This window comes from Mesorhizobium sp. M0571, assembly GCF_040320985.1.
GTDB lineage: Bacteria > Pseudomonadota > Alphaproteobacteria > Rhizobiales > Rhizobiaceae > Mesorhizobium.
In genome coordinates, this window is the sequence record NZ_JAMYQT010000014.1 from 1 (window position 1) to 178,723 (window position 178,723).

General features: G+C 63.3%; 175 protein-coding genes, 1 tRNA gene and 7 pseudogenes. 84 read left to right on the forward strand and 99 right to left on the reverse strand.

What is annotated here, in order from left to right:
* Positions 1-310: 310 nt before the first annotated feature.
* From NKI85_RS17635 to NKI85_RS17650, 4 genes are all read right to left on the reverse strand, one after another.
* Positions 311-1,150, reverse strand: coding sequence for a carbohydrate ABC transporter permease (locus NKI85_RS17635; RefSeq protein ID WP_352777129.1), 840 nt, complete (start codon positions 1,148-1,150; stop codon positions 311-313).
* Between the two features lie 8 nt (positions 1,151-1,158).
* Positions 1,159-2,082, reverse strand: a complete 924-nt coding sequence (locus tag NKI85_RS17640) for a carbohydrate ABC transporter permease (RefSeq protein ID WP_352527626.1) — start codon at positions 2,080-2,082, stop codon at positions 1,159-1,161.
* Positions 2,083-2,325: 243 nt separating this feature from the next.
* Positions 2,326-3,582, reverse strand: a complete 1,257-nt coding sequence (locus NKI85_RS17645; protein WP_352527624.1) for an ABC transporter substrate-binding protein — start codon at positions 3,580-3,582, stop codon at positions 2,326-2,328.
* Positions 3,583-3,584: 2 nt separating this feature from the next.
* On the reverse strand, positions 3,585-4,544 hold the full coding sequence (locus NKI85_RS17650; protein ID WP_352527623.1) for an N-acetylmuramic acid 6-phosphate etherase: 960 nt from the start codon (positions 4,542-4,544) through the stop codon (positions 3,585-3,587).
* A 198-nt stretch (positions 4,545-4,742) separates the two neighbouring features.
* Between NKI85_RS17650 and NKI85_RS17655 the strand changes: the two genes are divergently transcribed.
* Genes NKI85_RS17655 through nagA form a run of 4 tightly spaced genes read left to right on the forward strand, consistent with a single transcriptional unit; the run spans position 4,743 to position 8,606 of the window.
* Entirely contained in the window at positions 4,743-5,624 is an 882-nt protein-coding gene (locus tag NKI85_RS17655) for a glucosamine kinase nucleotide-binding domain-containing protein (protein WP_352777133.1), read from the forward strand.
* Positions 5,621-6,403, forward strand: a complete 783-nt coding sequence (locus NKI85_RS17660; protein WP_352777135.1) for a GntR family transcriptional regulator — start codon at positions 5,621-5,623, stop codon at positions 6,401-6,403. The genes NKI85_RS17655 and NKI85_RS17660 overlap by 4 nt, the downstream gene beginning before the upstream one ends.
* Positions 6,400-7,431, forward strand: coding sequence for an SIS domain-containing protein (locus NKI85_RS17665; protein WP_352527619.1), 1,032 nt, complete (start codon positions 6,400-6,402; stop codon positions 7,429-7,431). Before NKI85_RS17660 ends, NKI85_RS17665 begins: the two co-directional genes overlap by 4 nt.
* On the forward strand, positions 7,428-8,606 hold the full coding sequence (gene nagA, locus NKI85_RS17670; RefSeq protein WP_352777137.1) for an N-acetylglucosamine-6-phosphate deacetylase: 1,179 nt from the start codon (positions 7,428-7,430) through the stop codon (positions 8,604-8,606). Before NKI85_RS17665 ends, nagA begins: the two co-directional genes overlap by 4 nt.
* On the opposite strand, the gene NKI85_RS17675 is transcribed toward nagA, so the two are convergent.
* The 4 genes from NKI85_RS17675 to NKI85_RS17690 form a co-directional block, all read right to left on the reverse strand.
* Positions 8,603-10,126, reverse strand: a complete 1,524-nt coding sequence (locus NKI85_RS17675) for a malonate--CoA ligase (protein WP_352777140.1) — start codon at positions 10,124-10,126, stop codon at positions 8,603-8,605. The two genes, nagA and NKI85_RS17675, sit on opposite strands and share 4 nt — an antisense overlap.
* 40 nt (positions 10,127-10,166) lie before the next feature.
* On the reverse strand, positions 10,167-10,844 hold the full coding sequence (rpe, locus tag NKI85_RS17680) for a ribulose-phosphate 3-epimerase (RefSeq protein ID WP_352527615.1): 678 nt from the start codon (positions 10,842-10,844) through the stop codon (positions 10,167-10,169).
* 224 nt (positions 10,845-11,068) lie between these two features.
* Entirely contained in the window at positions 11,069-14,824 is a 3,756-nt protein-coding gene (locus NKI85_RS17685; protein ID WP_352777143.1) for a DUF7929 domain-containing protein, read from the reverse strand.
* Positions 14,825-14,834: 10 nt separating this feature from the next.
* On the reverse strand, positions 14,835-16,808 hold the full coding sequence (locus NKI85_RS17690; protein WP_352777146.1) for an NHL repeat-containing protein: 1,974 nt from the start codon (positions 16,806-16,808) through the stop codon (positions 14,835-14,837).
* Positions 16,809-17,386: 578 nt separating this feature from the next.
* On the opposite strand from NKI85_RS17690, the gene dnaK reads away from it, so the two are divergent.
* From dnaK to pmtA, 3 genes are all read left to right on the forward strand, one after another.
* Complete coding sequence (dnaK, locus tag NKI85_RS17695) at positions 17,387-19,303, forward strand: molecular chaperone DnaK (RefSeq protein ID WP_352777148.1); 1,917 nt, start codon at positions 17,387-17,389, stop codon at positions 19,301-19,303.
* 229 nt (positions 19,304-19,532) lie between these two features.
* The gene (dnaJ, locus tag NKI85_RS17700) at positions 19,533-20,663 is read left to right on the forward strand and encodes a molecular chaperone DnaJ (protein ID WP_023679852.1); all 1,131 of its coding nucleotides are present in this window, start codon (positions 19,533-19,535) and stop codon (positions 20,661-20,663) included.
* Between the two features lie 117 nt (positions 20,664-20,780).
* Complete coding sequence (pmtA, locus tag NKI85_RS17705) at positions 20,781-21,380, forward strand: phospholipid N-methyltransferase PmtA (RefSeq protein ID WP_352777150.1); 600 nt, start codon at positions 20,781-20,783, stop codon at positions 21,378-21,380.
* Between the two features lie 34 nt (positions 21,381-21,414).
* On the opposite strand, the gene NKI85_RS17710 is transcribed toward pmtA, so the two are convergent.
* Positions 21,415-22,416 (reverse strand): alpha/beta hydrolase, encoded by a 1,002-nt coding sequence (locus NKI85_RS17710; RefSeq protein ID WP_352777152.1) that lies wholly within the window; start codon positions 22,414-22,416, stop codon positions 21,415-21,417.
* Positions 22,417-22,537: 121 nt separating this feature from the next.
* Here NKI85_RS17710 and NKI85_RS17715 point away from each other — a divergent pair, with 121 nt between their 5' ends.
* From NKI85_RS17715 to NKI85_RS17725, 3 genes are read left to right on the forward strand one after another with little or no spacing between them, the layout of a single operon-like run.
* Positions 22,538-23,134, forward strand: coding sequence for an NADPH-dependent FMN reductase (locus tag NKI85_RS17715; RefSeq protein ID WP_352777154.1), 597 nt, complete (start codon positions 22,538-22,540; stop codon positions 23,132-23,134).
* Positions 23,131-23,844: an orotidine-5'-phosphate decarboxylase gene (gene pyrF / locus NKI85_RS17720; RefSeq protein ID WP_352777156.1), complete on the forward strand. Its 714-nt coding sequence runs from the start codon at positions 23,131-23,133 to the stop codon at positions 23,842-23,844. Before NKI85_RS17715 ends, pyrF begins: the two co-directional genes overlap by 4 nt.
* Positions 23,845-23,873: 29 nt before the next feature.
* On the forward strand, positions 23,874-24,161 hold the full coding sequence (locus NKI85_RS17725) for a DUF1330 domain-containing protein (protein ID WP_352527604.1): 288 nt from the start codon (positions 23,874-23,876) through the stop codon (positions 24,159-24,161).
* Here the strand turns inward: NKI85_RS17725 and NKI85_RS17730 are convergent.
* From NKI85_RS17730 to NKI85_RS17755, 6 genes and pseudogenes are all read right to left on the reverse strand, one after another.
* The gene (locus tag NKI85_RS17730; protein ID WP_352777158.1) at positions 24,158-25,216 is read right to left on the reverse strand and encodes a D-alanine--D-alanine ligase family protein; all 1,059 of its coding nucleotides are present in this window, start codon (positions 25,214-25,216) and stop codon (positions 24,158-24,160) included. The genes NKI85_RS17725 and NKI85_RS17730 overlap by 4 nt on opposite strands.
* Positions 25,217-25,381: 165 nt before the next feature.
* Positions 25,382-26,263 (reverse strand): SMP-30/gluconolactonase/LRE family protein, encoded by an 882-nt coding sequence (locus NKI85_RS17735; RefSeq protein ID WP_352777160.1) that lies wholly within the window; start codon positions 26,261-26,263, stop codon positions 25,382-25,384.
* Entirely contained in the window at positions 26,260-26,901 is a 642-nt protein-coding gene (locus tag NKI85_RS17740; RefSeq protein WP_352777162.1) for a 2-dehydro-3-deoxy-6-phosphogalactonate aldolase, read from the reverse strand. The genes NKI85_RS17735 and NKI85_RS17740 overlap by 4 nt, the downstream gene beginning before the upstream one ends.
* On the reverse strand, positions 26,898-27,848 hold the full coding sequence (locus NKI85_RS17745; protein ID WP_502900678.1) for a 2-dehydro-3-deoxygalactonokinase: 951 nt from the start codon (positions 27,846-27,848) through the stop codon (positions 26,898-26,900). The genes NKI85_RS17740 and NKI85_RS17745 overlap by 4 nt, the downstream gene beginning before the upstream one ends.
* Positions 27,848-28,614 (reverse strand): annotated as a pseudogene (locus tag NKI85_RS17750) (SDR family NAD(P)-dependent oxidoreductase). The gene NKI85_RS17745 and the pseudogene NKI85_RS17750 overlap by 1 nt, the downstream one beginning before the upstream one ends.
* A 132-nt stretch (positions 28,615-28,746) precedes the next feature.
* Complete coding sequence (locus tag NKI85_RS17755; protein WP_352777167.1) at positions 28,747-30,549, reverse strand: GtrA family protein; 1,803 nt, start codon at positions 30,547-30,549, stop codon at positions 28,747-28,749.
* 129 nt (positions 30,550-30,678) lie between these two features.
* On the opposite strand from NKI85_RS17755, the gene NKI85_RS17760 reads away from it, so the two are divergent.
* From NKI85_RS17760 to gshB, 3 genes are all read left to right on the forward strand, one after another.
* Positions 30,679-31,689, forward strand: coding sequence for a glycosyltransferase (locus NKI85_RS17760; RefSeq protein WP_352527592.1), 1,011 nt, complete (start codon positions 30,679-30,681; stop codon positions 31,687-31,689).
* A 7-nt stretch (positions 31,690-31,696) separates the two neighbouring features.
* Positions 31,697-32,071 (forward strand): GtrA family protein, encoded by a 375-nt coding sequence (locus tag NKI85_RS17765; protein WP_352527590.1) that lies wholly within the window; start codon positions 31,697-31,699, stop codon positions 32,069-32,071.
* 116 nt (positions 32,072-32,187) lie between these two features.
* On the forward strand, positions 32,188-33,132 hold the full coding sequence (gshB, locus tag NKI85_RS17770; RefSeq protein ID WP_352777169.1) for a glutathione synthase: 945 nt from the start codon (positions 32,188-32,190) through the stop codon (positions 33,130-33,132).
* Positions 33,133-33,143: 11 nt separating this feature from the next.
* Here gshB and NKI85_RS17775 read toward each other — a convergent pair whose 3' ends face one another.
* On the reverse strand, positions 33,144-33,524 hold the full coding sequence (locus tag NKI85_RS17775) for a cupin domain-containing protein (RefSeq protein WP_352777171.1): 381 nt from the start codon (positions 33,522-33,524) through the stop codon (positions 33,144-33,146).
* 285 nt (positions 33,525-33,809) lie between these two features.
* Between NKI85_RS17775 and NKI85_RS17780 the strand changes: the two genes are divergently transcribed.
* Positions 33,810-35,339 carry a YifB family Mg chelatase-like AAA ATPase gene (locus NKI85_RS17780; protein ID WP_352777173.1) on the forward strand — a complete coding sequence of 510 codons (1,530 nt, stop codon included), beginning with the start codon at positions 33,810-33,812 and terminating at the stop codon, positions 35,337-35,339.
* 269 nt (positions 35,340-35,608) lie between these two features.
* Here the strand turns inward: NKI85_RS17780 and NKI85_RS17785 are convergent, their stop codons facing one another.
* The 8 genes and pseudogenes from NKI85_RS17785 to NKI85_RS17820 form a co-directional block, all read right to left on the reverse strand.
* Positions 35,609-37,780, reverse strand: coding sequence for a malate synthase G (locus NKI85_RS17785; RefSeq protein ID WP_352777175.1), 2,172 nt, complete (start codon positions 37,778-37,780; stop codon positions 35,609-35,611).
* 257 nt (positions 37,781-38,037) lie between these two features.
* Positions 38,038-40,065 carry a hydantoinase/oxoprolinase N-terminal domain-containing protein gene (locus NKI85_RS17790; protein WP_352777178.1) on the reverse strand — a complete coding sequence of 676 codons (2,028 nt, stop codon included), beginning with the start codon at positions 40,063-40,065 and terminating at the stop codon, positions 38,038-38,040.
* Positions 40,066-40,307: 242 nt separating this feature from the next.
* Entirely contained in the window at positions 40,308-40,931 is a 624-nt protein-coding gene (locus tag NKI85_RS17795) for a CDGSH iron-sulfur domain-containing protein (RefSeq protein WP_352527580.1), read from the reverse strand.
* 535 nt (positions 40,932-41,466) lie between these two features.
* Positions 41,467-41,841 carry a hypothetical protein gene (locus NKI85_RS17800; protein WP_352527579.1) on the reverse strand — a complete coding sequence of 125 codons (375 nt, stop codon included), beginning with the start codon at positions 41,839-41,841 and terminating at the stop codon, positions 41,467-41,469.
* A gap of 293 nt (positions 41,842-42,134) precedes the next feature.
* Entirely contained in the window at positions 42,135-42,647 is a 513-nt protein-coding gene (locus NKI85_RS17805) for a hypothetical protein (protein WP_352777181.1), read from the reverse strand.
* Positions 42,648-42,838: 191 nt separating this feature from the next.
* On the reverse strand, positions 42,839-43,213 hold the full coding sequence (locus NKI85_RS17810) for a hypothetical protein (RefSeq protein ID WP_352527575.1): 375 nt from the start codon (positions 43,211-43,213) through the stop codon (positions 42,839-42,841).
* A complete protein-coding gene (locus NKI85_RS17815; RefSeq protein WP_352527573.1) occupies positions 43,191-43,505 on the reverse strand; it encodes a hypothetical protein in 315 nt (104 codons plus the stop codon). Before NKI85_RS17815 ends, NKI85_RS17810 begins: the two co-directional genes overlap by 23 nt.
* A gap of 296 nt (positions 43,506-43,801) precedes the next feature.
* A pseudogene (locus tag NKI85_RS17820) lies at positions 43,802-44,113 on the reverse strand (elongation factor 4); the annotation flags it as partial.
* 265 nt (positions 44,114-44,378) lie between these two features.
* On the opposite strand from NKI85_RS17820, the gene NKI85_RS17825 reads away from it, so the two are divergent.
* Positions 44,379-45,446, forward strand: coding sequence for a cyclic nucleotide-gated potassium channel (locus tag NKI85_RS17825; RefSeq protein WP_352527571.1), 1,068 nt, complete (start codon positions 44,379-44,381; stop codon positions 45,444-45,446).
* Between the two features lie 129 nt (positions 45,447-45,575).
* Here the strand turns inward: NKI85_RS17825 and lepA are convergent, their stop codons facing one another.
* Positions 45,576-47,381 (reverse strand): translation elongation factor 4, encoded by a 1,806-nt coding sequence (gene lepA, locus NKI85_RS17830; RefSeq protein ID WP_352527569.1) that lies wholly within the window; start codon positions 47,379-47,381, stop codon positions 45,576-45,578.
* Between the two features lie 157 nt (positions 47,382-47,538).
* Here lepA and NKI85_RS17835 point away from each other — a divergent pair, with 157 nt between their 5' ends.
* From NKI85_RS17835 to msrA, 4 genes are all read left to right on the forward strand, one after another.
* On the forward strand, positions 47,539-48,624 hold the full coding sequence (locus NKI85_RS17835; RefSeq protein WP_352777185.1) for a TadE/TadG family type IV pilus assembly protein: 1,086 nt from the start codon (positions 47,539-47,541) through the stop codon (positions 48,622-48,624).
* A gap of 222 nt (positions 48,625-48,846) precedes the next feature.
* Positions 48,847-49,563, forward strand: a complete 717-nt coding sequence (locus NKI85_RS17840) for a DUF1223 domain-containing protein (RefSeq protein ID WP_352777188.1) — start codon at positions 48,847-48,849, stop codon at positions 49,561-49,563.
* Between the two features lie 77 nt (positions 49,564-49,640).
* Positions 49,641-49,913, forward strand: a complete 273-nt coding sequence (locus NKI85_RS17845) for a hypothetical protein (protein ID WP_352777189.1) — start codon at positions 49,641-49,643, stop codon at positions 49,911-49,913.
* Positions 49,914-50,002: 89 nt separating this feature from the next.
* Positions 50,003-50,737, forward strand: coding sequence for a peptide-methionine (S)-S-oxide reductase MsrA (msrA, locus tag NKI85_RS17850; protein ID WP_352777191.1), 735 nt, complete (start codon positions 50,003-50,005; stop codon positions 50,735-50,737).
* Between the two features lie 8 nt (positions 50,738-50,745).
* On the opposite strand, the gene NKI85_RS17855 is transcribed toward msrA, so the two are convergent.
* From NKI85_RS17855 to NKI85_RS17865, 3 genes are all read right to left on the reverse strand, one after another.
* On the reverse strand, positions 50,746-53,280 hold the full coding sequence (locus tag NKI85_RS17855; protein ID WP_352777193.1) for a mechanosensitive ion channel family protein: 2,535 nt from the start codon (positions 53,278-53,280) through the stop codon (positions 50,746-50,748).
* A 101-nt stretch (positions 53,281-53,381) separates the two neighbouring features.
* Complete coding sequence (locus NKI85_RS17860) at positions 53,382-54,386, reverse strand: cytochrome d ubiquinol oxidase subunit II (protein ID WP_352777195.1); 1,005 nt, start codon at positions 54,384-54,386, stop codon at positions 53,382-53,384.
* The gene (locus NKI85_RS17865) at positions 54,383-55,756 is read right to left on the reverse strand and encodes a cytochrome ubiquinol oxidase subunit I (protein WP_352527556.1); all 1,374 of its coding nucleotides are present in this window, start codon (positions 55,754-55,756) and stop codon (positions 54,383-54,385) included. The genes NKI85_RS17860 and NKI85_RS17865 overlap by 4 nt, the downstream gene beginning before the upstream one ends.
* Before the next feature lie 263 nt (positions 55,757-56,019).
* Here NKI85_RS17865 and NKI85_RS17870 point away from each other — a divergent pair, with 263 nt between their 5' ends.
* The 4 genes from NKI85_RS17870 (at position 56,020) to NKI85_RS17885 (ending at position 59,074) form a co-directional block, all read left to right on the forward strand.
* Positions 56,020-56,946 carry an ABC transporter ATP-binding protein gene (locus NKI85_RS17870; RefSeq protein ID WP_352527554.1) on the forward strand — a complete coding sequence of 309 codons (927 nt, stop codon included), beginning with the start codon at positions 56,020-56,022 and terminating at the stop codon, positions 56,944-56,946.
* A 14-nt stretch (positions 56,947-56,960) separates the two neighbouring features.
* Entirely contained in the window at positions 56,961-57,722 is a 762-nt protein-coding gene (locus NKI85_RS17875) for an ABC transporter permease (protein ID WP_352527661.1), read from the forward strand.
* 183 nt (positions 57,723-57,905) lie between these two features.
* Entirely contained in the window at positions 57,906-58,397 is a 492-nt protein-coding gene (locus NKI85_RS17880) for a MarR family winged helix-turn-helix transcriptional regulator (RefSeq protein ID WP_352777197.1), read from the forward strand.
* Complete coding sequence (locus tag NKI85_RS17885) at positions 58,394-59,074, forward strand: GNAT family N-acetyltransferase (protein ID WP_352777200.1); 681 nt, start codon at positions 58,394-58,396, stop codon at positions 59,072-59,074. The genes NKI85_RS17880 and NKI85_RS17885 overlap by 4 nt, the downstream gene beginning before the upstream one ends.
* Before the next feature lie 105 nt (positions 59,075-59,179).
* Here the strand turns inward: NKI85_RS17885 and NKI85_RS17890 are convergent, their stop codons facing one another.
* Entirely contained in the window at positions 59,180-61,171 is a 1,992-nt protein-coding gene (locus NKI85_RS17890) for a PhoX family protein (RefSeq protein ID WP_352777202.1), read from the reverse strand.
* A gap of 206 nt (positions 61,172-61,377) precedes the next feature.
* On the opposite strand from NKI85_RS17890, the gene NKI85_RS17895 reads away from it, so the two are divergent.
* From NKI85_RS17895 to NKI85_RS17910, 4 genes are all read left to right on the forward strand, one after another.
* Positions 61,378-61,716 carry a hypothetical protein gene (locus NKI85_RS17895; protein ID WP_352527546.1) on the forward strand — a complete coding sequence of 113 codons (339 nt, stop codon included), beginning with the start codon at positions 61,378-61,380 and terminating at the stop codon, positions 61,714-61,716.
* Between the two features lie 14 nt (positions 61,717-61,730).
* On the forward strand, positions 61,731-62,432 hold the full coding sequence (locus NKI85_RS17900) for a phosphatase PAP2 family protein (protein ID WP_352527544.1): 702 nt from the start codon (positions 61,731-61,733) through the stop codon (positions 62,430-62,432).
* Positions 62,433-62,744: 312 nt separating this feature from the next.
* On the forward strand, positions 62,745-63,014 hold the full coding sequence (locus NKI85_RS17905; protein ID WP_352527542.1) for a helix-turn-helix domain-containing protein: 270 nt from the start codon (positions 62,745-62,747) through the stop codon (positions 63,012-63,014).
* A 181-nt stretch (positions 63,015-63,195) separates the two neighbouring features.
* Positions 63,196-64,905 (forward strand): SulP family inorganic anion transporter, encoded by a 1,710-nt coding sequence (locus NKI85_RS17910; protein ID WP_352777205.1) that lies wholly within the window; start codon positions 63,196-63,198, stop codon positions 64,903-64,905.
* 13 nt (positions 64,906-64,918) lie between these two features.
* Here the strand turns inward: NKI85_RS17910 and NKI85_RS17915 are convergent, their stop codons facing one another.
* A complete protein-coding gene (locus NKI85_RS17915; protein WP_352527538.1) occupies positions 64,919-65,779 on the reverse strand; it encodes an NHL repeat-containing protein in 861 nt (286 codons plus the stop codon).
* 114 nt (positions 65,780-65,893) lie between these two features.
* Between NKI85_RS17915 and NKI85_RS17920 the strand changes: the two genes are divergently transcribed.
* Positions 65,894-66,700 (forward strand): helix-turn-helix domain-containing protein, encoded by an 807-nt coding sequence (locus NKI85_RS17920; RefSeq protein WP_352777208.1) that lies wholly within the window; start codon positions 65,894-65,896, stop codon positions 66,698-66,700.
* Between the two features lie 93 nt (positions 66,701-66,793).
* On the opposite strand, the gene NKI85_RS17925 is transcribed toward NKI85_RS17920, so the two are convergent.
* Positions 66,794-67,090, reverse strand: coding sequence for a YciI family protein (locus NKI85_RS17925; protein WP_352777210.1), 297 nt, complete (start codon positions 67,088-67,090; stop codon positions 66,794-66,796).
* A 48-nt stretch (positions 67,091-67,138) separates the two neighbouring features.
* Positions 67,139-67,987: an oxidoreductase gene (locus NKI85_RS17930; protein WP_352777212.1), complete on the reverse strand. Its 849-nt coding sequence runs from the start codon at positions 67,985-67,987 to the stop codon at positions 67,139-67,141.
* 142 nt (positions 67,988-68,129) lie between these two features.
* Here NKI85_RS17930 and NKI85_RS17935 point away from each other — a divergent pair, with 142 nt between their 5' ends.
* The gene (locus NKI85_RS17935; RefSeq protein ID WP_352777214.1) at positions 68,130-68,723 is read left to right on the forward strand and encodes a TetR/AcrR family transcriptional regulator; all 594 of its coding nucleotides are present in this window, start codon (positions 68,130-68,132) and stop codon (positions 68,721-68,723) included.
* 106 nt (positions 68,724-68,829) lie between these two features.
* Here NKI85_RS17935 and NKI85_RS17940 read toward each other — a convergent pair.
* From NKI85_RS17940 to NKI85_RS17950, 3 genes and pseudogenes are all read right to left on the reverse strand, one after another.
* Positions 68,830-69,643: pseudogene (locus tag NKI85_RS17940) on the reverse strand (C40 family peptidase).
* Between the two features lie 41 nt (positions 69,644-69,684).
* On the reverse strand, positions 69,685-70,629 hold the full coding sequence (locus NKI85_RS17945) for a CHAD domain-containing protein (RefSeq protein WP_352777215.1): 945 nt from the start codon (positions 70,627-70,629) through the stop codon (positions 69,685-69,687).
* A complete protein-coding gene (locus tag NKI85_RS17950) occupies positions 70,626-71,099 on the reverse strand; it encodes a CYTH domain-containing protein (protein WP_352777217.1) in 474 nt (157 codons plus the stop codon). The genes NKI85_RS17945 and NKI85_RS17950 overlap by 4 nt, the downstream gene beginning before the upstream one ends.
* A gap of 92 nt (positions 71,100-71,191) precedes the next feature.
* Here NKI85_RS17950 and NKI85_RS17955 point away from each other — a divergent pair, with 92 nt between their 5' ends.
* From NKI85_RS17955 to NKI85_RS17970, 4 genes are read left to right on the forward strand one after another with little or no spacing between them, the layout of a single operon-like run.
* Positions 71,192-71,908 carry a CerR family C-terminal domain-containing protein gene (locus NKI85_RS17955; RefSeq protein WP_502896078.1) on the forward strand — a complete coding sequence of 239 codons (717 nt, stop codon included), beginning with the start codon at positions 71,192-71,194 and terminating at the stop codon, positions 71,906-71,908.
* Positions 71,905-72,858 (forward strand): HlyD family secretion protein, encoded by a 954-nt coding sequence (locus NKI85_RS17960; protein ID WP_352777222.1) that lies wholly within the window; start codon positions 71,905-71,907, stop codon positions 72,856-72,858. The genes NKI85_RS17955 and NKI85_RS17960 overlap by 4 nt, the downstream gene beginning before the upstream one ends.
* The gene (locus NKI85_RS17965) at positions 72,855-73,775 is read left to right on the forward strand and encodes an ABC transporter ATP-binding protein (protein WP_352777225.1); all 921 of its coding nucleotides are present in this window, start codon (positions 72,855-72,857) and stop codon (positions 73,773-73,775) included. Before NKI85_RS17960 ends, NKI85_RS17965 begins: the two co-directional genes overlap by 4 nt.
* Before the next feature lie 8 nt (positions 73,776-73,783).
* On the forward strand, positions 73,784-74,920 hold the full coding sequence (locus NKI85_RS17970; RefSeq protein WP_352777372.1) for an ABC transporter permease: 1,137 nt from the start codon (positions 73,784-73,786) through the stop codon (positions 74,918-74,920).
* Positions 74,921-74,969: 49 nt separating this feature from the next.
* Here NKI85_RS17970 and NKI85_RS17975 read toward each other — a convergent pair whose 3' ends face one another.
* From NKI85_RS17975 to NKI85_RS17990, 4 genes are all read right to left on the reverse strand, one after another.
* On the reverse strand, positions 74,970-76,640 hold the full coding sequence (locus tag NKI85_RS17975) for an FAD-dependent oxidoreductase (RefSeq protein WP_352777227.1): 1,671 nt from the start codon (positions 76,638-76,640) through the stop codon (positions 74,970-74,972).
* Positions 76,641-76,782: 142 nt separating this feature from the next.
* A complete protein-coding gene (locus tag NKI85_RS17980) occupies positions 76,783-77,436 on the reverse strand; it encodes a glutathione S-transferase family protein (RefSeq protein WP_352777229.1) in 654 nt (217 codons plus the stop codon).
* Between the two features lie 93 nt (positions 77,437-77,529).
* Positions 77,530-78,504 (reverse strand): threonine/serine dehydratase family protein, encoded by a 975-nt coding sequence (locus NKI85_RS17985; RefSeq protein WP_352528679.1) that lies wholly within the window; start codon positions 78,502-78,504, stop codon positions 77,530-77,532.
* A gap of 208 nt (positions 78,505-78,712) precedes the next feature.
* A complete protein-coding gene (locus NKI85_RS17990) occupies positions 78,713-79,030 on the reverse strand; it encodes a hypothetical protein (protein WP_352777231.1) in 318 nt (105 codons plus the stop codon).
* A gap of 180 nt (positions 79,031-79,210) precedes the next feature.
* Between NKI85_RS17990 and mbfA the strand changes: the two genes are divergently transcribed.
* The gene (gene mbfA / locus NKI85_RS17995) at positions 79,211-80,194 is read left to right on the forward strand and encodes an iron exporter MbfA (protein ID WP_352528675.1); all 984 of its coding nucleotides are present in this window, start codon (positions 79,211-79,213) and stop codon (positions 80,192-80,194) included.
* A 6-nt stretch (positions 80,195-80,200) separates the two neighbouring features.
* Here mbfA and NKI85_RS18000 read toward each other — a convergent pair.
* The 3 genes and pseudogenes from NKI85_RS18000 to NKI85_RS18010 all read right to left on the reverse strand — a co-directional run bounded on the left by NKI85_RS18000 (position 80,201) and on the right by NKI85_RS18010 (position 81,184).
* Positions 80,201-80,544 (reverse strand): annotated as a pseudogene (locus NKI85_RS18000) (antibiotic biosynthesis monooxygenase family protein).
* Positions 80,541-80,872, reverse strand: a pseudogene (locus NKI85_RS18005) (NIPSNAP family protein). Before NKI85_RS18005 ends, NKI85_RS18000 begins: the two co-directional pseudogenes overlap by 4 nt.
* Positions 80,873-80,968: 96 nt before the next feature.
* Positions 80,969-81,184, reverse strand: a complete 216-nt coding sequence (locus NKI85_RS18010) for a DUF1127 domain-containing protein (RefSeq protein WP_352777234.1) — start codon at positions 81,182-81,184, stop codon at positions 80,969-80,971.
* Positions 81,185-81,252: 68 nt separating this feature from the next.
* Between NKI85_RS18010 and NKI85_RS18015 the strand changes: the two genes are divergently transcribed.
* Complete coding sequence (locus NKI85_RS18015) at positions 81,253-81,927, forward strand: ArsR/SmtB family transcription factor (RefSeq protein ID WP_352528667.1); 675 nt, start codon at positions 81,253-81,255, stop codon at positions 81,925-81,927.
* Between the two features lie 17 nt (positions 81,928-81,944).
* Here the strand turns inward: NKI85_RS18015 and ligD are convergent, their stop codons facing one another.
* The 3 genes from ligD to NKI85_RS18030 form a co-directional block, all read right to left on the reverse strand.
* Positions 81,945-84,446, reverse strand: a complete 2,502-nt coding sequence (ligD, locus tag NKI85_RS18020) for a DNA ligase D (protein ID WP_352777236.1) — start codon at positions 84,444-84,446, stop codon at positions 81,945-81,947.
* A 9-nt stretch (positions 84,447-84,455) separates the two neighbouring features.
* Positions 84,456-85,307 (reverse strand): non-homologous end joining protein Ku, encoded by an 852-nt coding sequence (gene ku / locus NKI85_RS18025; RefSeq protein WP_352777238.1) that lies wholly within the window; start codon positions 85,305-85,307, stop codon positions 84,456-84,458.
* Between the two features lie 126 nt (positions 85,308-85,433).
* A complete protein-coding gene (locus NKI85_RS18030; protein WP_352777241.1) occupies positions 85,434-85,940 on the reverse strand; it encodes a YciE/YciF ferroxidase family protein in 507 nt (168 codons plus the stop codon).
* A gap of 406 nt (positions 85,941-86,346) precedes the next feature.
* Here NKI85_RS18030 and NKI85_RS18035 point away from each other — a divergent pair, with 406 nt between their 5' ends.
* From NKI85_RS18035 to NKI85_RS18045, 3 genes are all read left to right on the forward strand, one after another.
* Entirely contained in the window at positions 86,347-86,493 is a 147-nt protein-coding gene (locus NKI85_RS18035; protein WP_023718851.1) for a hypothetical protein, read from the forward strand.
* Between the two features lie 194 nt (positions 86,494-86,687).
* Positions 86,688-87,131, forward strand: coding sequence for a thiol-disulfide oxidoreductase DCC family protein (locus NKI85_RS18040; RefSeq protein WP_352777243.1), 444 nt, complete (start codon positions 86,688-86,690; stop codon positions 87,129-87,131).
* A 63-nt stretch (positions 87,132-87,194) separates the two neighbouring features.
* The gene (locus NKI85_RS18045; protein ID WP_352777245.1) at positions 87,195-87,614 is read left to right on the forward strand and encodes a saccharopine dehydrogenase NADP-binding domain-containing protein; all 420 of its coding nucleotides are present in this window, start codon (positions 87,195-87,197) and stop codon (positions 87,612-87,614) included.
* A 26-nt stretch (positions 87,615-87,640) separates the two neighbouring features.
* Here the strand turns inward: NKI85_RS18045 and NKI85_RS18050 are convergent, their stop codons facing one another.
* Positions 87,641-87,787: a hypothetical protein gene (locus NKI85_RS18050; RefSeq protein ID WP_352777247.1), complete on the reverse strand. Its 147-nt coding sequence runs from the start codon at positions 87,785-87,787 to the stop codon at positions 87,641-87,643.
* A gap of 97 nt (positions 87,788-87,884) precedes the next feature.
* Here NKI85_RS18050 and NKI85_RS18055 point away from each other — a divergent pair, with 97 nt between their 5' ends.
* Entirely contained in the window at positions 87,885-88,919 is a 1,035-nt protein-coding gene (locus NKI85_RS18055; RefSeq protein WP_352777250.1) for a DUF4166 domain-containing protein, read from the forward strand.
* On the opposite strand, the gene NKI85_RS18060 is transcribed toward NKI85_RS18055, so the two are convergent.
* The 3 genes from NKI85_RS18060 to NKI85_RS18070 are packed head-to-tail and all read right to left on the reverse strand — an operon-like array spanning position 88,832 to position 92,319.
* Positions 88,832-89,215 carry a DUF1850 domain-containing protein gene (locus tag NKI85_RS18060; RefSeq protein ID WP_352777252.1) on the reverse strand — a complete coding sequence of 128 codons (384 nt, stop codon included), beginning with the start codon at positions 89,213-89,215 and terminating at the stop codon, positions 88,832-88,834. The two genes, NKI85_RS18055 and NKI85_RS18060, sit on opposite strands and share 88 nt — an antisense overlap.
* Complete coding sequence (locus NKI85_RS18065; protein WP_352777254.1) at positions 89,212-91,308, reverse strand: TRAP transporter permease; 2,097 nt, start codon at positions 91,306-91,308, stop codon at positions 89,212-89,214. The genes NKI85_RS18060 and NKI85_RS18065 overlap by 4 nt, the downstream gene beginning before the upstream one ends.
* A 51-nt stretch (positions 91,309-91,359) precedes the next feature.
* The gene (locus tag NKI85_RS18070; protein ID WP_352528649.1) at positions 91,360-92,319 is read right to left on the reverse strand and encodes a TAXI family TRAP transporter solute-binding subunit; all 960 of its coding nucleotides are present in this window, start codon (positions 92,317-92,319) and stop codon (positions 91,360-91,362) included.
* A 258-nt stretch (positions 92,320-92,577) separates the two neighbouring features.
* On the opposite strand from NKI85_RS18070, the gene NKI85_RS18075 reads away from it, so the two are divergent.
* A complete protein-coding gene (locus NKI85_RS18075) occupies positions 92,578-92,946 on the forward strand; it encodes a YciI family protein (protein WP_352528647.1) in 369 nt (122 codons plus the stop codon).
* 7 nt (positions 92,947-92,953) lie between these two features.
* Positions 92,954-94,213, forward strand: coding sequence for an RNA polymerase sigma factor (locus NKI85_RS18080; protein WP_352777257.1), 1,260 nt, complete (start codon positions 92,954-92,956; stop codon positions 94,211-94,213).
* Between the two features lie 242 nt (positions 94,214-94,455).
* On the opposite strand, the gene cysK is transcribed toward NKI85_RS18080, so the two are convergent.
* The 5 genes from cysK to hrcA form a co-directional block, all read right to left on the reverse strand.
* The gene (gene cysK / locus NKI85_RS18085) at positions 94,456-95,436 is read right to left on the reverse strand and encodes a cysteine synthase A (RefSeq protein ID WP_352777259.1); all 981 of its coding nucleotides are present in this window, start codon (positions 95,434-95,436) and stop codon (positions 94,456-94,458) included.
* 165 nt (positions 95,437-95,601) lie between these two features.
* The gene (locus NKI85_RS18090; protein WP_352777261.1) at positions 95,602-96,219 is read right to left on the reverse strand and encodes a LysE family translocator; all 618 of its coding nucleotides are present in this window, start codon (positions 96,217-96,219) and stop codon (positions 95,602-95,604) included.
* A gap of 88 nt (positions 96,220-96,307) precedes the next feature.
* Positions 96,308-97,663 carry a PQQ-dependent sugar dehydrogenase gene (locus tag NKI85_RS18095; protein WP_352777374.1) on the reverse strand — a complete coding sequence of 452 codons (1,356 nt, stop codon included), beginning with the start codon at positions 97,661-97,663 and terminating at the stop codon, positions 96,308-96,310.
* Positions 97,664-97,763: 100 nt separating this feature from the next.
* Positions 97,764-97,961: a hypothetical protein gene (locus NKI85_RS18100; RefSeq protein ID WP_352528640.1), complete on the reverse strand. Its 198-nt coding sequence runs from the start codon at positions 97,959-97,961 to the stop codon at positions 97,764-97,766.
* Between the two features lie 33 nt (positions 97,962-97,994).
* A complete protein-coding gene (hrcA, locus tag NKI85_RS18105) occupies positions 97,995-99,107 on the reverse strand; it encodes a heat-inducible transcriptional repressor HrcA (RefSeq protein ID WP_352777264.1) in 1,113 nt (370 codons plus the stop codon).
* 131 nt (positions 99,108-99,238) lie between these two features.
* Here hrcA and rph point away from each other — a divergent pair, with 131 nt between their 5' ends.
* From rph to NKI85_RS18130, 5 genes are read left to right on the forward strand one after another with little or no spacing between them, the layout of a single operon-like run.
* Entirely contained in the window at positions 99,239-99,955 is a 717-nt protein-coding gene (rph, locus tag NKI85_RS18110; protein ID WP_352528636.1) for a ribonuclease PH, read from the forward strand.
* A 33-nt stretch (positions 99,956-99,988) separates the two neighbouring features.
* Positions 99,989-100,399 carry a VOC family protein gene (locus NKI85_RS18115; RefSeq protein ID WP_352777266.1) on the forward strand — a complete coding sequence of 137 codons (411 nt, stop codon included), beginning with the start codon at positions 99,989-99,991 and terminating at the stop codon, positions 100,397-100,399.
* Positions 100,399-101,091 (forward strand): RdgB/HAM1 family non-canonical purine NTP pyrophosphatase, encoded by a 693-nt coding sequence (gene rdgB / locus NKI85_RS18120; RefSeq protein WP_352777268.1) that lies wholly within the window; start codon positions 100,399-100,401, stop codon positions 101,089-101,091. The genes NKI85_RS18115 and rdgB overlap by 1 nt, the downstream gene beginning before the upstream one ends.
* A complete protein-coding gene (hemW, locus tag NKI85_RS18125) occupies positions 101,088-102,251 on the forward strand; it encodes a radical SAM family heme chaperone HemW (protein ID WP_352777270.1) in 1,164 nt (387 codons plus the stop codon). The genes rdgB and hemW overlap by 4 nt, the downstream gene beginning before the upstream one ends.
* A 5-nt stretch (positions 102,252-102,256) precedes the next feature.
* Entirely contained in the window at positions 102,257-102,580 is a 324-nt protein-coding gene (locus tag NKI85_RS18130; RefSeq protein ID WP_352528628.1) for a low molecular weight protein tyrosine phosphatase family protein, read from the forward strand.
* Between the two features lie 72 nt (positions 102,581-102,652).
* Here the strand turns inward: NKI85_RS18130 and NKI85_RS18135 are convergent, their stop codons facing one another.
* The gene (locus tag NKI85_RS18135; protein ID WP_352528626.1) at positions 102,653-102,841 is read right to left on the reverse strand and encodes a hypothetical protein; all 189 of its coding nucleotides are present in this window, start codon (positions 102,839-102,841) and stop codon (positions 102,653-102,655) included.
* 7 nt (positions 102,842-102,848) lie between these two features.
* Positions 102,849-103,034 (reverse strand): hypothetical protein, encoded by a 186-nt coding sequence (locus NKI85_RS18140; protein WP_352528624.1) that lies wholly within the window; start codon positions 103,032-103,034, stop codon positions 102,849-102,851.
* Between the two features lie 191 nt (positions 103,035-103,225).
* Between NKI85_RS18140 and rsmI the strand changes: the two genes are divergently transcribed.
* Both rsmI and NKI85_RS18150 read left to right on the forward strand, forming a co-directional pair.
* Positions 103,226-104,134: a 16S rRNA (cytidine(1402)-2'-O)-methyltransferase gene (gene rsmI / locus NKI85_RS18145; protein WP_352777273.1), complete on the forward strand. Its 909-nt coding sequence runs from the start codon at positions 103,226-103,228 to the stop codon at positions 104,132-104,134.
* Positions 104,127-104,504 (forward strand): YraN family protein, encoded by a 378-nt coding sequence (locus tag NKI85_RS18150; protein WP_352528620.1) that lies wholly within the window; start codon positions 104,127-104,129, stop codon positions 104,502-104,504. Before rsmI ends, NKI85_RS18150 begins: the two co-directional genes overlap by 8 nt.
* Positions 104,505-104,590: 86 nt before the next feature.
* Here NKI85_RS18150 and NKI85_RS18155 read toward each other — a convergent pair whose 3' ends face one another.
* The gene (locus NKI85_RS18155) at positions 104,591-104,752 is read right to left on the reverse strand and encodes a hypothetical protein (protein ID WP_352528708.1); all 162 of its coding nucleotides are present in this window, start codon (positions 104,750-104,752) and stop codon (positions 104,591-104,593) included.
* 185 nt (positions 104,753-104,937) lie between these two features.
* Between NKI85_RS18155 and NKI85_RS18160 the strand changes: the two genes are divergently transcribed.
* The 3 genes and pseudogenes from NKI85_RS18160 to NKI85_RS37925 form a co-directional block, all read left to right on the forward strand.
* Positions 104,938-105,897, forward strand: a complete 960-nt coding sequence (locus NKI85_RS18160) for a complex I NDUFA9 subunit family protein (protein ID WP_352528618.1) — start codon at positions 104,938-104,940, stop codon at positions 105,895-105,897.
* Positions 105,898-105,980: 83 nt separating this feature from the next.
* Positions 105,981-106,217, forward strand: a complete 237-nt coding sequence (locus NKI85_RS18165) for a metallothionein (RefSeq protein WP_502896079.1) — start codon at positions 105,981-105,983, stop codon at positions 106,215-106,217.
* Positions 106,218-106,332: 115 nt separating this feature from the next.
* Positions 106,333-106,461 (forward strand): annotated as a pseudogene (locus NKI85_RS37925) (YraN family protein); the annotation flags it as partial.
* Between the two features lie 80 nt (positions 106,462-106,541).
* Here NKI85_RS37925 and NKI85_RS18170 read toward each other — a convergent pair.
* Both NKI85_RS18170 and NKI85_RS18175 read right to left on the reverse strand, forming a co-directional pair.
* Positions 106,542-107,792 (reverse strand): flavin-containing monooxygenase, encoded by a 1,251-nt coding sequence (locus NKI85_RS18170; RefSeq protein ID WP_352777275.1) that lies wholly within the window; start codon positions 107,790-107,792, stop codon positions 106,542-106,544.
* A 94-nt stretch (positions 107,793-107,886) separates the two neighbouring features.
* Entirely contained in the window at positions 107,887-108,693 is an 807-nt protein-coding gene (locus tag NKI85_RS18175; RefSeq protein WP_352528616.1) for an undecaprenyl-diphosphate phosphatase, read from the reverse strand.
* Between the two features lie 162 nt (positions 108,694-108,855).
* Here NKI85_RS18175 and NKI85_RS18180 point away from each other — a divergent pair, with 162 nt between their 5' ends.
* The 9 genes from NKI85_RS18180 to NKI85_RS18220 all read left to right on the forward strand — a co-directional run bounded on the left by NKI85_RS18180 (position 108,856) and on the right by NKI85_RS18220 (position 117,567).
* Positions 108,856-109,548: a glutathione S-transferase family protein gene (locus NKI85_RS18180; RefSeq protein ID WP_352528700.1), complete on the forward strand. Its 693-nt coding sequence runs from the start codon at positions 108,856-108,858 to the stop codon at positions 109,546-109,548.
* Positions 109,529-110,698, forward strand: coding sequence for a tRNA epoxyqueuosine(34) reductase QueG (gene queG, locus NKI85_RS18185; RefSeq protein ID WP_352777277.1), 1,170 nt, complete (start codon positions 109,529-109,531; stop codon positions 110,696-110,698). The genes NKI85_RS18180 and queG overlap by 20 nt, the downstream gene beginning before the upstream one ends.
* Positions 110,695-111,600 (forward strand): SDR family NAD(P)-dependent oxidoreductase, encoded by a 906-nt coding sequence (locus NKI85_RS18190; protein ID WP_352528612.1) that lies wholly within the window; start codon positions 110,695-110,697, stop codon positions 111,598-111,600. Before queG ends, NKI85_RS18190 begins: the two co-directional genes overlap by 4 nt.
* 65 nt (positions 111,601-111,665) lie before the next feature.
* Positions 111,666-112,751 (forward strand): penicillin-insensitive murein endopeptidase, encoded by a 1,086-nt coding sequence (gene mepA, locus NKI85_RS18195; protein ID WP_352777377.1) that lies wholly within the window; start codon positions 111,666-111,668, stop codon positions 112,749-112,751.
* 107 nt (positions 112,752-112,858) lie between these two features.
* The gene (locus NKI85_RS18200; RefSeq protein WP_352528610.1) at positions 112,859-113,884 is read left to right on the forward strand and encodes a glucokinase; all 1,026 of its coding nucleotides are present in this window, start codon (positions 112,859-112,861) and stop codon (positions 113,882-113,884) included.
* Between the two features lie 119 nt (positions 113,885-114,003).
* A complete protein-coding gene (locus NKI85_RS18205; protein ID WP_352777280.1) occupies positions 114,004-115,863 on the forward strand; it encodes an ABC transporter ATP-binding protein in 1,860 nt (619 codons plus the stop codon).
* Positions 115,860-116,693, forward strand: coding sequence for a 4-hydroxy-tetrahydrodipicolinate reductase (dapB, locus tag NKI85_RS18210; protein WP_352528606.1), 834 nt, complete (start codon positions 115,860-115,862; stop codon positions 116,691-116,693). The genes NKI85_RS18205 and dapB overlap by 4 nt, the downstream gene beginning before the upstream one ends.
* Positions 116,694-116,717: 24 nt before the next feature.
* Positions 116,718-117,338, forward strand: a complete 621-nt coding sequence (locus NKI85_RS18215; protein WP_352777282.1) for a 2,3-bisphosphoglycerate-dependent phosphoglycerate mutase — start codon at positions 116,718-116,720, stop codon at positions 117,336-117,338.
* Between the two features lie 144 nt (positions 117,339-117,482).
* Positions 117,483-117,567 (forward strand) — tRNA-Leu (locus NKI85_RS18220).
* A gap of 253 nt (positions 117,568-117,820) precedes the next feature.
* Here NKI85_RS18220 and NKI85_RS18225 read toward each other — a convergent pair.
* The 14 genes from NKI85_RS18225 to NKI85_RS18290 all read right to left on the reverse strand — a co-directional run bounded on the left by NKI85_RS18225 (position 117,821) and on the right by NKI85_RS18290 (position 128,303).
* Positions 117,821-118,057 carry a hypothetical protein gene (locus NKI85_RS18225; protein WP_352777284.1) on the reverse strand — a complete coding sequence of 79 codons (237 nt, stop codon included), beginning with the start codon at positions 118,055-118,057 and terminating at the stop codon, positions 117,821-117,823.
* Positions 118,050-118,934, reverse strand: a complete 885-nt coding sequence (locus NKI85_RS18230; protein ID WP_352777285.1) for a COG3904 family protein — start codon at positions 118,932-118,934, stop codon at positions 118,050-118,052. Before NKI85_RS18230 ends, NKI85_RS18225 begins: the two co-directional genes overlap by 8 nt.
* A gap of 428 nt (positions 118,935-119,362) precedes the next feature.
* A complete protein-coding gene (locus NKI85_RS18235; protein WP_352528597.1) occupies positions 119,363-120,175 on the reverse strand; it encodes a maleate cis-trans isomerase family protein in 813 nt (270 codons plus the stop codon).
* Between the two features lie 11 nt (positions 120,176-120,186).
* A complete protein-coding gene (locus NKI85_RS18240; RefSeq protein WP_352777287.1) occupies positions 120,187-121,428 on the reverse strand; it encodes a D-amino acid dehydrogenase in 1,242 nt (413 codons plus the stop codon).
* Between the two features lie 120 nt (positions 121,429-121,548).
* Positions 121,549-121,920, reverse strand: coding sequence for a DUF4087 domain-containing protein (locus tag NKI85_RS18245; RefSeq protein ID WP_352528593.1), 372 nt, complete (start codon positions 121,918-121,920; stop codon positions 121,549-121,551).
* Positions 121,921-122,015: 95 nt separating this feature from the next.
* A complete protein-coding gene (locus NKI85_RS18250) occupies positions 122,016-122,489 on the reverse strand; it encodes a hypothetical protein (protein ID WP_352777289.1) in 474 nt (157 codons plus the stop codon).
* Positions 122,490-122,633: 144 nt separating this feature from the next.
* On the reverse strand, positions 122,634-123,041 hold the full coding sequence (locus tag NKI85_RS18255) for a lysozyme inhibitor LprI family protein (RefSeq protein ID WP_352777291.1): 408 nt from the start codon (positions 123,039-123,041) through the stop codon (positions 122,634-122,636).
* Positions 123,042-123,146: 105 nt separating this feature from the next.
* The gene (locus NKI85_RS18260) at positions 123,147-125,459 is read right to left on the reverse strand and encodes a lysozyme inhibitor LprI family protein (protein WP_352777293.1); all 2,313 of its coding nucleotides are present in this window, start codon (positions 125,457-125,459) and stop codon (positions 123,147-123,149) included.
* 39 nt (positions 125,460-125,498) lie between these two features.
* Entirely contained in the window at positions 125,499-126,440 is a 942-nt protein-coding gene (locus NKI85_RS18265; protein ID WP_352528584.1) for a PDZ domain-containing protein, read from the reverse strand.
* Positions 126,441-126,556: 116 nt separating this feature from the next.
* Positions 126,557-126,817, reverse strand: coding sequence for a hypothetical protein (locus tag NKI85_RS18270; RefSeq protein ID WP_352777295.1), 261 nt, complete (start codon positions 126,815-126,817; stop codon positions 126,557-126,559).
* A 206-nt stretch (positions 126,818-127,023) separates the two neighbouring features.
* A complete protein-coding gene (locus NKI85_RS18275; protein ID WP_352528580.1) occupies positions 127,024-127,431 on the reverse strand; it encodes a hypothetical protein in 408 nt (135 codons plus the stop codon).
* A gap of 3 nt (positions 127,432-127,434) precedes the next feature.
* Complete coding sequence (locus NKI85_RS18280) at positions 127,435-127,677, reverse strand: hypothetical protein (protein WP_352528578.1); 243 nt, start codon at positions 127,675-127,677, stop codon at positions 127,435-127,437.
* A gap of 21 nt (positions 127,678-127,698) precedes the next feature.
* Positions 127,699-127,989, reverse strand: a complete 291-nt coding sequence (locus tag NKI85_RS18285) for an EF-hand domain-containing protein (protein WP_352528576.1) — start codon at positions 127,987-127,989, stop codon at positions 127,699-127,701.
* An 80-nt stretch (positions 127,990-128,069) separates the two neighbouring features.
* The gene (locus NKI85_RS18290) at positions 128,070-128,303 is read right to left on the reverse strand and encodes a hypothetical protein (RefSeq protein ID WP_502896081.1); all 234 of its coding nucleotides are present in this window, start codon (positions 128,301-128,303) and stop codon (positions 128,070-128,072) included.
* An 865-nt stretch (positions 128,304-129,168) separates the two neighbouring features.
* Here NKI85_RS18290 and NKI85_RS18295 point away from each other — a divergent pair.
* From NKI85_RS18295 to NKI85_RS18305, 3 genes are all read left to right on the forward strand, one after another.
* On the forward strand, positions 129,169-130,140 hold the full coding sequence (locus NKI85_RS18295) for an ABC transporter substrate-binding protein (protein ID WP_352777300.1): 972 nt from the start codon (positions 129,169-129,171) through the stop codon (positions 130,138-130,140).
* The gene (locus tag NKI85_RS18300; RefSeq protein ID WP_502896080.1) at positions 130,137-130,829 is read left to right on the forward strand and encodes a L,D-transpeptidase; all 693 of its coding nucleotides are present in this window, start codon (positions 130,137-130,139) and stop codon (positions 130,827-130,829) included. The genes NKI85_RS18295 and NKI85_RS18300 overlap by 4 nt, the downstream gene beginning before the upstream one ends.
* Before the next feature lie 136 nt (positions 130,830-130,965).
* Positions 130,966-131,184, forward strand: coding sequence for a hypothetical protein (locus tag NKI85_RS18305; protein ID WP_352777304.1), 219 nt, complete (start codon positions 130,966-130,968; stop codon positions 131,182-131,184).
* Positions 131,185-131,252: 68 nt separating this feature from the next.
* Here NKI85_RS18305 and NKI85_RS18310 read toward each other — a convergent pair whose 3' ends face one another.
* Positions 131,253-133,304, reverse strand: a complete 2,052-nt coding sequence (locus NKI85_RS18310; protein WP_352777307.1) for a transcriptional regulator — start codon at positions 133,302-133,304, stop codon at positions 131,253-131,255.
* A gap of 223 nt (positions 133,305-133,527) precedes the next feature.
* Between NKI85_RS18310 and NKI85_RS18315 the strand changes: the two genes are divergently transcribed.
* Both NKI85_RS18315 and NKI85_RS18320 read left to right on the forward strand, forming a co-directional pair.
* Complete coding sequence (locus NKI85_RS18315; protein ID WP_352777309.1) at positions 133,528-134,613, forward strand: PLP-dependent cysteine synthase family protein; 1,086 nt, start codon at positions 133,528-133,530, stop codon at positions 134,611-134,613.
* 25 nt (positions 134,614-134,638) lie between these two features.
* On the forward strand, positions 134,639-136,126 hold the full coding sequence (locus NKI85_RS18320; RefSeq protein WP_352777311.1) for a pyridoxal phosphate-dependent decarboxylase family protein: 1,488 nt from the start codon (positions 134,639-134,641) through the stop codon (positions 136,124-136,126).
* A 118-nt stretch (positions 136,127-136,244) separates the two neighbouring features.
* On the opposite strand, the gene NKI85_RS18325 is transcribed toward NKI85_RS18320, so the two are convergent.
* Positions 136,245-137,885 (reverse strand): ABC transporter substrate-binding protein, encoded by a 1,641-nt coding sequence (locus NKI85_RS18325; RefSeq protein ID WP_352777313.1) that lies wholly within the window; start codon positions 137,883-137,885, stop codon positions 136,245-136,247.
* Positions 137,886-138,133: 248 nt separating this feature from the next.
* On the opposite strand from NKI85_RS18325, the pseudogene NKI85_RS18330 reads away from it, so the two are divergent.
* A pseudogene (locus NKI85_RS18330) lies at positions 138,134-138,316 on the forward strand (hypothetical protein); the annotation flags it as partial.
* Between the two features lie 5 nt (positions 138,317-138,321).
* Here the strand turns inward: NKI85_RS18330 and NKI85_RS18335 are convergent.
* The 4 genes from NKI85_RS18335 to NKI85_RS18350 all read right to left on the reverse strand — a co-directional run bounded on the left by NKI85_RS18335 (position 138,322) and on the right by NKI85_RS18350 (position 142,590).
* Positions 138,322-139,299 carry an alpha/beta hydrolase gene (locus tag NKI85_RS18335; RefSeq protein WP_352777316.1) on the reverse strand — a complete coding sequence of 326 codons (978 nt, stop codon included), beginning with the start codon at positions 139,297-139,299 and terminating at the stop codon, positions 138,322-138,324.
* A gap of 16 nt (positions 139,300-139,315) precedes the next feature.
* A complete protein-coding gene (locus tag NKI85_RS18340) occupies positions 139,316-139,993 on the reverse strand; it encodes an isochorismatase family protein (protein ID WP_352530004.1) in 678 nt (225 codons plus the stop codon).
* A 20-nt stretch (positions 139,994-140,013) separates the two neighbouring features.
* Positions 140,014-141,318: a M24 family metallopeptidase gene (locus NKI85_RS18345; protein WP_352777318.1), complete on the reverse strand. Its 1,305-nt coding sequence runs from the start codon at positions 141,316-141,318 to the stop codon at positions 140,014-140,016.
* A gap of 294 nt (positions 141,319-141,612) precedes the next feature.
* Complete coding sequence (locus tag NKI85_RS18350) at positions 141,613-142,590, reverse strand: GlxA family transcriptional regulator (protein WP_352777320.1); 978 nt, start codon at positions 142,588-142,590, stop codon at positions 141,613-141,615.
* 6 nt (positions 142,591-142,596) lie between these two features.
* Here NKI85_RS18350 and NKI85_RS18355 point away from each other — a divergent pair, with 6 nt between their 5' ends.
* Positions 142,597-142,800 carry a hypothetical protein gene (locus NKI85_RS18355; protein WP_352777322.1) on the forward strand — a complete coding sequence of 68 codons (204 nt, stop codon included), beginning with the start codon at positions 142,597-142,599 and terminating at the stop codon, positions 142,798-142,800.
* Between the two features lie 174 nt (positions 142,801-142,974).
* Here the strand turns inward: NKI85_RS18355 and NKI85_RS18360 are convergent, their stop codons facing one another.
* The 8 genes from NKI85_RS18360 to NKI85_RS18395 all read right to left on the reverse strand — a co-directional run bounded on the left by NKI85_RS18360 (position 142,975) and on the right by NKI85_RS18395 (position 150,656).
* Positions 142,975-143,415: a response regulator gene (locus NKI85_RS18360; protein WP_352777324.1), complete on the reverse strand. Its 441-nt coding sequence runs from the start codon at positions 143,413-143,415 to the stop codon at positions 142,975-142,977.
* An 11-nt stretch (positions 143,416-143,426) separates the two neighbouring features.
* A complete protein-coding gene (locus NKI85_RS18365; protein WP_352777327.1) occupies positions 143,427-144,170 on the reverse strand; it encodes a sensor histidine kinase in 744 nt (247 codons plus the stop codon).
* A gap of 11 nt (positions 144,171-144,181) precedes the next feature.
* The gene (locus NKI85_RS18370; RefSeq protein WP_352777329.1) at positions 144,182-145,102 is read right to left on the reverse strand and encodes a restriction endonuclease; all 921 of its coding nucleotides are present in this window, start codon (positions 145,100-145,102) and stop codon (positions 144,182-144,184) included.
* Between the two features lie 467 nt (positions 145,103-145,569).
* Positions 145,570-146,751, reverse strand: a complete 1,182-nt coding sequence (locus tag NKI85_RS18375) for a cystathionine gamma-synthase (protein ID WP_352777331.1) — start codon at positions 146,749-146,751, stop codon at positions 145,570-145,572.
* A complete protein-coding gene (locus NKI85_RS18380) occupies positions 146,748-148,172 on the reverse strand; it encodes a pyridoxal-phosphate dependent enzyme (protein WP_352529992.1) in 1,425 nt (474 codons plus the stop codon). The genes NKI85_RS18375 and NKI85_RS18380 overlap by 4 nt, the downstream gene beginning before the upstream one ends.
* Before the next feature lie 290 nt (positions 148,173-148,462).
* Positions 148,463-149,803 carry an FAD/NAD(P)-binding protein gene (locus tag NKI85_RS18385; RefSeq protein WP_352529990.1) on the reverse strand — a complete coding sequence of 447 codons (1,341 nt, stop codon included), beginning with the start codon at positions 149,801-149,803 and terminating at the stop codon, positions 148,463-148,465.
* A 61-nt stretch (positions 149,804-149,864) separates the two neighbouring features.
* Positions 149,865-150,317 carry an RrF2 family transcriptional regulator gene (locus tag NKI85_RS18390; RefSeq protein WP_352777334.1) on the reverse strand — a complete coding sequence of 151 codons (453 nt, stop codon included), beginning with the start codon at positions 150,315-150,317 and terminating at the stop codon, positions 149,865-149,867.
* 147 nt (positions 150,318-150,464) lie between these two features.
* A complete protein-coding gene (locus NKI85_RS18395; RefSeq protein ID WP_352777337.1) occupies positions 150,465-150,656 on the reverse strand; it encodes a hypothetical protein in 192 nt (63 codons plus the stop codon).
* A 489-nt stretch (positions 150,657-151,145) separates the two neighbouring features.
* Between NKI85_RS18395 and tauA the strand changes: the two genes are divergently transcribed.
* The 4 genes from tauA (at position 151,146) to NKI85_RS18415 (ending at position 154,139) form a co-directional block, all read left to right on the forward strand.
* Positions 151,146-152,159: a taurine ABC transporter substrate-binding protein gene (tauA, locus tag NKI85_RS18400; RefSeq protein ID WP_352777339.1), complete on the forward strand. Its 1,014-nt coding sequence runs from the start codon at positions 151,146-151,148 to the stop codon at positions 152,157-152,159.
* Positions 152,160-152,267: 108 nt separating this feature from the next.
* Positions 152,268-153,041, forward strand: coding sequence for a taurine ABC transporter ATP-binding protein (locus NKI85_RS18405; RefSeq protein WP_352777341.1), 774 nt, complete (start codon positions 152,268-152,270; stop codon positions 153,039-153,041).
* Entirely contained in the window at positions 153,038-153,910 is an 873-nt protein-coding gene (locus NKI85_RS18410) for an ABC transporter permease subunit (protein ID WP_352777343.1), read from the forward strand. The genes NKI85_RS18405 and NKI85_RS18410 overlap by 4 nt, the downstream gene beginning before the upstream one ends.
* Positions 153,911-153,944: 34 nt before the next feature.
* Entirely contained in the window at positions 153,945-154,139 is a 195-nt protein-coding gene (locus NKI85_RS18415; protein WP_352529980.1) for a hypothetical protein, read from the forward strand.
* Positions 154,140-154,188: 49 nt separating this feature from the next.
* Here the strand turns inward: NKI85_RS18415 and NKI85_RS18420 are convergent, their stop codons facing one another.
* A complete protein-coding gene (locus NKI85_RS18420; RefSeq protein ID WP_352529978.1) occupies positions 154,189-154,374 on the reverse strand; it encodes a hypothetical protein in 186 nt (61 codons plus the stop codon).
* 305 nt (positions 154,375-154,679) lie between these two features.
* Between NKI85_RS18420 and NKI85_RS18425 the strand changes: the two genes are divergently transcribed.
* The 3 genes from NKI85_RS18425 to NKI85_RS18435 all read left to right on the forward strand — a co-directional run bounded on the left by NKI85_RS18425 (position 154,680) and on the right by NKI85_RS18435 (position 157,406).
* Positions 154,680-155,039: a septal ring lytic transglycosylase RlpA family protein gene (locus NKI85_RS18425; protein WP_352529976.1), complete on the forward strand. Its 360-nt coding sequence runs from the start codon at positions 154,680-154,682 to the stop codon at positions 155,037-155,039.
* A 256-nt stretch (positions 155,040-155,295) separates the two neighbouring features.
* The gene (locus NKI85_RS18430; protein ID WP_352777346.1) at positions 155,296-156,573 is read left to right on the forward strand and encodes a polyhydroxyalkanoate depolymerase; all 1,278 of its coding nucleotides are present in this window, start codon (positions 155,296-155,298) and stop codon (positions 156,571-156,573) included.
* 215 nt (positions 156,574-156,788) lie between these two features.
* The gene (locus NKI85_RS18435) at positions 156,789-157,406 is read left to right on the forward strand and encodes a transglutaminase-like cysteine peptidase (RefSeq protein WP_352529972.1); all 618 of its coding nucleotides are present in this window, start codon (positions 156,789-156,791) and stop codon (positions 157,404-157,406) included.
* 9 nt (positions 157,407-157,415) lie between these two features.
* Here NKI85_RS18435 and NKI85_RS18440 read toward each other — a convergent pair whose 3' ends face one another.
* The 4 genes from NKI85_RS18440 to NKI85_RS18455 form a co-directional block, all read right to left on the reverse strand.
* Positions 157,416-157,784 carry a helix-turn-helix domain-containing protein gene (locus NKI85_RS18440; protein WP_352529970.1) on the reverse strand — a complete coding sequence of 123 codons (369 nt, stop codon included), beginning with the start codon at positions 157,782-157,784 and terminating at the stop codon, positions 157,416-157,418.
* A gap of 38 nt (positions 157,785-157,822) precedes the next feature.
* On the reverse strand, positions 157,823-158,359 hold the full coding sequence (locus NKI85_RS18445; RefSeq protein WP_352529968.1) for a Smr/MutS family protein: 537 nt from the start codon (positions 158,357-158,359) through the stop codon (positions 157,823-157,825).
* Entirely contained in the window at positions 158,356-159,462 is a 1,107-nt protein-coding gene (gene mltA / locus NKI85_RS18450) for a murein transglycosylase A (RefSeq protein WP_352529966.1), read from the reverse strand. Before mltA ends, NKI85_RS18445 begins: the two co-directional genes overlap by 4 nt.
* Positions 159,463-159,560: 98 nt before the next feature.
* Positions 159,561-160,268 (reverse strand): Tim44/TimA family putative adaptor protein, encoded by a 708-nt coding sequence (locus NKI85_RS18455; protein WP_352777349.1) that lies wholly within the window; start codon positions 160,266-160,268, stop codon positions 159,561-159,563.
* Positions 160,269-160,466: 198 nt separating this feature from the next.
* Between NKI85_RS18455 and NKI85_RS18460 the strand changes: the two genes are divergently transcribed.
* Both NKI85_RS18460 and secB read left to right on the forward strand, forming a co-directional pair.
* Positions 160,467-160,958: an FxsA family protein gene (locus NKI85_RS18460; RefSeq protein ID WP_352529962.1), complete on the forward strand. Its 492-nt coding sequence runs from the start codon at positions 160,467-160,469 to the stop codon at positions 160,956-160,958.
* Between the two features lie 120 nt (positions 160,959-161,078).
* Positions 161,079-161,582, forward strand: a complete 504-nt coding sequence (gene secB / locus NKI85_RS18465; RefSeq protein ID WP_352529960.1) for a protein-export chaperone SecB — start codon at positions 161,079-161,081, stop codon at positions 161,580-161,582.
* 87 nt (positions 161,583-161,669) lie between these two features.
* Here secB and dnaQ read toward each other — a convergent pair whose 3' ends face one another.
* The 5 genes from dnaQ to NKI85_RS18490 form a co-directional block, all read right to left on the reverse strand.
* Positions 161,670-162,374, reverse strand: a complete 705-nt coding sequence (gene dnaQ, locus NKI85_RS18470) for a DNA polymerase III subunit epsilon (protein ID WP_352777352.1) — start codon at positions 162,372-162,374, stop codon at positions 161,670-161,672.
* An 85-nt stretch (positions 162,375-162,459) separates the two neighbouring features.
* A complete protein-coding gene (gene coaE / locus NKI85_RS18475; protein ID WP_352777354.1) occupies positions 162,460-163,062 on the reverse strand; it encodes a dephospho-CoA kinase in 603 nt (200 codons plus the stop codon).
* Complete coding sequence (locus tag NKI85_RS18480; protein ID WP_352777356.1) at positions 163,059-163,901, reverse strand: shikimate dehydrogenase; 843 nt, start codon at positions 163,899-163,901, stop codon at positions 163,059-163,061. The genes coaE and NKI85_RS18480 overlap by 4 nt, the downstream gene beginning before the upstream one ends.
* Positions 163,894-164,493, reverse strand: a complete 600-nt coding sequence (locus NKI85_RS18485; RefSeq protein ID WP_352529952.1) for a Maf-like protein — start codon at positions 164,491-164,493, stop codon at positions 163,894-163,896. The genes NKI85_RS18480 and NKI85_RS18485 overlap by 8 nt, the downstream gene beginning before the upstream one ends.
* Before the next feature lie 169 nt (positions 164,494-164,662).
* Positions 164,663-165,481, reverse strand: a complete 819-nt coding sequence (locus NKI85_RS18490) for a pyruvate, water dikinase regulatory protein (protein WP_352529950.1) — start codon at positions 165,479-165,481, stop codon at positions 164,663-164,665.
* 401 nt (positions 165,482-165,882) lie between these two features.
* Here NKI85_RS18490 and hemE point away from each other — a divergent pair, with 401 nt between their 5' ends.
* The 3 genes from hemE to rho all read left to right on the forward strand — a co-directional run bounded on the left by hemE (position 165,883) and on the right by rho (position 168,893).
* The gene (gene hemE / locus NKI85_RS18495) at positions 165,883-166,911 is read left to right on the forward strand and encodes a uroporphyrinogen decarboxylase (RefSeq protein ID WP_352777359.1); all 1,029 of its coding nucleotides are present in this window, start codon (positions 165,883-165,885) and stop codon (positions 166,909-166,911) included.
* Positions 166,912-166,913: 2 nt separating this feature from the next.
* Complete coding sequence (hemJ, locus tag NKI85_RS18500; RefSeq protein WP_352777379.1) at positions 166,914-167,462, forward strand: protoporphyrinogen oxidase HemJ; 549 nt, start codon at positions 166,914-166,916, stop codon at positions 167,460-167,462.
* 165 nt (positions 167,463-167,627) lie between these two features.
* Positions 167,628-168,893 (forward strand): transcription termination factor Rho, encoded by a 1,266-nt coding sequence (gene rho, locus NKI85_RS18505; RefSeq protein WP_292407921.1) that lies wholly within the window; start codon positions 167,628-167,630, stop codon positions 168,891-168,893.
* Between the two features lie 184 nt (positions 168,894-169,077).
* Here rho and NKI85_RS18510 read toward each other — a convergent pair whose 3' ends face one another.
* Positions 169,078-171,096 carry a thioredoxin domain-containing protein gene (locus tag NKI85_RS18510; protein ID WP_352777361.1) on the reverse strand — a complete coding sequence of 673 codons (2,019 nt, stop codon included), beginning with the start codon at positions 171,094-171,096 and terminating at the stop codon, positions 169,078-169,080.
* Between the two features lie 60 nt (positions 171,097-171,156).
* Here NKI85_RS18510 and mnmE point away from each other — a divergent pair, with 60 nt between their 5' ends.
* The 5 genes from mnmE (at position 171,157) to NKI85_RS18535 (ending at position 177,146) form a co-directional block, all read left to right on the forward strand.
* The gene (mnmE, locus tag NKI85_RS18515; protein WP_352777363.1) at positions 171,157-172,485 is read left to right on the forward strand and encodes a tRNA uridine-5-carboxymethylaminomethyl(34) synthesis GTPase MnmE; all 1,329 of its coding nucleotides are present in this window, start codon (positions 171,157-171,159) and stop codon (positions 172,483-172,485) included.
* A 380-nt stretch (positions 172,486-172,865) separates the two neighbouring features.
* On the forward strand, positions 172,866-174,740 hold the full coding sequence (gene mnmG / locus NKI85_RS18520) for a tRNA uridine-5-carboxymethylaminomethyl(34) synthesis enzyme MnmG (RefSeq protein WP_352777365.1): 1,875 nt from the start codon (positions 172,866-172,868) through the stop codon (positions 174,738-174,740).
* Entirely contained in the window at positions 174,737-175,378 is a 642-nt protein-coding gene (rsmG, locus tag NKI85_RS18525) for a 16S rRNA (guanine(527)-N(7))-methyltransferase RsmG (protein WP_352529940.1), read from the forward strand. Before mnmG ends, rsmG begins: the two co-directional genes overlap by 4 nt.
* A gap of 35 nt (positions 175,379-175,413) precedes the next feature.
* The gene (locus NKI85_RS18530; protein ID WP_352777381.1) at positions 175,414-176,214 is read left to right on the forward strand and encodes a ParA family protein; all 801 of its coding nucleotides are present in this window, start codon (positions 175,414-175,416) and stop codon (positions 176,212-176,214) included.
* A gap of 50 nt (positions 176,215-176,264) precedes the next feature.
* Positions 176,265-177,146: a ParB/RepB/Spo0J family partition protein gene (locus tag NKI85_RS18535; protein ID WP_352529938.1), complete on the forward strand. Its 882-nt coding sequence runs from the start codon at positions 176,265-176,267 to the stop codon at positions 177,144-177,146.
* A 277-nt stretch (positions 177,147-177,423) separates the two neighbouring features.
* Here the strand turns inward: NKI85_RS18535 and holA are convergent, their stop codons facing one another.
* Positions 177,424-178,470 (reverse strand): DNA polymerase III subunit delta, encoded by a 1,047-nt coding sequence (gene holA, locus NKI85_RS18540; RefSeq protein ID WP_352777369.1) that lies wholly within the window; start codon positions 178,468-178,470, stop codon positions 177,424-177,426.
* Between the last annotated feature and the right edge of the window lie 253 nt (positions 178,471-178,723).

Genomic DNA, 178,723 nt, shown 5'->3' on the forward strand with positions numbered 1-178,723 from the left:
CCAGCGCGTGGCTGCGGCCCATATTGCCGAGGCCGGCGACGACAATGCGAAGGGGTTTTTCAGAACTCACCTGACCACTCCGGTATTCGAGTTGCTCTCGTCGCGGTCGCGTCACCCCCCCCGGCGCTGCGCGCCGACCTCCCCATCGAGGGGAGGTAAGTGGCTGGCGCCGTCACCGCCGTCGGGAGATTTCCCGCATGGCCATTTTGCCCCCCGACATGTTGGCGCCCTACCTCCCCTTGATTAGGAGGTCGGCGCGAAGCGCCGGGTGGGGTGATACGCACGCCGGCGACAGACTTGATTCCCTCTTTCACTTGACCGCTCCCGAAGTAATGCCGCGGATCAGTTGCCGCGAGAAGATGACGTAGAGGATCAGCACCGGCATGATCGCCAGCGACAGCGCGGCCAGGATCGCATTCCAATTGGTGATGAACTGGCCGAGGAACAGCTGGGCGCCGAGCGTCACCGTCTTGGTCTCCTCCGACGGCGCCAGGATCAGCGGAAACCACAGATCGTTCCAGATCGGGATCATGGTGAAGACGGCGACCGTTGCCATCGATGGCCTGACCAGCGGAAGTACCAGCCGAAAGAAGATGGTGTATTCGGACAGTCCGTCGATGCGCCCGGCATTCTTCAGATCGTCGGAGACCTGCTTCATGAACTCCGACAGGATGAAGACGGCGAGCGGCAGGCCTTGCGCCGTATAGACCAGAATGAGCGCCGTCAGCGTGTTGACCAGTCCGCTCGCCACCATAAGCTGCAGGATGGCGACGGTGCCGAGGCGGATCGGGATCATGATGCCGAGCGCGAGGTAGAGCCCCATCAGTGAGTTGCCGCGAAAGCGGTATTCCGACAGCGCAAACGCCGCCATTGCGCCGAACAAAAGCACGAAGAACAGCGAGGCGACGGTGACGACGAGGCTGTTCTGGAAATAGTGGATGAAGTCGCCCTGGCCGATCACCGTGCTGTAGCCGATCAGGTCGAAGGTTTTCGGCGTCGGCGGCGTCAGCGGCGCGCCGAAGATGCCCGCGCGGGATTTAAACGAATTCATCACCACGAGGATCACCGGAAACAGCGCGATAGCGGTGTAGGTCAAAAGGATCGCATGGGCGCCGATGGTGCGGGGCAGCGAACGGGTTGCCGTGCTCATGTCGCGCCTCAGAACTGATAGCGACGCAAGCGCGTCTGTACGAGGAACAGATAAACGCAGACGCCGCCAAGAATGATCAGGAACATCATCGTGGCGATCGCCGCGCCCATGTTGGGATCGCCGACCTGCAGCTGGAAGCCGAAGAAGGCGCGGTAGAGGAAAGTGCCGAGGATATCGGTCGAATAGTTCGGTCCGGCCAACGCGCCTTGCGCGGTGTAGATCAGGTCGAAGGCGTTGAAATTGCCGACGAAGGTCAGGATCGAGATGATGCCGATCGACGGCAGGATCAGCGGCAGCTTGATCTTCCAGAATTGCGCCATGCCGGTGATGCCGTCGCATTCGGCCGCTTCGATCACCTCTTCGGGAATGGACAGCAGTGCCGCGTAGATCAGCATCATCGGGATGCCGACGAACTGCCACACCGAAATCAGGCTGAGCGCGGTCAACGCATATTGCGCCTTGCCGAGCCATGGCGTGAACAGGCTTTTGAGGCCGACGAGATCCATCATATGCGGCGCCACGCCCCATAGCGGCGACAGGATCAGCTTCCAGGCGAAGCCGACGATGACGAAGGACAGGATCGTCGGCACGAAGATCGCCGTGCGGTAGAAGGCGGAAAACCGCAATCTGGGGCTGGACAGAAGTGCGGCCAAAAGGACGCCGATCGGGTTCTGCACGAGCATGTGGATGATGAAGAACCAGACATTGTTTCTGAGCGCGTTCCAGAAATTGACCGACCAGTTGGGATCGCCGAACAGCATGCGGAAGTTCTCCAGCCCGACGAACACCTGCGACTGGTTGATGTTGCGGAACAGGGAGAGCTGCAGCGTGCCGGCCAGCGGCAGGATCATGATCGCCGTATAGACCAGCAACGCCGGCGCCAGGAAGACGCCGATGTGCCAGCGGAACGGTCTTTTCGGTGTTGCGGCCATGAGTTCGGTCCCCGCCGATCAGGTTCTTGCAATTGCCGGCAAAAAGAGCGCGGCGTCTCCCTCCCCCCTCGAGGGGAGGGTGCCTCGCGAAGCGAGGCGGGTGGGGTCGGCCGAGGCAGCGCGCCAGCGTCGTTCGACCGTGCCTTTCAGCAACGATCAAGCCGCGGCCTGCCTCGACCGACCCCCTCTGTCGCCTTCGGCGACATCTCCCCCTCAAGGGGGGAGACAACGCTTCGCCGAGCCTTACTTCGCCGGCTTGTACCAGCTGTCGAGGCCGTCCTGCAGCTTCTTGGCGGCAGCTTCCGGCGTGTCGGTGCCGTTGATGACGTTGGCCGATTCAACCCACGTCTCGTTCTCGAGGTTCGGCGTGCCGCGCGACAGGATCTGGTAGGTCGAGCGGATCGTCGACTTGCACTTGCCGCGCCAGGAGACGAATTCCTGTGCCAGCGAGTCTTCCATCGTCACCGGGGTGTTGTTCAGGCTGAAGAAGCCCGGCAGTGCGTTGGCGTAGATGGTGGCGAAATCCGGCGAGGCCACCCAGGACAGAAAGGTCTTGGCCGCATCGGCGTTTTTCGACGCGGCATTGAGGCCCATGCCGATATCGGTGTGGTCGGAGATGTAGCAGGTGTCGCCGGCCTTCTGCACCGGCGGCGGGAACGCGCCCATCTTGAACTGCGCCTGCGTGTTGAACAGGCCGATTTCCCACGAGCCGGCCGGGTAGATGGCGGCGCGGCCGAGCGTGAACAGGTTCTGGCTGTCCGGATAGGTCTGCGCCTCGAAGCCGTCGCCGAGATAGTCCTTCCACTTGGCCAGTTCCTTGAAGGGCTCGACCCACTGCGGGTCGGTCAGCTTCTGCTCGCCCTTGATCAGCGCCAGGCGGCCTTCCTCGCCCTTCCAGTAGTTCGGGCCGATGTTCTGGTACCCCATGGTCGCGGCTTCCCAGAGATCCTTGGTGCCCATCGCCATCGGAATGTAGGTGCCGTCGGCCTTGATCTTGTCGAGCGCGGCGTAGAACTCCTCATTGGTCGTCGGCACCTTGATGCCGAGCTTGTCGAAGGCGTCCTTGTTGTAGATGAAGCCGTGGATGACCGAAGCCATCGGCACGCAGAAGCTCGACTTGCCGTCGTCGGTCTGCCAGGCGGCCTTGGCGACGTCGGAGAAGTTCTCCATGCCGGGCAGCGTCGAGATATCGGCCAGGTTGCCCTTCTTGAAGAGCTCCAGCGATTTGTCGAACGGGCGGCAGGTGATCAGGTCGCCGGCAGAGCCGGCGGCGAGCTTGGCGCCGAGGGCCGCGTCATATTCGGTCGGCGCCGATGGCGCGAACACCACCTTGATGCCCGGGTTCTTGGCCTCGAAGGCCGGGATCAACTTGTCCTTCCAGATGGCAAGGTCGTCGCCGCGCCAGCTTTCGATGTTGAGCGTTACGTCGGCATAAGCCACCCCGGCGGAGCCGAGAATGCTGGTGCCGAGAAGAAGTGCCGTCAGTAGCTTCGTTGTCATGCTCAGTCTCCCTGTTGACCTTTTTCAGGTTCGGTTTTGATGAGAACAGAGGCATTGCGCCCCTTGCTCCCCTCGATCGCGGAAAGCGCCGGCCGCAGCTTGTGGCCGGTCCCTTCCAGTATCTTCTCGGCCGCATCGGCGCTGGCGGCGCCGGCGGCGAGCAGAATGGCGGTCTTGACGACGCCGCCGCTCTTTTCGAGCAGGCGCGCCGCCTCGTCCTTGTCGCGCCCGCTGATGGCGGCGACGATGCGTGCGGCGCGATCGCGCAGCTTGATGTTGTCGGCCATGAGGTTGACCATGTAGCCATCATGCACATGGCCGAGATGGATGGCGGCGAGCGTCGACAGCATGTTGAGCGCAATCTTCTGGGCGGTGCCGGCGCCCATGCGCGTCGAGCCGGCTATCAGTTCCGGCGGCGTTTCGAGCAGGATGGCGATGTTGGCCAGCCGCAGCAGCGGCGCATCCCTGTTGTTGGCGATGGCGATGGTCGCCGCACCTCGGCGCCCGGCTTCCCCGATCGCCCGCACCGCATAGGGCGTCGAGCCGCTGGCCGAGACGGCGATCAGGCAGTCGCCCTTGCCGATGCCGGCGGCGACGACCGCAGCCGAGGCTTCGTCGGTATCGTCCTCCGGCCCGCCGGCCAGTGTGTTGAAGGCGTCATCGCCGCCGGCGATCAGGATGGCGATGCGCTCGCGCTGGATGCCGAAAGTGCCCGGCAGCTCCAGCGCATCGGCCAACGCCATCAGGCCTGAACTGCCTGCCGCCGCATAAGCGAGTTTGCCGCCGCTTTTCAGCCGGTCGGCGATGATTTCGGCTGCGGCGGCAATGGCGGCAATGGCGCCGTGCACGGCCTTGGCGGCCTCGATCTGCGCATTGGCCAAAGAGGAAAGGATAGCCTCCGGGGCCTGGATATCCAGGCCCTCGGCATTCTGGTGAAGCGCTTCGGTGCGCGTTTCGGCCATCCGCTTTCCTCCAATCCAGAAAACAATACCAAAAAAATACCACTTGTCCACACGCATTAATGAAATCCTTGCGCGGGGCAGGCCTTCGGACAAAATCGGCTGATTTTCCAACAAATTACGCCTTAACATTTTTGAAATGGAAATTAATCCTTGGCTATTGGTATTTTATTGGTATTATCCGCCCGGAGGAGAAATCGCGTGAAATTCGTGCTCGGAATCGATGGCGGCGGCACCAGCTGCAGGGCGGCCCTTGCAACGGCCGACGGCACCGTCCTCGGCCGTGCCAAAAGCGGCGCCGCCAACATCCGCACCGATCTCACCGGCGCCAGGACGAACATCGTCGACGCAGCGCAGCAGGCCTTTGTCGCCGCAGGCAAGGATCCCGCACTAATCCCGCAAACTCCGGCCATTCTCGGCCTAGCCGGCGCCAATGTCGGCACCTACAGGCAGCAGCTCGAAGCGATCCTGCCGTTCCGCATCAGCCGCGTCGAGACCGACGCCGAGATTGCGCTGGAAGGCGCGGTCGGCTCCGGTGACGGCGCCATGGCCATCCTCGGCACCGGCACCGCCTATATGGCGCGCAGACAAGGCAAGTCGCGCGCCATCGGCGGCTGGGGTTTCCAGGTCGGCGACCAGGGCAGCGGCGCCCGCATCGGCCGTGACCTGCTCGAACAGACGCTGCTCGCCTATGACGGCATCCGCGAAGGATCGCCGCTGACAGAGGCCATGCTCGCCATCTTCCGCAACAATCCCGAGGATGTGGTCGAATTCACCACCAATGCCAAGCCCGGCGACTTCGGCGGCTTCGCGCCCAAGGTGTTCGAACATGCCGAAAGGGGCGACGTCGTCGCCATCTGGATCCTCGACAAGGCTGTCGCCGATGTCGAGGCAGCGCTTGGCGTGCTCGACCTCGGTGGCGACGATCCGCTCTGCCTGCTCGGCGGGCTGGCGCCGCTCTATGCGCCGCGCCTGTCGGCGCGCTACCGGGCGTTGCTGAAGCCGCCGCTCGACGATGCGCTGGGCGGCGCGGTGCAGATGGCGGTTCGGATTTTCGCGGACACGGCGGAGGCAGCGCGATGAGCGACGCCGCCGACCAGATTTTCGCGGCGCTGAAACAGTCGTCGCAAAGCGGCGCGCCGCTCTATCTGCAGCTGAGGAAGAGCATCGAGGACGCGGTCAAACGCGGGCTGATCGGACCGGGCGATGCGCTGCCTTCCGAGCGCGATATCGCCAGCAAGGCCGACATTTCGCGCGTCACCGTGCGCAAGGCGGTACAGGACCTGGTCAAGGGCGGCATCCTCGTCCAGCGCCATGGTTCCGGTACCTTCGTTGCGCCGCGCATGGAGCGCGTCGAGCAGTCGCTGTCGATGCTGACCTCGTTTACCGAGGACATGGCGCGGCGCGGCATGGCGGTGCGTTCGGCCTGGCTCGACCGCGGCCTCTATCCGCCGTCGCCCGACGAGATGATGGTGCTTGGCCTGGCGTCGAACGAATTGGTGGCTCGTGTGGCGCGCCTGCGCATCGCCAACGACACGCCGCTGGCGATCGAGCGCGCCTCACTATCGACAAGCGTGCTGCCCGATCCGGCGGCGATCGGTTCATCGCTCTACGCGGCGCTGGACAAGACCGGCAACAGGCCGGTGCGGGCGGTGCAGCGGATTTCCGCCACCAATCTTGGCGATAGCGACGCGCATCTGCTGGAAGTGCCGCCGGGCATTGCCGGCCTGCACATCGAGCGTATCTCCTATCTGGCGAGCGGTAAGGTGATCGAGTTCACCCGCTCCATCTACAGGGGCGACGCCTATGATTTCGTCGCCGAACTCCGGCTGAGCGGGCCGGGCGAAGAGGGCCGGCCATGAGCGCAACAACGACCCATATGCGGCGCGAGATCGAGGAGATCCCGGAGGCCACCGCACGCCTGCTCGATGGCTCGGCAGCGATGCTGACCGAGGCCGGGCGCGGCATTCGCGAGCGAGACCCGAATTTCGTCGTCACCGTGGCGCGCGGTTCGTCGGACCATGCCGCGACCTTCATGAAATATGCCGTGGAGCTGACCGCCGGCCTGGCGGTTGCATCGGTCGGCCCGTCGATCGCCTCGATCTACCGCGCGAAATTGAAACTGGGCGGCTCGGCCTGCCTGGCGATCTCGCAATCCGGCAAGAGCCCGGACATCGTTGCGATGGCGCAAGCGGCGAGAGCCGGCGGTTCGCTGACCGTCGCCGTCACCAACACCGCCGATTCGCCGCTGGCACGCGCCTGCGACTACGCGATCGATATCCTGGCCGGACCGGAGCGCAGCGTCGCGGCGACGAAGACGTTCGTCAATTCGGCGGTCGCCGGGCTCGCCTTGATGGCGCATTGCACCGGCGATGACAAACTTCTGGCAGCACTCGCTCGCCTGCCGGAACATTTTCGCAAGGCGATCGCTTGCGACTGGATGGCGCTGGCCGGGGCGCTTGAGACGCCGAAATCGCTGTTCATCCTTGGCCGTGGCCCGTCGGCGGCGATCGCCAACGAGGCGGCACTGAAATTCAAGGAAACCTGCGCCATGCATGCCGAGGCCTATAGTGCGGCCGAGGTCATGCATGGCCCGCTGGCGCTGGTCGGTCCCGGCTTCCCGGTGCTGGCACTCGCCGCCCGCGATGCATCCGAACCGTCGGTGGCCGAAGCCGCGGACAGCCTGGCCGGCAAGGGCGCCGCCGTCTTTGTGACTTCGGACAAGGCAAAGAGGGCGCAGCCTCTGCCGCATGTCGCCACCGGCCATCCGCTGACCGATCCGCTGACGCTGATCGTGTCGTTCTACGGCTTCGTCGAGGCTTTTGCCCGCCATCGCGGCCTCGACCCGGACACGCCGCCCAATCTGCGCAAGGTGACGGAAACCCTATGAGCGACCGTTTTGCCCTGACCGGCGCCCGGATATTCGATGGCGACGACTGGCACGACAATGCGGCCCTTGTCGTACGCGCCGGCCTCGTCGAGGCCATCGTTCCCGCCGGCGCCGTTCCATCCGGTGTTGCGCGTATCGAGACCGGCGGCGGCATGCTGGTGCCGGGCTTCGTCGACCTGCAAGTCAATGGCGGCGGCGGCGTCATGCTCAACGACCATCCGGATGTCGCCTCCATCCAGACCATCTGCCGGGCACACGCGCCCTTCGGCACGACGGCACTGTTGCCGACGCTGATCACCGACACGTCCGAGATCACCGCCGCGGCGGTTGCCGCCGGAGCAGAGGCCGCACGGCAAAAGGTGCCGGGTTTCCTGGGCCTGCATCTCGAAGGCCCGCATCTGTCGATCGCCCGTAAGGGCGCACATGACCCGGCCCTGATCCGGCCAATGACCGATGCCGACCAGGCGATGCTGATCGCCGCGCGGAAAAACCTGCCGGTGCTGCTGACGACAGTGGCGCCCGAATCCGTTGCGCCCGACCAGGTGTCGGCGCTCAGCAAGGCCGGCGTCATCGTCAGCATTGGCCATTCCGATACCGGCTATGCCACGGCTCGCGCCTTTGCCGAGGCCGGCGCAACGGTGGTCACACATCTGTTCAATGCAATGAGCCAGATCGGCAATCGCGAGCCGGGGCTGGCGGGCGCCGCCATCGATACCGGCACATTCTATGCCGGCGTCATCGCCGACGGCATCCATGTCGATCCGGCCACCATGGCCATCGCTTTGCGCGCCAAGCAGGGGCCGGGCAGGATCCTGCTCGTCACCGACGCCATGGCGACGATCGGCACCGACATGACCTCGTTCATGCTGAACGGCCGCACGATCCACCGCAAGGATGGCAGGCTGACACTTGCCGACGGCACGCTGGCTGGCGCGGATCTCGACATGATTTCCGCGGTGCGCTTCGTGCACCGTGTCGTCGGCCTCGACCTCGACGAAGCCTTGCGCATGGCCTCGCTCTATCCGGCGCAGGCGATCGGCCAGTCGCATCGGCTCGGGCGCTTCGCCAAGGGCACCGCCGCCGACATCGTTTCGCTGTCGGACGATCTGGACGTGAAAAACGTCTGGATCGACGGCGCCAAGGTTTTTACAGCCAACGCTATCCCTCAGGCTTAGCCGGCTTTGGACGTATAGAGGGCCTTGTAAGCGTCGCGCAGCAGGTTCTTCTGCACCTTGCCCATGGTGTTGCGCGGCAGTTCGTCGACGAAGATCACCCGTTTCGGATGTTTGTACTTGGCGAGGCGTCCGGCGATGGCCTCGACGATCTCGGCGGCGCTGATGGTCGAGCCCGGCGTCCGCACCACGACCGCCGTGACACCCTCGCCGAAATCCGGATGGGCAACGCCGATGACAGCGCTTTCGGCGACACCGGCAAGAGCGTCGATCTCGCTCTCCACCTCCTTCGGATAGATGTTGTAGCCGCCGGAAATGATCAGGTCCTTGCCACGGCCGACGATGTGGACATAGCCGTCGGCATCGATCAGGCCGAGATCGCCGGTGATGAAGAAACCGTCGTCACGGAATTCCGCTCTGGTCTTTTCCGGCATGCACCAGTAGCCGGAAAAGACATTCGGGCCCTTGACCTCGATCATACCGATCTCGCCCTGGGCAAGTGTTTCACCACCGTCGGGATCGGTGATGCGCAGGCAGACGCCGGGCAAGGGAAAGCCGACCGTGCCGGCACGCCGCTCGCCCTCATAGGGGTTCGACGTGTTCATGTTGGTCTCGGTCATGCCGTAGCGCTCGAGGATGGCGTGGCCGGTGCGCTCGCGCCAAGCCTTGTGCGTCTCGGCCAAAAGCGGCGCAGAGCCGGAAACGAACAGGCGGATGTTTTTCGCCGCTTGCCGGTTCAGGCCGTCCTGCTGCAGCAGGCGGACGTAGAAGGTCGGCACGCCCATCAGCGCGGTGGCGCGCGGCAGTAGCGAGACGATGCGGGCCGGGTCGAATCTGGTTTCGAACAGCATCGATGCACCGGCCATCAGGACGACATTGATGGCGACGAAAAGGCCATGCGTGTGGAAAATCGGCAGCGCATGGATCAGCACGTCTTCCGGGGTGAAGCGCCAGTGGTCGACGAGCACCCGCGCATTCGAGGCGAGATTCTCGTGGCTGAGCATGGCGCCTTTCGAACGGCCGGTGGTGCCGGACGTGTAGAGGATCGCGGCAAGATCGTCCGGTCCGCGCGCCGCATCGTGGAAGTCCACGGCCTCCTCAGAGGCGCGATCGGTCAACGACCCCTCGCCCTTGCTGCCGAGTGTCGCGACCGCGGCGCCCGAGGCCTGCGCCAAGGCGCCGATTTCGGCCGCTCGCGCCGGGTCGCAGACGACCAGGCGCGGCTCGGCATCGCGGAAGAAATAGTCGAGCTCGGTCAGCGTGTAGGCGGTATTGAGCGGAAGGAAGATCGCGCCGGCACGCAGACAGGCGAGATAGAGGAAAATGGCCTCGGGGCTCTTCTCGACCTGAACGGCGACGCGGTCGCCGGCTTCGACGCCCAGCTGTGACAGCGCATGCGCCAGTTGTGCGGAGCGTGCCAGCACATCGCCATAGCTGACCGAGCGGCCGTCCTCCGTCTCCATAAAAAGGCGTTCTGGCGCGGGCATCCGGGCACGGAAAGCATCGAACAGATGGTTGCTCATAAGTCCCCCCGAGCGGCTGTCTCCGGCCGGACGGCGGCGGTCAGCCGGCCGCCTTGTCCGCCGCTCCCCTGATTGCCTCGATGTTTGCCCGGTAGGCTTCGACGCTGCCGCCCTTGAAGATGGCCGCACCGGCGACCAGCACGCTGGCGCCGGCCGCGGTGACCAAGGGCGCAGTTTCGGGCGAGATGCCGCCGTCGATCTCGATCCGGATCGGCCTGTCACCGATCAGCGCCTGCACCCGCCTCACCTTGTCGACGATCGCGGGAATGAAGGCCTGGCCGCCGAAGCCCGGATTGACGGTCATGATCAGGATCAGGTCGAGCCGGTCGAGCACATATTCGATCATCGTTTCCGGCGTCGCCGGGTTGAGCGAAACGCCGGCCTTCTTGCCGAGGCTCCTGATCGTCTGCAGCGAGCGGTCGAGATGCGGCCCGGCTTCGGCGTGCACCGTGATGCCGTCGCAGCCGGCTTCGGCGAAGGCCTCCAGATAGGGATCGGCCGGTGCGATCATCAGATGGCAGTCGAAAAACGCCTTGGTGCGTTTGCGGATCGCCTTGATTACCGGCGGGCCGAAGGTGATGTTGGGGACGAAATGCCCGTCCATGACGTCGAGATGGATCCAGTCGGCGCCGGCGGCCACCACCGCCTCGACCTCGTCGCCGAGCTTCGAGAAATCCGACGCCAGCACCGATGGCGCGATCAGGGTTTTTTTGCTCATGATGCGGCCTTCCCGAACGCCCCGGTTTACGGACCCTCTGTCTGTATCGACTGCCTAGACCATGAGTCCGGAAAGTGGAAGCCGGTTTGTCCTCCCGTCGACGCAACGGCTTCAGGTTTGCGCTGCCTTCTCATCTGCCGCTGAAGAAAAAACCCCGCCGGATCGCTCCGGCGGGGTGTTGGGTGACGAGCACGGTCACTGTTTGAAGTTCCGCGCCCCGTATCCTATTGCTCCGGCTGCGGCTTGCGCCGTGGAACGACTTGCTGAAGAACATTCGGATTCAGCAGCAGGTTCGGCTCAAGCGTCGATTTCCGGCGGATCGGGACGCAGTCCGGATATCGTCCGACCGTCCCGACCGGGCAGCGCCGCTTGATGATCGGCTGGCACTGGCCGTTGATCGGCCGCGCGCCCGGTGCGCATTCCAGCCGTGGTTTGCGGCAGGCGCCGTCGCGCAGCTCGGTCCCACGCGGGCAGACACAGGCGCCGCGCTTGTTGTGGATCTGGCCAGGTATCGGGCACTCCACCACAACTGGCTTCTTGCGCCGGCAGGCATTGCCTTGCACTTCCGCACCTTTCGGGCAGACACAATCGCCATCGGCGTTGTGGATCTGACCGCGGATCGCGCACTGCTCGGGCTTTGGCTGAATTGGCCGGCAGACATTGCCCCTGACTTCCGTGCCCCTCGGGCAGACGCAATCGCCTCCGGCGTCGTGGATCTGACCGCGGATGCTGCACTGCTCGGGCTTTGGCTGGATTGGCCGACAGGCATTGCCCCTGACTTCCGTGTCCCTCGGGCAGACGCAATCGCCAGCAGCGTTGTGGATCTGGCCACGAATGGTGCACTGCTCGGGTTTCGGCTTGTTCCCAACGCAAGCGCCGTTCTCCAGCTCGGTTCCGCGCGGGCAGACGCAGCGTCCGTCCTCGGTACGGATCTGGCCCTTGAGCAGGACACAAGGCTTCGGCTTCGGCACGATGACCGTACCGCCGCCCGACGAGCACTGGCCGTTGCGGAAGGTCGTGCCTGGCGGGCAGACGCAGTTGCCAGCGTCGTTCATGACGAAGCCTTGCGAACACTCCTTCTTCACCTCATGCGTGATGATGAAGGGATGGCAGGCATAGGCCTTGCCGCGATCGCCCTGCACGTTGGCCGCACCGCGGGACAACACGTCGCCACCGCCTTGCACCGGCGTGTTCGGAGACAGCACGCCGACGCAGTTCTGGCCGTTGACAGTGCCTTGCAGACTGGCCAGACGGCCATCGTCGGGAATGATCACGGTCACATTGTGCACGTGGCTTTCCCCGGCGCCGAGCGTCAGTTGGGCGATGCAGGACAGAGGCAAGGTTGCCGGCTCTGGCGAGCAGCCGAAGGGCGGATCGATCGAGGTGATCGCAATGCCCTCCAGCCGGCCGCGGCCTTCGACGCCGATCGCATCGCCGATGCGAACCGGACCGGAGAAGGAGCTCGTCCCATCGTTCGTGATGGTGATCTCGAACGAGCAGGACTGGCCGGGCTTGCACTCGGCGTCGCCGGTCTTCTCGACGCGGATGGTCGAGGCGGCGCCGCCCTTGGCGCAGGCCTGGCCGATCGGATAGACGATATCGTCTCCCGGAGCCGGGCCGTAGGAGCCGCGTGCGCAGTTCTCGAATTCGCCGTTCGCAGCAACTGTCACGTCGAAATGGCGGCTGGTTCCAGACGTCATAGCGGCGCCGGGAATCTGGCACGACAGCGCATTGGCCGGAACCGGTCCGCAAGCCCAGTCCGCACCGTCGGGAGTGACGGTCTGGATCTGGACCGGCGTTCCACCGGCTATCAGCGTCGCGGCGTCATTGACCCGCACCGGACCGGTCGGGGCAGTGGCGCCCAGGCTGATGACGGTAATGCGGCAGGAAACGACCGCAGCACCGGCCAGCGAGCCATTGCACACCTTGGTGATGCGCAGGGCCGGCTGGCCGCCATTCGGATGACGGATGCGTTCCTTGGCGCAGGCCCTGTTGTTGACGATGTCGTTCTCACCGGGAATAGCCTTCACCTCGGCGCAGTTCTCGACGATATCCGGCCGGTAGTTGGCCGGCATCACCGCCCTGACGAAGATCGGCGTCGAGGCGCCCGGCATAAGCGCGATGCCGGCATTGTCGCAGCGGAACTTGCCGGGACCGTTCGGTCCGCATGTCCATGGCGGCGTCGGGCCGAAGGTCGAGGATGCCGGCGCGCCGCCCGGATAGGTATCGACGACCGTCAGCGGCCCGTTATAGGGGACACTGCCATTGTTGATGATGTCGATCACGAAGGTGCAGACGCCATCGGCCGAACAGAGTTCGGTGCGGGCGCGCTTCTTCAGGATCAGGTCGACCTTCTTCTCCACCGGTGGCCGGCAATCGCGGTCACGATCGCCACGCCGGCAGATCGGGATCGAAGCACAGCCGCGGTCGTTTTGCTGGCTGCCGAAAAGCGGCTTGCCGCTGGCCCCGTAATTATAAGTTGCGCAGTTGCGCAAGACGCTGCCTTGCCAGCCTGCGGCCGGCTTGAAGCCGAGTTTGAGGTCGACTGAGGCACCAAGATTGAGCGTGGTCACCGGATGAGTGCATGTCATCGGGGTGATTCCAGGCGCGCAGACCCAGGGCGGGTTCGGCCCTGAATCGAGGGTGGAGCCGGCTGGCAGGGTGACTTCGTCGAGCACGATCTTGCCGTGGTAGGGCGCATCGCCGACATTGGTGACCCTGATGATGAAGTCGCAGCCGCCGCCCATAGTGCAACGTTGCACGTCGGCGCGCTTTTCGACCTTCAGATCTGGTTCCTTGTCCTTCGGCGGGCACCTCTGGTCTCGCGGGATGACGATATCGATCGTTTGTGTGCAGCACAGGCCCCAGCCCTCCTTCGGGCCGGCATAGGTTTCGATGCCGGTGACGATGATGTGGATGACGTCGCCAGGTGATGCACCAACGATCTTCCAATTGAGCACACCGCCGCCCGCCGGCACCAGCTGCGTGTCGGGGATGATGGTGATGCCGGGTGTCGTCGTCGAAAGCTGCACCCATTTGCCACCCATCTCAGGGCCGACCGGCATGTGGTAGATGAAGGCGCCGCCGCCGGGGACGCAATCGACCGTGCCTCGCTCCACCTTGAAGCATTCCCGATCGCCGGGAGGTGGAGGCGGCGGGTTGCATTTGGTGACGTCGATCTTGATCGAGGTCTTTGCACCCGTGAGATAGTTGCCGTCGTCCGGCTTGCCCGGGTCCTGCGACGGGATTTCGACGCCGGCGCCGCGTTCGCGGCTCACCTTGATCACGCCCTGATTGTCGACGATCGCCGGCGACGGAAACGCCGTATGGTCGATCTTGGCGGTGATCTGGAAGGTGATGACGCGCTCGTTCGGAGCGCCGATGCCGTCGAGATCGCCGGCGGAAATCCGGAAATCGGAAACCGTCGCCGTATCGTTGGGATCAGCCGAACTGCTGATCGCAGCGCCGGGCAGCGGTCCGCCGGACGCATCGGTGCCGTCGCCGGTCACATGCACGCCGACGATCCGCAGGCCATGCGGGAGCTGGTCCCTGAAATCGAGCCTGACCTTTTTCAGCATGGCCGCGAGGCCCGGGCTGGCAAAACCTTGCGGATTGCCGCGCAAGCCAAAGCTCAGCGAGTATACGACATAGTCGCAGCCTCTCTGGGTGCCTTTCTTGGTGAAGAAGGGCACGATCCGGCCCGGCTCCGGATTGACGATGCGAGGATTGTCGAAATCGAGCTTGGGATCCGGAATGACCGTGTGGATGCCCGCATCGGCAGGCTTGGTCTTGGCCGGAGCAAGGTCTTCGGCGAAGCCTTGCAGCGGGCCTAGCATGGCGACCGCGATACCGGCCGCCATCAGCCAGCGCGCGCCGCGCCTGGCGAGTGACAGGGGTTTCATGATGGTCTCCATGACGATTGGTTGATTGCCGGTTGACTCACTGCTCGGGGCGAGCGGGAAAAGTGCAAGATTGCTCATCTTCCCCTCCTCACGGCTCGCAGCTGACGGCTGGGGTTCTGAGCGGCAAGGTCATCTTGCAGCAAGGGTAGTAGCCACCCTTGTCGCGGTCGGACTGCTTGTAGAAGCAGAGCCCGACATCGACCCTTTCGCCAGGATAATGGCCGGTGATGCCGATCGTGTATGGCGCGCCGGGAGCATGCGACAGGGGTGATGTCACGCCGACGCCAGGCGTCCTGGACAGAGCCTTGATCGAATCGCCGCCAAAGCCGGCATGGTCATGGAGATAGAGATCGGCTTCGAGGCCCGAGGGCGTGCAGAAATACTCGACGTCCTCGACATCGATACAGGGAGGCAAGTTCCCGGGGGGCGGGAAGTCCGGTGGATAGAAAGGTGGCAGATAGTCGCCCGGCACCTGCTCGTAATAGCCGGCGCGACCTTCGCAGGGGCGCCAGACCTCGACGTCGCCGACATGGCCTTCGACTTCCGGGTCTTCGAAATAATTGTCGAAATCGACGAACCACGAGCCGAAAGGCGGCACGTTGGCCGGCTTGACCAGCGCCGTCGGCGTGACCTGCACGCCGTGCACGGCAAGCGGCCCGCCGGCTGCGAGCTGTTCGGCGAACTCCGGGTTGTCGCGCAATTTGTCGCCGGTATCGACCAGCGTGTCGGTGCAGACACCGGTGTCGAGATTGCCTTGGGCATCGTAGCCATATTGCAGGTCGAGGCCGCCGGCCGACTGCCGGTTGTCTTGCGGGAAGCCGACCGCATATTCCTGCGGCACTTCCACCCAGACCAATTCAGTCGCCGGATCGTCCGGGTTTTCGCGCCAGTAGCGGATGACCTCACCCTTGCCGGAATCGGCGAACTGGCTGTAGTCGTAGCGGTTCTCCACCTGGCCGCGCTGGGCCAGATACATGAAGCCCTTGTTGTCAAAGGCGATGTCGGTGACCGCGTAATCCTTGTCGGCCTTGACTGTCAGTTCCCGGCGCGGGTCGCCGGCGAAGCTGCCGTCGCCGGCAATGCCCACCGACCAGATTTCCGCCTTTTCGCCGACCGAATAATAGAGCCGGCCGCCACGATAGGCGACCGACCAGACGCAGCGCTCGTCCTGCGTATAGCCCCAGCTGTCGGGGTCCTCGCTGTCGAAGGCAGCACCATGGATGTCCATCACAGAGCCGTCGTCGGCAAGGGCGGCAAGCCCGTGTGCCGGGCGTCCGGCAACGCCGTGATCGAATGTATCGACCAACGCGCCATTGGCGTCGATGCGGTGGATGAGGCCGGTGTCGAGATCGCTGGCGAAGAACTGGCGGTGGATATTGTCGAAAGCGACGTCGCCGATGCCGGGACCGCTATCGGCGTCGATATCGGCGAATTTCGAGACGGCGCCGGTGATGCCGTCGATCTTCCAGATCGTTCCGGGGCCGCCGCCGTTTTCGGTGCCGAACTGGCCGTCCATGAAGACCGCGTCAGCCATGCCGCGGCGTTGCCGCTCCGGCCGGCCGTCGGCGTCGCCGTCTGGCGTGACGATGCGGATGCCGTGCAGCGACGTGGCGCCGGCATAGAGGTTTGGAATGGCGGAGGGAACGCCGTCGCGCACGCCGTCGTCATAGGCGATGCCGAACACCTGGCCGATTTGCTCGGCCGTGACCTCGAAGGGTGGCGGGGTGAAGACCAATTGGCCCGAGGCCGGCCCATCCAGCCTTGAAACGTCGAAAACGCGCAAGGTTGCGCGCGCCGTGTCGATGAAGGTTTCGTCGACCGGATCGACGCCCGGCGGCAGCCCGTCCTCGAAATTGGGGATGATGGTGCCGGAAAACCCGGTCACTGCCATCGAGCCCGGATAGATGATCTGGGTTTCCTGCGCCTGGGCCGAGCCGCCAAGCCAGAAGCTGGCCCAAAGCCCGGCGATAAGCGCCAAGGGCAATAATGCGCTGGTTGCCTGGATGACACGGCGCAGACGGCCGGCATAGGAGCGCGCGAACGCGCCGTGGTCGCACGACATGGATCTCCCCCCGCAGGTCACGGGAGAAACATCCGGTCTCGGCGCGCAAATCAGGGCAAGGCGCGGCGTTCCGGCACGTTCATCCCTGATCGAATTGTCTGCTTTCCTCAACGTCATGATACGCCTGCGTCTGCGCAGGGTCAACGGAACCAGCGGAAAGCCCAGCGCATCGACCCGGTCCCGAAGGCGATGGTCGCGCTGAGCTCCTGCTGTTCCCGGAGACCATGGAGCCTCTGGGTTTGTGGTCATTGGGCTTTCCTTTCCGGGCCGCACCACGCGGCACCTGAGCGTCAGTCGCAGGCTGAGGCGGAAAGGTTCATTGGTCGGGCTAAACCGGCTGGATTCGAGATATCGTGGCCGAGGAACACGGGGCCTGCCGGTCCCGAATCCGATCAACCGCGATGAATGGTGAACGCCTTGCGCAGAATGCTTGCGCGTGACGCAGCCTGTTCTTATATACCCGCCAAGCCGTCCAGCGCCGAATGCCGGTTGCCGGAGCGGAATTTCTTGTGAACAGGGGCTTTCGTCGGAACGCCTGTACGGGTCCTGAGAGCCTGCTTAGCGGAGAGATTAGAAAAATGGCAAAAGTAATCGGTATCGATCTGGGAACAACCAACTCCTGTGTCGCCATCATGGACGGCAAGGAATCCAAGGTCATCGAGAATGCGGAAGGCGCGCGCACGACCCCCTCCATCGTCGCCATCAACAGCGACGGCGAGCGCCTCGTCGGCCAGCCGGCCAAGCGCCAGGCGGTCACCAATCCTGAAAACACCATCTTCGCGGTCAAGCGCCTGATCGGCCGCCGCTATGACGATCCGGTGACGGAGAAGGACAAGAAGCTTGTCCCCTACAAGATCGTCAAGGGCGACAATGGCGATGCCTGGGTCGAGGCCGGCGGCAAAAACCAGTCGCCCAGCCAGATCTCGGCGATGATCCTGCAGAAGATGAAGGAAACGGCGGAAGCCTATCTCGGCGAAAAGGTCGAGAAGGCGGTCATCACCGTTCCGGCCTATTTCAACGACGCCCAGCGCCAGGCCACCAAGGATGCAGGCAAGATCGCCGGCCTGGAAGTGCTGCGCATCATCAACGAGCCGACGGCGGCCGCACTTGCCTATGGCTTAGACAAGAAGGAAGGCAAGACGATTGCCGTCTATGACCTTGGCGGCGGCACGTTCGACATCTCGGTGCTCGAAATCGGCGACGGCGTGTTCGAGGTCAAGTCGACCAATGGCGACACCTTCCTCGGCGGCGAGGATTTCGACATGCGTCTGGTCGAATATCTGGCGGCCGAGTTCAAGAAAGAACAGGGCATCGACCTGCGGAACGACAAACTCGCCCTGCAGCGCCTCAAGGAGGCGGCTGAAAAGGCCAAGATCGAGCTGTCGTCCACCACGCAGACCGAGATCAACCTGCCCTTCATCACCGCCGATGCCAGCGGCCCCAAGCACCTGACGCTGAAGCTGACACGGGCGAAGTTCGAAAGCCTGGTCGAAGATCTCGTCCAGCGTACCATCGACCCCTGCAAGGCGGCGCTCAAGGATGCCGGCCTCAAGGCCGCGGAGATCGACGAGGTGGTTCTGGTCGGCGGCATGACCCGTATGCCCAAGATCCAGGAGATCGTGAAGCAGTTCTTCGGCAAGGAACCGCACAAGGGCGTCAACCCGGATGAGGTCGTCGCACTTGGCGCCGCCATCCAGGCCGGCGTGCTGCAGGGCGACGTCAAGGACGTGCTGTTGCTCGACGTGACGCCGCTGTCGCTCGGCATCGAGACGCTGGGCGGCGTGTTCACGCGGCTGATCGAACGCAACACGACGATCCCGACCAAGAAGAGCCAGGTGTTCTCGACGGCCGAGGATTCGCAGTCGGCGGTGACCATCCGCGTCTTCCAGGGCGAGCGTGAAATGGCCGCCGACAACAAGGCGCTCGGCCAGTTCGACCTGGTCGGTATCCCGCCTGCCCCGCGCGGCGTGCCGCAGATCGAGGTCACCTTCGACATCGACGCCAACGGCATCGTCAACGTCTCGGCCAAGGACAAGGGCACCGGCAAGGAGCACCAGATTCGCATCCAGGCGTCTGGCGGCCTTTCGGATGCCGACATCGAGAAGATGGTCAAGGATGCCGAGGCCAATGCCGAAGTCGACAAGAAGCGGCGCGCGCTGGTCGAGGCCCGCAACCAGGCCGAGGCTCTGGTGCATTCCTCGGAGAAGTCGCTGAAGGACTATGGCGATAAGGTCTCGGAGACCGACCGCACGGCGATTGCCGATGCGATCGCGGCGCTGAAGACCGCTGCCGAAGGCGACGATGTGACCGAGATCGAGGCCAAGACGCAGACGCTCGCCGAAGTCTCGATGAAGCTCGGCCAGGCCATGTACGAGGCTTCGCAGAAGGAAGCCGCCGAGGCCGACGCCAAGGCGGAGGCCGCCAAGGACAGCGATGTGGTCGATGCCGATTTCGAGGAAATCGACGAAGACGACGAGAAGAAGAAGTCGGCCTGAACCGCCTGACGGTACAGGTAAGGAAAAAGCCCGGCGCGCAGCCGGGCTTTTTTGCAACCCTTGCCGGAAAAACGCGGAGCCGGCCGAAAAAATGCGGACAAAGCCTCGTAGACACTGGCATCGCGGCTCCATCGCACCTAAATCGGAACAGCGTGCCGGCAAACGACGCGACGATGCTTCAAGACGTTGGAATGCTTCAAGACGTTGAATATCCGGACTGCGGGAAAATATGAAAGCTGATTTCTACGAAACGCTGGGCGTGCAAAAGGGCGCCGACGAGAAGGAGCTCAAGAGCGCTTTCCGCAAGCTCGCCATGCAGTTCCATCCCGACCGCAACCCAGGCGACCATGCCTGCGAGCACAAGTTCAAGGAAATCAACGAAGCCTACGAGACGCTGAAAGATCCGCAGAAGCGCGCCGCCTACGACCGCTTCGGCCACGCCGCCTTCGAGCACGGCGGCATGAATGGCGGGGCGCAAGGCTTTGGCGCCGGCGGCTTTGCCGACATTTTCGAGGACATTTTCGGCGATATGATGGGCGGGCGCCAGCGCCGCTCGTCCGGCGGCCGCGAACGCGGCGCCGACCTGCGCTACAATATGGAAATCACGCTGGAAGAGGCATTTTCCGGCAAGACCGCGCAGATCCGTGTGCCGGCCTCGATCTCCTGCTCGGAATGCTCGGGCAGCGGCGCCAAGCCCGGCACCCAGCCCGTCACCTGCTCGATGTGCAACGGCCACGGCAAGGTGCGCGCCACGCAAGGCTTCTTCTCGATCGAGCGCACCTGCCCGCAATGCCAGGGGCGCGGCCAGACCATCAAGGATCCATGCCCGAAATGTGCCGGCCAGGGCCGCGTCACCGAGGAGCGCTCGCTGTCGGTCAACATCCCCGCCGGGATCGAGGACGGCACCCGCATCCGGCTTGCCAATGAGGGCGAGGCCGGCTTGCGCGGCGGCCCGTCGGGCGATCTCTACATCTTCCTTGCGGTCAAGCCGCACGAGTTCTTCCAGCGCGACGGCGCCGATCTTTATTGCAAGGTGCCGATCTCGATGACGACGGCAGCGCTTGGCGGCTCGTTCGAGGTGACGACGCTGGACGGCACCCAGACGAAGGTGAAGGTGCCGGAAGGCACCCAGAACGGTCGCCAGTTCCGCCTCAAGGGCAAGGGCATGCCTGTGCTGCGCCAGCCCAATATCGGCGACCTCTACATCCAGACCGTGGTTGAGACGCCACAGAACCTTTCGCGCCGCCAGCGCGAATTGCTGGAGGAATTCGAGCAGCTTTCCTCAAAGGACAATTCGCCCCAGTCGAGCGGTTTTTTCGCCCGCATGAAGGACTTTTTCGAAACATTCGGCGAGCACTGACGCTGATCCCCGGAAAACGCTTCCCGAGCGTCATCAACACCTTATCCGGGGATTCGCCTTGTCTTGCACCTCGTAGCTGCTAAGTAGCATGCGAGGGAGCGTTGAGGAGGACTTTCGATGACACGTGGTCCCGGATTGCGAAAGACGCTGGCGGAAAAGTTCGACGACGAGCTGAAGTTCTTCAAGGGCTGGATCGACAAGCCGAAGGCGGTCGGTTCGATCGTCCCGACCAGTTCCATCACCGCGCGCAAGATGGCCTCGATCGTCGATCCGAAATCCGGCCTGCCGGTGCTCGAGGTCGGGCCCGGCACAGGCGTCATCACGCGCGCCATCCTCGCTCAGGGCATAAAGCCTGAAAATCTCTACGCGGTCGAATATTCCACTGATTTCGTGCGCCATCTGCGCCAGCTCTATCCAGGCGTCAACGTCATCGAGGGCGACGCCTTCAATCTCGACGCGACGCTTGGCGACAAGCGCGACCTGATCTTCGATTCGGTGGTATCGGGCGTGCCGCTGCTCAACTTCCCGGTCGCCCAGCGCATCGCCTATGTCGAGAGCCTGCTCGACCGCATCCCGGCGGGCCGGCCGATCGTGCAGCTGACTTATGGACCGCTGTCGCCGATCCCGCCGGGCCGCGGCGACTATACGGTCGAGCATTTCCATTTCGTCATCCGCAACATTCCGCCGACGCAGCTTTGGATCTACCGGCGCGGCTGAACGCACGCCAGACGTCTGGATGCCGGCAAGCCGGTCATTGCGGCTGGTTGGCCAATCGGTCCAGGAATGCCGTCAGCCTTTCGAACGCCTGCTCTCCGGCCTTCCCGTCGAGATCGAACTGATACTCATGCGGCAGGGCCGGACTGTAGTCGTCCGGAAAGAGCAGCGTGTCGACCTCGACGCCCTTCGCCGTGAGCGCTTGCGCGATCAGACGGGACTGCGGCGCCAGCGGATCGGCATTGCCGGCGGAGACGAATGCCGGCGGAAATTGCGGCGTCAGGTGCCGGTTGACGGAAAATTCGGCAACGCGCGGGTCATCGTTCAGCCGCTTCACACCGAGATACGACCACATGACGGTCCTGTTGAAGCCGGCGAACGGCCCTTCGGGCGAGATCATCGCTGGATCGTAGATGCCGCAGAACAGTGCAACGCCTTTCAGCTGCGCGCGCTCTATGGCCGGATCGACGCCCACCATGGCGGCATAGGCGGGATTGCTGATCGTGGCAGCCAGTTGAGCGACGATCTGCGAGCCGGCGGAATCGCCGGCAAGAAAAAGCCTGTTGCGGTCGATGTGGTAGCGACCGGCATTGCCGGAAAGGAAGGCAAGCGCCTTGTTGGCCTGGACGACCGGCGTCGGATAGCGGGCGCCAGGGGCGACGGAATAGCCGACCGAGACAGTGACGTAGCTCCGCCCGGCCAGGATTTTCATATACGCCGTGATGTCGACCTTGTTTCCGGCAACGAAGCCGCCGCCATGCACCCAGACGACTGTCGGCAATGCCTTGGCCGAAGCCTCGGCGGGAAAGAAAACGTCAAGGGTCTCGTCCGGGTCCTCGCCATAGCGCTCGTCGAGCAGTTCGCTCACATTGGCAGGCACGTGCTTTTCGAGCGCGCGGTTCTTTGCCACCGCATCCTTATGGAAGGCGTAGCGGATCAGAAGGACCGAAGGCCACGGGCTAAGTGCCAGGGCGGCGTAGCCGGCGGCGACAGCGACCGCGAGAGCGACAAGACCGTAGCCTACATATTTCAATCCCACGAGGCCCCCCTATCCGCTGGCGCCGGTCGCCAAAGCGGCCAGCGCTAAATGCGTGCCGCAATCTCGGCTATTGATTCGTCCCACGCATCGCCTATAGCTGCCGCCACAGCAAGGGATTGCGATGCCGACCATCCCGAAAATTCTCGTCTTCGCCGGCTCGGTGCGCAACGGCGCCTATAGCGGCAGGACCGCCGACGTGGCGCAGAAGGAACTTGCCGTGCAGGGCGCCGAGGTGACCCGCATCTCGCTCGCCGATTATCCGCTGCCGATCCTCGATCAGGATTTGGAAAAGGAAGAAGGCGTTCCCGAAAACGCCGTGAAGCTCGGCCGGATGATCGCCGCCCATGACGGGCTGCTGATCGCCACGCCCGAATATAACGGCTCCATTCCGCCGCTGCTCAAGAACACCATCGACTGGGTGAGCCAGTTGCGCAAGGATGGCGGCCGGACGTTCCGGCCGCTTGCCGGCAAGGTCGCCGGCCTCTGCTCGTCTTCCAACGGACCCTTCGCCGGGATACGCTGCATCAACCATCTGCGCGCCGTGCTGGTGCGCTGCCGGATGGAGGTGGTGACACCGGAGTGCTCGGTGCCGGAGGGTGGCAACGCCTTCGACGACGAGGGCAACTTCAGGGACGAGAGACTACGCCAATCGATGGAGCACTTATGCCGCACGCTGATCGAAACCTCGCGCATGCTGTCGACGCGGATCGAGGCATGATCCCGGACGCCGCGCATGCCGGTACAATGCAGGAAAGGCTGATCGTCGGCCTCGACCTGCCGACGCTGAAGGAAGCCGAGAATGCCGTGCGCGAACTCGACGGGATCGTCTCCTTCTACAAGATCGGTTACCAGCTCGCCTTTGCCGGCGGGCTCGACTTCGCCCGCGAGCTGGCCAGCGGCGGCACCAAGATATTTCTCGACATGAAGCTGCTCGACATCGACAACACCGTGGCCAAGGGGGTCGAAAACATCGTCAGGATGGGCATGAGCATGCTGACCATCCACGCCTATCCGAAGACGATGAAGGCGGCGGTCGAGGCCGCGAGGGGCAGCGATCTTTGCCTGCTCGGGGTTACCGTGCTGACCTCGATGGACGAGCAGGACGTGATCGACGCCGGTTATGAATATGATCCGCATACGCTGGTGCTGAGGCGCTCCGAGCAGGCGCTGCATGCTGGCATGGGCGGCATCGTCTGCTCGGCCGAAGAAGCGGAGGCGGTGCGCCGCATCGTCGGCCCCGATTTGGCGGTCGTGACGCCGGGAATCCGGCCCGCGGGCAGCGACCACGGCGACCAGAAACGCGTGGTGACGCCGGCGCAAGCAATCCGCAACGGCTCCAGCCACCTCGTGGTCGGCCGGCCGATCGTCGGCGCGGCCGACAGGCGGGCAGCAGCGGAAGCGATCCTTGACGAAATGCGCTCCGCGTAACATCCCCAGAACCATTTCGGAGAAAAAACATGCCCAAGGGATACTGGATCGCTCGCGTCGATGTGCGCGATGCGGAAGGCTACAAAGGCTATGTCGCCGCCGCCAAGCTGGCCTTCGACCGTTTCGACGCCAAGTTCCTGGCGCGCGGCGGCGCGCATGAAAAGGCCGAGGGGCCGGGCCGAGACCGCAACGTGATCATCGAGTTTCCGTCGCTTGCGGCGGCGCATGACTGCTACCACTCGCCCGAATACCAGCGCGCCGTCGCGATCCGCCAGAAGGTGGCTGATGGCGAAATCGTTTTGGTCGAGGGGATTTAGGCGAGAACGCGGTTCATCGCAGTTTCAGCCATCGCATCGGCGAGGCTCAGGCCCCACTGCGAACGGCAATAGTTGCGGAAATCGAAGCATGGCAGGCCGGGGCAGACCTCGAACTCGATGAGGTGGACGCTGTCGTCGGCCTCGACCCGGAAATCGATGGAAAACACATCGCGCAGGCCAAGCCCGACCATCAGGCTTTCGGCGATGCTGCGGATCCTTGCATCAGCCCGAGGCTGGCTACCCGTGACCGGCAGCAGCACCGGCTCGGTATATGTTCCCGCGGCTTTCGCAGCTTCGCCGGTATCGCCGTAAAGCGCCAGGCTGTCCTGCATGGTCTGGAAATCGCCGCCCGAATCGACAAAGGCGATGCCCAGCGCCTCGACGTCGGCATCCGGCTTCAGCCCGAGAAAGCTGGCACGCACGTTGCGGCCGGCGACATAGGGCTGGACGATGACATCATCGCGATAGGCGGCGAATACGCGCCGGCTAAGCTCCAGCGCATGGCCGAGATCGTGGGAGCGCGAATCCGGCCAGATACCGATCTTGGCGCCGAGCCGGTTCGGCTTGACGAACCAGCCGGCGGGCGAGGCTGGTGGCGCGACCAGCCAGGCGCCGTCACGGGCAAGGCCCGCCTGAGGCATCGGCAAGCCGAGCGCGCCGAGCACGGCGCCGGAACGGAACTTGTCCTGGCAGAGCGCGAACAACGCATCGTCGGCGCCGATCGTGTTCAGGCCGTTCAGCCGTGCCAGAGCCGGTGCGGCAGCGCCGCGGAAATAAGCGATGCCGTCGGTCTGCGTCCAGACAAGCGTGGTCTTCGGGTCTTCGCCGGCGAGAACGCTTGCGGCGTCGTCGAGCGCCACCGGTGCGAACGACAGGCCGCGCTTTTGGCAAGCGGCGGCAAGTGCGTCGAATTCAGCAGCGATGTCGGTCGATTGCGCCAGATAGGAGGCGATTTCGGCGGCACGCTCTGGCACGTGGTTATCGGCGACCAGCCGATCGAAGCAGGCCTTTTCCGGCTCGTAGATAAGGATCAGCTTCGGCTTGCGGCTTGACATGATTGAACGATTTCCCGGCAGCACGATTGCCTAGCATCGCACGGCGAATGCATTCGGCTTTCGCGGAACCGACGTCGGCCGGACGCCTGCACGACAGTGCTGGCGCCATCTTCCTGTTTGACCATGATCTTTTCCGAAAGCGGTTCCCACTTTCGGGATCATGGTCTAGCCAATCAGCACGCGTGGCTCAAGGCGGCCATTGACTGGAATGTCGAGCATAAATGTCATGCCGGCTTGCGGGTCGAGCAGGCGCTGCTTCTCGCTCTTGCCCGACCAAGCGGAGGTGACCGCCAGCCGGTCGGCATTCCTGCCGACGAAAGCCGGACAGGACGGCTGCGTCGCCGGCATCGCCACCGAACGGACAAGCTTGCCGTCGGGTCCATAGGCTTCGACGACGCTGCCGCCCCAGCAAGCGTTCCACAATATGCCGTCACGGTCGAGCACCGAACCATCGATATAGCCCTTGGCCGAACGGTGGTCGACGAAGACCTTCGGTTCGCCAACCGGCAGGCCGGTCGCCGGATCGCAGCCGACGCGCATCAACAGCCCGGTGCTGGTATCGGTGTAATAGGCGATCGTCCCATCCTCGGAAAAGCAGATCGAATTGGGCACCGTGACGTCGGCATAGAGCCGGCGCAGCTCGCCCTTGAAGAACCAGTAGATCGAGCCGGCGGCCTTCTCCTCGCCCTTGCCCATGGTGCCGACCCAGAGGGCACCGCAAGGGTGAACGCGTGAATCGTTCGAGCGGGTGACGGTATTGTCGGCCTCGATTGGCGTGTGCAGCGTCAGCTTGCCGGTCGCGACGTCGCGGACATGCAGGCCGGTCTCGGTGGCGATCAGCTGGCGCCGGTCGTCGATGATGGCGATGGCGCTGGCCATCTGACCGAGCTCGTGGATTTTGACGGCACCGCCGGACAGGCGCTTTTCCAGGAGCTGGCCGTTGACGATGTCGAACCAGTAGAGCGTGTCGGTGGCAGGGTCATAGCTTGGCCCTTCGCCGAGTTGGCAGACATGGTCGGAAAAAACCGAAACGATGGTCTCGCTCATCCTGCCGCTCCAAACGCCGCGTCCCAGGCCACGACGGCAGCCTTTGCCCGTGCTGCCACTTCGTCGACGCTCATATTCGGCTTGAACAGGCTGGAGCCAAGACCGAAGATGGTGACGCCGGCCGCTTTGTAGCCGGCAAAATCCTTATCCGAAACGCCGCCGACCGCACCGACCAGCACACTGGCCGGCAGCACCGCGCGCATGGCCGAAATGCCTGCCGCGCCAAGCACGCTCGCCGGAAAGAATTTCAGTGCCGAGGCGCCGAGTCGGATTGCTTGAAATGCCTCGGTCGGCGTGAACACGCCGGGCATCGTCACCATGCCGTATTGCATGGCCCGACCCATCACCTCGGTATCGATGTTGGGACTGACCAGCAGCCGCCCGCCGACCTTGTGCAAGCCGTCGACATCGGCGGCGCTGAGCACCGTGCCGGCGCCGACCAACGCCGTCGGAGGAAGCGCTTCGACAATGCTGGCGATCGAGGCAAAAGGCTCGGGCGAGTTGAGCGGCACCTCGATTGCTTCTATGCCGGCGCCGAAGATCGCTTGGCCGATCGCCACCGCCTCGCTTGGCTTCAGGCCGCGCAGGATGGCGACCAGTCCGCGCTTGAGTTGCGGAAAAGGTGCGGTTTCGGTCATGCGGCAACTCCATTTTTGGCGATCATGCCATTTTCGCGCGCAGCTTCGGCAAGGCCGGCACGCACCGCCTCGTCGGCGTCGACCACCCTGACCGCGAGCCCGGCAAGGCCGAGTGCCTCGGTGTAGAGCGTGCCGAGTGCGCCCGACGCGATCAGCACAACGGGCACAGCATTTGCCCCATTACGGCGATTTGCCGAAGCGATCTCGCCGCCGATCAGCAGGCCGGACAGGCAGGCGGCGGCGTCTTCGGGCTTCAGATCCTGCAGCAGGCTGGCGGCGCGGATCGAGAACAGTCTTGAAACGATGTCACCGCCTTCGGCCAATGCCTTCAGGCACCACTCCCGGAAAAATGGATTTTCGGCGGCAACCGGCTTCGGCGCCTCGCCCAGCGAATGGCGCAGGATCGAGTGCGCGGCAAGCACCGAAAACAGCTCGCCGGTCGGCCATGTGCCGAAACCGGCAACGGCGCCGTCTTCGACCAGCACCCATTTGGAATGCGTGCCGGGCATGCAGACAAGATGTCGCCCCTTTGCCGGCAAACCGGCGCCAGCAAGCTGCGTTTCCTCGCCTCGCATGACGTCGGGTGCGTCAGCGAGGCGCTGGGCAAGGCCAGGCACGATGCGGATGTCGCGGCGCTGGCCGGGGATGCGGGCAGCGCCGGCGAGAATAGCGCCGATCGGCGCCGGCACGGTGACATAGGGCGCCTCCAGCCAGCCCTGGCGGGAACCTGCCATGCCGCAAATGATGACCGGCAGCGCCTCGGCTGCGCCCAAGGCAGCCAGATGCCCTTCGAGAATGGACGAAAACCCTTTAGCCTGGGCGGTGATCAGCCCGTCATCGCCGCGCCGCTCGGCGAGAACCTTGCCGGCGCCGTCGAGCAGCCAGACCCTCATACGGGTGGTGCCCCAGTCGACGGCCGCGACGGAAGCTGCCTTGTCTGCTGAGATCACAGGAAACCCCCGTCGACGATCAGCATTTGCGCAGTCAGCATGCGTGAGGCATCGGACGCCAGGAACAGCACAGTGCCGACAATGTCTTCCGGCTGCATGACCTCTTTGATGCACTGCTTGGCAACGTGGGCGGCGAGCGCCTGTTCGGTGACCCAGAGCTGCTTCTGCCGCTCGGTGATCACCCAGCCGGGTGCGATCGCGTTGACGCGGATGCCATCGACGCCGAGCTTGCCGGCAAGCCCCTTGGTGAGACCGACGATGCCGGCCTTGGCGGCGGTGTAGGCCGGCATATCGGGATGGTTGATGAGAAACGAGGTCGAGGTGAAGTTGATGATCGAGCCGCCGCCGGCCCGCTTCATGCCCGGCGCCACCGCCTGTGCGCTGAAGAAATGCGGGCGCAGGTTGATGGCATGGTTGTTGTCCCAGAACTCCACCGTGACGTCCTCCACGGCATGACGGTCATCCTGCGCGGCATTGTTAACCAGCACGGTCACGTCGCCATGCGCCTCGGCGGCTCTGGCGGCCGATAGCCGCAATGCCTCGATGTCGCGTATGTCGGTCTTGAGATAGAGCGGCCGCCGGCCGAGCTCCTTCTCGATGCGATCGGCCAGCGCCAGGCTCGGACCGTCGGCGATATCAATGAAGGCGACCTTTGCCCCTGGCGAACAAAACCTTCGGTCAAGGCAGCACCAATGCCGGAGCCGCCGCCGGTGATCAGCACCGAAGCCCCTTCGAGGTCGGCAAAGCGCGCCGATGGCATCATGAATTCTCTCCCGGTCCAATGATCTCGGTCTGGCCGGCGCGCATCCTATCCAGCCATGTCGGGCGGGCAAGGGCGAAAGAGTGGATTGTCAAGACTTATGTCCGACAAAAGGCCGCACGGGCCGCCGATCGATCAGCTGCCCAGCCGGACGCGGTACAATTCGACGGCGGCTCCGCTGGTCTCGGCAACCGGCTCAAGCCATTCCGGCACGCTGCCGCGTATCAGCCCGGCAAGAAAACCCGCCGGCGCCTTGGCGGCGAGGAGCTTGCTTTCGGCGCTGCCGGGGCACAGCGCGACGAGGCCGACCTGATGATCCGCCAGGATCGCCTTGGCATCGGCAGCGGACCCAAGGAAGGCATCGAGCGCCAGCAGGTTCCCGGCGACGTTGCGATGATAAGGCCCGGCGAAGACGCGATGTCCGGAATAGGCCAGGATCGGCGATCCGAGATTGGAAATCGCCAGCACGGTGGTGCCCGGCAGGCGGCCAAGCGCCGCGAAGGAGGCCATGCGCTGGCAAGCGACATCGGCGCCATCGCCATTATCGGCCGCGGTATTGCTGTCTTCGAAGGCTACCGAGGTCGCCGCGGCAGCCCCAGTCCAGACCGCATTCACCGAAACCAGCCAGACGGCGGCCATGCGCAGCGCCACGCTGCGCGAGGGGCTGACCTCGGCCCGTTGACGCCATTTGGCAATCCAGGCTGAAAGCGGGATGACGGCAAAGGCGATCGAGAATGTCGAACCGCGCACCTGCCAGGCGCTGACGATGAAGGCCACGACAAGCAGCGCGCCGACAAGGCTGTCCTGCCGCCGCCAGCCGCCACGGCCAAGGCGAAGCGCCATCAGAACGAGCGCGACCAGCGGCGTGGCATAACGCGCCGCCACGCTGGCCGGATCGTCGGCGAGCAGGTTGAACAGCGACTGCGCCTCGTCGATGTGGTCGAGCCATAGCTCCTTGAGGCGCGGATCGAGGTTGGCATAGGGCGCTGCCAGGCATTGCGGGAACAAAAAGACGACGACAGTGCCCAATGCCAGGGCAAGCAGGCCAAGTGAGGCGAAACGCCGTCCGCACGTGCGGCCGGCGGGCTCGATCGAGGCTATCGCCGCAAGGCCGGTTCCGGCAATCGCTGCGACGACGAACTGCACGGTCGAGAAGGCGTCGCATTGCGCCTGACCCCAGGCAGACGGCGGAATGGTGGCGACAAAGGCGAGAGCGGAGACGCCGGCAAACCCGAGGCCGAAATCCCTGGCAATTGACCTTTCGCTATCGGCGCCGAGGGCGAACAGCGCGGCGACACAGATGCCGATAGCAGCGACGTAAGGGACGGTTTCCATGCCGATAGCCAGCATCAACCCGACGCATAGGCCGCAAAGCACTGCCGCCGGCCTGCGCAGTGGCGCTTCAAGCAACAGGCTCAGGCTGGCCATGCTCAGCATCAGCTGGACATTATGGTGGTCGAGCGCGCCAGGCGAAAAGATGCCGATGAAATGCAGTGCGGCGGCGGCGACGACGACAGCAGGCAACACGGCGCTGTCGCCGGCAAAGCTGCGTGCGGCTCGGGCGGTGAAAAACACGGTCAGGCAGAAGAGCAGCGCCGGCCACAGCACTTGTGCGACATTTTCGGCAAAGGCCGTGCTGCCGGTCAGGGCCGATACGGCCATGATGATCGCGGCGATTGGTGCATCGACCAGCCGCGACCAGTGCATGACGAAACCGCCTTCCAGGCCCATCCTGTACTGGTGCAGATCGAACCAGCCCTGGCCGGCCAGCATGTCGCGAACTTCGACAAGGCGCAGCAGATTGTCGTTGTCGCCGCCGGCATCGGTCAGTGCCGGGAACCCGGCAAAGGCATTGACGGCAAGCACCATCAGCGTGGCAAACAGCGCCAGCGCGATATCGGACCTCCAAATGGAGGCGCCATCGTCGGCTGTGCTCATATCAGGACCTTTGGAAGGAATACGGGGCGGTTTAAACCTAGCCTTAACAGCTTCAATAAATAGTAAAGCCGCCCGAGCGAGGCCGGCGTTTGAGCGGTCAGGGGCCTCACAGGGCATCCGGAGACGAAAATGCCACAAGAAGTGCGCCATGAGCCGAGCATCGCCGTGCTGCTGCCTTGCTACAACGAGGAGCTGACGATTGCCGAGGTGGTGCGGCGCTTTCGCGAAACGCTGCCTTCCGCCGCGATCTATGTCTACGACAACAATTCGCGCGACCTGACGGCGCTCCGAGCCCGCGCGGCTGGCGCCACCGTGGTGCGCGAGCCGCGCCAGGGCAAAGGCAATGTCGTGCGCCGCATGTTCGCCGACATCGAGGCCGATATCTATCTGATGGCCGACGGTGACGGCACCTATGCGCCGGAGGATGCGCCGCAATTGATCAACACGCTGCTGACCGAGCGGTCCGATATGGCGGTCGGTACAAGGCGCGGCGTCACCGACGATGCCGGCAGGACAGGCCATGCCTTCGGCAACCGCATCTTCAACAGCCTTTATAAGCGGCTGTTCGGCTCGGACTTCACCGATATCTTTTCCGGCTACCGCGCCTTTACCCGGCGTTTTGTCAAAAGCTTTCCGGCCGTTTCGGGCGGCTTCGAGATCGAGACCGAAATGTCGGTGCACGCCTCGCAGCTCAAACTGCCGGTCAGCGAGATCGGGCTCGATTATGGCCGCCGGCCGCAAGGCTCCTCGTCGAAGTTGTCGACCTTTCGCGACGGCGCCAAGATCCTGTGGATGTTCGCCATGCTGATGAAGGAGACGCAGCCGTTGCGTTTCTTCGGCGCTTTTTCGGTGTTCTTCCTGGCATCGAGCTTGTTCCTGATGACGCCGGTGCTGATCGAGTTCGCCGAAACCGGCCTCGTGCCGCGTATGCCGACCTGGGTGCTGTCGGTCGGCCTGCTGCTGCTGTCGATGCTGGCGGCGGTGACCGGGCTGATCCTCGATTCGGTGTCGCGCGGCCGAGCCGAGCAGAAGCGCATCTTCTATCTGTCGATGCCTTCCGGCCGCGTCGAACGCGAACGCGCGAGCGCGCTCGCCACCTTGAAGAAGGCCGAACCGCGCAAGACCTCGCGGGCCGCCTAGGGTCGAAATGGGACGCCTCGCCCGCTTCATTGTCGCTGGCGGTATTGGCTTCGTCGCCGATGCGGCGGCGCTATGGCTGGTGCTGGCGGCAACGCCGCTCGGACCATTCGCGGCTCGCATCATCTCGATCGGTTTTGCGCTGTCCGTCACCTGGCTGATCAACCGCCATCTGACCTTCTCGCCTTCCAGCCGGGGCATCGCGCGGGAGGGCGCACGCTATGGCGGCGTCGGCATCGCCACCAGCGTCGTCAATTATCTCGTCTATTGCGCCATGCTGTTCGCGCTGCCGATGGTGCCGCCGCTCGCGGCCCTTGCGGTTGCCTCGCTGGTTGCCATGGCGCTTTCCTTCCTCGGCTATTCCAAGCTGGTCTTCGACCGCTGAAGGCACATCGCGTTGGGCTCTGCGCCAAGCGAAGCGCGGCCCCATAACAAGCTGACCGATTGGCAGAAGGCGCCGAGTTCCGTATATCGCTGTCGGTGAACGCCCGGAGACCTGCCGTGAAGCTGAAAATCGCCGTCCAGATGGACCACGTCTCAACCGTCTCGATTGCCGGTGACACGTCGTTTGCGCTGTCGCTGGAAGCGCAGCAGCGCGGCCACCAGCTGTTCCACTACACGCCCGACCGGCTGTCGCTGCGCGACGGCAAGGTGTTTGCCCGCATCGAGGAGATGCAGGTCCGCGACGAGAAGGGCAATCATTATTCGCTGGGCGAAGAAGTCCGCACCGATCTTTCGGAGATGGACGTCATCCTTTTGCGTCAGGATCCGCCCTTCGACATGAACTACATCACCACTACGCATATCCTCGAGCGTATCCATCCGAAGACGCTGGTGATCAACGATCCTGCCTGGGTGCGCAACAGCCCTGAAAAGATCTTCGTCACCGAATTTTCCGACCTGATGCCGGCGACGCTGATCACCAAGGACCCGCTGGAGGTCGCCGCGTTCCGCAAGGAGTTCGGCGACATCATCATCAAGCCGCTCTACGGCAATGGCGGCGCCGGCATCTTTCACCTGCACGAGGCCGACCGCAACCTTGCCTCGCTGCTCGAAATGTTCGGCCAGATGTTCCGCGAACCCTATATCGTGCAGCGTTACCTGAAGGAGGTGCGCGCCGGCGACAAGCGCATCATCCTGATCGACGGCGAGCCGGTCGGCGCCATCAACCGGGTGCCGGCCGAGCACGATTCCCGCTCCAACATGCATGTCGGCGGCCGCGCCGAAAAAACCGAATTGACGGACCGCGAGCGTGAGATCTGCGCCCGCATCGGCCCGTCGCTGAGAGAGCGCGGCTTCATCCTCGTCGGCATCGACGTCATCGGCGACTACATGACCGAGATCAACGTGACATCGCCGACCGGCGTGCGCGAGGTACAGCGCTTCGGCGGCGCCGACATCGCCAGCCTGTTCTGGGATGCCGTCGAGGACAAGCGGAGAAAATAGACCCCGCTGCCCTACGCTGGTTTGGCGTACTGCTCGGCGCTCATGACTTCGATGCACACAAAGCGCTCGTTGCCTTCCACCCAGGCGTCGTGGCCGGGCGGAATTGTATAGGACGTGCCTTGCTCGAAAGTTTTCTGTGTTCCGTCATCCAATCTGACGGTGATGGTTCCGGATGCGACGTAGCCGACATGCGACACCTGACAGCTGTCCGTCTTGACGACCGGCTTCACACACTCGGACCATTTCCATCCTGGCTCCATATTGAGCCGCCCGAGAGTGAACCCGGGAAGCCGCACCACTTCGACGCGTGTCTTGTCGGGCGCCCGAACTTCATCCGGGGTATCGTGAGACTTGGCTGCAAATTTCGTGACGTTCATTCCACCATCGGCCATAGCATCCTCCCCTGTACTCGACGCGGAACCTGGCGTTGCGATTGTCGGAACCGCTGCCGGATTTATATCTCATTTAGCGCCAAAATAATAAGCAGTAGCTAAAATATATGCCTTCTCGACGAGCCCAGCCTCGCTGCCGTCACTTGCATTGTCAGGCCGAGGTCATTGCTTTGACGGACGTCCGTTCCCCAAATGTTCTTGCCTTCGCCCAAAATCTGTGGTTGTCTCCGGTGACGCCGTTCGCGGCATGATCGCAGGGGGCAAGCCTGCAGCCGGGGTGAAGACATGGTGGCGCGGGTTCGCACGGTTGCTTTCCAGGGCATCGAGGCAGTGCCGGTCGACGTGCAGGTGATGATCGCGCCGGGCAAGGTCAACATGCACATCGTCGGGCTGGCCGACAAGGCGGTGGCCGAAAGCCGCGAGCGGGTGCAGGCCGCCCTGCACGCCTCCGGCCTGTCGATGCCGTCGAAGAAGGTCACGGTCAATCTGGCGCCCGCCGACCTGCCCAAGGAAGGCAGCCACTACGATCTGCCGATCGCACTCGGGCTGATGGCGGCGCTCGGCGCCATTCCGGGCGACATGCTGGCCGGCTATGTCGTGCTTGGCGAATTGTCGCTCGACGGCACCATTGCCGCGGTCGCCGGCGCGCTGCCGGCGGCGATCGGTGCCAAAGCCGAAGGCAAGGGCTTGATCTGTCCGTTCGCCTGCGGCCCGGAAGCCGCCTGGGCCGGCAAGGACTTCGACATTCTGGCGCCGCGCAGCCTGATCGCCATCGCCAATCATTTTCGTGGCACGCAGGTCCTGTCGCGGCCGGAAGCCGGCATCCATGCTTCGGCGCGCGACCTGCCGGACTTTGCCGACATCAAGGGCCAGGAGACCGCCAAGCGGGCGCTGGAAGTGGCGGCGGCTGGCGGCCACAATCTTTTGATGGTGGGACCGCCGGGGTCGGGAAAGTCGATGCTGGCGCAGCGGCTGCCGTCGATCCTGCCGCCACTGGCGCCCAGGGAATTGCTGGAAGTCTCGATGATTGCCTCGGTGGCCGGCGAGCTTGGCGAAGGAAAACTGACCGACCGGCGGCCGTTCCGCGCGCCGCATCATTCGGCCTCGATGGCGGCGATGGTCGGCGGCGGCCTGCGCGTGCGGCCGGGCGAGGCCTCGCTTGCCCATCACGGCGTGCTGTTCCTCGACGAGTTTCCGGAATTCTCGCCGCAGGCGCTCGATGCACTGCGCCAGCCGCTCGAGACCGGCGACTGCATGATCGCGCGGGCCAATCATCGCGTCACCTATCCGGCGCGTATCCAGCTGGTCGCGGCGATGAACCCGTGCCGTTGCGGCATGGCCGGCGAGCCGGGCTATCGCTGCCTGCGCGGTGATCGCTGCCGCACCGACTACCAGGCGCGCATTTCCGGCCCGCTGCTCGACCGCATCGACCTGAGGATCGAGGTGCCGGCGGTCTCGGCCAGCGATCTGATCCGGCCGGACCGGGCAGAGAAAAGTGCCGCGGTGGCGCTGCGCGTCGCCCGCGCCCGTACGATCCAGCGCGAGCGCTTCGAGCGGCTCGGCGCGACCGCCACCACCAACGCCCATTGCTCGCCCTCCGTCATCGAGACGATCGCCATGCCCGATGCCGCCGGCCTGTCGTTGCTGAGAGATGCCAGCGAAAAACTCGGCTTTTCCGCGCGGGCCTATCATCGCGTGCTGAAGGTGGCGCGGACATTGGCCGACCTCGAGGCCAGCGAAACGGTCGGCCGCATCCATCTGGCCGAAGCGATTTCCTACCGCATGAGTTCGGAACGGATGGCGCAGGCGGCGTAGCGTTTCCCTCCCCCTCGAGGGGAGGGTGGCCGCGAAGCGGCCGGGTGGGGTCGCCGGTGAGACGCTCGGCCTTCAACGCCTGCGCCATATGCGGCAGATCAAAGTGGCACCGAGTATCGGTCGCTAAGACAATCCTCGTTCCCGTCCTTGTCGACGGAATGGGAGTCGGCGCACTTCACGCAGGACCCCTCCCGGCCCTTCGGGCCACCCTCCCCTCAAGGGGGAGGGGGATGCCGGCGCCCGACCCTCCGCGCATCGTGCTTGCCGGCTCAGGCGCTCCGCTCCGCCTTCAACTCCAGTCGCCGCGCGTGCAGCACCGGCTCGGTGTAGCCATTGGGCTGGACGCGGCCCTTGAAGACGAGGTCGCAGGCGGCGAGGAACGCGATGGAGTTGTCGAAATCGGGTGCCATCGGCCGGTAGAGTGGATCGCCTTCGTTCTGGCGGTCGACGATCGCTGCCATGCGCTTCATCGTTTCCATCACCTGCTCGGGCGTGCAGACGCGGTGATGCAGCCAGTTGGCAATGTGCTGCGAGGAAATGCGCAGCGTGGCGCGGTCCTCCATCAGGCCGACGTCGTTGATATCCGGCACTTTCGAACAGCCGACGCCCTGGTCGATCCAGCGCACGACATAGCCCAGAATTCCCTGCGCGTTGTTGTCGAGTTCCTTCTGGATGTCCGCCTGAGACCAGTTCGGCCGGACCGCGACGGGCACCGAAAGGATGTCGTCGAGTTTTGCCTTGGGCCGGCTCTTCAGCGCAGCTTGCACGGCATGGACGTCGACCTTGTGATAATGGGTGGCGTGCAGCGTCGCGGCCGTCGGCGACGGCACCCAGGCGGTGTTGGCGCCGGCCTTGGGATGCGCGATTTTCTCGGCCAGCATCGCCGCCATCAAATCGGGCATCGCCCACATGCCCTTGCCGATCTGGGCGTGACCGGCCAGCCCGCATTCCAGCCCGGTGTCGACGTTCCAGGCTTCGTAGGCGGCAATCCAGGCGGCCTGCTTCATGTCGCCCTTGCGGATCATCGGGCCGGCTTCCATCGAGGTGTGGATCTCGTCGCCGGTGCGGTCGAGGAAGCCGGTGTTGATGAACACGACGCGCTCCTTCGCGGCGCGGATCGCCTCCTTGAGGTTGACGGTGGTGCGCCGCTCCTCGTCCATGATGCCCATCTTGATGGTGTTTTTCGCCATGCCGATCAGCGCCTCGACACGGTCGAAAATCTCGACGGCGAAGGCGACTTCCTCCGGCCCGTGCATCTTGGGTTTTACGATGTACATCGAGCCGGCACGGGAGTTTTGCCGGCGGCCATTCGGGCCGATGTCATGCAGCGCAATCAGCGCCGTCAGCGCCGCATCCATGATGCCTTCCGGCACCTCGTTGCCGTCGCGGTCCGATATCGCCGGATTGGTCATGAGGTGGCCGACATTCCTGACCAGCATCAGCGAGCGGCCGGGCAAGGTCAGCGTGCCGCCATCGGGCGCGGTGTAGGTGCGGTCGGGGTTGAGCCTTCGGACAAAACTCTTGCCGGCCTTGGTGATCTCCTCGGCAAGGTCGCCCTTCATCAGGCCGAGCCAGTTGCGGTAGACCAGCACCTTGTCTTCTGCATCGACCGCGGCGACCGAATCCTCGCAGTCCTGGATGGTAGTCAGCGCCGATTCCAGCACGACATCGGCAATGCCTGCCGGATCGGTGCGGCCGATCTGGTTGTTGCGGTCGATGACGATTTCGATGTGCAGGCCATTCTTGGTGAGCAGGACGTTGTCGGGATTGGCGGCATCGCCGCGATAACCGGCAAACTGCCTGGGGTCGGCAAGCGTGGTGACACCGCCGCCCTCGCCCAGCCACAGCATGCCGTTGGCGACTGAAAGCCCGTTGACGCCGGCCCATTTGCCTGACGTGAGCGGCACCGCCTCGTCGAAAAAGCTCTTCGCCCAGGCAACGACCTTGGCGCCGCGCGCCGGATTGAATTTGTTGCCTCGCTCGGCGCCGTCGGTCTCCGGGATGGCGTCGGTGCCGTAGAGCGCATCGTAGAGCGAGCCCCAGCGCGCATTGGCGGCATTCAGCGCATAACGCGCATTCATCACCGGCACCACCAGCTGCGGCCCGGCCACCAGCGCGATCTCTGGATCGACATTTTCGGTGGTCACGCTAAACGCCGGCCCCTCGGGCAGGAGATAGCCGATCTCGCGGAGGAAGCTCTTGTAGGCCTCCATGTCGACGGGCGCGCCATTGTCGCGATACCAGCGGTCGAGCTTGTCCTGCATGGCGTCGCGTTTTCCGAGCAGCGCCCGGTTTTTTGGCGAGAGATCATGGACGATCGCCGAAAAACCGCTCCAGAAGGCGTCTGCCGTGATGCCGGTGCCCGGCAGCGCTTCACCGGCGACGAAATCATGAAGCTCGCGGGCAATCCGCAATCCGGCGATCTCGACGCGATCGGTCATCAGGGCTTCTCCAGGCGAAAGGCTAGGCCGGGCCTTTGGCATGTCACGGTGGCAGGGTCAATTCGGCTCAGGGTTAAGGTAGGGCGTTTTCGCCGCCGATCTCCCCCCTTGAGGGGGAGATGGCCGGCAGGCCAGAGGGGGTCGCCTCGCGTGGGGCGCGACGCCCTGTGGTGCAAAGAAGGGGTCGCGTTCATGCGCGGCGACCCCCTCTGTCGCCTTCGGCGACATCTCCCCCTCGAGGGGGGAGATTGGCAGCATCACACCGCAATCCTTGGCCTGCCCGATGCCACGGCCACGACATGCGCCTCGATGAACATGCGCTGGCCCTCGACGGTCGAGACGCGGAATTCGCTGGCGATCTCGATCTCGGCGCTGTCGGTGCCGGCGGCCCTCGCTCGCCCGGCGGCAATCGCCCGCACATCTTTCTCGGCCGCGGCGATCGCCGCCGCTTCGTCAGTGAAATCGCGCACGCTTTCACCTGAGGCGACGCGGAACAGCCCTTCCTTGGGTTGGCTGACCCGCGCTTCGGCCGAAACCCGGACCTGGCCGACGACGGCGCCGAGCGCGTTGGCGACGTCGGTATCCTCAGGCACCAAGCAGTCATTGCCGACCAGCTCGGCGAGGCCAGCATAATGCAGCGGCGCCGAGGCGCCGAGGCCGATGACCGGGCGGTCGAGCGCGACGCTGAGACGAGCGATGCCGGGATGCGCGTCGACGGCGCGCTGGACCAGCGCGTGGGCGACGGTCGCGGCGCCATCCAGCCCATCCTCGGCAAACGCGGTTTCGAGGATGACTTCGGCCGACAGACGGGTCAGCGTGGTCAGCACCCGTTCCGAGACCGCCTCCGGTGAGGCGGCGATGAACTGGCCGCGGCCGTCGCGCTTGCGCGCGAACAGCTCGGCACCCAGACGCGCCGCGGCCGGATCCCAATTGGCCTGCTTGCCCAGCACATGCGCCGCATCCGACGGCGTGAAGCCGGCAATCTGCACCAGCCCGCGCGACACCAGCCGGTTCAAGGTGGCGTTCTGGGCATTCGAGGCCAGCAATCTGTCGAGAGCCTGCGGCACAGCACCGATCAGCTCGTAGAGCTTGGCTTCGGCGCCGGTCAACCCAGCGGCGAGCCGCTCCGGCACGCCGGTGCGCACCGCGAGGCGGCCATCCATGCGGCCGGGATTGGGCGCGCGCAGCTGGCGTTCGAGCTCCGCCGTGACGGCCTCGCCATGCATCAAGCCGGCCAGCGCCAGCGGCACCAGGCGGCGCGGCCCGAGCAGGATTTTCGGGTTGAGCGCGCCGTCCTCCAGCGCCACTTCGGAATCGCCGCCCAGCCCAAAAGTGCGCATGGCGACGGCCTCGACCATGGTGCGGAACCCGCCGACGGTGGCGCCTTCCGGATCGAGCCTGGGACGGCCCCCGTCGAGCACGGCGACATCGGTTGTGGTGCCGCCGATGTCGGAGACGATAGCATTGTCGAGGCCGGTCATATGGCGGGCGCCGACAAGGCTGGCGGCCGGGCCGGACAGGATCGTCTCGATCGGCCGCTGGCGGGCGAAGGCGGCCGAGACCAGCGCGCCGTCGCCGCGCACCACCATCAGGGGCGCGGCAATGCCGCGGGCGGCGAGAAAGCCTTCGGTTGCCGCGACTAACCGATCGATCATCGAGATCAGCCTGGCATTGAGCAATGTCGTCAGCGCCCGGCGCGGACCGCCGAGCTTGGCCGACAGCTCGTGGCTGGCGGTGACCGGCAGGCCGGTCCTGTCGCGGATCAGGTCGCGAGCGGTGAGCTCATGCGCCGGATTGCGGGTGGCGAAATAGGCGCAGACGGCAAAGCCGGACACCGATTTTTCCAGCTCGGGTAAAGCTGCCTCCAGCCCGGACAAATCGAGCATTGCCGCATTACCGTGCACGTCATGGCCGCCGGCGCAGAACACCACCGGATCGGTGCCGAGCGCCGCTTTCAGCCCGTCGCGGGCGAGATCGCCCTCGGCAAAGCCGATCATCACCAGCGCGACGCGGCCGCCCTGGCCCTCGACCAGCGCATTGGTGGCGAGCGTCGTCGACATCGACACCAGCTTGATCGCCGCCGGGTCGGTGCCGGCCATTTTGAGCACCGCATCGACCGCGCCGGATATCCCGACCGCCAGGTCATGGCGCGTCGTCAGCGCCTTGGCCTTGGCCAGCACTTTTCCGCTTGGTCCGCCGGCCTCCGACCACAGCACGGCGTCGGTGTAAGTGCCGCCGGTGTCGATGCCGAGGAACAGGGGTTTGGTCTTGGTCTTGGCGGTCATTAGCGGGTCCGGAGAATTTGCTCTCCGCCCTTAGCCGATACGGGCCGATCGATAAAGCCGCGAGCGCTGGGCCAAGGAAGCGTAATCTCCCCCCTTGAGGGGGAGATGGCCGGCAGGCCAGAGGGGGTCGTCTCGCGTGGAGCACCGGCATTCTCTGGCCGCGATGACGTTGGCGCCAGGACGTACCGACCCCCTCTGTCGCCTTCGGCGACATCTCCCCCTCGAGGGGGGAGATCGCTAGGCTACCCCACAAACCCCACGCGCTTATGCGACCCGTCACAAAACGGCTTGTTGGCGGAGTGGCCGCAGCGGCAGAGGAAGGTGCGCTGCGTGCGATCGACCGTGTGGCCGGTGCCGGTGACGATTTCGACATTGCCTTCGAGCTTGAGCGGGCCGTTGGTCGTCGGTGTGACGGTCAGCGGGCCATCTCGCACTTCCAGCGCCGGCGTATCCTTCAGCGGCGGCTCGCCGGTGGCGGAAAAACCTGATTTGTTGTGGCTGCCGTCGCAGAACGGCTTGTTTTCCGAGGCGCCGCAGCGGCAGAGCGTGGCGCGATAGAAATTCTCGCCGCCCATCACGATCTCGGCATGCAGCGCCAGCGGGCCGTTTTCCCGGATGCGCACGGTGTTGACCACAGGCGGCTGTTCCTGCGGCCCGCCATCCTTGCGGAGATAGGTGATGGCGCCGGACGGACAGCCTTCGGCGAGCGCCACGATCTTCTCGACGCTGGCCGCATCCGGATGGATCCACTGGCCGGGCGCGTTGGGCACGAAAACATGCGGATCGCCAAGCACGCAGTTGCGCGAATGGATGCAACGTTTTCCCGAAAAGCCGACGTCGATCTTCTCGCCTTCGACCACTGCCATGGGTGGGATCTCCTGTCGGACTACGCTATGGCGACAGTCAGGACGACGTCAAGGCAGCATTCTCCCCCTCGTGAGGGCCGACCTCGGGCGCGGCGGGAAGGGAATTCGCATTTTTTGCTCGCAGCACCACATTTTGTTCTTGCTTTGTGCCGGCAGCTATGCTACTAATTTGGATATGGTGCCAATTGGCGCCGACGACCCGCCCGCCGAGGCGGGTTTTTTGTTTCGGCTTTGAAATTCTGGCGTTGTCGGCCTGACGTTGGCGGGACAGCGCGCCCCTGCCCGCTTTGCGCTGGCTTCTCCCCCGCAAGGATGGAGCAATCGCCTATGAAATCCCCCTCAGCCGGTCGCTGAGCCTGTCCTCGGGCTTGCCGGAGGGCAACACCCGTGGGCGGCCACCTTCTTCCCGCCGGGGAGAAGAGCCTGGCGCCAGCGCAGGCGACCTCCTCTCCCCTCGGGGAGAGGTCGGATTGCCCCGAATTGCCCTTCGCAATTCGGTCGGCAATCCGGGTGAGGGGCACTTGAGACGGGCAGCTCACGGAACCAGATCGATTTCCTCGGTCTCGCCGCCACTACAGGTGTAGCAGCAATCGTCGCATTTTTCGGTGTTGGCGGGGCCGACACCCCAATAGGTATTCTCGTCACCATCGACCCAGGCGCCGTAGCAGATCGATTCGCCGTCATTGCAGGACAGCGGGATCGACTTGGTCTCGCCGTCGTTGAGATAATAGTCCTGATTGTCGCCCGGCCAGACATGGTCGCGGTCCTGGCTGTAGAGCTCGACGCGCATGGCGTTGGGATGGCTGTTCTTGATCTCGAAGGTGACATCGCCGGCATGTGCGACGGGCGAAAAAAGCGCGACGATGAAGAGCGCCGCGGCAGCGCGGCGCGCGAACGTGTAAGACGACATTGCAATTCCCCCCGGAATGAAACGGCCTGCCCGGCCGCGAGGGTGAGCATGGCATGCCGGGTTGAAGGGTGGAAGAGGCGATTGCGGCATTTCCGCTCCGCGAAAGGCGCCGCGTTGTTAAGACCCCTCTCCGGCCGCTGGGCGGCCACCTCTCCCCCGCTTCGCCGGGGCGAGGAACCCAAGTCTTGCAAGGGCGCAGCTTCGGCGATTGGCGTTTCCTCGCCCCCACAAAGTGGGGGAGAGGTGGTTTGCGAAGCAAACCGGAGAGGGGGCGGCCCGACTGGGTCATCGACTCATCGGCTCGGCTTCACCAGGGTCCAGATCCAGCCGATGAATGTGAGGACCAGAAACGGATATCCGGCAGCCGGCAAGGGCGCCGACGTCGGCAGCAAAGGCGCACCCCACAGGATCAGCCCCGCCGACACGACGAACAGCACAGCCGCCACGACAGCGGTAAGCCGCATCCACAGAGCGAAGGTATTCGGGACGCTAACCATGATGAGGGCGGCCGCCCAAAGCGAGATGCCCCCGACATAGGCGGGAACGCTGGCCTGGAGGCCTGCCGCATTGCCGGCGAGCAGCAGGCTCTCGCCGGCAACGAAAATCAAAAATCCGGCCGCTACGCAGTCGTTGCCCAGCCGCTGATACTTCATCGTCAACAGAGCGGCTGCCACTACGAGTGCCACGCCGTCGATCATCCAGAGTGTTTCGCGAAACTCAGCGCTCTCCACGAAGGTGCCGGCAAGGCCGAAAGCGCCGCCAATGGCGAGGCCGATCGCGGCGATGGTGTCCAAGGTGGAACGCATTGATGTCTCCCCAGCCGTCTAAGAATACTTCAGGATGGGGTATTCTCAAAAGGTGGGCTTATGCGGGCCGAAATCAACCATATCGTGAACGGCCCGACCGCAGGGAAGATTTTCCGGTAGCGCTGTCGCGGATTTCGAGCGGCGCGGATATTGGACGAGATTGAGCCCTGAAGCGGCGAGAGACGATAGGACTACGCCCGGCTATTCGGCGAGCCTTTGAGCGACCTTTCGACAGCAGTGCCCGGCCGCTCCCGGCAAAAATACAAGATCGCCAGCATCATCGCGACAAGGAGAATTGCGTAGTAGATCGACAGGCGGGCATAGACCTCCGCTTTTTCCGTCGTAAAGGGTCGGCCATGGCTGTTTGCGCGCGCCACGATCGAGGCAACCAGCGCATCATGGGAAAACAATTGGTTTATTCCGGCCAATGGCAAGGTCGATGCGAACAGCAGGGCGTTGTAGAGCTTTGCCCTTGGCTCGAATCTCAACAGCATCACGCCACCCCAGCCATAGAGCGCACCGTAGAGCGCAACCGTCGTGATCTTAAGTGGTGTGTCCTCGACCATGAACAGGGAACGGCATGCCGTCGCCAGGTTCGGTTAGGCGTAGCAGGTACCAGATACCGGACACGAAGCCGAGTGTGCCAAGCAGAAGGTTGGGCCACTGGCGTAAGCTGGTCCGGTGCTCGGCGAGTGCGTAAGCCAGCAGCCATTCGCCTACCGAAGCGTTTGCCACCCGGGCAAGGCTGAGCAGGATCAGCGAAAAGACGGTGCGGGCCGCCCACGACGTCGGCTGACCGAGAACGGTCTCCGCAACGCCTGGAAACAACCGGTCGGCCAGAACGACTGCCGCGTTCACCCAAAGTAATCGATGCAAAGACCGAGAAACAGCAAGACATATTTGCGCAATTTGAAATCCCCAAAAGCCCGACGTATCGCCTCTGCTTACCGCTTGGATGGTGCTAGGCGCGACGGCTTGCAGGCACCCTTAATCTGGTTTGAAGATCACCCTGCCGTCCCGAGAACAGTCCCCATCGTGCAGCGTCAACGTCGCGCTGGCGGGGGGCCGCTGCCTCCCCCGCTTTCGAAGCCTGCCATCGATTCACCGGATCGATGTCTCGGCGCCACGCTTCGCGCCGACGCCCGACCGGCTCCTCAATCGCCCATCTTCAGCGCCTGGATAAACGCCTCCTGCGGGATATCCACCTTGCCGAACTGGCGCATCCGCTTCTTGCCCTCTTTCTGCTTGTCGAGCAGCTTGCGCTTGCGCGAGACGTCGCCGCCGTAGCACTTGGCCGTCACATCCTTGCGCAGCGCCGAGATGGTTTCGCGGGCGATGACCTTGCCGCCGATCGCCGCCTGAATCGGGATCTTGAACAGATGGTTCGGGATCAGCTCCTTCAGCTTCTCGCACATCTGGCGGCCGCGCTTTTCCGCCGCGGTGCGGTGGACCAGCATCGACAGGGCGAGGTGCCGGCAAGGCCCGAGGCGCCGCCGATGGCGAGGCACTCTCGCCTGTTTGACTTGCCCACGCGGCTCCGGTGTCAACTCGAAATTGACAAGGGAGTGAAGGAGAAAAAAGCGGAGACTATCGAGAGAGCGGCCCGCAGCGCCCACAGTCGACAAAGTCAGCCTTGCCGAGAACCGATATCGGCGTGGCGACAGTAAGCACCTTTACGCTTGCCTCGAAGGCATCCTATTTTGGAGGATAGTAGCCGCTCGTGGGCATAGAATGTCGGCACTGCCTTTCTTAAGAATTTACGCGCCGCTAAACGCGGTGCTGGCTGCGCCTGGGCTTCTGGCGGTGGCTGCGCTCACGATGCCGAACATGTCCGGACGAAGCAGACTGGCTCTGACTGCCGTGCTCGCTGTCATTTGGGGCGCCTATCTTCTGCAGATGGCCGAGACGCTGCTCAAGCGCCGGGCGGCAGACCTTCGAGACAGGACGCCGGCAATCGCAATCGATGTGCTCGCGGTTTTGGTTCCACTCGCCGCATTTCTGCTCGACGGCACGCCCGACCGGAGCCTCTACTGTGCTGTCTGGCTGCTGAAGCCGCTGCGCGACTCGACCTTCTTCCCGGTGCTGGGCAGGGTGCTGGCCAACGAAGCGCGCAACCTGATCGGCGTCACCACGCTCTTCGGCGTCGTTCTGTTCGGTGTCGCGCTCGCGGCCTATGTCATCGAGCGCGACATCCAACCGGAAAAGTTCGGCAGCATCCCCCAGGCAATGTGGTGGGCGGTGGTCACGCTGTCCACCACCGGCTATGGCGACGCTATTCCGCAAAGTTTCGACGGCCGCGTCCTTGCCGGGGCGGTCATGATGTGTGGCATCGGCATCTTCGCGCTCTGGGCTGGCATTCTTGCCTCCGGCTTCTATCAAGAAATCCGTCGCGAGGATTTCGTCCGCAATTGGCAATTGGTTGCCGGCGTGCCGTTGTTTCAGAAGCTTGGCCCGGCCGCGCTGGTCGAGATCGTGCGAGCGTTAAGACCTCGTAATTTGCCGGCGGGCGCCGTGATCTGCCGCAGTGGCGAGACCGGTGATCGGATGTTCTTCGTCGTGGAGGGGCGCGTCAGCGTCGTGATGCCGAACCCGGTGGAGCTTGGCCCCGGCGCCTTCTTCGGCGAGATGGCGCTGATCAGCGGCGAACCGCGTATGGCGACCGTCAGCGCCGCAACAGCGGTCTCACTCCTGTCGCTGCACGCGGCGGATTTCCAGATGCTGTGCAGCAGCAGCCCGGAGATCGCGGAAATCATCCGCAAGACCGCGCTTGAGCGGCGTGGCGCGGCACCGATGGCTTGATCGTGCAGCTTCAGCGTCGCGCTGGTGGGAGCCAGCTGCCTCCGGCAGCTCCCCGCTTTCGAAGCCTGCCATCGATTCACTGGATCGATGTCTCGGCGCCACGCTTCGCGCCGACGCCCGACCGGCTCCTCAATCGCCCATCTTCAGCGCCTGGATAAACGCCTCCTGCGGGATATCCACCTTGCCAAACTGCCTCATCCGCTTCTTGCCTTCTTTCTGCTTGTCGAGCAGCTTGCGCTTGCGGGAGACGTCGCCGCCGTAGCATTTGGCGGTGACATCCTTGCGCAGCGCCGAGATCGTTTCGCGGGCGATGACCTTGCCGCCGATGGCCGCCTGGATCGGGATCTTGAACAGATGGTTCGGGATCAGCTCCTTCAGCTTCTCGCACATCTGGCGGCCGCGCTTTTCCGCCGCTGTGCGGTGGACCAGCATCGACAGCGCGTCGACCGGCTCCTCATTGACCAGGATCGACATCTTCACCAGGTCGCCTTCCTTGTAGTCGGTTAGGTGATAGTCGAAGGAGGCGTAGCCCTTTGAGATCGACTTCAGCCGGTCGTAAAAGTCGAACACCACCTCGTTAAGCGGCAGATCGTAAATCAGCATGGCGCGCTTGCCGACATAGGAGAGATCGAACTGGATGCCGCGCCGGTCCTGGCAGAGTTTCAGGATACCGCCGAGATACTCGTCCGGGGTCAGGATGGTGGCGCGGATCCATGGCTCCTCGATGGCCGAGATCTTGACCACGTCGGGCATGTCGGCCGGGTTGTGCAGTTCCTTGACCGAGCCGTCGTTCAACAGCAGGCGATAGACGACGCTAGGTGCGGTGGCGATGAGGTCGAGGTTGAATTCGCGCTCCAGCCGCTCCTGGATGATTTCGAGATGCAGCAGGCCGAGGAAGCCGCAGCGATAGCCGAAGCCGAGTGCCGCACTGGTTTCCATTTCGAACGAGAAGGACGCGTCGTTGAGGCGCAGCTTGCCGACCGCGGCGCGCAAATCCTCGAAATCGGCGGCGTCGACCGGAAACAGGCCGCAGAACACCACTGGCTGCGCCGGCTTGAAGCCGGGCAGGGCACTTGCCGTCGAGCGCTTGTCCTCGGTGATGGTGTCGCCGACGCGGGTGTCGGCGACTTCCTTGATCGAGCCGGTGAAGAAGCCGAACTCGCCGGGACCGAGCTCGTCGACATTGATGCGGGCCGGGGTGAAGACGCCGGTGCGCTCGACCAGGTGCTTGGCGCCGGTGCCCATCATGCGGATGGTCTGGCCCTTCTTCAGCACGCCGTCGATGATGCGGACCAGCACGATGACGCCGAGATAGGCGTCGTACCAGCTGTCGACCAGCATCGCCTTCAGCGGGGCCGTGATGTCGCCTTCGCGCGGTGGCGGCAGATCGTTGACGATGGCTTCCAGCACGTCGGGAATGCCGAGGCCGGTCTTTGCCGAAATCAGCACGGCGTTGGAGGCATCGATGCCGATCACCTCCTCAACCTGCTCGCGGATGCGCTCGGGCTCGGCGGCGGGCAGGTCGACCTTGTTCAGCACCACGACGATCTCGTGGTTGTTGTCGATCGCCTGGTAGACATTGGCCAGCGTCTGCGCCTCGACGCCCTGGCTGGCGTCGACGACCAGCAGCGAGCCTTCGCAGGCGGCCAGCGAACGCGACACTTCATAGGCGAAGTCGACATGGCCGGGCGTGTCGATCAGGTTGAGGATATAGTCCTCGCCGTTATTGGCGTGGTACTTCAGCCGCACCGTCTGCGCCTTGATGGTGATGCCGCGCTCACGCTCGATATCCATCGAGTCCAGCACCTGCTCCTTCATGTCGCGCAGCTCCAGCCCGCCGGTCGACTGGATCAGCCGGTCGGCAAGCGTGGATTTGCCATGGTCGATATGGGCAACGATGGAGAAATTGCGGATGTTTTTGATCGGCGTGGTCATGCGGCGCGCTTTAGCAGGGGCACGATGCATCGGCAAGCGGCGGGGCGCGGGTGCGGCGGCGGGGGCCAAAGTCGTTAAACTTTGATCCATGAGATTAGAGCATAGTTTGCGCCCGGCGTGATAGCCCACCGGCCTATCGCCGTTTCGGGGGATCGGAATGCCGCTGTCAGCACGCAAATTTCTCAAATCGGTGGGCGGCTCGTTCGCGCCAATGCTCGCCATTTTGCTTATCCCGATGGTTGCCGCATTGGGTTTTTCCATCGACTATACCTCGGCGGTTTCAACCAAGGCGTTGATGCAGAACGCGCTCGATGCCGCTTCGCTGTCGATCACGACGCTGGCGACGACCACGTCATTGGCGGACCGCCAAGTAAGCCTGCAGGACTCATACTTGGCCAATGGCGGGCAAGGCACGGCCAAGCTCGACAGCTTCGTCGTCGCCGCCGACGGTACCGCCAGCATCAAGGCTTCGGCCGGTTTTGCCATGCCGACCAGCTTCATGCAGATCGCCAAGATCAACACGGTGCAGGTCGGCGTCGCGTCGGCAGTGACAAAGCGGCCGGCGCTGGTGCAGGCCACGTTCAAGGTCGACAAGATCTCGGGCTATTGGGGCAAGACGATGACGCTCTATGGCACCAAGTTCGGTGACACGGTGGCCAACAAACTAATGAAGATCACCTACGCATACAATAATTTTGGCGATCCAAAGGGCTACGGCACGTCGACCGTGTACACGGTCAACGGAACGACGAGCACGATGGTCCAGCAGCAAGTATGCACGACCGCGATCGTGATCAGCTTCTACGGCCTGCCCACCACCACGATTGTCCAGACCGACTCCTATGGCAGGAAATACGCGACCACCTGTGTCACCACCACGTTTCCCGCGACCGGAGCCGGCGCGGTGATCGACGTCAGCCTGATGGACCAGTTGTATTTGCAGATGGATGTGCCGTCCGCTGCTTCGGCCAACCCGCCGCAGCCAACCGTGCTCAAGTCAAACGATCCGGCGACATCGAACCGGCTCTATATGGGCACAAGCCCGACCGACATGGTCGAGGTCGCGACCGGTCAGGTCGTCGACATCTTCACCGCCGTGCCATGCGGCCAGACCAGCTTGCAGGCCTGGGAAGACGGCGGCAATCCCGTACCGGCAGCAGTCTCCAATGCAGACTTCTCTTACTTCGTGACCGGCAAGTGCGCCTTCAATCAGCGGGCATCGGAAACGCTGCTGACGCAATAGGCAGCCTGCGGCGGGGCGCTGCGGTAAGGCCTTATCGCAGAATTCATCGCAACGCCGCTCGGCCATGCCGGGCGGCGTTGCCGTTTGCGGGCAACCATCTTCCCTTCTCCCCTTGTGGAGAAGGAAAGAGCCACGAACGATCACGAAGCGGTGATGCTGTAACGAACCGCGCGGCGGCGGCGAAGCATGGACATGGAACGATGTCTGCGCAGGAGAAACGCGATGACCGGATCGGCAGCGAAACGCAGCACGGCCCTGATGGGGCTCGCCGCAATGCTGTTTTCGGCAGCTGGGCTTTCGGCAACAAGCGCGGCCGCCGCTCAGAAGCTGACCGTGATCGAGCTGTTTACCAGCCAGGGCTGCTCGTCCTGCCCGCCGGCCAATGCCAATCTGATCAAGGTCAAGGACCGGCCAGGCGTGCTGGCGCTGTCCTTCAACGTCACCTACTGGGATTATCTCGGCTGGAAGGACACATTCGGCAGAGAAGAATTCACCCAGCGCCAGGTCCGCTATGAACCGTCGCTCGGCCGTTCCGGCCCGTTCACGCCGCAAGTGGTGGTCAACGGCAAGGCCGATGCCGTCGGCGCCATGCCGGGCGAGATGGAGCAGCTGATTTCGAGCGGCGGCCACGCTGACGGACCTTCGCTGTCGCTCGCCGGCGGAAAGGTCAGCATCGGCGCCGGTCCGGTGCCGGACGGCAAGGCCGACGTCTGGCTCGTGCGTTACGACAAAGGCGTCGTCGAGGTGCCGGTGTCACGCGGCGAAAACACCGGCCGCACGCTGCCGCACGCCAATGTCGTGCATTCGCTGACCGGGCTGGGCAGCTGGGCCGGCGATGCCACCGTGCTGCCGCTGCCGGCCGCCGCGAGCGGCCTCAGCACCGCCGTTCTGGTGCAGGTGCCGGGCGGCGGGCCAATTCTCGCTGCCGCTACGAACTAGAATCAGCGATTGCGCAATGCCGCAGGAGCGGCGCCGCGTGCCCACGACTCCATGCTACCTAACCCAAGGAGACCACCATGACCAATCGCCTGACCCTGCCGGCATTCGCCTTCGCACTTTGCTCGACGGCGCTGGTCGGCGGAGGCGCGACGCGGGCCGAAGATACGATGAAGCCGGCGAATGCCATGGCGCCTGACGCGATGGCCACGACCGCGATGAAGGCTGCTGACCCGATGAAAGCGGGCGATCCGATGAAGGCCGACTGCATGAACAAGGCCGCCGCCGAGACGGACGCCATGAAGAAGGCCGAAGCGACCAAGGCCTGCGATGCCATGGCTCCGGGCAACTAGGCAGGGCGGCCGCCGATGCGCACAGCAATGTGAGAGCCCGGCGGCCCTATCCGTCGTATAATCCACAACACCAGTATGGGAGATCAGACATGACCGGAGAACCAGCCGTGAAACGATCGTCGATTTTCGCAAAAGCGGCGCTTGCCGCGCTCATCCTCACGGCTGCCGCTGCCGTGTTCTGGCAGACGCCGGCCGTCTCGGCCGAAGACGCGGTGGTGATCCCGCCGCCGGCGCTGGACGAGAAGGCCATCGCCGGCACCGAAAAGGCGGTCTTCGCCGGCGGCTGCTTCTGGGGCGTGCAAGGCGTCTTCCAGCACGTCAAAGGCGTGACCAGCGCGGTGTCCGGCTACACAGGCGGTGACAAGGAAACGGCCGTCTATGAAATGGTCGGCACCAGCCGGACGGGCCATGCCGAATCCGTCGAGATCACCTACGAGCCATCCAAAGTCACCTATGGCCAGCTGCTGCAGGTGTATTTCTCGATCGCGCACAATCCGACGCAACTGAACTACCAAGGGCCGGACAGCGGCACCCAATACCGCTCGACGATCTTTGCCGAAAACGACGCGCAGAAAAAGATCGCCGAAAGCTACATCGCCCAGCTCGACAAGGTCAAGGTGTTTGCAAAGCCGATCGTGACGACGCTGGAGACCGGCAAAGCCTTCTATCCGGCCGAGGACTACCATCAGGACTTCCTGACGCTCAACCCGACCTATCCCTATATCGTCTACAATGACTTGCCCAAGGTCGAGAATCTGAAGCGGCTGTTCCCCAACCTCTACAGCGAAAAGCCGGTACTGGTGCTGGCCGCCAACAAGAGCTGATTTTTGCGCTACTCCCCCCTGCGCCAGGGCAGGCTCCAGCGCACTTTCTCCAGCGTCGCCTTTGCCTCGGCCGAGTCCGGGTCGGGCTCTGTCTCGCGATAATGCGCCGAGCCCTGAGGCGGGTAGGCAAGCGTGTTGTTAAGGGCAAATTTGTCGATCTGGCTGAAGTCGGGGAAAGGCAGGTTTTCCGTCTCGCGCCAATCGCTGACCCTTTTCTCCGCGGCGATGCGTTTTTCGTCGTCGACCGGAAAGTCGGTGGCTCTGTATTCCAGCGATGAGGGGAAGGCGAACTGCGCGCCGGCATCATCCATGATGTTGATCATGGACAGCAGGATGTCCTCGCGGATGGCTTGAAATTCGGCCACGTCGGCGGTTTTGACGTAGGTGAACACGTCGATATCGAGCGAATAGGCGCCGAAGCCGACAAAGCGCACGCGGCACGGCTCGTCGATGACGCGCGGATGGGCGATCAGCAGCTTGCGCAGCTCGGCCAGGACGTAACGCAGCTGATCGGGCGTGGTCTCGTAGCGCAGCTGCAGCGTCGTCGCGAACCGGGTGCGGTCGCGATGCGCGTAGTTCTCGATCTGCATGCCGGCGAAATCCGAGTTCGGCACCGAGATGATCGTGCGGTCGAGCGACCGGATGCGCGTCGAGCGCATGCCGATATGCTCGATCGTGCCGGACTGGTCGCCGAACTTGCAGAAGTCGCCGACGCTGACCGGCCGGTCGGCATAGAGCGTCAGGCCGGAGAGGAAGTTTTGCAGCGTCGGCTGCGCCGCCAGCGCCACCGCCAGACCGCCGATGCCGAGACCGGCAATGACGCCTTCGTAGGGAATGGCGAGCACTTCGGCCAACAGCAGGAAGGCGACGACCAGGACGGCGACGCGCGCCACGCCGGTGGACAGCGAAATCAGCGTGTCGTGATAGCCGGGCACCTGCCACAGTCCGCGATAGTGGTCGGCGACCTTGCCGATCAGGTGCCAGACCACCGGCACGGCGCCGATCACGATCAGGCTCCAGGCTATTGCCTTGACCGGGGCCGCGACCACCTGCGGCAGACCGAGCGGGCGCAGCGTCAACAGCAGGAAGAAGCCAAGCACGATCGAGCGCACCGCCCATTCGACGATGCGGAAGAAAGCCGGGCTGTCCGTCCTCCGTACAAACAAGGAAATCAGCGCATTGGCGATGAAGCCGAAGACGATGCCGGCCAGTGCGGCAAGGCCGAGCATCGACCATTGCCAGTGCTCCATCGGACCGGCGCGGGTAAGCAGGCCGGGGCTGATCTGACGGGCAAGGCCACGGGCGATGAAAAACGGGTCGGTGCTGGCGAAGGCGGCGAATTCCGGCGCCACCGGCACGTCTTCAACGTCGGCATAGAGCGTGCGGATGTGGGCGAGCGTCTCGGGCGTGAACTGCCAGATCTTGCCCTTCTCAGTCTCGACCGGGCCGATGACGATGTTGCCGGCGGGATGCTCGAAATAGACGAAGGGGGTGTTGCTCTTCGGATCGTCCGGGATCTCCTGCCAGTAGACGTAGCCGATACGGTCGATCACCTTTTTGAGATAGCGCTCGAGCAGGAACGCCTCGTCGCCGCGCACCGCCGGAGTGTAGTTGCGCAGGTCGAGCGCCGCCTGTGCCGGATCGCCGGCCTCGGTGAGGCCGCTCAACAGCACCTTGAACGTATCGCGCGGCGAGGCAAGCTTGCTCGGATCGTCGACCATGTCGACGGCCTCGCCGCGCGCTTCCTGGAATTCGGCGAGCTTGGCCTGGAGCTGGGCGAGCGGCGGTCCGACGATAAACCACTCGCCATTCTTGCGGCGAAAGGTGAGGTCGAAGGAAACCCTGGTGCCGTATTGCGGCAGCGTCGCCGTCACCTCGTCGCCGGCAATGGCGTCATGCGGCAGGCTCCACAGACGGAACGTCGCGTTGTCGATGACGGTGAACAGGAGCTTGGTGTAATCGGGCATGTTGAGGCCGCCGCGCTCGGCCTCGGTGACGTCGATGAGGCCCGCTGCCAGACCGGCAAGACCCATGCCGCCGCCGGTCGCGCGCGGCACATTGTCGGCGCCGCTCTCGTTCATCGTCTGCAGGAACGAGCGCATGGTGCTCATCGGGCTCGACTGGTCGACACGGACGTCCTCGACGGCACTGACGCGCACGCCTGTCCACCATTCGGCGGTGGCGGCATCGAAGCGGCCCATGAAGCTTCCGCCGTCAGGCGACTGGACGAAGGTGAAGGCGCCTTGGCGGTCGCCTTCGAACCAGTGGCCGACAAGCTTATCGCGTTCGGCCTTCGCCTCGATGCGGCCGTTATAAAGCGGGTAGACGCCCTTTACGTCAGTGCCGGTCTGCTCGAACTTGATCTGGGCGCCACCGCCGCGCCACTTCGTGTCCCACACGCCGGTCCAGTTGACCGTGTCCTGGGCATGCGCCTGCGGCGTGGCCGGCAGCAGGCCGGCAAGCGCCAGTGCGCCGATCAGCGCGACCGTCCGGATCAGCATCAGAAACAGCCGATCCTGTCTTGCCGCAAAAAAGGGGGTCATTCTATTGCCCTTCTTCTGCCGGCGATACTGCTGGGCCGGCCAGAGAAGGTTATTCCGCTTGAAGATGAATATTCTGTTTCAGGCGACGCTGGCAACGCCGGTCAATCATAGGTCAGGTCCGTCGCCTTGCCGGCGAACACGCGGTAGGCAAAGAACGAATAGAAGATGATGATCGGCAGCACGACCACCGTGCCGACCAGGATGACGGCCAAGCTTTCGGGTGCCGAAGCAGCCTGCCAGATGGTCAGCCGGTCGGGCACCACGAAGGGGTAGAACGACCAGGCGAGCCCGGCAAAGCCGAGCGTGAAGATCGCGGCCAATGTCAGGAACGGGAGCAGCGCGTGGCGGTCGTCGGGCTTCGGCAGATGAAAAGTCTGGCGCCACAGCCACAGGAACAGCACTGCCGACAGGATTGGCAACGGCGACAAATAGAGCATGGCCGGCCAGACGAACCATTTGTCGAAGATGCGCGCGCTGGCAAAGGGCGTGGCCAGCGATACCGCAACCATGCCGAGCGCGGCCAGCACCAACGCCGTGCGCAGCCACAGCACCGCCTTCTTCTGCAAGTCGCCTTCCGTCTTGTAGATGACCCAGGCCGCGCCCATCGCCGCATAGGCGGCGGCAAGGCAGAGTGCCACCAGCGCGCCGAAGGCGATGCCGCCAGGGCCGACGTCGAGGCCGAGCACATAGACGCCGAGCATGTAGCCTTGCGCCAGCGAAGCGATGACCGAGCCGAGGAAGAAGATGCGGTTCCAGCGATGCTTCCTGCCGGCCGGCACCTTGGCGCGGAAATCGAAGGCAACGCCGCGCAGGATCAAGCCGACCAGCAGCACGAAGACAGGAATATAGAGCGCGGTCAGGATGGTGCCGTGCGCCAGCGGGAAGGCGACCAGCAGCAGGCCGACGGCCAGCACCAGCCAGGTCTCGTTGGCGTCCCAGAACGGGCCGATGGCGGCGATCATTGTATCCTGCTCGGTATCTTCGGCTGCGGCGAACAGGATGCCGATGCCGAGATCGAAGCCGTCGAGGATGACGTAGATCAGGATGGCGAGGCCCATCAGGCCGGCGAAGATCAAAGGCAACAGGGTCGGCCAGTCGAAGCTCATGATGTTTCTCCTGGTTGCGCAACCGGCTGCGACAGCGGCCTGTTCATGACGCCCGGCAGCGGCGAGGTGTCACCCTCCTTCGCCGCCTTCAGCGCCAGATGCACCAAGACGCCTAGATAGGCGATCAGCAGCAGCAAGTAGAGGATGAGATAGACCGCAAGCGACAGCGCGACATGACTGCCGGCGACCGGGCCGACAGCATCGGCGGTACGCAGCACGCCGGTGACCAGCCAGGGCTGGCGGCCGATCTCAGTGGTGTACCAGCCGGCCAGCGTCGCCAACCAGCCAGACAGCGCCATCGGCACCATGACCAGCGCCAGCGGCTTAGGCAGACTGTGGCGACGCTTGAGGAAGAAGGCCGCCGACCACGAGACGACGAGCATCAAGAGGCCGGTGCCGACCATGATGCGAAAGCCCCAGAACACAGGAAACACCGGGGGGTGGTTGCCGGCATAGTCGTTCAGCCCCGGCACGACGCCGCCGGCGCTGTGCCTGAGGATGAGGCTGGCGCCGTCGGGAATGGTGAGCTCGAACCTGTTCTCCTTGGCCGCTTCGTCGGGAAGCGCAAAGAGCACCAGCGGTACGTTGGGGCCAGTATTCCAGTTGGCCTCCATGGCGGCGATCTTCTGCGGCTGATGCTCCAGCGTGTTGAGGCCGTGCTGGTCGCCGGCAAAGATCTGGATCGGGATCAGGATCGCGGCGGCGAAGACGCCAGTGCGCAGCGCCTTCCACATCGATTCCGAGCGATCGCCGTAGAGATAGCGCAGCGCCGACAGGCCGGCGATGAGAAAGGAGACGGTCAGCCCCGAAGCAAGCAGCATGTGGACGAGCCGGTAGGGCATGGATGGGTTGAAGATAATGGCCCACCAGTCGGTAGCGTGCGCAACACCATCGCGCATTTCGAAGCCGGCCGGCGTCTGCATCCACGAATTGAGCGCGATGATCCAGAAGGCAGATAGGGTGGTGCCGCCGGCCACCAGCACCGTCGCCAGCGTGTGGACGCGGTTTGAGACGCGACGGAAGCCGAACAGCATGATGCCGAGGAATGCTGCCTCGAGGAAGAAGGCGGTCAGGATCTCGTAAGCCAGCAGCGGGCCGGCGATGTTGCCGACCGTCTCCATGTAACCCGGCCAGTTGGTGCCGAACTGGAAGCTCATTGTGACGCCGGAAACGACGCCCATGGCGAAGGACAGCGCGAACACCTTCACCCAGGTGAAATAGGCGCGCATCCAGGCGGAATCGCCCGTCGCGTTATAGCGGAGCTTGAAGAACAGCAGCACCCAACCGAGCGCGATGGTGATCGCCGGAAACAGGATATGAAACGAGATGTTCGCGCCGAACTGTATGCGCGACAGGATGAGCGGGTCCATGGCGGCTCCGGCTGCTGCTTGCTTGTAGAAGGATAGGCTGGATGCGCCGGACGGTCAAAGCGGCGTCCCGCCGCGAGGCGGAACGCCGCAGTGCCGTTTAATCTGCTTTTGCGTGGAATTTGGCTGGACGACCAAGCAAGTGTTGCCTATTTCGGCGAACCTCGGTGTCCAGAACTGTCAGGAGCGCCATTGACATCCGGATTTGCGCACCGACATTCAGCGGATTAAATCAACAACTCTGTTTCAAGCAGCCGTTTTCAGCCATGCAGCCGATCATTTCGATTTCCGGGGTCACCAAGACCTATGCCACCGGCTTCAAGGCGTTGAAGGAGATCAATCTCGATATCGTGCGCGGCGAGATATTTGCGCTGCTCGGGCCGAACGGCGCCGGCAAGACGACGCTGATCTCGATCGTCTGCGGCATCGTCAATCGCTCGTCGGGCAGCGTCACGGTCGACGGCCATGACATCAACCGCGACTACCGCGCCGCGCGCGGCCTGATCGGGCTGGTGCCGCAGGAACTGACCATCGACGCCTTCGAGAGCGTGTGGGCGACGGTCAATTACAGCCGCGGCCTGTTCGGCAAGCCGGCGAACCCCGCCTTTGTCGAGAAGGTGCTGCGGGATCTCTCGCTGTGGGACAAGAAGGACGCAAAGGCGATCACGCTGTCCGGCGGCATGAAGCGCCGGCTGATGATCGCCAAGGCGCTGTCGCACGAGCCGCGCATCCTGTTCCTCGACGAACCGACAGCAGGCGTCGATGTCGAGCTGCGCAAGGACATGTGGGCGATGGTGCGCCGGCTGCGCGAGGACGGCGTCACCATCATCCTGACCACGCATTACATCGAGGAAGCCGAGGCGATGGCCGACCGCGTCGGCGTCATCAACCGCGGCGAGATCGTGCTGGTCGAGGACAAGGCCGAGTTGATGCGCAAGCTTGGCCGCAAACGGCTTGTGCTGGAACTGCGCAGTCCGCTGGCCACCGTTCCCGACGCATTTTCGCGCTATGCGCTGGAGCTTTCGCCGGATGGCGGACAGCTGACTTATACTTATGACAACCAGAGCGAACGGCCGGGCGTCGCCTCGCTGATCCGCGAGCTCGAGGCGGCCGGTATCCAGTTCCGCGACATCGACACGGAAAACAGCTCGCTCGAGGAGATCTTCGTCAATCTGGTGAGGAAACAGGCATGAACCTGCGCGCGGCCATGAATCTTCATGCAGTATGGGCGATCTATCGGGTGGAGATGGCGCGCGCCCTTCGCACGGTGCTGCAGAGCATCGTTTCGCCGGTCATTTCGACGTCGCTCTATTTCGTCGTCTTCGGTTCGGCCATCGGTTCACGCATCACCGAGATCGACGGCATCAGCTACGGCGCCTTCATCGTGCCGGGGCTGATCATGCTGTCGCTGCTGACGCAGTCGATCTCCAACGCCTCTTTCGCCATCTATTTTCCGAAATTCGTCGGCTCGATCTACGAATTGCTGTCGGCGCCGGTGTCCTATCTGGAGATTGTCATCGCCTATGTCGGCGGTGCTGCGACAAAGTCGATCGTGCTTGGCCTGATCATCCTGGCGACGGCCTCGCTGTTCGTGCCGCTGACGATCGAGCATCCGTTCTGGATGCTCGCCTTCCTGGTGCTGACGGCGGTGACCTTCAGCCTGTTCGGCTTCATCATCGGCATCTGGGCGAAGAGCTTCGAGCAGCTGCAGCTGGTGCCGCTGCTGATCATCACGCCGCTGACCTTCCTCGGCGGCAGCTTCTATTCGATCAACATGCTGCCCGGCATCTGGCGCACGGTGACGCTGTTCAACCCGGTCGTCTACCTGGTCAGTGGGTTCCGCTGGAGCTTCTACGGCAAGTCCGACGTCTCGGTCGGCGTCAGCCTCGGCATGACGGTGATCTTCCTGCTCGTCTGCATAGCAATCGTCGCCTGGATCTTCAGGACCGGCTACCGGCTGCGCAACTGATCGACTGGCCTTGCCAGGCAAAGCAGCCCCAGCATTTCGAGCAACGTTTCCAGGCGGAAAAGCGGTATAAGTCAGCTCCTAGACGCAGTGGACCGCTTGAAGGCAAGCCTTGCAACGCGGCGCTTGATTTCCATGCACTGTTATATACAATGTTATTGATTTCTGCATGCGATGGGCTGACCTATGGAAGACGTCATACGATCGCTTGGCTTCCTGTGCCTGGGCAGCAGGTTGAAGCGTATAGGCGAGCAACTGCAAGCGGATGCGCAGCGCCTGCTCGACCGGCTGGACGTCCCGGTTCAGGCGAGCCAATACCCGCTGCTAGCCGCGCTCGACAGGCTGGGCCCGCTGCCTGTCGGGGAACTGGCGCAATCCCTTGGGATCGCGCAGCCAGGTGTAACGCGGAGCGTGTCGCTTCTGGCCGAATTGGGATTGCTCGAGGTCAATCAGTCGAACGATGACCAGCGGCGCAGGATCGTCTCCCTCTCGGGGGACGGTCGGCGGCTGGTCGATGTCGCAAAGCGCGACGTCTGGCCGCGCATCGAGAACGCCGTCGCGGATTTGTGCGCAGATCTTTCGGGGCCGCTTCTTGATCAGCTGACCGCCATCGAGGACGGCCTCGCAGCGGCTCCTCTCGACCGTCGATTAAAAGAGCCGGAGGGTACGGTGCAATGAGACACCTGCTTGACCGCCCTATCTGGAGCGCGCTTCGGACGCGGCATCAGGTCTTCGCGCAAGGTGACAACCTCGCCAGACGATATCGGCCGTCGATTGTTCCTTTCGCCACCACCGCCGCGGATGACCCGGAAAGCCTGCAGGCGCTCGAAAAGCTTGTCTCCTCAGGCGAGAGTGTGATCCTGCTTCAGGCCGACGCCATTGCTCTGCCCGCGGGGCTTTGTGCAACGTCTGCCGCGGCCGGGGTTCAGATGATTGCCGAGCAGCCATTGCAGATCGTCTCCGACCAGCGCGTGCAACGTCTGACGCGACACGATGCAGCTGAGATGCTCGCCTTGGCACTGGTCACCAAGCCCGGCCCATTCACGCTCGAAGCCTTGAGCCTGGGCGATTTTTGGGGTGTGAAAATTGAGGGCAGACTTGCGGCCATGGCCGGCGAGCGCATGAAGCAACCTGGCTATACCGAACTCAGCGGGGTGTGCTCACATCCGGAATTTCGGGGCGGTGGCCTGGGCAAGCTGCTGTCCCTATTCGTGGCAAATCAGATAGTAGCGCGCGGCGAGGTTCCCTATCTCCACGCCTATGCCAGCAACGCTACGGCCATAAGATTATACGAGTCGATTGGCTTCAGGTTGCGAAGCATGATGAACGTAGCCGTGGTTCAGCGCGCCGAATAATCCGTCAGGCGCACAATGGCAGCATGGATGCATCCTGCGCATCGGAAAAGGAAGGATTTCGTATCACCGAAATCCTTCCTTGAGACTGCAAGGCCTTGCTGCGTGTCAGACCGCGATCTTGCCGCCGCCTTGCTTGGTGATGGCAACGACCGCCGGGCGCACCGGCATCTCCGGCTTGAAGTCGGGCCAGCGCGTCGACAGGTCCTCATAGTAGGACGGACGGCCGAACGCCTCCCAGTCCTCGCCGCCGTCGCCTGGATGCTGGACGGCAACGAAGGCGGTCTGGTCGTCCGGCGCAAATAACGGGCCGCACATTTCGGCTCCGATCGGCACACGGAAGAACAGTTTCGAGGTCGCCCGCGCCGATCCTTCCGTATCCACCGCCCACAGACCGTCAGTGCGGCCCGTGGCCTTCGGACCCTGGCCGTCGGTGGCGACCCAGAGACGGCCGGCCGAATCGACCGCGCAATTGTCCGGCATGCCGAACCAGCCATTGGCGGTGGTTGCGGTCGAGAAGGTGGCGCCGACTTCGGCCACAGCGGGGTCGCCGCACTTCAGCAGGATTTCCCACTTGCCCTTTGTCGCAGTGAAATCGCCGCCATCCTCGACGATCTCGATGATATGGCCAAAGGCGTTTTCGGCGCGCGGGTTGGCGGCGTCGACCTGATCGGCCTTTCGCTTCGAATTATTGGTCAGCATGACATAGACCTTGCCGTTGGCGGCATTGGGCTGGATGTCTTCCGGGCGGTCCATCTTGGTGGCGCCGAGCAGGTCGGCGGCGCGGCGCGTCTCGATCAGCACGTCGGCCTGGCCGGCAAAGCCGTTCTCCGCCGTCAGCGGCCCCTGGCCGAAGACGATCGGCAGCCATTCGACCGAACCGTTCTCGGCGAACTTGGCGACATGCAAGGTGCCGTCGTCGAGCAAATTCATGTTGGCGGCGCGCTCGTTCGGGTTGAACTTGCCGGTGGTGACGAACTTATAGACATAATCGAAGCGCTCGTCGTCGCCGAGATAGAAGACGACACGGCCATCCTTGGCGACGATCGATTCTGCGCCCTCATGCTTGAAGCGGCCCATCGCGGTGCGCTTCCTCGGCACCGAAGTCGGATCCTGGACATCGACCTCGACGATCCAGCCGAAGCGGTTCGGCTCGTTCGGCTCCTTGCCGATGTCGAAGCGGTCGTGATGCGCAGCCCATTCATAGGCGCCTTCGGGAATGCCGAGGCGCTTGTAATTGGCCGCTTCCTTGTGGCCCTGCGGCAGCTCGCCAGAGAAATAGCCGTGGATGTTCTCCTCGGCCATGACATAGGTGCCCCACGGCGTGACGCCGCCGGCGCAGTTGTTGATGGTGCCAATGATTTTCGTGCCGCTCGGGTCGGCGCTGGTCTTGACGCGGTCGTGGCCGGCGACGGGGCCGGACAGCGCGATATCGGTGTTGGAGGTAATGCGTCGGTTGAGCTTGCCGTCGCGCACGACCTGCCATTTGCCGGCTTCTTTGCGGATCTCGACAATGGTGCCGCCATGCGCGGCCATCTCGACGTCGACTTGTTCTTTGCTGAGGGCCGTCTGCTTGGCTTTGCCGTCGACGATGGTGACGAGGCCCGGAAACATCAGATGCGGATTGGTGTATTCGTGATTGACCACCAGCAGGCCGTGCTCGGCCGAGCCGTCGATCGGGATATAGCCGACATAGTCGTTGTTGTAGCCGAATTGTCTGGCCTGGGCCTCCGCCGACTGTTTTGTCGGATCGAATTCCGGCGAATCGGGGAAAAGCGGATCGCCCCAGCGCAGCAGCACATCGGCGTCGTAGCCTGGTGCGACGTGATGCTTATCGTCGATGCCGGCTTCAAGCTCGTCGAAAGCGAAGGCAGAGCCTTCGGCGGCGCGGGCGTTGTCGGCGGTGATCAGCGCCAGCGGGCTGACGGTTGCCGCTATGGCCGAGACGGCAAGCGAGCCCTTGAGGAAGCCGCGGCGCGAGAACCGCGCGGCGATGATCTCGCCCATGGTGCGGTTGTCGGAGGGATTGATGGCCGGGCCGTTGTTTTCCTCGAGCTGGCTGGTGCGGAATCGGGCGTCGGGGGAGCGATGTTCAGTCATGGGGGCTTGCCTCTGGCTTCTTGGGATGGCTGGAGCGTGGCGCTTGACTGACCGCCTATCGCCGGCAGATCACAGTTTGATGACGTTGCCGGTCAATTTCCAGCTTCAGATTTCGCGTCCGTGATCGGCCCCGCTTGACCGCGACCGGCGCTTCGGAAACAAGAGCTGCGGCAGGCGCGGAAGGACCGCATCGAGAGGAACAAAAAGTGAGTTTCTGGGGACTGGGGCAGCTCGGCGTTTCGACAGTGATCTTTCTGCTGGCGGCGACGGCGGCGAAGCAATGGGGACTGGCGCCGAGCCTCGGCAAGATGGTGCTGACGCTGGCGCTCTATTCGCTGGGCAATCTGATCATGCTGAGGCTGATCCGTGAATTCGGCATGTCGGTGTCGTTCAGCCTGTCGGCGGTGATCCAGCTGGTGTCGGTCAACGTGGTGGCGCTGGTCTTCTTCGGCGAGCGCGTCAATGCCTTGCAGGCGACCGGCATCGTGCTCGCCGTCGCAGCTGTGGCGCTGATAACGCTCGGGCCCTATCTGCAAAAGCTGTAACTGCGATCGGGCCGATGAAGAACACTGCAAGCAGGCTGCGCAACTGGCTGGAGTTCCCGGTCCTGCTGGCTGGGCTGATCATTGCCGGCGGGCTGTGGGGGTTCGAAGAGCTGATGGAAATGGCGCGGGCGACCACGCCGCATGCCTTCGACACCGAAATCCTGCTCGCCTTCCGCAAAGCCGGCCAACCCGACAATCCGATCGGACCGGCATGGCTGGAAGGGGCGATGCGCGACATCACCAGCCTCGGCAGCGCCAGCGTGCTGGTACTGATCACTGCGGCAATGATCGTCTATCTGCTCCTCATCCGCAGGCCAGGCGCGGCGCTTCTCATGTTCGTCGCGGTGGCGGGCGGCCAGGTCCTGTCAAGCGTGCTGAAATTCGACATCGACCGGCCGCGCCCCGATCTGGTCTCGCATCTCGCCGACGTGGCATCGCTTTCGTTTCCGAGCGGCCACGCCATGCTGTCGGCGGTGACATATTTGACGCTGGGCAGCATGGCGGCGCGGTTTTTGCCCGGGCGGACAACGAAAATCTACGTGCTTGGGCTGGCGGTGCTGACGGCGGTGCTCGTCGGCATCAGCCGTATCTATCTCGGCGTCCACTGGCCATCCGACGTGCTGGCCGGCTGGTGCGCCGGCTTTGCCTGGGCGATGCTGTGCTGGCTGGCGGCACGGTTCCTGCAGCGATGGCTCGGGCGGGCCGATGGCACCTGACTCAGTAAGTCAATTTGCGGTCAAATCAGCCTGTTAATCAGGCCATGGCCGCAGCCTGCCAGCAGGAAAACCATCGACAGCAAGGCTGTCGATGTCGTCAACGCTTTGAATATCTTCACCCGCTTATCCTTTTGAAGTCGTTGCCTGTGAAATCGGGATAGCAGGGCCGCCAAACGATCCCGAGTCTGTAGCATGATAGCGTGTCGGCTGGCAAAGAGTGGTGCATGTCTCACATGTGCAGGATGATGCTTGAACCATTATAACAAAGGTATTATACGTGACATTGCAGGACTCAGACGGGGGTTTTGGCCGATGATCACTGCCGCGCAGATGCGTGCCGCGAGGGCGCTGGCCGGCATCGACCAGAAGACGCTCGCCGAGCGCGCCGGGGTTTCGCTTCCAACCATCCAGCGCATGGAAGCGAGCGACGGCGTGGTCCGGGGCGTGGTCGATACGCTGATGAAGGTCATCCAGGCACTTGAAGAGGCCGGGGTCGAGCTGATCGGCGAGAACCAGGCGAGCGAGCGTGGCGGCAGGGGCGTTCGCCTCAGGCCTGTCACGCCGCAGAACCCGCAAGGCTGACGGTACTGCCGCATCGGCGGAAATCGAGATCGATTTTCGGATAGTCCGATGCGCGGTTCAAAAGTATTGGAGCGTACCTGTGCGCCCATTTGGACGCACGCCGCTCCAAGTCGCGACGGCGACCGCCGACAGTCTTGCCGACGATCCCGCCGCCTCCTTGGTTTCATGCGGAAGGCACTCGATGGATCAGACCCGGCGGGCAGTGCATCAACCAGCGCGGCCGACATTTTCCGAACTGTTCACGCCGAAGCTGGTGACGGTGCTGCGCGAGGGCTACACGCTCGAGCATTTCAAGGCCGATGCCATCGCCGGGCTGACCGTCGCCATTGTGGCGCTGCCGCTGTCGATGGCAATTGCCATTGCTTCAGGCGTGACGCCGGAGCGCGGGCTTTACACCTCGATCATCGGCGGCTTCCTGGTCTCGGCGCTGGGCGGCAGCCGTTTCCAGATCGGCGGCCCGGCCGGCGCCTTCATCGTGCTGGTGGCGGCGACGGTGGCGCGGGTCGGCGTCGATGGCTTGCTGCTGGCGACGATGATGGCCGGCGTTTTCCTGCTTGCCATCGGCTATCTCCGGCTTGGCACCTACATCAAGTTCATCCCCTATCCGGTGACCGTAGGCTTCACCGCCGGCATCGCCATTATCATCTTCTCTGGCCAGGTCGTCGAACTGTTCGGGCTGAAGCTCGCCGGCAAGGAGCCCGGGCCGCTGGTGCCGAAGCTGATGGCGATCGGCGAGGCGGCCGGCACGATCAACATCGCCGCCACCTCGGTGGCGGCACTGACCATCATCACTATTGCGCTGTTGAAGCGATTTCGGCCGAAGTGGCCGGCGATGCTGATCGCCATCGGGCTGGCGTCACTCGTCGTGGCATTGCTCGCCCTGCCGGCCGAGACGATCGGCACGCGCTTCGGCGGCATTCCGCGCAGCCTGCAATGGCCCGCCTTTCCGCCGCTCAGCCTCGACCGGATGATCGACGTGCTGCCGGACGCCATCGCCTTTGCGCTGCTCGGGGCGATCGAATCGCTGCTCTCGGCCGTGGTCGCCGACGGCATGACCGGCAGGCGGCACCGCTCCAATTGCGAGCTGGTGGCGCAAGGCTTCGCCAATATCGCCTCCGCCTTGTTCGGCGGCATCTGCACCACCGGCACCATTGCCCGCACCGCAACCAATGTGCGGGCCGGCGCGCATGGACCGGTCTCAGGTATGATGCACTCAGCCATCCTGCTTGCGCTGATGCTGGTGGCGGCACCACTGGCCAGCTACATCCCGCTTGCAGCGCTTGCCGGCGTGCTGGCGGTGGTGTGCTGGAACATGTTCGAGAAACAGGCCTTCGCCACCTTGCTGCGCGCCTCGCGCGGTGATGCGCTGGTGCTGATGACGACGTTCCTGATCGTCATCTTCCGCGACCTGACCGAAGGCATCGTCGTCGGTTTTGCGCTGGGCTCGATCCTGTTCGTTGACCGCATGGCCAAGAGCATCGCAGTGGAGGCGGACCAGTCGCTGGTGCAGGAAGACGTCGCCGACCGAGCCAGCGCCTATGATTCCAGCGAGGCGAGCGATGCCGACACCGTCGTCTACCGCATCTCGGGCGCCTTCTTCTTCGGCGCCGCCTCGACCGTCGGCACGGTACTGGACCGCATCGCCGACCAGCGCAAGAACTTCATCCTCGACTGTTCAGCGGTGCCGTTCTTCGATTCGACGGCGGCCAACGTCATCGAAGGCGCGGCCCACAAGGGGAGCCGCGCCGGCGTGCGCTTCATCATCGCCGGCGCTTCACCGCAGATACGTCGCATGCTGATCAACCACGGCCTCAAGCGGCCGCTGGTGACCTATGCCGCCTCGATTAAGGACGCGCAGGCGCAGCTGAAGAAAGCTGCGCCCGCTGCCTGAGCTGGCTGCTGGCTTAGTCGAGGCTCAACGCCGCAACTTCGCCGTCGTTCATCAGCGGCACGAAGATTGTCGACCTGCCGTCGGTGCCGATGTCGGCGCTGCCCGGCTTGAAGGTCGCAACCACCTGCGGCGTGTCTCCCGCTTTGTAGCGGTAGAGCGTGCCGGTCATATAGGCGGTGGCGTAGATGCTGCCGCTGATGGCGACGATGCCGTCGAGATTGGCGAACTTTTCGGCACCGGGCAATGGCGCAATTGCCTTGGTGGCGAGATCGACCGAGAGCAGGCCGCCCGGCTCCGCGGTGCTGAAGTCGGGCTTGATGCCCTTGCCCCAGGAGGCGACGATCAGCCGGCCGCCGTCGCAGAAGACGCCGTTCGGCGAAGCCAGTGCCGCATCCCTGACGAACAGTTCCGGCCGGTCGCCGTCGATGCGGTAGATCGCGTCGGCCAGCATGTCGGTGACGTAGACCTTGCCGGATGCATCGGCAGTCATGTCGTTGAGAAAGACGGCATTCGGCACGTCGATGGTCGAGACGAGCTTGCCGCTTTGAAGATCGACGACGCGCACATGGGTGATGTCGGCGACATAGAGTTTGCCGCCTGCAATCGCCATGCCCTTGGGCGCGTCCATGCCGTCGGTCCAGTGCTGGGTGACCATCTTGCCGTCCGTCGACAGGACCGACAGATAGCCATTGCCGTCGGCTTCGCCGGGGCTGCCGACGATGTTTGAGACAATGATGCGTTTGCCGGCAGCGTCGAGGAGCGCCGATTCAGGTTGCTCAAGGCCGGTGGCGCGCCAGAGTTCGCCGGCCTGGGCTGCAGGCGCAATCGCGGCGCCGATGGTGGCGAAGAGTATCGAAGTGATGAGGGTCCTCATGGCTGGTCTCCTGTAATGAATGGCGGAGAGCTAGGCCTTTCGATACTTTCCCGGAAGACCTATCGGGACTAGTACCGAAGGCTGATACCAAATCACGCGAAAGAGGTGCATCGCATGAACGGGCTGATCTTCGAAGCGTTGAAACGGACGTTGAAGGCCAAGGGCGTCACCTACCGCGTCCTTGCCGAGCGGATGAGCGTTTCCGAGCCGACGGTGAAGCGCATCTTCCACGAGCGCAACTGCAAGCTCGACCGGCTGATGGAGATCTGCGCGGCAGCCGGCGTAGAGCTGGAAAATGTGCTTGGCTCGATGACCAGGGGGCCGGGACCTGCCAACCACATCGCGCCGGAAATCGAACGCAAGCTCGCCGGGCGGCCGGCGCTGCTGTTCGTTTTCGTCATGCTCTCCGAGAAATTCACCCCCGAAGGCATCATGCGCTCACAAGGATTGAGCGAGGCATCGATGTTCCTCTATCTGCGCGACCTTGAGGAACTCGGGCTGGTCGCGCTCGGTCGCGGCCTGTCGGCGAGGCTGCTTGTCGAGACACCGATCCAGTGGAATTTCGACGGGCCGCTGCGGCCGCTGTTCGAGATGACCAACAAGAACTTCATTGGCTGGGCCATCACGCATCTGCAGTGCGAGGCGACATTCGTCAGCTTCTCCAGGCGGATGCGGCCGGAAACGGCGGAAATGGTCAGGCGCGAGGCGGAGGAACTGGCCGAGCGCGCCAAATTGCTTGCTCATCACGATCAGCACACGACGCCCGAGGACGGGCTGGTCGGCTACAAATGGACCTTCGCTTTCGGCGCGACGCCATTCCCGGTGATTATGCCGATCGGGCCGCATCCGCGCGACGCCGGCGCACGGACGCCCGCACGGGCGGATGTCGCGGCCAACGGGCGACGTCCTCTGCCGGCCTAAATCGATTGCCTCCGCCTTGCCCTCGGCGCAGCGGACCCTAGAGGTTGGTCCCAAGCACCATCTAGACAATGCACGAGGCACAGTCGAACGGCGTTAGCCGCGTGTCCTTAGATGAAGCATTGGATGAACCTCATAGTGCCCGGTGCCGCCCTGTACGATGGGATCCTCCGAAGTCATCGCCTCAATGTCCTGGTCATCGTCGACCTGGTAGAGCGACAGACCATAGCCACCGGCTGGATCGAGCACCGGGCCATGGGCGACGATTGTCCCCCTGCCGAGGAGCCGATCCAAAAAGGCACCATGCTGCTTCATCAATTCGCCTTCATCGGCACTCATCGTCGCCAGGAAGTCGGAGCGAGGCGGAATAAACTTGGCTAGATAGTACTTCATCGTTGGCTCTCGCTTATTTGGTTGCCTGGCGACGCAGCGATTCAGATATCAAGCAGGCAGATTCATCTGCTTGCGAAAGCTCTTCTCAAAGGACTTTTCGGGAACAAAGCGTCGCATGAAGCGGAGACGGCCTGCCGTCTTTCCAGGCGTGTACCGAATTCGCGGCGTCTTTTCGGTGGCTGCCTGCACCACTTTGTCGGCCACGGCTTCCACCGGGTCGCCGCCTGCGATGCCCTTGCGCCAGGTCGAATTCATCGCTGTGCGCCCCTTTTCATAGACGCTCGAAATCCGGTCAGGTTGTTCCGCGTTCTCTTCCAGCCCGGTGCGAGTGAATGCGGGCTCTACCACGGAAACGCGGATCCCCAATGTACGAAGTTCGTGATCAAGCGACTCGGAATAGCCTTCGACGGCATGTTTGGTGGCGTTGTAGAGAGCCGTGAACGGTCCGGGCAGGAAACCGGCCACCGAACTGATGTTGATGATCCGGCCCTTGCCCTGGCTGCGCATGATGGGCAGGACTTCATTGGTCATGCGAAGGATGCCGAAGACATTTACATCAAACAGCTTCTGGGCCCGACCCACCGATGATTCCTCGGCGCCGCCGATCAAGCTCCGGCCGGCATTGTTGACGAGCACGTCGATCCGACCTGCACGAGCGACGACCTCCTTGACCGCTTGCTTGACTGACGCGTCGTCAGTCACGTCGCAGCGGATCATCTGGATGCCCTGACGTACCTCATTGGGCGGAGCCCGACGGCTGGTGCCGAATACCCGATAGCCCGCGCGGATGAGCGCAAGCCCGACCGCATGCCCGATGCCGCCCAAGGCGCCGGTTATGAGCGCAACCTTTTCATCGGTTGCGCGCGACTGAACGTGTGTCATCTCAGTTTTCCTCATTAATGAGGATGATCGTCATCATTATGCTAATAATGACAACCATCATCATTGTCAAGCGACCATCGCGTGTCTTGCATCGAGGATGACAAAGGTCGCGTCGCGTCTTATATGTCGCTCATCATCAATAGCGAGGGGTGCCGTCGTGAAGGTAAGCAAGGAGACGGTCGAGCAGAATCGCGAGCGGGTAATCGACACCGCCGCGATGCTCTTGCGCGAACGAGGGATCGACGGCATCGGCATCGCCGACCTGATGCACGCTGCCGGGCTTACCCATGGAGGTTTCTACCGACAGTTCAAGTCGAAGGACGACCTCGTCGTTCAGGCCGTCAAACGCGCCTATGCCAGCATAAACGATGATCTCCGTCAGCGCATGGACGCCACTCCCGACACGCCGCTAGAAACGCTCGTGCGGTACTACGTCTCGGACTATCATCGTGATGATCCGGGGCACGGGTGCAGCCTCACGGCACTCGCGGCCGATGCGGCCCGGCGCGACGATCCAGCGCTTCGATCCTTCTTCGGAAGCATCGTCGGCAACTATATCGAGCTGCTCACCACACTAGTGCCCGCAAGTGACCGAAAGGCCAAGCGCAGTGCCGCGATCGCCATTCTCGCTGAAATGGTCGGATCGATCATCCTCTCCCGCGTCGTGCCCGATCCGACGCTTTCCGGCGAGATCATCGAAACAGTCTCGAACGACCTCGTGAGGCGCCATCCGGCTTCGACGCCTGCATGAACGGGGGCGCCGTTTCCTGTGCCGGTCAGCCCGCATCCACGCGACGCCGCTCACGGGGCACCAACCGACTCACTGCCGCAAAGGCGCGGCCTCTGTCGGCTAGCCGCTACTCTGCGGCTTTTGTCTCGATATCGGCAATCTTCGGCTTCTCGTCCCAGACCATCTGCCGATAGTCGAAGCCGTATTCCAGCGTCGGCTTGACGATGCGGAAATAGGGCGACAGGTCGAAATCGCGCGGCGTGTAGAGCGAGTGGTGGCGGATGTGCAGGATTTCCTTGCGCGAATAGCTCGATTGGGCCGACGCGCGACCGGGCGCGCGGGTAATCTCGGGCAGGATCGGGTAGCGGATCTGGCCATAGGCCTCGGCGATCAGCGAAGAGCAGATGGCGCGCGTCGGGTCGCCGGAACCGAAAGCCAGCATGCGGCGGCGCCAGCGCACCGGGACCGGCGGCGTCGGCAGGAAGTAGCGCAGCATATCGAATATGTTCTTGAGATCGTATTCTCAAGCCAAGCCTGCCGATCATGAAGGCGACCACAATGTCGCGATCCTCGGGAGCCAGGCCGCTGGCCCGGCAGATGCGCGTATTATAGGTGCGATAACGCGACAGCGGCACGGCGATGCAGCCCTCGCCGAGCGTGACCTCGATCAGCCGGCGCCGCTCCGACCCGTCCTCCGGCTCCAGCAACGCGTCGCCGACATAGAAGGCGGCATGCGACCAGGTCGACTGGGTGAGGTATTTGATCGCCGCCGAGACCTTTTGGTTGCCCTCGATGAGCAGGATGTCGCCGGGTTCGAGCGTGCGGCGCAGCGTTTCGGCATCGGACGGCGTGTAAGGCTCGTAGCCGGACGATTCCTCCTGCAGCCGACCGGCAAGCCAGTGGCCAAGTCGGTCCAGAAGCGTGTCGCCGGGCTCGGTCATGCCAGACGGCGATTAGCACAGGCCGGCAGCTTAGACTATGATCAGCCGACGGCGGGCGCTCCGGTGTCTTCATGCGGCGCAGCTGTGAGATCTTCGCGCACCTTGCGGGCGAGCTTCCTCGTCGAGCGCTTCGGGCTGTCGCCGAAAAGCTCGGCCGCCTCGGCGAGACAGGTCTTTTTCAGGCTTTTTTCCGAGCGCTTCAGAAGCTTGCCGAGAACCCGCGTCTCTTCAGTGGGACCGAGCGGGTGATCGTCGGCAGCGAGAAGCGCGCGCATGACGAGCACATCGTGCAGTTCGCCGAGCCGCTCGCCCAATTCGTCGACGGCCTTGCGCCGGGTCTTGATCGGCGTCGGCCAAAGCCTGCCGAGCAGCGACAGATGCATGCCATGCGTCTTGGCCGCCTTGCGCAGATCGTGGAAATCATCGGCTTCGCCGCGCGAAGCGGCCTTGTCCAGCGCTTTCCTGGCGCGGCGCAAAGTGGTGCGCGCGCCTTCAGCAAGCACGTCGGCGGCCTGCTCCGGCTGGTCGGGCAGAGTGAGCCTGTCGATGCGGCTGATGCTCTCCAGGCAAGCGGCGATCGCATCATCTATCGCAGCACCGAGATCGGCACCGGCATGCAGCATCTGCTGGCGGGCGACCAGCCTGTCGCGCACCGCATCGAGGCGGCCTTCGGCGCTCTGTTCCGGGAAGGCTGCTGCGAGCCGGTCGACGGTCTCGATCAGCGCGGTCGCCTCGCGGGGACCGGCAAGCTGGGCAGCGACATCCCGATAGCATTGGTTTTCATCCCGGCAGAATGTTTCGCCCCCGGAACGAACGAGGCGCAGCAGGGCGCGCGCGTTCTTCAGCCGCTTGCGGCACTTGTGCAGCGCCTGTTCGGGCCGGTCACGCGCCGCGTCCAGATGGACGAGCGCCTTGCCGACCTCCTCGGTGAGGATGCGCCTGACCTCGCCGGTCAGCGACATGCGCGGATCGATACGAAAGCTCATGCGACGATCTCCGGAATCCCCCCAAGGGCGAGCGACGCGTTATAAAATCTCGGCTCGCCGGTGACTTCGCGGCCGAGCCAATCTGGCAGCATTTCATCCGGTACATCCTCCGGCGTCTCGAGTTCGGCGATCACCAGCCCCGCAAGCGCCCCGCCGAAGACATCGACTTCGTAGAGATAGCCGCGGTGTCTAACATGGTGGCGTGTCTTCTCGATGACACGTCCGATGGCAAAGGCCTGCATCTCCTGCGCCTCCGCCAAAGGCACCGGATAGTCGAATTCGTCGCGCTCGCGCGCCTGGCTGCCGAACTTGAGCGTCAGCTTGGCGGAGGCGTCATTGCTGATGCGCACACGCACCGTGCGGGTAGGCTCGGCGACAAGATAGAATTGACGGATATGGATGTCCGCCTCGACCATTCCCCGCCATTCCGCACCTGAGACCAGGAATTTACGCTCGATTTCCTTGCCCATGGCCGGGCACTAAAGCGCGCACGGCCAAAGTTGGCAAGCCGCTTGACCGCCGGCCGTTGACTTTAATCATTCGATTGATTAAACTGCTGGCCATGACCAAATCGCCCAGCGCCAGTGGCCTTCCTCATGAGGCACCCATGACCGCCGCAGATATGACGCGGACGGCACTCGTGCGCGCGGCGCTGAAGCTGTTCGGACGCCAGGGTTTCGACGGCACGTCGACGCGCCAGATCGCGGCTGAGGCCAAGGCCAATATCGGCTCGATCGCCTATCATTTCGGCGGCAAGGAAGGGCTCCGCAACGCAGCGGCCGACTACATCGTCGAGACCATCCAGACCATTGCCGGCCAGGCGATCGGCAATCTGCAAGCGCCGGCCGCGGCATTGGTGGATCCCGAGGCTGCGCGGGCACATTTATCCGTCGCACTGGAGCGGATGGTCGCCTTCATCGCGGCAAGGCCGGAAGCCGGCGAGATTGTACAGTTCGTCCTGCGTGAGCTGTCGCATCCAACCGCCGCGCTCGACCGTATCTATGACGGCGTGTTCGAACCGGCGCATAACCGGCTCTGCCTGATCTGGGAACAGGCGACGGGCGAGCCGGCCGAGAGCGAGCGCACAAAACTCACCGTGTTCACGCTGATCGGCCAGGTCGTCTATTTCCGCATCGGCCGCGAGGCGGTTATGCGCCGCATGGGCTGGCGCGAGATCGGCAATGACGAGGCCGGCAAGATCGCGGCGGTGGTGACGGATAATCTCGGTGCGATTTTGGCTCGGCGCGATTTGGCTGCCCGGAAGGATCGTGGATCATGAGCCTGCTCTGTTCTTTGCCGCTTGCCGCCCAGCTTTTCAGCGCCTGCGCGCCGGCAGCACCGCTCGCCGTTGGCTACGTCGAGGGCGATTATGTGCTGCTCGCGCCGATCGAGGTGGCGCAGGTCGAGACGATTGCGGTCAAGCGAGGCGACCGCGTCGCGCCCGGCACGCCGGTGGTGACGCTGGAAAACGCCGACGCCAAGATCGCCATCGCGCAAGCCGAGGCGGCCCTTGCGCAAGCTCAGGCGCAACTCGCCGATCTGCAGGTCGGCAAACGGCCGGAAGAGATCGCGGTGCTCAAGGCGCAGGTCGACATGGCCAAGGCGCAAGCCGCCGACTCCAAACGCAGATACACCCGCGCCAGCGATTTGTTCAAACGCGGCACCGGCACGCAGGCCGACTACGACACGGCTTCCGCGGCTCTGGAGACGGCCAACGCGCAGGTCGGCCAGGCGGAGGCCAATCTCGCGGTCGGCGGGCTGCCGGCACGGCCGGAGACGATCAAGGCTGCCGACAATCAGGTCAGGCAGGCGCAATCGGCGCTGGAGCAAGCGCAATGGCGGCTGTCGAAGCGCGTGCTCACAGCGCCCTCGCCTGGCCGTGTCAACGACGTCATCCGCAATCCGGGCGACACGGCCGGGCCGACGGCACCGGTCATTTCGATGCTGCCGGACGGCGCGGTGAAGCTCAGCGTCTATGTGCCGGAAAGCGCGTTCTCGTCGGTCAAGGTCGGCACGCTGCTCAACGTCCATTGCGACGGCTGCGGGTCGGGCGTGAAGGCACGCGTCAGCTATGTGTCGCCGGATCCGGAATTCACGCCGCCGGTGATCTACTCGCTCGAAACCCGGCAAAAGCTGGTCTATCTGGTCGAGGCCCGGCCGGAGGGCGACGCCAGCGCATTACAGCCCGGGCAGATCGTCGACGTCGATCTGGCGGACATCGGAAAATGAACGTCATCGACGTGCACGGCCTGGTCAAGCGCTTCGGCGACAACACCGTCGTCGACCATGTGACGATGGCGGTGGCCGAAGGCGAGATCGTCGGTTTTCTCGGCCCGAACGGCTCGGGCAAGACGACGACCATCCGCATCATGTGCGGGTTGCTGACGCCGGATGAAGGCGAAGGCACGGTTCTGGGCTTCAACATCCGCACCGACAGCCTGAGGATCAAGCGCGAAGTCGGCTATATGACGCAGAGGTTCTCGTTCTACGAGGATCTGACGATCGGCGAGAATCTCGAATTCGTGGCGCGCCTCTACCGCTTGAAGCCGCTCGACGAGCATGTCGGCAGGACGCTTGAGGAACTCGGCCTGACATCACGCAGGAACCAGCTGGCCGGCACCTTGTCCGGCGGCTGGAAACAGCGGCTGGCGCTGGCCGCCTGCATCATGCACAAGCCGAAACTGCTGCTGCTCGACGAGCCGACGGCGGGCGTCGACCCGAAAGCCAGGCGCGAATTCTGGGACGAGATCCACCGGCTGGCGAGCGGCGGGCTGACCGTGCTGGTCTCCACCCATTACATGGACGAGGCCGAGCGCTGCCACCGCATCAGCTACATCTCCTACGGCAAGATGCTGGCCACCGGCACGGTCGAGGACGTGGTGAGGAATGCCGGGCTGACCACGTTCGTCCTGCAGGGGCCGCAGCTCGACCAGGTCGCGGCCGCACTTCATGGCCGCCCAGGCGTCGACCAGGTGGCACCGTTTGGCGCGACGCTGCATGTCGTCGGCTCCGACAAGAACAGGCTGGAAGCAGCACTTGCCGATATCGAGAAGGAGCACAAGGGCGTGACGGTGACCCCCGGCGAGACCAGCCTGGAGGATGTGTTCATCCAATTCATGTCCGGCTCGAAGGACAATATGGGATGAAAAATGGGATAGACGGCGTGTTTTCCTTTGCCAGGCTCGGCGCGCTGCTGATCAAGGAGTTCATCCAGATGCGGCGCGACCGCATCACCTTCGCCATGATGCTGGGGGTGCCGCTGATGCAGCTGGTGCTGTTCGGCTATGCCATCAACAACGATCCGAAGAGCCTGCCGGCGGCTTTGGTGGCGATGAGCAGCGATCCCTACACGCGGGCCATGGTTTCGGCGTTGCAGACCACCGGCTATTACCGCTTCGACCGTGTCGCGCAAAGTGCAGCCGAAGCGGAATTCCTGATGGCGCGGGGCGACGTCGCCTTCGTCGTCACCATCCCCGCCGATTTTGCCCGGCGGGTCGAGCGTGGCGACAGCCCGCAGATCCTGATCGAGGCCGATGCCACCGACCCGGCCGTCGCCAGCGGTGCCATCTCTACCCTCGGCACCGTCGCCAACCAGGCGCTGCTAAGGGCCCGCGGCATGCAGGAGACGGCAGCCGAAAATGCCAAGGGCCAGCTCCAGGTCGTGGTGCACCGGCGCTACAATCCGGAGGGCATCTCGCAATATAACATCGTGCCCGGCCTGCTCGGCGTCATCCTGCAGATGACGATGGTGATGATGACCTCGATCGCGCTGACGCGCGAGACCGAGCGCGGCACGATGGAGAACCTTCTGGCGATGCCGTCCAGCCCGCTCGAGATCATGCTGGGCAAGGTACTGCCCTATCTGGCGGTCGGCGCCGTGCAGGTGCTGGTGGTGCTGGCGGCCTCGAAGCTGCTGTTTGCCATTCCCTTCACCGGGTCGATGTCGCTGCTGTTGACGGCGGTCCTGATCTTCGTCCTGGCGCTGGTGCTGCTTGGCTACACGATCTCGACGATCGCCCGCACGCAGATGCAGGCCCTGCAGCTCACCTTCTTCTTCTTCCTGCCGTCGATCATGCTATCCGGCTTCATGTTTCCCTATCGCGGCATGCCGGACTGGGCGCAGGTCTTCGGCGAGGTGCTTCCGCTGACGCATTTCCTGCGCATTATCCGCGCGGTGATGCTGAAGGGCGCCGAGCTGCCGGCGGTCGCAACGGAAATCGGCTGGCTGGTCGTGTTCGTGGCGCTGTTCGCCGGCGTGGCACTGGTGCGGTTCCGCCGGACGCTGGATTAATGCATGTCGCCCAAAAGTGCGCAGCGGTTTGGGACGTTGCCGGTCCTGTCTAGCTTTGGCCGCGGCGCGCCTTCTCTTCATTCGCCAGATATTGGTGGACGAACGCGATCGCCATGCTGCCCTCGCCGACCGCTGACGCAACCCGCTTGACCGGGCTCAGGCGCACGTCGCCGCAGGCAAAGACGCCGGGCGCGCTGGTCTCGAGCAGATAGGGATCGCGGTCGAGCGACCAGCCCCCGGCCTTCTTCACATCGTCCCCGGTCAGCACGTAGCCGCGTGCATCGCGCACGACATCGGCCGGCAGCCACTCGGTCTCCGCATTGGCGCCGATGAAAACGAACAGCCCGCCGCAATCGTGCCGGCTCACCTCGTTGCTGGCCTTATCGAGAATGTCGATCGCCGTCAGGTGAGTCTCGCCGTGCACGGCCTGGACTTCGGAGCGAAGCTGGACTTTTACGTTTGATTTCGCCCTGAGCTGCTCGATCAAATAGTGAGACATGCTGTCTGCAAGGGAGGGGCCGCGCACGAGCAGCGTCACTGAGCGCGCATGGCCGGAAAAATGCAGCGCCGCCTGGCCGGCCGAGTTGCCGGCGCCGATCAGGAACACGTCCAGCCCATGGGTGGTGTTGGCCTCGCTGCGCGCGGCCCCATAATAGACACCCTTGCCGATGAGCCGGTCGAACCCGGCTATGCCGAGCCGGCGCCATGTCACGCCTGTCGCAAGGATAAGGCTGCGCGCCCGCACGACATCGGTGCCGTCGAGAAACAGGTCGTGCCTGGCCGGATCGATGCCGGCGACCGAGCGGGTGACCAAGATTTCGGCGCCCAGCCGCCGCGCCTGCTGCAGCGCGCGGCTGGCCAGTTCGTCGCCGGAAATTCCGCTGGGAAAACCGAGATAGTTCTCGATCCGCGACGATGTCCCCGCCTGCCCGCCAGGCGCCTCGCGCTCGACGACGATGGTGCGCAACCCCTCGGATGCGCCGTAGACCGCCGCCGCAAGGCCGGCCGGCCCGCCGCCGATGATCGCGACATCGTATTCGGTACCGCGCGGGCGCGTCTGCAGCCCGAGGCGAATGGCAAGATCGCGCACGGCCGGACTTTCCATGATCTCTCCGTCCGCCAGCCGCGCGACGGGACCGTCGAGTGCCGGCCGGCCCAGGGCGGACCAGAAAGCCTCGGCATCCGCTGTATCGGGCAACAGCCAGGTGAACGAGATCTGGTTGCGGGCCAGAAACCGGCGCAGGTCGCCACACGCCGTGTCCCAGCGATGGCCGACCAAAGTCACGCGCGGCTTCTGCGGCTCGGCGGTGATGCTCTGCAGCCCGCCCATCCGCTCACGGGCAAGCGCGCTGACCTTCTGGGCGACGTCCTTCGAAACCGCTGCGATGGAATAATACTGCTGAACCTCGATGCGCATGACGCGGGACGGTTCGGCGGCGCGATAGCCGCCTGGAAAACCCGAGCCCAGCGCAATCGGCACCTCGCCGAAGATCGTTCCCGGCAGACGCCAGCCGAGCGTCCGCTCGATCCCGTCGAAAGTCTTCACGACTTCGATCTTGCCGGCGAGAACCGCAAACAGCGCAGCCTCTCCGCCCTCGTGAACCGCGAACTCTCCGGCGCTGAGATGAAGGTCGGCCGCCGTCCGCGCCAGCCGCTCCAGCTCGGCCGCCAGCAAACCCGAAAACAACGGGATCGCTCCCACTTCATCAACTGTCAGCATGGCCCCTCGCGGCAGCCAGTTAGCGTTTTTTTCCCGTTTTGATCAACAGAAAAAGGGCGGGGTCTCGCCTTGGCGGGTCGTGAAGCAGCGCTTTGAAAGCGCATCGGGTTGTGCCGATATGCACGATCTTTCGGATCGAGATTCATGCAGGCTTGGCCTGACCCGGGACCGCCGCCAATTCAGGCGCATTGAGTCCTTTGAAGGGGTCGCGCCAGGCGTCGATTTCTTCAAGCTGGCGATACCAGCGGCTGACCGAAGGGTAATCATCGAGCGGCAATCGGGCGACATCGTTGAAGGGCAGAAACGTCGCCATTCGAAAGTCGGCATAGGAAACCGAATTTCCGACCAGCCATTCTCGCTCGGAAAGCTCGGCTTCGAGTATTGCAGCGGCGGTGCTGAAGTCCCTCAGGCCCTCCTCAACCCGCGCCTGATCGATCGGGCCCAGCCCATAGCGCTGTTTGGTCCCGCGTTCGAAATGCACGACGTCGCAGGCTCTCGCGAAGTTCTCTTTACTCCAACTCAGCCATCGGATCATCTCGGGCTCGTCGTCGCCGGTGCGCCAGAGGTCCGAATGCGCGTCGCGCGAAAGCCGGCAGGCTATGGCGTCGGCCTCCCAGAGGCTTTTTCCCAGGCCTACAAGTATGGGCAAGGAGAGATTCGGATTGAGCGCACGAAATCGCTCGGCCTGCCCCGGCGCGAAGGGGGAGGCGAATTCAAACTCGACCTTCGCGTTGAGATAACGTGCCACCGCGACCGCCAGGCGAGGATTGGGATTGCGGCTGAAGAACAGTTTCATTGATCTCAGTCTTTGAATGGTACCGGTTCGACTGGACGCGCAACGGACGCTCGAGCACTTTGAAACGGCAAATGACCTGGAACTGGTGCCATCTTAGCCGGCAGCAATGATCTCGGCATAGGTGCTGAAATCGACATTGCCGCCGGAGAGCACCACGGCAATGTATTTCCCGGCAAGGTCGATCTCGCCTGACGACAGCGCGGCCAAGCCGACGCAGCCGCCGGGTTCGACCACCAGCTTGAGATAAGCCATCGCGTCGCGCATCGCCTGGGCCACCGCCCTGTCGGAAACAGCGATGGCGCCGGCGAGGTTCTTGCGGTTGATCTCGAAAGTGATCGCGCCCGGCTCGGCGACGAGAAGGGCATCGCAGATCGAGACATGGCCGGGCTCGTTCGACACCCTGGCGCCTTTGATCAGCGAGCGGCCTGTGTCGTCGAAATGCTCGGGTTCCACGGCCCAGACGGCGGTGCCCGGCGAGGCGTCCTTGACCGCGATCGAGATGCCGCTGCTCAAGCCGCCACCGCCACAGGGAATCACCACCGCATCGAGGCTGACGCCAAGCGCTTTCGCTTGCGCCATCAATTCGAGGCCGATCGTGCCTTGGCCCGCGATGATGGCCGGATCGTCGTAGGGCGGCACCAGGACCATGCCCTTTTCCACGTAAGAACGGACGACGGCAGTACGATCGTCGCGGACCCGGTCGAAGGTGATCACTTCCGCGCCCATCTTCCTGACATTGCCGACCTTCATCGCCGGTGCATCGGTGGGCATGGCGATAACGGCTCTGACGCCGAACATCGCCGCCGAGGCAGCGACGCCTTGCGCGTGATTGCCCGACGAGAAGGCGACGACGCCACGACTGCGTTCTTCCGCTGAGAGCGAGGAGAGCTTGTTGTAGGCGCCGCGGAACTTAAACGAGCCGGTGCGCTGCAATGTCTCGGGCTTGAACAGAATTCTGGCGCCAAAGCGCTTGTTCAGCTCCGGTGATTCGATCAGCGGCGTTTCGACAATCAGTCCAGACAATCGGACTGCTGCGCTGCGGATATCGGCAATGCCTGGAGAGATCATGGCGAGGTCCTGCAAGAAATGAGACCATCTATGGTGCACGGAAAGGGAGGCCGCGCACCAATGAAAAAATGTGACCGTTACAATTCGTCTTTGGGCAGGAAAGGGCGCGCACCTGTCACCTACCGCCTCCCCGGCCCTCCGCTATGGCTCCGGGCATTCGTCGCTTCAATCGACAAATCGTTGTCGAATGATCGGCTTCGCCGACCGCTCACCCCAACAGCGTTTTTCGCCGTTTGGCGCCGCCCATCTTGCGCCAGGTGTTGAAGCGATGGGTGGCGGCGGCGAAGGAGATCTTCATCTGCTGGGCGACCGAATAGCGCGACTTGCCCTCGTCGAACAGACGATAGCAGCATTCGACGCCCTCCTCTGTCAGCTTGCCGTCGGGAGCCTTGTTATGCGGATTGGCGGGATCGAATTTTTCGACCTGCTGCTCGACCAGGCCTTTCAGGCGCTGCAGGTCCGCCTCGATGTTGGCGATGAGATCGAGAACGGGCTTGGGATCAAACGGGTGCTGTTTTGCCGGCATCTGCGGGTTCCTTTCTCTTGGTTCAGATTCGGTTATATAGGTGAACGTTTGCCGATAGCAAACGACGGCCTGTTCGGTTTCGAAGTCGGTACGTTTGAGCAGATGAGTGAAGCGCGCACGATTGACCGGGGATGTGCGAGGCCCTAGTTTAGAACTCTTCTAAACTAGGGTGAATTTCTCATGCTTTCCCGCGTTTTCGGCTTTGGCCGCCGTCCCTTCGAATCGCTCTCGGAACAGGAGATCCTGGCGCTCGCCATCTCCTCCGAGGAGGATGACGGGCGCATTTATCGCGCCTATGCCGACGGGCTGGCAGAGGGCTTTCCGCAATCGGCCAAGGTGTTCGAGGAGATGGCGGAGGAAGAGGACGGCCATCGCGACTCGCTGATCGAGCTTTACCGCAAGCGTTTCGGCGAGCGCATACCGCTGATCCGGCGCGAGCATGTGAAGGGCTATTACGAGCGCAAGCCGGACTGGCTGGTGAGGCCGCTCGGCATCGATCATGTGCGCAGCCAAGCCGAGGCCATGGAGCGGCAGGCCTACCTGTTCTATGTCGAGGCAGCCAAACGCACAGGCGATGCCTCGACGAGAAAGCTGCTCGACGATCTGGCGGTCGCCGAACAAGGCCACGAGACGCTGGCGCAGCGGCTGGAGCAAAAGCATGTACCGGGCGCGGTCAAGGACGAAGAGGCGGCGGCCGAGCAGCGCCAGTTCATCCTGACCTACGTGCAGCCCGGGCTGGCAGGGCTGATGGATGGCTCGGTGTCGACGCTCGCACCGATCTTTGCCGCGGCCTTTGCCACGCATGACACGTTCCAGACCTTTCTGGTCGGGCTTGCCGCCTCGATCGGCGCCGGCATCTCGATGGGCTTCACCGAAGTGGCCTCTGACGACGGCAAGCTATCCGGCCGCGGCTCGCCGGCAAAACGCGGGCTGACCGTCGGCGTCATGACGACGCTGGGCGGGCTCGGCCACGCGCTGCCCTATCTCATCCCGCTTTTCTGGACGGCGACGATTGTCGCCGCGGTCGTGGTGTTCTTCGAGCTTTGGACGATCGCCTTCGTGCAGAATCGCTACATGCAGACGCCATTCTGGCGCGCCGCCTTTCAGGTGGTGCTGGGTGGCGCGCTGGTGTTTGCGGCAGGGGTGCTGATCGGGAATGCCTAGCAGTCCCTACCCATTCACCGCCCGGCTATCTGCTGGCGCCTCGGCGCGTTCAGTCAGGCCGTAGTCGCGTATGACACGGGCGATGCGCAAACGGTAGCCGGCAAAGATGCCGCTGCGCCCGGCCTTCTGCGCCTGCCGATGTTCCTCCATGTTGCGCCAGCCTTCACCGCCTCCTCGTCCCGCCAGAACGACAGCGACAGGATGCGGTTCGGATCGGCAAGGCTCTGGAAGCGCTCGATCGACAGAAAACCGTCTATGCCGTCGAGCAGCGGCCGCAGCTCGGCGGCGATGCCGAGATAGGCGTCGCGTTTGCCCGCCGCCGGCTCGACCTCGAAAATGACCGCGATCATGGCTTCACCAAAGGAGCATGGGGCCCCGAGGCCAGCTTGAGGAAGATGCGATCCTCCTTCAGGATGAATCTTTCCCGTCGGGCGAACTCATAATCGCCTTGCCGGCGGGATCGGCGGCGAGCCGAGCCCGATAGGCTTCGTAGGCCGCCAGACTGTCGACATTATACGCGGCATAGGCCGTGGTCGCCGAGCCTTCATGCGGCGCGAAATAGCCGATAAGATCGGCGCCGCAGCGCGGGATCGCCTGCCCCCAATTGCGGGCATATTCCTCGAACGCCGCTTTGCCGAACGGATCGATCTCATAGCGGATGAAGCAGGTAATGGTCATTTTCGCCCCCTTGGCGTGTGGATAGTTTCTTGCGACCACAGTTCGAGTTGGGTCGAAACGTTCCGAAGATCGATGTGCTAGGCAATTCCCTCGCAGTCAGGCTTGCCAGAAGGATTTCGCGCATTCGCGACGGACGTCTTCGGCAGTGAGGCCAAGGTCACGCAGCAGATGATCGTCGATCTCGGCGAGGTCGAGGCGCTGCAAATGGCGGTCGTACCACCGCGCCAGGAGCCGCAGCCGCAAGCACAAGGTGATGAACGGCCGGCGATCGAAGCGGCCGGCGGGCGCGGCGTCGAGAATGGTCCTTGTCATCGTCGTCTCCTAGATCCGGGTCGAGAATAATGGTTACCTGACGAGAATGCTTCGATGAGGAACGAACAATGCGTGAAGGACCCGACATAGCCCGCATCGCCAGCCTGGTCGGCGATCCGGCGCGTGCAAACATGCTCACCGCGTTGATGGGTGGCACCGCACTGACGGCGAGCGAACTGGCACTCGAGGCCAGCGTGTCGCTGCCAACCGCCAGCTCGCATCTGTCGAAATTGATGGAAGGCGGGCTGCTGACGGTGGCGAGCCAGGGACGGCACCGCTATTACGGCCTCGCCGGGCCGCAGGTGGCTGAGATGATCGAGGCGATCACTGGCGTCGCTGCTGCTGTCGGGCCGCAGCGGGTGCGGCCCGGCCCACGCGACGCGGCCATGCGCGTGGCACGGGTCTGCTACGACCACCTCGCCGGTGAGCAGGCGGTGGCGATGCTGGACCGTCTTGTCGCTCGACAAGTGCTCCTGCGCGACGACAAGGAGATCCGACTTGGGCCGTCAGCCGCCTCACATTTCGCCGCGATCGGCATCGATGTCGAGAGCAAGGCGCGGCGACCGGTGTGCCGGGCCTGCCTCGACTGGAGCGTGCGGCGTTCGCACCTCGCCGGCACGCTGGGCGCCGCCATTCTCGATAAGATTCTCGCTGAGAAATGGGCGCGGCGCGAGAAGGACAGCCGTGCCGTGATCTTTTCACCCGTAGGCAAGCAGGCCTTCCAGAAGACATTTCTCGCCTGACGGCTCGCTTTGATGCGCTAGCCGCGCTTGAGCAGCTTGGCCTGCTTGAAAAAGTCCGCCCAGGGATCGGCTTGTCCGAGTCGCTTCAGCGTCGTCTTGTCGCCGATCGGAAAGGCGTTCGGCGGCAATCCGGCCTCGATCTCCGCCCAGGTCACCGGCATGGATACTGTGGCGCCCTTCTTGGCGCGTGACGAATAAGGAGCGACCGTGGTCGCGCCGCGGCCATTGCGCAGATAGTCGACGAATATCCTGCCGGTGCGCGCCTTCTTCGACAGTGTCGCCGTGTAGCGGTCGGGTGCGGCCTGTTCGAGGGCGCGGGCGAACTCATGGGCGAAGCCCTTTACCTCGTCCCAACCTGCCGACGGCTTCAGCGGCACGACGACATGATAGCCCTTGCCGCCTGACGTCTTGACGAAATTCGGCAGGGACAGCTCGTCGAGCCGGCCGCGGATATCGAGCGCCGCGGCACGCACCGCCTTCACGTCGACGCCTTCATCGGGATCGAGATCGAAGATGATCTGGTCCGGCTTATCCAGTTGGTCCGTGGTCGAACCCCAGATGTGGATTTCGACCACGCCGAGCTGCACCAGGGCCACGACACCATCGAAATCGCGAATGAACAATATCTCCTCGCCGTCGGTTGGATCCTTCATCACGGCGATCTTGTCGTGCATGCCGGCCGAGGCATGTTTCTGGAAGAAGCGCTGGCCGCCAACGCCGTCCGGCGCCCGCACGAGGCTGAGCGGCCGGTTGATGACGAATTGCTTCATGCGCGGCCAGACCAGCGCGTAATGGTCGACCAGATCCTGCTTCGACACCCCCTCCTCAGGCCACAGAAGTTTGTCCGGGCGAGACAGCGTGACCGAGGTTTTCGCCGTCCCGGCGGGTTTGGCGGGTTTTGCCTTGGACTCTGCCGTGGCTGAGCGTGCTTTCGGTTTCTCCTGCACGACTTCCTCCGCCGGCTTGTCCTCGCGCAGTCCCTGGAAGGATGCGTGGCGTATTATACGGTCCGACGTCCAACTGCGAAACTCCACCTCGCAGACAAGTTCGGGCTTGACCAAGACCAGGCCCTTGCCTCTTGGCACCGCCCTGTCGAAGGGCGAGGTCGTCGTCTTGAGCGCATCGAGCCTCTTCTTCAGCTCGTTGGTGCTTTTGGCCGCGAAGCCGGTGCCGACGCGGCCGGCATAGCGCAGCTTGCCGCCCTCGTGATAGCCGACCAGCAGCGAGCGCAGGCCGCGCCCGGTCTTGTCCGACGGCATATAGCCGCCGATGACGAACTCCTGGCGCGCCGTGCATTTCGATTTCACCCAGGAGGGGACACGGCCGCTGCGGTAGGGCGCATCGGCGCGCTTGGAGACGACGCCTTCGAGCCCCAGGCGGCAAGCATGCTCCAGCATGATCTTGCCGGGCTCGGCAAAGTGCTCGCTGAAGCGCAGCGTCGAATCCTCGGCCTCTTCGGCGAGCAGGCTGCGCAGCCTTTCCTTGCGCTCGACCAGCGGCTCGGAACGGATGTCCTCACCATCGAGACGCAACAGGTCGAAGACGTAGTAGATAAAACGATCGGTCCGGCCTGCCGACAGATCTTGCTGCAGCAGCGAGAAAGACGAGACGCCGTTATCCGCGAGCACGACGATTTCGCCGTCGATGATGGCGTCGGTGCATTTCAGGCCCCCGAGTGCGGCGACGATCGCGCCACCGAATTTGTCGGTCCAGTCGAGGCCGGTGCGTGTCAAAAGCCGCACCTCTGTACCGGCAAGCTGCGCGTGCATGCGATAGCCGTCGAACTTCACCTCATGAAGCCAGTCCTTGCCGGGCGGGGCGTCCCGCTCCAGCGTGGCAAGCGCCGGTTCGATGAATTCGAGCCGCCTTGCCGTCACGGCCCTCGCCTTGCCGGTGGCCGGCCTGTTGGATTGCCAGACCCTCGGCTTCTTGCCATCAGCCGTCTTGCCTTCGCCGACCTCCTCGATGGTCAGGCCGGATTTCACCGATTGTGGCGCCTCCTGCAGAATATCCTCGCCGGGACGTGCGGCGGCATCGTCGGACTTGATCAGCAACCAGTTGTCGCGCTTTTCGCCGGGGCGCGGCTTCAGCCGCACCAGATGCCAGGCGCCGTGCAGCTTATGGCCGTGCAGTTCGAAGTTGATATGGCCTTTCTTCATCGCCTTTGCCGGGTCGCCTTCCGGGACCCATGTGCCCTCGTCCCAGACAATGACCGAGCCGCCGCCATATTGGCCCTTTGGGATAGTGCCTTCGAACGGCGCATAGTCGATTGGGTGGTCCTCGACATGCACGGCGAGCCGCTTCTCGTGCGGGTCGAGGCTCGGGCCTCGCGTCACCGCCCAGCTCCACAGCACGCCGCCATACTCAAGGCGAAGGTCGTAATGAAGCCTGGTGGCGGCATGCTTGTGGATGACGAAGATGCCACCCGGCTCGGCTTTCTTGCCGCGCGAAACCTTGCCGGCCGGTTCGGCGGTTTTCTTGAAATCGCGCTTGGCGTGATATTGTTCGAGGCCGACCATGGGCTGATCCTAAGCCGATTTGCGCCGGGCGGCTTTCGGTTTGGCACCTTTTGCCGGCTGCCTAGCCGTTGGCGGCGCGCCGGCCTCCGAGGAGAGGCTCTTCTTCAATGCATCGAAGAGATTGACAACGTTGGAGGGCCGCGGCTCGGCCTTAGTCTTCGGTGCCTTCTTGCCGGCCTTCTTGGCGCGGACCAGCTCGATCAGCGCGTTCTCGTATTTGTCTTCGAATTCGGAAGGGTCGAATTTCGCCTGTTTCTCATCGATGATGTGCTCGGCCAGCCTGATCATCTCGGTGTCGGTCTTCACCGGCTTGATGTCGCCGAACACCATCTCCGGCCTGCGCACCGTGTCGCCATAGCGCAGCGTCGTCAGCAGCAGGCCCTTGCCCAGCGGCTCGATGACCACCGGACGTTCGCGGCGGTAGAGCACGATGCGGGCAAGGCCCGCCGTCTTCTTGGCGGCCATGGCGTCGCGGATGACGGCGAAGGCCTCTTCCGAAACGTCGTCCGCCGGCGTCACATAATAGGGCGTATCGAGATAGATCTGCTGGATCGAGGATTTTTCGATGAACCCATCGAGGCTCATCGTATGCGAGGATTCGATCTGCACGGCTTCGATCTCCTCCTCCTCGATTTGGACGAAATCGCCGTCGCCGAGCTCGTAGCCCTTGATCTCGTCGCCTTCATCGAGCGGCTTGCCGCCTGCCGAATCGACATAGACGCGCTTGACGGTGTTGCCGGTCTTGCGATTGAGCACGCGGAACGAGACTTTTTCGGCGTGGGTGACGACATTGGTCAGTTCGACGGCGCAAGTGACCAGCGAAAGCTTGAGATAGCCTCTCCAGGCGGGGCGCGGCGCCATGATAAACTCCCTGCGCGACAACGTTCAACCGAGAACGGGCAAAATCCGTTCCGGTTCCGGCGGTGCAAAAGGCAAGCCCGAGCTTTCGGCCCAGCCTTGCCTTGAACTCCATTCTCGATTGCGGCCTTACTCGGCCGCCTGCAGGTTGATCTTGCTTTCCGCCATCTCGGTGAGCTTGCGGTCGGTCGCCTGCTCTTCCTTGATATTGTTGGCCAGGACATTGGCGCAGTCGCTGCGGCCAAGCTGCTTGGCCCAGGCTATCAGCGTGCCGTAACGGGTTATCTCATAGTGCTCGACCGCTTGCGCGGAGGCGATCAGGGCGGCATCGAGAACGTCCTTGTCGTCGATGTCGCCGCTGACTTCATCGGCTTCCTCGAGAATGCCGTCGATGGCCGGGCAGTTGACCGTCTTGGCCTTCACGCCATGCAGTTCGAAGACCTGCTCGACACGCTCGATATGGCCCTTGGTCTGGCCGAGGTGCTTCTCCAGGCCGGCTTTCAATTGCGGATCGGTCGCCTTGTCGATCATCTTTGGCAGCGATTTCTCGATCTGTTTTTCGGCGTAGTAGATGTCGCGCAGCGTGTGCACGAAGAGATCGTCGAGTGTTTTGATATCTTTCGAAAAGAAGCCCATGGCTTTTGCCTTTCCATTGCTCTTGCTGTTTCGGATTTTGGGCTGCGGCTCAACCCGAGCACCGCAGCCTGCGGAACCGGTCGTCCCGCACTGGAAAATCAACGTGCGGGCTGACGGGCCGGTTCCTGGTTTTCCGGCCGCGTGCACGGAAATTTCGCGGTGGCAGCAAAAGTGAAACAAACCCGCGCCTCGGCGACATTCAGGCGAAACATATGTGATGCAAAAGTCACACTGGTCGAAATGCCGACGGACTGCACGGAAACACCGCGAATCAGCCGCATTCCAGCCATGAACAAAGGCATTTTCGACCAGAGATTAACATCGCGTTCACCGACTATTCACGCCTGGACGCTATGATCCCCGCAATTCGGAAGGGACATCCGAAACGGGACAGGGACCGAGTAAAATGAGCTTCTGGAATCAAATCGCCGGCTATGCTGCCGCCATCCGCGAATTCGTCGCGCCGACCTATCGGCCCGAGCGCTATTACATGCGCGGCCCAGGCCCCGCCTGCGCGCGCCGCGGCAACACGCTTGGGATCAGCGTGCACTGATGATGACCACGGAAAGCCGTCACGACAGCCGGATCTGCCGGCCCGACGCCGACAACCGGTCAACGACCTATCGCGCCGAGCGCCCTGCGCTGACCGACAGACGGCGTGCGACAACGCCAAGGTTCTAACATTCCGGGCTTTGATCCAGCCGCCGGCAGGCCTAGTTTCATCTGACACCAGCTGTCAGGCGCCACGTGACCGTCAAGCCGAACCATTCTCCTGAACCGCCGGAATTCGATGCAAGTCGCCCGTTGATCGTGTTCGACGGCGTCTGCGTGTTGTGCTCGGGCTTTGTGCGCATGGTGGTGAAGCTCGACCGCAAGGGCCACTTCCATTTCGTAACGGCGCAGTCGCCGCTCGGCGAGATGCTGTTCAAGAAATACGGGCTGCGGACGGATAGCTACGAGACCAATCTCGTCATCGTCGATGGCGCCGCTTTCACCCGCCTGGGCAGTTTCGTTGCCGTCATGGCCGAACTCGGCTGGCCGTGGCGGGCGGCGCGGGTCCTGCTGCTGTTGCCGCGCCAGCTTCGCGACTGGCTCTACGACCGCATCGCAAAGAACCGCTACGCCCTGTTTGGCAAAAAGGACAGCTGTGAAATCCCTTCCGCCGAGGTCAGGGCAAGGTTGATCGGCTAGGGTTCGTTGCCGTCGCCGGACGTAGCGAGCGGGCGGCGCGCCGGCACTTTGGGGGAACTGCGAATGAAGGTTCTTATAGTCGGCGGCTATGGCACCTTTGGTGGCCGTATCGTCGAGCTGCTTGAGGACGAGCCGCGTCTGATCCTGATCGTCGCCGGGCGTTCGCTTGCCAGGGCCGATGCCTATTGCAAGAAGCGCGCCCCTACAGAAGCCCGGCTGGTGCCGGCGTTGTTCGACCGCGATGGCGATCTCGCCGCGCAGTTCGCTGCGCTGCGGCCCAACATTGTGGTCGACGCGAGCGGTCCGTTCCAGGCCTATGGCGAAGGACGCTATCGTCTGATCGAGGCCTGCATCGCTCAGCGCGTCAACTATCTCGATCTTGCCGACGGCTCGGATTCGTCGCCGGTGTCTCTACGTTCGACGAGGCGGCGCGAAACGCCGGGATCTTTGTGCTGTCCGGAGTGTCGAGCTTTCCGGTGCTGACGGCGGCAGTGGTGCGTCACCTGTCGTCAGATCTGGCGCCGGTAGACAGCATTCGCGGCGGCATCGCGCCGTCGCCCTTTGCCGGAGTCGGCGAGAACGTCATTCGCGCCATTGCCGGTTACGCCGGTCAGCCGGTGCGGCTTGTTCGTAATGGCCGTCCCGAACAAGGCCATCCGTTTACCGAGCAGCTGCGCTACACAATCGCGCCGCCGGGCCGGCGGCCGCTTCGAAACACGCTGTTCTCGCTGGTCGACGTTCCGGACCTGCGCCTTGGCCGAACTTTGGCCCGAGGCGAGGACGATCTGGATGGGAGCCGGCCCGGCGCCCGAGACGCTGCACCGCGCCCTGATCGGCCTCGCCTGGCTGGTGCGCGCCGGATTGATCGGTTCGCTTTCGCCGCTGGCGCCGCTGATGCAGCAGGCAACGAACCGGCTGCGCCGGGGCGAGCATCGCGGCGGCATGTTCGTCGAGGTGGAGGGATCGGATCGGGCGGGCGCCACCGCCAAGCGCTCGTGGCATCTCCTGGCGGAGGGCAATGACGGGCCGCTGATCCCGTCGATGGCGGTCGAAGCGTTGGTCCGCAAGGCATTGGACGGACATAGGCCCGCGCCGGGCGCACGGGCTGCCGTGCGCGATCTGGAACTCCGGGATTATGAGGCTCTGTTCGCCGGGCGGACGATCTACACCGGGTTCAGGAGCGGGGCCGCGGACGAGCACAAGCCGCTTTATGCCGCGCTGCTCGGCAATGCCTGGCAAGGCCTGCCCGACGCAATTCGTGCAATGCATGACCGTACGATTACGGCGGAGGGACGTGCGAGCGTGGAGCGCGGGCGCAATGTTCTTGGCCGGCTAATGGCCTGGATGGTGGGCTTCCCCGGGGCAAGCGGGGACATCCCGGTTCATGTCCGCTTCGACACCGACAAGGACGACGAGACCTGGACACGGACATTCGGCAGGCACAGCTTTTCGAGCGTACAGTTCGCAGGCCGGGGTCGATCGCAGCGCCTGCTGTGCGAAGGCTTCGGCCCGCTGACCTTCGCGATGGCGCTGGTTGCCGAGGACAGCCGGCTGGCGCTGGTCTTGCATCGCTGGAGCCTTTTCGGCCTGCCGCTGCCGATGTGGCTCGGTCCACGCTCGACTTCTTACGAAACGGTGGAGGACGGCCGCTTCCGCTTCCATGTCGAGATCTCGCATCCGCTTGCCGGTATGATCGCCCGCTACCGCGGCTGGCTGGAGCCCTCCGGCCCGCATGGCTCCAGCGAGATCGTCTCGCCTGCCGCCTTGCCAAGTTCGCGGCAATCCTGAGCCGTGCACAGCGTCCAGCCTTCACCCGTGGCGCCCGAGGCGGCGAGCACCAGGCGCCGCTGTGGCCCGACCTGGGGCGCATAGATCCACCAACCGTCGCGCAGCACCGAGCCTTGCGGCGGCTCCATACCGGCCCCAGAGCCCTTGATGCGGGCCTCGACGAGCTGCAGGCCGGACGGCAGCACCTTCCAGTCTTCCTGCCACCGGGTCTTCTCCGCCGAATGCGTCCAGGCGAGCGTGAAGGCGGCCACGGTGAGCGTCGCCGTCTTGCCGGCTGCGACGATGCAGAGGCTCATGCCGAACTGGCCAGCGACGCCTGCCGCGCACGCCAGCAGTGCCAGCCGATCCAGGCAAGAGACAGCGCCCAGCCCGCCTCGTCGGTGAGCGGCAGCGCCGCAACCAGCAGCACGCCTGCGGCGAAGGCGACGAGGCGTTCCCACCAGGTCATGCGCCGGGCCAGAAAGCCGACGGCGGCGGCGCCCCACAGGACGATGCCCATGCAGGCTTTGATGACGATATAGGCGACCTCGACGGGATAGCCGAACTGGGCGGCGATCGGACCGGGGTCCTGCAGCATCAGCGCCGGGGTATAGATCGCCATGAACGGCACCACGAAGCCGGCGATGGCAAGCTTGGTGGCCTGGATGCCGATCTTGAGGCCGCTTTCCTTGGCCATGGGTGCGGCGGCGAAGGCGGCCAGGGCCACCGGCGGAGTGAGATCGGCCATGATGCCGAAATAGAAGACGAACATATGGCTGACCACCAGCGGCACGCCGAGCGACAACAATGCCGGCCCGGCTAGCGAGGAGGTGATGATGTAATTGGGAATGGTCGGGATGCCCATGCCGAGCACCAGGCAGGTGAGCATGGTCAAAAGCAGCGACAGGAACAGATTGTTCTCGCCGATCGAGATGATCCAGCCGATGAAGGTCGAGGCAATGCCGGTGAGCGTCAGCGTGCCGATGACGATGCCGACAATGGCGCAGGCAATGCCGACCGGCAGCGCGTTCTTTGCTCCCTCAGCAAGGGAATCGATGCATATGCGCAGCGTCTCGCGCCCGCCCTTGGAGGTGAGGCAGGCGATAACCAGCACGGCGATAACCAGGCTGAGGATGTTGACGCCGAACCTCATGAAGGAAGCGGCGGCAAGCCCGAGCGCCAGCCAGAAGACGACGCGGAAGGCAAGCGGCCCGATCAATGCCGCCAGCGGCGTGCCGAGGATGAGCACAATGGTCAAGGCCAGGCCCATGGTGCCGGCGAAGACCGGTGTATAGCCGGCAAACAGCAGGTAGATCAGCGCTGCCAGCGGCAGCACCAGCGGCCAGTGTCGTCTCACTGCATCCCACGGATTGGGCAGGTCGGCCTTGGCCATGCCGTGCAGGCCGGCCTTGCCGGCCTCCAGGTGCACCTGCCAGAAACAGGCGCCGAAATAGAGCAGCGCCGGGATGATCGCCGCCTTGACCACCGCGGCATAGGGGATGTTCAGCGTCTCGGCCATGATGAAGGCAACCGCACCCATCACCGGCGGCATGATCTGGCCGCCCATCGACGAGGTCGCCTCGACGGCGCCGGCGAAGGCCGAGCGGAAGCCGAAGCGCTTCATCAGCGGGATGGTGAACTGGCCGCTTGCCACCACATTGGCGACCCCGGAGCCCGAAATGGTGCCCATCAGCGCCGAGGACAGCACGCAGACCTGCGCCGGGCCGCCGCGCCATGAGCCGACCAGGCCAAGCGCAAAATCGTTGAACAGCGCGATCATGCCGGCGCGTTCGAGAAAGGCGGCGAAGACGACGAAGATGAAGATGTAGGCGGCCGAGACATAGATCGGCGTGCCGTAGATGCCTTCCGTGCCATAGGCGAAGGTGTCGACGAGCTGGGCGAAATCATAGCCGCGATGGATGAAAGGCGGCGGCAGATGATTGCCGGCAAATGCGTAGGCGAGAAAGATGAAGGCGATGACGGCAAGCGGCAGCCCCATCAGCCGCCGCGCCGCCTCGAAGACCAGCACCACCAGCACCGCGCCGACGATCAGGTCCGGCGTGGTGAGAAAGCCGGAGCGGCGGATGAGGTCGGCGTAGAATACCCAATTGTACAGGCCGGTGGCGAAGCCGAGCACACCGAGCGTCCAGAACACTGCTTTCGCCGGGACGCTTTTGGCGCGCAGATTGGCGATCAGGGCAAAGCCGAGCAGCAGCAGGAAGCCGACATGCATGGCGCGCACGACCTGGCTCGGGAGGCTGCCATAGGCGGCGATGTAGATCTGGAAGATGGAGAAGGCGATGGCGATGAAAAAAGCCGCCTTGCCGGCGATGCCTTCGCCGAAGCCCGGCGGCAATCCTTCGACAGGGGCTTCGGCTGTGGGGGAAAGAACGGTCGGGGTTTCGGTCATTAGCGGGGTTCCTGGCGGTCGGCTCCCTCCCCTCAAGGAGGAGGGAGCGCCCTACTTCAGCAGTCCCTTTTCCTTGTAGTATCTCTCGGCGCCTGGATGCAGCGGCACCGGCATGCCGTCGAGCGCCTTTGCCGGGTCGATCGCTTTGGCGGCGGCATGGGCGGCGGTGAGCTGGTCGAGATGCTCGAACAACAGCTTGGTCATCTGGTAGGCGGTCTCGTCGGCGACATCGGCGCTTGTGATCAGGAAATTGCCGACAGCGGCGGTCGCGACATCCTCGGTCTGGCCCTCATAGGTGCCTTTCGGGATGACCACCGAAAGATAGGGCGAGCCGATCTTGGCGACGTCCTCCGCCGGCACCGCAACGATGTTGACCGGCAGCGAGGTGGCGAGGTCACGGATCGATGCAACGCCCAGGCCCGCCGATTGCAGCGTGGCGTCGAGCTGGCGGTTCTTGATCAGCTCCACCGATTCGGCGAAGGGCAGATATTCGATCCGCCCGAGGTCTTCGTATTTCAGCCCGGCAGCGGCGAATATCGTGCGGGCGTTGAGCTCGGTGCCCGAAGCCGGCGCGCCGACCGACAGGCTCTTGCCCTTGAGGTCGGCGAGCGTCCTGATGCCGGACTCCTTGCTGGCGACGATCTGGATGTAGTTGGGGTAGATGGCGGCAATGCCGCGCAGCTTGTCGAGCTTGCCTGGGAAGCCGGCTTCGGTATTGCCTTCGGCGGCCAGTTTGACGGAATCGCCCAGCGCAAAGGCAATCTCGCCCTTACCCTGCTGCAGAAGATTGAGGTTTTCGACCGACGCTTTCGTCGCCTGCACCTGGGTGCGCGCGCCTTCGATGCCCTTGCCGTAGATTTCCGACAGGGCGACGCCGAGCGGATAGTAGACGCCGGACGTGCCGCCGGTCAGCACGTTGATGAATTCCTGCGCCTTGACCGATGCCGCGCCAAACCCAAGCGACAGCGCCAGCACGCCGGCTGCAACAAATTTCGTCCTGAAATAGAGCATCCGATTTCCTCCCTGAAAATTCGCCGCCGTGCCGTCCTCTGCGGCGCGAAGCGAGGCAAGTTTAGACGGCGGGCGGGAAATGCCAACCCGCAATAGCAGTGATTAGACGAACGGCTAAGCAATGCCGCAACACACAGGCGCTTGCGCGATGTCGCATCGCGGCCGAAAGATTTTTCCAGCGCCTGTCGAAATCGGGCAGGGCCGCGCGACATACGTCCGGCTCGCAACGATGCGGCCTTCGAGAAACGGGAGAAGACCATGCGATACATGCTTTTGATCTACGGAAACGAAGCCGGGATGGCAGCCGCGCCGGCAGACGCGGTGACACAGATGTCGAGCGCCTATGTCGCCTACACCGAAGCGCTGAAGAAATCGGGCGCCTGGCTTGCCGGCGACCGGTTGAAGTCGACGCAATCCGCCACCTCGGTGCGGATGGCCAACGGTAAGACCAACGTGCTCGACGGCCCCTATGCCGACACCAAGGAGCAGCTTGCCGGCTTCTATATGATCGAAGCGGAGGACGTCGACGCGGCCATTGCCTGGGCGGCACGCTGCCCGGGCGCCAGCACCGGCACGGTCGAGGTGCGGCCGATCTGGGAAATGACGGAGTACTTATCTGAGAAATGACCATGTGATGGACGGTCGCCCGGAGATGGCGCGGGCGGCGGCGGAAGCGGCCGCCCGGCAAAGCTACGGCAAGCTGGTCGCCTATCTCGCCGCGCGCACGCGCGACGTGGCCGGTGCCGAGGACGCCTTGGCCGATGCCTTTGCAGCGGCGCTCGAGCGTTGGCCACAGGCGGGTGTGCCCGACAAGCCGGAAGCCTGGCTGCTGGCGGTGGCGCGCAGGCGCCGCGTCGACGCAATCCGGCGGCGGCTGACCAGCGAGGCGGGCCGCGACCACCTCAGGCTGATCGCCGAGGAGATGGAGGCACGCATGGCCGACGAAGACCTGCCGGACGAGCGGCTCAGGCTGATGTTTGCCTGCGCCCATCCGGCTATCGAGGCCGGCGTGCGAGCGCCGCTGATCCTGCAGACCGTCCTTGGCTTCGACGCAGCGACCATCGCCTCGGCTTTTCTTGTCTCGCCAGCCACGATGAGCCAGCGCCTGGTGCGCGCCAAGACCCGCATCCGCGAGACCGGCATTCCGTTTCGCGTCCCGGAGAGGGCCGAACTCGGCGAGCGGCTGGGCACCGTTCTGGAAGCGATCTACGCGGCGTTTGCCGAAGGCTGGTCCGACCCGGCCGGCACCGAAACGCTGCGCCGTAATCTCGCGACCGAAGGCATCTGGCTCGGCCGTCTGCTGGCCACGTTAATGCCGGACGAACCGGAAGCGCTCGGCCTGCTGGCGCTGATGCTGTTCGCCGAGGCGCGGCGTGCAGCGCGGCGCAACGCGGCGGGCGATTATGTACCGCTGGCCGAGCAGGATCTTGCACTGTGGGACGATACAATGATCGATGAAGCGGAGACGCTGCTCAGGCGCGCCGCGGCCAAGAGCGTTGTCGGCCGCTACCAGCTCGAGGCCGCCGTGCAGTCCGCCCATACGACACGACGGCTGACCGGTTGTACCGACTGGGTCGCGATCAAGGAGCTCTATGACGCGCTGTCGGTGATTGCCGGCTCGCCGGTGGTTTCGATCAACCGCGCGGTGGCCATTGCCGAGGTCGGCGGCGCGGCGGCAGGATTGAGTGCACTTGATGAGCTTGGCGACGACAAGCGGCTTGCCGACTACCAGCCCTATTGGGCGGCGCGCGCGGGCCTGCTGGCCAGGCTCGGCAAAGTTCCGCAAGCGAGCGAGGCCTATGACCGGGCTATCGGCCTCGAACGCGACCCGGCCGTGCGCCGGTTCCTGCAGGACCGACGGGCAGGGCTTTGCGAACGGGCGGCGGATGATTGAGACACGTCCTTGAGTCGGCCACAGAAACCTGTTGATGCCGGCGGGACAACGCCCCCTCTGTCCTGCTGGACCTCTCCCCCACGAGTGGGGAGATTGGACGTCATTTCGGCTTTCGCCAATCGCCAACGTTGCAGGAGTGAGCGGCGCGCTGAAGCTGCCAATCTCCCCCCAAGTGGGGGAGATGCCCGGCAGGGCAGAGGGGGGCGCGAAGGATCGCTACGAATCGATCCTGTGTCGAAAACCTAAGCACCCAATCCCTCGAACAGGATCGTCGAGAGGTAGCGCTCGGCGAAGGAGGGGATGACGACGACGAGATTCTTGCCCTTGTTCTCCGGCCGCGAGCCGACGACGATCGCCGCTTGCAGGGCGGCACCCGACGAGATGCCGACCGGCACACCTTCGAGGCGGGCGACGAGCCGTGCATTGGCGACCGAATCCTCGTTCGAGACCTTGACGATCTCGTCATAGATCGTCGTGTCGAGGATTTTTGGTGCGAAGCCGGCGCCAATGCCCTGGATCTTGTGCGGGCCTGGCTGGCCGCCGGATAACACCGGCGAGGCTTCCGGCTCGACGGCGACGACATGCACCGACGGCTTGCGCTTCTTCAGCACCTGGCCGACGCCGGTGATGGTACCGCCGGTACCGATGCCGGCAACGAAGATATCGACTTCGCCATGGGTGTCGTTCCAGATTTCCTCGGCCGTGGTGCGGCGATGGATTTCCGGATTGGCCGGGTTCTCGAATTGTTGCGGGATGACGGCGTCGGGCAGCGTTGCCGCCAGCTCGTCGGCCTTGGCGATGGCGCCTTTCATGCCTTTCGGCCCTTCGGTCAGCACCAGTTCGGCACCGAGCAGCGCCAGCATCTTGCGGCGCTCGACCGACATGGTTTCCGGCATGGTCAGGATCAGCTTGTAGCCCTTGGCAGCGGCGGCAAAGGCGAGCGCGATGCCGGTATTGCCCGAGGTCGGCTCGATCAGCGTGGTCTTGCCGGGCGTAATCCTGCCCGAAGCCTCCAGCGCCTCGATCATCGACACGCCGATGCGGTCCTTGACCGAGCCGATCGGGTTGAAGAATTCGAGCTTGGCGAGCAGATTGGCGACGACACCCTTCTCCCTGGCGAATTTGTCGAGCCGCACCAGCGGCGTGTCGCCGATCGTCTCGGTGATCGAATTGTAGATGCGGCCGCGGCCGGGCACGTGTGTGGGGGTGGCGGGCTTGTTCATTGGTTTTCCTCCCAGAGGTCAAGCGGCAAGAGTCGGGCGGGCATAAGATAGAGCCATCCGCAGCGCAAGATAGGCTGTCGATCGAAAATATCCGAGTGAAGTTCGTGCCGAAATACCACCGCTTTGGAAAGGCGTGACAATCCTTGGGCGGCTTGGCGAAAGACGCTATTGGCGGGCGGCGATTGCTGCTGCCGCCCCGATCATGAAACCGGCGGCGGTGCGGTTGAGTGCCCTCAGCGCACGCGGCGACTTCAGGAACCAGCGTGCCTTGGCAGCCAGCGCCAGATAGGGCACCAGCACCACGAGCAGGACGACGATGGTGAGCGCGACAAGGATGCCGTAATCGGCCAGCGTGATCGTCTTCAGATCGACGATGGTCGGGGTGATGGCGAGATAGAAGATCATCGTCTTCGGATTGCCGAGAGTGACGGCGAGGCCGGCTACAAAGCTGGATGCCAAGCCGCCCTTGCCTTTCTTCGCCTCCACCGTTTCGGGCGTGATGCCGCTCGTCCAGAAGCGCCAGCCAAGAAAAGCGAGGTAGGCGACGCCCAGCCATTTGATGGCCAGGAAGACCATGCCGAAAGTCTGCGCGACGAAAGCGAGGCCGAGCACCACGGCAGTACGATAGGTCAGGTCGCCGAGCATCAGCCCGAACGACATGGCCAGCGACGAGCGGAAGCCCGAACCCAGCGCACGCGCAACGAGCGCGGTGACGCCGGGGCCGGGGATGGCTGCGGCAATGCCGAGGGCGGCACTATAGGCGAGGAACCCAGTGAGCGTCATGATTCGAGCTTGTCGCACAATGTTGAAGTTGGGTGAATTCCCTCGGGCCGGATTCGATTACTCCAGCGCAGGAGACGATTCGGCCCCGTTAAGAGCGACCGTCTCCATAGGTGATGCGCCAGATGGTGCCGTTACCGTCCTCGGTGACGATCAGCGAGCCGTCCTTGGCCATGGCGACACCGACCGGGCGGCCCCAGACGGCGTCGTTCGAGATCACGAAGCCGGTCATGAAGTCCTCATACGCACCGGTCGGCTTGCCGTCCCTGAATTTGAGCCTCACCACCTTGTAGCCGGTCCTGGCGCCGCGGTTCCACGAACCATGCATGGTGACGAAAGCGTCACCGTGATAATCCGCCGGAAAGTTCTCGCCGTCGTAGAAGGCTATGTTCATCGGCGCCGAATGCGCTTGCATCAGCACGTCGGGGACAGTGGCCTTGCCGGCGAGGTCGGGCCGCTCGCCCTGATGGCGCGGATCGTCGTGATTGCCGATGTAGTACCAAGGCCAACCATAGAAAGCGCCGTCCTTGACTTCAGTTGCAAATTCGAACGGCACATTGTCGCCGAGTTCGTCGCGCTCGTTGACGACGCACCACAACGCGCCGGTGGCTGACTGCACGGTCATGCCCGTACAGTTGCGCAGGCCGGTGGCGACAGTTCGGGGATTTTTGCCATCCGGGTCGAAGGCGAGCACATCGGCACGGCCGTCCTCGGAGCCCCAGGCCGCACCGAGCGGCTTTGATTTCGCCCAGGCGTCGAGGCCGCCATCCGGCTCCTTATCCATGTCTTCGGCGACGTTCGAGGCGGAGCCAACCGACAGATAAAGCGTCTTGCCATCCGGCGAGAAGGCGATGTCGCGGGTCGAGTGACCGCCCGACGGGATTTTGGCGACAATGGTTTCTGGTTTGCCGGACGCCTTTAGGTCGCCGTCGCGATAGGGGAAGCGGACGATGCTGTCGCTGTTTGCGACATAGACCCATTGCGGCTTGTCCCCTGGCGGATAGAAGGCGATGCCATATGGATAACTGAGCCCCTTGGCGAAGATCGCTTTCTCGATGGGCTTGGCGCTGCCCTCGGCGAGACGATAGACGCGTATCTGGTCGGCATGGCTGTTGGCAACGAACAGGTCGCCATTCGGAGCGACGCGCACGACGCGCGGATTGACGATGCCGGATGCGATCATTTCGGCCGAGAAGCCCGGCGGCAATTCTGGCTTGGCGCTTTCGGGCCGTTCCGCCACGCCGGCGCCGTTCGAAGCGGATTGGGCGGGATCGGCTGTCGGCATGTCTTGCGGCCCGATCAGGCGGCGGATGCCAGGCCTGTCGGCGTGCCAATCGCCAAAAGCGGCTTCGCCTTTGAGCACCTTCTGATCCGCCTGCTGGGCGGATGCCGGTGTCGCAACAAGGAGAGCAGCGGCAATGGCCGCAAAGCCGCCAGATCGGATCATCATCGTCCTTCGGGATTCGCCTCGAAGAGGACAAACGGGATGAGGCATTGGTCGTTCCAAGCGGGCGTCCAGCACACGAGGATTTGAAGCCGAACCCCGGTTACTTGCCAGCGGCGTAGAAATCGTCGTCGAGGCGCTTTTCCAGCGCGACCAGATCGGCCGGCAGCGGCAAGCCCATGGCCCGCATCTCCCCCAGCTTTTCGCGCAATTGCTCCTGTACCTCGTGCTGATCTTGGGGCTGGTTGACCATTTCCTCGAGCAGCAGGCTGATCTGGGCCTTGAACGATTCCAGCGCCATTCTTTTTCTCCTTGCGGCAGGCCGCGGCGGCTCCTAGCGCAGCATGCGCGAAATCAGCTGCGCGGTATAGTCGACCATCGGTACTATGCGCGCATAATTCAGCCGCGTCGGCCCGATCACGCCGAGCGCACCGACGACGCGCGCATCCTTGTCGCGATAGGGTGCCACCACCAGTGATGAGCCCGACAGCGAAAACAGCTTGTTTTCCGAACCGATGAAAATGCGCACGCCCGGGCCTTCCTCGGCGAGGTCGAGGAGCTGGATCAGCCCATCCTGGGTCTCGAGATCCTCGAACAAATGCCGCAGCAGCTCGATGTCGGCCTGGGCGGTGACGTTTTCCAGGAGATTGGCGCGGCCGCGCACGATAAGCCGCCCAGGCACCCCGCTTTCGGCACCTGCCCAGACCGCCAGGCCCTTCTCGACCAGATCCTGCGAAAGCGTGTCGAGGGCTGCCCTCGTCTCTTCCTTGATGCGGGCGATCTCGACCCGCGCCTCGGCCAGCGTGCGGCCGCGAATATGGGCGTTGAGGAAGTTCGAGGCTTCGTGCAATTGCGAGACGGTGATGCCGGCGGGCAGGTCGATGACGCGGTTTTCGACGTCGCCGTTCTGCGAGACCAGCACGGCAAGCGCCTTGGTCGGCTCGAGCTGGATGAATTCGATGTGCTTCAGCGCCACCTCGTTTTTGGCGGCGAGCACGAGGCCGGCGCCGCGCGACATGCCGGATAGCATCTGGCTGGCCTCGGTCAGCATATGCTCCAGCGTCGCGCCCGAGCCGGAGGCGCGTACCTGCGCCTCGATGGTGCGGCGCTCCTCGTCGGAGAGGTCGCCGAGCTCCATGAAAGCATCGACGAAGAAGCGCAGGCCAGCCTGGGTCGGCAGCCGGCCGGCCGAGATGTGCGGCGCGTAGATCAGGCCGAGATGCTCGAGGTCGCTCATCACGTTGCGGATTGTGGCCGGCGACAGCGACGAGGGCAGGATGCGCGACAGGCTGCGCGAACCGACCGGCTCGCCATCCCTCAAATAAGAATCAACGATGCGCCGGAAGATGTCGCGCGAACGCATGTCGAGCGATTGAAATGCGGGCGATTGAAGCGCGTGCGACGGGAGCACGTGTGATTGCGAACCGGGATCGACTGCCTTGGTCATTCGAGCCAAAAACCTCCGGCCCGAAGATATAGACTTCTGCGGCGTCGGCGCAACCGGTCCATTTTCCTTTGCGCCTCACGCCCCGTGCGGCTACAAGCCGGCCAAGATTCCGAAGAAAGAAAGAAGCCTGAATGCGCCCTTCCAAACGCCAATTCGACGAAATGCGCCCCATCTCCTTCGAGCGCGGCGTCTCCAAGCACGCGGAGGGCTCGTGCCTGGTGAAGTTCGGCGACACACATGTGCTGTGCACGGCCAGCCTGGAGGAAAAGGTGCCGGGCTGGATGCGCAATTCCGGCAAGGGCTGGGTGACGGCGGAATACGGCATGCTGCCGCGCTCGACCGGCGAGCGCATGCGCCGCGAGGCGTCGGCCGGCAAGCAAGGCGGCCGCACACTGGAGATCCAGCGGTTGATCGGCCGTTCCTTGCGCGCGGTGGTCGATCTGCAGGCGCTCGGCGAGCAGCAGATCACCGTCGACTGCGACGTGATCCAGGCCGACGGCGGCACGCGCACCGCTTCGATTACCGGCGGTTGGGTGGCGCTCTACGACTGCCTGCGCTGGATGGAAGCCCGCCAGATGGCGAGCCTGGGCAAGGTGCTGAAGGATCACGTTGCGGCAATCTCTTGCGGCATCCATGATGGCCAGCCGGTCATCGATCTCGACTATATCGAGGATTCCTCGGCCGGCACCGACGCCAATTTCGTCATGACCGGCAAGGGCGGCATTGTCGAAATCCAGGGCACGGCCGAGGGCGAGCCGTTTTCGGAAGAGCAGTTCGCGGCGCTGATGAGGCTGGCCAAGAAAGGCATTCAGCGTCTGGTCAGCCTGCAGCAGATGGCCGTGGACTGATCTTCAGTTTATGACGATGAGGTTGACGATCCTGTGACTCCTTCCGCAATCCTGGAATCAGCACTCTACGTGACGGATCTTGCTGCCGCGGAAGAGTTCTATTCCGGCGTGCTCGGGCTCGATCTGCTCGGCAAGGTCGGCGGCAGGCATCTCTTCTTCCGCTGCGGCGACGGCGTGCTGCTCATCTTCAACGCCGAAGCGACCAAAGTGCCGCCGGCGCCCGATGCCAGGCTGCCAGTGCCGCCACATGGCGCGGTCGGCGAGGGCCATCTCTGTTTCGCCGCAAGCGCCGACGAGATCGTGCGCTGGAAAGCGCATCTGGAAGCAAAGAGCATCGCCATCGAAAGCGAGTTCGAGTGGCCGCAGGGCGGCTGGTCGATCTATATTCGCGACCCCTCGAGCAATTCGATCGAATTCGCCGAGCCAAGAATCTGGGGCATCTGATGCATTCGCCAACTGTTCATTCGCCAACTGTTCATTCGCTTGACGGGAAGAAGATCGTCGTCGCCAGTCATAATGCCGGCAAGCTGCGCGAATTTGCCGAGCTGATGGCGCCGTTCGGCTTCGAGGCGATGTCGGCCAAGGAATACGGCTTGCCGGAACCGGACGAGACCGGCACCACCTTCGAGGAGAACGCACTCATAAAAGCCCTGGCCGCCGCCAAAGCCACCGAATTGCCGGCGCTCTCGGACGATTCCGGCCTGTGTGTCGATGCGCTCGACGGCGCGCCTGGCGTCTACACCGCCAACTGGGCCGAGACGCCGGACGGCTCCCGCGATTTCGGGATGGCCATGCAGCGCACGGAAGTGGCCTTGCAGGAAGTCGGCGCGGTCGCGCCTGCTCAGCGCAAGGGCCGCTTTGTCGCGGTCATCTGCCTGGCCTTTCCCGACGGCGAGGCTGAATATTTTCGCGGCGAGGTCGAAGGCACGCTGGTGTGGCCGCCGCGCGGCGAGCTCGGCTTCGGCTACGACCCGGTGTTCTTGCCCGACGGCTTCGAAAAGACCTTCGGCGAGATGAGCGCGGAGGAAAAGCATGGCTGGAAACCCGGCCAGCCAACCGCATTGTCGCACCGCGCCCGCGCTTTCCAGAAATTCGCCCAAGCCAGACTGGATTTGGCGCGATCGGGCGCCGCATGACCATGCTGCTCGATCGCCGCCCGGGTTTCGGCGTCTACATCCACTGGCCGTTCTGTGCGGCCAAGTGCCCCTATTGCGACTTCAACAGCCATGTCCGCCACCAGCCGGTCGACCAGGAGCGTTTTGCGCGCGCCTTCGAAACCGAACTGGCGACCATGCGCGCACGCACCGGGCCGCGCGAGGTGACGAGCATCTTTCTTGGCGGCGGCACGCCGTCGCTGATGAAGCCGCAGACCGTGGCCGCGGTGCTGGACGCCGTGGCGAAGAACTGGACGGTGCCTGATGGCATCGAGGTGACGCTGGAAGCCAATCCTTCCTCGGTCGAGGCCGAGCGCTTTCGCGGCTACCGCGCGGCGGGCGTCAACCGGGTGTCGCTCGGCGTGCAGGCGCTGAACGACAAGGATCTGCGCTTTCTCGGCCGTTTGCACAATGTCGATGAGGCCCTGCACGCGATCGGTCTGGCGCGCGAGATTTTCCCACGGCTGTCGTTCGACCTGATCTACGCGCGGCCCGGCCAGACGCCTGAAGCGTGGCAGGCGGAGCTCGAGCAGGCGATCGGCCACGCCGCCGACCATCTGTCGCTCTATCAGCTGACCATCGAGGAAGGCACGCCGTTCCACGCACTGCATGCGGCAAGGAAATTCATCATTCCAGACAATGATGTTGCCGCCGATCTCTACGCGTTGACGCAGGAGATCACCGCCGCGCACGGACTGCCGGCCTACGAGATTTCCAACCACGCCCGGCCCGGCGCCGAAAGCCGGCACAATCTCACCTACTGGCGCTATGGCGAATATGTCGGCGTCGGTCCCGGCGCGCATGGCCGCTTCGTCGAGAGCGGCCGCCGCGTGGTGACGATCGCCGAGAAAATGCCGGAGACCTGGGCCAATCTGGTCGAGGCCAAGGGCCATGGCGTCACCGGCGGCGAGATCTTGACGCGATCGGAAGAGGCCGACGAGTTCCTGCTGATGGGGCTGAGGCTGGCGGAAGGCATCGACCTTTCGCGTTACGAAGCGTTCTCCGGGCGCGGCCTGTCGACGGCACGGCTTTCGGTGCTGCAGGACGAAGGCCTCGTGGCACCGATCGGCAACGCCCGCCTGCGCGCCACGCCGGCCGGCATGATCGTGCTCGATGCGGTGGTGGCGGATCTGGCGCGGTAGCATCGTTGAAGAACGTTCTCTTCATCTGCAGCCAGAATCGCTTGCGCAGCCCGACTGCGGAGCAGGTGTTTTCCAAGCGCCGGGACATCGAGGTCGCATCAGCGGGCACCAATCACGATGCCGACACTCCGTTGACGCACGAACTCGTCGCCTGGGCCGATATCATCTTCGTGATGGAAAAGGCACATCGAGCCAAACTGCAACGGAAATTCAACACCAGCCTGAGGAAGGCTCGCGTGATCTGCCTCGATATTCCCGACGATTATGAATTCATGGACCCGGCTCTGGTGGGTCTGCTGCAAGCGCGCGTCTCAAAGTATCTGGGTTGAATGATACATCGCCGAGCATTCGCAACCGCGCTTTCGAGAACTGTCTCGGCCAATCGCGAAGGTTTCCGGTGGTCAAGCCTCGTGCTTGTGGCGGTGTTTGCCGCGATCTTTTTCGCTGGCAACCTCTCCGGAGCGGGCCTGCTTGATCTCGCTTTTGTCGCGCGGGGCACGGTGCTGGTCGCCTGTGGGATGTGATGCTGCGCCATCACGGGCGCTTTTTGTTTCGAGACGGGTGATGAAAATGTCGAAGCGATTGGGCATCGTCCGGTCAGTGCTCCGTCGTGTTGTCGGTTTCGGTTGCGGGCTTGCGCTCTGCCAATGGCTGGCATGCGAGCGGCTTCTTGGCTCTGCCATCTGCGGCTTCGGCAGGCAGGCTCTTGTCGCTCGGCGGGGCGAAGCGCTTGCGGCCGGCATAATAGGGTTCGAAAACGTCCTGTATTGTCAGGCTGTCCATCCTGCTCCTCCCGAGATCAGGTGTAAAATTCGCCGGCAACGGTTTCGTTCCCTACTGTGGCGAAGGCATGGCCGCCGGTTCACGTCGGCATCCTTCTGGAAGTCCGGGCTTTTGTAACCCGGGCCTTTGCAACCCAAGCTTTTGCAACCAAGCGTGAGCCGTGCCAAACAGGGTCGAATGGAGTTGTGCAGGTGACCGGCGAATTGGCCAAACGCAGTTATGTGATCGGGCAGACCGAGATCGCCGCCCGACCGCTTGAGCCGGCGCTCTATCTGGTAGCGACGCCGATCGGCAATCTCGCCGACATCACGTTGCGCGCGCTGGAAACGCTCGCCGCCGCCGATATCGTCGCCTGCGAGGACACGCGTGTTTCGCGCGTCCTGCTCGACCGGTACGGCATCCGCCGCCGCACCACCGCCTATCACGAGCACAATGCCGGCGAGGCCGGGCCGAAGCTGATCGCGGCGTTGCTGGCCGGGCAAAGCGTGGCGCTGATCTCGGATGCCGGCACGCCGCTCATCTCCGATCCCGGCTACCGGCTGGTCGGCGAGGCGCTGGAACGCGGCATTCGTGTCGTGCCGATCCCCGGACCGTCGGCGCCAGTTGCCGCTTTGACGGCATCCGGCCTGCCTTCGGACGCCTTTCTGTTTGCCGGCTTCCTGCCGGTGAAGACCGGGCAGCGGCTGACGCGGCTGGAAGTGCTGAAGGCCGTGCCGGCAACGCTGATCTTCTTCGAATCGCCGCGCCGACTGGCCGAGACGCTCAGTGCTATGGTCGAGGCGCTGGGCGGTGCCCGCAAGGCGGCGATCGGCCGCGAGCTGACCAAGACCTTCGAGGAAATGCGGACCGGCACCTTGCAGTCGCTTGCCAGCCACTACGCGGCAGCCGATACGCCGAAAGGCGAAATCGTCATCTGCGTCGGTCCGGCCGATGCGGTCGCTGATGAACCGGCGGACATCGACCGGCTTCTGCTTTCGCTCGCCGCCGAAATGCCGGCCTCCAAGGCAGCGGCGGAAGCCGCCAAGATGACGGGTGGCCAGAAGCAGGCGCTCTATCGTCGGCTGCTCGACCTCAGGGCCGGCGGAGACGGCGATGGTTGAACGGCCGAGCGCCAGCCGGCAAAAGGCCTACCGGCGCGGCCATCACGGCGAATGGCTGGCGGCAGCGGCGCTGATGGTGAAGGGCTACCGGATTCTAGCCCGCCGCCACCGCACCAGGTTCGGCGAGATCGACCTGATCGCGCGGCGCGGCGATTTGGTGCTGATCGTCGAGGTCAAGGCGCGCCGCACGCTGATGGAGGCAATGGAAGCCGTCGGCCGCGAATCGGAGCGCCGCATCGAGGGTGCCGCCGATTTCTGGCTTTCGCGCCAATCCGACTACGGAAAATTGTCGGTGCGCTTCGACATGGTGGCGGTGCTGCCATGGCGCTGGCCGGTGCATGTCGAGAACGTGTTTTACGGACGGAACTAGGCCATTCCCGAAGTGGGGCTCGTTTTGCTGCGCTGACCTCCGGTTCAGATCAGGGTGAACAGGAAATAGAACCCTAGGGTCAAAACTCAATCAGCTGCCGCAAATGGCCGAGATGGGTGGATATTGCCCATCGTCTCGTCGATGGGAACAAACAAGCAGCGCCATTTGCTGACCTTCGATGCGCCGCGCAAAAGCGGACAGTCCGGCAGGAGACATTCGGGTTTTTCGTCGGCAGCCTGGATCGTCATGTGCCGGCGACTCACCTGCTTCGCTCAATCGATCGGTTTGTCGACCTCTGGAACATTTGTCGACCTCTGGAACAAAAGCGTTCCTGCGTTGTTCTCCAACCGTCCTGATGTTCGACGGGCTGGTTCAAATGCCGGCCAGAGCAGTCCTCGCGGCAGGCATGCGAAGACACGGGATGGTGAGGCAAATGGATCCTGACGATCTCAACATGGAACGGATCGTCACTGTGTTCGGCGGAACAGGCTTTCTCGGGCGCAGGATCGTGAAGCGGCTCCTGGAAAGGGGTTTCACGGTCCGTGCCGCATCCCGTCACCCGGCTCGCGTGGGCCTGGTCTTTTCCTCGACTACAAGGATGCCCGAAGCAGTCGAGGCGGATATATTGGATGCGTCCTCGATCGGGTCGGCCATTACCGGATCACAGGCGATCGTGAATGCCGTCAGTCTTTATGTCGAGCGGGGCGTCCAGACGTTTGAACGCGTGCATGTGAAAGCCGCGGCTGATCTCGCCGCCGCGTCGCGCGATGGCGAGGTCGACAAGTTCGTGCAGATTTCGGGGATCGGCTCCGATCCTCAATCGGATTCGAATTATATTAGGGCACGTGGGCGCGGAGAAGTTGCCGTGGAGAGCGCATTTCCCGGCGCTTTCATTGTGCGTCCCGCCGTCATGACAGGACCTGACGACGCTTTCCTCACGACCATTGTGAGGCTGATACGCCTCCTGCCGGTCTATCCGCTGTTCGGCGACGGTAGCACGCGGCTTCAGCCGGTCTATGTGGCAGACGTCGCAGAAGCAGTGAGCCGGCTGATCGACGGGCCAAACCGCAAGGGTTCATCCATATTCGAATTCGGTGGCCCGCGCATCTACACCTATAAGGAACTGCTTCGGGAGATCGCCCGACAGCTCGATATGCACGTCAAGCTGATGCCGGTGCCCTTTGCGGTGTGGAACGCCTTGGCTGGCGTCGCGGAACTCCTTCCGGCCACCCCCATAACGCGCAACCAGATCGATCTTATGCGTCACGACAATGTGGCAGCAATCGACGCGCCGGGCCTGAAGGAACTCGACATCGAGCCGCGGGACATCGACGAGGTGATCCGCTTGATCGAACAGCGCCGCGACGCAGGCTCGCGCTCGTCTCCCGCTTAGGAAGGCCCTATGATCCTGACGGGAACCTATCGCCGCGCGACAGGTTGGTCGAGCTTGAGGCCAATGAAAGAAGGAAAAGAACTATGGCCAGATGCGATCAATGCGGGAATGACTACGACAAGGCTTTCAAAGTGACGATGGCCGAGGTGACCTACACTTTCGACAGCTTCGAATGCGCGATCCAGAAACTTGCTCCGACGTGTCCGCATTGCGGATGCCGGATCATCGGACATGGCGTCGAACAGGATGACATCATCTACTGCTGCGCACATTGCGCCGCGGAGGAAGGTGCAAGCGCGCTGACCGATCGCGCGCCTTGATGCACCTCCTTTGGCGTCTCTAGGTCGACCATTCCGAACGACTGCGCCGGCTCATCCCATATGGCCAGAGCTGTCAGCACGACGACGACCAGCCGAGGTCAAGACGCGCAGAGGTCAAGGCCGCCGCACGCTGATGGAGGCAATGGATGCAGTCGGCCGCGAATCGGAGCGCCGTATCGAAGGTGCCGCCGATTTCTGGCTGTCGCACCAATCGGACTACGGAAAATTGTCGGTGCGCTTCGACAAAAGGCAGCGTGCGTCGTCTTGATCGCGCCAGAGCTGTCATGTTCTTGCACGTTCAAGAACCCGCGTTCGACGGCTCGTTTAGACGCCGTTCCGTGGCAAGTCGGCTCCCGCTTGGACAAGTCGCTCCACGACGGCGGCCGCCTCCCCTGGAACGGCCGGTATGGTGCCCGACTTCCGCGTCGATCCGAAATCGAGGCCGGCGAAAAAGAGACCTGGAACAGCGCCGACGCCATCCTCGTGGACGGGCTGGCCGGCCGCATCGAGCGCGCCGGGAAGCCGAACCCATGAGAAATCGCCGGTGAAGCCCGTGCACCAGATCACTGATCTGATGCCGCTCGCCGTCCAGTCGAGGGAGCGGATCGGAGGATCGGGCAAGCGCGGTTCAATCGTCTCGGCCGGATCATCCTCGGCCAGTGGCGCATGGAGGCCGGCGCGCTCGATGTACTCGTCAACCAGGCGCTTGGCATTCGCGGAGACTTCGTCGGCAAATCGCATATGGTCGTCGAGCTCGTCGCCGAAGACGAGGTTGCCGTTCTCCACACCCCTGAAGCGGCCGAGCAGCACCACGCCCTGCGCGCTCAGCGATTGCAGGCTGATCGTATGGGTCGCGCCGACCAGCGCGCGGGCCTGCAGCTTGCCGGAGGGGAGGACGAGTTCCTTGCGCGGAACGTCGAGAAAACCGGACAGCGTCAGCCATTTAAGTATGTTGCCCCCGCGGTAGCGCCGCACCCAACGGCCGTTGCGGCTGGTCGCCAAAAAGACCACACGTCCTGCCAACGCCAGATCCTCGGCGATCTGGCCGCCCGACTGGCCGCTGCCGACCACCAGCACCGCGCCACTCTCGAACTCGGCCGGGTTGCGATAAGCCGAGGAATCGACTTGGCGAATTGCGGTTGGCAAATCCGCCGACCCTGCTGGCCGGACCTGCCGATTCTGGTCGCCGGTGGCGATCACCACGTTGCGCGCCAGAAATGCCCCGTCCGTCGTGGTGATGCGAAAGTTCCCGTCGTCTCTCGTCAGCTCTTGCACCGGAGTTTGGGTGCTTACCGGCAGGCGGTGCCGCTCGGCATAGCTTTCGAGATACGCGACAAATTCGTGGTGGGTTATCGCGCCCCACGGCTCGGGCCCCTCGTAGGAATCACCGGGTAAGATGGAGCGAATGGTCGGCGAATTGAGTCGAAAAGAGTTCCACCGCTGCGTTCGCCACGTCTCGCCGATCCGGCCTCGATCGAGCACACGGTGGTCGCGGTCCTGCCGTTTCAAGAAGTAGCTGACGCCGAGTCCCGCCGGACCGGCGCCAATAACGAGGGCGTCAAGAACTTCGCTCATGCATTCCCCCTGCCAACCATACGTCCACAAGATCGTATGGCTCGGCTTCGGGCAAGAATAGAGTTCCGGCTGGGATTGCGCTATCCGCGCCGGCTCACCCCCAGATGGCCAGTGCTGTCAGGCCGACGATGCCGACGACCAGCCGCCACCAGCCGAACAGCGCGTAGCCGTGGCGCGAGACGTAGTCGAGCAGGAAGCGCACGACGATCAATGCGGTGACGAAGGCGGCGACGAAGCCGACGGCGATGATGGGCAGGTCGGCGCTGCTCAGCACGTTGCGGTTCTTGAACAGGTCGAAGGCGAAGGCGCCGACCATCGTCGGGATGGCAAGGAAGAAGGAGAATTCCGCCGCCGCCCGCTTGTCGACGCCGAGCAGCAGCGCGCCGACGATGGTCGAACCCGAGCGCGACGTGCCGGGGATCAGCGACAGGCACTGGAACAGCCCGATCTGCAGATAGAGCCTGGTCGGAAACCGCTCGACATCGTGGTAGTACGGCTTCGGCTTCATGCGATCGACCAGCAGCAGGATGACGCCGCCGATGATCAGCATGATGCAGATCAGCCGCGGCGATTCGAACAGCACCGTCTTGATGAAATCATGCGCCAGCGCGCCGATGACGGCCGCCGGCAGGAATGCGATGAGGATGCCAAGGACGAAATGCCGCGTCAGGCGATCGTAGGGCAGTTCGAGCAGCATCTTCCAGAGACGGCGGAAATAGACGCTGAGGATCGCCAATATGGCGCCGAGCTGGATCAGGATCTCAAAGGCCTTGCCGGTCGAATGGAAGCCGAGGAAATGGCCGGCGAGCAGGATATGGCCGGTCGAAGACACCGGAATGAACTCGGTCAACCCCTCGAGCAGCCCGAGCAGCAGCGCTTCGACGACGGTCTGGCTTTCCATGGCAACCTCGGCGTTGGGGTGAGGGCTTGAGAAAAGGGCTTGCTTGTCACAGCGCGGAACTCCCCCTATAGGTCGCAGCACCCTGACAGCCCGGTGAATCGGGCGATCAAGACTTACCGGCGCAGCCGGCAATTTGCCAGTGCGCTCTATTATCGCGGGACCATGCTGACGCTTTTCCACCATCCGATGTTCGCCAGCTGCCGCTTCGTCCGCCTCGCCTTTGGCGAGTATGGCGAGGAACTGGCGCTGATCGAAGAGAAGCCGTGGACGCGGCGCAAGGAGTTCCTGGCGCTCAACCCGGCCGGCACGCTGCCGATCCTGCTCGCCGAGGGCGACGTGCCGATCGTCGGCGCAGGGGTCATCGCCGAATATCTCGATGAGACGCGCGGCGTGCTGAAGCGCGACAAGCGGCTATTCGCCGAAGACCCGATGGAGCGCGCCGAAATCCGCCGGCTGACCGACTGGTATCTCAACAAGGCGGAAAGCGAGGTCACCCGGCATCTGGTTCGCGAGCGCGTGCTGAAGCCGGTCATGCCGGAAACGGCGGGCGGCGGCTCGCCCGATTCGGCGGCGATCCGCGCCGCCCGCGCCAACATCCGCCAGCATATGAAATACACCAACTGGCTGGCCGGCACCCGTCATTGGCTGGCCGGCAACAAGGTCACCTATGCCGATCTCGCGGCGGCGGCGACGCTGTCGGTGCTCGACTATCTCGGCGAGATCGACTGGCGCGAACACACCGCTGCGCGCGAATGGTATACCAGGGTGAAATCACGGCCTTCGTTCCGGCCGCTCCTGTCCGACCGGGTGCGCGGCCTGTCGCCGGTGTCACATTATGCAGACCTCGATTTCTGACGCGGCAAAGCTGCGCGCGCTGATCGACCGCGAGGCGCGGAACGCCGGCTTCGACGCCGTTGCCGTCACCACGCCCGATGCGATCCCGCAGGCGCCGGCGCGGCTGGCCGAATTCGTTGCCGACGGCTTTCACGGCTCGATGGGCTGGATTGCCGAAACGCTCGAGCGGCGAGGCAAACCGACGGCACTTTGGCCGGAGGTCCGCTCGATCATCGTGCTGGCGATGAATTACGGCCCCGACCACGACCCGCGCGAAATCCTGGCAAAGCGCGACCGCGGCGCGATCTCGGCCTATGCGCAGAACCGCGACTACCATGACGTCATGAAAGGCCGGCTGAAGGCGATCGCCAGCAAGATCGTGGCGCGCACCGGTGGCGACGTGAAAGTGTTCGTCGACACCGCGCCGGTGATGGAAAAGCCGCTGGCCGAAGCCGCCGGCCTCGGCTGGCAAGGCAAGCACACCAATCTGGTCAGCCGCGCGCACGGCTCCTGGCTGTTCCTCGGCACCATCTTCACGACGGCCGAGCTCGTGCCGGACGCGCCCGAAGACGACCATTGCGGCTCCTGCCGCGCCTGTCTCGACGTCTGCCCGACCGACGCCTTTCCCGCGCCCTACCGGCTCGATGCGCGGCGCTGCATTTCCTACCTCACCATCGAGAACAAGGGGCCGATCCCGCATGAGTTCCGCGAAAGGATCGGCAATCGCATCTATGGCTGCGACGACTGCCTGGCTGCCTGTCCATGGAACAAGTTCGCCCAAGCCGCCTCGGAGGCGAAGCTTGCCGCCCGCGACGATCTGCGCGAACCGCGGCTCGCCGAGCTGCTGCGTCTGGACGACGCCGCCTTCCGCGCGTTTTTTTCGGGTTCGCCGGTCAAGCGCATCGGCCGCGACCGTTTTATCCGCAACGTGCTGACCGCCGCCGGCAATTCCGGCGATTTGTCGCTTGCCGACGCCGTTCGCACGCTGCTCGGCGATGCCTCGCCCCTGGTTCGCGGGGCGGCTGTATGGGCACTGTCGCGGCTTGTGCCGGGGACCGAATTCGCTGAACGTGCCATTTCTGCCGTGAAAACAGAGACCGACGAGGCTGTGAGAAACGAGTGGCATTTTGCGTCACGAGACCCCCAAATGCAGGCTGAGATGCGCGTATGACAATTAAGAAGGTGCTGATATTTGGCGCTGGCTATTCAGGCATGGCGTTCGCACGCGCGAACAAGGATCCAGGTACAACGATCGTCGGCACCACGCGCTCTCAGGAGAAGTTCGAAGCGCTGAGGGAGGCCGGCATCACGCCTATTCTGTTCGAAAATACGGTCGGTATCCTGGACGAGATCAGTGCGGTGACGCACCTCATCATTTCCGTTCCGCCGGACGAGGCTGGTGATCCCATTCTTGGAACATTCAGCGAGCCGATCGAACAATGGATGCCGGCGCTCGAATGGGTCGGCTATCTCTCCACTGTCGGTGTCTATGGCGATCATGGCGGCGATTGGGTGGACGAAACATCCCACTGCCGGCCTGTATCGAAGCGCTCCATCATGCGGGTAAAGGCCGAACGGCAATGGCTGAAATTTGGCAGTAAGACGATTTTCGTGCCAGTGGCGATTCTGCGGCTTTCCGGCATTTACGGACCGGGCCGCAACGCCCTGGTCAATCTGGAAAACGGCACCGCCCGGCGGCTGGTCAAGCCGGGCCAGGTGTTCAACCGCATCCATTGCGACGATATTGCCGGTGCGCTTTGGCATCTCGCCGAAGGCAATCGCGGCGGCATCTTCAACGTCACCGACGATCTACCGGCGCCGCCCCAGAACGTCGTCGCCTATGCCGCCTCTCTGATGGGCATCGAGCCGCCGCCGGAAATCCCGTTCGAGACCGCCCAACTTTCGCCCATGGCGCGGTCCTTCTATGGCGAGAACAAGCGTGTCGCCAACGCGGCGATCAAAGCGGCCGGTTATCGCTTTCGCTTTCCCGACTATCGCTCGGCCCTCGATGCCATGTGGGCCAGCGGCGACTGGCGCGACGGCGAGGCGCGCAGCCCGATGAAGCGGTCGTGATCGATGCGTTGCGCGAGCCGTGGTATGATGTGATTCAAATCAGGGAGGGGTCCCGCTTGGTGAAGATGTTGAAGCGATCCTTGTCCGGAGGAGCGCGCCTGCTTTCGGCAGCACTGGCCGTCGCCAGCTTGACGGCACTGGCAGAGCAGCCGGCGGGCGCGGAGCAACGGGCAAAAGCCCTGTTCGGCGCCAAAGAGCTACCGGCGCTCGCTGCGCCGCAATCGATCGGCTTCTATTCCAAGGGCTGTTTTTCCGGCGGCGTCGCGCTTCCCATGGATGGCCGGCACTGGGAGGTGATGCGGCCTTCGCGCAACCGCCGCTGGGGCCATCCGGCAATGATCGCGCTGATCGAGAAATTGTCACGCGACGCGGCCGCCGACGGCTGGCCGGGTCTGTTGATCGGCGACATTTCGCAACCGCGCGGCGGTCCGATGCTGACCGGTCATGCCTCGCACCAGATCGGCCTCGACGCCGACATCTGGCTGACGCCGATGCCCGACCGCAAGCTCTCGACAGAAGAGCGCGAAAACATCAGCGCTACCTTAATGGTCGATGAAAAAACCCACCTGGTGAAGGACGGCGTGTGGACGCCGATGCATACGCGGCTGTTGAAGCGCGCCGCGAGCTATCCCGAAGTCGAGCGCATCCTGGTCAATCCAGGGATCAAGAAGAAGCTCTGCGACACGGTCAAGGGCGACCGCAGCTGGTTGCGCAAGGTCAGGCCGTTCTGGGGCCACGACTACCACTTCCACATTCGCATCGGCTGCCAGGCTGGATCACCCGACTGCAGGGCGCAGGAAGCGACGGCGCCGGGCGATGGGTGCGACCAGGCGCTGGCCTGGTGGTTCACCGAGGAGCCGTGGCGCCCCAACAAGAATCCGGACAAGCCGAAGGCACGCGACGTGATGACGATGGCGAACCTGCCCAGACAATGCCAGTTCGTGCTCGACGCGCCGGCTCCGGCCTCGGTGGAAGCAGTCACCTACTATGGCGACGGCGTGCCGATCGCGGCCGCACCCGCTGTCGCGGCAGAACCTCCGCCGCAGCCGACGGTCGCAGCCGGCGCGGCAGCGCTTCCGGCCTCGGCGAATGCCTTTGTGGCGACCCCCGAGATCGGCATTCCGCTGCCGCGGCCACGACCGGGACACTGACGCGGATTGCGTGTTCGCCGTTTGCATCCGTGCATCGTCCAATTCGAAAACCCATTTCCCTTTCCAAGGTCATGCGCTAGTCAACAGGAGTGGGAACGGACGAGAGCATGCCAGGCGTAAGCGACGACGACACTCTGTTGCGGTTTCCGATCCTGATCGGCGACATAGGCGGCACCAATGCGCGCTTCTCGATCGTGCTCGACGCGAATTCCGAGGCCGGCGAGCCGACCATCGTCCAGACCGCCAATTTCAACACGATCGATGAGGCGATCCAGGCGGCCGTGCTCGACCGCTCGTCGGTCCGGCCGAATTCGGCTGTGCTGGCGGTAGCCGGCCCTGTCGACAGCGACGAGATCCCGCTCACCAATTGCCCATGGATCGTCAAACCGAGACAAATGTTCGCCAGTCTCGGCCTCAGCGATGTCGTGGTGCTCAACGATTTCGAGGCACAGGCGCTGGCTGTCGTCGCGCTCGGCGAAGAGCATATGGAAAAGATCGGCGGTGACGCGCCGGAACCGAATTCCGGGCGGGTGGTGCTCGGTCCGGGAACCGGGCTCGGTGTCGCCGGGCTGGTCTATGCGCTGCATCACTGGATACCGGTGCCCGGCGAGGGTGGCCATATGGATATCGGACCGCGCTCGCCGCGCGATTTCCAGGTCTTTCCGCATATCGAGAAGCTCGAGGGCCGCATCTCCGGCGAACAGATCCTGTCCGGACGCGGCCTGGTCAATGCCTACCGGGCGGTGGCCAAGGCGGACGGCAAGCCGTCGCCGTTCACCACGCCGGCCGAGATCACCGCCGCGGCGCTGGCAAAGACCGATCCGGTAGCCGAAGAGGCGCTGTCGATCTTCGTCACCTGCCTGGGGCGCACCGCCGGCGACCTCGCTCTGGTGTTCATGAGCCGCGGCGGCGTTTTCCTCACCGGCGGCATCGCGCAAAAAATCCTGCCGGCGCTGCGGACCGGCAATTTCCGCGCCGCCTTCGAGGACAAGGCGCCGCACAGCGCCCTGATGCGCAGCATGCCGGTCTATGTCATCACCCATCCGCTGGCGGCGCTTTTAGGGCTGGCCGCCTATGCCAGAAATCCGTCGCTGTTCGGCGTGCAGACGGCGGGGCGGCGCTGGCAGGTCTAGGCTGCAACCTGCGCCGCGACGAAGTTTCGCCGTCCTCGGCCATAGGCAAGCCGCCATTGGAGCGTTAAGAGGTTGCCGAATTGCAGCCGGCCGAAGCCAAAACCACAAAGCGCTCCAAATTGACACTTCTAGCACCAACCAAAGGGAAAGTCCGGCCCGGCGAAATCGTGGCGGTGATCCGCCGCATCATCGCCGAGAACAGCCGCGAATACCGCTGGTACTATGTTCTTGCCGTGCTGTGCCTGGTGACGATCGCGGCGACGACCGCCTTCACCGCATGGATCATGAAGGACGTCGTCGACCAGATTTTCTACAAGCAGCGCGGCGATCTTATCGCGCTGATCAGCGTGTCGATCCTGGCCGCCTTCATGCTGCGCGGGCTGGCCAGCTACGGCCAGGCAGTGACGCTGGCCAAGATCGGCAACAATCTGGTGGCGCGCTATCAGCGCCGCATCTTCGACCATCTGATGAAGCTCGGCGTCGGCTTTTTCAACGACACCCGGTCGGGCCGGCTCGCCGCGCAGATCAACGAGAACGTCAACGGCATTCGTGATCTTTTGTCGATGACGCTGACGTCGCTGGCGCGCGATGCCGTGTCGCTTGTCGCGCTGGTCGGCGTCATGATCTGGCAGGACCCGGTGCTCTCGGCGATGTCGCTGCTGATCGGGCCGCCTTTGATCTACACCGTCACCTATCTGATGCGCCGGGTGCGGCGCATCACCCGCGAATCGGTGCAGATCAACTCGCGGCTGATCGGCGCCATGCAGGAGGCGACGCAAGGCATCGCCATCGTCAAGGCTTTCACCCTGGAGGACGAGCTGTCGCGCCGCATTGGCGGCCTCGTCGCCGGCGCCGAGCAGCGGTCGAACAAGATCGCCCGCGTCTCCGAACGGTTGACGCCGATCTCCGACATGCTGGCCGGCTTCGCCGTCGCCGGCGTCATCGCCTATTCCGGCTACCGGGCAACCGTCGGCGGCCAGCCGCCTGGCGCCGTCGTTGCCTTCATCACCGCCCTGCTGCTTGCCTATGATCCGGCCAGGCGGCTGGCGCGTATGCAGGTCGGCATGGAAAAGTCGCTGGTCAACGCGCGCATGATCTACGAGCTTCTCGACCTCGAGCCGCAGCAGGGTGACGTGCCGGCAGCCGCCGAGGCGAAATTCACCTCTGGCGAAGTGCGCTTCAACACCGTGTCTTTCCGCTATGTCGAAGAGGCGCCGGTCCTGCAGGATCTGAGCTTTGTCGCCGCCGCCGGCAAGGTGACCGCCATCGTCGGAGCCTCGGGCGCCGGCAAGACGACGCTGGTTGCGCTGCTGCAGCGCTTCTACGATGTCGAGTCGGGCAGCATCGAAATCGACGGCCAGGACATTTCAAAGGTCACCAAGCATTCGCTGCGCGGATCGATCGCCTATGTCTCGCAGCAGCCCTATCTGTTTGAAGGCACCATCCGCGACAACATCCGCTACGGACGACTGAGCGCCACCGACGCCGAGATTGAACGCGCCGCCCACCAGGCCGCGGCCGACGATTTCATCCGCCAGCAGCCGCAAGGCTACGACACGCCCGTCGGCGAGAACGGCGTGACGCTGTCGGGCGGTCAGCGCCAGCGCGTATCGATTGCCCGCGCCATCGTTCGGCAGGCGCCGATCCTGCTGCTCGATGAAGCCACCTCGGCGCTCGACAACGAGGCCGAGGCCCGCGTCCAGCAGGCGCTGACCCATGTCATGGAAGGGCGCACAACCATTGTCATCGCGCACCGGCTGTCGACGGTGGTCAATGCCGACCATATCATCGTGTTGGAGCAGGGCCGGCTGGTCGAACAGGGCACGCATGCCTCGCTGATGGCCGACCCGCACAGCGTCTATACGCGGTTCCACCGGGTGCAAGGCAGGAAAGGGCTGGGGCTTGTCGATGACGGCAAGCCAATCCAGACTGCGGCGCAAAATGTTCGCGCGAAAAAGGCGGCCGGGAGACATTCATGAGTGACACGCCGACCGTTAGTGAAATGGGCCTCGTGGTCGTGGGCGCGGCCGGCCGCATGGGCCAGGCGCTGATCCGCGCCATCCACACGATACCGGGCGCCCGTGTCGCCGGCGCGATCGAGCGGGCCGGTTCGCCCCATATCGGCAAGGATGCCGGCGAACTGGCCGGCGTCGGCAGGCTCGACGTGGCGATCGGCGACGATCCGCTGCCGGCCTTCGCCAAGGCCGACGGCGTGCTCGATTTCACCACGCCGGCAGCGACCGTCGAATTCGCCGGCTATGCGGCGCAGGCGCGCATCGCCCATGTCATCGGCACCACCGGCTGCTCGGCCGAAGACAATGCCAGGATCGCGGCGGCGGCGCGCCACGCGACTATCGTCAAATCCGGCAATATGAGCCTCGGCGTCAATCTGCTGGCGGTGCTGGTGGAGCAGGCGGCGCGCGCGCTCGACGCCGACGATTTCGACATCGAGATCCTGGAAATGCACCATCGGCACAAGGTCGATGCGCCGTCGGGCACGGCGCTGCTGCTCGGCGAAGCCGCCGCCATCGGGCGCGGCGTATCGCTTGCCGGCAACGATGTGCGCGTGCGCGACGGCCATACGGGCGTGCGCAAGGCAGGCTCGATCGGTTTCGCCAGCTTGCGCGGCGGCTCGGTGGTCGGCGACCACAGTGTGGTGCTGGCCGGTACCGGCGAGCGCATCACGCTCGCCCACCACGCCGAAGACCGGGCGATCTTTGCCCGCGGCGCGGTCAAGGCAGCCCTGTGGGCGCGCGGCCGCAAGCCGGGCCTCTATTCGATGCGGGACGTGCTCGGCCTGACCAGCTGATCCACAAAATTTGAAGGAGCAAATATGTCGAGAACTCTCGTGCTCGTGCGTCATGGCCAGAGCGAATGGAACCTGAAGAACCTATTTACCGGCTGGCGCGACGTCGATCTGACCGAACTGGGCCATGCCGAGGCCAAGCAAGCGGGCGCCAAACTGAAGGCGCGTGGCATGAAATTCGACATTGCCTTCACTTCGTCGCTGATCCGGGCGCAAAAGACCTGCCAGCACATTCTCGACGCCGTCGGCCAGAGCGATCTCGAAACCATTCGCGACCCGGCGCTGAACGAGCGCGACTATGGCGATCTCTCCGGACTCAACAAAGACGATGCGCGCAAGAAATGGGGCGAGGAGCAGGTGCATGTCTGGCGCCGCTCCTACGACGTGCCGCCGCCCGGCGGCGAAAGCCTGAAGGACACCGGCGCGCGCGTCTGGCCCTATTATTTGCACGATCTGCAGCCACATGTGCTGCGCGGCGGCACCGTGCTGGTGGCGGCGCACGGCAATTCGCTGCGCGCTCTGATCATGGCGCTGGACGGCAAATCGGGCGAGGAGATCGTCAAGCTCGAGCTCGGCACCGGCGTGCCGATCATCTACACGCTCAACGCCGATTCGACGGTGGCGTCGAAGGAAGTGCTGGAGGACTGAGCCGGCGAGCGGGTTTCTTGATTGAGCATGATCTTTTCCGAAACCGGTTCCCCATTTTTCGCTGACGCGGACCTTCGGTTCGGGATCATGCTTTAAAAAAGCGCGTTGACACTCATCCCTCGCCCGCTTAATGAGCGCGCACCAGCCCAGATGGCGGAATTGGTAGACGCGCACGGTTCAGGTCCGTGTTCCGCAAGGAGTGGAGGTTCGAGTCCTCTTCTGGGCACCATTCGATCCCGACTGCCAACGGGATCAATAAGATAGCTTGTTCATTCGTTGCACTCGCACTGTGTATTGCAGAGGTGTACAATAATCGGCTGGTCCGTCCCACGCTTCTCATGCTCTTGGGCAGCACCAACTGCTCGTTTTTCATCAACGCCTCGATGAGGTCAAATCAGGAACGGCGATACGGTAGCTAACGTGCCGGCTAGCGGCAGCAGACATTGCGGACATAGGTGTTGCCATAAGTGACGTAGGCGTCGTCAGGGATCGCGCCGTTTTCCTTCATCACCCTGGCTAGGTTCTTGGCAACGTCCGTAGGTTCCGCGTAGCGTGATGGCGAACCAGCCGTTGGTGGCAAGGTAGGCGACAAGCGGGATCGATGCGGATCGCACATAGGCCTCAGTCTCGGCCAGATTGTCGAAACTCTTGACCTGGATATGGCGCTGTCCGAAGGGGCCGCTCTCATATTGGTCGACGTAGACCCAGGTATCATGCATGTAGCCGACCTGACCGTCCCTGGACACGGTACCATCGCCCGACATTGCCGAGGATCGCCACCGCGCTGCGGTTTCGCACATTGGTGAGCGTGGCGGATTTTACCTCTGGAAGCGCCTTCAACGGCGCCGCACCCTGGGAGCGGAGAATGCGGCCCGAGCGGGCCTGGGGAATCATGAGTGACGGATTCGCGGAAGCCGGCGGCAACGAGGCGACAGGAGGCTCAGACGGCACTTGCTTAGGCGATGGCGGCAAGGATGGTGCCTGGCTGGCGACTGGCGGCTGGCTTGCTCCAGTGTCCAAGGTGGTGACCCTGTATTTCGCCATCTCGCTCATGGACAGATAGCGAATGTCGTTACTGTCATATTGAAGCGAAAGTTGAAGCAGAGCCGGGTCGACGCCCATCTCGATCATGTAGGTGATGATGTCGGCGGTAACCTGCTGGACAGCGGAAACCGCATCCCGGGTGCCTATCGGGATGTCACCGCCGAAAGAAGACTTATGGACGCCGATGGAACCCGGATCGGCATAGCGCATGACGCCACCGAGGAAGGCCAGGGAGCACGCCGAGGCGCACTCGGCGGCCCTGAACTGAGCCGTGTTGAGGCCGAGCCTGCGGATGAGGCGGCCGAGCTCCATTGCTTTCTGGATGTTGCCGCCTGGCGACTGGAACGTGACAGCGACTGATGCATTGGACCGTGCCAGTGCCTCGAAAACCGACAGGTCGTCCTGAGAAGCGAAATCGCCCGATATCAGGATATAGCGGAATCCGGAATCGGTCTGCCCGGCTTGGAACTGCAAACCAGCATGGGCCGCGGTAGCTCCCAGCAGCACCGATGCAATAAACAACAGGACGCGAACGGAAGAGATGCGAGACATGGCCCAAGAGTACCCCGAAGGTTAGCCTAGCCTCGGCGAATGACACTGTCGAATCCTCGTTGCAGATTTGGCGAGAGCAATCTTAAGTTCATGCCAGGGCGGGATATCCGAGGGGTCTGCCACCTATCGTAGTAACTTGAGACGGCTGGCTGTTTGGCTGCAGCACGCAGCGCAAATATTGTGGGATCGTTCCAACTGGCGGTTGGTAGACGCAAGGCAGCTGGCGCGCCTATGAATACTCACGGTCCGCGCTCACCAGGCGCAGCCTAACCGCCCCCCGCCCAGCGCGCTTGGTGCAACGCCGTGATCGTCCCGCCGCACCGAAAGGAGCGGCGGTTTTTGTTTCTGGGATGAAACACTGGCTTGCGACGAAGGTTCGGTGCCTGCAGAACCGAGGCGCCGCGAGCCGGTCTCGCCAAACATAATCGTCAGTTGCCCGACAACCCAAACAGTCTCCCAGCCGGCACGACATCATCCACCCCGGCGAGCCGTAGGCAATGCCAGGCCATGGCGTGGTTGCTCGAAGTGACCGGGATGCCGATGCGCTGCTCGAGCCTTGCCGCGGCTTCGGCGACGCGCAGGCTTGTGCAGGATATGAAGATCGCATCCACCCCCGGCGTGGCAGCCATGCGCTCGGCTGCGGCCTCGATCGACGCGACCGAGATGCGGGCGGCGTCGCGGTCGTCGCGCCGGTCGAACGTGGCGACGGCTGATATGTCGAGGCCACGCCCATTGAAATAGGCGACGAGGTTTTCGTTGATCTGAGGCGCGTAAGGCGTCAGCAGGCCGATGCCCTTGGCGCCGAGAGCCTTGAATGCCGCAAGCGCGGCAGTGACCGGCGTGGTGCAGGCGACGCCAGGCCGCGCTCTCCTGATCTCGGCGAAAACCGCCTCTTCGCCGAGCACCATCGTTGCCGAGGTGCAGCCGAAGCCGACGACGTCGAGCGGGATGCTCGGCAGGATGAGGTCGACGGTGGGCGCGATCCTTGGGCCGATGGCGCGCAGCGTGTCCGGCGTGATGTCGTTGTCGCTGAAGACGCGAGCTTCGTAGAAGGCGACGCCGGGCATGCGCACCAGCGCACGGAATTCATGCTCCAGTGTCTGGTCGGTGGCCAGCACCACGAGGCCGATCGCCGCCCGTGAGGCCAGACCGCCGTCGAGTTCGGACGGCAGCACGCCGAGGTCCACCGGTTTGCGATTGGTCGATCCGGAAGACGGAACGGCGGCAACGTTGAGAGACATGGCGTTCCCTTTCAGTTCAGCAGACCATCCATGGCAATCGCCGGAGTCCGGCCTGCGATCAGATCGGCGGTGATACGGGCCGAGCCATGCGACATGGCCCAGCCGATATGGCCGTGCCCGGTGTTGAGGAAGAGGTTGCGAAAGCGTTGCCGGCCGAAGGCGGGAAGATTGTTCGGCGTCATTGGCCGGAGACCAGCCCACATTTCGGCGCGGTCGTAATCGGCGCCTTCTGGGTAGAGCTCTTCCGTCACGCCCTTCATGAAGGCAAAATCGGCAGGCTTGTGACTGGTGTCGTAGCCGGCGAACTCCGCCGTCGCGGTGACGCGGATGCGGTCGCCGAAGCGCGAAATGGCGACCAGATTGTGCTCGTCGACCGAGGCGATGGTCGGCGGCAGCGGGCGGTTGCCGATCGGGATCGTCAGCGAATAGCCCTTGATCGGATAGATCGGCAGCCGAATGCCGATCTTGCCTGCAAGCGTTGGGCTGTGCGATCCGAGCGCAAGCACATAGGCGTCGCCTTTGAAGGCGCCTTTGTCGGTGAGCACCTGGGTGATGCCGTCGCCTGAGGTCTCGACCCCGATGATCGTCGTGCCGGTGTGGATGGCACCGCCTCTGGCAATGATCTTGGCGGCGAGAGCCCTGGTGAACTTTGCCGGGTCTCCCGTCTCGTCGGTCGGACAGTAAATGCCTCCGGCAATGCTGTTCTTAGCGGAGGCCAGCGCCGGATCGAGCGCGACGATGCCGTCGCGGTCGAGCACCTCGATTTCTTGCCCGTCCGACTGGAGCAGCTTCATGTGCTCGACGCCCTTGTCGAGCGCCTGCTGGCTGCGGTGGAAATAGACGATGCCGCGATCGTTGCGGTCGTAGTCGATGTCCTCGTCCGCGACGACCTCGCGCAAGACAGCCTGCGAGTAGGCGGCAAGGCGATGCTTGAGCAGCGTGTTGCGGCGCGCCTTCGGAGCCGTGCATTCCATCAGAAACAGCCAGGACCAGCTATAGAGCCGCGGGTCGGCCGAGAATTTGAAGCGCAGCGCCTGGTCCTTGAGCAGCAGCGATTTCAGCAAGGTCATCGGCGCCTTGGGGGACGACCAGACGAAGGAATGGCCGGGCGCGATCATGCCGGCATTGCCCCAGCTCGTCTCGGCAGCGACCTGCGCGTTGCGCTCGATGAGCGCGACCTCGTGACCGTCGCGTTGCAGTTGATAGGCCGTCGTGACACCGACGACGCCGCCACCCAGCACCACTACGCGCATGACACCTCCGAACCGCTGGTCCGTCCCTTCGATCCAGAAGAGATTGGAGCACAATTATCCCAGGCATTGCTGCCTGGAAAGAGGCGCCATTTCCTGACTGTCACTGGTTCCTGGTCATGCTTATCCGTCCGGGTTAGGCAGCGATCTGTCGTTGCGACAGCGCGCTAGCGGAAGGATTTCGCCCGAGATCACCCTGGTGATCTTTTGCTGCTTGGCGTTGGTTACGACGGTCATGCACGCACATCCGTAGCCATGGCCCGAACCAGGCACATTGGTCTCGACGAATTGTCGCTCGTCGAAGGCCGGCACATTGTCGATGCCTTTGGGATCCGGGCGGCCCTGCATCTGGATCCACCATTCCCCGTCCCTGTCGGTGAGCATGAGGTTGCCGGGTGTCGAGCTGGAGTACCAGCCACAACGGCGCTCGGCATCGGCGGCCGCAGGTAAGGACATGACGGCCAGGCAGAAACAGATAGCGAACAGCAGGCGCATGAAAATCTTTCCTTCCCTGGAGTAAGTGAGCAGGTCATGCCGTCGACAATTTCTGCGTTGAAGCCGGTAACGAGGCGGCAGGAGTTTTTGTAGCCTTATGGCTTCAACTTCGTGTCCACGTTTTCTTCGATCAATCCGCAATGAAGCGTCACAGGTTCCCTTTGGACATCGCTTAGTGGACCGTCGATGAAATCGCAGTTGAGCAAATTGTCCGCACTGCTCTTGCGCGCCGACGCAACGTTGACGTTGACCTCGGGAGGGCCGGCAAGCCAGTCGAGACGCTTCGTATCGACCCTTGCGCCGCTGATGTGGGCGTGGCCAGCTGTGCCCGGAATCCCTACCTGCTCGTCCTGCGGCGTGAGATCGATCTGGCCGACTTCGTTGGCGTGCTTCTCGGCGCTCCGCTTTGGATCGCCGTAGTAGGAAGCGAAGACAACGATCCCTTCCTTTTCAGCCGCGAGCTTGGCGGCTGCCTTCTTGGAAAGCGTGACATTGACGTCGAAGCTCATGTCACCCTGGGCTGTTGCCGGCACCGCACATGCCAACAGCACAGATGCCGCAATCGTCATTGCGAGCGACGATCCATAGCGTTTCACAATCCACCTCCTTCAAGTCCCTCACGCAATGATGATGCCCCTCGCATCCTTTCATGTCTGGCGGCGACGTCACGCTCGCCGCCGGCTTCATCATGATCCGATCAGCTGTGGCATGTGTCAGTTCGCGGCCGGAACAGGGCAGCTCATGTCGCCTTCCTGGCATTTCAGATAGCCTTCGAAACCTTTGGCACGGGATTGCGTAAGGCCGTCCATGCACTGCGCGATGAGCATTGGCATCATGCTTCCTCCGGCCGCTCCTGCGGTCTGGAAACTGCATTCCGCGTCGCGAAACTTGCCCCAATCCCGCTGTGCCTGAACAAGAAGCTTCTTGGTATCCGCATCGTCCTTCAGGCGGGCTTCGATCTGCTTGTAAAGCTCATTGAGCTTCTTGTCGGATTTCTGGAACTCGGCACCGAAGCATTGGTTCATGGCGGCCTGATCCTTGGCATCGGCGCACTTGTCCTTGGCAAAGGCGAAAGTCGGCAGGGCCAGAACCACGGCAGCGATCAGTATTGCTGTTTTCATCGATTTCCCTTTCCGGTTGCAGTCAAGCTCTTAAGTTGCTCAGCCCCGCCCTATGTTCTCTTCAGCTGTCCGTCGTCGCCATGGTCGGCCGTGCCCATGGCCTGATCATCTGGTTGTCATTGGATCAGCTTTGCCACCTTCGGCGACCGTGATGCTGCCGACCTTTCCTGAGCCGGTCAGCCTGCCGCCTTCTTTGACCGTGACTTTGCCGGAGACCTCCCCGTCAACGACAAGCAGTCCCGAGACGGAAACGTCACCGGTCAAAGAGCCGATCACGTGCAACTCCGCTCCCGCCGCCACTTCGGTCATGCCCGAATATTTGTTCTTTCCGCTCAGCGTCAGCTTGCCACCGGCGATAACGAGACCGCCGCTGTCGCCGGCGTCATCATAGTTCGCGATGGTTCCATCAAATTGCCCGTCGGCTTCTGTCAGGATCAGTCTGCCCGCACCCAGATAGACCTCGCCTTTACCGCCAAGGTTGCGAATGGCCGTATCGTTCATGGAGCGCGCCGCCCCCCAGGGCTCCAGATAGTTTCCTTTCTGATCGAGGTTGAGCACACCGTCGACCACGACGCGCGAGGAATGCTCGATGCTGCCCGGCCCGGCCAGAGTAAGATACCCATCGGCCGCGATATGGGTTGTGCCGGTGTAGGCATTGGCCCCGGTCATGCGCACGTCCGCGTCCTTCTCGATCGTGAAATCGCCGGCGCCGGAGATGATGCCGGCCAGTCCGAGCCAGCCATCGCTTCCAGCATCGCTGGTCGCGCGATTCAGCTGCACTTCATCCTCGGCAGCCGCGTCTGTCGTAAAGTTAGCAGCGCTGACAAAATAGGGTGAATATGCGGTCGTCCTGTTTTCCAGATCATACATTACGGAATTTGACTCGAAGAATGGCAAGCCGAGAATGAGACCGCCGACTATTACCTCATCGCTTTGGCGGAGAATGTCGACATCATCATATTCCCGGTTATTTATACTATCATAGAATCCAAAAAACTTGAAGTCGATCAGCTCATCACCAAATTTATCAATATGAATTCCTCTCGTCCGAAGCTTATCTAAAGTAGATTCTGTGGTAATATAAATAAAGCTTGTCGTTCCTGTATCCAATAAAACAGGCCCCCTGAAATCAACCGATTGCTTCTTTCCTTTATGGTCAAAAGAAATTGTATAACGGTAAGAGCCTTCGTACTGATTGGATGCGTTCGCGCCTGATCGCGGGAATCGTCTCTGGACGAATTCGTAATCCAGTTCGCCCCACGGCATCAGGGCCGTAAACTGGGATCTCAGACTGGGGGACAAATTCAGCGTCAGGCAGGGAGCGCAGCCCGGTGTCGTCTTCTCTCCAAGATTGGCATTGGCAGAGACCACATAGCCGCTTTGCGTCTGACTGCCAGGAGCGGCGGTCTGGTCCCCCTCGTTGATAAAATCGCCGGCTCCCAAGACGCCGTAAAACGGCGCCTCGTTACCGGGTTCGCCGTTCTGCATGCTCTTGCGCGCATCAAGATCCGCATAAACCGGCGTATCGCCATGGTGGCCCACGGGCTTTTGCGTCACATTCGCATCCTCGAGGTCGCCGAAATCCTTGGTGAAGACGTAATCCACCACCCGACCGGCGGCAAAGCCGCCGTCGAGGGTTACGACAGGCTCCGAGGGATTATCCGGATCGTAATAGGACAGGCTGTCGAACCGGACCTGTTGTACCCAACCTCCATAGGTGCCGTTTCCATAGGGGTACATTTCGGGCTTGCTGCCGCGCACCGGCTTTACGCCAGGGACACTCGAATCGATCTCGGCGTTGAGCACATCCGACCCGGTGTCGAATTCGAACAGACGAGGCTTGGCACCATTGATGCCCATCATGATCCCGAGTTTGTGGTAGATGACTTCATCACTGCCGGTTCCGAACTGCCCACTAACATGTTGCAATGGAATGGGTATCGAGTCAGCAGTCTGGGCAAGGACAGCCCGGCCGTGCTCATCGCCCGCGGCAGGTACGGCAGGTGATGTGTTCGCTGCCGGAACGGGGCAGCTCAGATCGCCTTCCCGGCATTTCAGGTAACCTTCGAAGTCTTTGACACGGGATTGCGTCAGGCTGTCCAGGCACTGCGCGACGAGCGTTGGCATCATGCTTCCTTCGGCCGCTCCTGCGGTCTGGAAACTGCACTCCGCGTCGCGAAATTTGACCCAATCGCGCTGTGCTTGACCGAGAAGCGTCCTGGTATCCGCGTCGTCGTCCAGGCGGGTTTCGATCTGCTTGTAAAGTTCGTTGAGCTTCTTGTCGGATTTCTTGGACGCGGCATCGGCGCACTCGTTCGGGGCGGCCTGATCCTTGGCGTCGTCGTAGCACTTGTCCTGGCCAAAGGCGAAAGCCGGCATGGCCAGAACCATGGCAGTGGTCAGTATCGCGGTTTTCATCGACTGTCCTCTGTCTAGAACTGCCGGCAGGGTCCGCCGCTAGTTGGCATCGTCATCGTCCGATCCGTCAGCGTCGTCGGTACTGTCATCCGACGCATCGTCATTACCGTCGGTGCTGTTTTCGTCTTCACCATCTGCCGACGGGTCGTCATCGTCATTCTGATCGCTGGAATCGTCCTGATCATCGGAATCATTGTTGTCAGTGCTGTCATCCGACGCATCGTCATCCGCGCCGTCGTCGTCAGTGTCGGTGCTGTTCTTGTCACCATCACCGTCCGTTGAGTTTTCATCGTCGTTCTGATCGCTGGAATCGTCCTGATCATCGGAACTATTGTCATCGGCATCGGGAGAAAGCGCATTTGTGTTGGCGTCGCCAGGCTGCGAGTCGTCCTCGCGATAGCTTGTGTCATTGAGGCCCGTCTCCATCTCGTCGTCATACTCATCGACGATCTGCGTCCACTCCTCTCGATTGTCGACGCTCGTCCATTGCGAGATATTGTTGACCGAGATGTTGGTATTGAAGTTGTTGACGGTGATGTTGGTGTTGACCTCGACGACATCCGCGACTTCTGTCCCGCGGTTCACGCCAAACAGGAAACTGGTGGCACTCACGGCAAGGGCGGCCCAAACGAGTCTGTCGACATCGCCCGGCGTCGAAATCGGTTGATGCCGCACTGTGGCAAGCACGTCACCCGGTCGGATACCTTGCCGCGCGGCAACGCCATGCGGTGCAACGGCCAGGACATATACGCCGCGAAGCTTGGGCGGGATCTGGTAGCGATGCCGAGAGGCGTGGTTGATCGGTATCAGAACCGCATCAAGAGCCCGGGAAACATAGGGCTTCGGCAGATCATACTTGCTGGCATACGCAAAATTGATCGTTTGCGGGACGGCAACGCTCACAACAGCCGTCATTTTCACTGACGTTGCCAATGCACGGGTGAAATGCACGATCAGTCTGGATTTTCGAAGACTTTGCATTTTCCACATCCTGCAGCTGATGAACCTATGTCAGATGCCCGGCGCCCGGAGCGCTCTCCCGCTAGTTGTTCTCCTCCTGCGCCAACTGCGTCGACGGCAATCTCCAGCGATCACCATCATTCCGTAACTTGCTCGGCAAAACACTTTGCCAGGTCTTGCGGCGCTCCGAGCTTCTTCGCCCAGGATACCAGTTCAGGTTTTTCCGATGGCTCGGCATAGCCGCCCCACACGTCGCGAAACTGCTTCTTTCCGTCGACTGTCTGGAAGAACATCACGCCGTCGTCGCTCACGGGCGTGGAGACGTAAGCGGCGCTCCAGTTGCCGTTCTCCATGATCGTGATGAACTTCACCCGAGCGGGCTTGACCTTGTTGTCCAACGCCGAGGCGACGAGAGATGCATATTCCTGCCTGCGCGCCTTCGTCGCTTCGACCTTTATACCGTCGCAGGCGTACCCGCAGCGAAAGCGGATGTCAGCGTCATTCCCAGCCCCGTGAGGCCGACCGCAACGATTTTGGCATGTCGCCGGACCAGGCTGCTGAATTCAGACATGATTGGCTTCCTCCTTTTTCGCCCCGGAATCCATTAATCGGAATCGTCATCGTCCGATGAACTGTCATCGCCCGACGAACTGTCGTCGACCGGTGTATCGACCTCGCAGCCGATGCCGCGGCAGCCTTGGTAGTTGCCTTGCGTATCGAAGTTCGGATTGCCTTCTCTGTCGTACTGCGGTCTGTCGTCGATGCTTTGATCCCCGTCATCAGGATCGTCGACTTTACATCCGAGCCCATGACAGCCGATGTAGCGGCCCCGCGTATCGAAATTGGGATTTCCATTCCTGTCGAACTGCGGCCGATAATCAATCTTTCGGCCGCCTTTATGGGGCCGATCAGCCAGGCAGCCCTTTCCGCGACAACCGCCGTAGTCGTCGGTGGTACAACCGGCGATCGCCATCAAAGCAGTGACCAGCGTCGCATAGATTACGAATTTCATGATTCATTCCTCTGATTGGCTGGCGGCCGGGGATCGTCCGTCAGACGTGTAGTCGATAGCCGCTGACGACCCGAACAGGATCCCGGCGATCAAGAGCAGCTTGAGGGCCTGCCAGAAGCTTATGGTCTTCAGGCCAAAAACATCCGGCATGGTGGTGTTCCAGAGCCACAGAAGAAGGGCGGACAGGATCGCCACGACGACGATTACGCCGATCAAAACACCAACGGCAGTTGCCAAATCCGGCATGTCTGTCCCTCCATCCGAAGGCTATTGCAGACGCCCGTCTCCGCTCTTGTCGGCAGCCGCGAAGTCCTTCATGACCCGGTTCATGAATTCCTCCCGGCTGATACGGCCGTCCCCGTTCGCATCGGCCGCCGCAAACTGATCGGCGTTCAGGACGTCGGCAGTCTCGGCCTGGCTGAGAGAGCCTTCATTGTCGGCGTCCAGCTTTTCGAAGGCCTTGGTCATGAAGGCCTGATACTCCTGCCGGTTCACCGCGCCGTTGTTATTGGTATCGATCTGGTCTTGCTGCCCCTGGTACATGGACTGCTGTGCCATGGCCGCGCCGGTGCAAAGCAGGAGCAAGGAAGCTGTCGTCGCGATTATGGATTTCATTGTCTTGTCCCTTTCTTCTCGCCTCAGCGGCAGGCAAGACGATTGCCAAGGTAGCCACCACCGCCGATACCGACAGCTTCGGCCAGGACGCGGCCGCGGCCACCGCCGATCGCGCTGCCGACAAGACCGCCCACGATCGCACCACCGACCGTACCGGCGATGCAGCCGAACTCGCTGTTGCGCGCCTGGACTTCCGGGTTGGATGACGACTGGCACGCCGTAAGCGCGAAAGTGCCTGCGAGCACGATTGCCAAGATTGATTTTCTCGTGGCTCTTTCCTGATCTGATTGCGGGTTGGCGCCAATCCGAGCAAGACAGAGCTTCGCTGGCCATCGAATGAGCCAGGCTGTGGCCCATGCATTCGACGACTTAGCCGCCGGCTGTCGTAAATCTCTTGCGTCGAGGGGAACTACGTCGAGGGAAACGTTCCCCGCAGGGGCCGCATTGGCGAATGTCAATTTTCCTCTCCATGCCTAGCGCCCCGTCCGCCCAAGCATGCCCACGATCCGCTGACGCGGCTGTGTTGCTAAAAAGTGGCATCCGACGTCAGCCTATGGCAAGGAAAAAGTACAATATCGCTGGATTGAATTTTGCAAATGCTTAATAATTCGGAACCAGTGCCGGTTATTTTAGCAGATACTGAAATTGAATCGACAGCAAGATCCTAGCATGCAACCTCAGTTTTATTCTCTGGTCACGCGTTGTTGCAAGTAACATGTCAAATTGTTATGAATTTACGCCGGCTACCAAAAAGACGCGACGAAAACTGCTTCTTATATGATGGCATGAATCTTGATCTAGTGTCTTATTTTTTCGAACCCAACCAACCCGTTGCGCAGGCCGAAAGAAATGCCGCTCACTCATTCGAGTTGTTCAACACTGCGGCGTGCCGCAAAGAGGTGCAGTTGGGGGCGCGGCGACCGCGTCGTGAGCATCTTCCCAGTCGGATTGTCATCGAGTAGCGTGCAGGGCGGCACGTGACGGCGCTCTCTTTGGCGAATGCACTGCGGCACCTTCAGCAGTTGCCCGTCAGAAGATGGGACTGGTGTCACAACCCGGTGCTCGCCGTGACAGATTGTTTCCGTCCCGGTTCATTTCAGCACCGAAGCGAGGGGGAAGAAAATGCACAACCGATTTCGGCGGTGCCTGCGGAAAATGTCGCTGGCGGCATTGATGATGCTGGCGGTAAACATCCCGGTCCACGCGGCTGATCTCGTCATTGCAATGCCGAACTGGCCGTCGGGCCAGGCAACGGCAAACATCCTCAAGGTCAGCCTGAAGGAAAATTTCGGGCTCGATGCCGATGTGCGCGAGATGGGGACGCTTATTGCCTTTGCCGGTCTCAATTCGGGTGAGGTGGATATTCATCCCGAAATCTGGCTGCCCAACCTGGACAATCTGGTGAAGAAGTATGTGGACGGTGCCGGCACGGTGGCCATCAGCCCCATCGGTGTGCCGGCATGGCAAGGCATATGCGCTACGCGTGAGGCAGCCGACAAATTTGGAATTCACGACGTTTCGGACCTCAGCGATACGAAGAAAACCGCCGCGTTGGATACTGATGGCGACGGACGTGGCGAACTCTGGATAGGCGCTGAGGGTTGGTCCTCAACCGCTATCGAGCGCATCCGCGCCAACAGCTATGGTTATGCCAAGACAATGACATTGCTGGAGACGCCCGAGGATGTCGGAATGGCGGCTGTCGATGCCGCGGTTGCCACGGATCACCCGATGGTGTTTGCCTGCTACGCGCCGCACTACGTCTTTGAGCTGCACGACATTGTCCGCCTTACGGAGCCGCCCTTCGACCCGGCAAAGTGGAAGATCGTGCTGCCGTCCGAAGACCCGCTCTGGGTTTCGAAGTCCAGCGCGCCGGTATCGTGGGATACGGCGCGTTTCCATATCGCCTACGCCACCTCGCTGCGCAAAAAATATCCGAAGGTGGTGGCGTTCCTGGAACGGGTCGACCTGAAGCCCGAGGAAATCACCAAGATGAGTTATGCGCTCCAGGTAGAGCGTCAGGATCCTTACGAATACGCCAAACAATGGGTTGCCGCACAAGGCGCCCGGGTGCACGGGTGGGCAAATCCATGAACCGAAAGCTGATGATCGCGGGACGCGCCACTTTCCAGCGGAGCTCCCTTACAACAATTGTCGCGGTAGCGTTCGGTCTTGTCGCGGTGGCGGCGCTGGCTGCGGGAACACAGGTTTTCGATCCGAAAACCCACAAATGGGTGGACTACGACCGCACCAAGGCGCGCAAATACTATGCCGCGCATAATGAAGTGCCCGAGGCGTTCCGCCCGCAGATGGTCAAGTTCCGCACCGCGGAAGTGCCAGGCACGATCATCATCGATGGCAACCAGCACTTTCTCTATCTTGTGCAGCCGGATCAGCGGGCGATGCGCTACGGCATCGGCGTGGGCCGGGAAGGATTTGGATGGGCCGGCATCGTGCGCGTCGGCCGCATGGCGGAATGGCCGACCTGGACGCCACCGGCCGAAATGGTCGCTCGTGATCCGAAGGCGGTGAAATACGCCGGAGGCATGAAGGGAGGGCCCGACAACCCGCTCGGCGCGAGGGCGCTCTACCTCTATGAGCGCGACCAGGACACGATCTACCGGATACACGGCACCCCGGAGCCCTGGACGATCGGGCTCGACGTGTCATCGGGGTGCATCCGTATGAGGAACGACGACATCACCGATCTCGCATCCCGCGTCAAGGTCGGGGCCAAGGTCATCGTTCTCATGCAAGGGGCAGCCCTCTACAAGGGTGTGTGAAGCGGCGTTCGGAGAGGGCCAAGCAATGTCGGCAAAACGTGCAGTGAGAACTTCGATCCTGGTGACAGCAATTGGATTCCTGGCTGAAGCCCTGAGCGCGTGCGTCAGCGCGCCGCCGCCGCCTCCTCAGGACCAGATGTCCAGGACCAAGGTCGAAACGGCCCCGGCGGACCTTCAGCTTCTTTGCGCCAATGCGGTCGCCAAGGCGAGCGGCGTCGACAGCACGAAGATACTTCCGGTTTCATCGAGCAAGCTCGATTCCAAAACCTATCAGGTCGAACTCGATGCCAGCGGCAAGAAGACAAGCTGCCTCGTGGATGACGACGGCAACGTCAAATCGGTTGAGCCCGTCTGATCCGCTCTGGTCGATGAGCGGCCAGCCGCGATGAACGGTTTAGAACGCCCGACTAACCGCGCCTTGCCTCACCCCAGCCCGATCCGCCTGGCGCCTTGCCGGAACAGGGCCTCGGCGTCCGGCTCGAAGCGGAAGGTGCCGATGAAATCATCGGCGCAGTAGTTCGGCAGCGTCTTGCGCAGCGCGGCGGCGAAACTTCGCGCCTCGTTCAGCCGCCCCGCCAGCGCAAGGCAATGCGCGGCAATCGCCAGGATGATGGCATGAGCGTTGGGACGGGCGGCTGCTTTCAGCGCCCATTCGGCGGCCTCGTCGAACTGGCCGAGCCGGACATGCGCCATCGCCCTCGAGCCCATCATGCCAAACAGCAGCGGATCAAACGGGCTCAGATGCCTGGAGTGGTCGGAGGCGTCGATCGCGGCCTCCGGGTCGCCCGACTGGCACTGCACGAAAGACAGCGCATAGTGGCCAAGCGCAAAATTCGGGCTGAGGTCGACGGCGCGTTCCAGCTCGATGAGGGAGCCGTCCTGCTCGCCGCGCAGCCACAGCGCCCGCCCCATGGCCCAGTGCGCGGCCGGATTGTGATCGTCGACGAGTAGGCTCTGGCCGGCGGCCTCGAAGGCCATGGCGCTTTCCTGATCGCGGTCCCCCCAGCGCTGGAAGGCGTTCTGCCAATGGGTGAAGGAGAGGCCGGCATAGGCGCGGGCGAAGGTTGGGTCGAGCTTCAGGGCCATGTCGAAGAAATGCCGGGCCTGCTCGTTTTCCGCGCGGGTGAAGCGATACATGTGCCACAGGCCGCGATGGTAGGCTTCCCAGGCATTCAGCGAATTCGGCGCCTTCAGCATGGCGCGGTTGCGCTCGACCGTTTCGATCTCGGCCGAGATCGACGAGACGATGCTGTTGCCGATATCATCAAGCACGGCAAAGATGTCGTCCGGCTTGCGCTCGAACGTCTCGGCCCAGACGATCCTGGCCGTGCGTACTTCGATCAGCTCGACCGCGACGGTGACGCGGCCCGCCTGGCTGCGCACCGTGCCGGTGGCGACATAGTCGACCTTGAGCCGCCGGCCGGCATCCTCCGGCGCGATGTTTTTCTCCGCTAGCGCAAACACCGAGCCGCGCGCGATGACGAAGAAATCCCTGAGCTTGGCCAGGCGGGTGATGATGTCGTGGGTCAGGCCATCGGCGATTCCTCCGCGCGGGCCGCCCAGAGGACCGGTGGGAACGCCGCCGATTCCGGCCTGTTCGACAAACGGCATCACCGCGAGCGAAGCCTTGCGCGACGTCGCGGCATTCGGATCGGCAAGCACGATAGCCGCCTGGGATCCCGAGCGCGGGACGGCTGACTGTGCCCATGAGGACTGGCCCTGCTGGCAGCGGATTGCCCGCCATGCGTCGCGAACGGATGCGAAATCCAGGTCTTCGGACCCGAAGTGCCGTGCGGCGGCCGCAACATGCTCCTCGGCCGCGCCGAACTGGCCGCGCTGCGCGAGCCTGGCCAGCAGAGCCAGATGCGCACGGCCGTCGAACGGGGCGAGCTCCAGCCATTTTTCGAGATGCGAGGACGCATCATCGGAATCGCTGGGGAGACGCTCGACAAGTTGCTCGAGCACTGCAGCGTGGCATGAGCTGAAGCGGCGGCGCTGAGCGGTCAACCAGCTGTTGAAATGCGGGCTGCGGTCGATCTCCAGCCCGTCGAGGAAATCGCCGGCGAACAGCCGGGAAAGCGCCAGCAGGCGTTCGAGCTCGAGCGTCTCTATTCCCTTCGTCGCGGCCGAGGCAATCTCCACGGCATCCACGGATACACCGTTCAGGTCGAGCGCGACCGTGTCACCTTGCGCCCCAATCCTGGGGCGATCGGGTTCGTCGAGAACGCCTCGAACCTTGCTGAGGCACCAGCGAAGCTCGCCGCGCGGGTCGTTCGGCACATCCCACAAAAGCTCGCAGAGCCGGCTGCGGCCGACAGGATGCGGCGCCAGCGCCAGATAGGCGAACAGCGCGCGCAGCTTGCGCGACTTCGGAAGCGCGACGGAGGTGCCGTTGCGGATAATCGTAAGCGGGCCAAGCAGGCGCACGGAAAAGCCGACCACCCCGCCGTCGAGGCTCGATCGGGCAGATTCCACGTGCGTTTCCACGCCTGCTCCCACGCTGGCCAGTCGGCCTTTGTTTTATCACCAAACGCGACACGGTGCATCCGGCAGCGAATTTCCGCGCCGGATGCTGGCATTGCCACATTGCCTGCGAGGCAACCGTAGCGCGGCAAGGTCTCAAAACCTCGCCGCCCAAGCCACCGGTCTGTAACCGGCCCGTGACGACAAAAGACAACGACAAAGCGAGGAGATCGACATGTTGCATCAACAGAAAATCAGAACCACCGCCGGGCGCGGCCGCCTGTTCGACAGCATTCTCGACACGGTCGGCGATACGCCAGTGATCCGGATCAACAATCTCGGACCGGACCACGCCACGATCTATGTGAAGGCCGAGTTCTTCAATCCTGCCGCCTCGGTGAAGGACCGGCTAGCGCTCAACATCATCGAGGAGGGCGAGCGCAGCGGCGCCTTGAAGCCGGGGCAGACGGTCGTCGAGGCGACCAGCGGCAACACCGGTATCGGCCTGGCCATGGTCTGCGCCCAGAAGGGCTATCCGCTGGTGGTGACGATGGCCGACAGCTTCTCCATCGAACGCCGCAAGCTGATGCGCATGTTAGGGGCCAAGGTGGTGCTGACGCCGCGCGCCCAGAAGGGTTTTGGCATGTACAAGAAGGCCGTGGAACTGGCCGAAGCCAACGGCTGGTTCCTTGCTCGTCAGTTCGAGACCAGGGCCAATGCCGCCATTCATGAAGCGACGACGGCGCGCGAGATCATCAACGATTTCGCCGGGTCGCGGCTCGACTGCTTCGTCACCGGCTATGGCACGGGCGGCACCGTCGTCGGCGTCGGGCGCGTGCTGCGGCAGGAGCGTCCGGAGACCCGGATCGTGCTCGCCGAACCGGCCAACGCGCAGCTGATCGGCAGCGGCAAGCCACAGCAGCGCGGCGCCGGCGGCGCGCCTGCCGCCAGCCATCCGGCCTTCGAACCGCACCCGATCCAGGGCTGGACGCCCGACTTCATTCCGGACGTGCTGCAGGAGGCGATCGACGCCAGCCTCTATGACGAGGTGGTGCCGATTGCCGGGCCGGAGGGCATGAAATGGGCCAAGGCGCTGGCGCAGAAGGAAGGGATTTTCACCGGCATCTCCGGCGGAGCGACCTTTGCCGTGGCGCGGCAGATCGCGGAAAAGGCTGCACCCGGCTCGGTGATCCTGTGCATGCTGCCCGACACCGGCGAGCGCTATATGACGACGCCGCTGTTCGACGGCATCGAAGCCGAGATGGACGCCGAGGAGACCGCGCTTTCGCAGTCGACGCCCGGCTGCCAGTTTCCGGCATGACGGCGGCACATCGGGAGCGGCCTGCATGGACACGAAGCCTGGATTGGCCGTCACGGCCCCCGAGGAAACGCTTGACCCCTCGAACTGGGCCGACGTGCAGGTCCTGTCGGATCGGATCGTCGACGATGCCGTCGCTTACCTGCGCGATGTCAGAGAGCGTCCCGTGTGGCAGGAGATGCCGGTTGAGGTGACGACGTTCTTCACGGCACCGCTGCCGCGTTCGCCGGCGCCGCTGGCCGAAATCTATGGCGACGTCACCAGGAACTTGATGCCCTACCCGATGGGCAACGTCCATCCGCGCTTCTGGTCCTGGTATATGGGCTCGAGTAATTTCACCGGCGCGCTCGGCGATTTCCTGGCGGCGATCCAGGGCTCCAACCTCGGCGGCGGCAACCATGCCGCCGCGCTGGTGGACAATCAGGTCGTCGACTGGTGCAAGGAGATGATGGGATTCCCCGCCGCGGCCAGCGGCACGCTGGTCAGCGGTGGCTCGATGGCCAACATCATCGGCCTGACCGTGGCGCGCAACGCCAAGGCAGGCATCGATGTGCGCGAGCACGGCGTTGCCGGCATCGACAAGCCGCTGCGCTTCTACGGCTCCGACCAGCTCCACTCTTGCCATCGCAAGGCAATGGAGGCCCTCGGCCTCGGCAACCGGGCACTGCGCCGCATCCCGAGCGATGCCGGGCTGCGCATCGACATCGCTGCGTTGCGGGCGGCGATTGCCGAGGATCGCGAGGCCGGCTTCAAGCCCGCCTGCGTGATCGGTACGGCCGGCACGGTGAACACCGGCGCGATCGACGATCTGCAAGCGCTGGCAGACTTGGCGACAAAAGAGGACCTCTGGTTCCATGTCGACGGCTGCATCGGCGCCCTGCTCGCCATTGCACCGGAGAACTCGCATCGTGTCGCCGGCATAGAACGAGCCGCCTCTATCGCGCTCGATCCGCACAAATGGCTGCATGCGCCGTTCGAGGTCGGCTGCGCGCTGATCAGGGATGCCTCCGCGCATCGCAGCACGTTCGCGGTGACGCCGGAATATCTGGAATCGACGCCGCGCGGCCTCGCCTCCGGCCATTGGCTGCACGATTTCGGCTTGCAGACGACGCGCGGATTTCGGGCGCTGAAGGTGTGGATGGCGCTGAGAGAGCACGGCATCGAGAAGTTCGGCCGGCTGATCGACCAGAACATCGCGCAGGGACATTATCTCGGCGCGCTGATCGAGGCCGAACCGGCGCTTGAACTGGCGGCGCCAGCGAACGTCAACATCGTTTGTTTTCGCTATCGCGCGGACGGGCTGGACGGCGGGCGCCTGAAGGCGCTCAACACCGAGATCATGCTGAGACTGCAGGAAGAAGGCATCGCCGCCATTTCCGACACGACGGTGCATGGCCAACATTGCCTCAGGGTGGCGATCAACAATCATCGTACCCGGCGCGACGATCTGGACCTGCTGGTCCGGGAAACGGTGCGCCTCGGGCAGGAGATTTCAAGGGCGGGCACCGCCGGCTGATCCGCGTGGCGCGAAGATCGACAACGCTCTGGCAGGACAGGCGATGTTCTTGCCATTCCGGGGTTAGGCTTCACGCGGCCCTCCCTTCTCCCCTTGTGGGAGAAGGAAAGACCCGCGATCACGCCTCGAGCCAGACCTTCTCGAAATGCTGCTCGAGCGACTGGTGCTGCTCGCAGCCATGCACGCCCTTGCGGTAGGTGCGGTAGACCGAGCGCCAATAGGGTTGGATGATGATGCCGGAATCGCGCAGATTCTGCTCGATCTTCGCCATGATCTCCTTGCGGGCGCCGGCATCGGGCATTGCCAGCGCCTTGTCGAGCAGGCTGTCGAATTCCGGATTGGCATAGGCGCTCTCGTTCCAGGCGGCACCTGATTTATAGGCGAGCGCCAGCACCTGCACGCCGAGCGGCCGGCCGAGCCATTCGGTGCAGGAGAAAGGATATTTGCTCCAGTCGTTCCAGAAGGTGGCGGCCGGCAGCACGGTGCGCTTGATCTTCAGCCCAGCCTCGCGCATCTGCGCTGCGATTGCGTCGCCGGTGCTCTTTTGCCAGTCGACGTCGACCGAAATGAGCTCGTATTCGTGATCGGCCTTGCCGGCCTCGGCGAGCAGGGCCTTGGCTTGATCGATGTTGCGCACGGCTGGGCCGATATCGGCATATTCGGGATGCATCGGCCCGACATGATGGTTCTCGGCCGGCTTGCCGCGGTTGTCCATGCCGATCTTCAGCACAGCGGCGTTGTCGACGGCGAGCTGGGCGGCGCGGCGCACCTTGATGTCGTCATAGGGCGGATTGGCGACATTGAAACGCGCGACGATCGTCGAGCCGGTGGCGATCTCGGAATTGCTCAGGCCCATGGAGTCGGTCTGCGAAACCGTATCAGAGGCGGTTTCGTGGTCGGTGTCGATCTCGCCCGATTCAAAGGCAGACAGCATGGCGTTGGGATCGGAACCGTAGTCGACCCATTTGATGCCGTCGAGGTAGAAGTCGCCCTTCCACCATGGCTTGTCCTTGCGGCGGACTTCGGCGCCGACCTCGGCGTCCCACGCGACGAGTTCGCATGGTCCGGTGGTGATCGCCAATGCCTTCAGCGGATCGCCATCGCCTTCATAGCTGCGATGCATGATCAGCGCCGGATAGTCGGCCATGCCGGCAATCAGCGAAATGTCGGGCTTGGGCAGGTTGAGCCGCACGGTGAAGTCGTCGACGCGCTCGATGCCGCCGTCGACGGCCTTCTTGGTATCGGCGTTGACCAGCGTGCCCATGCGCGCGGCGACCGAATTGCCGGCGACGGACGCATCGCACCAGCGCGTCAGATTGTGAATGACATCGTCGGCGTTGAAGGTGTCGCCATTCGACCAGTTGACGCCTTTGCGGACATGCAGCGTCAGCACGCGGGCATCGTCGCTGGTCTCCCAGCTCTCGAGCAGCCATGGCTCGAAGGTGAAGTCGCGGTTCCAGCGCACCAGATATTCATTACACTGGCGGGCGACGTTGGACATCTCAACGCCGTCGAAGGTGCGCGGATCCTTCCAGCCCTTGACGTTCATGGCAACGCGCAAGACGCCGCCGCGCTTCGCCTCCTCGGCCCTGGCCGGTGACGGCGCAAGCCCGCCAAGTGCCAGCGCGCCAGCAGCGCTGACACCAAACGCGGCCATGGTGGCGAGATATTCGCGCCGATTCATCTGGCCCTTCTTGAAGCCGTCGGCGACGGGCGCGGCCTGCGGATGCAATTTCCGATCGGTCAGCATGAACTTCATCGTCGTTCCCTCTTTGTTGGGCGCCTCCGACCGACCGCGCCGCGGGGGTGGATGCGTTTCGCAGGGGCGCCTTACGTGAGGTGATGATAATGCTGGCCTGCGCGGGGAAGTGTTCGGGTTTCCGCAGTTGTTGTGCGCTGTTCCGCAGATCGGAGGATGGGAGATCTTATGCTTTCTGCACCGTGCAGAAGCCTTCGAGAAGCTAGCGGGACAGCGCCCCTCTCTGTCCTGCCGGACATCTCCCCCACATGGGGGAGATCGGACGTCATCACGGCTTTCGCCAATCTTCAACGTTGCAGCAGGAGTGCAGCGCCGAAGCTGCCAATCTCCCCCCTCGTGGGGGAGATGTCCGGCGGGACAGAGAGGGGCGCGAAGATCGCCGGCGTTTGAATCAACCTTGGTCCCCGTGGCCGGACCCACACAAAGCGGAACACCGTCACTCCGGCCACTTACCCCCACCCAGCGCGGCTATAGCCGCGATGATGCGCTCGAAGGCTTGGCCGGCGCGCGGCACGGTCTTGCGAGCGCGCAGGAAACTGTGCACGAGGCGCGGCTCCTCGCGCCACCATGCCTTGCCGCCGCCGGCGAGGATGCGGTCGCGATAGGCTTCGCCGTCCGATGACAGCGGATCGCATTGCGCGGTGACGATGACCGTCGGCGGCAGGCCGGAGAAGTCGGTATCGCTGAGCGGCGAAAAGGTCGGGTCGTCCAGAGACTGTCCCTTCCCTGACCGGATATGGCGATAGAATTCGATGTCCCGCAACGTCAGCAGCGGCGCTCCGGCGTGCTCGACATAGGAGCCGGCGCTCTCGTCTCCGCCCAGCTCGGGATAGATCAGCACCTGGCCGATCGCGCGGCGGGGATTACTGCGTGTTGCCTGCGCCACCGCGGCGGCAAGGTTGCCGCCGGCGCTTTCGCCGCAGAGCACAATCGGCAGGCCGATCGGCGCCGCCGCCCATTCGAACACCGCCAGCGCATCCTCGAAGGCCGCCGGATGCAGATGTTCGGGCGCCAGCCTGTAGTCGGCGGACAGAACCGCAAAACTGGTGCCGGCGCAGATCTCGGCGCAGATGTCGTCATGGCTGTCGAGCCCGCCAAGCACGAAACCGCCGCCGTGGTAGTAGACGACCATCGCCTGAGGTTCCGTGCCCGCCAACTGGTAGCGCCGGACCGGGATCGCATGATCGGCTGCTGCGACGGTTTTGTCGTTCGCCTTGACGCCGGCCGGATAGGGCTCGCGGAACGCCCGGCACATGGCGTCATAGATCGCCCGCTGCCTGTGGATCGGCATGAAAGCGATTTCGGGCGGATACCACTCGTTGACCCGGTCGATATAGGCCCACAGCTCAGGCTCAAGCAGCGTCTGGTATTTTCCGCGCTCTGCTGTTTCGGGCTGGTCGGCCTCAGTGATCATCGCTGCGCGGTCCCGCTCAGAGCTCGGCGTACAGCCGGGCAGCGTTTTCATAGCTGAAGCGCAGCGGCACCGAGCCCTCGACCTGCCAGGCGTCGACTGTCTCGCCTGCCAGCAGCCGGCAGGCGCCGTCGGTAGTGGTGACGGCGCCGCCATAGAGCCGGTTGGCAAGGTTGAGGATGGCCGTCTGGTGCATCGCTGTGCTGCCGCTGCCGCAGGCATCCTTGACCAGCAGCACACGAAAGCCCGACGCCACTGCATCTTTGACGGTGGCATCGATGCAGGCCTCGGTCCAGACGCCGGCAACGACCAGCCATTCGATGCCCTGGGCCTTCAGCCGCTCGGCGGCGGGCCCTGCACCAAAGGCGCTGGCCTGCGTCTTGACCAGCATCGTCTCGCCGGCTGCAGGCGCCACTTCCGGACAGATAGCCGTCAGCGGATCGTCCTTGTCGGAAAAGGCCGACTTGCCGTCCGCTTCGACCGGATGGAACGGCCGCGCAGTGGCGAGATCGACGATATAGGCCCAGTGATACAAGGGCACGTGATTGGCCCGGGCCGCTGCTTGCAGCCGCTGGACATTGGCGAGGATGTCGCCATAGCCTTCGACCAGATAGCGGTTGTCCCGCCGATGCTCCTCCTGGAGATCGATGAACACCGCCGCCACTGTGCCGCGCTTGATCGAGATCGGGCTTTTCATTCGAAACTGCCTGTCAGCACTCAAACCTGCCTGTCAAGGAAATCGTCCTCATAAGGAAAGCGCGACAGGAGTTCGGTGCCGGTTTCGGTGATCAGGATCTCGTCCTCCAGCTTGACGCCCTCGCGGCCGCCTTTCTCGCCGATATAGCTTTCGACGCTGACCACCATGCCGGGCACGACAAAACCGTCGCGGCCATAGGTTTCATAATCCATGGCATGCGCGATGAACGGCGTCTCGCCATGCATGCCGACACCGTGCATGACCGAGGTATAGCGCTGGTCGACGAAGCGGTCGGGAATTTTCCAGGCCTTTTCGGCAATCTCGCGAAACGCCATGCCCGGCTTGACGATCGAGATGTTGTGCTGAACCTGGTCGTGCGCCATCTTGTAGAGCGACTTCTGGTAATCGGTCGGCCTGCCCGGGCCGCAGCGGAAGGTGCGCGAGAAATCCGAATAATAGCCGTAGCAGCCGATCGTGTCGGTATCGAGCGCCAAAAGTTCGCCAGGCCTGATCTTGCGGCCGCTCGCCTCGTTGAACCAAGGATTGGTGCGCTGGCCCGAGGTCAGCAAACGGGTTTCGATGAACTCGCCGCCTTGGCGGATCACCTCGCCATACATGATGGCGAACAGGTCGTTTTCGGAAACGCCGGGCTTGATCGCCTCGCGCACGGCATAGACCGCGGCCTCGGCGCCGGCCATCGACACCTGCAGGCATTTTACTTCCTCGGGCGTCTTGACCGCGCGCACCGCCAGGATCTCGCCCTGGCAATCGCGGACATTGCAGCCGCGCTTTTTGAGCGCCAGTGCCTGCAGATGGCTGCAGCGGTCGAGCCCAAGCTTCGTCGAGCCGCCGCCATGCGCCTTCAGCAATTCGGCGATCTCATCGGCGAACGGGCCGGCGGTTTCGTCGTCGCGGCCCGAGACCGAAGACCAGACCAGCTTGGACGGACGCGCCTCGTCGATCGTGTCGAGCACCATCGAGACATGGTAGCTCTGCGGATACTCGAACAGCACGATCGGCCCTTCGGTCGGGATGAATAAATAGCGCGTCGAGTTGCGCAGGAAATAACCGAACATGTTGCGCGAGCCGGTGGCGTAGCGCTGGTTGTAGGGGTCGAACAGCACGACGCCGCCATAGCCGGCCTCGCGCATCCAGGCGCGCAGCTTGGCAAGGCGCCCCTTGCGCAGCGCGTCGGCGTCGATGAAGGACGGCTCGGTATCGGACAGCCACATGCCGCCGGCCGGATCGGCCGCCGCCGGATGGCGCATGCGGTCCTTGAAGTCGACGTCCTCGGTGCTGTCGGGGTCAAAAACGACAATGCTCATGGGTGCCTCCTGGAAGCGGCGAGGATGGGCTATGCATCGATCAGAGGCTGTGCGAGATACCGCAGGTGTTGTGCCGGATCCCGCTGCCCCGACGCGCCGGCGATCCTTCGCGCCCCTCTCTGTCCTGCCGGACATCTCCCCCACGAGGGGGGAGATCGGCAGCTTCGCCGATGGCGCTACTCTTGCGACGTTGGCAATTGGCGAAAGCGGAGGCGACGGCCAATCTCCCCCCTTGTGGGGGAGATGCCCGGCAGGGCAGAGAGGGGCGCTGTCCCGCCAACGTCTCGCAAGGGACTACTGCCTCCGCATCACCTTCGGCGCATGCCCATGCTCCTCCCGGAACGCCCGCGCAAAGCTCGACATCGAGGCGAAGCCGCAGGCGAGCGCCACGTCGCGCACCATCAGCGTCGAATGCGCCAGAAGGTCGGCGGCGCGCTTCAGCCGCAGGCGGCGGTAGTAGCCATTGGGCGAGATGCTGAGCTCGGAGCGGAAATTGCGTTCGAGCTTGTCGGAGGAGACACCAAGCCGCCCCGCCAGCTCCGCCATGCCGAGCCGCTCTTCGACCGCGTCCTCCATGATGGCGATGGCCGACAGCACCAGCTCGTTCTGCACGCCGGTGCGCAAGCGCAGCGGCATCAGCTTGCGGTCGACGCTGGAGCGCAGCGGGCTGTGCACGAACCATTCGGCGACGCCGGCCGCAAGTTCGGCGCCATAGTCGTTGGTGACGATTTCCAGCATCATGTCGAGGCTGCCGACACCGCCGGCGGAGGTGAAGCGCTTGCGGTCAATGACATAGAGGTCGCGCCGCAGCTCGATGTCCGGGAACGCCTCGGTGAAGGCCGCCTGGCTGGTCCAGTGCAAGGTGCAGGCATGACCGTCGAGCAGTCCGGCCCGCGCCAGGAAGAACGCGGCGTCCGCCACCGCGCCGATATGGGCACCGCCGCGCAGGCTCCTGCGGATCCAGCTCACGGCATCGTCAGCGACAAGATGATCGGCATTGCCGCCCGAGCAGACGACGATGCGATCGACCTTCGGCGCATCAGCGGCGGAAAAGCCGGGCTGGATGACGACGCCGTTCGAGGCTTCGACGGGGCCTTTGGCGGCGCCGACGATGATCCAGCGATAGCAGTCCCGCTTGGCCAGCACGTTGGCCGCGCGCAACGGCTCGATGACCGAACTGAACGCCATCATCGGAAAGCCGGGGAAAACGAGGACGGCGAAGGTGAGCGGGGTGTCGGTTGGTTTAGATGAGTTGCGCGCGAGGGTGTTCATGGGTCAATGGTGCTCGTCGACATCTGGAGAGAGCGCACAATTCTGCCGAATGCGGTCGAGGTCAACTGGCGCTGGCGTTCCATCCAGGTAATCATTCATGCCAACCGTATCGGCTCGGTGAAAGCCTACGACGCATCGGCAGTCTATCGGTTTTGTTGGTCGATGCTGACGGCGTGGCAGATAGCCGCTACCGCGGAGCATAGGTCGTAACCCCGTCGACCAAACGTCCACATAGGTCATGCGCCGGCGAGCATCTCGGCGATAGGACGCCCTACACGGAGGCCCCAAGGCAGTTACCACCGTTGTGGTGGACGCGTAAAATGTGTTGCTGCTCCCCCTTTTGTTCGGTCTTGTCGACTAGCTGTGCAGCTTCAACCAGTAATATCAGTGGGCGGTAGGGTCGTAGGAAACCACCATATCGATTTCGGCTTTGATCTCGTGTGGGCGACCTTTCATTATATAGGTCATGCCCATACGCTGCGCGATCTGGGCAACTCCAGGATCCCTATGAACCGAATAAAGCATTACTTGCCGATCACGATAGCCAAAATTCCTAGCTTTGTCCGCAATATACAAGCCAGGGAAAGTTTTATACTCGATTCCTGCTGCTGCAACCTCTTCTTCCAGAGGGGGTAATACTGGGAGATTTAGATCTATAACGAGAGCCCTATAGATCTCTTTTCCGATTAACTCTAATGCATCGTTCACAGATTCGGCAGTAAGAACACGAAATCCTTTGGCCTCCAAATAATCTATTAGCCAGAGCATGTTGTGTAGCTCGTCGTCAACGACGACAATCGTTTTGTGATCGGTTGTTGTAGCCATTTTACAGCATCCTATTCCGGCGTGCCGTGCGGAAGCTTAATCAAAAACTCTAGGTCGTTAGGCAATCGAGGTTGTATTGTGAATATGCCACCATGAACGTCCTCCACAATTCTCTTGGAAATATGCAGGCCTAACCCTGTCCCAGAAGCCACTATCCTCTTAGCATTTTTGCCGCGGAACCCGAGATCCACAAACCTAGGCACTTCAAGCAAGTCCAGTGGCAAGTGCGATCGGCTTAAAACCGAAATCATCGCATTACCCGTATTTTTTTGAATCCATTGGTTGACCTCGATCTCCTGCCCCCGCGCACCATACTTTATACAGTTATCGAAAATATTCATAAGAACCTGTTTTATTAGCTCTGGATGTCCAACAACCCTGTTCTGTGTATTTCGGTCTTTAAGAGAAATTCGTATTTCCTTTGAGGCTCCGTCCTCCTGATAGAACATCGCAGATTCAATAATACTCTGCGGGAGGATCGTTATCCGCCCTTCTGCAGGGTCGATTCGGGTGAAGCTTTGCGAAAGAAACGCTAAATTCCTCATAAGGGTAATGCATTGTTCGATTTGTGCACGAGCCAGTCGAAGTCGTTGGGGCCTTCTGTGTTCCGCAATCTCACCGTTCTGCAAATTATCGAGCGTTCCGGCTACACCGTTCAACGGATTCACCACCTGATGTACGAAGTTCGAAAGAAGCGCGAGGTCTACAAGTGTTCGTCCTTCTTGTGCTAGGGACGCCGGTTCTGCCTCAGACATGTTAAAACACCTTATTTTCTTTTGCTTATTCTAAGACTCTGATCGACTTGGATCACGAGTTCCAAGTCTGACCAAATTGCTACGACCGACATGAGCCGGTTACCGGCGCTTCCTATCTTGATGCGGACCGCATCCGGAATGGCTACCAGCCAACCGCCCTGTCGCTCAAGTTGCAAGCTGAGTGCCCCAGTTATTAACCTAAACGTAGACAGGCTTGCTCGAATGGCAACATCATTAGCATCGATTGCCTGTCCGCAACGCACCCATGGATAAATTTCCAGTTGCTGCATCAACGGTAAGGGGATGAATCGTCCATATTCAGCCATATCGCGCGCTCTTACCGAGAAAAGTTCCGAAAGTGCAGACGAAGCTTCAATCGCGGGCGTCGCGTCTGTACCGAGAGTCACGGCAGCATACGCGGCCTGAGAAATTTTGCTGATTTCCAGCGCGAGATCTAAGAATTCGGCCACAGTGGAATCTGGCGACGGGCGAAGGCCATATTTGGCAGCAATTGCTGGAAAGCGGTTTGCAAGAACGTGAAGCTCGTAACCTCGCCATACACGAATGCGCGGAGAGCGTCGCGCTTCATTCCAGATGCTTATCTGCGTTTCGCAAGCTGGTGATGGGTTGGAATTGGTTACAACTAGGAGAAAGTCTGCTCGATTGGTGTCGGCGTGGGCGATTTTGCCGTAGATAAGCGGCCAATCCAGCGAGGCCGCGTACCGTTTGCACTCGACATACCAGCGCTCTCGATTCGTAAATCCACTGTAGTCGCAAGTGAACACATCGCCTTCCAAATCCCTGCCGCCGTCGGCGCCTGGTGTACGCCAAGTTAGATGTCTCATCCCGCCGGCGCTTAGAATATCGTATGTGAAATTCTCAAATTCCAATGGAGATATATCGGCAAAAGTCCTGATTTCGTGCCCCGACATGCTTATTCCCGCTAAATGGCAAATGCCATGGACCTTAGCTAGGAATCGAGGAGCGCAATACCCCCCGCGTCCGATACCCTCTTGAAAGCTGAGAGGCTAAGTCTGCAAGGATAAGACATCGAGCTTCTGCACCTAACTCGGAATGGCTAGGCGCGAAGGATTCGCCTGCGCAAAGTCGTGCAGTCGACCTGCATTTGGGACTATCGCGAAGTGATCGCTACTTTCCGCTAATCTTTGACGTGTTTCTAGAGATCGCTATCAGCGCCCATCCCATGACGCAGGTCAACGACCGAAGAGCGAGATTTGGGTTTGCGCGAAGCCTGCCGTGGTCAGGTCACTCTCATCAATGATGTGACCGGCATCGCTAGGCGGATGGCCGAGCCCGAATCCGACGCCTCAGTTGGTCGCGCTCGCGAAAAGGAAAGCCACAATTCCGCCGCTCTACGGGCTATCCGCGCGGATTCCCTTCAACTCGCCAGCGCCTGATCCAAATCCGCGATCAGATCATCGCCATCCTCGATCCCGGCCGACAAGCGCACCAGCGAATCGGATATCCCGATCTCGGCGCGTTTTTTCGCCGGGATCGAGCCGTGCGTCATCAGCGCCGGGTGCTCGATCAGGCTTTCGACGCCGCCGAGGCTTTCGGCCAGCGTGAACAGTTGCGTGTGTTCGAGGAAGCGTTTTGTCCCCGCAAGGTCGCGGTCGAGCTCGACCGTGATCATGCCGCCGAAGGCATGCATCTGCCGCCTGGCGATGGCGTGCTGGGGATGGCTGGGGAGGCCGGGATAGATGACGCGGCGTATGTCGGGGCGGCTTTCCAGCCAGTGCGCGATCTTCTGGCCGTTCGACGAATGGCGCTCCATCCTGAGCGCCAGCGTCTTCAAGCCGCGCAGCGCCAGGAAACTGTCAAATGGCCCGGAAATGGCACCGATGGCGTTCTGCAGGAATTTCAGCCGGTCGGCGAGATCCTTGTTGTCGCCGACCACCGCGACGCCGCCGACCATGTCGGAATGGCCGTTTAGGTATTTCGTCGTCGAATGCACTGATATATCGATGCCGAGTTCCAGCGGCCGCTGCAGATAGGGGCTGCAGAAGGTGTTGTCGGCGACTGAGAGCACGCCTTTGCGCCTGGCCAGTGCGGCGACGCCTTCGAGGTCGACGACACGCAGCAGCGGGTTGGTCGGCGTCTCGACCCAGAGCATTTTGGTTTCCGGGCGAATCGCGGCTTCGACCGCGGCAAGATCGGTGAAGTCGACGAAGTCGACCTGCAAATTGGCCGAGCGCTTGCGCACCCGCTCGAGCAATCGGAACGTGCCGCCATAGATGTCGTCGGTGGCGACGATATGCGCGCCTGAATCGAGCAGTTCAAACACCGTGGCGATCGCCGCCAGCCCCGAAGCGAAGGCGAAAGCGGCTGTGCCGCTTTCGAGGTCGGCCACAGCGCGTTCGAAGGCAAAGCGGGTCGGGTTCTGGCTGCGGGCATATTCAAAGCCCTTGTGCACGCCCGGGCTCTGCTGGCCATAGGTCGAGGTCGCGTAGATCGGCACCATCACCGCGCCGGTCGTCGGGTCGTGGCTCTGGCCGCCATGGATGGTGCGCGTCGAGAAGGCGAGGCGGTTTTTGCCCGTTATGGTGGCTTTGACGGTCATCGGGCGCGCCTCAGATGGTTGATCAGGTCGATGCGGGTTATCAGGCCAATGAACTCGTCGCCGTCGAAGACGATGGCGACCTCGTTGCGGTCGAACACCGGCAGCAGCGCGTCCAGCGTCTGGCTGGCCTGCAGCGTGTGCAGGGTAGAGGTCATGGCCGTACTAACCGGGGCCTTGAAGCGGTCCCAGCGGCTGTCATAGGGGCCTTCGACCTTGGCCAGGATATCGCTTTCGTCGATGATGCCGACGAGCTTGCCCTCGTCCAGCACCGGCAGTTGCGAGACATCCGAACGGCGCATGCGGCCATAGGCGTTGAGCAGGCTTTCGTCCGGGCCGACAAACACGGTGTCGCCGGTGCGGTGCGAGCGCATCACCAGATCGCGCAGATCGCCATGCTGCTCCTGCTCGGCAAGGCCCTGCTCGGCCAGCCAGAAGTCGTCGAACACTTTCGACAGATACTTGTTGCCGCTGTCGCAGACAAAGGTGACGACGCGCTTCGGCACGGTCTGCTCGCGGCAATAGCGCAGCGCCGCCGAAAGCAGCGTGCCCGACGACGAGCCGGCAAGGATGCCTTCCTTGGAAAGCAGGTCGCGGACCGCCAGCATGCTCTGCTTGTCGGGGATGGAATAGGCCTTCCTGACCAGCGACAGATCGGCATTGGGCGGGACGAAATCCTCGCCGATGCCTTCGACGGTCCAGCTTCCGGCCTCTACCATCTTGCCGGTCTTGATCAAGGGCGCCAGCACCGAGCCGACCGGATCGGCGAGGATCATCTCGGTCTTCGGCGAGACCTTTGCGAAATAGCGGCCGAGCCCGGTCAGTGTGCCGCCGGAGCCAACTCCGACGACAACCGCATCGACATCGCCTTCGAGTTGCTGGAAGATTTCCGGCCCAGTCGTGGTCTCGTGGGCGTGCGGATTGGCCGGGTTGGCAAACTGGTTGGCATAGAAGGCGCCGGGCAGCTCGGCGGCGATCTTCTCGGCCATGTCCTGATAATATTCGGCATGGCCTTTGCCGACATCGGAACGCGTCATCCGCACCTCCGCGCCGAGCGCCCGCAAATGCTGGATTTTTTCGCGCGACATCTTGTCGGGGACGACGAGGATGATGCGATAGCCCTTGGGGATGCCGACCTGGGCGAGACCGAGACCGGTATTGCCGGCAGTCGCCTCGACGATGGTGCCACCGCGCTTCAGTCTGCCCTGTCTTTCGGCGGCGGCAATCATCGACAGCGCGATGCGGTCCTTGATCGAGCCGCCGGGATTTTGGCTTTCGAGCTTAATGAACAGCCGGCACTTGCCGATGTCGAATTTGGTCAGCTCGACGATCGGCGTCTGCCCGATCAGGTCGAGAACCGAGGCATAGGGCGGGCGCAGGCGAGACGATGCATCGTCCTGTGCCACGATCTTGTGCTTGCTCATGTCAGATGCTCCGTTGCCAGGATGAGCAACCGCCCTGGAAGACGGCAACCTACCGTCTTTTCCAGCCGTTTGCAGTTGGAAAGAAGATAGATCGTGCCAATCCGACGGCCAGACGAGGAATGGGATTCCAGTTATTTGCCAGGCGCGCAGTAAGGGGTTGAGATTCAGGTCAGGCCGAGCCGAAAATGGTGGGTTTCGAGAACCGGAGCGGAGCGGACATTCGGGTCCGTGAGCACCGGAAGCGCAGAAAACCGCCGTTTGCAGGCCGGCATCACCTGAATATCGACCCGTTAGCCCAGCAGCTGCTTGCTCAGCCGCGCGCACTGCACGCGAATGTCCGGGATGGCGTCGATCTCGAAGAAGGTGCCGCGCGTCAGCGGCCCGACGGCGAGGATCTTGGCCGATACCGTGCCGTCGCTGGCGATGACCTCGCAATTCGCGCTTACGTCGAGCCCGAGCCGCAGCGGATCCGGCCGGGCCAGCCCGCGGTCGACCAGCGACCGCACCAAGCTGTTCGAGGTTGCCGAGATGTCCCGGGCGATGCCGGTGCAATCATAGATGCGGGCAACGTCGAACCTTTCGAGGCGCTGCGTGTGGCGGGACTGGACCTGCAAGGTGAAGCCGTCGCCGGCGGCGATGTCGACGACGCGCCCGGCGACAAGCCGGATGCGGCCCGCTTGCACCGCCTCGGTAACGCGGGCGTAGACTTCCGGCGCCATGCGATGGCGATGGATGTCCCACCAGGCCTTGGTGTGCTCGACAAAGCGGCGCTTGGCCGAGGACGGCCAGTTCTGCCAGATCTTCTGGTTGAACGGCCTGAGACCGTCGACAACGTCGCGCCAGTCGACGCCGGCCTTCTGGTTCTCCCGGATCAGGTCGCGGAACCAGCCGACGAAATAGGAAAGCTGGGTGCCGAGCGGGATATCGGCCACGTCGAGCCTGATCGGGTTGCCCTTGCGATGCGGCGACGGCAGCAGGCCGCGCCTGGAAACCGCGACGATCTCGCCGCGATGACCGCGCTGTTCGAGCGACAGGAAGGCGTCGACCATGCTCAAGCCGGTGCCCAGCACCATGACACGGCTGTCGGGGTCGAGCGCGGTGTCGGCCTCCGACCCCATCCTGATCGCGTGACCCTGCCCGGCCCCCGGCTCCTCGTCATGGCCGGTGGCAAGCACGGCAAGATGGGCGACGACGCTGGTGCCGTTGGCCAGCGCCACCTCGACGCCGGACGCGGTTGGCGAGATCGACAGGCTCTCCTCGCGGATCAGGCGCAGCCGGCCTGTCTGCTGCTCACGCGCCTCGAGTTCGTCGAGCAGCTCCTTGAGATAGCGGGCGTAGACGCTGCGCGGCGCGTAGACCGGCGCCTGCTCGGGCGTTGCCAGGCCGCGTGCAAGCAGCCAGCGCGAGAAGTTGCCGGGATCGTCGGCATAGGCGCTCATGCCGGCCGCGCTGACATTCAGCACATGCGCCGACAGCAGCGTTGAATAGGCGATGCCCTGTCCGAAATGCGGGCGTTTTTCAATCAGGCTGACGCGGAGATCGGGATTGGGCGATTTCAGGAGATGCGCGGCAAGCACGACGCCGCTGGCGCCGCCGCCAACAATGATAATTGAATTTGCGCGGCCGGTCATGCGCGCACCAATTGTCTCGGGGGCCGTTGGTTCCGGAATTGTCGGGTCAGGCTTTGTTGATTCAGGCCTGGATTTTCAACGCAACCGAAAGATCTTCGTCGCCGGCGATATCGCGCATCTCGGCGAGGCTGCGCTGGTCCAGCACCTCGGCGATCGCCTGCCGGACCTCGAGCATCAGATGTCGGACTTGGCATGTCGCCTCGTTGCAATCTTCACAGCGCTGATACTGGGTGCGGCTGGCGCAGGGGATCGGTGCAAGCGGCCCGTCGAGCACGCGCACGACGTGGCCGACCTTGATCTCGTCCGCCGGGCGCGCCAGGCGATAGCCGCCCTCCTTGCCCTTGCGGCTCTGGACGAAACCGGCATTGCGCAATTCGCCAAGGATGGCATCGAGGAACTTTTTCGGAATGTTGTTTCCGCGGGCGATGTCGTTGACGAAGGCGAGCTGTCCAACCGGTAGGCGCGCCAGATAGACGAGCGCCTTGAGACCGTACTTACCTTTTTTCGTGAGCATAACCCGAACGTTTCTCTGTCATGCGATGGCGCAAGGCCACCGGTTGCGAAACGCCTGGCGTGCCTCCCCGCCGCGTCCAAGCTGTCACTACAGATAAATTCTAGTGACATGATATACAAGCCGGGAAACGTTGATTTTGCTTCGTTTTCAAGCCGCAATGGCCATTTTGGCCGGGGCTTGTGCCCTTGGGAGCACAGAAGCCTCCGCCAATGGCACACCGGCAAACCGCCCGGCGACAGGAATGTCCCGATCGGCGAGAATACCGGCAGCGGCTTCTACCCGTGAATTTGAAGGCCAATGCATGCTGCGCGCGGCAATAAGGAGGGTGTCGTCGCTCATCGTCCTCTCCATCCTTCAATGTCGATAAGAATACTAGACTTATCCCTTAACACAGGAAATTCGTTTTCAATTACTCGGCCGTTCGCAGCATGGATTTGCCGGTGAACGCGCCAAAACGGAAAATTCTTGTTTGCGGCTGACGGCGCATTCGCCGGTCGCCCGAAAGACGCGAAGCGCCAGTGTGGCGAACGTCGATCGCTCCTTTCGGGGCAAATCGCAAACGTTCGACATTGCCGAGGCCTCCCTCCGTCCCCGTGGTTCGAACAGGTGCGAAGCACCGGAGCTTCGGCACCGTTCCCGTCCGCTACCGACTGCCGGCCGTCATGGCAGCAGAGCAATCCCCAGCCGCCACATCCGCCTTCGCGCCGCGTTACCGACGGCTTTTTTCTAACAAGCCGGCAATGGTTGGAAGGATTTTACTCTACAAGGATTATAGACTTAGCTGACTATGAAGGCCGATCCGGTTTTTCTGTTTTCAAGGAGCCTTTCATGTCCACCATTTCGCGACGCATCGTTCTCCTGTCCTCGGCGGCTCTGGCTGGTGCCGCCTTTCTCGGCCCAGCCCATGCGCAGGACCTCAAGATCACCATCGGCTACCAGACGGTCGTCGAACCCTCCAAGGTGCCGCAGGCCGACGGCGCCTACGAGAGCGCGACCAAGGCGGTCATCGACTGGCGGAAATTCGATTCCGGCGCCGATGTGATCGCCGCCGTCGCTTCCGGTTCGGTCGACATCGGTTACGTCGGATCGAGCCCGCTGGCGGCGGCGGCGAGCCGCGAGCTTCCCATCCAGACCATCTTCATCGTCGGGCTGATCGGCGATTCCGAGGCCCTGGTCGCCCGCAACGGCGCCGGCATCGAGAAGGTCGCCGACCTTGCCGGCAAGAAGGTGGCGGTACCCTTCGTCTCGACGACGCATTACAGCCTGCTTGCCGCGCTGAAGCATGAAGGCGTCGATCCGAAGTCGGTCGAGATTCTCAATCTGCGGCCGCCGGAAATCGCGGCGGCATTCGCGCGCGGCGACATCGATGCCGCCTATGTCTGGGATCCGGCGCTCGGCCAAGTCAAGACGTCGGGCAAAGTCGTGCTGGACTCCTCGCAGGTCGCCGCCTGGGGCGCCCCGACCTTCGACGCCTGGATCGTGCGCACCGATTTCGCCGAGAAGAACCCGGAAGCGGTACGCGACTTCGTCAAGGTGACGGGCGCCGCCTATGCCGAGTTCCTGGCCAAGCCGGACGCCTGGTCGGTGACGTCGCCGCAGGCGGCGAAGATCGCCACGATCACCGGCGCCAAGCTGGAGGACGTGCCGCAACTGCTCAAAGGCTATGTCTTCCCGACGCTCGAGGAGCAGGCATCGGACAAGTTCCTCGGCGGCGGCACCGTCAAGGCGGTCGAGGCGACATCCGCCTTCCTCAAGGAGCAGGGCAAGATCGACGCCGTGTTGCCGGATTATTCGAAATACGTGTCGTCGAAATATGTCAGCGAGGCGCTTGCCTCGAACTGACGCCAATGCGCGCGGTTCTCCTTCCCTGACGCCGCGTGCTCCCTGCCCCGAACCGCTTACGAGGAGCGGCTTCGGGGCAGACAGATTCGGAATATCGACGAGGTTCTCATGACGCATCTCGTGCTCGACAAAGTCTCGGTTCGCTATGACGGTCAGCCGGCGCCGGCGGTCGAAAATGTGTCGATCGATGCCGCCAAGGATGACTTCGTCGTGCTGGTCGGCCGTTCCGGCTGCGGCAAGACCTCGCTGCTCAATGTCGCGGCGGGGCTGGTGGCGCCGGAGCGCGGCAGCGCCGCGATCGGCGGCAGGCCGATCATCGCGCCCGGCTCGGACCGCGCCGTCGTGTTCCAGAACGATGCCTTGTTTCCGTGGCTGACCGCGCGGGAAAATGTCGCCTTTGCTCTCAGGCTGCGCGGTGTCGGGCCAAGTGAACGGGCGCGGCACGCTGACAAGCTTTTGGCCCTGGTGAAGCTCGACGGTGCCGGCGACAAGCGCATCTGGGAGCTTTCCGGCGGCATGCGCCAGCGCGTCGGCCTGGCCCGGGCGCTGGCCGCCGAACCGCAATTCCTGCTGCTCGACGAGCCGCTCGGCGCGCTCGACGCGCTGACACGCGAACGCATGCAGACGACACTGCTCGATCTGTGGACCGCCAGCCAGGTCGGCGTGCTGATGGTGACACACGGTATCGAGGAAGCGCTGGTGCTCGCCACCCGCATCATTGTGCTGGCGCCCGGCCCGGGCCGGGTGGTGCGGAGTTTCGAAACCGGCTTCAGCCGGCGCTATGCAGCCGGCGAGGCCATTCGCAGCGTCAAGGCCGATCCCGCCTTTGCGGCGGCGCGCAGCGAACTGACCGACGCGATCTTCGAAGGAGAGGCGGCGTGACCATCTCCTCCTATAGCGAACGGCCGGCCAGCAAGCTCGCCAAGGTTGACGATGAAGCCGACGCCCTGTCGGTGCCGTGGTCGCGGCCGCGCCCGAAACGCAGCGGGGTTTCGGCACGCGTGGTCAGCGCCGTCACCATTCTGGTGGTGCTGGCGGCGTGGGCGCTGTCGGCCCGCCTGCAATTGGTGTCGCCGGTTTTTCTTCCGTCGCCTGTGGCGGTATGGAGCAAATTTGTCGTCGTCGCCCGCGACGGCTTTGTCGACGCGACGCTCGCTCAGCATATCGCCGCCAGCCTAGGCCGAGTATTCGCGGCGCTGATCGCCGCCCTTGTCGTCGGCGTTCCCATCGGGCTGGCGATCGGCATCAGCACGATCGGGCGCGGCATCTTCGATCCGCTGCTCGAATTCCTGCGGCCGATCCCGCCGCTTGCCTATCTGCCGCTAGTCATCATCTGGTTCGGCATCGGCGAGCCTTCCAAGATCCTGGTGATTGCCATTGCCATGCTGGCGCCGGTCGCACTGTCGACGGCATCGGGCGTTCGCGGCGTCTCGCAGGAACGCATCAACGCGGCCCGCTCGCTCGGCGCGACGAGCATGCAGCTTGTCCGGCATGTGATCCTGCCCAGCGCGCTGCCCTCGATCCTGACCGGTCTGCGCATTGCACTCGGCGCCGGCTGGTCGACGCTGGTCGCCGCCGAGCTGGTGGCGGCAACGCGCGGGCTCGGCTTCATGATCCAGTCGGCGGCCCAGTTCCTGGTCACCGACGTGGTGGTGATGGGCATACTGGTGATCGCGGTGATCGCCTTCGGGCTCGAATTCGTCATCCGCAGGATCGAGCGCGGGCTCGTGCCGTGGGCGGGACGGGAATGACTGGGGGCCAGGAGAGACACACCAGGAGAGACATATGACGATGACCCATTCCACCGCTGTGCTGTTCGCGCATTTCGGCCATTGGCTTCGCCTGGTCAGGACCGGGGACAAACAGCCGCCTGAAGACGAACGCAAATCGCCGACGCCGGTCCAGCTGGATGCCGAGCGCAACCGCCTGCCGCCGCGTGACGAAAGTTTCTACTGGGGCTGGCAATACTGGTCGCGGTAACCGGCTCGGCATGTCTGTGCCGCAGCGGCTCCCGAGGATCGACGTCCTCTCAAATCCGCGAACGGTTCGCCCAGGCCAATCCCGCCAGGCCGACCAGCACCATCACGACCCCGGTATAGAGCCATTGCGACTGGCCGGTCATGAAGCTGCCGCCGACAAGGCCGATGCCTTGCAATGACCACAGCACGCCGATGGCGAGCACAATCAAGGCTAGCAGATTTTTGATCAATCTCATTGCTAAAACTCCTTTCCAAGTCGATCATCAGCCGCGCTCCGGCCGGAATGGAATAGCGAGAAGAAGTGGCTCGGTCACGCCAGCTTCTACTTAGATGCTAACCTCCGATCTTCCGCAAGACATCCGCAGATCGATGCAAAGATCATCAAGGAAGCTGTGCTGCGCTGCGGAAACTCTCTGACAAATTGTTTCGCGCCGACTCCAAACGTGTAACATTGCCATGGAACCGACAGATCATTGCCGCATTTGCTGCCTCATTCGCCCCTAACCGCTGCGGGTCTGTCAACGGAGCCAGTCCCCAACACATGAACAAAAGCAATCAGACCGCGCTTGTCGCGGCCACGATCGCGGCTGGCCTGATGGTCGGCGCATCCACTGCCAGCGCCGCCGCGCAGTGCGGCCGTGCCTCCTGGTACTCACTGCATTCCAGAACCGCTTCCGGCGAACGCATGAACCCGTCGGCGCTGACCGCAGCGCATCGCAGCCTGCCGTTCGGCACCAAGCTGAAGGTGACCAACCGCAACAATGGCCGCAGTGTCGTCGTGCGCATCAACGACCGCGGCCCGTTTATCAGGGGCCGGATGCTCGATCTGTCGAAGGGCGCCGCCAGTCAGCTCGGCTTCATCAGCTCGGGCCATACCGCTGTCTGCATGGCACGCGTCTAACGGTCCGGTCGCCACGGCCGGACACCTCCTCCGATGATCGTACCGATAGCCGTACTCTCTGCTACGCCTTCGCAGGTGCACATTGAGCCGGCTGTTGCCATTGAAGGCGGATTCTCAACGTCTTGGACGAAAGAACGAGCATAAATCACGCAAGTTGACGTATTGCATCGCAGCAGATTGTTGCTAACCTCCCGCAAGACACAAGGCTCGGCGCTGCTCGTCGGCCCTTCGATCGCAGTCGGCAGCGGGGTTCTCGATGTTCTACCAGCTTTACGAACTGAACCATGCCGCTTTGCAGCCGGCCCGCCTCTATGCCGATACGGTGCGCCTGTTCTACTCCAATCCGCTCAATCCGATTTCACACACGTCCTGGGGCCGCTCGATTGCAGCAACAGCCGAATTGTTCGAGCGCACGACGCGCCGCTATGGCAAGCCGCAATTCGGCCTGACCAAGACCGTGGTCGACTGGAAAAACGTCGAGGTCAGCGAACACACCGTCTGGTCGCGACCGTTCTGCAACCTGGTCCGTTTCGAGCGGGCGGTTCCTGCCGGGCGCCGGCCGGATCCGAAGCTGTTGATCGTGGCGCCGATGTCGGGCCACTATGCGACGCTGCTGCGCGGCACGGCCGAGGCGATGCTGCCCTATGCCGACGTGCATATCACCGACTGGGTCGACGCCCGCATGGTGCCGCTCGCCGACGGCAGCTTCGACCTTGACGACTATATCGACTACATCGTCGACATGCTGCATGCGCTAGGCCCCGACACCCATGTGATGGCGGTGTGCCAGCCTTCGGTGCCGGTGTTGGCGGCGGTGGCGCTGATGGAAGCCAAGGGCGATCCTTTCGTGCCCTCGACGATGACGCTGATGGGCGGCCCGATCGACACGCGCCGCAACCCGACGGCGGTCAATCTCTTGGCCGAAGAAAAGGGCATCGACTGGTTCCGCGACAACGTCATCATGCGCGCGCCCTGGCCGGTGCCGGGCTTCGGCCGCGAGGTCTATCCCGGCTTCCTGCAGCTTTCGGGTTTCATGAGCATGAACCTCGACCGCCACATCATCGCCCATAAGGACTTCTTCATGCATCTGGTGAAGCATGACGGCGACAATGCCGAGAAGCACCGCGAATTCTACGACGAATATCTCGCGGTGATGGATCTGACCGCGGAATTCTACTTGCAGACGGTCGACACCGTCTTTGTCCGCCAGGCCTTGCCCAAGGGCAAAATGACGCATCGCGGTGTTGCGGTCGACCCTTCGGCGATCCGCAATGTCGCCCTGTTCACCGTCGAGGGTGAGAACGACGACATCTCCGGCCTCGGCCAGACCAAGGCCGCGCACGATCTCTGTGTCAACATCCCGGCCGACCGGCACGCCCATTACATGCAGCCGGCGGTCGGCCACTACGGTGTATTCAACGGCTCGCGCTTCCGCTCCGAAATCGTGCCGCGCATCGTTGATTTCATTACCAGCTATGGCCGTCAGAACCGCGTTGCGGTGAAGCCAAAACTGGTCCGGACCGGCAAGAAATAGGCGATCGACGATGATGCTGCGCCCGCGACTTCGCATCAGGTCGGCCAACGCTAAAATTACCGGTTGGAACCGGTGTAGTCCATTCGAGCTGTTGCACAATAGTCGCGTTGGCGCCACGCGGGTAACCATGCCGCAAAATCAATCCATCCTCATAATTGACACGGACTGTAAATACCCCTTAACGTTTCGTTAATAACAAGGGACAAGCGGGGACAATGATTTCCTCACCAATGGCGAGAACGCTGCGCCTGTGCGCGCTGGCTGGGCTGACAATGGCAGCAGGTTGGGCCAGTTCGGCATCGGCAGCCAGCCCGATGGTGACAGGGGGCCCGACCTCGCAGCCGATCGGCCATTATGATTTCTGCAAGACCTACCCGTCCGAATGCTCGGTCCGCCCGAAGGACCTGTCGCCCGCCAGCATGACCGGCGCGCTGTGGCGCAAGCTCATGAGCGTCACCGCTCGGGTCAACGCCGCCGTCAAGCCGATGAGCGACTTCGACATCTATGGCAAGGACGAGGTGTGGGCCTATCCCGACAAGGGCGTCGGCGACTGCGAGGACTATGTCTTGGAAAAGCGCCGTGAGCTGAACCGGCTGGGCGTGTCGTTTGCCGATCTGCTGATGACTGTCGTGCGCAAGCCCGACGGTGAAGGCCACGCGGTGCTGACGGTGCGCACCGACAAGGGCGACTACATCCTCGACAATCTGACCGACCAGGTCCGTTCCTGGGACCAGACCGGCTATCGTTTCCTCAAGCGGCAGGCGATTGACAATACCGGCCGCTGGGTCTCGATCCGCGGCGGCCAGCAGGTTCTGGTCGGCTCGGTCCAGTAACAAAGCAACTCATTTCGGCTGTGCCAGCGCGGCGCGGATCGACGCAATGATGCGGCGAAGCTCGGCTTCGTCGAGCTTTTCGATGTTGTCGGCCAAGAGATTGGCAAGCTCGGTCGCCGCCGGGCTAAGGCCCGACGTGTCGAGCTTGACGCGCGGATGCGAGGTTTCGGCCAACCGCGCCAGTTCCTCGGCCTCGTCCCAAATGATGTTGAAATAGCCGATGATCTTCTGGATCAGCGTCCAGCTCGGCGCGCCGCGGCGGCCGTGTTCCAGCGCCGACAGATAGGCCGCACTGACGCCGATCGCCTTGGCCATGTCCTTCTGGCTGACGCCGCGCTCGCTTCTCAGCACGCGAAGTTTTTCGCCGAACGGGGTCACAAGCGCATCCTCATAGGTGCATCCTCATGGGTGTGTCCTCATGAGCGCGCCCGCCGCAAGCGGATATAGAGCGCGCCCGAGCCGCCATGGTTGCGGGCGGCATGGTCGTGGCTGGAGACGAGGGGCCGGAAGGCGGGCGTCGACAGCCATGACGGCACGGCGCGCCGCAAGACGCCATCGCCGCCCGACGAAGAGCCCTTGCCGGTGATCACCAGGACATAGCGGATGCCGCCGGCATGCGCCCGGTGCAGAAAGGAGAACAGCAGCGAATAGGCTTCGTCCTGGGTCAGGCCATGCAGGTCGACGCGGCCCTCGATCGGCAGCCGGCCCTTCGACAGTCTGTCCAGCGTCGGTTCGTCGAGTGCGTGGGAAACATGTTGCGCCTTCGGTTTTGCGGCCGCGGCAGGATTGGCCGCGACCTGTGCCGGCGGCGGCGCGTGCCTGGCCTCGTCGATCTCCGGCCCGACGTGTGGAATTTCGACGGCGGTTTTGCCCTTCAGCGGTTTTGCCGTGCGCGCCACCAGGTTCCATAGAATCCGGTCGTCCTCGCTCAGCCTGTCGATGTGCCGGGTCATCGGTCTGCTCCTGAAACCAGCGACCGGGGGATCAGCGCATAAAAATCGGCGGCGTTGCGGATGACGCCGGCGATCTCGCCGGCCGCGTCGCCCGACCCGGCAAACAAATCGCCGCGGGCCGGCCCGGTAATCGCCGAGCCGGTGTCCTGCGCGATCATCAGCCGCCGGAACGGTTTTTCGTCGAAGGCGGTCAGCGACGGCGCATCGATATAGAAAGGCGTGCCGAATGTGTGCAGCAGCCGGTCGACGGCGATCGAGCGGCCGGGTGTCAGCGGCACCTTGGCGGCAGCGATCGGGCCGAGCTCCCGGTCGTCGACGCCCATCTCGCGGAAGAAGATGTAGGAGCGGTTGCGCCACAGGATCTCGTCGATGCGCTCCGGATGCGCCTTGAACCAGGCGCGGATCGACTGCATCGTCACTTTCTCCAGCGGGATTTCGCCTATGTCGCTCAGGATCTTGCCCGGCCCGGTAAAGTGCTGGCCGGATTTGGCGGCATAGGTGATGCGGCGAAGCCTGCCATCGGTCATGTTGAGCCGTGCCGCGCCCTGTACGTGGATGAAGAAGGCGTCGACCTTGTCGGCGAGCCACGCGATCTCCAGGCCTTTTCCAGCAAGCGCGCCGCGTTCGATTTCGCCGCGGTCGAAATATTCGACCGGGCCGTTCGGCGCCTGGCGAGCGAAGGCGAGATAAGGGTCCATGCCGGAAGGACGATTGGCACCGTCGATATCGACAAGGTCGGCCGGGCGCGACAGCAGCGGCACCGAAAATCGGTCCGTGCGCACCGGCGAGGCTTCGACGTCGGGCTCGTAAAAGCCGGTGACGAGGCCGAAGCCGCCGTTTTCTGCTTCTATATGGGCCGGCACAAAGTGGCGCTCGAAGAAGCTTCGGGCCTCGAATCGATTCGCCGGCGAAACGGTGCGTGCTTCGGCATAGGCTTCAGCAAAGGCGTTGAAATCGATGCCGAGCGCGCCGGAGCGGTAGGGTTTCGTCAGGACATGAAAGGCCGAGCGGCGAAAGGCGGCGAACACCGGGAGATGGTCGTCCTCGTCCCAGCCGGGCAGCTGGTCAAAGGATTTTCTGCTGAAAGAGGAAGATAGCGACACCGGAGCCTCGCCGTCGCCTAACGCGCGACGCGCTTTAGGCCTTTGTTCTTATGCACGTCGTTGTCCCAAACCGCTGTGCACTTTTGGGCGACATGCATTCAATCTTCTTCTTCGGTGGCGACGAGCTTCCAGTTCGGATCGCGCGAGCGCGCGTCGCGGGCGAAGGTCCAGACGTCCTTGACTTCGGCGACGGTCTCGGGATCGCCGTCGATGACGGCGCCGGCCTTATCGCGGGTCGCCGAAATCAGTTCGCTGACGATGCGCAGCGTGATGTGCGCCTCGCTGCCCTTCATCTCGGCCGAAACGATGTCGGCCTTGTCGATGCCGACGAAGGAGGACTGGATCTTTTCGGCCTTTGCCTCGCGGTCGCCGATGGCCGCGACGAAGCCGTCATAGACCTCGCGCGACAAAAGGTTCTTCAGCGTTTTGCGGTCGCCATCGGCGTAGGCCATCACCATCATCTCGTAGGCCATCTTGGCGCCGTCGACGAAGGTCTTCGGGTCGAAGGTCGGATCATTGTCCTTGATCGCCCGCAGGCCCCGGTTGAGATCGGTGTCCGGCTTGGCAAAGGCATCGATCGCCACATAGGCATCGGCCGCCGGCTCTCCCGCCAGGCGCTTGCGCGGCAGCGAAACCACGTTCTCGGGTTTCTGGGCGGCATCCTTGTCGTTTTTGCGCCCTGCCGTATATGGATCGAAGGGCGGGCGTTCGTTGCCCGTGCGTCGGCCAAGCACGTTGCGCAGTTGGAAGAAGATCACCACCGCCGCAATCAGAAAGAAAATTGTGCCGAAGTCGAAGAAGCCCATATCTTGCGCCAATCAATCCCTGCTTTGGCCGGACCAGCGGCCAAGCAAGGGCCGCGATCACATAGCGTTCAGTATCCAAAGCATATAGAACGCATGCCGCAATCATTCAAATCAAAGGCAGCCATACCTATCTAACAGCTCTGGTGCCAGCGGCGATTGCTCGCCGGCCGGCAAAACATCGAAACGATCGGTCAAGATTTGCGTATTTCGCTGCTTCCCCTGTTCATTCTCGCGCTTCCGCTGCTGGAGATAGCCGGTTTCGTCATTGTCGGCCGCCAGGTCGGCGCGCTGGCGACGGTCGGTCTGGTGTTGGCCTCGAGCGTGGCCGGCGCCCTGCTGCTGCGGCACCAGGGTTTTGGCGTCATGGCCAGGGTCCGTGCCGAAATGGATGCCGGCCGTGATCCGAGCCGCCAGCTTGCGCATGGCGCCATGATCGTGCTGGCCGCGATCCTTTTGATCATCCCCGGCTTCATCTCGGATATTTTCGGCATTCTGCTGTTCCTGCCGCCGGTACGCGATCTTGCCTGGCGGATGCTGAAAGGCCGCATCGTGCTGGCCACCGATTTCGGCGGCGGTTTGCGGGCAAAGCAACGCGGCAAGACCATCGATCTCGACGACGGCGACTATTCGCGCGGCGACGACCATGCGCGCGGACCGGACTCTCCCTGGCGCCGCCTCAAGGACGAGTAGCCGCAAGGCAACCGGCAAAGCCCGCCCTTTGCAAACTTGTCTTGTCGTGCCGGCCATGATAGCGAACGCCCGAATTTCAATCCGGTCAGCAACGCTGCCCAGGCAAAAGGATCACAGCTTATGGCCAGCAAAGACGACGCGCCGACCGGCGCGGCCAACGGTAATGGAAATGCGGCGCAGCCTTCGCTCAACGTGCTCGCGCAATATGTGAAGGACCTGTCCTTCGAAAGCCCCGGCGCACCGAACTCGTTGCGCGGCCGCGACAAGGCTCCCGGCATCGCCATCAACGTCAACGTCAACGCCAACCCGCTTTCGGACAAGCAGTTCGACGTCAATTTGACGCTGAACGCCAAGGCGTCGTTCGACCAGGAAGTGCTGTTCAACGTCGAGCTGGTCTATGGCGGCGTCTTCGCCATCAGCGGCTTCCCGCAGGAGCACATGCTGCCGATCCTGTTCATCGAATGCCCGCGGCTGTTGTTCCCGTTCGCCAGGCAGATCATTGCCGAGGCGACGCGCAATGGTGGCTTCCCGCCGCTGATGCTCGACCCGATCGATTTCGCGCAGATGTTCCAGCAGAAGCTGGCCGAGGACCAGGCCGCCGCCGGCAAGGTCAAGGCGAGCTGAACCTGCTATTGTGAAGTTCTGAAAAACCCGGCCTCGCGCCGGGTTTTTGTTTGAGGCGCCGGCGGCATTCGGTGCCGCGCTGCGCTCTCAATTTCCAGCAACCCTCAACCAAAGCGCCTTTTCGCCGAGGCTGCCGACGAGGCCCGCGTGTGCTGCGCGCTCGGAATCGGTCAGGCGCGGCGGCAAGGCGATCGGTCTGACGCCGATCGAAATGTCGATATCGTCGACATTCTGCCTTCCACCCGCCGGCGTCATGATGCTGTCGAGGATGAGGCTAGCCTGCTTGCCGCCGATGAGCTCGATATAGACCTCGGCCAGCAATTCCGAATCGAGCAACGCGCCGTGCTTGGTGCGACGGCCGTTGTCGATGCCGTAGCGGCGGCAGAGCGCGTCGAGCGAATTGGGACCCATCGGATGCTTGCGGCGCGCCAGCGCCAGCGTGTCGATGATCCGTCCGGGATCGATGACCGGATGGCCAAGCCGGCCGAATTCGAGATTGAGGAAGCCGATGTCGAAGCCGGCATTATGGGCGACCAGCTTGGCGCCGTCGATGAAGGCCAGAAAATCCTCGGCGATCTCCATGAAAGTCGGCTTGTCGATGAGATCGGCGGCGCTGATGCCGTGCACGGCCTGCGCCTCGTGATGGATCGGGCGGCCTTGCGGGTTGATGTACTTGTGGAAGGTGCGGCCGGTCGGAAAGCGGTTGACCAGCTCGACGCCGCCAAGCTCGATGACGCGGTCCTCGCGCGTGTCGAGGCCGGTGGTTTCCGTATCGAAGATGATCTCGCGCATCGAATCGGTCCGTTGGTTCCAGCGTCATTCTAGCCGAATCACACCCGGAACAAAATGGCAACAGGTAATTTCGGCTGCAAGCCTCTTATCCAGGCCTAGCTGCCTTATCCCCGACTAGTTCGGCAATAATCGCCTTGACAGCCGCGCGCGCCGCATCGAACCCTTGGCCGGTGTCGATGACGAAATCGGCGCGTCGGCGCTTTTCGGCGTCGGGAACCTGCCTGGCCAGGATCGACGCCAGTTTCTCCTCGCTCATGCCTGGCCGCACCAGCACGCGGGCGCGCTGGATCTCAGGTCGTGCGGTGACGACCACGACCTTGTCGACGCGATCCCGGCCGCCGGTTTCGAACAGCAGCGGGATATCGAGCACGACAAGCGGCGCGCCGGCGGCACGGTTTCGAGCCAGAAAGGCATCGGCGTCGGCCCGGACCAGCGGATGGATGATCGCTTCCAGCCGTTTCAGCGCGGCGGCGTCACCGAGCACCCGCTCGGCCAGCTTTGTGCGATCGACCGCACCGGATCTGGTGGTTCCGGGAAAGGCCAACTCGACCAAGGGCGCGGCCTTGCCGGCATAAAGGCGATGCACCGCTTCGTCGGAATCATGGACCGGCACGCCGGCCTCGGCAAACATCTTGGCCGTGGTCGACTTGCCCATGCCGATCGATCCGGTGAGACCAAGCACGATCATTTTATTGCGCCGATATCGGCAATGATCATTTGCCGCAGTTCGGCGGTGACCTGCGGCCTGGTGCCGAACCAGCGCTCGAAGCCGGGCACCGCCTGATGCAGCAGCATGCCGAGCCCGTCGACGGTCTTCAATCCGCGCGCTTTGGCTGCGGCAAGCAGCGGCGTCTCCAGCGGCACATAGACAATGTCGGTGACGATGGCGCGGTCGGGCAGTTTGCCCGGATCGCCGGGCAGGCCTTCATTGCCATGCATACCGAGTGCCGTGGTGTTGACCAGCAGGCCGGCATCCTTGAGCAATTCGCCGGTCGCCGCGATGTTGTGGGCGGAGACGCCGGCGACGAAGCGCCGGCGCAACCCCTGCGCCCTCGCGAGCGTCCGGTTGGCGATGCGGATATCGCTGACGCCGCGCTGCTTGAGCGCATGGACGACGGCGCGAGCGGCGCCGCCGGCGCCGAGCACCACGGCCGGGCCGTTGGCCGCCCAGCCCGGTGCATACTCGTCCAGATTGGCGGCAAAGCCATAGGCGTCGGTGTTGCCACCCCACAATTCGCCATCCTCCAACCACAGCGTGTTGACGGCACCGATTTGTTCGGCGTCGTCGTCGCGGCGCGCTGCCAATGCAAAGGCGGCCTCCTTGTGCGGGATGGTGACATTGCCGCCGCGAAAGCCACCGGCCTGCAGCGTTTGCAGGAATTCGGCAAAGGCCTCCGGCGCGACGTCAATGGCCTGATAGCTGCCGTCGATGCCGTATTTCGCCAGCCAGTAGCCGTGGATTTTCGGTGACCTGGAATGCGCAATCGGGTGGCCGGTGACAAACGCCTTTTTCGAGGCCTCAGCCATCGATCGCCCCGAGCTCGCGCAGCGTGGCCAGCACCGGCAAAAGCGGCAGGCCGACAATGGTGAAATAGTCGCCTTCGATTTTTTCGAACAGCTGGATGCCCTCGCCTTCGATCTGGTAGGCGCCGACGCTGGACAGCGCCTTGGCGCCGACGCGCGCCAGATGGCGGCCGATGAAGGCCGGATCGAGCTTGCGCATGGTCAGGCTGGCGATGCCGACATGCCGCCACAGAACCGCGCCGTCGCGGGCGAGCACGACAGCGCTGTTGAGGTGATGGGTCTTGCCCGACAGCGTGAGCAGATGGCGGCGCGCGCCCTCCATGTCGGCCGGCTTGTGGAACAGCTCGTCGCCGAGCGACAGCGTCTGGTCGCAGCCGAGCACCAGGGCGCCGGGCTTGCGCTCGCTGACCTCGGTGGCCTTGGCCTCGGCAAGCACCAGGGCAACGTCCTCCGGCGACACGCCACTGTTTTGCAGCGGCGCCTCCAGCGCACGTTCGTCGACAGCCGCCGGAACCGCTTCGACCGCGATGCCGGCGTTGACAAGCAGCGCCTTGCGGAATGGACTGCCCGAGGCAAGGATGATTTTTTCAGCCATTTTTGTCGCCTGATTCCTGACCCTCACAAGGGTGAGTCGAGATTCAGGTCAGGCCGAGCCGAAAATGGTGGCTTCCGAGAACCGGAGCGGAGCGTACTTTTGGTACGTGAGCACCGGAAGCGCAGGAAGCCGCCGTTTGCAGGCCGGCATCACCTGAATATCACACGCCCTAGCGCGTCTTGCCGCGCAGGGCAACGATAGCCGCCGCGGTCTCCTCGATCGACCGGCGGCTGACGTCGATCATCGGCCAGCCATGCCGCGTGCAGATCTGGCGGGCATAGGCGAGCTCTTCGGCGATCGCGGCACGGTCGACATAGTCGGTCGGTTCGTAGGCGCTGGTGCCGAGAACGCGGTTTTGCCGGACTTGGGAAATGCGCTCGGCAGTGGCAACCAGGCCGACGATCAGCGGCCTCCTGGCGTCGACCAGGCTTTCCGGCACCGGCACGCCGAGCACGATCGGGATGTTGGCGGTCTTGATGCCGCGATTGGCGAGATAGATGCTGGTCGGCGTCTTCGAGGTGCGCGAAATGCCGACGAGCACGATGTCGGCATCATCCATATTGGCCGGCAGCTGGCCGTCATCATGCTCCATGGTGAAGTTGAGCGCATCGATGCGGCGAAAATATTCGGCGTCCAGCACATGCTGGGCGCCGACGCGGCGACCGGCCGGCGTGCCGAGATAGGACTGGAACACAGTCAGCACCGGTTCCAGCACCGAGACGCAAGGCAGGCCCATCGCCGCGCAGCGTTCGTCGATGCCACGGGCAAGCCTCTGGTCGACGACGGTGTAAAGGATGATGCCCGGCTCCTCCTCGATGTCCTCGAACACTTTTGCCACCTGCTTTTCAGTACGGATCAGCGGGTAGATATGCTCGATGGCGCGCGCATCCTTGTATTGCGCGGAAGCCGCGCGGCCGGCGGCCAGCAGCGTTTCGCCGGTGGCGTCGGAAATCAGGTGAAGGTGAAAGAAGCTCTGCGGTTTGTTCACAGGATACATTCCAGGCTGTGGGCCGATGTGGATAAGCCGGGCGGAAAACTCGGCCACCGCCAAGCGACTGTATCAGATGCCGGGTTGTCCACAATTCGATGCGCTGTCGGCTTCTCCGGGCGATTGGGGACAAGTCCGGGGACGGAGCCTTTTGCCTTCGCTTCATCCACAGGGGCAATTTCTTTGGCCTGGCGGCAACGCGTTGACTTCAGTCGGAAATTCGCGGCTTTCCACAAAGTTCTGCAATCCCGTTGGAGAAGCGCGCGACAATATGCTGGCTGGTCTTTTCGCAGGCAAAGCGGGACAGGAGACAACCACCACAACCAACAGACTCTTAGAATCATAAGATTCCTAAAAATAATATATTTAATTATAGGGAAGCCTGGAAAGGCGAGCGCTCAATGCCCCAAAACCGCATCGTGCTGGACGTGTTGAGAGGCAAGGCAGCATTTCCGCCGCCGCTCTGGATGATGCGCCAGGCTGGCCGCTATCTGCCGGAATATCGGGAGACGAGGAAACGGGCCGGATCGTTCCTCGATCTTTGCTACGATCCCGACCTTGCGGTGGAAGTGACGCTGCAGCCGATCGAACGCTTCGGCTTCGATGCATCGATCCTGTTTTCCGATATCCTTGTCGTGCCGCATGCGCTCGGCCGCGACGTACGCTTCGAGGAAGGACGCGGGCCGCTGCTGACGCCGATCTCGGCGGCGGAGATCGAGGCTCTCGACGGCGAAACGTTTCACGTGAATCTCGAACCGGTCTACGAGACGGTGCGGCGATTGCGCGCCAGACTGCCTGGGGAAACGACGCTGATCGGCTTCTGCGGAGCGCCATGGACGGTGGCGACCTACATGATCGCCGGCCATGGCACGCCCGACCAGGCGCCGGCGCGGCTTTTCGCCTATCGCGAGCCGGCGGCCTTTCTTCGGCTGCTGACGGTGCTCGCCGATCATTCGGCTGCCTATCTGATCCGGCAGATCGAGGCCGGCGCCGACATGGTGCAGATCTTTGACTCGTGGTCCGGCGTGCTCGACGAAGCGTCTTTCGAATTATTTTGCGTCCAGCCGGTGGCCGAGATCGTCAGGCAGGTCCGAGCCGTTCATCCCGACGTCCCGATCATCGGCTTTCCCAAGGGTGCAGGAGATCACTACCGGAGCTATCGCCAGAAGACCGGCGTGACGGGGCTGGGCCTCGACTGGACCGTGCCGCTGGCCGTGGCGCGGGAATTGCAGCGTGATGGCGCCGTGCAGGGCAATCTCGATCCGCTGCGGCTGGTAGCCGGCGGCAAGGCGCTTGCCGACGGCGTGGGGGCGATCCTGGAGGCGTTAGGGGGCGGACCGCTGATCTTCAACCTTGGCCACGGCATCACGCCGGAGACGCCGCTCGCGCATGTCGAGCAGATGGTGAAACTGGTGCGGAGCGCATCGTGACGATGATGGGCGCGGACGATACGAACAGCGGCGCCAATAGCGGCAAGGCGGCGATGCGTCGCGCGGCAATTGCGGTCGTCATTTTCGTCGTGCTGGCTGGGCTGCTGTTTCTCTTCGGGCCCGATGATTTCTATCCCTGGGCGAAGGCGATCCATGTGATTGCCGTCATCTCCTGGATGGCGGGCATGCTCTATCTGCCGCGCTTGCTGGTCTATCATGCCGATGCAGAAAAAAGCTCGGTTCAGTCGGAGACTTTCAAGGTGATGGAGCGTCGCCTGCTGCGCGGCATCATCAATCCGGCAATGGTGATCACCTGGGCATTCGGCCTGTGGCTTGCCTGGAAAGGCTTTGGTTTTCAGGGTGGTTGGCTGCATGCCAAGATCGCGGCGGTGCTCTGTCTTTCCGCTGTGCATGGCTATCTTGCCGGCGCGGTCCGCAAATTTGCCGAGGACCGCAATGAAAAACCGGCAAGGCACTGGCGGATGGTCAACGAAATCCCCACATTGCTGATGATCGTCATCGTTGTCCTGGTTATCGTGAAGCCATTCTGACGCCTCGACGATCCGCAAAAGGCGGCTTGCTCTTTCAGTCGACCGACGATAAAAGACGGGTCTTCCTTCCCGTCATGCGCCGCCCATTCATCGCTTCGGCCGCGCCCGGCATTTGTCGCATCCCGCCGATATTTTTCCCAAAGCTTACTCAGAGTCCGTCTAATGATGCAAGAAATGAAACTCACAGAGTTCAAGAACAAGAAACCGCCAGAGCTGATTGCTTATGCGGAATCGCTCGAAGTCGAGAATGCCAGCGTCATGCGCAAGCAGGAGCTTATGTTCGCGATCCTGAAGAGGCTGGCGACCCAGGATATCGAGATCATCGGTGACGGCGTCGTCGAGGTGCTGCAGGACGGTTTTGGTTTCCTGCGCTCTGCCAATGCCAATTATCTGCCGGGTCCGGATGATATCTATATTTCGCCGTCGCAGATCCGGCGGTTCTCGCTGAAGACCGGCGATACCGTCGAAGGCCCGATCCGCAGCCCGAAAGAAGGCGAGCGTTATTTTGCGCTGCTCAAGGTCAACACGATCAATTTCGACGACCCGGAAAAAATCCGCCACAAGATCCATTTCGACAATCTGACGCCGCTTTATCCGACGTCGCGGCTGAAGATGGAAATGGAGGTTCCGACTTCGAAGGACATTTCGGCGCGCGTCATCGACCTGGTGGCGCCGCTCGGCAAGGGCCAGCGTGCCCTGATCGTGGCGCAGCCGCGCACCGGCAAAACAGTGCTGCTGCAGAACATCGCCCACTCGATCACCACCAACCATCCGGAATGCTATCTGATCGTGCTTTTGATCGACGAGCGGCCGGAGGAGGTCACCGACATGCAGCGCTCGGTGAAGGGCGAGGTCGTCTCCTCGACCTTCGACGAGCCGGCGGTGCGGCACGTTCAAGTCGCCGAAATGGTCATCGAAAAGGCCAAGCGCCTGGTCGAGCACGGCCGTGACGTGGTCATCCTGCTGGACTCGATCACCCGCCTCGGCCGCGCCTACAACACCGTGGTGCCGTCATCCGGCAAGGTGCTGACCGGTGGTGTCGACGCCAACGCGCTGCAACGGCCGAAGCGCTTCTTCGGTGCTGCCCGCAATATCGAGGAAGGCGGCTCGCTGACCATCATCGCGACGGCGCTGATCGACACCGGCAGCCGCATGGACGAGGTCATCTTCGAAGAGTTCAAGGGCACCGGCAATTCGGAAATCGTGCTCGACCGTAAGGTGGCGGACAAGCGCATTTACCCGGCCATGGACATCCTCAAATCCGGCACCCGCAAGGAGGACCTGCTGGTCGCGCGCCAGGACCTGCAGAAGATCTTCGTGCTGCGCCGCATCCTGGCGCCGATGGGAACGACCGACGCCATCGAGTTCCTGATCGACAAGCTGAAGCAGACGAAGACCAATGCCGATTTCTTCGATTCGATGAATACGTAAGGGGTTGGCCGGCGCCGTCCTTCCCTTCTCCCCTTGTGGGAGAAGGTGGATTGGCGCGCAGCGCCAAGCCGGTTGAGGGGTGCCGGACGGAACTCCGTCGGCGCCAAGCTGGAACACCCCTCATCCGACCGAGCTTCGCTCGGCCACCTTCTCCCACAAGGGGAGAAGGGGAGCCACGTTGGACTCATTGCCGGTGCAACAGCCGCTCAAGCTCCTCGGCACTAGTCACCACCGGCAGGCAGACCTGCCCCGTGCAGAGCCAAGCGCCTGGCTTATCGGTTGGAGGCAGGACACCGCCCGGCAGAGCGGGCAGGTTGGTCGCCGCGCCGACCGGTACGACTATGTCGACACGGCGCGGATCCGGGTTTCGATTCGCTACCGGAACGAGCTGCGGATTGGCCAGATCATCCACGATCACCAGTTTCAGCGGCTCGAGCGCCAGGGCACAGGCATTGACGATTCCCGCCTGGCCGTAAGGCTGATGCTCCGCCCGCCCGGCTGCGTGCTCGGCGACTGTCCAGGCTTTTTCCCAGAGATCGAGATCGCCGGAAAGCGAGGACAATCGGACCATGGCTTCGATGATCTGGCCGGTGGCTGAGGGAATGGCTTCGTCGACATCGCCCCTGATGCGGATAGGCACATCCGTGCTGTCCGATGCGGTCAGATAATAGCCGGTCTTGTCGCTGTCCTGATGCCAGAGGTCGAGCTGTTCGAGGAATTGACTGGCCCGATCGGCATAGCTGGAACGGCCGGTCGCCTCGAATAACGAGACCGCCGCATTGGCCATGGCGGCATAGTCGCTCGACAGAGCCGGAAACAGCTTCTTTGCGCCGAGCATCGAATGCGGCAGGCGGTTGTCACGTCCGGCACCCGCAATGGCGGCAAAGGCCGCTTCCGCCGCTTCGATCAAGTCGGCACGGCCAAGCGACCGTCCCGCCTCGGCAAGGGCTGCAATCATCAGGCCGTTCCAATCGGTCAAGGCCTTGCCGTCACGGCCCGGCCGGATGCGCTGTTCTCTTGCCGCCAGCAATTTTTCCTTCAGCGGAACGAGCTGCTCGCGGTGAGCCACGTTTTGGGGCTGCTGGGTTTCGGTCCGGTGGATGATCGGCTTGCCTTCCCACCCATGCGGGCTGGAAAGCGTGAAGTGCTTGAAAAACAAGGAGGATTTGTCACCGAGAGCGGCTTCTATCTCATCCCTGGTCCAGGTGTAGAAGAGCCCCTCCTCGCCTTGGCTGTCGGCATCGAGGCTGGCGGCGAATGCACCGCTCTCGACGCGCATTTCGCGCAACAGCCAGGTGACGGTCTCTTCGATTCGCAACCGGAACAATTCATTGTCGGTCGCCGCATAGGCCCAATTGCACAGGCGGACGAGCTGGGCATTGTCGTAGAGCATCTTTTCGAAATGCGGCACCAGCCATTCGGCGTCGGTCGAGTAGCGGCTGAGGCCGCCGCCTATGTGGTCGTAGATGCCTCCGGCCAGCATCTTTTCGAGGCTGAGGAGGACGGCGTCGCGGTGCGATGCGGTGCCGTCGCGCAGCCAGGACAGCCAGAGGCTCTGCATGAACGGCGCGTTGGGGAATTTGGGCGCGCCGCGCAGGCCGCCCAAATCCCTGTCGATCATGCCGTCAATGCCGTTGGCGAGCTTCGTCAGCGTGTCGCGGTCGAGCACGGCCTTGCGATGTATGCTCGCCAGCCGCGCCTCGACATGCGCGGTCAAGCCATCGGCGCTTTGCCCAACGCCCTGTCTTTTCTCTCGCCACGCCTTGTCGACCGCCTCCAGCACCTGGACAAAGCCCGGGCGGCCGTAACGGGCTTCGCGTGGAAAATAGGTGCCGCCCCAGAACGGCTTGCCATCCGGGGTCAGGAACATGGTCAGCGGCCAGCCGCCCTGCTCACCCATAGAGGACAGCGCCGCCATGTAGATCTGGTCGATGTCAGGGCGCTCCTCGCGGTCGACCTTGATATTGACGAACAGACGGTTCATGACGGCGGCGACGTCGTCGTTCTCGAAGCTCTCATGCGCCATGACGTGGCACCAGTGGCAAGCGGCGTAGCCGACAGAGAGCAGGATCGGACGCTCCAGCGCCTTTGCTTCGGCCAGAGCGGCGGGCGACCATGGCCGCCAGTGCACCGGATTGCCGCTGTGCTGCTGCAAATAGGGACTGGCCTCTTCGGCAAGCAGGTTTTGTGCAGGCAATGTCACGGCGCAACTCGATGGGCGGATTGAACAGGCATAGCTAGGGCGCTTCGGCAGAGCGGGCAAATGATTTCAAAAGACTCCATCGTAGCGCTGTCGAGCGGGCGCCTGCCGGCCGGCATTGCAGTGATCCGGATTTCGGGGCCGCAGAGTCGATTCGCAGTCGAAACGATCGCCGGGTCGATGGTGCCGAACCGCGTCGCCACCTATCGCAAGTTCCGCGCGCCGGACGGATCGGTGCTGGACAGCGGCCTCGTCGTGTTCTTTGCCGGTCCCGACAGCTTCACCGGCGAAGACATTGCCGAGTTCCATGTGCATGGCGGACGCGCCGTCGTCGGGAAGATGCTGGAGACGATGGCCGGCTTCGATGGCGTCCGGCATGCTGAGCCGGGCGAATTCACCCGCCGCGCTTTTCTCAACGGCAAGCTCGACCTGGTCGAAACCGAGGCGCTGGCCGATCTCATCAACGCCGAAACCGAGGCGCAACGGCGCTTTGCCGTGCACAACGCCGAAGGTGTGCAGAGTGAGCTCTATCTGGGCTGGCGGCGGCGGCTGATCCATGCCCGCGCGATGGTCGAGGCCGAGATCGATTTTGCCGATGAGGACGACGTGCCCGGTTCGGTCGCCGATACGGTGTGGTCGGATGTTCAGGCCATGATCACCGAGATCGAGCGTCACGTCGAGGGGTTCCGTGCCGCCGAAATCATCCGCGACGGGTTCGAAGTCGTCATCCTCGGCGCACCGAATGCCGGCAAGTCGAGCCTGTTCAACGCTTTGGCGCGGCGTGAGGCGGCGATCGTCACCGACGAGCCGGGAACGACGCGCGATCTGCTCGAAGTGGTGCTGGACCTTGAAGGGGTGCGGGTCAGGGTAACCGATACTGCCGGTCTGCGCGAGGCGCCTGGCAAGATCGAGGCCATCGGCATTGAGAAGGCCAAGGCCAAGGCGCATAGCGCCGACTTGTTGCTGGTCTTGGAGGACATGGTCACCCCCTTCGCAATCGGCGCGCCGCCGGCTGATATTCCGATATTGAGGGTCGGAACCAAGGTGGATTTGCTGGGAGACAAGTCACTCTCGCCTGCCGGGCAATATGACATCGCTATCTCAACGCGAGACGGCACAGGCGTGACGGAACTGCTGGGCGAGATCGGGCGTCGCGCCGCGGCGCAGATCGGCCAGGCCGGCGATGTCCTGCCGTCGCGCCTGCGTCATGTCGAGCTTCTTAACGAAACGAAGCGCTTCCTGCTGGCGGCCCTGACGGCGGACGAGCGCGGGCAGGAGCTGCGGGCCGAGGAACTGCGCCTGGCGGCGGACCGGCTCGGACGAATCGTCGGCGCCGTCGATGTCGAGGACATGCTCGACGTGATCTTCTCGCAGTTCTGTATCGGGAAATGACTCACGTGAAACATTGCAAGGCTGGCCGGCTTTGGATGATTCACGTGAAACGTTGAGCGTTGACGGCAGGAGGAGACCGGCCCGGTCAATCTCGAACTTTGGGATTGGAGCAGGCCGTCACGGCTTCGTCATCCCAGGGTCTTCGCGACGTCGCTTCGCTCCTGCTCCGCCCTGGGATGAGGAAGCGGGGATGCTTTGGCCAATCTCGAAGGCTTCGCGATGCTCAGCTGAGGGAGCGATGAACTCTGGTTGCCATCCCGCCAAATCACGGTGCCACCGCACCGATTGCATTGTTTCACGTGAAACGATTCGTCGTGCGTCCTTGACAGCACCGGCTCTCGGGGACATGTGTCGACCACTTTTGAGTCTGGAACACTAAAATGACCGATCACTACGATGTGGTTGTGGTAGGCGGCGGCCATGCTGGTTGCGAGGCGGCCAGCGCTGCCGCGCGCGCCGGTGCGAACACGGCTTTGGTGACGCTGCGCTTCGACACGATCGGTGTGATGTCCTGCAATCCGGCGATCGGCGGCCTCGGCAAAGGCCACCTGGTTCGCGAAATCGACGCCATGGACGGACTGATGGGCCGCGTCGCCGATGCGGCCGGTATCCAGTTCCGTTTGCTCAACCGCCGCAAAGGGCCTGCCGTGCGCGGTCCTCGAACGCAAGCTGACAGAAAGCTCTACCGGCTCGCGATGCAGGCGGCAATTCGCCAGCAGGCCGGCCTCGATGTCATCGAAGGCGAGGTGCTGGACTTCGAAATCAACGACGGGCGCATCGCGGCGGTGCTGCTGGCGGATGGAGGCAGGCTCGCCTGCGGTGCCGCGGTGCTAACGACCGGCACCTTTCTGCGCGGGCTGATCCATATCGGCGAGAAGAAGATCGTCGCCGGCCGCATGAATGAGCAGGCGAGTATTGGCCTGTCGGCGACGATGAGCCGCGCCGGCTTCAAGCTCGGACGGCTGAAGACCGGCACACCGCCGCGGCTGGACGGCCGGACGATCGACTGGGCGTCGCTCGAGAGCCAGGCGGCGGACGAGGATCCCGTGCCGTTCTCGCTGCTCACCGACCGTATCGAAAACCCGCAGATCCATTGCGGGATTACGCGCACGACCAATGCCACGCATGAGCTGATTCGTGCCAATCTCGGCCGCTCGGCTATGTATTCCGGGTCAATCGCAGGTGTCGGGCCGCGTTATTGCCCGTCGATCGAAGACAAGATCGTCAAGTTCGGCGACCGCGAAGGCCACCAGATTTTTCTGGAGCCGGAAGGGCTGGACGACGACACGGTGTACCCGAACGGCATCTCGACCTCGCTGCCCGAGGACGTGCAGCTGGATATTCTGAAGACCATTCCGGGGCTGGAGCGGGCAACCATGCTGCAGCCGGGCTACGCCATCGAATATGACCATGTCGACCCACGCGAGCTTAAGCCAACGCTGGAGACAAAGCGGATCGCCGGTCTTTTCCTCGCCGGGCAGATCAACGGCACCACCGGCTACGAGGAGGCCGGCGCGCAAGGGCTGCTCGCCGGCCTCAACGCCGCGCGCAAGGCCTCGGCGAGCGATGAAATCGTGCTCAGCCGCACCGAAGCCTATATTGGGGTGATGGTCGACGACCTGACCAGCCGCGGCATTGCCGAACCCTACCGCATGTTCACCTCGCGCGCCGAGTTCCGGCTGTCGTTGCGGGCGGATAATGCCGACGAGCGGCTGACGCCTCTGGCCATGAGACTGGGGATCGCCTCGCCGGAGCGAATGCAGCGGTTCAACAATGTCGTGCAAAACCTTGAGAAAGCGCGACAGCTCGCCCTCAGCACCACGATGACTCCCAATGAGGCGGCGCGCCATGGCCTTGAGATCAACCGAGACGGGGTGCGGCGTTCGGCCTATGAGTTGCTGGCCTATCCCGGTGTCGACATCGCCTGGCTGGCGCGCATCGAACCTGCTTTTGGCGCGATCGACGCTAAAACGGCCGAACGTCTTGAAACGGAAGCGAAATATTCCGTCTATCTCGACCGCCAGCAGGCGGACGTCACGCAGATCAGGCATGAGGAGAGCAGGCTTATACCCGAATCGCTCGACTTTGCCTCTGTTCCCGGCCTGTCCAATGAATTGAAGCAGAAGATGCTGGCACGCCAGCCACGCTCCATTGCCGATGCGCAACGCATGGAAGGCATGACGCCGGCGGCGCTGGCGATCATTGTCGCACATGTGCGCAACGCCGAGGCGGCAGCGCGAAGGGATGTTGCGTGAGCGCTGCGTCCTGGGCGAGCCTGCTAGAGGCAGCGGGCCCGGTTTCACGTGAAACATTCGATCGTCTGGTCGAGTTCGAGACCGTCTTCCAGAAATGGAATCGGCGGATCAATCTGGCCGCGCAATCGACGCAGGACGATGTCTGGCGCCGCCACATCCTCGACAGCGCGCAGCTGGCGCGAATCAAACCAGACGCGAAACGCTGGGTCGATCTGGGCTCCGGCGGCGGTTTTCCCGGCCTTGTGCTGGCCTTTCTGCTAGCTGAGCGCGAACGAGCCAGCATCGATCTGGTTGAAAGCAACCGGAAAAAAGCATCGTTCCTGCAAGCGGTCGTCGGACAGTTCAACCTGCCTGCCAAGGTCATCGCGCGCCGCATCGATGACAGCTACAGGCTTGTTTCGGCACCACAAATCGTCACGGCCAGGGCGTTGGCGTCGCTGCCGGCCTTGCTCGACTTGGCGGCGCCGTGGCTGACGAAGGGTTCGCGCGGCCTGTTTCACAAAGGCCGGGATTACCGCGCCGAAGTGGCAGAAAGCGCTCAACGATGGTCGTTCGATCTGGTAGAACATGCCAGTGTAACCGACGCGCAGGGCGTCATTCTCGAAGTGTCTGACTTGCGGCAGCACCCTGGCTTGTGACCGGCGACCCCCGAATGAATTTCTGGCATAAACCCATGATGAAGAACGGCCCCCGCATAATCACCGTCGCCAACCAGAAGGGCGGCGTCGGCAAGACGACGACCGCCATCAATCTGGCCACCGCGCTGGCCGCCATAGGCGAACAGGTGCTGATCGTCGATCTCGACCCGCAGGGCAACGCCAGCACCGGGCTTGGCATCGACCGGCGGGACCGCACCGTCTCGTCCTATGACGTGCTGACCGGCGAACTCGACCTCGAAGCGGCGGCAATTCCGACGGCGGTGCCCGGCCTGTCGATCGTGCCGTCGACGCTCGACCTGCTCGGCATCGAGATGGAGATCGCATCGGCGCCGGACCGGGTGCTGCGGCTGCGTAATGCGCTGCGGGCTTCGGCCGAGCGCTCGGCCAATTTCGGCTATGTGCTGATCGATTGCCCGCCCTCGCTCAATCTGCTGACGCTGAATTCGATGGCCGCGGCGGATTCGGTGCTGGTGCCGCTGCAGTGTGAATTCTTCGCGCTGGAGGGCCTGAGCCAGCTTTTGGAGACGGTGGAGCAGGTGCGCCGCTCGATCAACCCCGGCCTGACGATCCAGGGCATCGTGCTGACCATGTTCGACGGGCGCAACAATCTCGCCAACCAGGTGGTGCAGGATGTACGGGCACATATGGGCGACAAGGTCTATGAAACCGTCATCCCGCGCAATGTCCGCGTTTCCGAGGCGCCGTCCTATGGCAAGCCGGCGATTCTCTACGACCTCAAATGCTCGGGCAGCCAGGCCTATCTGCAGCTTGCGTCGGAAGTGATCCGCCGCGAGCGCAAGTTGCGTGCTGCCTAACAGTTGTAAACAATAAAGCCGATTCGACACCGAAACGATCTGGACGGACGATGAACGAAGATCCTTCGAGAAAAAGACTGGGACGGGGACTGGCGGCATTAATCGGCGAAATCGATCGCCCGGCCGCACCGGAAAAGCCGGGCCTGGCAGCCGACGGCAAGGTGCCGATCGAGTTTCTCAGCCCAAATCCGAAAAACCCGCGCCGGCATTTTGGCGACGCCGACCTGACCGATCTCGCCCAGTCGATCCGTGAGCACGGCGTGGTGCAGCCGGTGGTGGCGCGGCCGTCGAAAACCCAACCGGGCCGCTACGAGATCATCGCCGGCGAGCGTCGTTGGCGTGCGGCGCAACGCGCCGGCCTGACCGAGATCCCGATCATCGTGCGCGACGTCAACGATCGCACGGCGCTCGAGCTGGCGATCATCGAAAACGTCCAACGCACCGACCTCAACCCGGTCGAAGAGGCACTCGGCTACCAGCAGCTGATCGACGATCACGGCTACACCCAGGCCGATCTCGGCCAGGTGATCGGCAAGAGCCGCAGCCATGTCGCCAATACGCTGAGGCTGCTCAAGCTGCCCGACGTCATTCGCGACATGCTGGTCGATGGCGCCCTGTCGGCCGGCCACGCCCGCACCCTGGTGACGGCCGACGACCCGGCGGGGCTCGCCAAGCGGATCGTCGACGAAGGGCTTTCGGTGCGCCAGGCCGAAGCGCTGGCGCAGATGCCGGTCGGCACTCCGGCAGCTAAGCGACAGCCCGCAGCACCGCCGCAAAAGGATGCCGACACGCTGGCGCTGGAGAAGCTGATGACCAACACGATCGGTATGATCGTGACGATCGAGCACAACCAGCGCGGCGGCGTGATTAGCGTCGCCTACCGGACATTGGAGCAGCTCGATGAACTTTGCCGGCGGCTGAAGCGAGAGTAGGTAGGTTGCTAAAATGCCAAGGGCTTTTAGCCGGCAAATAAAGTTTGGGCTTAAGATCGGCAGTTCCGTCTTTTAATAGGAGAAGGGCCGCGCCGGTGATTGGCGAAATCGTCGAAGCGGTTAATCTCCCCCCTTGAGGGGGAGATGGCCGGCAGGCCAGAAGGGGTCGTCTCACATCAAGCGCCGGCGCCTTGCGGAAGCGAAGAAGATGTCGGCGTTCCACGCGCTGCGACCCCCTCTGTCGCCTTCGGCGACATCTCCCCCTTGACGGGGGAGATCAGTTGCGCTGCGCCAGCCTGTTGCTCTCCACGGCAATGCCGAGCAGTGCCTGCCGCGCCAGCGCTACCGACAAATCCGGTCGCCGGCGCGTCTGCAGGACAGCCGTCTGCAATCGGGTCAAAGCACGGCCAAGGGCCTCGCTGCTCCAGCGTTCGAGTGCTTTCTCGACCAGCTTTCGTCTGGAGAAGAAGACCGGCGGGCGCGCCGCGGCAACGACCGCCGCCGCATTGCGGCCGCCGGCGTCCATCAGGCCGCGCATGGCCTGAATCGTCTGCAACTGCCGCATCGCCGAGGACAGCACCAGAAAAGGCTGGCCGCCGGACTGGCAATGGCGGGTGAAGGCGGTGTCGAAGTCGGCGATCCTGCCTTCGAGCAGGGCGTCGACCGCCGCATCGAAGGACAGGCCGGAGACATCGCCAGACGTCGCCTTGACGTCGTCGAGGCCGATTTCGGTCTGGCCATGCGCATAAAGCACCAGCTTTTCGATCTCGCCGCGCGAGGCCAGCCGGTCGCCGCCGAGATTGCGGCGCAGCGCCTGCCGGGCCTCCAGCGTCATCGACATGCCGGCCTTGCGCAATTCGTCGTCGATGACCGTGTCGATGTCCCTGGTTTCGTCAGCATAGCACGGCAATGCCATGGCATTGTCCGCCGCTTCGACAACTGCGCGCAGGCCGACGCCCTTCTTCAGGTCGCCGGCTTCAATGAGTATGATCGCGTCCCGCGCGGGCTCGGCGGTCAGCGCCTTGATATCGTCGGCAAGCGCCTTCTGGGCGCCGGCATTGCGCACCCATAGCAGGCGCCGCTCCGAAAACATCGGCACGGTGCGCGCTTCGTCGAGCAGGCGGCCCTCGTCGCGATCGACTTCCGAACCGTCCAGCCTGACCACCGAGAACGGATCGTCGAGCGGCAGGCCGGTCTTGGCGGCGAAGACCTTTGCGCGCTCGGCAACCAGCCCGCGATCGGGGCCGTAAAGCAGGACGATCGAGACGCGCGGATCCGGCCGCGCCAGCCATGAATCGACCTCGTATGCTTTCTTCTGTGCCATGGGTGCTGGTTAGCATGATGTGGGCGCCGGGTGAACGGAGGGTTGGCGGGATTGTTCCGAGACGCCGGAGGGGCAGAGGGGGGCGCAAAGGAAGGCCGGCCTCGCAAGACCTGGGTTCCTCGCCCTCGCGAAGCGGGGAGAGGTGGCCGCGCAGCGGCCGGCGGGGGGGGGTTGGGATGGGGGCGGGTACCCCAGTCTCGTATTAACAAAACCGCGCCCCCGAGCCACGCAGCAATATGGGTTGGCGGGGGGT

Bases quoted from the DNA above. Each gene is read 5' to 3' on its own strand.
- NKI85_RS17635 (WP_352777129.1), bottom strand. From the start codon at position 1,150: ATGAGCACGGCAACCCGTTCGCTGCCCCGCACCATCGGCGCCCATGCG.
- NKI85_RS17640 (WP_352527626.1), bottom strand. From the start codon at position 2,082: ATGGCCGCAACACCGAAAAGACCGTTCCGCTGGCACATCGGCGTCTTC.
- NKI85_RS17645 (WP_352527624.1), bottom strand. From the start codon at position 3,582: ATGACAACGAAGCTACTGACGGCACTTCTTCTCGGCACCAGCATTCTC.
- NKI85_RS17650 (WP_352527623.1), bottom strand. From the start codon at position 4,544: ATGGCCGAAACGCGCACCGAAGCGCTTCACCAGAATGCCGAGGGCCTG.
- NKI85_RS17660 (WP_352777135.1), top strand. From the start codon at position 5,621: ATGAGCGACGCCGCCGACCAGATTTTCGCGGCGCTGAAACAGTCGTCG.
- NKI85_RS17665 (WP_352527619.1), top strand. From the start codon at position 6,400: ATGAGCGCAACAACGACCCATATGCGGCGCGAGATCGAGGAGATCCCG.
- nagA (WP_352777137.1), top strand. From the start codon at position 7,428: ATGAGCGACCGTTTTGCCCTGACCGGCGCCCGGATATTCGATGGCGAC.
- NKI85_RS17675 (WP_352777140.1), bottom strand. From the start codon at position 10,126: ATGAGCAACCATCTGTTCGATGCTTTCCGTGCCCGGATGCCCGCGCCA.
- rpe (WP_352527615.1), bottom strand. From the start codon at position 10,844: ATGAGCAAAAAAACCCTGATCGCGCCATCGGTGCTGGCGTCGGATTTC.
- NKI85_RS17685 (WP_352777143.1), bottom strand. From the start codon at position 14,824: ATGAGCAATCTTGCACTTTTCCCGCTCGCCCCGAGCAGTGAGTCAACC.
- NKI85_RS17690 (WP_352777146.1), bottom strand. From the start codon at position 16,808: ATGTCGTGCGACCACGGCGCGTTCGCGCGCTCCTATGCCGGCCGTCTG.
- dnaK (WP_352777148.1), top strand. From the start codon at position 17,387: ATGGCAAAAGTAATCGGTATCGATCTGGGAACAACCAACTCCTGTGTC.
- dnaJ (WP_023679852.1), top strand. From the start codon at position 19,533: ATGAAAGCTGATTTCTACGAAACGCTGGGCGTGCAAAAGGGCGCCGAC.
- pmtA (WP_352777150.1), top strand. From the start codon at position 20,781: ATGACACGTGGTCCCGGATTGCGAAAGACGCTGGCGGAAAAGTTCGAC.
- NKI85_RS17715 (WP_352777154.1), top strand. From the start codon at position 22,538: ATGCCGACCATCCCGAAAATTCTCGTCTTCGCCGGCTCGGTGCGCAAC.
- pyrF (WP_352777156.1), top strand. From the start codon at position 23,131: ATGATCCCGGACGCCGCGCATGCCGGTACAATGCAGGAAAGGCTGATC.
- NKI85_RS17725 (WP_352527604.1), top strand. From the start codon at position 23,874: ATGCCCAAGGGATACTGGATCGCTCGCGTCGATGTGCGCGATGCGGAA.
- NKI85_RS17730 (WP_352777158.1), bottom strand. From the start codon at position 25,216: ATGTCAAGCCGCAAGCCGAAGCTGATCCTTATCTACGAGCCGGAAAAG.
- NKI85_RS17735 (WP_352777160.1), bottom strand. From the start codon at position 26,263: ATGAGCGAGACCATCGTTTCGGTTTTTTCCGACCATGTCTGCCAACTC.
- NKI85_RS17740 (WP_352777162.1), bottom strand. From the start codon at position 26,901: ATGACCGAAACCGCACCTTTTCCGCAACTCAAGCGCGGACTGGTCGCC.
- NKI85_RS17755 (WP_352777167.1), bottom strand. From the start codon at position 30,549: ATGAGCACAGCCGACGATGGCGCCTCCATTTGGAGGTCCGATATCGCG.
- NKI85_RS17760 (WP_352527592.1), top strand. From the start codon at position 30,679: ATGCCACAAGAAGTGCGCCATGAGCCGAGCATCGCCGTGCTGCTGCCT.
- NKI85_RS17765 (WP_352527590.1), top strand. From the start codon at position 31,697: ATGGGACGCCTCGCCCGCTTCATTGTCGCTGGCGGTATTGGCTTCGTC.
- NKI85_RS17775 (WP_352777171.1), bottom strand. From the start codon at position 33,524: ATGGCCGATGGTGGAATGAACGTCACGAAATTTGCAGCCAAGTCTCAC.
- NKI85_RS17780 (WP_352777173.1), top strand. From the start codon at position 33,810: ATGGTGGCGCGGGTTCGCACGGTTGCTTTCCAGGGCATCGAGGCAGTG.
- NKI85_RS17785 (WP_352777175.1), bottom strand. From the start codon at position 37,780: ATGACCGATCGCGTCGAGATCGCCGGATTGCGGATTGCCCGCGAGCTT.
- NKI85_RS17790 (WP_352777178.1), bottom strand. From the start codon at position 40,065: ATGACCGCCAAGACCAAGACCAAACCCCTGTTCCTCGGCATCGACACC.
- NKI85_RS17795 (WP_352527580.1), bottom strand. From the start codon at position 40,931: ATGGCAGTGGTCGAAGGCGAGAAGATCGACGTCGGCTTTTCGGGAAAA.
- NKI85_RS17800 (WP_352527579.1), bottom strand. From the start codon at position 41,841: ATGTCGTCTTACACGTTCGCGCGCCGCGCTGCCGCGGCGCTCTTCATC.
- NKI85_RS17805 (WP_352777181.1), bottom strand. From the start codon at position 42,647: ATGCGTTCCACCTTGGACACCATCGCCGCGATCGGCCTCGCCATTGGC.
- NKI85_RS17810 (WP_352527575.1), bottom strand. From the start codon at position 43,213: ATGGTCGAGGACACACCACTTAAGATCACGACGGTTGCGCTCTACGGT.
- NKI85_RS17825 (WP_352527571.1), top strand. From the start codon at position 44,379: ATGTCGGCACTGCCTTTCTTAAGAATTTACGCGCCGCTAAACGCGGTG.
- lepA (WP_352527569.1), bottom strand. From the start codon at position 47,381: ATGACCACGCCGATCAAAAACATCCGCAATTTCTCCATCGTTGCCCAT.
- NKI85_RS17835 (WP_352777185.1), top strand. From the start codon at position 47,539: ATGCCGCTGTCAGCACGCAAATTTCTCAAATCGGTGGGCGGCTCGTTC.
- NKI85_RS17840 (WP_352777188.1), top strand. From the start codon at position 48,847: ATGACCGGATCGGCAGCGAAACGCAGCACGGCCCTGATGGGGCTCGCC.
- NKI85_RS17845 (WP_352777189.1), top strand. From the start codon at position 49,641: ATGACCAATCGCCTGACCCTGCCGGCATTCGCCTTCGCACTTTGCTCG.
- msrA (WP_352777191.1), top strand. From the start codon at position 50,003: ATGACCGGAGAACCAGCCGTGAAACGATCGTCGATTTTCGCAAAAGCG.
- NKI85_RS17855 (WP_352777193.1), bottom strand. From the start codon at position 53,280: ATGACCCCCTTTTTTGCGGCAAGACAGGATCGGCTGTTTCTGATGCTG.
- NKI85_RS17860 (WP_352777195.1), bottom strand. From the start codon at position 54,386: ATGAGCTTCGACTGGCCGACCCTGTTGCCTTTGATCTTCGCCGGCCTG.
- NKI85_RS17865 (WP_352527556.1), bottom strand. From the start codon at position 55,756: ATGGACCCGCTCATCCTGTCGCGCATACAGTTCGGCGCGAACATCTCG.
- NKI85_RS17870 (WP_352527554.1), top strand. From the start codon at position 56,020: ATGCAGCCGATCATTTCGATTTCCGGGGTCACCAAGACCTATGCCACC.
- NKI85_RS17875 (WP_352527661.1), top strand. From the start codon at position 56,961: ATGAATCTTCATGCAGTATGGGCGATCTATCGGGTGGAGATGGCGCGC.
- NKI85_RS17880 (WP_352777197.1), top strand. From the start codon at position 57,906: ATGGAAGACGTCATACGATCGCTTGGCTTCCTGTGCCTGGGCAGCAGG.
- NKI85_RS17885 (WP_352777200.1), top strand. From the start codon at position 58,394: ATGAGACACCTGCTTGACCGCCCTATCTGGAGCGCGCTTCGGACGCGG.
- NKI85_RS17890 (WP_352777202.1), bottom strand. From the start codon at position 61,171: ATGACTGAACATCGCTCCCCCGACGCCCGATTCCGCACCAGCCAGCTC.
- NKI85_RS17900 (WP_352527544.1), top strand. From the start codon at position 61,731: ATGAAGAACACTGCAAGCAGGCTGCGCAACTGGCTGGAGTTCCCGGTC.
- NKI85_RS17905 (WP_352527542.1), top strand. From the start codon at position 62,745: ATGATCACTGCCGCGCAGATGCGTGCCGCGAGGGCGCTGGCCGGCATC.
- NKI85_RS17910 (WP_352777205.1), top strand. From the start codon at position 63,196: ATGGATCAGACCCGGCGGGCAGTGCATCAACCAGCGCGGCCGACATTT.
- NKI85_RS17915 (WP_352527538.1), bottom strand. From the start codon at position 65,779: ATGAGGACCCTCATCACTTCGATACTCTTCGCCACCATCGGCGCCGCG.
- NKI85_RS17920 (WP_352777208.1), top strand. From the start codon at position 65,894: ATGAACGGGCTGATCTTCGAAGCGTTGAAACGGACGTTGAAGGCCAAG.
- NKI85_RS17925 (WP_352777210.1), bottom strand. From the start codon at position 67,090: ATGAAGTACTATCTAGCCAAGTTTATTCCGCCTCGCTCCGACTTCCTG.
- NKI85_RS17930 (WP_352777212.1), bottom strand. From the start codon at position 67,987: ATGAGGAAAACTGAGATGACACACGTTCAGTCGCGCGCAACCGATGAA.
- NKI85_RS17945 (WP_352777215.1), bottom strand. From the start codon at position 70,629: ATGAGCTTTCGTATCGATCCGCGCATGTCGCTGACCGGCGAGGTCAGG.
- NKI85_RS17950 (WP_352777217.1), bottom strand. From the start codon at position 71,099: ATGGGCAAGGAAATCGAGCGTAAATTCCTGGTCTCAGGTGCGGAATGG.
- NKI85_RS17955 (WP_502896078.1), top strand. From the start codon at position 71,192: ATGACCAAATCGCCCAGCGCCAGTGGCCTTCCTCATGAGGCACCCATG.
- NKI85_RS17960 (WP_352777222.1), top strand. From the start codon at position 71,905: ATGAGCCTGCTCTGTTCTTTGCCGCTTGCCGCCCAGCTTTTCAGCGCC.
- NKI85_RS17965 (WP_352777225.1), top strand. From the start codon at position 72,855: ATGAACGTCATCGACGTGCACGGCCTGGTCAAGCGCTTCGGCGACAAC.
- NKI85_RS17975 (WP_352777227.1), bottom strand. From the start codon at position 76,640: ATGCTGACAGTTGATGAAGTGGGAGCGATCCCGTTGTTTTCGGGTTTG.
- NKI85_RS17980 (WP_352777229.1), bottom strand. From the start codon at position 77,436: ATGAAACTGTTCTTCAGCCGCAATCCCAATCCTCGCCTGGCGGTCGCG.
- NKI85_RS17985 (WP_352528679.1), bottom strand. From the start codon at position 78,504: ATGATCTCTCCAGGCATTGCCGATATCCGCAGCGCAGCAGTCCGATTG.
- NKI85_RS17990 (WP_352777231.1), bottom strand. From the start codon at position 79,030: ATGCCGGCAAAACAGCACCCGTTTGATCCCAAGCCCGTTCTCGATCTC.
- mbfA (WP_352528675.1), top strand. From the start codon at position 79,211: ATGCTTTCCCGCGTTTTCGGCTTTGGCCGCCGTCCCTTCGAATCGCTC.
- NKI85_RS18010 (WP_352777234.1), bottom strand. From the start codon at position 81,184: ATGACAAGGACCATTCTCGACGCCGCGCCCGCCGGCCGCTTCGATCGC.
- NKI85_RS18015 (WP_352528667.1), top strand. From the start codon at position 81,253: ATGCGTGAAGGACCCGACATAGCCCGCATCGCCAGCCTGGTCGGCGAT.
- ligD (WP_352777236.1), bottom strand. From the start codon at position 84,446: ATGGTCGGCCTCGAACAATATCACGCCAAGCGCGATTTCAAGAAAACC.
- ku (WP_352777238.1), bottom strand. From the start codon at position 85,307: ATGGCGCCGCGCCCCGCCTGGAGAGGCTATCTCAAGCTTTCGCTGGTC.
- NKI85_RS18030 (WP_352777241.1), bottom strand. From the start codon at position 85,940: ATGGGCTTCTTTTCGAAAGATATCAAAACACTCGACGATCTCTTCGTG.
- NKI85_RS18035 (WP_023718851.1), top strand. From the start codon at position 86,347: ATGAGCTTCTGGAATCAAATCGCCGGCTATGCTGCCGCCATCCGCGAA.
- NKI85_RS18045 (WP_352777245.1), top strand. From the start codon at position 87,195: ATGAAGGTTCTTATAGTCGGCGGCTATGGCACCTTTGGTGGCCGTATC.
- NKI85_RS18050 (WP_352777247.1), bottom strand. From the start codon at position 87,787: ATGGCCTTGTTCGGGACGGCCATTACGAACAAGCCGCACCGGCTGACC.
- NKI85_RS18060 (WP_352777252.1), bottom strand. From the start codon at position 89,215: ATGAGCCTCTGCATCGTCGCAGCCGGCAAGACGGCGACGCTCACCGTG.
- NKI85_RS18065 (WP_352777254.1), bottom strand. From the start codon at position 91,308: ATGACCGAAACCCCGACCGTTCTTTCCCCCACAGCCGAAGCCCCTGTC.
- NKI85_RS18070 (WP_352528649.1), bottom strand. From the start codon at position 92,319: ATGCTCTATTTCAGGACGAAATTTGTTGCAGCCGGCGTGCTGGCGCTG.
- NKI85_RS18075 (WP_352528647.1), top strand. From the start codon at position 92,578: ATGCGATACATGCTTTTGATCTACGGAAACGAAGCCGGGATGGCAGCC.
- NKI85_RS18080 (WP_352777257.1), top strand. From the start codon at position 92,954: ATGGACGGTCGCCCGGAGATGGCGCGGGCGGCGGCGGAAGCGGCCGCC.
- cysK (WP_352777259.1), bottom strand. From the start codon at position 95,436: ATGAACAAGCCCGCCACCCCCACACACGTGCCCGGCCGCGGCCGCATC.
- NKI85_RS18090 (WP_352777261.1), bottom strand. From the start codon at position 96,219: ATGACGCTCACTGGGTTCCTCGCCTATAGTGCCGCCCTCGGCATTGCC.
- NKI85_RS18095 (WP_352777374.1), bottom strand. From the start codon at position 97,663: ATGATCCGATCTGGCGGCTTTGCGGCCATTGCCGCTGCTCTCCTTGTT.
- NKI85_RS18100 (WP_352528640.1), bottom strand. From the start codon at position 97,961: ATGGCGCTGGAATCGTTCAAGGCCCAGATCAGCCTGCTGCTCGAGGAA.
- hrcA (WP_352777264.1), bottom strand. From the start codon at position 99,107: ATGACCAAGGCAGTCGATCCCGGTTCGCAATCACACGTGCTCCCGTCG.
- rph (WP_352528636.1), top strand. From the start codon at position 99,239: ATGCGCCCTTCCAAACGCCAATTCGACGAAATGCGCCCCATCTCCTTC.
- rdgB (WP_352777268.1), top strand. From the start codon at position 100,399: ATGCATTCGCCAACTGTTCATTCGCCAACTGTTCATTCGCTTGACGGG.
- hemW (WP_352777270.1), top strand. From the start codon at position 101,088: ATGACCATGCTGCTCGATCGCCGCCCGGGTTTCGGCGTCTACATCCAC.
- NKI85_RS18135 (WP_352528626.1), bottom strand. From the start codon at position 102,841: ATGCCCAATCGCTTCGACATTTTCATCACCCGTCTCGAAACAAAAAGC.
- NKI85_RS18140 (WP_352528624.1), bottom strand. From the start codon at position 103,034: ATGGACAGCCTGACAATACAGGACGTTTTCGAACCCTATTATGCCGGC.
- NKI85_RS18150 (WP_352528620.1), top strand. From the start codon at position 104,127: ATGGTTGAACGGCCGAGCGCCAGCCGGCAAAAGGCCTACCGGCGCGGC.
- NKI85_RS18155 (WP_352528708.1), bottom strand. From the start codon at position 104,752: ATGACGATCCAGGCTGCCGACGAAAAACCCGAATGTCTCCTGCCGGAC.
- NKI85_RS18160 (WP_352528618.1), top strand. From the start codon at position 104,938: ATGGATCCTGACGATCTCAACATGGAACGGATCGTCACTGTGTTCGGC.
- NKI85_RS18165 (WP_502896079.1), top strand. From the start codon at position 105,981: ATGGCCAGATGCGATCAATGCGGGAATGACTACGACAAGGCTTTCAAA.
- NKI85_RS18170 (WP_352777275.1), bottom strand. From the start codon at position 107,792: ATGAGCGAAGTTCTTGACGCCCTCGTTATTGGCGCCGGTCCGGCGGGA.
- NKI85_RS18175 (WP_352528616.1), bottom strand. From the start codon at position 108,693: ATGGAAAGCCAGACCGTCGTCGAAGCGCTGCTGCTCGGGCTGCTCGAG.
- NKI85_RS18180 (WP_352528700.1), top strand. From the start codon at position 108,856: ATGCTGACGCTTTTCCACCATCCGATGTTCGCCAGCTGCCGCTTCGTC.
- queG (WP_352777277.1), top strand. From the start codon at position 109,529: ATGCAGACCTCGATTTCTGACGCGGCAAAGCTGCGCGCGCTGATCGAC.
- NKI85_RS18190 (WP_352528612.1), top strand. From the start codon at position 110,695: ATGACAATTAAGAAGGTGCTGATATTTGGCGCTGGCTATTCAGGCATG.
- mepA (WP_352777377.1), top strand. From the start codon at position 111,666: ATGTTGAAGCGATCCTTGTCCGGAGGAGCGCGCCTGCTTTCGGCAGCA.
- NKI85_RS18200 (WP_352528610.1), top strand. From the start codon at position 112,859: ATGCCAGGCGTAAGCGACGACGACACTCTGTTGCGGTTTCCGATCCTG.
- dapB (WP_352528606.1), top strand. From the start codon at position 115,860: ATGAGTGACACGCCGACCGTTAGTGAAATGGGCCTCGTGGTCGTGGGC.
- NKI85_RS18215 (WP_352777282.1), top strand. From the start codon at position 116,718: ATGTCGAGAACTCTCGTGCTCGTGCGTCATGGCCAGAGCGAATGGAAC.
- NKI85_RS18225 (WP_352777284.1), bottom strand. From the start codon at position 118,057: ATGCATGATACCTGGGTCTACGTCGACCAATATGAGAGCGGCCCCTTC.
- NKI85_RS18230 (WP_352777285.1), bottom strand. From the start codon at position 118,934: ATGTCTCGCATCTCTTCCGTTCGCGTCCTGTTGTTTATTGCATCGGTG.
- NKI85_RS18235 (WP_352528597.1), bottom strand. From the start codon at position 120,175: ATGTCTCTCAACGTTGCCGCCGTTCCGTCTTCCGGATCGACCAATCGC.
- NKI85_RS18240 (WP_352777287.1), bottom strand. From the start codon at position 121,428: ATGCGCGTAGTGGTGCTGGGTGGCGGCGTCGTCGGTGTCACGACGGCC.
- NKI85_RS18245 (WP_352528593.1), bottom strand. From the start codon at position 121,920: ATGCGCCTGCTGTTCGCTATCTGTTTCTGCCTGGCCGTCATGTCCTTA.
- NKI85_RS18250 (WP_352777289.1), bottom strand. From the start codon at position 122,489: ATGACGATTGCGGCATCTGTGCTGTTGGCATGTGCGGTGCCGGCAACA.
- NKI85_RS18255 (WP_352777291.1), bottom strand. From the start codon at position 123,041: ATGAAAACAGCAATACTGATCGCTGCCGTGGTTCTGGCCCTGCCGACT.
- NKI85_RS18260 (WP_352777293.1), bottom strand. From the start codon at position 125,459: ATGAAAACCGCGATACTGACCACTGCCATGGTTCTGGCCATGCCGGCT.
- NKI85_RS18265 (WP_352528584.1), bottom strand. From the start codon at position 126,440: ATGCAAAGTCTTCGAAAATCCAGACTGATCGTGCATTTCACCCGTGCA.
- NKI85_RS18275 (WP_352528580.1), bottom strand. From the start codon at position 127,431: ATGAAATTCGTAATCTATGCGACGCTGGTCACTGCTTTGATGGCGATC.
- NKI85_RS18280 (WP_352528578.1), bottom strand. From the start codon at position 127,677: ATGCCGGATTTGGCAACTGCCGTTGGTGTTTTGATCGGCGTAATCGTC.
- NKI85_RS18285 (WP_352528576.1), bottom strand. From the start codon at position 127,989: ATGGCACAGCAGTCCATGTACCAGGGGCAGCAAGACCAGATCGATACC.
- NKI85_RS18295 (WP_352777300.1), top strand. From the start codon at position 129,169: ATGCACAACCGATTTCGGCGGTGCCTGCGGAAAATGTCGCTGGCGGCA.
- NKI85_RS18300 (WP_502896080.1), top strand. From the start codon at position 130,137: ATGAACCGAAAGCTGATGATCGCGGGACGCGCCACTTTCCAGCGGAGC.
- NKI85_RS18305 (WP_352777304.1), top strand. From the start codon at position 130,966: ATGTCCAGGACCAAGGTCGAAACGGCCCCGGCGGACCTTCAGCTTCTT.
- NKI85_RS18315 (WP_352777309.1), top strand. From the start codon at position 133,528: ATGTTGCATCAACAGAAAATCAGAACCACCGCCGGGCGCGGCCGCCTG.
- NKI85_RS18320 (WP_352777311.1), top strand. From the start codon at position 134,639: ATGGACACGAAGCCTGGATTGGCCGTCACGGCCCCCGAGGAAACGCTT.
- NKI85_RS18325 (WP_352777313.1), bottom strand. From the start codon at position 137,885: ATGAAGTTCATGCTGACCGATCGGAAATTGCATCCGCAGGCCGCGCCC.
- NKI85_RS18335 (WP_352777316.1), bottom strand. From the start codon at position 139,299: ATGATCACTGAGGCCGACCAGCCCGAAACAGCAGAGCGCGGAAAATAC.
- NKI85_RS18340 (WP_352530004.1), bottom strand. From the start codon at position 139,993: ATGAAAAGCCCGATCTCGATCAAGCGCGGCACAGTGGCGGCGGTGTTC.
- NKI85_RS18345 (WP_352777318.1), bottom strand. From the start codon at position 141,318: ATGAGCATTGTCGTTTTTGACCCCGACAGCACCGAGGACGTCGACTTC.
- NKI85_RS18350 (WP_352777320.1), bottom strand. From the start codon at position 142,590: ATGAACACCCTCGCGCGCAACTCATCTAAACCAACCGACACCCCGCTC.
- NKI85_RS18355 (WP_352777322.1), top strand. From the start codon at position 142,597: ATGGTGCTCGTCGACATCTGGAGAGAGCGCACAATTCTGCCGAATGCG.
- NKI85_RS18360 (WP_352777324.1), bottom strand. From the start codon at position 143,415: ATGGCTACAACAACCGATCACAAAACGATTGTCGTCGTTGACGACGAG.
- NKI85_RS18365 (WP_352777327.1), bottom strand. From the start codon at position 144,170: ATGTCTGAGGCAGAACCGGCGTCCCTAGCACAAGAAGGACGAACACTT.
- NKI85_RS18370 (WP_352777329.1), bottom strand. From the start codon at position 145,102: ATGTCGGGGCACGAAATCAGGACTTTTGCCGATATATCTCCATTGGAA.
- NKI85_RS18375 (WP_352777331.1), bottom strand. From the start codon at position 146,751: ATGACCGTCAAAGCCACCATAACGGGCAAAAACCGCCTCGCCTTCTCG.
- NKI85_RS18380 (WP_352529992.1), bottom strand. From the start codon at position 148,172: ATGAGCAAGCACAAGATCGTGGCACAGGACGATGCATCGTCTCGCCTG.
- NKI85_RS18385 (WP_352529990.1), bottom strand. From the start codon at position 149,803: ATGACCGGCCGCGCAAATTCAATTATCATTGTTGGCGGCGGCGCCAGC.
- NKI85_RS18390 (WP_352777334.1), bottom strand. From the start codon at position 150,317: ATGCTCACGAAAAAAGGTAAGTACGGTCTCAAGGCGCTCGTCTATCTG.
- NKI85_RS18395 (WP_352777337.1), bottom strand. From the start codon at position 150,656: ATGAGCGACGACACCCTCCTTATTGCCGCGCGCAGCATGCATTGGCCT.
- tauA (WP_352777339.1), top strand. From the start codon at position 151,146: ATGTCCACCATTTCGCGACGCATCGTTCTCCTGTCCTCGGCGGCTCTG.
- NKI85_RS18405 (WP_352777341.1), top strand. From the start codon at position 152,268: ATGACGCATCTCGTGCTCGACAAAGTCTCGGTTCGCTATGACGGTCAG.
- NKI85_RS18415 (WP_352529980.1), top strand. From the start codon at position 153,945: ATGACGATGACCCATTCCACCGCTGTGCTGTTCGCGCATTTCGGCCAT.
- NKI85_RS18420 (WP_352529978.1), bottom strand. From the start codon at position 154,374: ATGAGATTGATCAAAAATCTGCTAGCCTTGATTGTGCTCGCCATCGGC.
- NKI85_RS18425 (WP_352529976.1), top strand. From the start codon at position 154,680: ATGAACAAAAGCAATCAGACCGCGCTTGTCGCGGCCACGATCGCGGCT.
- NKI85_RS18430 (WP_352777346.1), top strand. From the start codon at position 155,296: ATGTTCTACCAGCTTTACGAACTGAACCATGCCGCTTTGCAGCCGGCC.
- NKI85_RS18435 (WP_352529972.1), top strand. From the start codon at position 156,789: ATGATTTCCTCACCAATGGCGAGAACGCTGCGCCTGTGCGCGCTGGCT.
- NKI85_RS18445 (WP_352529968.1), bottom strand. From the start codon at position 158,359: ATGACCCGGCACATCGACAGGCTGAGCGAGGACGACCGGATTCTATGG.
- NKI85_RS18455 (WP_352777349.1), bottom strand. From the start codon at position 160,268: ATGGGCTTCTTCGACTTCGGCACAATTTTCTTTCTGATTGCGGCGGTG.
- secB (WP_352529960.1), top strand. From the start codon at position 161,079: ATGGCCAGCAAAGACGACGCGCCGACCGGCGCGGCCAACGGTAATGGA.
- dnaQ (WP_352777352.1), bottom strand. From the start codon at position 162,374: ATGCGCGAGATCATCTTCGATACGGAAACCACCGGCCTCGACACGCGC.
- coaE (WP_352777354.1), bottom strand. From the start codon at position 163,062: ATGATCGTGCTTGGTCTCACCGGATCGATCGGCATGGGCAAGTCGACC.
- NKI85_RS18480 (WP_352777356.1), bottom strand. From the start codon at position 163,901: ATGGCTGAGGCCTCGAAAAAGGCGTTTGTCACCGGCCACCCGATTGCG.
- NKI85_RS18485 (WP_352529952.1), bottom strand. From the start codon at position 164,493: ATGGCTGAAAAAATCATCCTTGCCTCGGGCAGTCCATTCCGCAAGGCG.
- hemE (WP_352777359.1), top strand. From the start codon at position 165,883: ATGCCCCAAAACCGCATCGTGCTGGACGTGTTGAGAGGCAAGGCAGCA.
- hemJ (WP_352777379.1), top strand. From the start codon at position 166,914: ATGATGGGCGCGGACGATACGAACAGCGGCGCCAATAGCGGCAAGGCG.
- rho (WP_292407921.1), top strand. From the start codon at position 167,628: ATGCAAGAAATGAAACTCACAGAGTTCAAGAACAAGAAACCGCCAGAG.
- mnmE (WP_352777363.1), top strand. From the start codon at position 171,157: ATGATTTCAAAAGACTCCATCGTAGCGCTGTCGAGCGGGCGCCTGCCG.
- mnmG (WP_352777365.1), top strand. From the start codon at position 172,866: ATGACCGATCACTACGATGTGGTTGTGGTAGGCGGCGGCCATGCTGGT.
- NKI85_RS18530 (WP_352777381.1), top strand. From the start codon at position 175,414: ATGATGAAGAACGGCCCCCGCATAATCACCGTCGCCAACCAGAAGGGC.
- NKI85_RS18535 (WP_352529938.1), top strand. From the start codon at position 176,265: ATGAACGAAGATCCTTCGAGAAAAAGACTGGGACGGGGACTGGCGGCA.
- holA (WP_352777369.1), bottom strand. From the start codon at position 178,470: ATGGCACAGAAGAAAGCATACGAGGTCGATTCATGGCTGGCGCGGCCG.